This window comes from Pseudomonas sp. X4, from assembly GCF_040784925.1.
Taxonomy (GTDB): domain Bacteria; phylum Pseudomonadota; class Gammaproteobacteria; order Pseudomonadales; family Pseudomonadaceae; genus Aquipseudomonas; species Aquipseudomonas putida_Z.
Window position 1 is genome coordinate 5,325,711 of the sequence record NZ_CP160798.1, and the last position, 228,271, is coordinate 5,553,981.

Sequence of the window (228,271 nt, forward strand, 5' to 3'; positions counted from 1 at the left end):
CCGGCGTCTCGCCGGGCTCTATCTTGCCGCCGGGCAGGGTCCAGGCGGCGTTGGGCTTTCTCACCCACAACCATTTATGGGTTTGTTTGCCATGCCGGCAGATGATGGTGGCGCGATGCTTGACTGGCTTCATTCAGGCTCCTGGGCGAATCCCTCATTCCATGAAGATTCGGCCCCAGGCAGCAATGAACGTTGCGTTTAAAGCGACCAACGGTCAGTAAGGCACCGAGCCGCTCAGCGCCTCGATGGCTTCCACCAGCTCGTCATAGCCCACCGGCTTGCTCAGGTGCCGGTCGAAGCCCGACTGGCGCGACTTGTACTGGTCGGCGCTGGCGCCATAACCGGTCAGGGCGATGGCCGGGGTATGGCGCAGGTGCACGTAGCCACGCAGGGCCTTGATCAACGCATGGCCGTCCATGATCGGCATGCCGATATCGGACAGGATGATGTCGTATTCCTCACCCGCAGCGGCGTCCAGGGCCTCACGTGGCTTGCTGAAGGCATTGACAGTGGCGCTCTCCATTTCCAGCAGCTCCTGCATCACCGCCAGCACCTCTACGGAGTCATCCACCAGCAACACGCGAATTCCGTTCAGGCGGCCTTCGCTCGGCGGCTCCGAGCCCTGCGTATGCTGCTGGAGCTGCGTTTCGCAAAGGGGCAGGGTGACCGTGAAGGTGCAGCCCAGGCCAAGCCCCGCTGATGTGGCGAGGACGGTACCGCCATGGGCCTCGACCAGTTGCCGTACCAGCGACAGGCCGATGCCCAGGCCTTCGCGGCTGTGGCTGGCATGTTGCGGCGCAGCCTGGCTGAACAGGTCGAAGATATGCTCGAGGCTGTCGTGGCTCAGGCCCACGCCATGGTCGATCACCTGCAGGCGGGCATGGTCCTCGTCGTGGCTCAGCACCAGGCGTATGTCATTGCCCGCCGGGCTGAACTTCAGCGCGTTGTTGAGCAGGTTCCAGATGATCTGCTCCAGGCGGGTAACGTCACCCTCGATCATCACCGGCAGGTTGTCGGCGGGCAGCTCCAGGCGAACTGTGCAGGGATGTTGCTCGCTGACTACCACGCCATGGATGCCCTGCAGGACGGCAAGCAGGTCCACAGGCTCGGTCTTGAGTTTGAGTTTGCCGGTGCGAATGCGCGCCACATCCAGCAGGTCGTCGATGATCCGCGCCTGGCTGGTTACCGCATCGCAAATGGTACCGACGGCTTTGCTCGCTGCACTGATATTCCGCAGCGAGGGCAGGCGGCGCAGGATTTCGGCATTGAGCTGGATCAGGTTGAGCGGGTGCTTGAGTTCATGAGACATGACGGCGAAGAATTCGTCCTTCATGTGGCTGGTGCTCTGCGTCTCGGCCAGCTGCTTGCTCAGGCGCTCTTCGCCCAGGCGCACGCGCTCTTCGGCGGCATGGCTGCTGCTGATGTCGATGAAGGTCAGCACCGTGCCGTCGATTTTCTGCTCGCTGGAGCGATAGGGCAGCAGGCGCGCCAGGTACCAGTGATCGCCCTGGCCGCCGATTTCACGCTCGATGATGGCCTCGCCCTGGGCCACGGCGCGGGCATCGTCGGCCAGCGCCGGGTAATCCAGGCGGTGGGTGATGTCGAGCAGGGAACGGCCGGTATCGACCGGCAGCATATTGAACAGGTCGGTGGCCCGCGGGGTGAACCAGCGGATATGCAGGTTGCGGTCGACGAACACCGTGGCGATCTCGGTGCAGGCGATCAGGTTGCTGAGGTAGTCGTTGACCTTGTCGGTTTCCTCGACCTTGTTCTTCAGCTCGTAGTTGACCGTGAGCAGTTCCTCGTTGATCGACTGCAGCTCTTCCTTGCTGGTTTCCAGTTCTTCGCTGGCCGAACGCAACTCCTCGTTGATGGCCTGCATCTCTTCGTTGGAGGCCGTCAGCTCCTCGCTGGAGACCTCTGACTGCTCGATGGTTTCCTGCAGTTGCAGGCGAGTGCGCTGCAGTTCGCGTTCGAGGTTGTGCAGCACCATGCTGTCGGTCTGGCGGATGACGCCGGGTAACGGCAGGGACGGGTCGGGCGCGCGTTCCTCGAATACCACCAGCAGGCAATCGCTGGCGCTGAGGTCGTCCTTGTACGGCTGCACGGTGATCTCCACCTGCAGTTTGCCCATGGTTTCCGCCAGGTCGACAGGGCGCGAGGTCACCGCCTCGGTCCCCTGACGCGCCTGGAACAAGGTGCTGCGCAGGGCCAGGCGCAGGGGCGGCAGCACCAGGTTGAGCAGGCTGCGGCTCGGTTCGCCACCGGCCACTTGCAGGAAACGCCCTACGCCTTCGCTCATGTGCAGGATATTGCCATCGATATCGACGATCAGGCTGGGCGGCATGCGACGCGCCAGGGCGCGGTAGTGCAGGTCGGCGAACGATGGCTTGCGCCCCGGCTTGGCCTTGGCCAGCGCGCCCTGGGGCAGGCTGGCGGCCGAAGTGCCGGGCAGCTGACGGCCGGAACGGCGGCCGGTATTGCTGGCATCGAGTGCGCGGAAAATGCGGTTGCGCTTGTCCACCGGGGCGAACAGTTCACTGGCCATGTCGGCCGACTCGGACGACCCGAGGAACAGGTAGCCACCCGGGCGCAGGGCGAAGTGGAACATCTGCAGGATGTCACGCTGCACCTCACGGTCCAGGTAGATCAGCAGGTTGCGGCAGACAATCAGGTCGATCTGCGAGAACGGTGGGTCCGACAGCAGGTTATGCCGGGCGAACAGCACCTTCTCGCGCACCTCTTTGCGCACCCGGTAATGCTGGTCTTCCTTGAGGAAGAACTGGCGCAGCCGGCTGGGCGGCACGTCGGTAACGATCGCTTCAGGGTAGGAGCCACTGCGGGCGATGCCGATGGCGCGTTCGTCTAGGTCGGTGGCGAACACCTGTACCTTGTGCGAGCGCTGCTCCAGTGCCAGCTGCTCGCAAACCAGCATGGCCAGACTGTACGCCTCTTCGCCGGTGGAGCAGCCGGCCGACCACACGCGTATCTCGTCCGCGCCCTCGGCCGGGTCGCGTTCGCAGGTCAGCTGCGGCAGCACATGGCGCTCCAGGGCTTCGAAGGCTTCGCGGTCGCGGAAGAAATTGGTCACGCCAATCAGCATGTCGGCCAGCAACGCCCGGGATTCCGCGGGGTGCTGTTCCAGGTAATGCAGGTAGGCCGCCAGGTCTGCCTGGCCGGTCACATGCAGGCGGCGCTCGATGCGCCGCAGCACCGTGGCGCGCTTGTAGTGCTGGAAGTCGTGGCCGGTATTGCTGCGCAATTGCAGCAGGATCTCTTCGAGCATCGGCTCGCTGGCCTGGGCATCGCCGGCACGGGTGCCCAAGGCCGGTGGCAGGGTGTCGTCCTCGATTTCCGGGAGCCGGACCTGGCGGGCATTGCGCCATAGCTCCAGCAGCTTCTGCGGCATTTCTGCCGCCGGCAGCACCAGGTCGACCATGCCGGTCTCGATGGCGGCGCGGGGCATGCTGTCGTACTGGGCGTCGTCCGGGTTTTGCGCCAAGGTCACGCCGCCTTGCTCCTTGATCCGTGAAAGGCCCACGGCGCCATCGGCACCGGTACCGGACAACACCACGCAGAAGGCGTGGTCCTTGTGCACGTCAGCCAGGTCACGGAAGAACAGGTCGATGGCCACGTGGTCGCCACGGCGCCGGTTGGCCGGGGTCACGCGCAGGTAGCCATCGTTGGTGGACAGGCGATTGGCCGGTGAAATCACGTAGATGTGGTTGCGCTCGATGGGCACCGGCTCGGTCACCTGGCGCACCGGCATTTGCGTGGTCTCCTGGATGATGCGGTCGGCGACGCTCTGGTGGTCGGGGGACAGGTGCAGGACCACGACGAAGGCCATGCCACAATCGCTGGGCATTTGCCGGAACAGCGTACAGATCGCTTCCAGGCCACCTGCCGATGCACCGATGCCCACCACCGGGAAATCCAGGTGGCTGGGGCTGAGCGCCGGGTTCTGGGGCGAGGCAGGTTGCTTGGGGGACGACTTCATGGACGGAGCCTTGTGCAGACCGGAACGTTCCGCCCGTAGCAGCATCATCGGGCGTGTGTGTGGCGGGATTATAGGCCGTCGCCATGTTGTTGAGACCTCCGCAGGCACAGGAAAGTGCGACCCGCCTGCTTCCGCCACGCAAACCTTTTGCCGACGCATGTTTGGTGCCACTGGTCAGTTGCCGGCAAAACCATTGAGCAGACTGTGTGATCGGCGGCTCGGAACCAAGGCATGGCAAACATCCATGCGACCCATCCATCGCAAGGAGAAACCACATGGCGCAGGATCAAGAGCGAACCAGCCAGCGCGGCGGCACCAAGGAAACCAACCCTGGCAATTTCGCCAATGACCGGGAACGGGCCTCCCGCGCGGGGCACAAAGGCGGGCAGGCTTCTGGCGGCAACTTCGCCAACGACCGCCAACGGGCATCGGAGGCCGGTCGCAAGGGCGGCCAGAACAGCCACGGCGGGGGCCGCCAGCAGTAAGTTGAAGGGTTGCTGGACACCCGGTACCTCAGGTGCCGGGTGGTGGCCAGACCTTGCGTACCGAGGCATCAATAGCCGTTGATACTTCTTGTTCGACAATTTTTTGAATCTTCCGGCCGTGCCCCGATCAATCAGGTGTCATCCATGGAGAAGAGGAGGCCCCTGCGATGCCTAGCCCACAGCTGTACATCATCGATTACCAACTGCATGGCCAGCCGCGCAGTTTCATCATCCGTCTGGAGACGCTGGACAATGCCGAGGCCTGGCATTGGGCAAGTTGCGATGCGGGCATCGGCATCATTCCCAAGTTCGGCCGGGAGAAGATCAGGAAAGTCAGCAGGCCGATGGCCGAGCGCTATGGGATTACCGCGGTGAGCTGGCGGGTATCCGGCGGCAAGCCGAACCAGTCAGCGGCGACAATGTGATTCCCCGACTGCACAATCCGTGCGGGAACAGATGTCCTGCTCAAATTCTAAAAGTTGGCACGATCCTCTGTGGGAGCGGCTTTAGCCGCGAACACCGGCGCAGCCGGTGCCATGCACCGCGTTGGATTCTTCGCGGCTAAAGCCGCTCCCACAGGGTACGAGGATCGCTTGCGAATTCCGTTATCTGTGCGACAGCGCGGCCCAAAGGGCTGGGCAATCTCCCACAGGGGATCGCGCAGACCGTCTGCATGACGGTCATGCACCGGACTCGGGGTCGCTGGCCGGCACGCCCGGGCGGTTTTCTTCGTCATCTGTCACATTGGGGTCGGCATCCGGGTCATCTGCCCGGTCATTGCGCCGGTCCGGCTCGAGCTCTGGCCAGTCATCCTGTGCGCTACCGCCACCCATCGCAGTAAAATCTTTCATCTCGCAACCCTCGCTCTCGATGAAAAAAAGGCCCGCGATCAGGCGGGCCCAATACAGGAGTGAGAGGCGAAGCCATTGACCACCCCTCATTGAATGAGAGCGGTAACAGCCAGGGGAGGTCGGTTGGATATCCACCGCCCCTGACCAACGGCACTGTCAGGGCTGTTTCAGCACCAGGGTGAGAATGTCGTAGCTGGCGACCAGCTCGCCCAGCTGGTTGGTCACCTCCACATCCCACGCCACCACGCCCTGGGGCTGGCCCAGCGGGCTGGTCTTGCCCTGGTCGATCTTGCGCTTGCAGGTCAGGCGCGCCTGGATGGTGTCGCCGATGCCCACCGGGTTGATGAAGCGCAGGGTATCCAGGCCGTAGTTGGCCAGTACCGGGCCTGCACCCGGGGAGACGAACAGCCCGGCCGCTGCCGACAACACGAAATAGCCGTGGGCGATGCGCTTGCCGAACTGCGATTGCTTGGCGGCGATCTCGTCGAAGTGCATGTAGAAATGGTCACCCGACAGGCAGCCGAAGTTGACCAGGTCGGCTTCGGTCACGGTGCGCCGGTGGGTGAGCAGCGACTCGCCGATGCGCAACTGCTCGAAATAACGGCGGAACGGGTGCACTTCGGTTTCGATCACTTCGCCACCGCGCACGTATTCGCCGGTTACCGCCGTGAGCATGCTCGGCGAACCCTGTACAGCGGCACGTTGCAGGTAGTGCTTGACGGCACGCAGGCCACCCAGCTCTTCACCACCACCAGCGCGGCCCGGGCCGCCGTGCTTGAGCTGCGGCAATGGCGAGCCATGGCCGGTGGATTCCTTGGCTGCCTCGCTGTCGAGTACCAGCAGGCGGCCATGCCAGGCGGCGGCCACCGGGATGGCCTTGGCTGCCACGCTGCGGTCGGCGGTGACCAGGGTCGCCACCAGGCTGCCTTTGCCCCGCGCGGCCAGCGCCAGGGCTTCATCGAGGTCGTCATAGGCCATCAGCGTGCTGACCGGGCCGAACGCTTCGATATCGTGGGCACCGCCTTCGGCGTGCGGGTCACGGGCCTGAAGCAGGGTAGGGGCAAAGAACGCACCCTCGGCCACGCCCTCGCCACGCGGCGCAAAGCCATCGCTGGCGCCGAACAGCTGGTCGCAGCTCTGCAGCAGGCTGCGCACCCGCTCGGCCACATCGTGCTGCTGGTCGTGAGAGGCCAGGGCGCCCATGCGCACACCTTCCTGCGACGGGTCACCGACCACCACCTTGGCCAGCCGCTCGCGCAGGCGCGTGGCAACGGCGTCGATGTGCCTGGCCGGTACGATGGCGCGGCGGATGGCGGTGCATTTCTGGCCGGCCTTGGTGGTCATTTCGCGGACCACCTCCTTGATGTACAGATCGAACTCTTCGCTATCCGGGGTCACGTCCGGGCCGAGGATGGCGCAGTTCAGCGAATCGGCTTCGGCGGTGAACGGCACCGAGTTGCGTACCAGGTTCGGTGTGACGCGCAACTTGGCGGCGGTGTCGGCGGAACCGGTGAAGGTCACCACGTCCTGGCCTTGCAGGCGGTCGAGCAGGTCGCCGGTGCTGCCGATCACCAGTTGCAGGCTGCCTTCGGGCAACAAGCCGGATGCATTCATCAGCCGCACCACGGCCTCGGTCAGGTAGCTGGTCGAGGTCGCCGGCTTGACGATGCATGGCATGCCGGCTAGGAAGGTCGGGGCGAACTTCTCCAGCATGCCCCAGATGGGGAAGTTGAAGGCGTTGATGTGCACTGCCACGCCGGCGCGCGGCACAAGGATGTGGCTGCCGGCGAAATGGCCTTGCTTGCCCAGCGGGATGGCCGGGCCTTCGTGCACCAGGTTGCCTGACGGCAGTTCACGGCTGCCGATGCCCGCATAGGAGAACAGCGTGGCGTTGCCGCCTTCGATGTCGATCCAGCTGTCGGCACGGGTGGCGCCGCTGTGGTGGGACAGGGCGTAGAGCTGCTCCTTGCGCTCGGCCAGGTACAGGGCCAGCGCCTTCAGGCGGGCAGCGCGTTGCTGGAAGTCCATCGCCATCAGCGCGGCCAGGCCACGGGCGCGGGCAAAGTCCACGGCTTCGGCGAAATCCGGGCGCTCTTCGTGGCTGTAGGCCAAAACGTGGCCGTCCAGGGCGCTACGCAGGGCCTGGGCGCCGTGCTGGCCAAGCCAGCGGCCGGCGATGAAGCTTTGCAAGGTAGGGGCGGCAGACATGCTGTTCTCCAATGTAGAGGGGGGCGCTGTTACCACAGCGCCACGGTGTAGCCGATGATCAGGCGGTTTTCGTCCACGGCGTTGGTCAGGCCATTGCCGGACCGGAAGGTGACGTTGCGCCAGCGCAGGCTGACGTCCTTGAACGGGCCGCTCTGGATGACATAGGTGATGTCGGTGTCGCGCTCACGCTCACGGCCATTGCTGACGGTGGCGGTTTCGGCGTGGCGGCCATCGGTGTAGCGGGTCATGAAGCTCAGGCCGGGGATACCCATGGCGACGAAGTCGTAGTCGTAGCGCACCTGCCACGAGTCCAGCCCGGCGCGGGTGAAGGTGTTGTAGGTGACCAGGTTGACGGTGAACGGGTCGCCGCCGTTCACGAACGGGAAGGCACTGTCGCCGGACATCTGCTGCCAGGCGGCGGTGAACTTGTGGGCCCGTACGCCGAGGGTGAACATGGCGTTGAAGTTGCGGTTGTCGATGTTGCCGGCACGCTCGGCGCCGTCGTTGCGGCTGTCGAAGTAGCGCAGGTCGGTGCGCAGGCTCAGGCCTTCGTCCAGCGGGCGGGTATCGATCAGGCCGACGAACTGCTGGCGGTAGATGTCCTCGAGCTTGGCGTAGTAGTAGCTGACGCTGGTTTGCGGGGTGATGGCGTAGCTACCGCCGCCGAAGTCCAGGTGGTCGCTGCTGGCGGCGCCGTAGCCGATGTCGTCGCGGCCCGAGGAATCACGCAGGTTGGCCTTGGTCAGGCGGCCGGCGTTGAAGGTCAGGCCGGCCAGGTCCTGGCTGGTGAGCAGGCCGCCCTGGAAGGTGGAAGCCAGCAGGCGAGTGTCGTTGTACACCACCACCGGCAGGATCGGTTGCAAGGTCCCCAGGCGCAGGGTGCTCTTGGCCACCCGCACCTTGCCGGTGAGGCCCAGTTCGCTGTAGTCATCGACCGGTTCATGGCTGTTCGGGCCGAAAGGCAGCAGGCCGGTATTGCGGCGGTCACGGCTGGAGTCGAGCTTGATGCCCAGTTGGCCCATGGCGTCCACACCAAAGCCGACCGGGCCTTCGGTGAAGCCCGACTCAAGCTTGGCGGTAAAGCCCTGGCCCCATTCCTCGGCCTTGGCCTGCGGTGCGTTGCTCTGGCGGAAGTCGCGGTTGAGGTAGTGGTTGCGCAGCTCCAGGCGGGCGTGGCTGTCGCCGATGAAGTCTGCCATCGCCGGCATCGGCAGGGCGAGGGTCGCCAGCCAGGCGGCCGAAATGAAGTGCGTGCGGTTCATTGTTGTTGTTTTACCCGACATGGTTGTTCTTCCCTGAGAGTCAGTGCTTGCTGGCGCCGGCAGCGCCGATTCCGGTCATGGAACGGATGAACTGGGCCAGGTAGCGGCCACGTTCCTGGCTGGCGCGTTCGGAACTGTCAGTCACCGAGAACACCCAGGCGCCGAGGAAGGCCAGGCTCATGGAGAACAGCGCCGGGTTGCTGTAGGGGAACAGCGCCTTTTCGTGATGCAGCACGTTGACCCATACCGCCGGGCCCAGCACCACCAGCAGCACCGCCGAAACCAGGCCGGCCATGCTGCCGCACACCGCGCCGCGGGTGGTCAGGCCTTTCCAGAACATCGAAAGCAGCAGCACCGGGAAGTTGACCGAGGCGGCCACCGCCAGCACCAGGCCGGAGAGGAAGGCGATGTTCTGCGACTCGAACATCAGGCCGAGGATGACCGCCAGCAGGCCGATCAGCAGGGTGGCGATACGCGACACGCGCATTTCCTCCTGCTCGCTGGCCTTGCCCTGGCGCACCACGCAGGCATACAGGTCGTGGGAAACCGCCGATGCACCGGACAGCGCCAGGCCGGCGACCACCGCCAGGATGGTGGCGAAGGCCACGGCGGAGATGAAACCGAGGAACAGGTTGCCACCCACGGCCTGGGCCAGGTGCACGGCGACCATGTTGCCGCCGCCGATGATCGCGCCGGTGGCGTCACGGTAGGACGGCTCGGTGCCGACCATGACGATGGCGCCAAAACCGATGACGATCAGCAGCAGGTAGAAGTAGCCGATGAACCCGGTGGCATAGAACACGCTCTTGCGCGCTTCCTTGGCATCGCTGACGGTGAAGAAGCGCATCAGGATATGCGGCAGGCCGGCGGTACCGAACATCATGCCCAGGCCTAGGGAAATGGCGTCCACCGGGTTGGACAGCAGGCCGCCCGGGGCCATGATCGCCTGGCCCTTGGCATGCACGGCCACGGCGCTGGCAAACATCGCCTCGGTGCTGAAGCCGAAATGCTTGAGCACCATGAAGGCCATGAAGCTGGTGCCCGACAGCAGCATCACTGCCTTGATGATCTGCACCCAGGTGGTGGCGAGCATGCCGCCGAAGGTGACGTAGGCGACCATCAGCACGCCGACCAGCATCACCGCGTACAGGTAGCTGATGCCGAACAGCAGTTCGATCAGCTTGCCGGCACCGACCATCTGCGCCACCAGGTACATCAGCGCCACCACCAGGGTGCCGAAGGCCGAGGTCAGGCGCACCGGGGTTTGCGCCAGGCGGTAGCTGACCACGTCGGCAAAGGTGTACTTGCCCAGGTTGCGCAGGCGTTCGGCGATCAGGAACAGGATGATCGGCCAGCCGGCCAGTACGCCCAGGGCATACAGCAGGCCGTCGTAGCCGTTCATGAACATCATTGCCGAAATGCCCAGGAACGACGCGGCGCTGATCATGTCGCCGGCGATCGCCAGGCCGTTCTGCATGCCGGTCAGGCCCCCGCCGGCGGTGTAGAAATCGCTGGCCGAGCGGGTGCGCATGGCAGCCCAGCGGGTGACCAGCAGGGTGAAGCAGACGAACACCATGAACATCGAGATGGCGGTCCAGTTCATTGTGCGCACTCCTGCTTGACCTTGTCGTTGAGCGGGTCGAGCACGTTGTTGGCGCGGTGCACGTAGATACCGGTCAGGGCGAAGGACAGCAGCACCATCAGCACGCCCACCAGCATGCCGACGGTGGTGACGCCACCACTGAGGGACTGGCCGAGGGTGCTGGGGGAAAACGCCACCAGCAGGACGAAGCCGTAGTAAATCACCAGCATGGCCAGGGTCAGGCTGCCGTTGAGGCGGCGTTTGCGCTGCACCAGGTGCTGGAAGTCGGGGTGGTTGGCGATGCTTTCGATGCGTTCGGGTGTCATGGGTTGCGATCTCTGGGTGTTGTAATTGTTTTGTTGAGGTCACGCGGGTGTTGCGGTGTTGCTGATGGCCTCTTCGCGGGTGAACCCGCTCCCACAGGTAGGGCGCTGCTCTCAAGTCTTGTGCAGTCCCTGTGGGAGCGGGTTCACCCGCGAAGCAGGCAACGCGGTTTCAGAGCTGGTCGAAATCGAGCACCACCTTGTCGCTCACCGGGTAGGTCTGGCACGACAGCACATACCCGGCCGCCACTTCGTAGTCCTCCAGGGCATGGTTGCTGTCCATCTCCACTTCGCCCTCGATTACCCGGCACTTGCAGGTCGAGCACACGCCGGCCTTGCACGAGTACGGCAGTTCGGCGCCGATTGCATTGCCGGCGTCCAGCACGTTCTGGGTGTTGCGTGGCAGGTCGAAGGTGAGGGCGCGGCCGTCGCTGATCACGGTGATGTGGCTGAGCGCCGAGTCCACCTGGCGCGCCGCCTCGCGGGCTTCACGACGGGCTTCGCTGCCGGCTGCGGCGAACAGCTCGAAATGGATGCGTTCCTTGGCCAGGCCATTGGCCCGCAGGCTGTCGCGCACCGTCTCGGTCATCGCCTGCGGGCCGCAGATGAACGCAGCATCCAGGTTGGCAACGTCCATCCAGCGCGAGAACAGCTGGCCGCACTTGTCGGCATCGATGCGGCCGTTGTACAGGTCGACATCCTGCTGCTCGCGGCTGAACACGAAAATCAGGTTCAGGCGGTCGAGGTAACGGTTCTTCAGGTCTTCCAGCTTGTCGCGGAACAGAGCGCCAGAGCTGGAGCGGTTGCCGTACAGCAGGGTGAAGCGGCTGTGTGGCTCGCTGGCCAGGGTAGTGGCGATGATCGACAGGATCGGTGTGATGCCGCTGCCGGCAGCCACGCCCAGGTAGTTGCCCTGGCGGGCCGGTTCCAGTGGCACGAAGAAGCTGCCCGACGGCGGCATCACTTCCAGTTGCTGGCCGGCCTTGAGCACGTCATTGGCAAATGCCGAGAAGCGCCCGCCAGGCACGCGCTTTACCGCCACACGCAGTTCGCCGTCTTGCACGGCACTGCAGATGGAGTAGGAACGGCGGACTTCTTCGTTGTCCAGCTGGGTACGCATGACCAAGTACTGGCCCTGGGTGAAACGGAACTGCGCCTGCAGGTGCTCGGGCACGTCGAAGGCAATCGACACCGCGTCGCGGGTCTCGTTGCGCACTTGCTTGATGGTCAGGCTGTGAAACTGGCTCATGGCGTTCTCCACGGCTCAAATGCATTTGAAATAGTCGAACGGCTCCAGGCACTCGCGGCAGCGGTAAAGCGCCTTGCAAGCCGTGGAACCGAACTGGCTGAGCAATTCGGTATGGGCGCTGCCGCACTGCGGGCAGCACACCTGCGGCGCCTCGCCGAGCAGGCTGCGTTTGCTGGCGCTGCCCTGTGGCGGGGCGATGCCGTAGGCGCGCAGGCGCTCGCGGCCCAGTTCGCTGATCCAGTCGGTGCTCCAGGCCGGGGTCAGCCGGCGCTCCAGAGCCGGGGCGGGGAAACCGGCCTGTTCCAGCGCCTGGCGGATGTCCCCTTCGATCACCTCGGTGGCCGGGCAGCCGGAGTAGGTCGGCGTGACGACCAGGTGCAGGTGCCCGGCGTGCCAGCCGAGGTCGCGCACGATCCCCAGGTCGACCACGCTGACCACGGGCACTTCCGGGTCCATGACCTGGGCCAGTACCGCCCAGGCCCGGGCCAGGTCGTCGCCGCGTGGCGCGCGGGCGCCACGGTCGCCGGCAATCAGCTCACCAGGTTGCATCGGGGTACGCCCTTGGCAGGAACTGCATCTCGGCCAGCAGCAGGCCCAGGTGCTCGGTGTGCAGGCCTTTGCGACCGTCCAGGTAGAAGTGGCTGGCGGCCTTGGGCAGCGGCAGCTCGACCGAAGCGAAGGTCGAGCCAACCTGCTTGAGCCAGGCCGCGCCGACGGCAGCGGGGTCGGCGGCGATACCCACCTGTGCCAGGTGCACTTCATTGTCGCTACCGGCAGCCAGCTCGACGGTGAAGCGCCACAGTGCCGGGATGGCCGCGAGCATGCGTTGGCGGCTTTCTTCGGTGCCACCGCCCAGGCGTTGCACCCACTCGCTGGAGCGGCGCAGGTGGTAGGTGACTTCCTTCAGGGCCTTGGCGGCGATACCGGCGATACGCTCGTCGTTCGAGCCGACCAGGCCCTGAAGCACGGCGAAATGCCAGGCGTCATAGAAGAACTGTTTGGTCATGGTCACGGCGAAATCGCCGTTGGGCTGCTCGACCAGCAACAGGTTGCGATAGGCGCGCTCGTCACGGCGGAAGGCCAGGGCGTCGGCGTCACGGCCATCATCGAGCAGCTCGGCGGCATACTCCAGCCAGTTGCGCGCCTGGCCTACCAGGTCGAGGCCGACGTTCATCAGGGCCAGTTCTTCTTCGATGGCCGGGGCGCGGCCACACCATTCGCAGAGGCGCTGGCCCTGCACCAGGGCACTGTCGCCGAGCAGCAGCAGGTAGGGGACAAGGGTTTCGTTGTGCATGGCCAACCTCACATGTGTCCGACTTCGTCGGGCAGTTCGTAGAAGCTGGCATGGCGGTAGACCTTGTCGTCCGCCGGGGCGAACAGCGGGTCTTTCTCGTCCGGGGAAGAGGCGGTGATCAGTGCCGAGGGCACCACCCACAGGCTCACGCCTTCGCTGCGGCGGGTGTACAGCTCGCGGGCGTTTTCGATGGCCATGGCAGCATCGGCGGCGTGCACGCTGCCGACATGCTTGTGGTTAAGGCCGTGCTTGCTGCGCACGAACACTTCGTAGAGGGTCCAGACAGACATTTTCGATCTCCGCATCAATCGCCACTCAGGCGGCGTTCTTGTTCTGTTGCTTGCGCGCGTAGGCCACGGCGGCCTCGCGTACCCAGGCACCGTCCTCGATGGCCTTGCGCCGGGTGGCGACGCGTTCCTGGTTGCATGGGCCATTGCCCTTGATCACTTCGTAGAACTCGTCCCACTGGATTTCGCCGAAGTCGTAGTGACCGCGCTCGGCATTCCACTTCAGTTCGGGGTCGGGGGCGGTGCAGCCGAGCAATTCGAGCTGCGGCACGGTCTGGTCGATGAAGCGCTGGCGCAGCTCATCGTTGGTCTGGCGCTTGATCTTCCAGGCCATGGACTGGGCGCTGTTGGGGGAGTGCTCGTCGCTGGGGCCGAACATCATCAGTGCCGGCCACCACAGGCGGTCGATCGCGTCCTGGACCATGTCGCGCTGGGCCTGGGTGCCGTGGCGCATCATGGTCAGGAGGATTTCGTAGCCCTGGCGCTGGTGGAAGCTCTCTTCCTTGCAGATGCGGATCATCGCGCGCGAATACGGGCCATAGGAGGTGCGCTGCAGCACCACCTGGTTGACGATGGCGGCGCCATCCACCAGCCAGCCCACTGCGCCCATGTCGGCCCAGCTGAGGGTGGGGTAGTTGAAGATGCTCGAGTACTTGGCCTTGCCACTGTGCAGCTTGGCGATTTCTTCGTCACGGTCGGCGCCCAGGGTTTCCATGGCGCTGTACAGGTACAGGCCGTGGCCGGCTTCGTCCTGGATCTTGGCCATCAGCTGCAGCTTGCGCTTGAGGCTGGGGGCACGGGTGACCCAGTTGCCTTCGGGCAGCATGCCGACGATTTCCGAGTGGGCGTGCTGGGAGATCTGCCGGATCAGGGTCTGGCGATAGGCCTCGGGCATCCAGTTCTTGGCTTCGATCTTGATTTCGGCGTCGATCTTTTCCTGGAAGTTGCGCTCCTCGGGCGACATCTCTTCCAGCGACTTGACGCGCTTGACTCCGGTTTCCACTAGCTGTGCGTACATGTGTTCCGACTCCTGCTAAGGCATGAGTCATTTGTAAGCGATACAAAACATAACGTCAAACAGTTTTATGTGTATCGAATAGATTTGTGTATCACATTGGCGGCCCTTTCGCGGGTAAACCCGCTCCCACAGGTCATGTGCAGCCCCCAGGCATCATGCAATTCCTGTGGGAGCGGGTTTACCCGCGAAGAGGCCAGCCGAAAAAACGCAAAAAAAAGCCCCGGACGATGCCGGGGCCGAAAAGGCAGCCGAATGAATCAGCTGGCCAACCGTTTGTCGAACACATGGCAGGCCTTGCCCTCGGAACGCTTGAGCGTGCCGCAGGGCTGTAGGCGCACCTGGGTGCTGATGCCGATGTAGGTCTTGATCTGCTTGGTCAGCTCCCCGGTCAACAGCTTGCGCTGGCCTTCATCGAGGTGCTGGCACTCCGCACGCAGTTCCACATGCACCTCGACGCTGTCCAGGTTGCCATTGCGATACAGATGAATCTCATAAAGCTCGGAAAGCTGTTTTATTTTTAGCACCTGCTCCTCGATCTGGGTCGGGAACACGTTGACCCCGCGAATGATCAGCATGTCATCGCTGCGGCCGGTGATCTTGCCGATCCGCCGCATCGGCCTGGCGGTACCGGGCAGCAGGCGAGTGAGGTCGCGGGTGCGGTAGCGCACCATGGGCAACGCTTCCTTGCTCAGCGAGGTGAACACCAGTTCGCCCAGTTGGCCGTCCGGTAGCACCGCACCGGTGACCGGGTCGATGATCTCGGGGTAGAAATGGTCCTCCCAGATGGTCGGGCCATCCTTGGTTTCGATGCACTCCATCGCCACCCCAGGCCCCATGATTTCTGAGAGGCCATAAATGTCGAGGGCATCGATGCCCAGCCGTTTCTCGATCGAGCGGCGCAGCTCGTCGGTCCACGGTTCGGCGCCGAATATGCCCAGGCGCAGCTTGAGATCTCGCGGGTCGATGCCCTGGCGCTCGATCTCGTCGGCCAGGTTGAGCATGTAGGAGGGGGTGACCATGATGATGTCGGGCTGGAAGTCGCGAATCAGCTGCACCTGCTTCTCGGTCTGGCCACCGGACATGGGGATCACCGTGCAGCCCAGGCGCTCGGCACCGTAATGCGCGCCAAGCCCGCCGGTGAACAGGCCGTAGCCGTAGGAGACATGCACCTTGTCCCCCTTGCGCCCACCCGCGGCACGGATCGAGCGGGCGACCACATTGGCCCAGGTGTCGATGTCGTTCTGGGTGTAGCCCACCACCGTCGGCTTGCCGGTGGTGCCACTGGAGGCGTGCAGGCGCACCACCTCTTGCTGGGGCACGGCGAACATGCCGTAGGGGTAGTTGTCGCGCAGGTCGTTCTTGCCGGTGAAGGGGAACTTCGCCAGGTCTTCCAGGCACTTGAGGTCGTCGGGGTGGGCGCCGCACTCGGCAAAGCGCTGGCGGTACAGCGGCACGTTGTCGTAGGCGTGCTTCAGGCTCCAGCGCAGGCGCTCCAGCTGGTGCTGGCGCAGGGCGTCGACACTGGCGGTTTCCATCGGGTCCAACAGGGCACGATCGGCATCATGGTACATGTTCATGGCTTCACTCGAATTGTTCTTGTACGCCGCGCGGTACCGGTTGCAGGCCGCGTGGTGAGTGTCATGGAAGCAGCATATACGGCTGCGTTCGGTTCGGTAACAAGCCGATGGTCTGAGCCGCTCAGAGGCGTTCGATGACCATCGCGATGCCTTGGCCAACGCCGATGCACATGGTGCACAGGGCGTAGCGTCCGGCGGTTTCTTCCAGCTCGTGCAACGCGGTGGTGACCAGGCGTGCACCACTCATGCCCAACGGGTGGCCGAGGGCGATGGCACCGCCGTTGCGGTTGACCCGCTCGTCGTCGTCAGCCAGGCCGAGCTCGCGCAGTACCGCAAGGCCCTGGGCGGCAAAGGCCTCGTTGAGCTCGATGACGTCCATGTCGGCCAACGACAACCCGGTAAGCTCCAGCACCTTGCGGGTAGCCGGCACGGGGCCGATGCCCATCAGGCGTGGTTCGACCCCGGCCACCGCCATGCCGACGATTCGGCCGCGAGCCTTCAGGCCATGACGGCGGGCGGCGGTGCTGCTGGCGAGCAGCAGGGCGCAGGCACCATCGTTGACCCCGGAAGCATTGCCAGCGGTGACGCTACCGCCCTCACGGAACGGGGTAGCCAGCCTGGCCAGTTGCTCCAGGGTGGTGTCGCCGCGGGGATGTTCGTCGTGCTCGACCACTTTGGCCGGGCCTTTGCGCTGCGGGATCTCGACCGGCACGATTTCCCGTGCCAGGCGCCCGCGTGCCTGGGCGGCGGCGGCCTTGTGCTGGCTGCGCAGGGCAAAGGCGTCCTGGTCGGCGCGGGAAATACCAAACTGCTGCGCAACGTTCTCGGCCGTTTCCGGCATCGAGTCGGTGCCGAAGGCCGCCTTCATCAGCGGGTTGACGAAACGCCAGCCGATGGTGGTGTCGAACAGTTCGGCCGCGCGGCCGAACGCCTGCTCCGCCTTGCCCATGACGAACGGCGCGCGTGACATCGACTCCACGCCGCCGGCGAGCATCAGCCCGGCTTCGCCGCAGCGCAGGGCGCGGGCCGCATTGCCGATGGCGTCCAGGCCGGAGCCACACAGGCGGTTGATGGTGGTGCCCGGCACTTCGATCGGCAGCCCGGCCAGCAAGCTGGCCATATGCGCGACGTTGCGGTTGTCCTCGCCAGCCTGGTTGGCACAGCCGAGGATGACGTCGTCGATGGCTTTCCAGTCCAGTTCGGGGTGGCGCTGGATCAGGGCCTTGAGCGGGATGGCGGCCAGGTCATCGGCGCGCACGCCGCTCAAGGCGCCGGCATAACGGCCGATGGGGGTGCGCACGGCGTCGATGATCAAGGCATCGGCCAGGGTGTGTTCAGTCATCTTGCGTCTCCTGCGCCAGCACGGTGCCGCGCACTTTGTAGGATTTGCCATGGAACATCGCCACCAGCTCACCGCGCTGGTTCTCGATGCGGACGTGGTACAGCCCGGTGCGGCCCTTGCGGCTGACCTCGCTGGCGCAGGCGGTAAGCACGTCATCGCGCAGCGCCGGGGCCAGGTAGTCGATGCTGCAGCCCAGGGCGACGGTGGCCTGGTCGTGACTGTTGCAGGCGAAAGCAAACGCCGAGTCGGCCAGGGCGAACAGGAAGCCGCCATGGCAGGTGCCATGCCCCTGGATCATGTCGGCGCGTACCGGCATGCGCAGGCATGCCTGGCCCGGGCCGGCTTCCAGCAGGCGGATGCCCAGGCCCTGGGTGGCCTGGTCGCGGGCGTACATGGCCTCGGCACAGGCTTGTGCCAGTTCGACTTCAGTCATTCAGGGTGCCTCCTTTGGCTTCGCAGCGGCGTAACAGCAGGGAAGGGCGGTAGCGGCTCTCGCCGTAGCTGCGCTGCAGGTTGTCGAGCACGCGCAGGGTGTGGGCGATGCCGATGTTCGCGGCCCAGGCCAGCGGGCCGCAGGGGTAGTTGACGCCGGCACGCATGGCCAGGTCGATGTCGGCGGCGCTGCCGACACCTTGCAACACGGCATCGGCGGCCTCGTTGGCGAGCATCGCCACGGTGCGCAGCACCACCAGGCCGGGCAGGTCGGCGACCGCCGTTACCTTCAGGCCGGCACGCCGCAGCAAGGCCACCGCCTGGTCACGAGCGTTGTCGCTGGTGTCGGCCGACCAGCTGATGGCGAGGCGGGTGGCGGTGGTGTAGTCCAGGGCCAGGTCGAGCAGCACCAGATTGCGCAGGCCGTCTTCCCGGGCGCGCTGGCTGGCCAGGCGGCCATCGGACAGCGCCAGGGTGGCATCGCCCACCTGGATCAGGCCGCTGCCGGCGCGCTGGGTCACGGCGACGCCGCTCTGGCGCAGGCGTTCGATCAGCGGCTGCATCACCCCCAGGTCGCCTTCGACGACGCAGGCATCGACGCTGGCGGGGCTGTGCAGTTCGGCTGGCTGCGGGCGTTCGGCGCCTTCGGCATAGCTATAGAAGCCTTGGCCGGTCTTGCGCCCGAGGCGGCCTGCGTCCACCAGTTCTTTTTGCACCAGCGAAGGCTGGAAGCGGAAGTCGCCATAGAACGCATCGAAAACCGAACAGGTGACGGCGTAATTGACGTCGTGGCCGATCAGGTCGGTGAGTTCGAACGCGCCCATGCGGAAACCGCCGGCATCACGCAGCAGCGCATCGAGGCTGGCGCAATCGGCTGCGCCTTCCTGCAGCAGGCGCAGGCTTTCGGCGTAGAACGGCCGCGCCACACGGTTGACGATGAAGCCCGGCGTGGAGCGCGTGTGCACCGGCTGCTTGCCCCAGGCCTGGGCGGTGGCATGAATGCACGCGGCAACGGCCGGGGCGGTGGCCAGGCCCGACACCACTTCCACCAGGGCCATCAGCGGCGCCGGGTTGAAGAAGTGCATGCCAACCACCTGGTGCGGGCGTTGCAGCCCGGCAGCGAGGCTGGTGATGGACAGCGACGAGGTGTTGCTGGCGAGGATGCAGTCGAAGGCGCACAAGGCTTCCAGCTGGCTGAACAGCGCCTGCTTGACCTGCAGGTTCTCGACGATGGCCTCGATCACCAGTCGGGCATCGGCCAGGGCTTCGAGGTCGTCTACCGGGCACAGCCGGGCGCTGATGGCTTCCCGCTCGACAGCCTGCAACTTGCCTTTTTCCACCAGGCGGGCAAGTTGCCGGTCTATGCCGGCCACCGCCTGGGCTGCAGCGCCCGGGCGGTTGTCGTAGAGCTTTACCGGGTGGCCGGCCTGGGCCGCAACCTGGGCGATGCCTGCGCCCATGGCGCCCGCACCGATCACCGCCACCTGGGCATTGCTTGCGAGTGCGCTCATGATCAACGCCCCTTGAATGCCGGCGTGCGCTTGTTCATGAAGGCGCTCACGCCTTCGCGATAGTCCTCGCTGCGCCCGGCCAGGCGCTGCAGGTCGCGCTCCAGCTCCAGCTGTTCATCGAAACCGTTGTCGAAACTGGCGTTCAGGCTGCGCTTGATCAGGGCCAGGCCGTAAGTGGGCTGGGTGGCGAGCTGGCGGGCGAGGGTGAGGGCTTCGTCGCGCAGCGCGGCATCGTCCACCACGCGGTGGATCAGCCCCCATTGCTGGGCCTGTTCGGCGCCCAGGCGCTCGCCCAGCATGGCCAGGGCCTTGGCCCGCGCCATGCCGACCAGGCGCGGCAGCAGCCAGGTGCCGCCGGAATCGGGTACCAGGCCGATCTTGCAGAAGGCCTGGATGAAGCTGGCCGAGCGGGCGGCCAGCACCAGGTCGCAGGCCAGCGGGATGTTGGCACCGGCGCCGGCAGCCACGCCGTTCACCGCGCAGACCACCGGCAGCGGCAGGTCGCGCAGGGTGCGCACCAGCGGGTTGTAGAACTTGTCGATCGATTCGCCCAGGTCCGGCATCTCGGCGCCCGGGGCGACGTTGCGGTCGGACAGGTCCTGGCCGGCGCAGAATCCACGGCCTTCGGCAGTCAGCAACAACACCCGTGCTTCGCTGCTCTGGCGTACTTGCTTGAGCGCCTCGCGCACTTCCAGGTGCATGGCGGTATTGAAGCTGTTCAGCTGCTCGGGGCGATTCAACGAGAGGAGGGCGACGCCGTCCTCGATGGAAAACAGGATGTGCTGGAAAGTCATGACAGACTCGCTCCGTCAGTCGAGGGAAAGATGATCAGCGGCCCTGGAAGCGGGCCTGGCGTTTTTCCTGGAAGGCACGGATGCCTTCGTCGCGGTCGGCGGTGCCGGCCAGCAAGGTGAAGGCATGGCGTTCGAAGCGCAGGCCGCTGGCCAGGTCGGTATCGCCGGCCTTGAGCAGCGCTTCCTTGGCCAGGCGCACCGCCAGTGGGGCCTTGGCGGCGATGCTGCGGGCAATGTGCAGGGCGCGTTCTACGGTGAGTTCCGGCTGGGTGATTTCGCTGACCAGCCCGGCCTGCAAGGCATGACGGGCGGTGATGGCTTCGCCGGTCAGCACCATTTGCATGGCCAGCGGCTTGCCTACTGCCCGCAGCAGGCGCTGGGTACCACCGGCGCCGGGGATGATGCCGAGGTTGATTTCCGGCTGGCCGAAACGGGCGTCGCTGCCGGCGATGACGATGTCGGCACACATCACCAGTTCGCAGCCGCCACCCAGGGCGTAGCCGTTGACGGCGGCGATCAGTGGCTTGGCGAAGGCGGCGATGCTTTGCCAGTGGGCCACCCGCGGGTCGTTGAGGATGCCGACCAGGTCGCGCTCGGCCATCTCGCGGATATCGGCGCCTGCGGCGAATGCCATGCGGCTGCCGGTGAGCACCACCGCGCGGATCTGTTCGTCGTGCCCGGCCGCTTCCAGCGCAGCGGCCAGCTCTGCCAGTAGCTCGGTGCACAGGGCGTTGAGCGCCTCGGGCCGTTGCAGGGTAATGAGCTGGACGCCGTGTTCGGGCGCCTGCACATCGAGATATCGCGGCATGTCGGGTTCCTCTGGCTGCACGCACGGCACATCGTGGGGCCGGCATTTCTTGGAATTGTTTGCAGGGGCGTGATCCGGGGATCACGTCCAGGTGGAACCAGTATATGCATTACGCGATACAATTATGCAACATTCAAAATTGTTTCATGTATCTCTTTGTGCGTGAATGACAACTGCCTCAGCAAAGGGTTTCATGATGTTGAATCGCTTCATCACCTCGCATTCAATGAATAATGCTGAATTTACGCGAGCGCGATGACCCCAGCAAAAGCGATACACGGCCATGCTGATTGACGCACCACAAGATTGTGATACAAGATCAAGGCGCATTTGAAATCATTTCAGGAGCTTTGCCATGCCTTGCTATCGACTGGACGGCCTGACGCCCGTGGTTCATCCGACAGCCTACGTGCACCCCAGCGCCGTGCTGATTGGTGATGTAATCGTCGGCCCTCGTTGCTACGTCGGCCCACTGGCATCACTAAGGGGGGATTTCGGCCGTATCGTGCTGGAGGAGGGTGCCAACCTGCAGGACACCTGCGTGATGCATGGTTTCCCGGGTGGCGATACGGTGGTCGAACGCAACGGGCATGTTGGGCATGGCGCCGTGCTGCACGGCTGTCGCGTTGGCGAAGACGCCTTGATCGGCATGAACGCGGTGGTGATGGATGGTGCCCATGTGGCACCGCGCTGTATCGTCGCGGCCACGGCATTCGTCAAGGCGGGCTTCGAATGTGCGGCACAAAGCCTGGTGATGGGCTCGCCAGCCCAGGTCAAGCGCCCACTGACCGAACAGGAACTGGCCTGGAAGCAACGTGGCACGGCGGAGTACCAGCACTTGGCGCAACGCTGCATGAACAGCATGGTCGAATGCTCGCCACTGACCGAAGTCGAGCCCGAGCGCCCACGCATGGAAGACACCGGCGTCAGGCCCAAAGGCCAGGCATCGGCATGAGCCTGGCAGCGTCACGCAATGGTCAGGCGGCCCGCCGCGCAGGTATAGTCGGTGCTTTAACCGCGCACAGTTCGCCCATGAGCAATCTCGCCCCACTGAACAACCTGATCACCCGCTTCCAGGAACAGACGCCGATCCGCGCCAGTTCCCTGATCATCACTTTGTATGGCGACGCCATCGAGCCCCACGGCGGAACCGTCTGGCTGGGTAGCCTGATCAACCTGCTGGAGCCGATCGGCATCAACGAGCGCCTGATCCGCACATCGATCTTCCGCCTTACCAAGGAAGGCTGGCTCACCGCCGAAAAGGTTGGCCGCCGCAGTTACTACAGCCTGACAGGGACTGGCCGCCGGCGGTTCGAGAAAGCCTTCAAGCGAGTCTACAGCCCCAGCCAACCAGCTTGGGACGGCGCCTGGACGCTGGTGTTGCTCTCGCAACTGGAGGCCGGCAAGCGCAAGGCTTTGCGTGAAGAGTTGGAGTGGCAGGGCTTCGGGGCCATGGCGCCGAACCTGCTGGGCTGCCCACGGGCAGACCGCGCCGACCTGGCCGCCACCTTGCGTGACCTGGAGGCAAGCGACGACAGCATCGTCTTCGAAACCCACACCCAGGAAGTGCTGGCATCCAAGGCCATGCGCGCCCAGGTGCGGGAAAGCTGGCGTATCGACGAACTGGGGCAGCAGTACAGCGAGTTCATCCAGCTGTTCAGGCCGCTATGGCAGGGTTTGAAAGAGCAGCAACAGCTCGATGCGCAGGATTGTTTCCTGGCACGTACGCTGCTGATTCACGAATACCGCCGGCTGCTGCTGCGCGACCCGCAGCTGCCGGACGAGCTGCTGCCTGGGGATTGGGAGGGAAGGGCCGCGCGACAGTTGTGCCGTAACCTCTATCGGCTGGTGTTTGCCAAGGCGGAAGAATGGCTGAATGCAGCGCTGGAGACGGCTGATGGGCCGTTGCCGGATGTGAATGAAGGCTTTTACAGGCGTTTTGGCGGGCTTGTTTGAGGATTGAGTGCAGAGGCGGGTTTTATATAACTACGCTAAATGAGTATTTAGTGTAGTTATACCTTATTTGCATATACAGCATGGCAAATGGGGGTGTATGCCTGGCCCTCAGGTATCGCGCGGTCCTCATGTATCTTTTGTCGCTTGTACTGATCACATCGCTTGCAGGCCAGCACCCACAGGGATGGTTCGTGGCTTGAGGTCTGCGCGAGATGTAAACAACTGTCCTCTCAATCCTGTGGGCCCTTGTAGGAGCGGCCTTGCGTCGCGATGGGCTGCGCAGCAGCCCCCAAGGTTTCAAAGCAGACGCATGAATTGTTGGGGCTGCCTTGCAGCCCATCGCGACACAAGGCCGCTCCTACAATTGACCGCGTTAACCGATCGACCGGGAGTTGGGTTGCCGGTGATGGGAAGCGTGGCAACCTCAATGGCGCTGGCTGACAGGCGCTAGTCGTCAGTGTGGTCATGCATGCGCTGGATTTGTCCTGATAAACAAAGTCGAGGGTGACCGTACCAGGTTTCTTTCAAGAACTCAGGGTACAGGTGCAATTGGCTGGCCTGATGTCCAAGTCGCGGTAGCCAACAGTCCAAAAGGCAAGGCTAACGCATCTGGCGCCAGGTCGGCGCTTGTGATGGTAAGCGGGCGATGGATCAGGACAGATTATCTAGACCAGGGAGCTTTCCCTGGTCCCAAAGTGCCTCACTCGTGGTCCGGTGACCAAATATAGACTAGCGCATAATGAGTATTATGTTAAATGACGTATTTGGAAGTGCTCTTTCATATTGGTGTTCATTTTCACGATCCTGTGAGCTTTCTTCCAAAAACCTGTGTTCCCTTCAGATTCATAGGCCTGCGGTGCACCTCTCTCGTCTAGTCTAGATCCACAGTTCGCAGACCTGTGTTGGCTAAGGAGACGCGTCTTACCGGCTACAATCTCTAGTAACTGCACAATTTTACGATGCTGGTCCCCGCATGCTGTCGCCGTTTGTCCCTTTTCCCATCTTCTGCCCGTACGACCAATGGCGTCCAATTGGGCTCAGTCAATTTCCTGAAAATACCGATGTGACGGCCAAGCTCGAGGATGTGGTGTCATCTAGTCTCCCATTCATCAGCGTCTGGTACTGTCAGCGTTACCTTGCCTGCCTTGCACATAGCTGGAGACCAGAGCAAGCTAATGAGGCGTATTACTTTGATACCATTCACCTTGAGCGCTTGTTGAACTGGTGCTTCTCTCAAGGGCTATCGCTGCTGGATCTGAAGCCCCTCGAGATCGAGCGTTATGTGGCATTTTTTTGCAATCCACCTGCTAGCTGGTGTTTGCCGAGTTCCAGTTTAAGGTTCGTGCCAAATCCACTGCTGAATTACGGAGCTTGGCCAATAAACCAATTACGGAAAGGAATTCTGTGATGGCAAAGCGTTACGAACTCTCGGATGAGGCTTGGACTGTGGTTGCCGATCTCTTCACTGAAACCCATGGTCGGGGGCGGCCCCGCCTGAGTGATCGGCTGATGCTCGATGGCGTGCTCTGGGTGCTCTGCTCGGGTGCTGCGTGGCGAGATATGCCGGAGCGATTTGGCCCGTGGTCAACGGTGTATCAACGGTTCCGGGGCTGGCGAAACCAGGGGACGTTCGATCAGATGCTCAAACGCTTGCACCTGAAATTGAATGAGCAAGGCTTGATCGATTTGCAAATCTGGATGATCGACTCAACTGCTGTACGCGCAACCCGAGCCTCTTCTGGCGCCGGGAAAAAAGGAGGTCTGACGAGCCTGCCGATCACGCTCTAGGCCGCAGTCGCGGCGGCCTGACAACCAAGATCCATCAGCATTCCATCAAGCCAACGAGGTCGTCCGCGCAAGCGCTGCAAATGGCTGCTTGCCGACAAAGGCTACGACGCCGAAGCACTGCGCCGCTACTGCGACCAGTACCGCATGCAACCCGTCATCCCGATGCGCTCAATTAGGCGCAATCCCAAGCCTGGCTTACCCAGACTATTTGATCGGCCCAAATATCGACAGCGCAACATCATCGAGCGCATGTTTGGCTGGCTGAAAGAGAACCGCCGCATCGTGACACGCTTCGACAAGCTCGCGAAAAGCTATGCCGCCATGGTCTCACTGGTTTGTTCCATGCGGTGTTTGCGACTCGCTATCGTCCCAGCTAGATAACCAACCAAATTTATCAGGATAAGTCTCAGTCAGGCTAAAACGATTTAGCCAATTTTGGTAACGTTAATTCTCGCTAGATATGCTGAAACGCATAATGGCTCCGTGATATCGTTCGACGCTCAGAACGACCGTGTGGAGAAAGGAGTCAACGTGAGCGACGAGGAAAAAAGCAAGTATCCGCATAGCGCCATTTCCACGTGGAGCGGATTTGTCTACCAAGGCAAAGTGGCGCTCTATCATTGCCTCAAACTAATTCACGAAGGCGATAGTGGGTTCGAACTACAGCTAGATAGCACAGATGATTTCGCGATTTACAAAGATGGCAAGCTAGTAAGCGCACATCAGGTAAAAGCGAAAATAGGCGATTACCGCAGCAACTATAAAGACGCACTGAAAAAATCTGCCAGCTTGGAGCTAGACAGGGTGGCGGGAACCAAAAGATATTTCCATATATCCCAACCTATAGATGATCATAGCGACCATGTAGATGACAACGGTGAGCGCGTTGCTTTCTACCCATACGGTGCAGTACAACACTGTGAGCTTGATAAGATAGAAGAACTCACCAAGGACATTATCAAGAAGATTTACGCAGGCCAAGGTGTAACATTCGACGATGGCTTGCTAGATGCTAATTATTGTTTGATATCCGATAAAATCAGCTCCCAGGCGCTAGTAATCCACGCAAAAATACAGAACGAAGGTGATACGCAACGTCGAGCGGCTTATGAGCACCGACTCAGCGCCGCAAGCATTCTTTCGGACATCACGGACACAAACCCGTATGAAAGGAAGGACTATTATGCCATTGAACTGAAGGCACGCCTTAATTCTCACTTAGAAGAGAGACTTGCTGAATTCTTGCCGAACATGTCGGACGCTGCCTACCAGAGGGCAAGGCGAATTTATGAGTTAATCCGACTATCAGAGGGCGGTGACTTCAAGATACTCTGCCAATTAATGAAGCCCTCGGAGAAGTTCTCACGCATTCAAGATTCTGACATACGTAACTACTCAGATTTGGTGCATGCAATTGAGGCTGAACCCATATTCAAACGCCTACCACACTATCTGGATCGAGAAAATAAATTTTACGCACCAACTGCGCTCTATCTGCTCGATCCAAAGGACAGAAGATATTGCACATCAGACATTATCTCGCAGATCAAAGACAACGATGACTTAGGAAGGTTGTTATTCGAATTCAACAACCTGATTGCCGCCAAGGCGACCGAAAGCTTCACAGTCGATACCAAGTACACTAACTGCTTTGATGAAACCTCTTCTGCTGACCAAGCTCGTATCGATAGCAATATCACAAAAAGTTTGTGTATCAGCATACTAACCAAGGACGACGCAGAGGCCCGACTTAAATGATTATTGATCTCATCCATCAGGCTCTAGTCGCACACGGCTTTTCCAAGGTGCAAGACAATGATACAACAGGCTTCTACATAAGAGAGCAAGGCACCGCAATTCGATTCGCAGTCTTACACCGACTGGACGAACTGATTAAGCCTAGCGATCTTAATGCCGCGATAAACCAGTCCGCGCCGGATGCATTCACAACGGATCCCACTTTTAGAAAAAACTGCGATTTGATTTGCGTTCATCATCTCGACAAACTGGCCGAATTCAAAAATCACGAAGAGCAAATTTTCGAGATCGAAGAAGACCCTCACTTCTACAAGAAATATGTGCTCTACTACAGCGATACGGAAGTTGAAGCCATCAGAGGACTCGACTTTGAAAAGCTAAACGAACTTATCTCCGACAAATCGCAGTTTAATATTTACAAAAACGAGCCTACAGCTGCCACCAAGTATAGTGCAGCCGCGAAAATTTTTATTAAACTTCCGTTTCTTGGGCTGCAGATCAACAAAGTAGAATTAGTGCCTCTTCGTCGACAAATTGACGAAGCCGTTGCCGAAATCGACCTTGTTAAAACTTACGGAACGGTACAAAAACTGGGCCAAACCAATGTCGAAGAATTAATCAAGGAGCTGATTGACGATGAACTGGCAAATCTCCCAAATTGAGGTTTCGAGCTTTAAGGCTTTCAAACAGATCCACTTGGATTTCAGTGACTCGTCACTCTTGACATTAGATGGCCCGAATGGCTTCGGTAAAACTAGCATTTTTGATGCCATTGAACTTCTCTTGACCGGCGGAATAAAACGGATACGTCAGCTTTTTACCACGCTGATGACAAGCAATAGAACCAACTATGACGACAATCTACTTTGGAATAACAGGTCAGGGAAGAAGGATCTATCAATTAAGATAGAGTTTGTCAATGGGGCGCGCAAGCTCACACTTGCAAGACATACGCGCGCTGCTCAATTTGATGAGAAATCGAACAATCGCGCGGATCAATTCACTCACTTGATGCTTTATGAATTGCCTGAATTCTCTTCAAACGATTACACGCAAGAAAATCTTCGCGACGAAGATCTTATCGAAAATCTCTTCGGGAAAAACTTCAAAGAGAACTTTTCGTACTTAAATTATCTGGAGCAAGGCCAAAACCAACTCCTCCACACGAGAGTAGACAAGCGAAAGGAGGCGTTGAACAACCTTTTTAACATTAGCGACATAAAGGCAGAAACTGACAACTGCAAAGCAATCGCGTTGCGACTAACGAAATTCATAAACGAACCGAAGCGCGCTGCCGACTTAGCAAGGCTAAAAACAGAATCCGAACTTCTTAAAGGAATGATTCAGGCCGACTTGGGCGCGATTGAATATAAAAAAATTTCCACCGCAGAATTGCAGCCAGGCTGGGACAAAGAACTCCCCTTCCCTGCCTACTCTGCAGAGATTCACGCTGAATATATTGACAACATTCAGCGATTGCGGAACCTAGCGCCACTTAAGAGCGCGATACAGGTCAGAGATAAAAACGAATCCATCGAAAATTACATTGAGCTAAATAAAGATTCGATAAAAAGTCTGTCACGTTTTGGCTGCGACCTGGACAAGCTAGATGGCTTAGAACAGGTAAAAAAAGAATTAAACGCACTCGTCAAGCTTGGAGGAATCATCAAACGTGGAGCTACAGTCATCAAACCAGATGAGGCAGCTCTGCTACCTGGATGGGGCCAAGGACGCTTAGACTGGTTCTTAGAGCAAATCGTTACCCGCGACGCCCTGCAGCTAAAGACCAACTCTAATGCCAACGCAGCCAGTGAACTGAATCGCCTAAAAGCAGAACTGATGGCTGAGCACGGCAAGCTGAATGCCAATGATGAACACTGCCCACTATGTGGTGCCGACTGGCAAGCTCATGACATCATGCTGCAAAAGATTGAAGCCAGATCTAAGCAGATCAACGACGAACTGGGTGCTGATGGCCAAAACCTGATAAGTCTTACTGCAATGATGACTACGGAGCTAGCCATCATTGATACTCAGATCCAGGCCCAACAAGCGCAACTGTCTGTGGGATACAACAGCGCCTTACACACTGCCTTGCTGCGCGACAAGGCGAGACTGCCAACAATAACTCAACTTGCCGCCCGGCTTCAGGCTCTAGCTGTACAGATCAACTATTCATTCTCCGAAAACGAGGAAGAGGTAGATACTCGGTCTGATGAGCTGACTGCTTCCATCAGGAAACAGAAAATACCTGAAACAGAGCCTCTTCCGGAAGACTGGAGAAAGGTCATCAAAGCTGCCTTCAAGGAGCTACAAGATTTCTATATTGTCGAACCTCAAGCCTTGAAAGACAAGGCGCTCTTCATCGCGGCTAAAGCTAACGAGGCGCAAAGTACCAGGCTTAAGCAATGCCTTGATGAACTGCTAGTGATTCAACGTGAAAACGAGGCTGCTAAAAACGCTAAAGAAAAGGTTACTAAGCTGAAGGCAACCTTGGAGAGAACGGAGCGAAATTACGCAGAGCAAACCATTGCTGAGATTGAGCTGATATTCCACATTTATAGCGGACGGCTTATCCAAAACTATCAGCGCGGCCTAGGCCTGTTCATCGAAAGCAAGGATGGTAAAGAGCTTAGGTTCTTGACTGCCGAAAAATCTGAACATGATGCAATTTTGTCGATGAGTTCCGGTCAGGTGTCGGCCCTAAGCCTAGGATTCTTCTTATCCCTTAATAAGGTCTATTCTAGCGTACCGCTAATCCTAATTGATGATCCTTCCCAGTCACTCGATGAAGTGAATATTGCATCTCTGACCGACCTGCTGCGCTGTGAGTTTGATAATCGGCAGTTGATCGTCTCCTCACACGAGGATGACATTTCTTCGTATATGCGCTATCGATTTAACAAAGCAGGACTCAGCACCAAATCCCTCAACATGCAACGACTGGCCAAAGAAGCCTCTGTAAGCTGAATTATTGATAGTGGTTTGAGATGGGGGCGCACTGCCTGTGCCCCTCGATCTCTGCCAGAGCAGCTTCAACACGACAGGCTTAGGTTGACATGATATATCGCCTTGCCACCCTTATAACCCTTTCTGGAACACTAACCCCCAACATTGCCAACTCAGAGCTTCGTCTTTCTAAAAAATCATTGCTACAAGTTCCAGCAGCTATTTTAAGCCCGAAAACAAAGCAGCACTCTGACTCAGATCCACCTAAAGCCATTTGACCGCAGGCGTAGCGAAACGCAGCCTCCATCGCCTCGCCATTAACTCTTAGCTGATTAAAGCCCAGCTCTGCGAATAAATTAGGGGCATCCAATTGATGCGCAAATTTAGCGCTCCATACCTGTGCAAAACTTGCCTGAGCGCTTCCCCAACCGAAGTTTCGAACGGTCAGCTTGGCCTGTTGCTTAGACTTCTTCATTAAAGCGCCTAGTTCGCTACCCAAACGGAAAGCTGTCACAGCAGAGTCACTGTCATCATCATTTTCGGCATTAATCAAAGACTCCAAGGGAGTCAACCAAGTCAAAGGATGCCAGGTAGCCAAGAGCGTTGTATCTGGCACCACTGGCTGTAACGAAAAACGATTTAGCTTTCGCCAGTCTCCAATGTAATCTCCAATTCCACCAAACGCGTCAAAACTAAATATATTCGCACCTTCCTTATGCAGCCTTCTTTTTAGATCCTTCCAAAGCCCTTCATACTCAGAAGAGTAACACTGCAAATCCTTTACTAGCTCAAGGTGTAAAAACAGTCGAGTTGCAGTATCATCATACAACTCGGAAGAAGTATTGAACATTGCAAGCTCAAATGCATCGTCTTCACTCTCGAAATCTGGAATCTTCTGTTGACGAATAGAGTTTCGAACAGCGATAGACACATACAGTCTAGTCTGCGATTGATTATGTTTTTCAGCTGGGTGCCACCACACAAGCACAAAGCCAGACATCCGCGTTTTTTCCGCCTCTCTTAAAAGCCCTGAGACAGCATGAACTATTAAGTTGACTACATTGGTGTTAAGCCATGAATCAGGGAGCCAGAATACCTTGGTTTCTACTCGTAGCGCCTCAGGGGGAAAGCTCAATACATCTTCCTCGATAAGCAACTCAGAGCGCACCCAAAGAGTTTGGCAGTCCTCACCGGCGCATTCCTCCCGATATTCCAGCGCAACGCAAGGAACCCCCCAGCCCACCAACTTGGCGAACGCATGCCTTTCAAGTGTAGACCATGACGCAGATATAACTATGAAGAAAACTTGCGCCCCTTTATTTTGACGGGACAATGCCTCTGCATAAGCCAACAACTCCGTAGCGTATTCGCGAGCAGCTTTTTTACTGCGCTTGATTTCAATGACTACAAACGCGCCACTGATTTCATCCTCTAGGATTATATCTGGCCTTAGGATGTCTGAGGACGTGCCAATATTTTCATCCGCACTGTAGAACCTTGGTGCAATAAGACTTTTCAATACACGGCATGCCTCGCGAACAGCTCTTTGGCAATTACTGCTGTCCCTTTCGTCAAAGGAGTGCTCGACGATTCCCTTTATCTTTTTACTTAGCTGGCTTTCGTCATATCTAATGGCGTCGTAAGGGCTACCACTTACAGTAGGGTTTCCTTTCCCGGCCAAGCCTTCGAGCCATCTTTGAATTTCTTTCTCAGGTCTCACTTGAAACTTCACTCCTCCATGTGTTGCCGATTGTACCAACTCGGTAGCCTTTGCTGCGAGATAGGCCCTTGCCTTGAGCGCGTCCCAAGCAAGAGCGCGAAGGCCTTCGGCTAAAGGCGTGAGGGTGAAAGCCCGGTAGTGCCGATTCACCCTGTGGCTCGTCTACGCAACGGATCCCCCATGATACGCACCACTGACCACTTGCTGACAGCCAAGGGCCTCTTCGCCCAGGCCTGCGCATGCGTGTCCGTTGCTAAGAAATCCAAGAAACAGTCGCTCATTTGACCGGGGCGCTGTCCCGTCAGATGAGCTGACGGGACAGATAGCGCTAGATCTCCTCCCCGCTTGATTCCCATCCCCTCCTCTGACGTCGACTAATCAGTCTGTCTGAGGAGTAATGCATGTCTAATTTCCGCGGTATCTGGGTTGCACTGCCCACACCGTTCCGTTCGCGACACGTCGACTTTGACACGCTAGAAGGGTTGGTGAAATCGCTCCTTTCTGGCGGAGTTAGGGGCCTCGTTGTATGCGGCACCACTGGCGAGGCCGCAGCCATGAGTAAGAAGGCGTTCAACGATGGAGATCCGAGATTCTCGGAGTATATGTACGCCATTGAAAACCTGACGTTCATGAATCACCTCGCCCCTGAGATGAGTTGACCCCGAGGGCCTGCCAGAGCTGGCAAGAGACACCGATGCCTTTACTGTCAGGCATCGGTGTCGTCACCTCCAGTGTAAGTGTTCTCAGATCACCTATTGCTAGGTTCCGGGGTAAGCGTCCGGCAACCCGTCTTGCACGACTAAACCGGACGCCACCTATGCGGCAGCAGCTCTGCAATCTCACTCGCCCGCTGCGTTGGCAGACGCGTCAGCACATCTTTGAGATAGGCATACGGGTCATGCCCATTGTTCCGAGCTGACTGGATCAAACTCATGATCGCAGCCGCACGCTTGCCACTTCGCAGTGATCTTGCAAAGAGCCAGTTTTTGCGCCCCAGCGCCCAGGGCCGTATCTGGTTCTCACACCAATTGTTATCAATGGGCACAGCCCCATCATCGATGGTAGCGCGACAGCGCTGCTATGCACTATATCGCGCTGGACGACCATCCAGGCGTGCAGCGCGTCCATTATCGGTACAGCCTTTTCTTGCCGTATTCGGCGGCGTGAGTCCGGCTCCAGATCCTTGATTTCATCCTCGATTTCGTACAACACCTGGATGTAACGCAAGGCCTGCTCAGCCAGCGTGCTCTTGTGAGTTGCATGCAGCTCGAAGAACTTGCGTCGGGCATGGGCCATATAGCCGATTTCAGTCACGCCCAGTTCAAAGCGGGCCTTGTAGCCGCCAAAATCATCGCAGACCAGCTTGCCCTTCCAGTCTTGCAGGAAGTTACGTACATGTTCGCCGGCACGACTTTGGCTGAAGTCGTAAACCACCGCCGAGGTTTCGCAAAACGAGCTGGTGGCTTAAGCCCAAACGTAAGATCGATGGGTTTCTTGGTGCCCGGCATAAGCACCTGTACCGGCGTTTCATCCACATGGACGACCGGCTGCTCAAGCACCACCTCGCGCAGCGCATCGACCAGTGGCTGCAACTGCACACCACAGGCGCCCACCTATTGAGCAAGCGTCGAGCGCGGGATAGCAAGGCCCGCGCGGCCAAACATGGCCTCCTGACGGTACAACGGCAGATGATCGGCAACTTTGCGATCATGACGTGGGCCAGCAAGCCCGCTGTTGGGATGCCTTTGTCGATCATCTGCGCCGGCAGCCGAGCCTGGGTCAGCGTTTCACAATTGTCGCAGACCCACTTGCCACGGATATGGCGCTCGACGGTGAATACGCCCCGTTCATATTTCGTCTATCACGCCCCCACACGCTTCCACGAGCTCGCAAAACCAGGCCGCCATGGTCTCACTGGCTTGAGACATCTCATTTTGTACAGAGCCTAGAACTCCACCTTGCCCCGACCCGCCTTGACAGTGCTGCGCCTGGCTTTCCCTTCGAGGCGACGGGTCTTCGAGCCAAGGGTCGGCTTGGTGGGACGGCGTTTCTTCTCGGTCTTGCCGGCATTGATGATCAACTCGGCAAGACGCGCCAGTGCGTCAGCGCGGTTCTGCTCCTGTGTGCGGTATTGTTGTGCCTTGATGATCAACACGCCGTCGCCGGTGATGCGACTGTCACGCAGCGCCAACAGCCGCTCCTTGTAAAACTCGGGCAGCGACGAAGCGGGAATGTCGAAGCGCAGGTGCACGGCGCTGGACACCTTGTTGACATTCTGCCCGCCTGCGCCTTGCGCGCGGATGTAGGTCAGTTCGATGTCGGCATCTGGCAGATGCACGTTACTAGAGATGGTCAGCATGGCATGGCCCTTGTGATTCCCCTCCATTATCACAGCCTTCGCCGCTCACCCACAGAACAAAATACGGTTAACCTCAACCACACTGATCGAGGCACCCCACTCCGCCATTGTGAATGGCGGCCGCGTTTCGCGGACCGCCACGGGTGGAGTGAACTCAGCGCATCATACCCAACTCGGCATCGTCCATCAGCGCCTTGGCCAACGCGCTCAGGTAATGCGCAGCCCAGATCATCATCGGCTTTTCATCCATCAACCCGACAATCGTCAGTTCCCGCACGTACCCCATCAATTCCGAAGACTGCTCCCGAGCGCTCTTGCAAGGAATGCCGGCTTCGATGCGAAACAACGGATGGGTCTGGTTTTCACCTTGGTAGAACGTGGTCTTGCCTACGGTGGTTTTCTCGTTCGATTCGTCAGTAGTCATGGGTCCATCTCCCTGATCGTCTAGCGCCTGGGCGGACAGCTTCGCGGGTGATCAGCCCAGCCCAGGCAATACCTGGTTTAGGCTCAGTGCAGCGTTCGCGGTTCGTTCGGCAACTGTATCTGGACGTAGTACGTGGCCTGGATGAGGGTGTCTTCGAGGGAGTGGAGGCTTTGGGGTGGATCGGGGACCATCTTCAACATTCCTATATCTCCAAATGGGCTGCACCGATCCCGCTGTCAAACAGGTTGGGTGGCAGCTGTGTGCGGGTTGACAGACCGGCGGACATAGGAAGTTCCGGCGCACGCAAGCGTGCCCCACACGCAGCTGCCATTAACAGCGCTGCAGAACCTACATACCGTTACGGCCTGTCAAAGCCGTGTCACTGATGAGCAGCGACAGGCCCAGACTAGAGCCCTGCCAGGGCACCCGCAACGGAAAATAGGCGGCAACAGTATCTTTGGGAAATGCCCTACAAGAAAGCGAAAAAATCTGATTTTTCGAGGCTAGTTGTAATCAATGAACACCGAACGATTCACCATCACATCAGGCAATAGAACTCCGTAACCTCTGCCACAATCTCTCCCTTCGCATCATAAAGCCTCGCCTCTGGCGTCATGGCCATAGAGCGGGCCTCGAGCACGTAGCGCTGCCCAGCCTTGAAATGCTCGTAGTCGAGGGTCAGGTAGCATTGCCTTACCGTGGTACCTCCCATCAGGCTGATGCCACCGCCACCATTTACCTCGTAGTCGAACCTGACGACCAATTCATGACTGCCGGGGCTGACCTCAAAGAAGCGCCCATCACGCAGGCGTTGTTTATCCAGGCGTTCGGCTAACAGCACACGGTCATTCGGGAATGGTGTCGAGAGATCGACCCATGCCATCTGTGGGTTGGCACTGGGCATCGGCGCCTGGCAACCCGCAAATGCAGCGATCGCGAACAACAGTGTCAACTTGCGCATGGGCAGTTCCCCAAAGGCTCCTGGACTCACTATTCAGGATAACGCCGACAAGTGTCGATGTGCGCATCAAGGGACGACCGAAGCCCCCTCCTTCGCCTTCATGCTGATACTTGGTTCACGCAGCCCCTTCTCGTATGATCGTCGCAATCTGATCTGGAACGGATTTCGTGAAGTCGTTACCTGGAAATGTCCCAATTACCCCGGTTGCCCCCAAGGACGTGAAATGGAACGTGGGCGAGGCTGCCAACCAGCTCTCTTGGGACGACCTGCGGATCATCAAAACGCTCAGTGAGTGTGGCAATCGCGCTGCCACAGCCAAGAAGCTCGGCATCAACGTGTCCACCGTCTCTCGCAGGGTCTCCCAGGTTGAAAAAACACTTGGCGTAGCCTTGTTCGATCACCGCAAATCAGGCTATCTGCTCACCATCGAGGGCGCGGAATTGCGTGCCCTCGCCGAGCGCGTGGAGCTGGACATTGTCAGCGTGACGCGGCGTGTCTCACGTGCCGGCCAGGGGCCACTCGGAAAGCTTCGTATCACCACCAGCGACTCACTGCTGCTTTACTTCCTCACCCCAATCATCGCGGACTTCAAGGCCCTCAATGAAGGCATCACGATCGAGGTGCTGGTGGGCAACGAATCACTGAGCCTTGCGCGAGACGAATCGGATATTGCCGTTCGGGCGACCAGGAAACCCGCCGAAAGCCTGGTGGGCCGCAAACTGGCCACAATCGCCTGGGCTCCCTACGGCAGCAGCAACCACACATCGCCTGCTCCTCTGTTCACTGAAGGCCAGGCATGGGTTTCCTATTCCGCGGCGCTACGCGGGCTCAAGGCAACGAGCTATGTCGAAAACAGGGTCGCTGCCGAGTGCATCTCGTACCGCACCGATTCGGTTGCGGCGGCAAGTGCTGCAATCGCGGCTGGCCTGGGAGTGGGCTTTTTGCCCTGCATGCTGGGTGATATCACGCCTGGGCTTGAACGCGTCGGCCCAGTGGTGCCGGAGCTGCAGGATGAGCTGTGGCTGCTGACGCACCAGGACATCCGCAAATCGTGGCGGGTCAAAGCATTCATGACGTTCTGTGCAGCTGCCGTTGCCAACCAGAAGCCGTTGATCGAGGGCCAACTGGTACTCCCGGTCACGTAGAGCGAAACCGGGAGTGCGGGTCACTCAGCGCGTGAGCCAAGTACCGCTTTGCAGGCGATTTCGATCAGCTGTGGGCGCTGGGCAAGCCTCGAGACGCCGATGATGTTGCTGGCGCATTGAGGCCGCTCCGTGCCGTAGGCGGCCTTGCGCACCTTGCCGACCACGGCAAAGGCCGCGTCCATGTCCAGTACGTAGAGCGTCTCTTCCACGACATCTTCAAGCGTCGCTCCATACAGCGCGAGCAGCTTGGCGATATTGTCGTAGGCGGCGCGCATCTGATCCCCCATCGAAGAGAAATCACAGGGCCTGCCGTCACGATCCAAGGGTGCCGGCGCGACCAGGTTGCCTTCTTCGTCATGATTGAACTGGCCCGATACGTAGATCTCGTCTCCTACCCGCCGTGCCTGCGGATACCCGTAAGAATTCTCCCACGGAACGCCCCAATAGGCGGTTTGTTTGTTGAGTGGTTGTGAAGCTGCCATCGCTTTCTCCTGGCGTAAACCGGATCAGGTAGATCCGCGTTTGCGTGCGAATCCTAGCAGCAGGATGAACAAGCGAATGGCGCATTAATGCGCTCCTGAGAGCGCAAAGGTGCGCCACCGCTTCGCTCTGCGATTCGCTATCTTGTGCTCGGACTCAAGCAACGGGCATCACTGAGGACGTCATCCAGTGCCTCAGCACAGTCTGCAGAAGGCAGGCGCCGTGACTTGTGCGATGACCATCATCCAGCTGACAGGGAACAAGAATGAACAATCCAAAAACTGAAGTACTGACCCCATTCAACAGCCAACTGATCTTCATCGATCAGCAGCCACAGATGGCCTTCGGCGTTCAGAGCATCGACCGCCAGACCCTGAAAAACAACACCGTAGGCCTGGCCAAGGCAGCCAGGATCTTCAATGTGCCCACCACCATCACGACGGTCGAGACTGAAAGCTTCTCTGGGCACACCTACCCCGAGCTGCTCGCCGTGTTCCCCGACGCTCCGCTGCTGGAGCGAACCTCCATGAACTCCTGGGATGACCAGAAGGTGCGTGACGCGCTCAAGAAAAACGGGCGCAACAAGATCATCGTTTCCGGCCTGTGGACGGAGGTGTGCAACACCACCTTCGCGCTGTCGGCGATGAACGATGCCGGCTATGAAATCTACATGGTTGCCGACGCCTCCGGTGGCACCACCAAGGAAGCCCACGACTACGCCATGCAGCGCATGATTCAGGCAGGCGTGATTCCGGTGACCTGGCAACAAGTGCTGCTGGAGTGGCAGCGCGACTGGAAAAACCGCGACACCTACGATGCCGTCATGGAACTGGTGAAAGAACACTCAGGCGCCTACGGCATGGGTGTCGACTACGCCTACACCATGGTGCACAAAGCACCAGAGCGCGTTCAGCACGGCCCAACCCTGGCCCCGGTTGCTGCCGCTGTCTGACCATTGCCAGCCCCTGCATCCAGGGGCTGTTCATTGACCCGCTGATGGGTACGCCGGCTGGCTGAGCCAGGCCATCGAATCGAGCGTTATCGTCTGTAGCCCGCCCGAGGCTGCAGTGGCCTGCTCTGCTCACTCGAAACGTGCGTGCCCACTTCATTGATTAATGGATTTGTATGAACAGCGATCACTGCACTGTGCTGGCGACTGTCGCACTGAAAACGACCGGGCTGCTCAAGCCCTGGCAGGTCACGACTGCCAAGAGGTTGATGCTGGAGAACCTGGACACCGGCATAACTGTTACGGAACTCGCCCAAGCCTGCTCGCTGTCGCGTAGCCATTTCACACGAATGTTCAGGGATACCCTGCATGTGCCCCCGCAGCAGTGGATGCGTGAACAACGGTTGCGCAAAAGCAAGGAACTACTGGGGGGCTCGGGAATGATGCTCGCTGAGATCGCACTGGAGTGCGGTTTCTGCGATCAGTCCCACTTTTGTCGCACATTCGTGAAGGCCGAGGGGATGTCGCCGCAGGCTTGGCAGCGACAGGCGTCCATGCTGGCTGAGCCTTTGCTCAATTAGGGAGCACATTTGTACTCTATCGATGCCGCCCTACCCTCATGGTCAAGGCAGTCGCTACCAAGAGCATCATCCCACTGGCGATGAAGGTCGCCTGGTACCCAACGCCGTCATATAGCACTCCACCTAAGGTCGCACCTACGGTGATCGCCAGTTGTATCACCGCGACCATCAGGCCTCCCCCGGCCTCGGCGTCCTCGGGCAGCATCCTGGCCAGCCAGGTGAACCAGCCCACTGGCGCACAAGTGGCAATCAAGCCCCAGCCACCAAGCAGCACCGCCGTCGGGACGACCCAGGAACCAGTCGAAATCACGGCGAATGCGATGACGGTCATGAGCAGTGGAATACCGGTCAGCACTCTGAACAGATGCCGGCCTACGAGCGAACCTACCATCATCGTTCCCACCAGCCCCGCGACGCCGATGATCAGCAGAAGCAGCGACAACGTGGGCACGTCCACCTGTGTCACGGTTTCCAGGAACGGGCGAAGGTAGGTGAACAGCGTGAACTGCCCCATGAAGAGGAATGCAACTGCAGCCATGCCAAGCGCAACCTTGCTGTCCAGCAGCAAACGCAGGGATGCGGTCGCCGAAGCCGTACCGCGCTCGCCAGGCATCGCCGGCAGCGTGAAGGCCTGCCAGATCAACGCAATTGCGGCCAAAGGTACGACGCAGAAGAAGGCCCCTCTCCAGCCGATCAGGCCGCCCAGGTAACTGCCGACCGGGGCCGCGATCGCCGTAGCCAGCGCAGTACCGCCCTGCATCACGGCAATGGCCTTGGGAACGAGGGCTTCAGGCGCGATACGTATCATCACTGCGGTGGACATCGACCAATATCCACCAATGGCGATCCCAAGCACGGCCCGCCCCAACATCAAGGTCAGGTAGTTCGGGGCAAACGCCACCATTGCACCGGAAACCAGCATTAGCGCCGTGGTGGCCAGCAGGACAGGTTTTCGATCAATACCCTGCGTCAGGGTGGACAGCAACAAACTGGTGACTACGGCGAAGAAACCCGAGATCGAAATGGCTTGGCCGGCCTGGCCTTCGGTAAGCGACAAATCAGTGGCAAGTGGTGTAAGCAGGCTCACCGGCAGAAATTCGGACGCTACCAGGGCAAAGGCGCAGAGTGACATTGCCAGCACGGCGCCCCAGACCTGTCTGCTGGAATGTTGAAGGGGGATCGCTGAGCTGGTCATGGTGGTTCTCGTGCAGCAGGTTATGAAAAACGGGTGCCCTCGCGCTACTCGAGCACTTTGGCAACATTGCCTGCCGCCCATCTTCCTAGCGAAAAACGGTGTATCAGTAGATCAAACGACCAGTTTTCTTGCCTGATTCTCCAGGCCCTGTCGACGGGGCATGGACAGCGGAAGTGACGCGCGAGTAGTGTCTTTCCAAGAGATGACCTGAGGCTTCCTATGTCCGCCACCACACAACCGACCTCACACGCGCACCCGATGGCCACGCTGTGCAAGGTCATCGGCGCCCACGCGCCAACGGCTGGCGATTTCGCGACACGCATCGCAGACCTCAGCGTCTACCGACGCAACGCACCGGCCCCACCGGTCACCTGTATCGTCGAGCCAAGCATCGTGCTGGTCGTGCAGGGCGCCAAGGAAATGGTCATCGGCGGCGACGTGTTCCCTTATGACTCGACCCGGTTCCTGGTCACCTCGCTGAACATCCCCGCCCATTCGGCAGTGACGATGGCCAGCGAAGGCGCACCTTGCCTGGGCCTGGTGTTCAAGCTCGACCTGCGCACACTGGCAGAGTTGATCGCGCAAGACGGCCGCCTGCCGGCGGGCAGCCAGTCTGTTCACACAAGCGCCGGCGTGGGTTTGCTAAGCCCGAAGCTGCTGGAGAGCTTCAGCCGACTGATCGGGCTTTTGGAAGAGCCTGATGCGATACCCGTGCTCTGGCCGCTGATTCAGCGAGAAATCCACTATCGGTTGCTACAGAGCGACCAGGCCCCCCTGCTCCGCTACATCGCCTCGGTCGGCAGCAAGGGGCATCGAATCGCCAAGGCCATCGACTGGCTGAAACTGAACTACGCCGCGCCGTTGCGGGTAGATGAGTTGGCCTCTCGGGTGCAGATGGGGCTGTCAACCTTCCATCAGCACTTCCGCCAGCTCACCGCGATGAGCCCGCTGCAGTATCAGAAATGGTTGAGGTTGAACGAGGCGAAACGGCTGATGCTCAATGAACACCTGGATGCTGCCACGGCAGCCTTCAAGGTCGGCTATGAAAGCCCTTCGCAGTTCAGTCGCGAATATGGGCGGCAATTCGGTACGCCGCCGAAACGCGATATTTCGGAGTTACGTCAAACAGCGCCAGCTCAAAGGGCAGGGTAATCTCCCAAAGAGATCGCACATGCCTTGCATCGAGCTTCTGGCCTGTAGAGGATCCTGTGGGAGCGGCCTTGTGTCGCGATTGGGCTGCGAAGCAGCCCCGCCATTTGTGCACTTGTGCTGAAACCTTGGGGCCGCTTCGCAGCCCAATCGCGACACAAGGCCGCTCCCACAAGAGCCCGCGCAAAGCCACGAGGTTGGAGACACGATCAGGCATCGACAGCCTGCTGCAGCCCTCCTCCCAGCGGCAATTCATACGATTTCTTCACCGTACGCACCACCAACGTCGAGGAATAAGTGCGAATCGGAATATCCCGGTAAGTGTCGAGAAACCGGTAGATATAGTCAGTGTACTCGGTGGCATCGCGAAACTTGGCAACCATCACGAAGTCGAACTCGCCCGTCATCAGGTAGCAGTCCTGAATCTCCGGGTGGCTGGCCAGGATGTGCTGCATCTTGCGGTCAATGTCGTTGCTGTCGCGGTCCAGCTTCACCAGAAAGAAGGCCGTCACCTGAATGCCAAGCTTGCGCTCGTCCAGTATCGCGACCTTGGCCTTGATGATGCCTGCGCTTTCCAGGCGCCTGATACGCCGGTAGCAACTGGTGGAAGACAGCCCGACGCTGTCACTCAGCAACTCCAGATTCTGGCTGCAATCCTTTTGCAGCTTTCCCAGAATCTTCAGATCCATGGCGTCTGTCATTTTTCACGTGTCTTCCTTGAAAAACTGCAATGAATCCGCCGCAAGGACGCGCCAATTTGCACGATTCCCTGCGTGCGAGCTCTTTACCATCAACTGAGCTTAGCAGCCCGCCTGCGGGGCGCATGAGAGGGACCTTATGATCATCGCGAAACCGACATGGACCGCGGACATCCACGGCCTTTTTACCGCTCCCTACTGGATCCCCGCTGCGCAGCGCGCGGCCGTGGCAGCCTCCTGGACCGGGTGCATGAACGCCTATTTCGTCTACCTGGACGACCCGGAGTCGGTCAAAACCTGGTCAGAAACCATCTACCAGCACCTGGCCTCGCGCAACATGCCGCTGACCCTCGACCAGCAACAGTTCTGGCCGATCGATGCCCTGGAAACCTTCAGGTTGTGGGTCAACCAGGGCTGGCGCCTGGACGCCGATTCTCCCTTCGATCTGGCCGAACGCATCCCGCCACCAGACCTGCCCCAATCGGTCAGGCGGGTGAGAAAGGACATCCGCGCCCTGAGCCTTGAGGAACTGAACCTGTACCGCGCCCGCCTGGACGACGTGATGCAGGTGGGCGACCCCGACAGTGGCTCGCCCTGGCAACGTTACGCCTACATCCACACCAACTGGTGCCTGCATTACCAGGAGGCGTTTGCCCTCTGGCACCGGGCCTACCTGTTGTACCTGGAACAACTGATCGACTGCGCCATTCCTTACTGGGACTGGATGGCCGAAGATGCCAGCGTCGACGGCAGCCCACAGGCCGGCCTGCCCCAGGCGTTTCTCGATGAAACCTATGTGCACCCGCACACCGGCGAAACCCGACCCAATCCCCTGCGCTACGCGGCCGCCAAGGACGGTTGTTCCAAGGTGTGCGCCAGCGGCGCGGCCAAGGGGGTGGACTGCCGCTATGTGCAACGCGACCGGTTGTTCTACACCCACGGTGACGACTCGCGCTCGGATCGCGCCCGTTTGTACGGCATGAGCCGGATTTTCCAGCAACAGGTGGTGGATGCCCTGAAGTTCACCACCTTCAGCCAACCACAGGGTGTACCCGGTTATCCATGGGCCAACATCCCGGTGTTCGACCCGCCACAGAAGGACAGCCTGTACCCCAATCGTGCCCTCAACTTCGATGGCCTTTACGAGCAACCCCACGACAACTATCACGGCTGGATCGGGGGCGACATGGCCGACAACGCCTACACCGCCTTCGACCCGGTGTTCTGCTCCTACCACGCCAATATCGACCGCATGCTCGAGGTCTGGATCAGGGCCAACCCCGGGGCGCAATACACCACGCAGTGCCTGCTCCAGCCGTTCGCCGGTCACGATGCCACGCAGCTCACATTCACCAGCGCCGACGCCTGGCGCTACACCACCATCGGCGACATGGCCCAGGACAGCCGGCACATCGGCTACGACTACGGCGTGCCGGTGGCCCCACAGTTCGGCGCGCCCAAGGCGGCCACCGGCGCCTGCTGCAAGCACGGCGCAAAAGCCGGGCCTGCCGCGGGCAACGCCGCAGGGCCCGGGCCGTGGGTGGTGTTCGATCATGTGCGCTGCACCCATGACACCTATCTGATCGATGTCTTTCTCGACCAGCCCGACGCTGCCACGCAGCACGTCAGCGCCGACAACCCCCACTACGTGGGGCGCTTCAGCCGTATCGGCATGGGGCTGGTGGACGACAAGGGCCGGTGCATCACCCACGGCGTGTCCCGCGCACTGAATGCGGCCCGCAACGCCGCTGCGCTGGGCCTTGGCCGCGGCGATGCGGTGCAGTTGTCGCTGGTGGTGACCCACCTCGACAGCGGACGCGTGCTGACGCCTGACGAATACACGACCCTGCCCGGTTTCATCGCCCAACTGGTGTGGGACGACCCGCGCCAGACCCTCGCCGGCCCGCCCCCGGTCGCCGGCTGCTGCTCTGCTTCCACCTCACGCACACCAGGAGAACCGACATGAGCACGCCCTTCAAGCAGTTCACCTCTCCCGCCGGCCAAGCCCCCAAGGACTACAACAAGCTGGGCCTGGAAGACCAGTTGCCGCAGTTTGAAACCGACTGGAACAACAACCTCACCGGCTGGACCGAATCGTCCATCATCGGCAACCCTTGGTCGGGCCTGAACGACGCCCCCCGCTCGGGTTACTACAACCCGCTGGTGGAAGGTTTCGGCGACGTGACCGCCCCGGCGATCACCTGGGCGCCCTTCCCCAACCGGCTCTGGACCTTCTTCTACAACAACGGTGCGGCGGTCATTCCCCAGTTGGGTGGCAAGGCCATGACCCTGGACCAGGTGATGGAGTTGACCGACCACGGCCAGATCACCCTCGACAACACCCTCTACATGCTCTACGACCCCAACAAACAAGGTACCGTGCTGCAACTGCCGGCCAAGCGCTGCCCGAGCATCGACTGGAACGGCAAGTACACGGCGTTCTCGCCTTCCGGCCCACGGGGCTGGCTCGACGAGTACTGCGAGTGGTCGATCGTGCGCGATGCCAACGGCAACATGCGCAAGATCACCTTCACCTGCGAAAACCCCGCGTACTTCCTGACCATGTGGCGTATCGACCCGAACGCAGTACTGGGCCTGTACCGCGACTACATCGACCCGAACGTGCAACTCGAAGACCTGTACCTTCGCTACACCGCCGACGGCCCGACCGGCAAGGCCGGTGACCCGGTCATCGACCCCACCACCGGCAAGCCGGCCTATGACACCGTCAACAAATGGAACGCCGGAACGGCCTGTGTGCCCGGCCAGTTCGGCGGTGCGATGCACCTGACCTCCGGCCCCAATACCCTCAGCGCCGAGGTGTACCTGGCCGCCGCCGCCACCATCCTGCGCCCGGTGAGCAGCAGCCAGAACGCCCAGTCGTTGATCTGCTGCGCGCAGTACGGGCAGAACTATCGCAACTCTGATCCGCACATCGGTTTCATGGCCAATACCACGGCGGTGAACAACCGACTGTCGCTGACCAACCCCATTGGCCTGTACTTGCAACAGCCCACCGACTTCAGCGCCTGGAAGGGCCCGCAAGGCCAGGACGTGAGCCAGTACTGGCGCATCACGCGTGGTACGGCCAAGTCGGCTGCCAACGGTTCCGACCAGATCCTGCAGGCGGTGTTCGAGGTGCCGGAAAGCGCCGGCTTCTCGATCAATGACATCACCATCAACAACCAGAAGGTCAACTATGTGTGGGTCATCGCCCAACAACTGCTGGTCGGCCTGAGCGTCACCGTCAAGCCGCTCAGCACCACGCCTCAAGCGTTCCCATGCGTGCAGGACCGGGTGGCCGGCCTGCAACCCTGGCCAGTGCAGCTGCTGCCGCTGGACCTGTTCTACGGGCAATCCCCAACCGACCTGCCCGCCTGGCTTGCACCGGGCAGCAGCAACCAGTTCGTGCTGGTGGTGCAAGGCGCCGACCCGACTACCACGGCGCAGAATGCCAGGGTGCAATTCTCCAACCCTGGGGTGACGGCGCAGGTCACCCAGTACCTGCCCGACGCGTCGGCCATTCCCGGCCAGACCAACTCGGGCGGCACCCAGGCCTACATTCTGACCATCACGGTCAGCCCCTCCGCAGCACCCGGCCTGGTGACAGTGCGTGCCCTCAACCCGAGTGAAGATGTGAACGTGAGCGCGACAGACCACCCTTGGGAGTCCGGCCTGGCGCTGGTGCCGGGGGCCTGAGTCACGCCAGTCACCCCACTTACGCCCCTCTACCGCCGCACCTTCGGGTGCGGCTTGACAGCTTGCAAGGAGCGCAATGATGTCCAGGTCACGCTTGAGTCTTCTGTCGCTGCTGTGCGGCATTCTGCTGTGCCTGTCGACCCTGCAACCCGCCACGGCGGCCACGCTGTCGGACGCCGATACCTGTGTGCAGCAGCAATTGGTGTTCAACCCGGCCAGCGGGGGATTCCTGCCGGTCAACAACTTCAATGCCACCAGCCAGGCGTTCATGAACTGCTTTGGCTGGCAGCTGTTCATTGCCTTGAACTGGCCGGTGAACCCCGGTTGGCCGGCCACCGCCAGCCTGGCGGGCGAACCCGACATGCAAAGCACGCTGGCGCAGTTCGGGGTCCCCTCCGCACCGGGTCAACCCATGAGCGTGGCCCCGGTATGGGCCAGCTACAAGGACGCCAACGACATCTTCCTGCCCGGCGCACCCACGCCCACCGGCTGGGGCGTGCAAACCCTGGTGCCATCCGGCTGCAGCACCCAGGGTAGCCTCAAGGCACTCAAGGTCGGCGCACGCAAGTTCATGAACGCCACCTCCGAAGGCGCGATCAATGCCTTGCACGGTTTCCACCTGTCGACCGGGACACTTGCGTCCATTCCCGACCCGGTCATGGAGGCGTCCGGCGGCTGGCTGACGGACCAGGCGGGCAAACTGGTGTTTTTCGAACGCAAGGTGGGCAAGGCCGAGTTCGACTACATCGTCGACAAGGGGCTCTACGACGCCGCCAACCAGTTGAAGGTCGCGCAAAACCTCGACGGCCAGACACCGGAGGGCCTGTCGCTGCCCATCGGCGAACCGATGCGCTCACTGCCGACCTCCCCAGTGCCACAGGAGCAACTGGGCGCGATCGAGCTCAAGGCCGCATGGCGGGTGCTGACCGGCAAACCCGAACTGTTCGGGCGCTACCTGACTACCGTCGCCTGGCTCAAACGCCCCGACACGCTGGAGTGTACCCAGGAGGTGGTGGGGCTGGTGGGCCTGCATATCATCAACAAGACCCAGGCTTCGCCCAACTTCATCTGGACCACCTTCGAGCAGGTGGACAACGTGCCCGAACCGGCCCAGGTCCCGCCGCAACAAACCCCGCCGAACGGGTTTGCCTTCAACAACCCTGACTGTGGCAACGGCCCCGAGTGCACACCAAACCAAGCCCGTATCCAGTGCAAGCAAACGCATCCCGACAAGGACTGCACCGATCTCTTCCCACGCGACCAGCCGGTACAGACCACCCGCGAACACCCCGTGCCCGGCGACCTGCAAGCCCTCAACAGCGCGGTACAAGCCAACTTCGCGCAGCACAGCCAAGGCAAGTCGGTGTTCCAGTACTACAAGCTGATCAACGTACTCTGGACCCTCGCCCCCAATCCGCCCAGCCCGGAACCGGGCGCCAACGCGCAAGTGCCGTTGTCGTACGGGCCGTTCATCAGCCAGGGCAATGTGCCGGTGGCCAACACCACCATGGAGACCTACGTGCAGGGTGACGACTGCAACCAGTGCCATCAGTACGCGACGATTGCCGGCAGCCCCTCGTTGGCCTCGGACTTCTCCTTCCTGTTCAACAGTGCCGGCTCCGCCAGCAACAAAAGCCTGATCAAAAGCGTCAAAGCCTTCGAAACCCTCAAGGACCGCCCCTGAACCGCAAAAGGGGCGATCACCGATCGCCCCAACAGGGGTTCGCCTATCGCGCTTTGCCCTTCAAGTAGGTGCCTGGCCTTACACCAAAATTTCGCACCCTTGAAATTAATGCGTTTAGTCAGCTTGCCAAATATTCCTTGCACACCGCGGGAACGGGCTTCGGTCATAACAGTACACACAGACCTTCCTGTGTCTGACCTGAGGTAAGCGATCATGGCAAACAATCAAGACAAGGGTGGCAACCAAGGCAGTGCTGACACCGGCATGGGTAACAACACTGCCGGCACCGGCCAGCAAGGCGGCCAGGGTTCGGGCGGCCGGATGCCCGGCCAACAGCAGCAAGGTGGCAGCCAGTCCGGCCAGAAACCTGAGGACAAGATGAACAAGGACTGGGAACGTTCCCGTGACACAGGGAGCCAAGGCGGCCAACGTACGACCGACAAGCAGAACCAGAACCTGACAGACAAGGACCGCATGGGCGGTCAGCAAAACCAGGCAGATGATCAGCAGTGGGATAAAGATCGCTGATCATCCGCAGCCGGCATCAGGGTGAGTTTTGCCCTGATGCCACCTCCAACGTACGGGAGGTTCCTGATGAACAACTCCAGAGAACGGCATTCGACGGTCATTTGCCTGCAAGCAGGACGCATTCTTTTCGTGCGCAAGCAAAGCGCTGAATGGTCGTTGCCAGGCGGAAAAATAGATCCAGGCGAGCATCATCTGGACGCTGCGCAGCGCGAGCTGATGGAGGAGACTTGCCTACCCTTCAATGGTGCTCGATTCCTCAACCACTACGTGCTCGCAGGCGAGGAACACTATCTCTATCAACTGCCTGTCGAAACTGGCGCAAAGCCTACCGCAAATCACGAGATCGTGGAGTGCCGCTGGTTTACAGCGCCTGAACTTCACGAAGTGCAGGTCAAGCCGTCCAACATCCAGCTGCTTGAACGAGAGCACCTGCTCCCTGTGTAGAGGTACCCGATTATCAGCGAAACGCGGAAAGTGTTCCGGCACCAACCTGGTTTTTCAGGGGGGCGACGCGATTAACCTGTCACCACTGCTCACCTGAAAGGTCACATCCCAATGAAAGCAATCGTCTACGACACCCCCGGCCTCCCGATCCAGGATTCCCGATCGTTGTACGAGCACGAACTGCCCAAGCCCACACCCGGTGCCAGGGACCTGTTGGTGGAAGTCAAAGCCATCGCGGTCAACCCTGTCGACACCAAGGTCAGAGCCAGCCGCAGCGGTGACCACCCTCAAGTGTTGGGATGGGATGCCGTGGGGATCGTTCGCGAAGTCGGCGCCGAGGTGTCGTTGTTCCAGCCTGGCGACGAAGTGTTCTACGCCGGTGCAATCGATCGCCCGGGCAGTTACAGCGAATATCACCTGGTCGACGAGCGAATCGTCGGGCACAAGCCTCGTAGTCTGGACAATGCCAGCGCCGCAGCCTTGCCGCTCACATCCATCACCGCCTGGGAATTGCTGTTCGACCGCCTGGGTGTGGAGGAAAATGGCGGCGCTGGCAAGAGCCTGCTGATCATCGGTGCCGGCGGCGGTGTTGGTTCGATCCTGGTACAGCTTGCACGCAAGCTTACCCAGCTCAAGGTGATCGGTACCGCGTCACGCCCTGAAACCCAGGCCTGGGTCAGCGAACTCGGGGCACATCATGTCATCGACCATTCGGCATCCTTTGCCCTGCAACTGGAACAACTTCAGTTCAACTCGGTGGATTACGTCATCAGCCTGACCCACACCGATGCGTACCTCGCGCAGATCGTCGAAGTGCTGCGCCCACAGGGCAAGCTCGCGCTGATCGATGACCCTCAGCATCTCGATATCGTGCCGTTCAAGCGCAAATCGCTGTCGGTGCACTGGGAGCTCATGTTCACACGCTCGCTGTACCAGACCGAGGACATGATCAAGCAGCACCACCTGCTGGAAAAGGTATCGGCGCTGGTCGACGAGGGGGTCATCAAGACCACCGTTGGCGAGCACTTCGGCAGCATCAGTGCCAGCAACCTCAAACGCGCCCATGCCCTGATCGAAAGCGGCAAGGCAAAAGGCAAGATCGTTCTGGAAGGCTTCTGATCACTCGCCCGGTCAACGCAACGAAGGCGGGGCCATGAGCCCCGTCACCTTATCCATCAGCAGCGATGAGCTGCTCGAAACGCTCCGCCAGAAACGCTCTGAGCACCTGCACAGCAGGTGTGAGCGATGTTCGATGAGCGCACACCAGCTGCAACGGCGCAGGTTGACCGTAATCCCCGGGAAACAACTCGATCAGCCGCCCGGCACGTATGTCCGCCAGCACGTCCAGCCTGGATTTGTAAACGACCCCCAATCCGTCCACACCCCAACGCCGAACGATATCGGCGTCATCGCTCACGCGGTCGCCTGTGACTTGCACGGTCTTGACGCCATCGGGCAAATGGAAGCTCCATCGCTCGTAGGTTTGCTCGCCCATCACATAACGCAGGCAATTATGCCTGCCCAGATCTTCCAAGGCCCCTGGTGCCCCATGTCGTGCCAGGTAATGTGGCGAGGCGCAGACCGTTCTGCGATTTCCAGGGGCAAGCATCAGTGAAACAAGGCTGGAATCTGCCAGCTGCCCATATCGGATACTCGCATCCAGTTGCTGGCCGACAAGGTCGGCCACCTGATCGCTGATCCGCAGTTGCAGCATCACCTTGGGGTGCAATCGCTGGAAATCGTCCAACCAGGGCAGCAGCAGATTCCTGCCAATATCCGAGGGCATGGACAGGCGAAGTGTACCCGCGATCTCATCTCGCCCCTCGGTCAGCGCCACCTCACCGTTGTCCAGTGCCTCCAAGGCCTGACGGGCATGAGGCAGGTATCGCTCGCCATCATCCGAAAGCCGCAAACGCCTCGTGGAACGCACGAACAACCTGGCACCCAGGCAGCTTTCCAGGCGCTGGACTGCGCCGCTGGCCAACGCCGGTGAAATATCCAACAACCTGGCCGCTGCCGAGAAGCTGCCGGCAGAGGCTGTTGTGACGAAGACCTGAAGATCATCAACCCGAACTGTTTTCTTCACTGTGGAAAATTCTTGACCTGGCGCGAGGATCAAAGCGTAGCGGCAATGCTTATACCTGCCCAGCGTTGGCTTGCAGGAATTGCAGCGCGCCAGGTGTATCCCGTCTCCAGGCGAAAAAGCAAAAAAGATTTCAGCGCACCGCTGCGGTCAGAATCGTAGATAGCAGTGGAGATAACACCATGAAATTCGCGCTGTTCTGCCAATGGCTCGCCAAGCACGCTGGTAAACCCAGTACCTTCCTCATCGCCGTGGTGCTCATCACCCTGTGGGCTGCGTCCGGGCCCTGGTTTCACTACAACGACACCTGGCAACTGATCGTCAACACATCGACGACCATCATCACTTTCCTGATGGTCTTTCTGATTCAGAACACCCAGAACCGTGACAACGACATCATCCACGTGAAGCTCGACGAACTGGTCCGCGCTACAAAGTCCGCAGAGCAATCGGTACTAGGTCTCGAATCTCTCGACAACCGAGAGATCCATCAACTTCGCAAGGAGTATCAGGCGATGGGCCGAAACTGCGAAACGGCCCCACAGTCGCCTCGCGAACAGCAGGCAGACGATGCCGCTCGGGACAACCTGCAGCGCTAGAGGTCCACGGGCATTGAGGAGTTCGGTCAACAACGCGTCGATCTTCAAAGCAGAGCCTCCCTGATTCAAGCTGCAAGCGATTGTCCGGCACACAGATAGCCGCCGGCCCTCTGCCGGGGCAGTTGGGCCGACGACGAAGATGCCCAGGATCAGGAATTGAAGCCCAACCCCGAGGAAAGGTCGGAGTCTCCAGGCCTGCGCTCTGCCTGTGTCGACGCTTTACCACCCGCCTGATCGAGCGACTCTTCGACCGACGCCTTCACCTCGCGACCCTTGGCCTTGAGTGTGTCGGTCAAGCGATCGCTGCTGGCGCCCATCAGCTGGTCTTCCTTGCGGGTACTGGGTAGCGCCGCCCCCAATGCCGCACCCAGTGCTATCCCCAAAGCGGCCAATACCAGCGGTTGCTCCTGAAGCAGATGATCGAACTGGCCTTTCAGAGCCGTGGCCTGGTCTGCGGCCTTGTGTGCCGAATGGCGCAGGGTATCCGCAGAAGCCCCCACGGAGTCGCGGGCGCCGCTGCCGAGTTCGCTGGCCCGATCGCGCATGTCATGGGCTTTCATGCGCACCTTCTGGCTGGCGTCGTGCACTGCCTCCCCCGCCTGCGCGAAAGCGCCCTTCACCGTGTCCACCGCGTCGCCGACCTTTTCGCCCAACCCAGGCCCATGGTGCGCAGGCCCGGGGTTGAAGGGGCGGTTCTGGTTCAGGCCCAGCCAGGCCAGGCCCAGTACCGTCAGGGTAGCGGGTACGGGGTTGTTCTTGAGGGTGGTGCCCAGGTTCTGGAAGAACTCGCCGCCATTGCCTTTGGCATAGGCCAGGACTCGGTCGACCATCTGGCCCGGGCTCAGGCGCTGTTCGAGGGCGTCCACCAGATCGCTGATGTGCTCGCGCTTGGCGTTGATTTCCTGCTCGAGCAAGTCAGGGTCCTTGTGCGCTTCATGTTCGAAGGAAGTGGTCATGGCAGTTTCCTCTTCAGCGTGTCCTTGTCCTGCTGCATGGCATGCAAGGTGCGGTCAGGGGCCAGGTGCGTGGGTTCGAACCGTTTCTTGCCCGACTGCAACATGATGAACCCGATCACCAAGGTGACCGCGCCCACGATCAAGGCTGCCAGCCAAGGCTCGACCACCATCGCCAGGGCGTAGACTGCCGCCAGCAACAGGATGACGAAGCCCGCCAGCATCACGATCGCGCCCGCTGCCACCGCAGCCGTGCCGGCCTTCAGGGTGGCGAGGTTCTGCTGCAGCTCTGCCTTGGCCAGCGCCAGCTCTTTGGTGAACAGGTCCGGAACTTCCCGCATCAGCTGGCGCAACAAACCGCCAACACCGACGGCGTCGTCTTCCACCGTGTGCAGGCCTGGGGTGGTATGCAAGGGGTCTTTGTTCATCATTCACCTCCTTTGAGTGGATCGCGCTCGAACGGGCTGCCACTGACCGGCGTGCCTGCACCAGGGCCGACTGGGTCGACGGGGGTGAAAGGTTCACGGGTGGATACGTCGCTACCACGATCAGGCACTGGCTGCGCGGGGCCGGACTGTTGCCAATCAGCGGACGACGCAGGGGTGGTGGACTCATGGCTGGTGCTGGCTCGCATGAAACGCGACACGGCAAACCCGATGGCGACGCTACCGGCCAAAAAGAGCGCCGGGTTGCTCCTGGCCAACTGAGCACCACGCTGCAGCAGGCTTTCGGCACTTTCATGGCGTACCTGCTCGGCAAACTCACCCACGCACTCTGCTGCCTGGTTCAGGTACTGCGACAGCCCGAGACTGTCGTTGCCTTGCAGCGCAGCAGCCGCCGAACGCGCTCCTTCCTCGAGCGAATCAAGCTGATCGGCTGCGTTATCGCGGTAGTGTTCGAACTGCTCGCTGCCTTTGTGCCTGGCCTCGCCAAGCAGCGCACCGGCGTCATCGATCAAGGCATGTTCCTGGGTGCTGCCGGGTGGAGAGGTCGAGCTTTGATTGGTCTTGTCCATCGTTTCGCCCTCGAAGCGGATAGTTGGGTGGATGCCGTCTTTAATGGGGCATTCATTCGAGGGACGCAGGTGAGGCGGCAGGAGTTCAGCGTTTGTGATCTATGACATTTGCTTGGAGGCCCAGAGAAAATGGCGCAATCAAACCTGGTTATTGGTACCGGAGCAAAGGCTTTGAAGGTGGCGGTAATCAGAGTCGACAACGATTGGAGCACCGCGTTGTCTCGGGGGCAGCCGCGCCGCTCAGGCCAGCTGGATGAATACCGCGTAAATACCGAGAATCATCCAGAAGACCAGGAATATCCAAGGTGTACGCAGCGAAAACAACAACGACTTGCGGTGCCCGGCCAGGGAGGTTTCCGCCTCGCTGAACAGTGGCGATTCGTCATATGCCAGACCCATCAGTGGCTCGCTGCGCAGAAGGTGGCTCTGTTTCAATTGCCAGTGCTCGATGATCTTGTAGGCCGCGCGAATGCCCGGCCAGGCATTGAGTGAACTCAACACGCCCAGCAATGCGAGAAACGGCGGAACCACCAGCGTGAACATCTCGCCCCAGCTCTGATTGAGGTTACCCATCGACGATACGAAGGCGATCACCAGAAACGACTGCGCGGCGAGATAGGCGTCTGTGCGGTTGGCGAGGATGCTGGTCTCGTACTGGATTTCACGGCGGTAGAAATCAAGGCGCTCTTTTGGCGAACCGAACATGCGGGCGTTCCGCTCGCTGATCTCGTGTTCAGGGGTGCCTGGAGTGATGATTCGCGGCACGTACTGGCTCCTGAAAGTGAGAATGATGGTGCCTCGAAACTTGAGAAGCGAACCCATGAGTGAAGGCCTGCCTGAAGATTTCAGGCAGGTCCTGGTCACAACAAGCTTCAGGTACCGCCGGTACCGCTATTGGAGAATTTCTTTACATCAATGGTCGGTGCGACGAACTCCGGCCCGTCGCCCGATACCCGCCAGCGCACATTGTTGATGCCGTAGCGCTCAGCCATCGGCCGGCTGACCTTCTTGATCTTGTGCTGGCCGAACCGCGGGATGATACCCACGCCAGCATCGCAACTTGCCCAGTGCCAGGCTTCGGCGTTGTCCATACGCTCGAGCCGGATGATGAAGGTGCGAAATTCCCCATGAAGCTCGTACTCGATCACATACAACTGCTGTCCAGCCATTGCACTCTCCTTCACCAATTCAGACTAATGGAGCGAGCAACGTGTAAAAAGATTCATTAATTTTGACTGGTTGGTCATCGCTCTTTTCCACGGCGGTGCCTCAAGCGTTCAGCCAGACGCTGCAGCGCTTCCAGCCGGTTCGCCACGCAACGCCTCGCCCTCACCCGCGACGCGCCGGGCATACCCCACACCCCACAGCAGCGCCCGCCTCATGGTTTCCCCCGCGCGCTGGTCGTAGATCCGTTCGCACAGCACGGAACCGTCGGTGCGATAGACACCGATGAACAACTGCGTGGCGCCTGTGCGTGACAAGCGTGTCTGCACCTCCAGGCAGGTGCCGGTGCCGAGCGTTTCCTCATGGGTCTGATGGTGCAGGATCGGGTCGCACCACTGTCTGTAGGTTTCACCTCTTCGTTTCATCTGCCAGCCCTCACCTTTTCATGGCTGCTGATAATGCCCCGGCGAAGTGCCTGGCTCATGGTCGTGCTCCAGACGCTGCACCTGCACGTCAGTGAAAGATGACGCTTCGTTGCGGTGCATGCCTTGCAGGTAATCGCGCGCCGCTTCGCGGCTCATGTCCTCCTGGTCGCTGCGCAACTCGCAGGTGCCGGGTTGGTTGTCGAGGATGTAGCTGATCAGGTACAGGTACTTGGCCATCGCTGTAACTCCTGCTGGCTGAGTGAAATCGGGCGACTCAGCTCGATTGATCCTGGCTTGAGTGCAGCCGTTCAGCAGCGACGACGACCGGCTCAGGAACTCAGCGCCAGGCCGTCATCAGGGCGCCACGCGTGCCGTTGACCGGGTCTTGTGCGGGGTCGGGCACGGAAGCGATTCGCGCCAGCGCCTGCTGGTGCGCTGCGCTTTCCGGGCGCTGGATATCGTAGTTTTCCTGCCCCTTGGGATAGGCGCCGACCACCAGAAAATCATCGCTGCTCTCGACGCAGCGATGGCCAGTTCCTGCCGGCAGTACCAGTACGTCGCCGCACTTCACGCTTATTGTCTGCCCCGCTTCGCCGCCCAGCGTCACCCGCGCCCGGCCGCATGCGACGCCCAGAGCCTCATGAGCATTGGGGTGGAAGTGATGGTAATCGAAGATCCCGCCGCGCCACAGCGGCACCCACTGGTGTGCGGTGAACAGCGACTCGAAGGCACTGGCGCAGTCTTGCGACGGGTTGAGTTGCAAGCGGTACAGCAATACCGGGAAACGGCTGTTCGGCGTTGCACCGTCGTCCTTGAAATACAAGGTCTGCACGGTGGCACCCGCAGTGTCTGTCGCATTCATGTCGAGCATCCTGATCCTGTTGTCCGTTCACTTGCGAACCCGATGGCTCATGCAAGGTTCCAGTCGGTAGACCAGTGCGCACACGCTTGAAACCTTCCCGATCCGAGCCAAGTCCAGACCCCTATCGGTCACAGGACGGGAGAAGACAATGACCAGCACGGTAGGCGACTTTCTGGTGGAGCGCTTGTATCAATGGGGGGTGCGGCGCATCTTCGGTTACCCCGGCGACGGCATCAACGGGGTATTCGGGGCGTTGAGCCGGGCCGAGGGCAAGATCCAGTTCATCCAGGCACGCCACGAGGAAATGGCGGCCTTCATGGCCAGCGCCCATGCCAAGTTCACCGGCGAATTGGGCGTGTGCATTGCCACCTCCGGCCCCGGCGCTTCACATCTGCTTACCGGCCTGTATGACGCGCGCATGGATCACCAGCCGGTGCTGGCCATCGTCGGCCAGCAGGCGCGAGCAGCGCTTGGCGGGCATTACCAGCAGGAGCTGGACCTGCTGTCGATGTTCAAGGACGTCGCAGGTGCCTTCGTCCAGCAGGCTTCGACCCCGGAACAGGTGCGCCACTTGCTCGATCGCGCCGTACGTACCGCCGTCGGCGAACGCCGGGTCACCGCCATCATCCTGCCCAACGACCTGCAGGACCTGCCCTACCACGAACCACCGAAAGCCCATGGCACGGTGCATTCCGGCATCGGCTACAGCAGGCCCAGGGTGGTGCCTTTCGAGCAGGACCTGCAACGTGCCGCCGAGGTACTCAACGCTGGGCGAAAAGTGGCGATCCTGGTCGGAGCCGGTGCACTGCAAGCCTCCGAACAGGTGATCGCGGTAGCTGAAACGCTTGGTGCAGGCGCGGCCAAGGCGCTGCTGGGCAAGGCCGTAGTGCCAGACGACCTGCCCTGGGTCACCGGCGCCATCGGGCTGCTAGGTACCGAACCGAGTTATCGGTTGATGAGCGAATGCGACACCTTGCTGATGATCGGTTCCGGCTTCCCCTACGCCGAGTTCCTGCCTGAGGAAGGCCAGGCCCGTGGCGTGCAGATCGATTTGCAGCCAGACATGCTCAGCCTGCGCTACCCCATGGAGGTCAACCTGGTCGGCGACGCCAGCGAAACGCTGCGGGCACTGCTGCCATTGCTCGAACACAAGACCGAGCGCCGTTGGCGCGACCAGGTTGAAGGCTGGCGCGCAGACTGGGACAAGACCCTGCAGAAACGCGCCTTGGTCAAGGCCGACCCGATCAACCCCCAGCGCGTGGTGCACGAACTCTCCCCTCGCCTGCCCGACCACGCCATCGTCACCAGCGACTCCGGGTCCTGCGCCAACTGGTTTGCCCGCGACCTGCAGATACGCCAGGGCATGCAGTGTTCGTTGTCCGGTGGCCTGGCCAGCATGGGTGCGGCGGTACCCTATGCCATCGCCGCCAAGTTCGCCCATCCGCGGCGCAGCGTGGTGGCATTGGTGGGTGACGGGGCGATGCAGATGAACAACCTGGCCGAGCTGATCACCGTCGCCAAGTACTGGCGCCAGTGGGAAAACCCCCAGTGGATCTGCGCGGTGTTCAACAACGAAGACCTCAACCAGGTGACCTGGGAGCAACGGGTAATGGAGGGCGACCCCAAGTTCGAGGCCTCACAGACGATTCCTGATGTGCCCTACCATCTGTTCGCCATCTCCATCGGCTTGCAAGGCATCTATGTGGAACGCGAAGAAGACATTGCCGACGCCTGGGAGCGAGCCCTGGCGGCTGACCGACCGGTGTTGATCGAGTTCAAGACCGATCCGGACGTACCTCCCTTGCCGCCGCACATCAAGCTTGAACAGGCGAAGAAGTTCGCCAGCAGCCTGCTCAAGGGCGACCCGGACCAGGCTGGGGTCATCGTGCAGACGGCCAGGCAAGTTCTCGGTTCGGTATTGCCGGGAAAGAGATGAGATGTGCGCGGCAGCGGGGCCTTACACATCTGCCCGGCGAAACACCAATACCCTTGAAACAGTGGTTTGGCATATGGCATCGCAGGCAGCGACGGCAAAGCGAAACGCGCTGGAACTGGCGCCAGTTTAGCCCTTCCCTACCTGCCTCCAGAAGCCATGCTCACGCTAGCGCTGCTCCCGTACGAACTCGATGAAGGCCCGCAGCGCCGCAGGCACCTGGCGGCGGCTCGGGTAGTACAGATACAGCCCCGGGTAGTAGTGACACCAGTCCCCCAGCACCTGCTGCAGATGGCCACGCTCCAGGTGCTCCTTGGCCATGTCTTCGAACACATAGGCCAGGCCGAGCCCTTGCAAGGCAGGCGCCAGCATCAGGCTGACGTCACCCAATACCAAGGGCCCCTGTACATCGACCTCCAGTTGCACGCCCCCGCGCTCGAATTCCCATCGATAAAGTGCGCCACCAGGGAAGCGGTGCCCGATGCAAGGTAGCTGCTTCAAGTCTTGCGGGTGCTGTGGAACAGGATATCGATCGAAGAACGCGGGCGCCGCTACCACCACCGAACGAAGGTAAGGGCCGATGGGCAGCGAAACCATGTCCGCCTGGAGTCGCTCCCCCAGGCGCACGCCGGCGTCAAAGCCGGTGCCCACCATGTCCACCAGCGCATCGTCACTGACGATTTCCAGGCGTACATCCGGATACGCCAGCAGAAAGCGATTGGCCAGTGGCAGTAGCGCGAGCTCTACTGCGGCACGCCCGGCGGTGATGCGCAGGTTGCCTGACGGTTTGTCGCGGAAGTTGTTGAGGTCCTCCAGCGCGTCGGCGATGTCCCGAAAGGCCGGTTGCAGCCTCTGGTAAAGACGCTCCCCTGCCTCGGTAAGCGCCACACTGCGCGTGGTGCGGTTGAACAGGCGAACATCAAGACGGGTTTCCAGGGCCCGCAGCGCATGGCTGAGGGCCGAGGGCGTAAGGCCCAGCTCGACCGCCGCGCGGCTGAAGTTCAGGTGGCGGGCAATGCACAGGAACACGGACAGGTCGGCGGTGCTGGTTGGCTTCATTGCTGAAAGCTACTCAAAGGCCTATGTAATATTCATGGGATTATCACATCAATCCGCAGATTTTAAAGTTCGCTCAACTCATCGAGAAGGCCCGCATGGTGCAGGGTCGGATACAGGAGGAGTTGACATGCGTACCTGGCTCATTACTGGCGCTTCCCGCGGTTTCGGCACCCTGATCGCCCAACAGGCCCTGGCAGCGGGTGACGCCGTCATCGCAACGGCGCGTAACCCGGAAGACATCGAGGCTCGCCTTGGCCGGCACCCGAACCTGTTGGCCGTGCGCCTGGATGTGACCCGCGAAGAGGACGCCCATGCGGCGGTCGCTGCTGGCATCAAGCATTTCGGGCAAATCGACGTGCTGGTCAACAACGCCGGTTTTGGCGTGCTCGGCGCGGTAGAAGAAACCAGCGCCAGCGAAACCGAACGGCTGTTCGCCACCAACGTTTTCGGGCTGCTCAACGTAACCCGCGCCGTACTGCCCCACATGCGTCGCCAACGCAGTGGCCACGTGATCAACATCTCGTCGCTCGGTGGCTACCAGGCCTACATGGGCTGGGGGGTGTACGGTTCGACCAAGTTTGCGGTCGAAGGCATTAGCGAAGCGATGCACCAGGAGCTGGCCCCCTTGGGGATCAAGGTGACCGTGGTCGAGCCGGGCTTCTTCCGTACCGACTTCCTGGATGACCAATCGCTGGTGAAGACGGCGCTGGAGCTGCCTGACTACGCAGCCACCGTCGGCGTCATGCGCCATTACGCCGAGGCGGCCAACCATGCCCAGCCCGGCAACCCGGCGAAGCTGGCCGAAGCCCTGCTGGCCCTGGCCAATGCGGCGAACCCGCCACTGCGCCTGGCGCTGGGCAGCGACGCCGTCGCGCGCATCGAGGCCAAGAACAGCGCGGTCGAGCAAGAACTGGCCCAGTGGCGGGACCTGTCGCTCTCTACCGACTTTGCCGCGTAGCCGTTACACCGCATGCGCTCCCATAGAACTGCACATAACTCATTGAATTAGCAGGGACCCTGTGGGAGCGGCTTTAGCCGCGAACACCGGCGCAGCCGGTGCCATGCACCGCGTTGGATTTTTCGCGGCTAAAGCCGCTCCCACAGGGTAAGAGGATCGCTTGCGAATTCCGTTATCTGTGCGACAGCGCGGCCCAAAGGGCTGGGCAATCTCCCACAGGACCTGTGTATGCCTTCAGGGCTTACAAACAGCCAACATGCTCGCGGCGTCGCTGCACTCGAACTTGCCGGGTGCTTCGACCGCGATGTGCCTGACCACCAGGTCGTCTACCAACATGGCATAGCGTTGCGAACGCCGGCCCATGCCGCGCGCCGAGAGGTCCTGGATCAGGCCCAGCGCCTCGCTGAACTCTCCATTGCCATCGCCAATCATCCTGACCGCCTCGCCCACCTGCAGGCTCGCGCCCCAGGCATTCATGACGAATGCATCATTGACCGAAACACAGAGAATTTCGGCAACCCCGGTAGCGAACAGATCCTGTGCCGCAGCCACGTAGCCCGGGACATGCCGCTCCGAACAGGTTGGCGTGAAGGCACCAGGCAAGCCGAAGATCACCACTTTTTTCTGCTTGCAGCGCTCGTGCAGGGAAAACGCGTTCGGGCCGATCGCACAACCGCCCTCGCCGTTGCTGTACTGGTAAAGCGTTACGTCGGGCAGTGTATCGCCGGTCTTGATCATCGCTGTCTCCCTGGGGCGGTAAATGGCCAGGCATGATGCAGCATCCACCGGGGTACGTCAGCTACCACCGCGAACAGGCCAGCCCCCAGCCCGATCAACACACTGAAGCACGCCATCGATCTCGGCCACTACCTGCCGCGTTGCATCCTCGATGGCCCCTTCATTACGGCACAGTACCCAGCCGTGTTCCGCTACCGCACGTTCGAACGCCTCGGTACAGGCAACCTGCTCGTCCAGGCTATGGATCACCGTACTACCCAACCCGCGCGTTCGTGCCGCGGCCCTTGCCCATGAAGTATCAGGGGCCGTGACAACGCCGACATGCAAATCGGGCACTTGCACATTTCGCTCGAGGTTCAGGCGCAGGATCTCGTCGAACGCCACGCTGCGGCGAAATGCGGCATCGGACGGGTACCAGCGATCGATCAGGATGATGCTGTCTACTGGCTGCCTCGGCAGCACATGCCGGGAAATCCAGGCACGGCTTTCGGCGAAGCGCTCGCATACCCTCAATTCCAGGTCCCGGGAGGGGTTTCTGACCAGTTGGTTGACGAGGGCCATGGTTTCTCCCCGGTAGGGGTCGCTTTTTTTCTCGCAAAGCCGGATCACTTTCTTGTTGTCAGCCCTCAGGGCCTTGGTAACCGCCTCCAGAAGCGTGGTCTTGCCGGTGCCCTTGGGCCCATCGATGGAAACAAACAGCGGGCGGGTCATTTCTGATTACCAGTCGAATCTGAAAATGCAGCGCAGGCCTGGGTGCCAGCGCGGTCCTTGTGGGAGCGGGCATGCCCGCGAAGCAGGCGACGTGGTGGATGGCACCGGCCAAGCCGGTGTTCGCGGGTAAACCCACACACAGGGTCCCTGCCAAAGCAACAAGTCATGTGCAGCCCCATGAGAGGGGGCATGAAGTTGGCCGGAATCAACCCAGCTGGGCCTGAAGAAACAGCGAAAACAGCTCCGACTGCGATTTGATACCCAGCTTGCTGTACATATGCTTGCGGTGCACTTTCACTGTCTCCACCGAGATTTCAAGCTTGCGCGCGATCTCTTTGCTGGAACACCCGCTAAGCATCAGCCGGCCCACCTCCAGCTCACGCCCGGTCAATGGCGACTCCATCTGCTCGACCCTGTCCTCCATGCGGCTTTGCCAGTGCGGCGCAGGCTTGGTGGCCTCTTCCAGCAACTCCCGCTCAAAGGTCATCCGCTGGCGCATCAGCGCAGTGACCCACGGCCGCAACAGTTCCAGCAGGGTGACCTGTTCGATGCTGAACCGGCGCTTGCTACCCAGCGACAGGCACAGCGTGCGCTGCGCATCCAGCTGCACGTTGTACTGAATTTCATCGGCAACCACGTTAAGCCGGAAATAACGCTGGTAGTAGTCCGTCTGCTCGAAACATTCAGGGGCCACATCCGCCAGGCGCACCAGGCCGGACACCGCAGCCTCTCGGCTGGCCACGTAGAACGGGTCCAGCAGGTACAGGCCGTTCAGATAGTCCTGGAACAACGGGTCAGGGTTGCCGTCTGCACTGGGGCATTCGGCGAACACCTGCGGGCGCCCTGCGGAAAACAGCAGCGCAACCCAGCTGTCGCAGGCAACGTACTCGTTCAGCAACCGCACCAGGGCTGTCCAGAAGTGGTCCTTGTCGAGGGTTTCGATCAATTGGCCTACCGATCGGTGCCAGGCGATGTCGTGCAGCGTAAAATTCATCCTCTACCCCTGTTGGGTTACCACGTGGGCGTAATACCCCCCGCCATGATGACCACCCCATAATCCGGGCTAGCTTACGCTGAGCGAACCTGTACCGGGATCGTTTTTTACACCCCATGCCGCCAGGGCATGGCGGTCGAAGCCGTTAGTCGAGGATTGGAAATGAAGGTAGAGCTTGTCCAACTGGCCGGTCGCGATGGCGATACCGCGTACAACCTGCAGCGCACCATCGAGGCGATCGGCAACTGCGGCGCCGATACCGATCTGCTGGTCTTCCCGGAAACCCAGCTGATGGGCTTCCCAACCGAAGAAAACATCGGCCGCATCGCCGAGCCACTGGATGGCCCGAGCATCACGGCAGTCCAACAGGCCGCACAAGCGCAAAACGTTGCCGTGGTCGTCGGGATGGCCGAAGCCGCAGACGACGGCCGTTTCTACAACACCACCGTGCTGGTCACGCCTGAAGGCGTAGCGCTCACCTACCGCAAGACCCACCTTTGGGCATCGGACTGCGGGGTTTTCACCCCAGGCGACCGTTTTGCGACAGCCCTGTTCAAAGGCATCCGTGTCGGCCTGCTGATCTGCTTTGACATCGAATTCCCTGAAACCGCCCGCGCCCTGGGGCAGCTGGGCGCAGAACTGATCATCGTCACCAACGGCAACATGGACCCGTACGGGCCCACCCACAGAACCGCCATCACCGCACGCGCCATGGAAAACCAGGCCTTCGCGGTCATGGTCAACCGCGTGGGCGACGGTGATGGCGGCCTGGTTTTCGCTGGCGGCAGTGCAGTCGTCGACCCGTACGGCCAGTTGCTGTGCGAAGCCGGCCGTGGCGAGTGCCGCATGACCGTCGAGCTGGCCATGGAGCAACTGCAGCAGTCACGGCGCGACTACACCTACATCGCCCAGCGCCGCATCCAGCTGCCGGGTGAACAGGTCGAGCACGCCAACGGCCTTCGCGAACTGATCATCCCCTCCTGAATATTCCACCCTTCCAGGCTCTCTTACTGGAATGCAAGGCCGCCAGGGACGGCAGCGTGTTCGACTCTGAATAACAATCACAAGCTGGAGCAAGCAGTAATGGCCACACTCAAGCGAACGCTTTCGCTGGGCTCGGTGGTGCTTTTCGGCATCGCCTACATGACCCCCATCATCGTCCTGGGCACATTCGGTATCCTGGCCGAGACCACGGGAGGGAGGGTACCCGCAGCCTACCTCGCTGCCGCCATCGCCATGCTCTTTACCGCCTTGAGCTACGGCCACATGGCGCGCGCCTTTCCAGTCGCCGGGTCCGCCTATACCTACGTGCGCAAATCGATCAGCCCGCAGCTGGGCTTCATCACCGGGTGGGCGGTGTTGCTCGACTACCTGTTCCTGCCCATGGCGATCTGGCTCATTGGCGCGGCCTATCTGCACTCGGCGTTCCCGGGCGTGCCGCAAGCCATTTGGGTGCTGGCATTCATCGGCATCACCACGACGATCAATGTGATCGGCCTGCGGCTGGCCAAGACCGTCAATGGCCTGTTGATGTTCATTCAGTTGCTGGTGCTGGCGGCGTTCGTTGCGCTCGCGGTGCACTATGTCTGGGGCGACCCCACGGTGCCGCTGTGGACACTCGAGCCGTTCTACAAGGAAGGCACCCAGTTGCCGCTGATCATGAGCGGTGCGGCGATTGCCTGCTATTCATTCCTGGGCTTCGACGCGGTCAGCACCCTGACCGAAGAAACCAAGGAACCACGCAAAAACATCCCGAAAGCCATCCTGCTGATCACCCTGATCGGCGGCGGGCTGTTCATCGCCTGCAGCTACTTCGTTCAGCTCGCCCACCCGTCCACCGACTTTGCCAATGCCGACGCGGCGGCTTATGAAATTGCCCAGAACATCGGTGGCGACATCTTCGTCAGCATCTTCCTGCTGGGGCTGATCGTCGGCCAGTTCACTTCGGGCCTGTCGGCGCAAGCCAGCGCCTCCCGCCTGCTGTATGCGATGGGGCGTGACGGTGTGCTGCCCAGATCATTCTTCGGCAAGCTGAGCGAGCGCTTCAGTACGCCGGTGCCCAGCATTATCCTGTGCGGGGTGGTCGCCCTGCTCGCCTTGCGCATGGACGTGACGACCTCTACCTCGTTCATCAACTTCGGTGCCTTTCTCGCCTTCAGCCTGGTCAACCTGGCGGTGATCTTCCACTACTGGGTTGCCATGCAGCAGCGTGGTGCCAACGCGCTGCTGATGTACCTCGCATTCCCCCTGGTGGGCTTTGCCTCCACCTTGTGGCTGATGGCGAGTCTCGATCACCTGGCGATCTACCTGGGGGCAGGCTGGCTCTGCCTCGGCGTGCTCTACCTGACCGTGATTACCCGTGGTTTCAAGCGCAAGCCACCGGAGATGCATTTCGAGGAAGCCTGAACGACCCTCTAGACCACTCGCCTGGCATCCCTGCGCACCGCCTGCGGCGGCACCCCAAACCCGCGGATGAACACCTCGCGCAGGTGCCGGCGGTCTCTGAAGCCGGTCTCCCTGGCCACCACGTCCAGGCTGTGCCGGCTTTGCTCGATCATCAGGCGGGCAGCTTCCAGGCGCAGGTTCTCCACGGCCTTGGCCGGGGACTGCCCGGTTTCGGCAGTGAACACCCGGGTGAACTGCCTGGGGCTCAGGTGCACCACACCGGCCAGCTCTTCGACACTCAGCGGGCGGTTCAGGTGCTGGCGGGCGTATTCCAGGGCGCTCTGGACGCGGTCCGACTTCGGCGCCAGGACAAGCAGTTCGGAATGTTGCGACTGCCCGCCCGAGCGCCGCTGATGCATCACCAACTTGTGCGCCACCGACCTGGCCAGCTCGGCCCCCAGATCCTTCTCCACCATGGCCAGCGCCATGTCCAGCGCTGCGGTCATTCCCGCCGATGTCCAGACCGGCCCATCGATGATGAAGATCCGGTCATCGTCGACCTCGACCTTGGGGTGCAGGGTGCGCAGTGCCTTGGCATAGGCCCAGTGGGTGGTGGCCCGGCGATTGTCCAGCACGCCGGCCTGCGCCAGCACGAAGGTGCCGGTACACAGCCCGGCGGTCCTGCGCGCACTGGCAACAAAGCCTTGCACACACGCCAGCACCTCATCGGCGGGGGGCGTCTCGGGGGTCAGGGTACCGCTGACCATCCAGGTGTCAGCCAGGCCTGGTGCAGCCAACGGCAGGGTTTCGATGGGCATGCCCAGCGATGAGCGGACCATGCCGCCACCTACCGAGAAGTTCTGCACCCGGTAAAACGCCTCCCCGGCGACGAGGTTGGCGACCTCGAACACCGTCTGCGTGGCCAGGCCCATGATTTGAAAACCTTCGGTGATCAGATAGCCGATGCGATGCATGACCGGGCTCCGTCTGGTAGTGTCCTGAAACACTACCATATACGTCATTTGAGCCAGTGAAAATCTACCGCATCATGGCCCCAGTCCCCAACCACTGGAGCTTGAATCATGACTCACTCGCACAAAGGCACCGCCCTCATTACCGGCGCTTCCTCGGGTATCGGCGCGGTATACGCCGAGCGCCTGGCCCGCCTCGGCTATGACCTCGTGCTGGTCGCACGCAACCGCGACCGCCTCAATGCACTGGCCAGCCGCATCAGCCAGGATACCCGGCAAAGTGTCGAAGTCTTCCCGGCAGACCTGGCAAGCCCCGATGAACTCGCCCGGGTCGAGCGCAAGTTGCGTGAAGACGCGAGCATCACCCTGCTGGTGAACAATGCCGGTATCGGCACCCATACCCCCCTGCTGGAAAGCGATGTCGAACGCATGGCCGAGATGATCAGCCTCAACATCACCGCCCTCACCCGCCTTACCTATGCCGTGACGCCAGGCTTCGTTGCCCGCCAGCAAGGTGCAGTGATCAATATCTCGTCGGTCGTCAGCCTGGTCCCGGAGCTGCTCAATGGCGTTTATGGCGCCAGCAAGGCGTACGTCACCGCCTTCACCCAGTCGCTGTACAAGGAACTTTCGCCACACGGCATACAGGTCCAGGCAGTGCTGCCTGGCGCCACGGCCACCGACTTCTGGGCGATTGGCGGCTTGCCGGTGGAGAACCTCGACCCAGGTATCGTGATGTCGGTTGACGACCTGGTCGAAGGCGCCCTGCAGGACTTCGAAAACAAGGTACTGATCTCCATCCCTGCCTTGCATGACCTGCAGCGCTACGAAACCTACGAGAGTAACCGTCAAGCCCTGTTCGGTGAGCTTTCCAGCAACCGGCTGGCACCTCGCTACAGTGCCAGCTGAAACTGATTGCCTGGTCGAAGGCCCGCGCGGGGGTTACCGAGCACGGCGCCCCAGTCGCTGTCCCTGTAGGAGCGGCCTTGTGTCGCGATGGGCTGCATGGCAGCCCCGGCGATTGTTGCGTTGACGCTGAAATCCGGGGGGCCGCTTTGCGGCCCATCGCGACACAAGGCCGCTCCCACAAAGGATCGGCGCCAGCCTTGAGGTGGCGCCGATCCTGTCAGGCCTTACACCGCCAGCGCGCGCTCACGCAGCTCGCTGTTGAGGATGCGGTCGTTCTCGCTGTAATCGACCGGGCAGTCGATCACGTGCACGCCCGGGGTCTTGATGCAGTGCTCGAGCAGCGGCAGCAGGCCTTCGGCGCTTTCCACGCGGTGGCCGTTGGCACCGTAGGCTTCGGCGTACTTGACGAAGTCCGGGTTGCCGTAGTCCAGGCCGAAATCGGTGAAGCCCATGTTGGCCTGCTTCCAGCGAATCATGCCGTAGCCGTCGTCACGCAGGATCACCACGGTGATGTGCATGCCCAGGCGTACTGCAGTTTCCAGCTCCTGGCTGTTCATCATGAAGCCGCCGTCGCCGCAAACCGAAATCACCGGGCGGTCTGGGTGCACCAGGTGCGCGGCCATGGCCGATGGCAGGCCGGCGCCCATGGTCGCCAGGGCGTTGTCCAGCAGTACGGTGTTCGGCTTGTGCGCCTTGTAGTTGCGGGCGAACCAGATCTTGTAGATGCCGTTGTCCAGGGCAACGATGCCTTCGGACGGCAGCACGCGACGGATGTCGGCGACCATGCGCTGCGGGTAGACCGGGAAGCGGTTGTCGTCGGCACCTTCGGCGATCTGCGCTTCGTTGGCTTCACGGATGGCCATCAGGCGGGTGAAGTCCCAGTGCGAAGTGTCGTTCAGGGCTTCGCTGATCTGCCACACGGCGTTGGCGATGTCGCCGATCACTTCCACCTGCGGGAAGTACACGGCATCGACTTCGGCGGAGCGGAAGTTGATGTGGATGACTTCGGTGCCGCCACGGACCATGAAGAACGGTGGCTTCTCGATCACGTCGTGGCCGATGTTGACGATCAGGTCGGCGGCTTCGACGGCGCGGTGCACGAAGTCACCCGACGACAGCGCGGCGTTGCCCAGGAAGCGCGGGTGACGCTCGTCGACCACACCTTTGCCCATCTGGGTGGTGATGAACGGGATGCCGGTCTTGTCGATCAGCTGCTTGAGGACCTTGGCGGTCATCTTGCGGTTGGCGCCGGCGCCGATCACCAGGATCGGGTTGCGGGCGTTCAGCAGCTTTTGCACGGCAGCGTCGATCGCCACGTGCTCGGCCAGCGGACGGCGGTGCAGGCTTGGCGGGATCGGCAGTGCGTCGGTCTGCTCGGCGGCGATGTCTTCCGGCAGCTCCAGGTGCACGGCACCCGGCTTTTCTTCTTCAGCCAGGCGGAAGGCTTCGCGCATGCGCGAAGGGATGTTGTCGGCGGAGGCGAACTGGTGGGTGTACTTGGTGATGGGGTCCATCATGCCGCACACGTCGATGATCTGGAAACGGCCCTGCTTGGACTTCTTGATCGGCTTCTGGCCGGTGATCATCATCATCGGCATGCCGCCCAGGTAGGCGTAGGCGCTGGCGGTGACCAGGTTGGTGGCGCCAGGGCCGAGGGTCGACAGGCTGACGCCGGTCTTGCCAGTCAGGCGACCATAGGTGGCAGCCATGAAACCTGCGGACTGCTCGTGACGGGTAAGTACCAGCTTGATCTTCGACTTGCGCAGGGATTCGAGCAGGTCGAGGTTTTCCTCACCAGGAATGCCGAATACATACTCGACACCTTCGTTTTCCAGGCATTGCACAACGACATCGGCGGCCTTGGCCATTTGGGGTACTACCTCAAAATCTTTGTGGGATTGCAGATTTATTAAGCTGCGTGACTGAGATGTTGCAGGATGTCTCAGTGGCGCGCATCGTAGGCCCTCTGGTTAATAATAATAAATATATTGTTATGATGCTTGGCATCACAGTTTGTTATGAACGGTAAACCCCCTCAATGAACCTAAAGGCATTGCGCTGCTGCGTCGAGATCGTGCGCCAAGGCAGCTTCACCAAAGCCGCGCAGCACCTGCATATTGCCCAGCCGGCACTGAGCATGGCTGTTACCCGCCTGGAAGAAGAACTGGGCGTCACCCTGTTCAACCGCACCACGCGCAAAGTCATCCTGACAGCCGAGGGCGAACGCTTCCTGCCACGTATCGAATCGGCCCTGCGCGAAATGGATGTGGCCCGGCAAGAACTGCGCGACATGGCCGACCTGAAGCGCGGCGAAGTGCGCCTGGGTATCCCGCCGATGTTCGGCCTGCACTATGTGCCCGGCTTGATGAACGCCTTCCGCCAGCTGTACCCGGGCATTGCCATGACCGTGTTCGAAGGCAGTGCCGAGGACATTGGCCATCGCCTGGAACAACGGGAAATCGACCTGGCGCTGCTGGAGTCCAGGCGCGTGCCGCCCGACAAGGAATCGATCCTGCTGGGCAGCGACGAGATGCTGGCGTGCATGCACCCTGACCATCCCTATGCCGGCAAGGCCTTCCTCACGGCCGAGGACCTGCGCAATACCGACATGGTGGTATTCGACCGCACCTTCGTGCAGCGCCACCTGCTGGATGCGTTCTTCGCCGAACATGGCATCACGTACCAGGTAGCGCTGCAGAGCAACTTCGTATCGCTGGTGGTACAGGCCGCGCTGGACAACATGGGCGTGGCGACCCTGCTGCGCTCGGTGCAACAACGCACGCCGGGCATCGTCGGCGTACCGTTCCAGCCAGCGCAGCAGATGAGCTTCCGCTTGTGCTGGCGGTCGGGGGAATACCTGTCGCTGGCCAGCAAGCGCTTCATCGATTTTGCCGCGCAAACCCATTACCTGGAACGTTGATACCAGCCTGTTCCGGCCTCTTCGCGGCTAAAGCCGCTTCCACAGGAGTTGTGCATACCGCAAGCCTGCACTGATCCCTGTGGGAGCGGCTTTAGCCGCGAATACCGGCGCATCCGGTGGCAAACGATTTGACGGGGCCAGGCAGCAAATGTCAGGCAATGCACCCGTCAAATGCCATTACAAACCTGTCAATCGTTGCAATCCGTCAGGTTCTTGCCTGCGCTTCGCCTCCCTACAATGGCCTCACAACAACAAACGAGCCCAGCTCCGTGAGGCACGACCCCATGTACAGAGACCATATCGTCAAACCGCGTGCGACCGACAACCCTGCGTTCATGGCCCTGACCACCGCCGTGATCTTTGCACTCGCCCTTTTCTACGGTGTGGGCGACGGTAGCCTGGCCCGGCTGATGGGCCCGATCGTGCTCGACCTGCAGGCACCGCTAATGCGCAACATCGCCGTGGCCGGCACCTTGGCCGTCACCCTGGTGCTGAATCTGTTCATCCTCGGCCGCTTTGCGCTACGGGCCCAGGTAATCACCGTCTGGTTCGAACTGTTGCTGCTTTTCCTGCTGTTCTTCGACACTTTCGACCTGTCTTACAGTTTCATCGCCAGCAAGGTCGGCTTCATGATCACCCAAGGGGTGTTTACCACCGTCTACGTGTCCACGATCTCGATCGCCATCGCTTTCGTCCTGGCCCTGATGGGTGCGACTGCACGCTTGTCGTCCAACGGCTTCGCCATCGCCATCGCCAGTTTCTATACCTCGTTCTTCCGCGGTGTACCGCTGCTGATCCAGATCTACCTGATCTATCTCGGCATCCCCCAACTCGGCTACGTGGTCGGTGCAGTGCCGGCGGGCATCCTGGCCCTGTCGCTGTGCTATGGCGCCTACATGACGGAAATCTTCCGCGCCGGCATCAGCAGCATCCCGCGCGGGCAGTGGGAAGCCTCGCGAGCAATTGGCCTGACCCCCTTCCAGGCAATGACCCGGGTGATCCTGCCGCAGTCGATGCGACTGATCATCCCGCCCACCGGCAACCAGTTCATTTCCATGCTCAAGGACAGCTCGCTGGTGTCGGTGATCGGCGTGTGGGAGTTGATGTTCCTGGCTCGCACACAGGGCCGCGCAGAGTTCCGCCACCTGGAAATGCTGATTACCGCCGCCGTCCTGTACTGGGTGCTGTCGATCCTGCTCGAAGCCGTGCAGTCGCGCCTGGAAAAACGTTTCGACCGCGCCCACCGCTGATCGAGGAGCATCACGATGAACCAAGTAGTCACCCCAGCTGCCGCCCAGGCCGCCGTATCGATCCGCGGTCTGCAGAAATGGTACGGCGACTTTCATGTACTCAAGGGTATCGACCTGGAAATCGCCAGCGGCGAGATCGTGGTGGTCTGCGGTCCGTCAGGCTCAGGCAAGTCCACACTGATTCGCTGCCTGAACCTGCTGGAGGACTTCCAGAAAGGCCAGGTGCTGATCGCCGGCAACCCGCTTGACCGTGATGCCGCAAGCGTGGCCGCCATTCGTCGCCAGGTCGGCATGGTGTTCCAGCAGTTCAACCTGTTCCCGCACCTGACCGTGCTGGAAAACCTGATGCTCGGTCCGCGCCTGGTCAGCAGGCTCAACGAGGCCCAGGCCCGCGCCCAGGCCCTGGAGTACCTGGAGCGGGTGCGCATCGCCAGCCAAGCCGACAAGTTCCCCGGCCAGCTTTCCGGTGGCCAGCAACAGCGGGTAGCCATTGCCCGCGCGCTGTGCATGAAGCCGCGGATCATGCTGTTCGACGAACCCACTTCGGCACTGGACCCGGAAATGGTCAAGGAAGTGCTCGATGTGATGGGCGAGCTGGCCCAGGATGGCATCACCATGCTCTGTGTCACCCACGAAATGGGCTTCGCCCGCCGGGTCGCCGACCGCATCATCTTCATGGACCAAGGCCAGGTCATCGAGCAGGCCCGGCCCAACGACTTCTTCGACAACCCGCGCCATGCCCGCGCCAGGGAGTTCCTTTCGCAGATTCTCAGCCACTGAGGCCTGTGTCTACCGCTGTGCCAACACCACAACAACAATTGCATACCCGGAGACTTACCGAATGAACCCACTTGCACGCTTGTTTGCCCTCACTGCCGTCGCCGGCAGCCTGGCCCTGATGACCGGCGCCGCCTGGGCGGGCGCCACCCTGGATCGCATCCACCAGAGCAAGGTCATGAAAGTGGCCACAGCCGCCAACTGGCCACCGCAGTCGTTCCTCGGCGAGGACAACACCCTCAAGGGCTTCGACATCGATGTTGCCAACGAAATCGGCAAGCGCATGGGCACCACGGTAGCGTTTGTCACCCCGGAGTACGGCATCATCACTGCCGGGCGCTGGGCGAGCCGCTGGGACCTGTCGGTCGGTTCGATGACGCCTACCACCGAGCGTGGCCGCGTACTCGACTTCCCGGCCATCTACTACTACACCCCCTACATGTTCGCAGTGCACAAGGATGCCGCCGGCGCCAGCGCTGCCGACCTCAATGGCAAGACCATCGGCGTCGAGGCCGGCACTACCTCCGAGGACTACATCAACCGCCGGCTGAAGATCGACGCGGCGGACGTACCTGCATTCAGCTACACCGTGGAGCCTGGTGATGTGCAGACCTACGGCGACAGCATGGGCCCGCTGGATGACCTGCGCATGGGCAACGGCACCCGCCTGGATGCCGCACTGTCGCCGCTGCCGACCATCATGGGCGCGATCAAGGCCGGTTACCCGATTGCCCCGGTGCAGGGCAAGCCCGCCTACTACGAACCGCTGGCCATCGCCACCGACAAGGGCGACGACGCCTTCAATGCCGAACTGGCCAAGGCCGTCGAAAGCATGAAGGCCGACGGTACGCTGAAGCAGCTGTCCGAGAAGTGGTACGGCGCCGACCTCACGCAAGTGCAATAACCCCATCACCCACAGGCCAGCGCCCCTCAGCTGAAGGGCGTGCGGCCCCCGCGTGCCCGTAGAACATGCAACGCTCAGTAAAAGGATGACCCAGCCGATGTCCAGCTACAGCAACAACTACTACACCGGAACCATGCGCCCGGCCTCACAGCGCCCGGCTTTGGCCGGCGAAACCCGGGCCGATGTATGCGTCATCGGCGGCGGCCTGGCGGGCCTGAGCGTAGCCTTGGAACTGCTGTCGCGCGGGCGCTCGGTGGTATTGCTGGAAGCCGCGCGAGTGGCCTGGGGGGCCTCAGGGCGCAATGGCGGCTTCGTGCTGCAGGGCTGGTCCGAAGGGCTGTCGGCCATCGAGCGGCGCTGCGGCAAGCCGACAGCAGCGGCATTGTTCCGGCTGTCACTGGAGGGCGTCGATATCGTCCGCGACACCATCGCCCGCCACCAGCTGCCAGGCTGTGCCGCGACCACCGGCAAACTCAGCGTGGTGCGCTACGACGACGCCGACAACCTGCAGCGCACCCGCGACCGCATGGCCCGTGACTTCGGTTTCGAGATGGAATACCTGGATACCCCGACGCTACGCAGCCGCCTGAACACCGACCGCTACTACCAGGGGCTGCGCGACAGCCATGGTTTTCATTTCCACCCGCTGAACTACTGCCTGGGCCTGGCCGAGCTGGTCGAGCTTGCCGGCGGCTGTGTCCACGAGCAATCGCCCATGCTGCGGGTAGCACGCGTGGCCGGGCGCCACCGCGTAACCACTGCCCACGGCGCGGTCACCTGTGCCGATGTGGTGTACTGCTGCGGCGGTTACGGCGGCGCCGAGTTCGGCCGGCTGCGCCGAGCTTTCCTGCCGATCGCCACCTACGTGGTACTCACCGAACACCTGGGTGAACGCCTGAATGACGTGGTACGTACCACGGATGCCGTCGGCGACAACCGCCGCGCCTCGGATTACTACCGCATCGTCGAAGGTGACCGCCTGCTGTGGGGTGGCCATATCACCACCCGCAATCTGCAGGACGAACAACGCCTCGGGCAGTTGCTGACCCGTGACATCCTCAGCGTTTATCCGCAGTTGCAGGGTTTGAAAATCGCCAAGGCCTGGTCCGGGCTGATGGGCTACGCCCGCCACAAGATGCCGCACATCGGCCCTCTGGGCCCGGGGTTGTGGGCCTGTACTTCATTTGGGGGCCATGGTATGAACACCGCACCCGTGGGCGCCAGGGTAGTCGCCGAGGCGGTGTGCGGCGAAACCGACCGTTATCGCCTGTTCGATGCCTATGGCCTGGAATGGAACGGCGGACCGTTTGGGCCTGCTGCGGCACAAGCGGTGTATGCCGGGCTGAAACTGATGGACCGGTTCCAGGAAGCGCGCTCGCAGTACAACAACTAGAACGACAACCAGGAATCGCCATGGACCCCCTCCCCCCCGGCGCGCTGTTCAAACTTACCGAAAAGGACCGCCAACTGCTGGCGCTGCTGCAGGCCAACGCCCGTGAGCCCACCGCCTCGCTGGCACGCAAGCTGGGTGTGTCGCGCTCGGCGGTGCAGGAGCGCATCAACCGCCTGGAGAATGCCGGCGTGATCACCGGCTACAGCGTGCGCATCGACCAGGACAAACTGCAGCAGGTGATCAACTGCTTCACCATGACCTCCTGCAGCAACAAGAGCTACACCGATGTGATGACCACCTTGCGCAAGATGGAGTCGGTGCAGGCGGTGTACGCGGTATCGGGCGAAATGGATTTCATCATCCACCTGACCACCCATACCTTGGGCGAACTGAATGCCGAACTGACCCGTATAAACATGATCAAGGGTGTGACCCATACGGCGTCGCACATTGTCATGGAGACCAAGTTCAGCAAGAAGCTGACGTTGTAATCCCCCTCCCAGGCTTGTGCAGAGCCTTGTGGGAGCGGGCGTGCCCGCGAACACCGGCGCAGCCGGTGCCATCCTCCGCGCTGGATTCTTCGCGGGCATGCCCGCTCCCACAGGTGCTGTTCATGCCGCAGGTCCAGGAAGCCGGCCAGCTTCCTCGACGTCACCGTCACGGATTGACTATGATCCCGCCTTGAACGTTTCAGCATGTTTCAACAAGGATCCAGATGTCAGTTCAGGAATTACCCCCTCTCCCTAGCAAAACTACCGTCGCGAAGATGGAAGCCGCCATGGCGCTGGGCAGCTTTGCCATTGGCACCGGCGAGTTCGCCATCATGGGCCTGATGCCCGATATCGCCAGCAACCTGCAATTGAGCGAGCCCCAGGTGGGCCATGCCATCAGCGCCTATGCGCTGGGGGTGATGGTCGGCGCCCCGACACTGGCGATCATCGGTGCCCGGCTGTTGCGCAAGCACATGCTGCTGTTGTTGATGGCGCTGTATGCCCTTGGCAACCTGGCTACCGCCTTCGCCCCCTCGTTCGGCGGCCTGGTCGCCTTCCGCTTCATCAGCGGCCTGCCCCATGGCGCCTACTTCGGCATCGCGGCGGTGGTGGCGTCGAGCATGGTGGCCAAGGACCAGCGGGCGGGGGCCGTGGCCCGGGTGATGATGGGCCTGACCCTGGCCATGTTGCTCGGCAACCCGGTTGCCACCTTGCTGGGCCAGTACTTCGGCTGGCGCTCGGCGTTCGTGCTGGTCGGCGCGATCGCCCTGTGCACCATCGCCCTGGTCTGGCGCTTCGTGCCCCAGCGCCACGATGAAGTGCGCAGCGACCCGCGCAAGGAACTGCAAGCCTTCACCCTGCCGCAGGTGTGGATGGCGCTGGGCATCGCCTCGATCGGCTTTGCCGGCATGTTCTGTGTATTCAGCTACCTGGCGCCGACCATGTTGCAGGTGACCCAGGTGTCGCCGCAGTGGATTCCGTTCGGCCTGGCGGCGTTCGGCGTCGGTGGCATTGTCGGCAACATCGCCGGAGGCAAGCTGTTCGACCGCCTGCAGTTCCGCGCCGTCGGGCTGGTGCTGGTGTGGTCGATTGCCGTGCTGCTGTTCTTCAGCTTTGCCGCCCAGGCGCTGTGGAGCCTGCTGCTGGGCATTGGCCTGGTCGGCACCATGATTGCCCTGGCGGCGCCGTTGCAGATCCGCCTGATGGACATTGCCCATGAAGCGCCAAGCCTGGCGGCGGCGTCCAACCATGCGGCTTTCAACCTGGCCAATGCGCTGGGGCCGTGGCTGGGCGGCATGGCGATTACCGCAGGCATGGGCTGGACCAGCACCGGGTACATCGGCGCGGCGACGGCGCTGGTCGGGCTGGGGATCTACCTGGTGGCACGGCGGATGAAGGGCGGGCACTAGGACCGAATGCGGTTCTGTACTTTGGGGCTGCTGCGCAGCCCTATCGCGACACAAGGCCGCTTGTGTCTTGATGGGGGATTAGAATTTGGAGTGAGAGCGGTGAATGGCAAGCTGAATGCCGTAGGTGCCTTGAGCACGTGTGGGAGCAAAAGCTGCCATTCACCGTTCCACTTTGGCGAGAGCCCGAACAGTTGGATGCGGCTCTGATCTCGAATCACAAGCGTGGGCCAAGCCAAAGTCCTCTCACTGTGTTGAGTTTAGGAGGTTTTGGTGATGGCTTCCTTCTTGGGTATCGATGTTTCCAGTCTCTCCCTTGATGCTGCGGTGCGGCCACAGGGCATCAAAATGCATTTAAGCAATGATCCAACAGGGTTTGAGGCGCTACTGGAGAGCCTTCGCAGGCTCAGTATCAAGCGCGTCCTGTTAGAGGCGACGGGTGGTTACGAGCGAGATGTCATGCGTTTTCTACAGGACGCTGGCTACAAGGTCATACGCGTCAATCCCAGGCGAGCCAGGTCATTCGCTGACTCTTTAGGCATCAAGGCCAAGACTGACGCCATCGACGCCGAGGTTCTGGCGCACTATGCCGAAGTCATTCCAGATCAACCCTCTCTGCGAGTCAGCCCCGAACGAGCGCTTCTGCGAGAGTTGCTTCAGCAACGTGATCGGATGGTTCAACAGCGAGATGACGACCTGCGGCGCCTGAAGCAGGTGCAATCGACTGCAGTTGCTAACTACCTGAATGCCAACCTGAAACACTTCAAGGCGCAGATCAAACGGGTTGAGTGTGAGATCGAACAGCAAATCGCGATGCTGAACGACGAACGGGTTGCCCAGCTGATCAAAGTGAAAGGCATTGGGATGGTGACAGCGGGCAAACTAATAGCGCTGCTGCCGGAGCTAGGTCGGGTTGAATCCAGAGAAATTGCCTCCCTGGTTGGGGTGGCGCCCTTCAACCACGACAGCGGGAAATTCATGGGCAAGCGCTCTATCTCTGGCGGGCGATTTGCGGTCAGGCGATCGCTGTACATGGCATGCCTTGTGGCGATGAAATACAACCCAGCACTCAAGGCTCGTTATCAGTCACTGCGGGAGCGCGGAAAACTTCCCAAAGTCGCTATCGTGGCCTGCATGAGAACGTTCATCGTGCGGTTAAACGCCATGCTCAGAACGGGTACATCATGGCTCGATCTAGTGCTACCGCAGCCTGAAAGTACAACGTAAATCCAGAACGCAGCGTGAGCCGCCTGGAAGCGGGCTTGCCCGCGAAGCCAACACCGTGGTGGATGGCACGGGCTTCGCCCGTGTTCGCGGGCAAGCCCGCTCCCACAGGGATCGCGCCAGCTTTTTGAAATTGAGCAAGACAGTTGCTCCCACAGGTTCTGCATTGCCCTCTAGGACGCTGCCATCTTTGTGGGAGCGGCCTTGCGTCGCGAAAGGGCCGCAATGCGGCCCCCGAATCAAACTTCAACGCGCCAGGCTTGCTGGCGGGCCAGTACCGAGCTGGCTGTCTCGCCCAGCAGGTCGGCATATACGCCGGGGGCGGTGGCGCCTTCGGTACTGATGAAGAGGATGCGGGCGTTGCCGTCGATACCCAGGTCGGCAGCTGCGCCAGCATCCGTTACCAGGTGGGCAAGCCCGGCCAGGCCGGCGACGCCGGACTCACCAGCCACCAGCGGAATGTCGCGAGCGCTGCCAGCAGCCAGACGGCGCATGGCGGCGACAGCTTGGCCATCGCTGATGGTCATGAAGTAATCGACGCTCGGCTCCAGGAAGCGCCAGGCCAGCGGCGATGTCTCGCCGCACGCCAGGCCTGCCATTACCGAGTCCACCGAGCCGGTCGCCCTGGCCGGCTTGCCGAGCAAGGCGCTCTGGTACAGGCAGTCCGCCTGCTCCGGTTCGACCATGACCAACAGCGGGCGCTGTGCGCCGTAGTGCTCCCACAGGTAGCTGACGATGCCGGCCGCCAGGCCGCCCACCCCGCCCTGCAGGAACACGTGGGTGAACGGCGGTTTCCCGGCAGTGGCTTCGATGATTTCCGCAGCGATGGTGCCGTAGCCCTGCATCACGTCACGCGGGATCACTTCGTAGCCTTCATAGGAGGTATCGGAAACCACGGTCCAGCCGTTGCTGGTCGCCAGCTCCGCAGCATGCTCGACCGACGCGTCGTAATTACCGGCAATGCGCACGATCTGTGCGCCATAGGCCGCAATCGCCTGTTCGCGCTCGATGCTGACGTTGGCATGCAGCACGATCACGCAGCGGCAGCCGATACTTTGCGCGGCGGCCGCCAGGCCCTTGCCATGGTTGCCATCGGTGGCGCTGACCACGGTGAACTGCGCCAGCAGGTCGGCGTACTGGCCTTCCAGCAAGCCACGCGGGTCGAACTGCTGCGCGGGGAAGGTACGCCGGATCAGCCTGACCAGGGCAATCGGCGCGCCCAGGGCCTTGAAGCTGCCCAGTTCCGAGCGCACCGATTCATCCTTCACCGACACCTGGGCAACACCCAGCTCGGCAGCCAGGTCAGGCAGGGTGTACAGCGGCGTAGCGCCAGCGTTCAAGCGCGCCCAGCGGGCCAGCCACTGGCGGCTTTCTTCAGCCCTGGCAATGCTCATCACCTCTTGCAACGCTTGCGGGTAAGGCCGGCGGCCAGCCTTGGGGTTGGAAACAAACATGCGGTACTCCTTTCTGCAGGCAACAGGAAGCCCATGCCGCTGAAACCAGGCTTCAGCGGGCGAGGCATTACAGTGGGTATCAGGGGTGGGTCAGGCGACGGCTGACCACATCCAGCAGTACCTGGGCGCCCTGGATCAGTTGCTCGTCGTCGGTATGCTCGCGCGGGTTGTGGCTGATGCCGCCCTGGCTGGGCACGAAGATCATCGCGGCGGGGGCAATGCGGGCGATCATTTGCGCGTCGTGGCCAGCACCGGAGGTCATGCGCCGGTGGCTGAAGCCGAAACGCTGGGCCGAGGCTTCTATGGCATCGGCCAGGCCTGCGTCGAAGATCACCGGTTCGAAACGCACCAGGCGCTCGGTGGTAATGGTCACCCCTTCACGCTCGGCGAGCGCCTCCAGGTATTGGCTCAGGCGGTTTTCGGCGTAAGCCAGGCAAGTTTCGTCGGGGTCGCGCAGGTCGACGGTGAAGGTGGCCTTGCGCGGGATGACGTTGATCACGTTCGGCTCGAACTGCATGCAGCCCACCGTGGCCAGGGTCGTGCCGGAATCCACGGCCATGGCGCGCAACTCGGCAACGATGGCACTGGCGACGAAGCCTGCGTCATGACGCAGGTGGGTCGGCGTGGTGCCGGCATGGTTGGCGTGCCCTTTCACCTCTACTTGCTGCCAGGAAATGCCCTGCAGGTTCTCGACCACGCCAATCAGGGTGTCTTCGGCTTCGAGGATCGGCCCCTGCTCGATATGGAGTTCGAGGTATTCATGCGGCACGATGGCGCCAGGCTCCAGCGTGCCGGCATAGCCGATGCGCGCCAGTTCATCGCCAAGCCGCGTACCGTCGGTGCCAAGGGTGTCCAGCGCCTGCTGCAAGGGCAGGCCGCCGGCATATACCAGTGAGCCCATCATGTCGGGCTGGTAGCGCACACCCTCTTCATTGGTGAATGCGCCGACCGTGATCGAACGCTCAGGCAAGCGCCCGGCATCACGGTAGGCCCGAATCACCGCCAACCCGGCCAGCACGCCATAGCAGCCATCCAGGGCCCCGGCGTTGGTGACGGTATCGATGTGCGAACCCATCATCAGTGGGCGTTGCTCACCGCTGTCGGCGGCAGCGCGCAAAGTACCGAAAATGTTGCCGATGCGGTCGACCTGCACATCGAGGTCAAGTTCGCGCATCCAGCCGACCAGCAGGTCGCGCCCGGCCTTTTCGGCATCGCTCAGGGCGATCCGGGTGCGCCCGCCGTGGGTGGCGTCAGCGCCTACCTGGCCGAGTGCACGGATCTGCTGCAGCAGCAAAGCGCCGTTCAGTTGCAGTGGGGTACTCGCATTCATCAACCGTTTCTCCCTGGGTGCAAAGCCTTGGCTCTACACCGCCGTTTTTGTTCATGGGAGAATTCTATTCGCTCACCATGTACGAAAAGCTTGATTTTTGGCCTTCGCACGCACTTTTATTACGCATTCCCGGCGTTTACCGCTGTTTACCTACAGAGGCCCCTTCATGCCCCTCGATCACTTCGACCTGGCCCTGCTCGATGCCGTGCAGCGCGACGCTGGTACTTCACAGCTGGACCTCGGTGCGCAGGTCAACCTGTCCTCGGCAGCGGTCAATCGGCGGTTGAAGAAGCTGGCGGCCGACGGCGTGATCCGTGGCACGGTGGCACAGGTGAACCCGGAGCAGCTTGGGTACACGCTGACGGTGATCACCGAGGTTGAAGTGGAGAACGAGCGGCTGGACCTGCTGGACGAGATGAAACGCACCTTCCTCGCCTGCCCGCAGGTGCAGCAGTGCTACTACGTGGCCGGGGAATGCGATTTCGTGCTGATCATGCTGGTGCGGCACATGGAGCAGTACACCCAGCTGACGCGCGAACTGTTCTTCGAGAACAACAACGTCAAGCGCTTCAAGACGCTGGTGTCGATGAGCAATGTGAAGACGGGCATGTTCGTGCCGACCCTCACGCCTTGAAGCCTTTATTGCGATTGCGATCTCCTGTGGGAGCGGCTTTAGCCGCGAAGAATCCAACGCGGTGCATGGCACCGGCTGCGCCGGTGTTCGCGGCTAAAGCCGCTCCCACAGGGGACCTGCTAATTCAATGAGCAGTTCCATGAGAGCGGCCTTGCTCAGCCAGGGTTTGCCTGCGGCAGCTCGATGCGCACCCGCAACCCGCCACTCGCGGCGGCCAATGCGGTGATGCTGCCGCCGTGCAAGGCAACGGCCCGCTGGGCAATCGCCAGGCCCAGGCCAAAGCCGTCACCGTTACTGTCGGTGCCGCGGTCGAATGGCTCGAAGATGCGCTGCAGGCGCGCCGGCTCGACGCCCGGGCCATGGTCGCTGACGCTGACCTGCAACCATTGCCCGCCCGGCGCCAGCGCGGCCTCGACCAACACCTCGGTACCTGCTGCGGTGTAGCGCACGGCATTACGGATGATGTTCTCGAACGCCCGGTACAGCAGTTCTTCATGCCCATGAGTGATAAACGTGCCCTGGGCCTGCAAGCAAACCTGGCACTGCTTCATGCCGGCCTCGAAGCGGGCGTCTTCGACGATCTGCGCCAGCAGTTCGACCACATCGAGGGTGGCGAAGTCGTCGCCCTGCCGCGACTGGGCGCGAGCAAGGGTCAGCAGTTGCTCGATCAGGTCGTCCATGCGCCGCGACTCGCGCTCCACCCGTTCAAGCATGTCGAGCCGGTCCGGTTGCTGGCGCATCAGGCCGATGGCGGCATGCATGCGGGTCAGAGGCGAGCGCAGTTCGTGGGAAATATCGTGCAGCAGGTTCTGCTGCGCCTGCACCAACGCCTTGAGCTGGCCGGCCATGCGGTCGCAGTCTTCGGCCAGTTCGACGATTTCGTCACGGCGTTTGCCCAGCCTGGGTTTGACCCGCACCTCGAAACGCCCCTGGGCGACCTGGCCCATGGCTTCGCGCAGCCAGGCCAGCGGGCGGGTCAGGTACAGGCTGCACAGGAAGGCGAACAGCGCGCTCATCAGCGTGCCGGTAAACAGCGGGCCCATGCTGCGCGGGCGTGGTGGCTCGCCAATGGTCGTGGCCACCGAAGCGCGCAGCACCAGCGGGCGGCCGTCGCGGTCGCTCAGCGCCTGCTCGAACCGGGCCACTGGCACCGCCCTGCCGGCCAGCAACCGGCCCTGGCTATCGTAAAGGCCCACCTGCACATCCGGCGGCTGCGGCGAGACCTCGAGCAACTGTCGGCCAGCCTGCTCGCCGTAACGTTGCAACAGCTGCAGTTCGGTGGCCAGCAGCGAGCGCAGCGCCGGGGTATCACCACGCAGGTCATTGAGCATGAAGGCGCCCGCGCCCACCAGGAAGGTCAGGGTGTTGGCCAGCCAGAAGGCCAGGAACAGCTTCCAGAACAGGCGCCGGCGCATCATTCGACGATCAGCATGTAGCCCATGCCGCGCACGCTCTGGATCCAGCTGCTGCCATCGGCGCGCGGCCCGAGCTTTTGCCGGATGCTGCTGATGTGCACGTCGATGCGCCGGTCGTAACGGGTCAGCGGCCGGCCCAGGGCATTGAGCGACAGGTCCTGCTTGCTGACCAGCTGGCCGGCCTGGCGGGCCAACGCTTCGAGCAGGCTGAACTCGGAGCCGGTCAGCTCGAGGATGGCAGCGCCCCAGTGCGCCTCGCGTCGGCCAGGCCACATCTTCAGGGCACCGCTGCGCACCTGTTCGGGCACCATGCCTTCGCCCATCAGTTGCGGCTGAACACGGCGCAGGATCGCCCGCAGGCGCGCCACCAGTTCACCGGGGGAGCTGGGCTTGGGCACATAGTCATCGGCACCCAGCTCCAGGCCGGCGATACGGTCGATGTTGTCGCCACGGGCAGTCAGCAACAGCACCGGTACCTGGCTGCGCGCGCGCACACGCCGCAGCACTTCGATGCCCGAAATGCCCGGCAGCATCACGTCCAGCACCACCACCTGATAGTTGCCGGTCAATGCCTGAGCTTCGCCCTCCTCGCCAGTGCCGACGGCGGTGGCCTGGAACCCTTCGCGGGCCAGGTATAAAGAGAGCATTTCGGTGAGTTCGCGGTCGTCGTCGACCAGCAGCACAGGGATCATCAGGGCCAGGAATCGTGATTGCAGGGGTTGCAATGATCGCCCCGGCGGCTGGCACTGTCACCGCCGGCCGGTCGGACTTTACACATCTTTACCCTCGGCTAACCGCGCCGAACACAGCCCGCCCGTATCCTCATCGCCCGCTGCATGCGGGTTGCCCGCGCTTGCTCCCTCCGAACCCGCTTGTCTGGAACCCTCGATGAACTACCCGCGCCTGTTGCTCTCCGTCCTGCTGCTGAACGCCACGTTGGCCCAGGCCTCCCCCTTCAGGATCGCCGACATCCGCGTCAACGGCCTGCAGCGGGTTTCCGCCGGCAGTGTCTTCGGTGCCTTGCCGCTGAACGTCGGCGACCAGGCCGATGACCGCCGACTGGTGGAGTCGACCCGTTCCCTGTTCAAGACCGGCTTCTTCCAGGACATCCAGCTGAACCGCGATGGCAATGTCCTGATCATCAACGTGGTCGAGCGCCCGTCGGTGTCGAGCATCGAGATCGAAGGCAACAAGGCCATCAGCACCGAAGACCTGATGAAGGGCCTGAAGCAATCCGGCCTGGCCGAAGGCGAGATCTTCCAGCGTGCCACCCTCGAAGGTGTGCGTAACGAACTGCAGCGCCAGTACGTGGCCCAGGGCCGCTACTCGGCCGAGGTCGACGCCGAGGTGGTGCCGCAGCCGCGCAACCGCGTGGCGCTGAAGATCAAGATCAACGAAGGCACCGTCGCCGCCATCCAGCACATCAACATCGTTGGCAACAACGTGTTCGACGACGAGACCCTGGCGCAGCTGTTCGAGCTGAAGACCACCAACTGGCTGTCGTTCTTCAAGAACGACGACAAGTACGCCCGCGAAAAGCTCTCCGGTGACCTGGAACGCCTGCGTTCCTACTACCTGGACCGCGGCTACATCAACATGGACATCGCCTCCACCCAGGTGTCCATCACGCCGGACAAGAAACACGTCTACATCACCGTCAACATCAACGAAGGCGAGAAGTACACCGTCCGTGACGTGAAGCTGTCCGGTGACCTGAAAGTGCCGGAAGACCAGGTCAAGTCGCTGCTGCTGGTGCAGCCAGGCCAGGTGTTCTCGCGCAAGGTGATGACCAGCACCTCCGAGCTGATCACCCGCCGCCTGGGTAACGAAGGCTATACCTTCGCCAACGTCAACGGCGTGCCGCAGCCGAACGATGAAGACCACACCGTCGACATCATGTTCGTGGTCGACCCGGGCAAGCGTGCCTACGTCAACCGCATCAACTACCGCGGCAACACCAAGACCGAAGACGAAGTGCTGCGTCGCGAAATGCGCCAGATGGAAGGCGGCTGGGCCTCGACCTACCTGATCGACCAGTCCAAGACCCGTCTGGAGCGTCTGGGCTTCTTCAAGGAAGTGAACGTCGAGACCCCGCCGGTGCCGGGCACCGACGACCAGGTCGACGTCAACTACAGCGTCGAGGAGCAGGCCTCCGGCTCGATCACCGCCAGCGTCGGTTTCGCCCAGAGCGCCGGCCTGATCCTCGGTGGCTCGATCAGCCAGAGCAACTTCCTCGGTACCGGTAACAAGGTGTCGATCGGCCTGACCCGCAGTGAGTACCAGACCAAGTACAACTTCGGCTTCACCGACCCCTACTTCACCGCCGATGGCGTCAGCCTGGGCTACAACCTGTTCTACAACAGCACCGACTACAGCGATTACTACGACGACGGCGTTTCGTATTACGCGATCGACAGCTACGGTGCCGGGGTCAGCTTTGGCTACCCGATCAACGAAACCTCGCGCCTGACCTATGGCCTGACCCTGCAGCACGACAACATCTCGCCCGGCACCTACAGCGCCGACGAGATCTACGACTTCATCGCCCGCGAAGGCAAGAGTTTCAACAACCTCAAGGCCTCGATCGGCTGGTCGGAATCGACCTTGAACAAAGGCGTGCTGGCTACTCGCGGCCACTCGCAGAGCCTGACGCTGATGGCCACCACCCCTGGCAGCGACCTGTCGTTCTACAAGCTGGACTACAGCGGCCAGACCTACCTGCCGCTAACCAGCAACACCTCGCTGCGCCTGCATACCAGCCTGGGCTACGGCAACGGCTATGGCTCCACCGACGGGCTGCCGTTCTATGAAAGCTACACCGCAGGTGGGCTGGGTTCGGTGCGCGGGTTCAAGGACGGCAGCCTCGGCCCGCGCAATACCCCGGCCACCGGCACCTACGCCAGCGCCGGGCAGGCCTATTACTCCGACCGTGACACCGACGTGCTGGGCGGCAACATCCTGATTGCCGGCGGCGCCGAATACATCTTCCCGTTGCCGTTCGTGAAGGACCAGAGCCAGCTGCGCAGCTCGGTGTTCGTCGATGCCGGCAACGTGTACGCCGACACCTGCTACCTGTCGACCACCCAGGGCTGCGGCAGCGTGGACCTGGCACAGGTGGCCGTGTCGCTGGGGGTTGGCGTGACCTGGTACAGCCCAATGGGGCCGTTGAGTTTCAGCCTGGCGGCACCGCTGAAGAAGCCGGATGGGGCAGAAACCCAGATCTTCCAGTTCTCGCTGGGGCAGACCTTCTGATGCCTGATGCCGTAACGCGCTGGCGTTGAGCATTACCCGCTTTTACCCCTGCTTAACCCAAGTTGACAGTGACCTTGCTTAAGCTGGCCAGGACTCGTACCCCGCCCAGCAGGACATGCCCATGCCTCCCTTCACACCATGCTTCCCCACTTCACTGCGCCCCGACGAAGTCCCGGTCGCGCTACTCGACCTGGTCCAGCAGCGCCTGGCCGGGCTGCTCGGCCCGCGCTTCACCGTGGTGCTGGGCGGCAGTGGCAACGGTGCCGGGGTCAGCCACTACCACCTGGCAATCCAGCACAACCAGAGCGGTGTTTCCCTGGAGGACACCGGCGCCGTCGGCACCGGCTTCATCGAGCGCCTGCTGCGCATGGCCACCCAACTCAAGGCCATGCTCGACTCGGCCACGTTCAGCAGCATGGGCAGCGACGACCCGCGCCGCCCACTGGTGTGGATCAGCGAGCTGGCCTGCCCCAAGGAAATGATTACAATGCATGCCCCAACCTGAAATATGTTTTCCCCATGAAATCACTGCTTTACGCCGTATCCTTACTGTTTTCCTTTACCCTGCCCGCCCTTGCCAGCCCACCGGCGACCTTCACCGAAGCCAAGGTGGTGGCCAAGCAGAAGGTGTACATGGACCAGGCCAGCAGTGCCATGGGCGACCTGTACTGCGGTTGCAAATGGGCCTGGGTGGGCAAGTCTGGCGGGCGTATCGATGCCGCCTCTTGCGGCTACCAGACACGCAAGCAGCAGAACCGCGCCGAACGCACCGAATGGGAGCACATCGTGCCGGCCTACACCTTCGGCAACCAGCGCCAGTGCTGGAAGAACGGTGGCCGCGAGCATTGCGTGGATGACGACCCGGTGTTCCGCGCCATGGAGGCCGACCTGTTCAACCTGTACCCGGCAGTGGGCGAGGTCAACGGCGACCGCAGCAATTTCAACTACGGCATGGTTGCTGGCAATGCAGGGCAATACGGGCAGTGCTCCACCAAGGTCGACTTCGTGCAGCGTGCTGCCGAACCGCGTGACGAAGTGAAAGGCCTGGTCGCCCGCACCACCTTCTACATGTACGACCGTTACAAGCTGAGCATGTCGCGCCAACAGCAGCAGTTGCTGATGGCCTGGGACAAACAGCACCCGGTGTCGGCCTGGGAGAAAGAGCGTGACCGGCGCATTGCCGCGATCATGGGCCATGCCAACCCCTTCGTGACCGGGGAACGCAAATGGACCGCCAACTACAAGCCGGTCGGCAGTGGCGTGGTACAAGCGGTGCCGGCGAAGGCTGCCAAGCCAGAGGCCAAGCCGAGCCTGGCCAATGCCGGGTCGGTGGGGGCGGTGCTTGGCAACCGCAACAGCCACGTCTATCACCTTTCCGTCGGCTGCCCGGGCTATACCCAGGTCACCGCGAAGAACCAGGTCACCTTCGCCACAGAGGGTGAGGCGCAGGCAGCGGGTTATCGCAAGGCGGGCAACTGCCGCTGATCACCTTCCTCGGGGCCTGCGCGGCCCCCTTGCAATCGAGCGGGCTGCACGGCAGCCCGCAACAATGACCATCCGTCGCCCAGACGGCACCCCACTCCCCGCCCCCAGCCCAACGAATGACAGATCATCCGCAAAGGAGACGTTCCATGATACGCATTCGCCCACTCTCACTGTGCCTTGCTCTTGCCCTTGCCAGCGTCACTGGCACCAGCTTCGCCGCCACCGACACAGACACCGACAGCCGCCCGCAAACCGACCAGTACGGTGGCAAGACCGCCGGCGAAGACAGCAGCGTCAACAGCCCAGGCAGCAGCAAAGCCAACGACAGCAGCGACACCGGCAGCAACAGCGATGCCGCCGACGGCGCCGCTGGCGGCTCCAACAGCACCGGCGAAGCCACCGGCTCCGGCGCCGGGCACTCGGGTGGCACCGCCGAGGACCAGGACAGCCATTGAGGCCGGCCTGGGCTACACTGCGCCGGAACGCCCTGCCAAGGATTCACCATGAACCTCAAACCCTGGCTGCTCGCCGCCCTGCTGCCGTGCAGCGCCCTGGCCGTCGCTGGTGGCCAGGGCGCGCTGTCGATCAGTTCATCGTCGTTCACCGATGGCGGCGTGATCGCCTTGCAACAGGTTGGCCCGGACCCGGCCTGCGGTGCCGGCGAAGAGCGTACCCCGCAACTGAGCTGGGACAACCTCCCCGCAGGTACCCAGTCGCTGGCCCTGATCATGTTCGACCCGGACGGCGGCAAGGGCATTGGCGTGGTCCACTGGATCGCCTACAACATCGACCCGGCCCAGGATGGGCTGAAGGAAGGCGTCGCCGGGCTGACCGGGCAAGGCGTGACCGTGGGGCGCAACTCGCGGGGCACGCTCAGCTACCGCGGCCCCTGCCCACCCGCCGGCGACAACCCGCACCACTACGCGCTGACGCTGATCGCCACCGACCTGCCATTGGGCACCCTGCCCGAAGGCCTGGACCGCAGCGGCCTGCTGCAACTGCTGCAAGGTCACGCGCTAGGGGCGCAGAGCCTGGTCGGGCGCTATGGCCATTGAACCGTACGGTACAAAAACAATTGATCACCCCCATAGCATTTATCCATTGAATGGCCCGGCCGAACTGAAGTAAGCTCGGGCACATTCACTGGAGAGCAACATGCCGAAACACACCCGCAACCACGCCAATCACACCGGTCGCACCCTGCGCCCTGTGCTGGCCGTTGCCGGCTGCGTGGCACCTGCCAGCTATTACTTTGGGTATTGGTTTAGCCACTAGGCGCCGATACCCACACGGCGCCCACCTTCGAGGGGCCGCCGAACATGAGAATACTCAAACCCCCGGTCGGCTCCCCGACCGGGGGTTTTGCTTTTCAGGCCTTTGAACAACACCGATTCACATTGAGGACAGATTCATGAACTACGCCACTTATTACTACGCAAACACCTACGCCTGGCGATTTAGCCAATCCCGTTCGGGCCAGCCTGCCGCCTCCGTTCGGTCTTCCACAGGTGGCAATGCAGCAGCCAATACGAATTCAACGATCTGTCGAACACCTCGATAGGGCCGACCATGCGGGCCAGAACCCGCCGTCCGCCCAGGGAAAAAACGCCATGCAAGCTTCCAGCCTCGCCCTGACCCAGCCGCAAGCGGCCAACACCACCGTCAGCCAGCGCCTGCCCAGCCCGCACCTGCTCAAACAGCAAATGCCGCTGTCCAGCGAACTTACCCAGCAAGTCCATGCCCACCGCAAGGCCATCCGCGACATACTCGAAGGCCGCGACCAGCGCCTGCTGGTGATCGTTGGCCCGTGCTCGATCCACGACCCGCGCTCGGCCCTGGAATACGCCGACCGCCTGGCCGCCCTCAGCCGCGAAGTCGACGACAAGCTGCTGCTGGTGATGCGCGCCTACGTCGAAAAACCCCGCACCACGGTCGGCTGGAAAGGCCTTGCCTACGACCCGCACCTCGATGGCAGCGACGACATGCACGCCGGCATCGCCCTGTCCCGCGGGCTGATGCTGAACATGATCGAACGCGGCCTGCCGGTTGCCACCGAACTGCTGCAGCCAATGGCCGCCGGCTACTTCGATGACCTTCTGGCCTGGGCCGCGATTGGCGCGCGCACCACCGAGTCGCAGATCCACCGCGAAATGGTCAGTGGCCTGGAGCTGCCGGTCGGCTTCAAGAACGGCACCGACGGCGGCATCGCCATCGCCAGCGACGCCATGCGCAGCGCCGCCCACCCGCACCGCCACTTCGGCATGGATGCGCAGGGCTACCCGGCCATCATCGAGACCTTGGGCAACGCGGACACCCACCTGGTGCTGCGCGGCGGCCACAAGGGCCCGAACTTTGACGCCAACAGCATCGCCATGGCCCGCCAGGCGCTGGCCAAGGCCGGGCTGCAGGCGCGGATCATGGTCGATTGCAGCCATGCCAACAGCGGCAAGGACCCGGCGCGCCAGCCGGCGGTTTTCAACGATGTGCTGGAGCAGCGCCTGGCCGGCGACCGCTCGATCGTCGGCGTGATGATCGAAGGGCACCTGTTCGACGGCTGCCAGGCGCTGGGCAAGGGCGCGCTGAAATACGGCGTGTCGATCACCGACGGTTGCCTGGGCTGGGCCTCGACCGAAACCCTGTTGCGCGAGGCGGCACAAAAACTCTAAGTAGCGGGATGCAAGCCTGGCGAGACATACCCCGGACAAGTGCGCTAGGCTTGCCTTTTTTACCCCAAGGAGCAGTACCCATGGCCCGTGCAACCGCCCGCCACATCCTGGTCAGCAGCGAAGAGAAATGCAACGAACTGAAAGCCCAGATCGAAGCAGGCGCCGACTTCGCTGAAATCGCCAAAGCCAACTCCACCTGCCCGTCCAGCCGCCAGGGCGGTGACCTGGGCTCGTTCGGCCCGGGCCAGATGGTCAAGGAGTTCGACACCGTGGTGTTCAGCGCCCCGGTCAATACCGTGCAAGGCCCGGTGAAGACCCAGTTCGGCTACCACCTGCTGGAAGTGACCAGCCGCCAGGACTAAGTCCTCGCAGCCGATGAAATCCCCTGTGGGAGCGGGCGTGCCCGCGAATAGGCCAGACCAGGCAATCTCATTGTCTGATCTGACGCATTCGCGGGCACGCCCGCTCCCACAAGTACTTTGGGGGCTTGTGTTTGCGTGCATGAGCTTGATGGCCCACGCCGCCTCTACCCACGCCCTCACCGTCTACGGCGAAGCCCCCCGCTACAACGCCAGCTTCCAGCATTTCGACTACGTCAACCCCGACGCCCCCAAAGGCGGCATCCTGCGCCGCTCGGCCATCGAGATCGGCCAGTTCGACCATATCCTGCCGTACATCGACAAAGGCATCGGTGTCAGCGAGGTCGATGGCCTGCTGTACGCGCCACTTGCCGTGCGCTCGTTCGATGAACCCTACACCGTCTACGGCCTGATCGCCCGGCGCATGGAGCGCGGCCCGGAGGATGCCTGGCTGCGGTTCGAGATCGACCCACGCGCCACCTTCGCCGATGGCAAGCCGGTGCGCGCCGAGGACGTACGCTTTACCTTCGAGCTGCTGATGAGCAAGGGCAGCCTCAAGTACCGCACCCAGTTCGCCGATGTTGCCGGCGTCATCGTGGAAAGCCCGCACAGCGTGCGCTTCGACTTCAAGCCCGACCACGGCCGCACCCTGCCGCTGGACCTCGCCAGCCTGCCGGTACTGCCCGAACACGACTGGCAGCAGCGCGATTTCGCCAACGGCGCCGGCTTCGACAAGCCGGTCGGCAGCGGGCCGTACCGTATCGGGCGCATCGACAACGGCCGCAGCATCACCTTCGAGCGCGACGCCAACTGGTGGGCGCGCGATCTGCCGGTCAGCCGTGGCCGCTACAATTTCGACAAGCTGCGCATCGAGTACTTCGGTGATACCGAAGTGGCGCGGCAGGTGCTCAAAGGCGGCGGCTACGACTACAACCGCGAATTCTCCGCCACCGCCTACACCCTGGGCTACAACGGCGCGCAACTGGACGACGGCCGCCTGCAGCGCGCCCACCTGGGCCCGGCCAAACCGCAGGTAGCCCAAGGCTTCGTGTTCAACCTCGACCGGCCGCAGTTCAAGGACCGTCGCGTGCGCCAGGCGCTGGGCATGCTGTGGGACTACGAGTGGAGCAACCGGCAGATGATGCGCAACATGTACATCCGCCAGCAGAGCGTGTTCTCCAATACCCCGCTGGCCGCCCGCCAACTGCCGGATGCCGGCGAGTTGAAACTGCTCGAACCGTTGCGCGGCAAGGTGCCGGACGAAGTCTTCAGCACCGTGTTCACCGCCCCGGTCACCGATGGTTCGGGGATCATCCGCAAGCAGCAGCTGCAGGCACTGGCGCTGCTCGAACAAGCCGGCTGGCGCCCCGAAGGCGACCGCCTGGTGAACAGCCAGGGCACGCCGCTGGCGTTCACCTTCCTCAACGGCCAGGCAGGCATGGAGCGCCTGCTGCTGCCGTGGAAGCGCAACCTGGCCCAGATTGGCGTGACCCTGGACATCCGCAACGTCGATTCGGCCCAGTACGTCAACCGCCTGATGGCGCGTGACTACGACATGATCGTCACCGGCTACCCGGTCACCCTGTCGCCCGGCGCCGAGCTGTACAACTATTTTGGCTCGGCGGCGGCCCACGACCCTGGGTCGAACAACCTGATGGTGCTGCAGGACCCTGCCGTGGACCGCCTGATCGACGGGTTGGTGCGCGCCGACACCCAGGCCGACATGCTGCACCACGCCCATGCCCTGGACCGGGTGCTGCAATGGAACTACTACTGGATCCCCAACTACTACCCACCGGGCAGTTCCACTGCCTGGTGGAACCGCTTCGGCCTGCCCAAGGTCCAGGCTGCCTATGACGAAGGCCTGGACACCTGGTGGGAAGTCAGCCCCACCGCGCTGACCAACGCGCAAATGGCCGAACGCCGGAAATCCTCGCCATGACCACCTACATCCTGCGCCGCCTGTTGCTGATCATCCCGACCCTGCTGGCGATCCTGCTGGTCAACTTTGCCATTGTCCAGGCCGCGCCGGGTGGCCCGGTGGAGCAGGCGGTGGCACGCCTGCAGGGCATCGGCGGCGGCGCTCCCGGTGCCCGGGCCGAGGTGGTGCACGGCGAGTCACGGGCCACCCGTGGCCTGGACCCGAAACTGATCGAGGAGATCAAGCGCCAGTACGGCTTCGACAAGTCCGCCCCTGAGCGCCTGTGGTTGATGCTGGGCCAGTACGCCCGGCTGGACTTCGGCAACAGCTTCTTCCGCGGCGCCAAGGTCACCGACCTGATCCTCGACAAGTTGCCGGTCACCCTGTCGCTGGGCTTCTGGGCCACGCTGATCACCTACCTGGTGTCGATCCCGCTGGGCATCCGCAAGGCAGTGCGCCACGGCAGCCGCTTCGATGCCTGGAGCAGTGCACTGATCGTGGTCGGCTATGCCCTGCCCTCGTTCCTGTTCGCCCTGTTGCTGATCGTGCTGTTCGCCGGCGGCACCTCGCTCAGCTGGTTCCCGGTGCGCGGCCTGGTCTCGGACAACTTCGACGAGCTCAGCCTGCTGGGCAAGATCGCCGACTACTTCTGGCACCTGGTGCTGCCGGTCGGTGCCCTGGTGATCGGCGGCTTCGCCACCCTGACGCTGCTGACCAAAAACGCCTTCCTCGACGAAATTTCCCGGCAGTACGTGGTTACCGCTCGCGCCAAGGGCCTGAGCGAGCGCCGGGTGCTGTATGGCCACGTGCTGCGCAATGCCATGCTGCTGGTGGTGGCCGGGTTGCCGCAGGCGTTGATCACGGTGTTCTTCGCCGGCTCGTTGCTGATCGAGGTGATCTTCTCGCTCGATGGCCTGGGCCGCATGAGTTACGAGGCGGCCGTGGCGCGGGATTACCCGGTGGTGTTCGGCACGCTGTTCATCTTCACCCTGGCGGGCCTGCTGATCCGCCTGATCGGTGACCTGTCGTACACCCTGCTCGACCCGCGTATCGACTTCGACACGAGGGCGCGCTGATGCTTTCACCGATCTCGCGTCGTCGCCTGCAACGCTTTCGCCGCAACCGCCTCGGCTGGGTTTCGCTGTGGCTGTTCGCCGCCCTTCTGCTACTGAGCCTGTGTGCCGAGCTGGTGGCCAACGACAAACCGCTGCTGCTGGGCTACAAGGGCGACCTGTACGTACCGGCGCTAAAGCGCTACACCGAGCAGCAGTTCGGCGGCCAGCTGCCGTTCCAGCCAGACTACCGCAGCGCCTATGTACGCCAGCTGATCGAGCAGCAAGGTGGCTGGATGCTGTTCGCCCCCATCCCGTTCAGCGCCGATACCCCCAACTACGACCTGCAGGTACCCACCCCCAGCCCGCCAAGCGCGAGCAACTGGCTGGGTACCGACGACCAGGGCCGCGATGTGCTGGCCCGGGTGCTGTATGGCACCCGGGTATCCTTGCTGTTCGCCTTCGCCCTGACCGTGGTCAGCGTGCTGATCGGGGTGGCGGCCGGTGCTTTGCAGGGCTACCACGGCGGCTGGGTCGACCTGGTCGGCCAGCGCCTACTGGAGGTGTGGTCGGGGTTGCCGGTGCTGTACCTGCTGATCATCCTCAGCGGGTTCGTCGAGCCGGACTTCTGGTGGCTGCTGGGGATCATGGCGCTGTTCTCCTGGCTGACCCTGGTCGATGTGGTGCGCGCCGAGTTCCTGCGCGGTCGCAACCTGGAGTACGTGAAGGCCGCAAGGGCGCTGGGGTTGCCAGACAGCCAGGTAATGCTGCGGCACATCCTGCCCAATGCCATGAACGCAACGCTGACCTATGTGCCGTTCATGCTGACCGGGGCGATCACCACCCTGACTGCGCTGGATTTTCTTGGTTTCGGCATGCCGGCCGGGAGTGCTTCGCTGGGAGAGCTGGTGACCCAGGGCAAACAGCACCTGGAGGCGCCGTGGCTGGGCTTTACCGCGTTCTTTGCGCTGGCGGTGATCCTGTCGCTGCTGGTGTTTATCGGGGATGCCTTGCGCGAGGCGTTCGACCCCAGGGGATAGGTTTTCAGGTCTGGCCTCTTCGCGGGCTTGCCCGCTCCCACAGGTACCCCACAGTCCTCAGGATTTGTGGTGACCCTGTGGGAGCGGGTTTACCCGCGAAAAGGCCGGCCCTGCTTACACAGTTTTCAGGATTTCTACCCATGCACGACAGCGACAGCCTCAAGGACTACCCCCAGGTACGGCAACTGGCGATCCGCTCGTTGTTCGAGATCATCGAGCAGTCCAGCGAGGGCACGGTAATCGTCGATCGCCAGGCGCGCATCGTCTGGATGAACGAGCGCTACGCCCGGCGCTTTGGCCTGGCCGACGCCGCCAGTGCCATCGGCCAGCCATGCGAGGCGGTGATCCCGGGCAGCCTGATGCGCGAAGTAGTGAGCAATGGCCGGCCAATCCTGCTGGACATGCTCGACACCCCGAACGAGCCGCTGGTGGTAATGCGCCTGCCCATCCACGACGACCAGGGCGCGCTGATCGGCGCCATCGGCTTTGCCCTGTTCGATGAGTTGCGCAGCCTGTCGCCGCTGCTCAAACGCTACTCCAGCATGCAGCAGGAGCTGGCCTCGACCCGCTCGCAATTGCGCGCCCGCCAAGCCAAGTACAGCTTCGCCCAGTTCGTTGGCAGCAGCGCCGCCAGCCTGGAGGCCAAGCGCCGCGCCCGGCGTGGCGCAAGCAGTGATTCGCCGGTGCTGCTGCTGGGCGAAACCGGCACCGGCAAGGAACTGCTGGCCCATGCCATCCATGCGGCGTCGGCGCGGGCGCACAAGGCGTTTGTCAGCATCAACAGTGCGGCGATCCCCGAGACGCTGCTGGAAGCCGAATTCTTCGGCACCGCCCCCGGCGCCTTTACCGGCGCCGATCGCAAGGGCCGCAGCGGCAAGCTGCAACTGGCCGAAGGCGGCACGCTGTTCCTCGACGAGATCGGCGACATGCCGCTGGCCCTGCAGAGCAAGCTGTTGCGGGTGTTGCAGGAGAAGGAGTACGAGCCGGTAGGCTCGAACCAGATGCTGCGCAGTGATGTGCGCATCATTGCCGCCACCTCCATCGACCTGCAGGCCGCCATCGCCCGCGGGGCATTCCGCGCCGACCTGTATTACCGGCTGAATGTGCTGCCGATCGAGGTGCCGCCACTGCGGCTACGGCTGGAGGACCTGCCGGCGCTGTGCGAGGCCATCCTGGGGGAACTGGGCAGCCAGTATGAGCTCGAGGCCGAAGCGCAGCAGCTATTGGCGCGGCATGCTTGGCCGGGGAACATTCGCGAGCTGCGCAATGTGCTGGAGCGGGCCACGCTGCTGGCGGATCAGCCGCGGTTGGGGGTGGCGGATCTGCGGGCGGCATTGGGGCCGTTGAGCCCCGTGGCGGCTGCGCCTGCGCGCCAGACTTACCGTGAGGCGTGTGAAAATTTTGAGCGTGAGCTGATTGTTGGGGCATTGGCCGAGTATGCGGGAAATGTGCCGCAGGCCGCGCAGGCATTGGGGTTGGGGCGGTCGACCTTGTACAAGAAGATGGTAGCGCTGGGTATTTCGTCTCTAACTTGAGACTTATGTTTCTGATTTGAGATCGTTGCGAGGGCTTCGCCCTCGATCGCCGGCAAGCCAGCTCCCACAAGGTATTGCACCGCTTTCAGAACTTTTGGATAACCCTGTGGGAGCTGGCTTGCCGGCGATGGGCTGCAAAGCAGCCCCTACAGTCTCAAAATGTAGACAAGATATTTAGAAAAACGAAATTAATCATTTAAAATCATCAACTTACAGATCTGGCACGATTCCCGCTATCTCCTGCTCACCGATAAAAACAAGACTCACCCAGGAGACCCACCCCGATGACCGTGCTCATCGCCCTTGCCGCTCTGGCCCTGCTGATGCTGGCTGCCTACCGCGGCTACAGCGTAATCCTCTTCGCCCCCATCGCCGCCCTCGGGGCGGTACTGCTCACCGACCCGTCTGCCGTGGCCCCCGCATTCACCGGGGTGTTCATGGAGAAAATGGTCGGCTTCATCAAGCTCTACTTCCCGGTGTTCCTGCTGGGCGCCGTGTTCGGCAAGCTGATCGAGCTGTCCGGCTTCTCGCGCTCGATCGTCGCCGCCGCCATCCGCGTGCTCGGCACCCGCCAGGCGATGCTGGTGATAGTGCTGGTCTGCGCCCTGCTCACCTACGGCGGCGTGTCGCTGTTCGTGGTGGTGTTCGCGGTGTACCCGTTCGCCGCCGAGATGTTCCGCCAGAGCAATATCCCCAAGCGCCTGATCCCGGCAACCATCGCCCTGGGCGCGTTCTCGTTCACCATGGATGCCCTGCCCGGCACCCCGCAGATCCAGAACATCATCCCCAGCACCTTCTTCAACACCACCGCCTGGGCCGCGCCCTGGCTGGGCCTGATCGGCACACTGTTCGTGTTCTGCACCGGCATGGCCTACCTGCAGCGCCAGCGCAACAAGGCCCAGCGCGCCGGTGAAGGCTATGGCAGCGACTTGCGCAACGAACCGGAAACCGCTGCCGACCTGGCGCTGCCCAACCCTTGGCTGGCCCTGTCGCCGCTGCTGCTGGTGGGGGTGATGAACCTGCTGTTCACCCACTGGATCCCGCAGTGGTACGGCCCCAGCCACAGCCTGCAACTGCCCGGCATGAGCGCGCCGGTGCAAAGCGATGTGGCCAAGCTCACGGCCATCTGGGCGGTGCAGGCGGCGTTGCTGGTGGGCATCCTGATGGTGCTGGTGTGTGCCTTCGGCGCCATCCGCACCCGCCTGGCCGAAGGCACCAAAAGCGCCGTGGGCGGCGCCTTGCTGGCGGCCATGAACACCGCCTCGGAATACGGCTTTGGCGCGGTGATCGCCTCGCTGCCGGGCTTCCTGGTATTGGCCGATGCCCTGCGCGGCATCCCCAACCCACTGGTCAACGAAGCCATCACCGTGACCTTGCTGGCCGGCATCACCGGCTCTGCCTCGGGCGGCATGAGCATCGCCCTGGCGGCCATGGGCGACAGCTTCATCGCCGCCGCCAATGCCGCCAACATCCCGCTCGAAGTGCTGCACCGGGTGGCCGCCATGGCCAGCGGTGGCATGGACACCCTGCCGCACAACGGTGCGGTCATCACCCTGCTGGCCGTGACCGGGCTGACCCACCGCGAGGCCTACAAGGACATTTTCGGTATTACCCTGATCAAGACCCTGGCGGTGTTCGTGGTCATTGCCACGTTCTACGCCACCGGCATCGTCTAAGGAGCTTTTGCATGACCCTCAAAGGCAAGACCGCACTGGTCACCGGTTCCACCAGCGGCATCGGCCTGGGCATTGCCCAGGTGCTGGCCCGCGCAGGCGCCAACATCGTGCTCAACGGCTTCGGCGACCCTGCCCCCGCGCTGGCCGAGATCGCCCGGCACGGGGTAAAGGCAGTCCATCACCCGGCCGACCTGTCGGACGTGGCCCAGATCGAAGCGCTGTTCGCCCTGGCCGAGCGCGAGCTCGGCGGCGTCGACATCCTGGTCAACAACGCCGGTATCCAGCACGTGGCGCCGGTGGAGCAGTTCCCGCTGGAAAGCTGGGACAAGATCATCGCCCTCAACCTGTCGGCCGTGTTCCACGGTACGCGCCTGGCCCTGCCCGGCATGCGAGCGCGCAACTGGGGGCGCATCATCAACATCGCCTCGGTGCACGGCCTGGTCGGCTCCACCGGCAAGGCGGCCTATGTGGCGGCCAAGCACGGCGTGGTCGGCCTGACCAAGGTGGTGGGCCTGGAAACCGCCACCAGCAACGTCACCTGCAATGCCATCTGCCCTGGCTGGGTGTTGACCCCGCTGGTGCAGAAGCAGATCGACGATCGTGCTGCCAACGGTGGCGATCCGCTGCAAGCGCAGCACGATCTGCTGGCAGAAAAACAGCCATCGTTGGCCTTCGTCACCCCCGAACACCTGGGTGAGCTGGTACTATTCCTGTGCAGCGAGGCCGGTAGCCAGGTTCGCGGTGCCGCCTGGAACGTCGATGGTGGCTGGTTGGCCCAGTGACGGGCGGCCTGGGCCTGGCGACGGTCTTGCATTCGTTTATCTGCAAGGAGGCCCTATGCGCCCAACCCCGATGACCGCGATCCTGGCCCTGACCCTGGCTGCCGCCGCACCTGCGATGGCAGCCAGCCTGAAGGACGTCGCGCCCTACCTCGAGGCGGAAAAAGGCTTCACCCGGCAGGTCATCCACCTGCCGGCCCAGGCTGATGAGTCGGCCTATCAACTGGAAATCCTCGCCGGCAAGACCCTGAAGGTGGACTGCAATCGCCAGCGCCTGGGCGGCAGCCTGGAGGAACGTACCCTGGAAGGCTGGGGCTACAGCTACTACCGCCTGGACAAGGTCAGCGGCCCGGCCAGCACGCTGATGGCCTGCCCCGATGGCAAGAAGACCGAGGCCTTCGTGCCAGTGGTCGGCGAAGGCTTCATGCTGCGCTACAACAGCAAGCTGCCGGTGGTGGTGTACGTGCCCAAGGACGTCGAAGTGCGCTACCGCGTCTGGACCGCGTCGCAGGACGTGCAAAAGGCTAAAGTAGAGTAAAACGCAAGCCTTTGGCCTTGATGATGCCTTCATCGCCGGCAAGCCGGCTCCCACAGGTTGGTCACTGCACTCAAGACCTGTGAGGTTCCTGTGGGAGCTGGCTTGCCGGCGATGGGGCCCTTGCAGGCAACAGGAGGTTCGGCATGAACAATGTGCTCTGGCGCCCCTCCACGGCGCAGATCGAGGCCAGCCGGATGGATGCCTTCCGCCGCCGGGTCAACCTGCGCTACAACCTGCAACTCGACGACTATCAGGCGCTGCACCGCTGGAGCATCGAGCAGCGCCCTGCCTTCTGGCAAACCCTTGCCGACTATTTCCACGTTCACTGGCATACCCCGCCGAGCCAGGTGCTCAGCGAAGGGCCGCAGATGCCCGATGCCCAGTGGTTCAGCAACGCCACCCTCAACTTCGCCGAACACCTGCTGCGCCGCCGCGACGACCGCCCGGCCCTGGTCGCCGTGCGCGAAGACGGCCAACGCCAGCTGTTCACCCATGCCCAGCTGGCGGCCCAGGTGGCCGGCCTGCAAACAGCCTTCAAGGCCGCCGGCATCGTCCCCGGCGACCGGGTAGCCGCGGTCATGCCCAATACCTGGCAGACACTGGTCGCCATGCTTGCCTGCACCAGCCTCGGTGCGGTGTGGTCCAGCTCCTCGCCCGAGTTCGGCGTACACGGCATCATCGACCGCTTCGGCCAGATCGAGCCCAAGCTGCTGATCGCCTGCGCCGGGTACCAGTACGCCGGCAAGGCCATCGACCAGGTGGACAAGGTCAACCAGGTGTGCGCGCAGCTGCCCGGGCTGCAGCGGCTGATCGTGGTGCCCCATACCCGTAGCGGGACGCGCGCCGACGAATTCCAGGCCGCCAATGTCAGCCTGTGGGACGAGTTCTTTCAGCCCGGCGGCGAGCCCCGCTTCACCCCGCTGCCCTTCGACCACCCGCTGTACATCCTGTATTCCAGCGGCACCACCGGTGTGCCCAAGTGCATCGTCCACCGCGCTGGCGGCGTGTTGTTGCAGCACCTGAAGGAACATGGCCTGCACAACGACCTGAAGGCCGATGACGTACTGTTCTACTACACCACCTGCGGCTGGATGATGTGGAACTGGCTGGCCAGCGGCCTGGCGGTGGGCGCCACGCTGGTGCTGTACGACGGCTCGCCGTTCCATCCCGGCCCCGAGCGGCTGCTGGACTTGATCGACGCCGAGGGCATCCAGGCCTTCGGTACCAGCGCCAAGTACCTGGCGGCACTGGAGCAGGCGGGCCTCGAACCTGCGGCAAGCCACCGCCTGGAACGCTTGCGCCTGCTGCTGTCCACCGGCTCGCCGTTGTCGCCACACAGCTACGACTACGTGTACCGCAAGATCAAGGCCGACCTGTGCCTGGCGTCGATGTCCGGCGGCACTGATATCGTCTCCTGCTTCGTGCTGGGCAACCCGACCCTGCCAGTGCGCCGTGGCGAGATCCAGTGCAAGGGCCTGGGCATGGCGGTGGAAGTGTGGAACGAGCATGGCCAGCCGGTGCAGGGCGAAAAAGGCGAGCTGGTGTGCACGCGCAACTTCCCGTCGATGCCGCTGGGGTTCTGGAAAGATACGGACGGCAGCCGCTATCACGACGCCTACTTCAGCCAGTTCCCGGGGGTGTGGGCCCAGGGCGACTATGCGGAACAGCGTGCTGATGGCGGGCTGGTGATTCATGGCCGCTCCGATGCCGTGCTCAACCCCGGCGGGGTGCGCATTGGCACGGCGGAGATATACCGGCAGGTGGAAAAGGTCGAGCAGGTGCTGGAAAGCGTGGCCATCGGCCAGGACTGGCAAGGCGACGTGCGGGTGGTGCTGTTCGTTCGCCTGCGTGAGGGCCTGCAGCTGGATGAGGCCCTGCGCCAGCACATCCGCCAGGTGATCCGCCAGTACACCACCCCCCGCCATGTACCGGCGGTGATCGCCCAGGTCGATGACATCCCGCGTACCATCAGCGGCAAGCTGGTGGAGTTGGCGATTCGCAATGTGGTGCATGGCTTGCCGGTGAAGAACACCGATGCCCTGGCCAACCCCGAGGCGCTGGAGCAGTTTCGGGATCGCGAGGAGTTGCGCACCCCGTAATGAAGGTATTCACCGTCATTGTGGGAGCGGCCTTGCGTCGCGAAAGGGCTGCAAAGCAGCCCCGGGATTTCAGCAGCGAAGCATAGATTTCTGGGGCCGCTTTGCGGCCCTTTCGCGACGCAAGGCCGCTCCCACAATGGCCTCAACCCGACCCGTTAAGGCATAATGCTCACCTTTTTCGCCCCCGAAGCACAGGTACCCCATGAAAGCCCAAGCCCGCCACATTCTGGTCAAGACCGCTGACGAAGCCGAAAAGCTCAAGCAGCGCATCGCCAATGGCGAGGCTTTCGACGTGCTCGCAAAAAAGTTCTCCACCTGCCCTTCGGGCAAGCGTGGCGGCGACCTGGGTGAAATCCGCCCCGGGCAGATGGTCGGCGCCATCGACCAGGTGATCTTCAAGAAGCCTCTGCGCGTGGTGCACGGGCCGATCAAGAGCAAGTTCGGCTACCACCTGGTGCAGACCTTCTACCGCGACTGAGTGCCGAGTACGCAGTTCTAGCGCCGCGCAGCCAGCAGCCCGAGGCCGGCGCAGCCCAGCAATGAGGCGCTGACCCGGTTGAACAGCCGGCGTGGGCCGGGCTGGCTGAACCAGCGCTGCAGGTACGCCCCCAGGCCGGCGTAGATGGCGATGGCGGCCCATTCCAGCAACAGGAACAACACACCCAGCCAGAGGAACTGCTCGCTCACCGGGGTGGCGCTGCCGACCGAGACGAACTGCGGCAGGAAGGCGGTGAAGATCAGGATTGCCTTTGGGTTGCCAGCGGCCACCCAGAACTCCTGACGTGCCAGGCGCCAGGTGCCGCGTGGGTGATCGCTTGCCATCACCGCCTCGCCCACCGGTGCCCGCCACAGTTGCCAGGCGATATAGAACAGGTACGCCGCCCCCACCACCTTGATGGCCAGGAACAGGTATTCGCTGGTGTGCAGCACCACTGCCAGGCCCATGGCCGCCAGGGCGATCATGCCGCTGAAGGCGACGATACGCCCGCCACCGGCCACGCAGGCCGTACGCAGGCCGTAACGGCTGGCATTGTGCAGCGACAGCAGGTTGTTCGGCCCCGGCGCCATGTTCAGGGCGAAGCAGGCGGGGATGAAAAGCAGCAGGCTTGAGAGGTCCATTATTGTTTTCCTTTGGCAACAGGCGTCTATTTCGGCGGGTAGCGGGCCTTGCGGTCAAGTTACAGCCAGCGGAAAAAACTGTATGGGTGCACGGCGCCTGATAAGCTGCCGCACATACCGAGGACCCTGTGATGCCCCGTTCCCATGCCGCGCTGTGGCGCGACCCGGCCCTGCCGCATGTCGAAAGCCGCCGCGCCTGCCATAGCCGCGCCTGCTACAAGCCCCACAGCCACCCGACGTTTTCCATCGGTGTGGTGGACGCCGGCCACAGTCATTTCACCGGTGCCGGCAACGGCCAGCAACGCCTGACACCCGGCACGCTGGTGCTGGTCCCGGCACGCCGGGTACATGCCTGCAACCCCGAGCCCGGGCAGGCGTGGAGCTATCAGATGCTGCATGTGGATGCCGACTGGCTGGCACAGCTGCACCTGGAGTCAGGTCTGGAGGGTGCCGGGCCCGGCGAGCCGGCACGTATCTGCCAGGTGCCGGAGGTGTATCGGCAGTTCTGCGAACTGAACAGCCTGCTGTTCTCCAACGCCAGCAATGGTGAGAAGGATGCGGCGCTGATTGCCTTTCTGGGTGACCTGGACTTTGCCAGGCACGCGCCGCTGGCACCGGCACCGGCCCTGGGGGCGACCGCGTTGAGTGGGCTGATTGCGCACATCGAAGGCCAGGACCCGGCGCAGTTGAGCCTGGCGGTACTGGCCCGGCAGGCCGGGCTTGGGCGTTACCAGTTGATTCGCGCATTTCGCGCGGCCACCGGGTTTACACCGCATGCCTACCTGCTCAATGCCCGGGTCAACCGTGGGCGGCAATTGTTGGGTGAAGGGCAGGCACTGGCGGAGGCGGCCTATCGGCTCGGGTTTGCCGACCAAAGCCATTTCCAGCGGGTGTTCAAGGCCCATGTGGGGGTGACACCGGGGCAGTATCGGGATTTGCACAGCCTCTGAGACCACGGGGGCGCGGTGCGCCCCTTTCGCGACACAAGGCCGCTCCCACAAGGTGCTGCGTACGCCGTTCAATGTGGGAGCGGCCTTGTGTCGCGAAAGGGCTGCGCAGCAGCCCCGGCAATGGGCCTGCAATATTGTTCAATACGGCATGAGCGCCGAGGGGCAGAGTCAGGCTTTACGCCAGAGCAACCTCACCAATGCAACAGTTCCTGATCATCGCCCTCGCCCACTTCCTCGCCCTGCTCTCTCCCGGCCCGGACTTCTTCCTGGTCGCACGCACCTCGGTCAGCGCCGGCTGGCGCGTCGCGAGCGGCGCCTGCCTGGGTATCGCCCTGGCCAATGGCGTGTTCATCATCATGGCTTTCACCGGCCTGTCGGTACTGCAGGAAGGCAGCCTGCTGTTCACCGCCCTGCAACTGGCCGGCGCCGCCTACCTGCTGTACATCGGCACCCTGTTCCTGCGCCATGCCGGGCAAACCAGCCTGGGCGCAGTCGCTGGCAAGCAGACCGCCCAAGGGTGGTGGCGGGGATTGGGCATGGGGTTCCTGTCCGGCATCCTCAACCCCAAGAATGCGCTGTTCTATGCCAGCCTGGTCAGCATGGTCGCCAGCGCCAGTTTTGCCTGGAAAGCAACCTGTGCCCTGTGGATGTTCAGCATCGTGCTGCTGTGGGACCTGCTGGTTGCCGTGGCCATCGGCAACCCGCTGGTGCTGCGGCGCTTTGCCCGCTGCCTGCCTTGGCTGGAGCGGGCCTCCGGGGTCATGCTGGTGCTATTGGCTGCGGCACTGTTGTTTCACCTGGCCTGGGGCTGACCAGTTGCAGGGTCCGCATGTCCATCAAGGTGAAATGGCCACTGGCCCAACCTCCGGTATCCAGGTGCCAGACATTGCCCAGCAGCTTGGCCTGCAGCACCGGCGTGTGGCCGACCAACAAGGCACGCAGGCCCTGCACGGGCTCGGTATCACCAACCTTCAACCGCCGCCGCGACCATTGGCACACTTCCCGTACTTGCGGGTCGTCCTCCAGTTCCAGCCAGGTCCTCAACACCGTCCAGTCGGCATATGGGCTGTCGGCATGCAGCAGCCCTACCAGGCCCGCTGCACTTTCAACCTCTATCGCGATCGGCAACTGCTCGAAGCGCTCCACGAAACGCAACTGCTCGCCCCGCGGCAGGTCAAGAAACCAGCCCCCCCCGGCGGCGCGATACATGTCCAGATCGAGCCGCCCGCCGCGCACGCGGGTGATTGCCAGGGCCTCGTGATTACCCTGCACGGCATGGAACCAGGGCTGCGCCAGCCATTCCAGCGCCGCCTCGCTGTCCGGGCCACGGTCGACCAGGTCCCCCACGCTGAACAGGCGGTCCACGGCCGGATCGAACCCCACCGCATCCAGGCATTGCTGCAGGCGCTGGAAGTGACCATGGATATCGCCCACCGCCAGGTCACGCCCCCGCAGGTTGGCAATCAGACGCCGAAACCGTGCCATTACAATCTTCCTCTGCTGGTAGCGCCATGCCAGGGGTAAAATGGAGGCACACGCAATCTGCCCCGGAGGTGCATCATGCGTACCGCCCTCGTGTGTGCCGTGCTCATGGCGCTGTCACTGGACAGCATGGCACAAGGTGCCCCGGCCGCGCAGGTCGAGGTACGTTTCGACCATCCGGAAAAATTCCGCGATGCCAGCCTCGACAGCCACGGGTACGAGCGTGGCGCCGACGCCTATGTGATGAAAACCCTGACCCAGTACCTGCAGAAGCTTGGCCAACGCTATCTGCAACCTGGCCAGCAACTGGCCATCGACATTCGCGACATCGACCTGGCCGGGCGTTTCGAGCCCTGGCACAGCCAGGCCTACGATGTACGTTACATGCGCGAAATCACCTGGCCGACCATCGACCTCAGCTACACCCTCAGCCAACCGGGCAAACCCGACCAGCAGGCGCAGGAACGGGTCAGCGACAAGATGTACCTCAGCCGCCCGGGCCGGGTCACGAGCAGCAGCGACCGCCTGTATGCCGAAAAGGCCATGCTCAACGACTGGTTCCGCCAGCGCTTCGCTGTCCACCCGGCATCCTGAAAAACCCTTCACTGGTACAGGCGTTGGTGCCGGTAGTATGCTCGGCCCTTCAACCTGTACCAGGGAAGGGTTTTTCATGAAGTTGTGCGCCGTGCAACTGGCGTCGCTCAAGGGCGATGTGCAAGCCAACCTCGAACGCCACCTGGCCTGCATCGAACAGGCCGCGGCCCTTGGCGCCGAACTGGTGGTATTCCCCGAACTGTCGCTGACCGGTTATGAGCCAACCCTCGCGCGCCAGGCCGCCCTGCCCGTCAGTTCGACGCGGCTGGACCCACTGCAGGCAGCCTGCGACCGGCTTGGTATCACCGTCGCCGCAGGCCTGCCACTGCCGACCCCTGATGGCATTCGTATCGGCATGCCAATCCTCAGCCCCGGTGCACCGCGCCAGGCCTATGCCAAGCGGCGCCTGCATGATGATGAACTGCCCTGGTTCACCCCAGGCGATCAAGCCTTGCTACTGCAGGTAGGCGCGCACCGGGTAGCGCCTGCGATCTGCTACGAATCGATGTTCATGGCGCATGCGGCAGCCGCACGGGAACACGGCGCCGACCTGTACCTGGTCAGCGTGGCGAAAACCGCCAAGGGCATCCGCGAGGGTTACCAGCACTACCCCGAGGTGGCTCGTGAGTTGGGCATGACGGTGTTGCTGGCCAACTGCGTGGGGCCGGCCGATACCTTCATTGGTGCCGGTGGCTCGGCGGCCTGGGACAGCCAGGGGCGCTTGCTGGCCAGCCTGGACGACCACAGCGAAGGGCTGATCGTGCTGGACACCGCCAACGCCAGTGCCATGGCGGTGCCCCTGGCCCCGCACCCGGCATGATCTATCTGTTCCTGGCGTTGCTGAGCTATGCCTGTACCTACTACCTGACGGGTCTGCTGATTCAGGGGCAACTGGCCGATGTGGCCGAGGGTTTGCGCCACCGGCCCGACGCGCCGACACCTGGCGAGTACCTGCGCGCAGTCAAGCCCCATGCGCGCCGGGCCCATCGGCAGTACACCCTGATGGCCGGCACGGCGTTGGCCGTGCTGGTCTGCCTGGTCGCCAGCTGGTTCTGCTGACGCCTTACAGGTCCAGTGCCAGGCTTTGCCGGCCCTCCAGCGCCAGCAGGTACTGCTTGGCCGCCAGGCCACCGGCAAAGCCGGTGAGGCTGCCCGAAGCACCGATCACCCGATGACACGGGGCGATGATCGAGATCGGGTTGCGGCCATTGGCGGCGCCTACCGCGCGCACCGCGCTGGGGTTGCCGATCTGTCGGGCGATGTCGCTGTAGCTGCGGGTTTCACCGAACGGTATCGCCAACAGCGCGGCCCATACCTGACGCTGGAATTCGGTGCCGGTAAAATCCAGCGCCAGTTCGAAGCGCTGGCGTTTGCCGGCGAAGTACTCGCCGAGCTGGCGGGCGGTTTCCAGCAGTACCGGGCACTGGTCATCGCGGTGCAGGGCGCCAAGGCGCACGCGGTTTTCCCGCTCCTCCTCCCAGAGTACGGCTGCCAGGCACTCGCCACGGGCTACCAGGGTCAAGGTGCCGACGGGCGACTGCATGAAGGTGAATGCGCTGGACATAAGCAGGCTCCTGCCAGGTTGCGATCAACCTACTGTACGCATCCACAGCTCTGCCTGCATCCGCTTTCTTGCTCAGGCAATCACGCAACCGGAACATCGGCCTCGGCATATTGCCCGGACCAGAGTGCCATCCACCGCGTCGTCTGCTTCGCGGGTGAACCCGCTCCCACAGGGACCCCATCAGCTGAAGGAATGCGCCATACCTGTGGGAGCGGGCGCGCCCGCGAACACCGGCGCAGCCGGTGCCATCCACCGCGTCGCCTGCTTCGCGGGCATGCCCGCTCCCACAGGGACCTCACCAGCTGAAGGAATGTGCTGTACCTGTAGGAGCGGCCTTGTGTCGCGATGGGCTGCGAAGCAGCCCCAGAATCCTGTGCCTCAATAATAGGTCCGAGGCTGCTCGTCAGCCTTGTTCAATACCGTCCCCACCAGGTTCACCCTGGCCAGGTGATGCAGGCAATCTTCGATTTCCTTCCTGTTGTTCATACCGTTGGCCACCACCAGCAGCACACAGTCGAACTTGGGTATCACGGTGATCGCATCGTCAGAGCTGAGCAACGGCGGCAAATCGAAAATGCAGATGCGCGACTCGTAGCGGTTGCGCAGTTCGCTGATCAGGTTGTTCACTTTGGGCGACGACAGCATTTCGGTAGACAACGGCACCGGTACCCGCGTGGGCAGTACCACGAACCGAGGCAAGGTCGGGTTGACCAGGCAGTCCTGCAGCTCGGCCTTGTCCGTCAGAAACTCGTTCAACGCCTGGTCCATGGGCAGGCCCAGGCTGCTGCCGACCTTGGGCCGACGCAGGTCGAAGTCCACCAGCAACGCAGTCTTGGTGGTGTGGTGGGCGATGCTCATGGCCAGGTTGATCGACAGCACCGTCTTGCCCGCTTCAGGGGTTGGCGAGGTGATGGCCAAGGTTCGCCAGCCATTCTCGTCCATGGTCCTGAGCACTTGCGTGCGCAACAGGTCGATCGGCCCGTTCATGTTTGAGTTCTTGTTGTAGGCGACGATACGGTGACGCTCCAGGTGCTCCGCGCGCAGCGGCACCACCTTGGTGTTCACGTAATCGAACTGGCCAGGCACTTCCGCCAGCGCCGTACCTGGGGCGGGTGACAAGACCTGCGGGGTACCCGGGGTAACCTGGTGAAGATTATTGCCAACAGCCGGCTTGGTCCTGTCCATCACTGCTTTCCTATGCAAACCGAGACATGACTTTGAACAACAGCACATCCAGTGGCATGTAGAACACGTGCACCAGCACCACCATGATAGCCGCCAGCACCAGTGCAGCCAGGATCAGCCAGTTGCGCCAACGCTTGCGCCTGGCCACATCGGCCTTGGTATCGATGTATGGCAGTGCCACCAGCACCCGCCTGCCCAGCAGGTTTTCCAGGGCACCGACGCCGCGAATGCGCTGGTTGAGCATTTCCAGCAGCATCACCAGCGCACCGCCACCTGCCGGTGCCAGCACCAGGCCCAGCGCAGCGATTTTCTTGCGGTTGGGCTTGATCGGTTTCTCGGGCATCAGCGGTGGCTCCAGCAGCACAAAGCGCTCAGCCTTGTTCTCCTGCTCGAGGCTTTCGGTAATCTTCGCGCCCATTTCCTTGGCGCGGATTTCCTCGTACTTCTTGCGCGCGTTGTCGTGGTCACGCATCAAGGTCACCAGGCCACGCTCGACCTGCGGCGCCTCGAGGATCTCGGCCTCGTAGCCTTCCATCTTGCGGGTCAGCTCGCGCTTCTGCTCGGCCAGCGAAGCTATGCGCACCTGTGCCGCGCTCATCTTGGCGCGCACGCGGGCGACATCGAGGCCGACCGTGGAGGCCGCAGCCGTGCGATTGCCACTGGCTTCGAGCGCCTGGATCCTGCGCTTGACCGCCACCACATCGGGGTGGGCTTCCTTGTAGCGGCTCAGCAGCCGGGCATACTCGGCTTTCAGGCTGGGCAGGTCCTGGGGCTGCTCGGCACTGGCCACCCTGGGGCCTTCGCCGGCCTTGGTGGCCAGCCCGGCACTGGCCGCCGACAGTTCCAGCTCAAGGTAACGCAGCTCTTCCTGGGCGGCCTTGTAATCACGGTCGACCTCGCGGAACTCCAGCTCCGAGCGTGACAGCATGTTCATGCGCAGGGTCTGGTGCTCGGGCAGGGCATTGGCGTGGGCCTGCTTGAAATCCGCCAGCTGGTTTTCCAGGCTGGCCAGCTCGGCACCCAGCTTGTTCGCCTCCTGGGTGAGGAACTCGGTGGTTTCGTTGGCCCGCTCGGTACGCTGCTTGAGGTTCTCGTTGAGGAACAGCGTGACCAACTCGTCGGCAACTTCCTTGGCCACCTCCGGCTGCTTGTGCTCGAAGGACACATTGAACGCCACGGTCGCTTCACCGCGCCCGCGTACATAGGTGGTGAGGGTTTCGACCACGATGGCACTGCGCATGTGGTCGATCTTGTCGCTATCGCTGAAGCGCTTGTCGGGGAACAGGTTGTACTTGTCGATGATGCGCAGCAGGTTCTCGCGGGTCATCACCCGCTGGCGAATCACTTCGATGCGTTCATCGGCAAAGCTGGTGTTGTTGGTCGATACCAGCTCGGGGGAAATCTGCTGCGACTCCACCAGGATGGTGCCGGTCGACTGGTAGATCGGCGGCACCATCACTGCGACAGCGACGGTCGCGGCCAGAATGACTACGATGCTCACCCCCAACAACAGGGCCCGGTCCTTGATTATGGCGATGTAATCTCTGAGGGAGAGCTCGTAGTCGGACTTCATGGGGCCACCTGCCTGAAGTTCAGATGTCGGGGTACCTGTACGTCAACGTCAAACCCACGATCGTAGCGTTCGCATCAGCTTCGTGATCCTGCTGCCGATCCTTGTACATCAGCGACAGGCGCAGGTCCCAGTACGGCGAAAACTCGCGGCTGGCCCACACGCTGTAGGTCTGCAGGGTGTTGGGGGTCTGCCCTTTGCTGTCTTGCCAGGCAGCGTCCGCGCCCACCCGGGTCAATTCGCTGACGGCGTAACTCCACACACCGCGCACCTGGTCCAGCTCGGCGAAGCCGCCTTCGGCGCTGGCCACCGTGCTGCGTTCGGCGGTAAAGCTGGCGACGGCGCGCGCACCGGTATACAGCAGCGCTACCCCACCCTCCCCGCGTCGGCCACCTTCGTCACCGGAAACCTCGGTGACACCCACATGCGCATCGGCGCTGAGGCGTTCGGAGAACTGGTACTTGACCCCGACCGCCGGGCTGTAGCTGTTGGACGCCGTCGCCGTCTGGTCCTGCTCGGGCTCGTAGCGCCGGGCGCCAAAGCGGCTGTACAGATCAGCCCGCTCGCTCCAGGCGTAGGTCCAGGTGAACACGTTGCCCAGTTCTTCGTAGCCCGTCAGCGTACTGATGTCATAACGGGCACGGTTGTACGTGGTTTCGTTGCTCAAGGTGCTGCGTTCGGTAACCGCCTGGCTCCAGTTGCCGGCCAGCGTATACAGCTTTTGCGTGCCATCGGTGGTGACCACGCCGGTATCCAGCACCGTTCCCGACAGCGTCGAACTTTCGTTGTAACGCGCCAGCAGGCCAAACCGCCCGCGCTCGGTCTGGCGCTGCCAGCCCAGGCTTACGTCGGGGTCCTCACGGTTGTCGACCACCGCCGTGTCGGACGAGCGCAATACATGCACGCCCAGCCCCAACCTCAGTTCGTCACGGTCGAAGGTACCGATCAGGGTGTAATCCGGCGCGATGATCGTGCGCGTTATACCCTTTTCACCCGACGACAGCAGCAAGGGGTTGCTGTCATGTTCGACGGATGTCGGTACCACCACCGTAGACTGCCAATTTGCTGCCAGGACTGTGTCCGTAAACGGCAACACCAAGATTGCCGTTGCAATGCTAGTTGTTCTGAGAAGAGGCATTAAGTGTTCTTATTAAAGGCAAGATCAAGGAACGACCAGCGTATCGCCAGCCTGCAGTTGGATGTTGGTGGACATATCCCGGCCAGACACCAGGTCTCTATATCGCACGGGCAGAATTTTTTGGGAAGCGCCGGTGCCACGCACTACTTTGATTTCACTTTCATCTGCAAACTTGTCGAGGCCGCCCGACATGCTCAAAGCCTGCAGCACTGCCGTAGGGCCTGCCATTTGTACCGGCCCGGGCTTGATCACTTTGCCTTGTACATAGACCAGGTTGCCGGCGATGCTCTTGACGACAACGCTGACATTCGGGTCGGGGAGAAACTTCTCGAGTTTGGCAGCCACTTGTTTTTCAACGGTCGTCACATCCAGCCCGGCAACATCGATGCGCCCGGCCAGGGGGAACGTGATACTGCCATCGGGAAGTACGGTGGCTTCCTGGCGCAGGCTGTCTTCCTGCCATACCGAAACCATCACCACATCGCCGGGGCTGAGCAGGTAGGTAGCACTGTGCGGGTCGGCCGTACCGGCACCAGACCACACCATCAGCATGCAGAACGCGGCAAACATTGAACGCACCATGAGGGTCCCTCCGGCCGAAAAGGCCCGACAAAGAGCACTGAATGAGAACAACACACCAACTCTCGCTCCGCTTCGCGGCATACACCAACCGCGATGGCCTCGATCTTCCAGAGGCCTTGCCTTGACGCTGTGTGCCTGCAACCGTGGACCTGCACGGGCTACTGGCAATATAGCAACGGCTGGGGAATTGACAAGCCAGGCCCCGGGCCGCTGGTGTCAAGGGTTAAACCCAGGCTGGCGGACTCAGATCTGTTTCCTGTTGGCGACTGCCACAAAGCCAACGACAGCAAATGCAAAGAACCACCCTGCGGTTGAAACAGGGATGATACTGTTCTGATTGATATACATATCCGCCGCACGCGCCGCGCCACTCATCAGCGCCAGCAAAGACATCGATTTGATAATCAGAGCCGTGCGCATACGCCCCTCCTGTAAAGAGGAAAATCAACTATTTGTTGGCGTGGTGTTCGGGAGTTGTTTCACTGTTGAATTGAGCTTATGAACACAATGACATTGCGTCAACGATTCGACACTATAATAAAATTCAATAGGCGCCCAACAGTATCGTCAAAATATCGACGTACAAGTTGAGCAAAGGGCGCTGTCTTGGTGGCGCCAACGTTTCATCGCTGAGAAAGGCAAGGCCGTGGGGCTTTGGCGCCCCAACGTGTTACTCGTCTGCGTGGTGTACCACGACCAGCAACTGCGCCGGCAGCGGCCCCACCGACCTTAGCCGGTGGGGTGTCTGGGCATTGAAATGCAGGGCATCGCCTTGCTCCAGCAGCACCCGCTCGTTCATGAAGTCCACCTCCACCTGGCCGGCGTGGACGAACAGAAATTCTTCGCCCAGGTGTTCCTTGAACGTGGGGTCGCTGAACTCGGTCGGCGGCTGGATCAGGAAAGGCAGCAGGCTGCGCTGCCCGACCTGGCTGGTGAGGGCCGCGTAGCCCGGCCCTGCCCCGTCACCCACCAGGGCCTGGCGCTCGCCATGGCGCACCAGGCTGTAGCGGCTCTGGCCGGCCTGCTCTTCGGCGAACAGTTCTTCGACATTGACATTCAGTGCCCGCGCCAGCTTCAGCGCGGCGGCGATCGAGGGGGTATTCAGGCCACGTTCGACCTTGGACAGGTAGCTCTTGGTCATGCCGGTCTTGTCGGCCAGCAGCTCCAGGGTCATCCCCAGTTTCTTTCGCAGCAGTTTCAATCGGATAGACATGTGACGCGGGTTTCCCAGGCGAAGGCAGCCTGGCCATCATACGTGGACTGCTCAGGAAATGCTGGGGCTGCTGTGCAGCCCATCGCCGGCAAGCCAGGCTCCCACAGGTACTGCGCATGGCTTGGGGCCAATGCAGTCGATGTGGGAGCCTGGCTTGCCAGCGATGGGCCGCGCAGCGGCCCGACTTTACGGCATCACCGGCGGCAGGTACTGCAACGTCGTACCCAATGCCCACAGCAACACCAGCACCAGCGGCACGTGCACCAGCAACTGCACGAACGAGAAGCCGATCAGGTCGCGTGCCTTGAGCCCCAGTACCCCCAGCAGCGGCAGCATGTAGAACGGGTTGATCAGGTTCGGCAAGGCTTCGGCGGCGTTGTAGATCTGCACTGCCCAGCCCAGGTGGTACTGCAGGTCATTGGCCACCAGCATCACGTAAGGTGCCTCGATGATCCACTTGCCACCACCCGATGGGATGAAGAAGCCCAGCACCGCCGAATACACGCCCATCAGCACGGCATAGGTGTCATGCGTGGCGATCTGGGTGAAGAACAGCGAAATGTGGTGGGCCAAAGTCTGCTCGTCGAGGCCCTTCACCTGGGTGAGGATGGCCGCGATCGAGCCATACAGCGGGAACTGGATCAGCACCCCGGTGGTGGTCGGCACCGCGCGCGCCACCGCATCGAGGAAGCTGCGCGGGCGCCAGTGCAGCAAGGCACCGAGCATGATGAACAACAGGTTGTAGGTGTTCAGCCCGGAAATGGCGGTAATCGCCGGCTTGGTGGCGAACTCCTGGTACAACCAGCCGGCAGCCAGGGCCACCAGCAGCAGGATCAGGATGGGGCTGTGTTCCAGCCACTCGCCCGGGCGGGTGCGCTGGGGTGCCGGTGGCGCGGTGAAGCTGGGGTCGACCCCGCAGTCCTGGGCGCTGCGCGCACTGTTCGGGCCCGGGGCCGTGGCGTAGGCGATCACCAGCGAGACCACCACCAACGCCGCCAGCATCACGCCGGACTGCCAGAGGAAGATGGTTTCGGTGAACGGGATCACCCCGGTAATCGACAGGATCGACGGTGGCAGGCTGGCCGGGTTGGCCTGCAGTTGCGCCGCCGACGAAGACAGGCCCAGCGCCCACACGGCACCCAGGCCCAGGTAGGCGGCTGCACCGGCGGCGCGGTAGTCCATCTTCAGTTCGGTGCGCCGGGCCAGGGCGCGCACCAGCAGGCCGCCGAACACCAGCGACAGGCCCCAGTTGAGCAGCGATGCCAGCATCGAGATCAGCGCCACCCAGCACACTGCCGAACGGCCATTGCCGGGGATGCGCGCCAGGCGGTCGATCAGCCGCGCCGCGGGCGGCGAGCTGGCCACCACATAGCCGCCGATGACCACGAAGGCCATCTGCATGGTGAACGGGATCAGGCTCCAGAAGCCATCGCCAAAGGCCTTGGCGGTGTCGGTCGGCTTGGCGCCCATGGCCAGGGCGCCGATGCACACCAGCAGCACCGCCAGGGCGGCAAACACCCAGGAATCGGGGAACCAGCGTTCGGCCCAGTTGGAGCAGCGCAAGGCAAAGCGCGCGGAACGGCTGTCTTGGATTTCAGCGGCCACAGTTCAATTCCTTTTATTGGTTTTATGAGGTAAAGCAGTACTGCCAGACAACGCAAAAACCCTGTGGGAGCGGGCGTGCCCGCGAATGCGTCGGTAAATTCACCGCAGCATTCGCGGGCACGCCCGCTCCCACAGGGTAGGATCACATGATGCGTTAGAAGGTCATTTCCTTCACATCATCCGGCACGATCAGCTTGCCGGCGGTTTTCTCGATGATTTCCTCAACGCTCACCCCGGGCGCGGTCTCGCGCAGGATGAAGGCGCCGTCTTCGATTTCCAGGTAGGCCAGGTCGGTCAGCACCTTGCGGATGCAGCCAGCGCCGGTCAACGGCAGGCTGCACTGCGGCAGCAGCTTGGACTCGCCGTCCTTGGAAGCGTGGGTCATGGTGACGATGATGTTCTCGGCACCGGCCACCAGGTCCATGGCGCCGCCCATGCCCTTCACCAGCTTGCCCGGGATCATCCACGAGGCGATGTTGCCTTGCACATCCACTTCGAAAGCGCCGAGCACAGTCAGGTCGACATGGCCGCCACGGATCATGGCGAACGACTGCGCCGAATCGAAGATCGAGGCACCGCGGCGGGCGGTGACGGTCTGCTTGCCGGCGTTGATCATGTCGGCATCGATGGTGCCTTCGGTGGGGAATTCGCCCATGCCGAGCAGGCCGTTTTCCGATTGCAGCATCACATCCATGTCGGCGGGTACGTAGTTGGCCACCAGGGTCGGAATGCCGATGCCCAGGTTGACGTAGTAGCCGTCCTTCAGTTCACGGGCGACGCGTTGCGCCATCTGTTCGCGGGTCAGTGCCATGGTCAGGATCTCTTTGTTGTTCTGGTGGATGGCGCTCAGGCCTTGACGGTGCGCTTTTCGATACGCTTTTCGAAGGTGCCGACGATGACGCGGTCCACGTAGATGCCCGGGGTGTGGATCTCGCTGGGCAGCAGCACGCCAGGTTCGACGATCTCTTCCACTTCGACCACGGTGATCTTGCCGGCGGTGGCCGCCAGCGGGTTGAAGTTTTGCGCGGTGTTGCGGTACACCACGTTGCCGTAGTGGTCGGCCTTCCAGCCCTTGACGATGGCGAAGTCGCCAGTGATGGATTCTTCGAGGATGTACTTGCGGCCGTTGAACTCGCGCACTTCCTTGCCATCGGCAACCGGGGTGCCGTAGCCGGTGGCCGTGTAGAAGGCCGGGATGCCGGCGCCACCGGCGCGCATTTTCTCGGCGAGGGTGCCTTGCGGGGTCAGCTCCACTTCCAGCTCGCCGCTCAGCAACTGGCGTTCGAACTCGGCGTTCTCGCCCACGTAGGAAGCGACCATCTTGCGGATCTGCCGGTCTTCCAGCAGCACGCCCAGGCCAAAGCCATCGACACCGCAGTTGTTGGAGACCACGGTCAGGCCCTTGACGCCACGGCGCTTGATTTCGCTGATAAGGTTTTCCGGGATGCCGCACAAGCCGAAACCACCAGCCAGTACCGTCATGTTGTCGGTCAGGCCTTCGAGGGCCTGTTCATAGGTTGCAACGCGCTTGTCCAGTCCGGCCATGCTGATCCGCCTTTTGTAGTTGTTGAACCGACGAGGCTGTCGGTGAGCGTGTGGGGACATCTTCACCGCAAGCGACTGATTTGTTAATTTTGTTTTCATCATCGATTGATAACTTTTGCAAAACAACCAAAAGGCCTGTCATGAACGTCAAGCAACTGCGCGCCTTTGTCGCTGTGGCCAAGTACCAGAGCTTCGCCCAGGCCGGTGAACACCTGCATGTCTCGCAACCGGCCCTGAGCCTGACCATCAAGGCCCTGGAAGAAAACCTTGGCGGCGCCCTGCTGAGCCGCACAACACGCAGCGTCAGCCTGACTGCCGAGGGCGAGGTACTGCTGCCACTGGCGCGGCGCCTGCTGGCCGACTGGGACGACACCGAAGAAATGCTGCGCCAGCGTTTCACCCTGCAACTGGGCCGGGTTTCGGTGGCGGCCATGCCGGCCTTTGCCGGCAACCTGCTGCCCTACTCGCTGAAGGTATTTCGCCAGCGATACCCGAAGGTCAACGTCACGGTGCACGATGTGATCAACGAACAGGTGCAGGAACTGGTGCGCCATCGCCGCGTCGAACTGGGCATCGGCTTCGAACCGGACAACATCGATGGCCTGGATTTCCACCCGTTGTACATGGACCGTTTCGTCGCCGTGGTGCCCGCCGATTCGCCCTTGGCGCAGCTGCCCCAGGTCAGCTGGGCACAGTTGCTTGCCGAAGACTTCGTGGCCCTGCAACGCCCTTCGGCGGTGCGCCTGCTGATGGAGCAGAACGTGGCCGCCCAACACGGCAAACTGGCGGTGGCTTTCGAGAGCCACCAGCTGTCGACCATCGGCCGCATGGTTGCCAGTGGCCTGGGGGTCAGTGCCGTGCCGGCGCTGTGCATCAACCAGATGCAGGAGCTTGGCGCCCGCTGCGTCACCCTGGTCGAGCCCACGGTCGAGCGCCGCATCGGCGTGATTGCCCTCAGCGAACACAAGCTTTCCACGGCGGCGCAAGCGCTGCTTGAGGTACTGCTTTCCAATACCCGCATCCCGGAGGTGACATGCGTTACGTGAAACTGGCAGGTTCGAGCGTTCCGGCCATCGGCCAGGGCACCTGGTACATGGGTGAAGATCCGGCCCGCAAGGCGGCCGAGGTGGCGGCCCTGCAACAGGGTATCGAACTTGGCCTGAGCTTGATCGATACCGCCGAGATGTATGCCGAAGGTGGCGCGGAAAACGTGGTTGGCCAGGCCATTGCCGGGCGCCGCGACCAGGTATTCCTGGTCAGCAAGGTGTACCCGCACAATGCCAGCCGGCGCGGTATGGCGGCGGCCTGCGAACGCAGCCTCACGCGCCTGGGCACCGACTGCATCGACCTGTACCTGCTGCACTGGCGTGGCCAGCACCCACTGGAGGAAACCGTCGAGGCCTTCGAGCGCTTGCGCGAGCAAGGCAAGATCAAGCGCTGGGGTGTTTCCAATTTCGACGTCGACGACCTGCGCGAACTGCACAACCCCGATTGCGCCACCAACCAGGTGCTGTACAACCCGGCCCAGCGTGGCATCGAGTTCGACCTGTTGCCGTGGTGCGAAAAGCGCGCGCTGCCGACCATGGCCTACTGCCCGCTGGCCCAGGCCGGGCGCCTGCTGCAGCACCCGGTGCTGGCGGAAATCGCCGAGCGCCATGGTGCCACGGCGGCCCAGGTCAGCCTGGCCTGGGTGACCCGTGATGATGGGGTGATAGCCATCCCCAAGGCCGTGACGCCCGAGCATGTGCGGTTGAATGCGGCTGCGGGTATGCTGACCTTGACCAGCGAAGACCTGCGGGCGATCGACCGGGCGTTCCCGGCACCGACGCGCAAGCAGCGGTTGGCGATGGTGTAGCGACTGTCGCGAAGATAACTGAATTCGCAAGCAATCCTCGCACCCTGTGGGAGCGGCTTTAGCCGCGAAGAATCCAGCGCGGTGCATGGCACCGGCTGCGCCGGTGTTCGCGGCTAAAGCCTCTCCCACAGGGACCGCGCAAAAATCAGGGTTTTGCGTGAGGTGCCGGGGATCAATGGAAATCCCGGCTGCGTACGTCCAGCCCTTGCAACAGCGGGCTCACATCCTCCAGCCGCCGTGCTATCAGGTGGCGCACGCCATTCTCCTGCTCCAGCCGCCCGCTGACCTTGAGCAACTGCGACCCCACCAGCGCCCGCCGCTGCCGTTCGGCAAGCGCCCGCCACACCACCACATTGACCATGCCGTGCTCGTCCTCCAGGGTGACGAAGGTCACGCCACTGGCGGTCTGGGGCCGCTGGCGGCCCACCACCAGCCCGGCCACGGCAATGTTGTCACCATGCCCGACATCTTGCAGCTCGCGCGAACTGCGACAGCCCAGTGCCCGCAGGCGTGAGCGCAACAAGGTCAAGGGATGCGGCCCAAGCGTGGTACCCAGGGCCTGGTAATCGGCCATCAGGTCCTCTGCCACGCTGGGAACGGGCAGTTCGACGGTGCTTTCCGGCAAGGCCTCGATATCGGCGAACAAAGGCAACTGCGGCTGCACCGCCGCCACCTGCCAGCGCGCCTGGTGCCGGTCGCTGGCCAAGGCGCGCAGCGCGCCGGCATCGGCCAGGTGGGCGCGGGCACGCGAATCGAGCCCGGCACGCAGGCACAGGTCTTGGACATCGCGCCATGGCCGCTGCGCCCTCGCCTGCTCCAGGCGCCTGGCATCGGCCTCGGCAAGGCCGCGCACCAGGCGCAAGCCCATGCGAATGGCCAGCACCTCTCCAGGCTCAGGCTCGAGCGTGCAGTCCCAGTCACTGTGGCACACATCCACCGGCCTGACCTCGATACCCTGGCGCCGGGCCTCTTGCAGCAACTGGTCGGGGCTGTAGAAGCCCATGGGCCAGCTGTTGACCAGCGCGCAGGTGAAAATCGCCGGTTCATGGCACTTGAGCCAGCTGCTGGCATAGCACAGCAAGGCAAAGCTGGCCGCGTGCGACTCCGGAAAGCCATAGCTGCCAAAGCCCTTGATCTGCTCGAAGATGCGCTCGGCAAACGCCAAGTCATAACCATTGCGCAACATGCCCTGCACCAGCCGCTCGCGGTGCGGCTCCAGGCCGCCGTGGCGCTTCCAGGCGGCCATGCTGCGGCGCAACTGGTCGGCCTCGCCCGGGGTGTAGTCGGCCGCGACCATCGCCAGTTCCATCACCTGCTCCTGGAACAGCGGCACGCCCAGGGTACGCTCGAACACTTCCTTCAGTTGCGGCGAGGGGTACGTCACCGGCTCCTGCTTCAGCCGCCGGCGCAGATAAGGGTGGACCATGTCGCCCTGGATCGGCCCGGGGCGGACGATGGCCACCTCGATGACCAGGTCGTAGAACTTTTTCGGCCGAAGCCGCGGCAACATGGCCATTTGCGCGCGGGACTCGATCTGGAACACGCCCATGGTCTCGGCACGGCTGATCATCGCGTAGGTGGCCGGGTCTTCGGCGGGGATGGTCGCCAGGGTCAGGTGCCGGCCACGGTGGCGTTGCAGCAGGTCGAAGCAACGGCGCAAGGCGCTGAGCATGCCCAGCGCCAGCACGTCGACCTTGAGCAGGCCGACCATGTCCAGGTCGTCCTTGTCCCACTGGATCACCGTGCGCTCCGGCATCGCGGCATTCTCCACCGGCACCAGCTCGTCCAGGGGTTGCTGCGAGATAACGAAGCCGCCCGGGTGCTGTGACAGGTGCCGAGGGAAGCCGATCAGTTCGCCGGCCAGCACCAGCACCCGGCGCAGCGAAGGGCTGCCCGCCTCGAAGCCGGCCTCGGCCAGGCGCTGGTCGTCGGGTATGCGATCGCTCCAGCGGCCACAGCATTTGGCCAGGGCGTCCACCTGGTCGGCCGGCAGCCCCAGCACCCGCGCCACATCCCGCACCGCACCGGCGGCATGGTAGGTGTTGACCACCGCAGTGAGCGCCGCCCGGTGCCGGCCATAGCGGCGGAACACATACTGGATCACCTCCTCGCGCCGGTCGTGCTCGAAGTCCACGTCGATGTCCGGCGGCTCGTTGCGCTCGCGCGACAGGAAGCGCTCGAACAACAGGTGGTGTTGCATGGGGTCGAGCTCGGTGATGCCCAGCACGAAGCACACCACCGAGTTGGCAGCCGAGCCCCGCCCCTGGCACAGAATGCGCTGGCTGCGGGCGAAGGCGACGATGTCGTGCACAGTCAGGAAGTAGCTTTCGTAGCCCAGCTCCTCGATCAGCGCCAGCTCCTTGGCCAGCACATCCCGCACCTTGCTGCTCGGCCCGTCTGGCCAGCGCGACGGCAAACCCTGCTGGCACAATTCGCGCAACCAGCTCGCCGGGCTATGCCCCTGGGGCACCAGTTCGCGTGGGTACTGGTATTTCAATTCGCTCAGTTCGAACTGGCAGCGCGCCGCGATCGCCAAGGTCTCGGCCAGCAGGTCGGCGGGATAGAGCTCGCCCAGTTGCGCCTGGCTGCGCAGGTGCCGCTCGCCATTGGCAAACAGGAAGCGCCCGGCCTCGGCCACCAGGCAATGCTGGCGAATGGCGGTCATGCAATCTTGCAGGGCGCGACGACCGCGCACGTGCATGTGCACGTCGCCACAGGCCACGGCGCGGATGCCGACCCTGGCCGCCAGGCTACGCAAGCGTTCAAGGCGCAAGGTATCGTCACTGCCGCGGTGCAGGTGCACGGCCAGCCACAGGCGCTCGCCGAACACGCCGTGCAGCCACTGCCCGGGGGTGGCATCGCCGCTGTCATCGGCTACCCACAATGCCAGCAGACCCTGATGGTGCTGCTGCAGGTCATCGCGAAACAGTTGGTACTCGCCCTTCTGCGCCCGCCGCCGGGCCCGGGTGATCAGCGCGCACAGGTTCTGGTAGCCGGCCAGGTCCTGCACCAGCAGCACCAGCCTGGGGCCGTCCTGCAATTGCACTTCACTGCCCACGATCAGCCGCAGCTGGTGTTCCTTGGCCGCCTGCCAGGCACGGACGATACCGGCCAGGGTACATTCGTCGGTGATCGCCAGCGCCTGGTAGCCCTGTTCACGCGCGCGCCGGAACAGCTCGTCGGCGCTCGACGCGCCGCGCTGGAAGCTGAAGTTGGACAGGCAGTGCAGCTCGGCATAACCCGGGGTGTTCATGCGAACCAGCCCTGCAGCCACAACGGGCCGGCCTTGCCCAGGTCGCGGTAGGCCCAGCCGCGCAGGCCGTCGCGGGTTTCGATGCGGTAATAGTCGCGGCGCACATCGCCGCCATCCCACCAGCCCGACTCGATGCGCTCGGCATGGCCTTGCAGGCGATAGCCGCCTTCGTCCAGCGCCATGGGGGCCGACAGCAGCCAGCCAGGGCGGCTGCCAGGAACGACCGGCATGTTGCCCTGGGCACCCTGCTCTACCGCTTGCCAGGCACACTCGGGGCGATGATCGGCTGCCGCGCTCAGGCCCTTGACCGCCTCATCCCCCAAGCGGGCGCGCAGCCGTTCGCGCAATTGTTCCCAAGGTTGCGCCTGTTGCGCACGCGGGTCGAACAATGCCTGGTGTTGCGGCACGAAGGGTGGCAGGTCCTCGGCAACCAGCCGCAGGTTGCGCACCGGTGCGGGAATGCGTAGCGGTTCCAGGCGCCCGCGCGCCAGCTCGAACAACATTGCCGCATCGCGTTCGGCGGCCAGCAGGCCTACCTTCAGCAAGGTATCCGGCCCTTCGGCGTGCTCCAGGTGCAGGCAGAAACGCTGCACGCCACAGTCACGCCCGGCGAGGAACGCGGCAAGGTCGTTGAGCATGCGCCGCAGCGGGAACAGCAGGGCCTGGTGCGATTCGACGTCGAAGTTCAGCTCCAGGCGGGCTTCGAAACGGTCCGGCGGCTGGTAGAAGCCCAGCCCCAGGTTGCGCAGGCCGAGCAACTGGTCAAGGTGCAGCTGCACCTGGGCCGGAAAGCGCCTGGCCAGGCTGTCGCGGGGCAAGGCCAGCACCTGGCTCAACTGGCGCAGGCCCATGCGGGCAAAGGCCTCGGCAGCCTGCGCAGGCAGGCCGATACGCTCGATGGGCATGCCCAGCAGCGCCGCACGGGTGGCATCGGCGTCACTCACGGCCAGGCCATCGTGAGCGTTGGCGAGCATGCGCGCCGCCACCGGGTTGCTGGCCAGGACGATGCGTTGGCGCAAGCCCAGTTCCGCCAGTTCCTGGCGCAGGCGTGCCTCGAACAGCGGCCAGGGGCCGAACAGTTGCAGGCTGGAGCCCACCTCCAGCAACAGCGCCCGTGGGTAGTGCAGGCTGACCTGGGCACTGAAGCGGTAGGCCCAGGCTGCCAGCAACTGCTGCACCTGGTCGATGCGCCTGGGGTCGGCTTCGACGCAGCTGAAGCCATCGGCCAGCGCACGCGCCGCCGTCAGGGTTTGCCCGGCCCGCAGGCCGAGCGCGGCCGCGGCCGGGTTGACCGCCTGCAGCACGCGTCGCTGGGTCGGCCCGCCAAGCAGCACCAGGGGTGTATCAGGGTCGTCACGCTCACGCAGGACCGTGTCCAGCGCCAGCTGCGGAAGCAGGATGCAGGCCCAGAGCATGTTGCATCAGCCCCGCCCCGGGCAGGCGATGGGCAGCGCCGGGGGCATGCCGCCACGGCTTTTCAGCACGCGCCATTGTGCCGGGCGGGTGTCGACGGCAATGCGCAGCGCTGCGGGCGAAGGGTTGTGCGCCGCCTGTTGCGGCCGGCAGGCGAAGGCCAGCGCCTGGCCGGTTTCGGCAGCCACCTGCAAGCGCCGCAGGGCGCGGTCATCGGCACGTTCCGGCCAGCACAGCACCGCCGCGCAACTGCCGGAGCGCAGGCACTGCTCGGCGGCCCACAAGGCATCGGCAGGTGCGGCGTCCACCTGTACCAGCCAGCGCAGGTCTACCCCCGCGGCCTGCCAGGCCGGGGCGTAAGGAATGAATGGCGGTGCCACCAGCACGATTCGGCTGGCTTCAGCGCTCAAGCGGGCCAGGGTTGGCCACAGCAGCTGCAATTCGCCACAGCCGGGGCTGGCCAGCAACAGTTCGCTGAGCGCAGCCGCCGGCCAGCCACCTTCCGGCAGGCATTGATCAAGGGCGGCATGGCCCGTGGGCTGCAGGCCGAGCGGCCGCGCCTGGGCCTGCCGACCGCGCCATACCCGGCGCTGGTCGAGCAACCTGTCGAGGTCGACCACCGCGCCCATCAGTCACGCCTCAGCAAGCCGCAGAACACGCCTTCGATGAAGAACTCCTGTTCAGGCCGCACATCGATAGGCGCATAGGCCGGGTTGCGTGGCAACAGCCGGTAATTGCCACCCTGGCGCTGCAGGCGCTTGATGGTCACCTCGCCGTCCAGGCGGGCGACCACGATCTGGCCATCGCGGGCATCGGCCTGCTGGAGGATGCCGACCAGGTCGCCGTCGAAAATGCCGTCGTCGATCATCGAGTCGCCACGCACCTTCAGCAGGTAGTCGGGGGTACGGCGGAACAGGCTGGGGTCGAGCAGCAACTGCTCGTGAATGTCGAGGTCCGGGCCGATGGGGGCGCCTGCCGCCACCTGGCCCAGCACCGGCACTTCGAGGATTTCCGGGCGGCGCAGCCGTTCGGCCAGGCGTATGCCCCGCGCCTGGTTCGGCGTGACGTCGATGTAGCCGGCCTGGCACAGGGCGGTGATGTGCTTGCGCGCGACACTGCGCGAGGCAAAACCGAAGCGCGTGGCGATATCGGCCAGGCTCGGCGGCTGGCCGTGGTCGGCGATGCGCTCACGGATGAACTCGAAGATGGCGCGGCGTTTTGGGGTAAGATTGTCCATGGAGCACATTTGTACTCTTTTCGGAGCACGCTGAACAGCCCCCTTCGTCGACGGTTTGGCGGCTGCGATCAATTGCGACCGCGAAACTACCGCAATGATGCTGAAGGCTATATGGCTGGTCCGGCAAACCTGACTGCACATGGCGAATTGAATCAGCAGGGACACTGTGGGAGCCGCGCTTGCCGGCGATGGGGTGCGAAGCGGCCCCGGTTACAGATGCCCGCTGTGGGTCGGTAACAGCCAGTCGGAGCAGACCGTTCCGCCCCATCGCTGCGTCGTTACATAGACCAACGACCAAAATGCTGCTCCAGGAACTCAGTCACCAGCGAGGCGATCTGCAACTGGATCGCCCCCCGCGACCGGGCGTTATCGCCGTCCCGGCAAATGACACCATCCCCTGGAGCATCGTCTTCGAGCAACGCCATCGCGCCTGGTTTGCACGTCGACAAGAAGCTGAAATGGCTGGCGTCCTCGATCTCGACATAACGACTCGTCGCCGAGGGCAGACGCTTGGCAAGGTCAGCAGATTCCAGCTGCGCGGGAAGGTCTTCAGAAGGCGCGCCAGCCGCAATCACCAACGTCGGCACTGGCAAAGCCGCAAGGCTTTCATCGGTCAGGCCACGTGACAGGCCAAGATCCAGGGTAACGATGGCGGTGACACGACTGTCGCGCAAATCGCCACCCAGTCGAGCTTTCGATGCCGGGGCGCTGTCGGCATTGATCTGCTTGTAGACGCTGCAACTCGACAGCTGCGGATGGATGGAACAGTCCTGGGCAAAACGCTTGGAATCAAAGCGGGCGCCGGCAATTTCCAGCGCGGTCCAGCCGCCCAGTGAGTGGCCGACCACTGCAACTTGGCCCTTCGCCACCCGCCCGAACTGATCCGCCTGGGCCATGACCGCATCGATGGCCCGCTGCAAGTCAATGGGACGCCGCCACAACTGTGCCGCGGCTTCAGGGTTGCGATCGCGGGTAGTAGTGCCGGGGTGGTTGACCGCCGCCACGATGTAGCCTTGGTGAGCCAGTGCACTGGCCAGCCACGACTGGTTTCCCCAATTGCCGCGAAAGCCGTGGGAAAGCACCACCAATGGATACGTGCCTGCAGCTGGAGGTGCATCGCGCACAGCGAGGTCACCGCTGAAAACCGGGGTATCAGCGATCAACTGTGGTGGCGCAGTGGTCGTACTCGGGTACCAGACGACCAGCTCCAGCGGACGGTCTGTTTGCCTCTCCGATAATGTCGAGGTCTTGAAGCCAATGGGCTTGTAGCCAGCGAATGCAGGTATGTCCAGGCAGATAAAAAGCAACAAGCCGAGCACTGTTTTCATTGTTTTTCTTCCTTGATAGGTCAGCGTCGATCAGATGCAAACCGGTACGCGGGAAACATATCAGCCCTCGCCGCGACCCACACAATCTTTCCGGCGATGCAGCGCTCCAATAGATCAGATAGTGGAAATATATTTTGTGCGCTAAATATTATCGCGCAATATTCAACCCAGGCAGCAAGCAGTCGCTGATCCCACTACCCAAGCTAACGGAGCATGATCATGACCTTCATCAAAGCAATCGCCATCGCCACCCTGACCTTCGGCAGCAGCGTCGGCGCCTTCGCCCAGACCGCCTCCCCGTACCAGTACGGCATGAACCTGGACATCGCCCAAGTGATCGCGGTGGAGGCCTCGGGCCACGCCACCGACCACGCCGACACCGCCACCCTCACCTACCGTGACAGCGACGGCAAGGTGCAGAAGATCAGCTACCTGCGCCCAGCCACCTCCGCCAACCAGAACTGATGACCAAACTTCGAAAGCCGGAGCGTGCCAACGGCCGGTTACTCGGTTGGCTTTCCAGCTTTGGCAGTTGCTGACTCGACGCGCAGGCGCCAACCTCGCGTTCGAGCACAGCTCTGCCAAGGCTGCCGTACTCCAGTACACTCAGGAAGTCGCGAAGTTCACGTGACTCCAAAGGCAAAGAATCTCTCTTCTGGCCCGCCCATGATTTTGGACCTGGATACCCAATGCTGACTGCCCTGCTGTTCGACCTCGACGGAACCCTCACCGACACTGACACCTTGCACCTGCAGGCCTTTCGCCAACTGCTGCGCGAGCATGACGGGCGCGAGCTGAGCCAGGCGCAGTTCGATGCCCAGGTCAGCGGCCGCGCCAACGGCGAGCTGTTCGCCGAGCTGTTTGCCGGTGCCAGTGCCGAGCAGTGCCAGGAGCTGGCCGACCGCAAGGAGGCACTGTTCCGCGACATGTCGCCGGCTCTTGAGCCGATGCCGGGCCTTGTGCGCCTGCTGGAACATGCCCAGGCTCATGACATCGGCATGTGCGTGGTGACCAACGCACCGCGGCTGAACGCCGAGCACATGTTGAACGCCATGGGCTTGGGCCAGCGCTTCGCGCATGTGCTGGTGGCCGAGGAACTGGCACGGCCCAAGCCGGACCCGTTGCCCTACCTGACCGGTTTGCAGCGGCTGGGTGCCGAGGCCGGGCAGGCACTGGCCTTCGAGGATTCGCTGCCGGGGGTGGCGGCTGCGAGTGGCGCGGGGATCTTTACCGTGGGTGTGGCCACTACCCAGACGCCGGAGCGGTTGCTGGCGGCGGGGGCCGGGTTGGTGATCGATGATTTCAACGACCCGGCGTTGTGGGCATTGATCGGATCCATGCAATGAGCATACGGGGCCGCTTCGCGCCCCATCGCCGGCAAGCCAGCTCCCACCTCGACCGCATCGACCTCAAGCCATGCGCTGTCCCTGTGGGAGCTGGCTTGCCGGCGATCAGGCCAGAACAGGCAGCACAAGACAATTGCTCCCTCCTCGATCGCATCGGCCTCAAGCCATGCGCTGTCCCTGTGGGAGCTGGCTTGCCGGCGATCAGGCCAGAACAGGCAGTACAAGACAGTTGCTCCCTCCTCGACCGCATCGACCTCAAGCCATGCGCTATCCCTGTGGGAGCCGGCTTGCCGGCGATCAGGCCAGAACAGGCAGCACAAGACAGTTGCTCCCTCCTCGACCGCATCGACCTCAAGCCATGCGCTGTCCCTGTGGGAGCTGGCTTGCCGGCGATCAGGCCAGAACAGGCAGCACAAGACAGTTACTCCCTCCTCGATCGCATCGGCCTCAAGCCATGCGCTATCCCTGTGGGAGCCGGCTTGCCGGCGATCAGGCCAGAACAGGCAGCACAAGACAGTTGCTCCCTCCTCGACCGCATCGGCCTCAAGCCATGCGCTGTCCCTGTGGGGGCTGGCTTGCCGGCGATCAGGCCAGAACAGGCAGCACAAGACAGTTACTCCCCCCTCGACCGCATCGGCCTCAAGCCATGCGCCATCCCTGTGGGAGCTGGCCTGCCGGCGATCAGGCCAGAACAGGCAGCACAAGACAGTTGCTCCCTCCTCGACCGCATCGGCCTCAAGCCATGCGCTATCCCTGTGGGAGCCGGCTTGCCGGCGATCAGGCCAGAACAGGCAGCACAAGACAGTTACTCCCCCCTCGACCGCATCGGCCTCAAGCCATGCGCCATCCCTGTGGGGGCTGGCTTGCCGGCGATCAGGCCAGAACAGGCAGCACAAGACAGTTACTCCCCCCTCGACCGCATCGGCCTCAAGCCATGCGCCATCCCTGTGGGAGCTGGCTTGCCGGCGATGGGCTGCGAAGCGGCCCCAGGATTTCAAGGCAATATGCATGCCCCTGCCATTGTGCACACCCAGGTCAACCCATGCTGATCGACGAAGAACTGACCCTCAAGAAGCTGGAAACCTTCCTCGCCTTCATGCGCACCGGCAACCTCGGCCGCGCCGCCGTCGAGCTGGCCACCAGCGCCGTCAGCGTGCACCGTGCCATCCACTCGCTGGAAAGCGCACTGCGCTGCCCGCTGTTCAAGCACGAAGGCCGCCAGCTGATCCCGCTGGAAAGCGCCTACGTGCTGGAAAAGAAAGCCCGCCAGCTGATCCAGGACGCCGAGCAGATGGTCCGCCTTACCCGCGAGGCCGCCGGCTTCTACGCCGAGCGCTTCCGCCTGGGCGCGCTCTACTCGCTGACGGTGAAAACCGTGCCCAAGCTGGTCATGGGCCTCAAGCTGCGCCGTAGCGAACTCAACATCGACCTGACCCTGGGCTCCAACGTCGACCTGCTACAGCGCCTGAAGAACCACGAGCTGGAGGCCATCCTCGTGTCGCTCGACGAAAGCGTCAGCGACCCGGCCTGCGAGCAGCTGCCGCTGTTCTCCGACGATATCTTCCTTGCCGTGCCCATCGATTCACCCTTCGCCGAGCAGGCCGAAGTGGACCTGGCCGACCTGGCCAACTCCACCTTCATCACCCTGACCCAGGGCTTTGCCACCCACCGCGATGGCGCCCGGGTGTTCCAGCAGGCCGGCTTCGAACCCAAGGTGGCCATGCAGGTGAACGATATCTTCACCCTGCTGAGCATGGTCAGCTCGGGCGTGGGCTTTGCCCTGCTGCCCGGGCGTATCGCGGCGGTGTACGAAAACCGGGTCAGGTTGATTGCCCTGAAACCGCAATATCGCTTGCAGCAGCATATCGGCGTGGTGTTCCTCAAGGCGCGGGAGCGGGAGCCGAACCTGCTGGCGTTGCTGGCGGAATGCAGGATGTACAGCCTGGAGCGCTGAGGGGCCTCGGAACACAGCCTCTTTTGTTGTTTGCTGCACTGGCCTCTTCGCGGGTGAACCCGCTCCCACAGGTACCGAGCAAGCCTCGGGCAATGCACTTACCCTGTGGGAGCGGGTTTACCCGCGAAGAGGCCGGCACAGGCTGACTCAAACCACCAAGGCCCGCTGCACCTCCCCCACCGTTGTAGCCAGGCTGTTCAGGTGCAGGTTCAACACCCGCTCCACCGGCGCCTGGTCCAGCGGCCAGTGCAAGGCAATGCTCCCGGCCAGGCGCCCTTCGGCATGCACCGGCAGGGCTATCGCGCGGATCAGGAACGGCAAGCGCACCGGGTACTCCCAGTGCCCTTCGGTGCGCTGGCCGAACCCCTTGTTCGCTTCCTCCTCGATGTCGCGCAGCACCGTCTCGTCGCCCACCCGCGCATGGGCCGCCAGGCGCTGCACTTCATCGACCGCCAACTCACCCAGGCACGCCCGCCCCATCGCCGAGTGGAACAGGCTGGCATGATGGCCGACGATCTGGCAGGTGTGCGGGTAGCGTTTGCGCAATACCTGGGGGATGGCGCTTTCCATCACCTCCAGCCGCTCGCCGTCGAAACATGACAGGTCAACCACCAACCCGGTGCGCTCGCTCAACTCCAGCAACATGGGCGCGGCGTGTTCCACCAGGCGCCGCTTGAAACGCAGCTGGCGGTCACCGAACAGGCGTCGCGCGCACAGCCGGTAACGCCGGTCGCTGAGGCCGCGGTAGACCCAGCCTTGCTCCTGCAAGGTGGCGAGCATGCGCGACACCGTGGCCTTGGGCAGCGCCGTCAGGTAATGCAGTTCTTCCAGGCCCAGCGCCTGGTGTTCGCCAAGCAGGTCGACGATGGCCAGCGCCCGCTCCACCGAACGCACGCCGCCACTGTCTGCCGTGATGCCCATGAGTGTGACCTCCCTGTAGCTGGATGGTCAGGATAGCCAGCAAGATCCGCGCCTGCCCAGCTGTTTCATGGCGCTTGCAGGCTCTGGGGTGGGCGCCGCGCAACCCAACGGGTGAGCTGTTCATGGGCATGGGCCAGCTGCAACACCGCATGGTCGGCCTGGGTCGGGCCGATGATCTGCAGGCCCATGGGCAACCCGGCAGCGTTGAAACCGACCGGTACGCTGATGCTCGGCAAACCGGCCAGGGTCGGCCCTATCACCACTTCCATCCAGCGGTGATAGGTGTCCATCGCCCGCCCGCCGACCACCGTTGGCCAAGGTTGCCGTGCATCGAATGGGAACACCTGGGCCGACGGCAACAGCAGGTAATCGTAACGCTCGAACAGCTGGCCCAGCGCGCGGTACCAGTCGCTGCGGGCCACCGAAGCCTGGTACACCACCGCCGCGCTCAGTTGCAGGCCACCCTCCACCTCCCACTGCGCCTCGGGCTTGAGCAGCGTGCGCTTGCCCGGGTCGGCATAGGCGGCAGCGAGGTTGCCGTGCACCAGGAAGTGGCGATGGGTCAGCCAGCACTGCCACAAACGCGCCAGGTCGAACGCCGGCTGGCAGGCCTCGACCCGGCAGCCCAGTTCGGCGAAGTCTGCCAGGGCCGCTTCGCACAGGCTCAGCACCCCGTCATCCATCGCCAGGTAACCGTCGTAGTCGCCCAGCCAGCCAACCCGCACGCCGCGGAAATCGCGCTGCAACCCGGCGGCAAAATCGCGCCGGCCCTCGCCCAGCGACAACGGCGCCCGCGCATCGAAACCCGCCTGGGTCGACAACAGCCGCGCCACATCCACCACGCTGCGGCCCATCGGCCCCTCGGTGGCCAGCTGCTGCACGAACAGTTCCGGCGCCGGCCCGTGGGGTACGCGGCCCTGCGACGGGCGCAGGCCATACACGTTATTGAACGCCGCCGGGTTGCGCAGCGAGCCCATCATGTCGCTGCCGTCGGCGACCGGCAGCAGGCGCATGGCCAGCGCCGCCGCCGCCCCACCGCTGCTGCCCCCGGCCACCTTGCCCGGGTCGTAGGCGTTGGTGGTGGTGCCGAACAGGGTGTTGTAAGTCTGCGAACCAAGGCCGAATTCCGGCACATTGCTCTTGCCCACGATCAGCGCACCACTGGCCCGCACCCGCGCCACACTGATCGCGTCCTGCTCGGGCACCTGCTCGGCGAACAGCGGCGAGCCCAGGGTGGTGCGCAGCCCGGCAGTGGCGGCCAGGTCCTTGATCGCCTGGGGCATGCCATGCATCCAGCCGCGCGAATGGCCACGGCCCAGCTCGCGGTCACGCTCATCGGCCTCGGCCAACAGCGCCTCTGCCGGGCGCAGCGACACCAGCGCATTGACCTGCGGGTTGAAGCGTTCGATATGCGCCAGATAAGCCTGCATCACCTCCCGGCACGACATCTGACGGGCATGGATGGCCCGGGACAATGCCTCGGCATCGAGGGCAACGATGGGGTCGATGGCTAGCGGCATCACGGTTTCACTCCAAGGTTGAAAGCGGCAGGCTTGCCCGCGCGCGGGGCTTCTTTCAGGCAATAGGTGCCCAGCAGTGTCAGCAGGCAGGCGAACAGCACATAGAACGATGGCGCCACCGGGGTACCGAGCACCTTGCTCAGCCAGGTGACGATCAACGGGGCGAAGCCGCCGAACACCATCACCGCCACGTTATAGGCCACCGACACACCGGTAGAACGCACCTCGACCGGGAACTGCTCGGCCAGGGCCGTGGGCGCCGGCCCGAAGAAGCCACCGATGGCGGTGCACAACAGCAGTTGCATCACCAGCAGGCGCTCCAGCGACGGCGCGGCAGCCACCCACACATACAACGGATAGACCATGACGAAGAACGCCAGGGTGAAGGCCATCAGCACCGGGCGCCGCCCCAGCCGGTCAGACAACGCCCCGGACAGCGGGATCACCACGGTCATCAGCCCAACCGCAAGCATCTGCACCAGCAGCACCTGGTCCAGCGGCAGGCCGAGGTTCTTGTGGGCGAAGGTCGGCATGTTCACCAGCACCACGTAGAACGACACCGTCGCGCCACAGGCCAGGCCCATCGATACCAACAGGCTGCGCCGATGCTCACGCAGCACCTGCCACAGGCTGGGCGACTGGCCCTTGGCCTGGCGGCGCGCCTCGATGAATTCCTCGGGCTCTTCCATGTGCTTGCGAATCCACAGCCCCACCGGGCCGATCAGCAGGCCGAGCACGAACGGGATACGCCAGCCCCAGCTGTCCAGCGCCGCTGGCGTGCACAAGTGAGTGACCAGGGCCACCATCGCCGCCCCGGAGAACACCGCCAGGCACTGCCCCACCAGCTGCCACGAGCCATACAGGCCCTTGCGGTGGGCCGGCGCGCTCTCCACCAGGAAAGCCGTGGCGCTGGCGTACTCGCCGCCGGTGGCAAAACCTTGCAGCATGCGCGCCACCACGATCAGCATCGGCGCGGCCATGCCGATGGCCAGGTAGTCGGGGGCGAAGGCGATCATGGCAATGGACACGGTCATCAGCCGGATGATCATCTGCATCGCCGCCTTGCGGCCCTTGCGGTCGGAATACATGCCCAGCAGCACGCCGCCCACCGGGCGCATGAAAAAGCCGACGCCGAAGGTGGCCAGGGCCATCAGCAGCGAGGCGTATTCGTCGTCGGAGGGGAAGAACTGGCGGGCGATGATGCTGGCCAGAAAGCCGTACACGATAAAGTCATACCACTCCAGGGCGTTGCCGATGACGGCGGCGACCACTTGCCGGGTACGCGACACGCCGGTGCTCGAAGTCTGCATAGGAAACACTCCACACAATGATTGGGTGATCGCCCAGGCGCGGTCGCGCCCGGGTTCCAGCGGCAGTCGTCAAAAGGAAAGGTCAGGCGGGCGCGAGCCAGCGCTCTGCCAGCGCGCCCCAGTAGGCGGCGCCGGTCAGCAGGATGTCGTCGTTGAAGTCGTAGGCCGGGTTGTGCACCATCGGCCGCGATACGCCATTGCCGATGAACAGGTAGGCGCCCGGGCAGCGTTGCAGCATCCAGGCGAAGTCTTCGCTGCCCATCAGCTTGCGGGTGTTGCCATCCACTGCTTCGGCACCGAGCAATTCCACCCCCACCTGCCGGGCGAAGGCATTTTCCGCGGCATGGTTGACCAACACCGGGTAGGCCGGGCGGTGTTCGAGGGTGGCGCGGCAGCCAAAGCTCTCGGCCTGGCTGACGATAATGGCCCGCACCCGCTCCAGGGTCTGCGCCCGCACCTCGGCGTTCAGCGCGCGCAGGCTCAGGCGCAGCAGCGCCTGCTGCGGGATCACGTTGGCCGCTTCGCCGGCCTGCAAGGCGCCGACGGTAACCACGGCCGCCTCCTGCGCATCGATATTGCGCGCCACCACGGTTTGCAGGGCCATCACCACACTGGCCGCCGCCACCAGCGGGTCGACGGTCAGGTGGGGCATCGAGCCATGGCCGCCAACCCCGTCGAGGGTCACCGTGAGCAGGTCTTGCGAGGCCATCATCGGCCCTTCGCGGAAGCCCAGGTGCCCGGCCGGCAGCCCGGGCATGTTGTGCATGCCGAACAGTGCATCGCAAGGGAAGCGCTCCAGCAAACCATCGGCCAGCATCGCCTCGGCGCCACCCTGGCCCTCCTCGGCCGGCTGGAAGATCAGCGTCAGCGTCCCGTCGAACTGCCGGGTCGCCGCCAGGTAGCGCGCGGCGCCAAGCAGCATGGTGGTATGCCCGTCATGGCCGCAGGCGTGCATGCAGCCCTGGTGCTGGCTGCTGTACGCGGCGCCGGTAGCCTCGTGGATGGGCAGCGCGTCCATGTCGGCGCGCAGGCCCAGGCGGCGTGGGCTGCTGCCATTGCGCAGTACGCCGACCACGCCGGTCTTGCCGATACCGGTGTGCACTTCATAGCCCCATTCTTCGAGCAGTCGGGCAACCAGCGCCGAAGTGCGGCTTTCTTCGAAGCCCAGTTCCGGGTGAGCGTGGATATCGTGACGGATTGCGTGCAGGTCGCTGGCCACATCGTTCAGCCAGGCCAGGATGTGCTGATGTCGGGACATGTAGAGTCTCCTCGCGCGGGTGGTTTCCCGTTCTTGTTGTTCGCCTTGAGGTCACGACGGGTAAGGCAGGTCGTGCTTGACTGACAGATAAGCGCGAGGAAGCTGGGAGCACAATCGAATCTGGTTTCACACGGTGGAACACAAAGTCGTGCCTTTGCTGTTACCTTGAGCGCACTGTTCAGCCAAAGCCAAGGACTGCGTCATGCCCCCACGCCCCACCACCCCCACCGGTTTCATCCGCGTCCGTGGCGCCCGCGAACACAACCTCAAGAACATCGATGTCGATATCCCCCGTGACGCACTGGTGGTGTTCACCGGTGTGTCCGGCTCGGGCAAGTCCTCGCTGGCCTTCTCCACCCTCTACGCCGAAGCCCAGCGCCGCTACTTCGAATCGGTCGCGCCCTATGCCCGACGCCTGATCGACCAGGTCGGCGTGCCGGACGTCGACGCCATCGAAGGCCTGCCCCCGGCCGTGGCCCTGCAGCAGCAACGCGGCACGCCGAGTGCACGTTCCTCGGTGGGCAGCGTGACCACCCTGTCCAGTTCGATCCGCATGCTCTACTCCCGCGCCGGCCACTACCCGGCCGGCCAGGCGATGCTGTATGCCGAGGATTTCTCGCCCAACTCGCCGCAGGGCGCCTGCCCGGAATGCCATGGCATGGGCCGGGTCTACGAAGTGAACGAAGCGACCATGGTCCCCGACCCGTCGCTGACCATCCGCGAGCGCGCCGTGGCGGCGTGGCCGATGGCCTGGCAGGGGCAGAACCTGCGCGACATCCTGGTGACGCTGGGCTATGACGTCGATACCCCCTGGCGCGACCTGCCACAGGCGCAACGCGACTGGATCCTGTTCACCGAAGAAACACCCACCGCGCCGGTATATGCCGGGCTGACCCCGGCGCAGACCCGCGCCGCCCTCAAACGCAAGCTAGAGCCCAGCTACCAGGGCACGTTCATGGGTGCCCGGCGTTACGTGCTGCACACCTTCATGCACTCGCAAAGCGCGCAGATGCGCAAGCGCGTTGCCCAGTTCATGCGCCCCAGCCCGTGCCCGCTGTGCCAGGGCAAGCGCCTGAAGCGCGAGGCCCTGGGGGTGACCTTCGCCGGCCTGGATATCGCCGAGTTGTCGCACCTGTCGCTGCAGGCGCTGGCCGAGGTGTTCCGCAAGGTGGCGGCAGCAGATTACCTGGCACAACAGCAGGACGACCTGACCCTGGAAAAGCGCCTGGCTGCCCAACGCATCGCCAACGAACTGCTCGAACGCATCGACACCCTGCTCGACCTGGGCCTGGGCTACCTGGCCCTGGAGCGCAGCACCCCGACCCTGTCCTCTGGCGAGCTGCAACGCCTGCGCCTGGCCACCCAGCTGAACTCGCAGTTGTTTGGCGTGATCTACGTGCTCGACGAGCCTTCGGCCGGTTTGCACCCGGCCGACAGCGAAGCCCTGTTCGAGGCGCTGCAGCGCCTGAAGCATGCGGGCAACTCGGTCTATGTGGTGGAACACGACCTGGACACCATGCGCCGCGCCGACTGGCTGGTGGATGTAGGGCCTGCCGCTGGCGAGCATGGCGGCACCATCCTCTACAGCGGGCCGCCCACGGGCCTGGCCCAGGTCGAGCAGTCGAGCACCCGGGCCTACCTGTTCAGTGCACCGGCCCAGACCACGCGCGCACCACGCCAGGCCCACGACTGGCTGAAGCTCGAAGGCATCAGCCGCAACAACCTGAACAACCTCAGTGCGCAATTCCCGCTGGGCTGCTTTACCGCCGTTACCGGTATTTCCGGGTCGGGCAAGTCGAGCCTGGTCAGCCAGGCGCTGCTGGAGCTGGTGGGTGCGCACCTGGGCCATGCCGCCCAACGCAACGAGCCCGAAGAGCAGAGCCTGGAAGATGAACCCGAACAGGCCAGCGGCGGGCATGTGAGCGCGGGCCTTGGCAGCATCAGGCGCCTGGTGCAGGTCGACCAGAAGCCGATCGGCCGTACGCCCCGCTCCAACCTGGCCACCTACACCGGCCTGTTCGACCATGTGCGCAAGCTGTTCGCCGCCACCGAACAGGCCAAGGCAAAAGGCTTCGATGCCGGGCGTTTCTCCTTCAACGTTGCCAAGGGGCGCTGCGAGAACTGCGAGGGCGAAGGCTTCGTCAGCGTCGAGTTGCTGTTCATGCCCAGCGTCTATGCGCCCTGCCCGACCTGCCATGGCGCCCGCTACAACCCGGAAACCCTGGCGGTGAGCTGGCAGGGCATGAACATTGCGCAGGTGCTGCAGCTGACGGTCGACCAGGCCCTGCTGGTGTTCGCCGAACAGCCAGCGGCGCGGCGCTGCCTGCAGGTGCTGCAGGACATCGGCCTGGGCTATCTGCGCCTGGGCCAGCCGGCCACCGAACTGTCCGGCGGCGAGGCGCAGCGCATCAAGCTGGCCACCGAGCTGCAACGCATGGCCCGCGGGGCGACGCTGTATGTACTGGACGAACCCACCAACGGCTTGCACCCGCAGGACATCGACCGGCTGCTGGTGCAGCTCAACCGCCTGGTCGATGGTGGGCACAGCGTGGTGGTGGTCGAGCATGACATGCGAGTGGTGGCGCAGAGCGACTGGGTGATCGACATCGGGCCTGGGGCCGGCGATGCCGGGGGCCAGGTGGTGGTCAGCGGCACGCCACAGGTGGTGGCCGGGTGTGCTGAAAGCCGCACGGCGGAGTTTCTGGCCAAGGCCTTGTAGCGCCTGCACCGGCCTCTTCGCGGGTAAACCCGCTCCCACAGGTACTGCACAGCTTGCAAGATCTGTGGTGAACCTCTGGCTCCCACAGGTACCGCACAGCTTTGCAAGATCTGTGGTGAACCTCTGGCTCCCACAGGTACCGCACAGCTTTGCAAGATCTGTGGTGAACCTCTGGCTCCCACAGGTACCGCACAGCTTTGCAAGATCTGTGGTGAACCTCTGGCTCCCACAGGTACCGCACAGCTTTGCAAGATCTGTGGTGAACCTCTGGCTCCCACAGGTACCGCACAGCTTGCAAGATCTGTGGTGACCCTGTGGGAGCGGGTTTACCCGCGAAGAGGCCGGTGCAGGCTGTAGACTGTTTTTTTGCAACGGCCGCTGAAGTACAGTCTGCCCCATGGATAAATACGCCCCCCGCCAGTGGCTCCCCCACGAAAAACCCAGCCTGCCGGGCTCCCCCTCCACGCCCCTGCACACGCCCGTCAAACGCCTGGCCTACGGCGTGGTCGGGCTGCTGGTGGCGATCACCGGTGGCCTGGGTAACGCGCTAGTCACCGCCAACCTTGTGTTCCTGCAAGGAGCGCTGGGCGCAACCACCGCGGAAATGGCCTGGTTGCCGGCCGCCTACGTGATGACCAACGTGTCCATCAACCTGCTGCTGGTGAAGTTCCGCCAGCAGTTCGGCCTGCGCGCGTTCACCGAGGTGTTCCTGGTGCTCTATGCCCTGGTCACCTTCGCCCACCTGCTGGTCAACGACCTCAACTCGGCCATCGCCGTGCGGGCGGCCCATGGCATGGTCGGTGCCGCGCTCAGCTCGCTGGGGCTGTACTACATGATCCAGGCGTTCCCGGCGCAATGGCGGCTGAAGGCGATGGTGCTTGGCCTGGGCGCCTCGCAACTGGCGTTGCCGCTGGCGCGGATCTTCTCCGAAGACCTGCTACAGATCGCCGAATGGCGCGGCCTGTACCTGTTCGAACTGGGCCTGGCGCTGGCCGCGCTGGGCTGCGTGCTGATGCTCAAGCTGCCCCCCGGTGACCGCTTCAAGACCTTCGAGCCGCTGGACTTTCTCACCTTCTCGCTGATGGCCAGCGGCACCGCCCTGCTGTGCGCCGTGCTGTCACTCGGGCGTATCGACTGGTGGCTGGAGGCGCCCTGGATCGGCATGGCCCTGGCGGCCTCCATCGCGCTGATCTTCAGCGGCCTGGCCATCGAGCACAACCGCCAGAACCCGCTGCTGATGACCCGCTGGCTGGGCAGCGGCGCGATCATTCGCCTGGCCCTGTGCGTGGTGCTGATCCGCATGGTCACCTCGGAGCAGTCCACCGGGGCAGTCGGCTTCCTGCAGGCGCTGAACCTGGGCAGCGAGCAGATGCGCACGTTGTACGCGGTCATGCTGCTGGGCGCGGTGGCCGGCCTGGCCAGCAGTGCCTTCACCATCAACCCCAACCACCTGGTGATCCCGCTGTTCATCTCGCTGCTGGCCATGGCCACCGGCGCCTTCATGGATAGCAGTTCGAGCAACCTCACCCGCCCCGCACAGATGTACCTCAGCCAGTTCCTGCTGGCGTTCGGCAGCACCTTCTTCCTCGGCCCGTCCATGGCCCTTGGCATCAGCCATGTGCGCGCCAACCCGCGCAACCTGGTGAGTTTCTCGGTGCTGTTCGGCATCTGCAACAACCTCGGCGGCCTGATTGGCGCGGCACTGCTGGGCACCTTCCAGACCTGGCGGGAAAAATTCCACTCCAGCCACCTGATGGACCGCCTCAGCTACCTGGAACCCTTGGTCACGGCGCGCGTGCAAAGTGGCGGTGCCGGCTACGGCGGCATCATCGCCGACCCGGCCCTGCGCAGCGAAGCCGGCATGCGCCTGCTGGCCAGTGCCGCCACCCGCGAGGCGAATATCATGGCCTACAACGATGTGTTCGTGCTGATCGGCAGCATCGCTATTCTGACCATGATCTGGATCTGTATCCGTAGCACCTGGCTCTGGCACACCAAACGCCGGGCCATTTCCCCTGACTCCACCCCCGGCGCGCCCACCCGATGACCGACGACACCCGCACCACGACCACCACTGCCATCGCCGAAACCCCGGAAGGCGCCACGCCGCCCAGCGAGCCGACCAGCCCGGTGCGTTCGCGGCGGGTGCGGATCCTGTCGTCGATCAGCTTCGCCTGCGTGGCCCTGGCCGGCATCCTGCTGGTGCTGTATGCCTGGCGCCTGCCGCCATTCAGCAGTGCCATCGAAAGCACCGAGAACGCCCTGGTGCGCGGCCAGGTGACCATCATCGGGCCGCAGCTGAGCGGCTATATCGTCGATGTGCCGGTGCATGACTTCCAGTTCGTCAAAGCCGGCGACCTGCTGGTGCAACTGGACGACCGCATCTACAAGCAACGCCTGGCCCAGGCCATCGCCCAGCTGCAGCAGCAACAGGCGGCCCTGGCCAACAACCTGCAGCAGCGCAACAGCGCCGAAGCCACCATTGCCCAGCGCCAGGCGGCCATCGGCGATGCCGCCGCCCAGGCAACCAAGGCCAGGGCCGACCTCGGCCGCAACCAGGCGCTGGTCAGCGATGGCTCGGTGTCGCGGCGCGACCTGGACCTGGCCAGGGCCAGCGAAGCCGCAGCGGTCGCCAGCCTGGCCCAGGCCAAGGCGGCACTGGAAATCGCCCGCCAGGACCGCGAAACGGTGGTGGTCAACCGGGCCGCGCTGGAGGCCTCGGTGGAAAACGCCAAGGCCGCCGTGGAACTGGCCCGCATCGACCTCGACAATACCCGCGTCACCGCCCCGCGCGACGGCCAGCTGGGGCAGATCGGCACGCGCTTGGGGGCCTATGTCAATTCCGGTGCGCAGTTGATGGCGCTGGTGCCCGACACCCTGTGGGTGATCGCCAACATGAAGGAAACCCAGATGGCCGATGTGCGCATCGGCCAGCCGGTGAGTTTCACCGTGGATGCGCTGAACCACCTGAAGCTGCATGGGCACGTGCAGCAGATATCACCAGCCACCGGCTCGGAGTTCGCCTTGCTGCAGGCGGACAATGCCACCGGCAACTTCGTCAAGATTGCCCAGCGCATACCGGTGCGGATCACCGTGGATGCCGACCAGCCGGAGGCTCGGCGCTTGCGGCCGGGGATGTCGGTGGTGGTCAGTATCGATACTCGCAGCCAGGATTGATGTTGTTACCACTGGCCTCTTCGCGGGTAAACCCGCTCCCACAGGTTCACCACAGGTCTTGAAAACTGTGCAATACCTGTGGGAGCGGGTTTACCCGCGAAGAGGCCAGCGAAGATCATGCAGAGATGCCGTCTTGCCATGATTGCGCCGCTCTAGCCCGTAGGTTCTAATCGCGCACGACCCGTTTGCCTTTGTCACTCAAGGAAGTGTCACCATGTACAGGAAGATCGTGCCGCTGGCGCTGTTGGCAACCCTGGCCGGTTGCTCGAACAGCGAGGACACCAGCGAGGCCAGTTTCCAGAAGGCCGCCCAGGCCTACCTCGATACCCAGTACCCGCACTGCTTCGTCATCAGTTCATTCCCGACCAAGACCCAGGACTTCGACCTCCATGGCACCAACAAGGCGTTGCATGCCCTGGCCCAGGTAGGTGTGGTCAGCGAAAAGGAGATCTCGCGCACCGAGGTGCCCGCCCGCCTGTGGCAAGCGGCACGCACGGACATCTACTACGCCTATGACCTCACCGACGAAGGCCGCAAGTATTACAAGGCCGATAACGGGCTGTGCTTCGGCAAGGCGCAGGTCACCGCCATCGAGCAGTTCAGTGAGCCGAGCGAGGCGACCGGGCAGAAGATGTCGAATGTGACCTATGCCTACAAGATTACCGGGTTACCGGCGTGGGCCGGGGACGACGGGGTCAAGGCCAGCATTGCCGAACTGGGCAAGGCGGTGGCCAGCAATGACACGCCGCTCAAGGAAACCCGGGCGATGGTGCTGACCAGCCAGGGGTGGCGGTTGCAGGAGAAATAGCCGTTTGCCGGGCCGGCCTCTTCGCGGGTAAACCCGCTCCCACAGGTCCATCACAGGCCTTGAGACCTGCGCAGTACCTGTGGGAGCGGGTTTACCCGCGAAAGGGCCGGTACAGACTTACATCCACCAAGCCAGCACCACCGGCAACCAGGCAAACGACAGCACCGTAGAGCACATCACCAGGTTCGCCACCTGCTCCGGTTCGCGGTTGGCGCGCACCGCCATCAGGTAGTTGAACACCGCCACCGGCATCGCCGACTGCACCACCAGCACCGCACGCTCCAGGCTGCCCATGCCCAGCGCCGCACCTACCGCCCAGCCCACGGCAGCCCCCAGGCCAATGCGCAAACCGCCCAGCAGCATGCCGCTGCCCACATGGCGCAGGCGAATGCTGGCCAGCGACACACCCAGTGTCAGCAACATCAGCGGGATGGTCATGCCGCCCAGCAGGTCTGCGGTATTGGCCAGCCAGCGCGGCAACTCGAAATCGAGAAAGATGATCGGCATGGCGCCGGCCAGGCTGATCACGATGGGGTTGCGCAGCAGTGCCTTGAGCGAAGCCGCAGTACCGGAAATGGCCATGCCGAGGGTGAACTGCACGATCGAAAGGGTCAGGAAGAACGCCACGGCCAGGGCCAGGCCGTGTTCGCCAAAGGCGTACAGGCTGATCGGCAGGCCCATGTTGCCGGTGTTGGGGAACATGAACGCCGGCAACAGCACACGCCAGTGCATGCCCGAAGCTCGGCACACCAACAAGCCGGCCAGGGCCATGCCCAGGGTGCACAGCAGGCAGGCCATGGCCATGCTGGTGAAGGCGGTCGGGTCCAGTTCGGTGCGGCTGAGCGTGGACAGTACCAGCGACGGGGTGCCGACGGTCATCACCACCCGGGCGATGAATTCGGTGGGGTAGTCCAGGCCCTTGCGGGCCCAGGCATAGCCGATGCCGGCGACGATGAATACCGGGGCCAGGACTGCGAACAGCGAAGCGAACATGGGGGCCTTCCTTGGGGGTGAGCCCCGCATTATGCCGCAGTCTGCGGGATTGCCGGGGCTGCTTTGCAGCCCAATCGCCGGCAAGCCGGCCCCCATAGGTACTGCACAATGCTTGAGGTCGATGCAGTCGAGGTGGGAGCTGGCTTGCCGGCGATTGGGCCGCAAAGCGGCCCCGGGATGTCCGCCCAAGACGCATTCGTGTCGCCCACAGACTGCGGCGTCTCGTCGCACACCCAAGCCCCTTGGGCAAAACCGCGCAAGCCCGTAGAATCGCGCTTCCTTTTCGCCCGTCGCCTTGAACGGTGGCAACCGGCAGCGTCGCATCCAGCCCAGGCACATCCGTGCAGCCCCTCGGCCCCGTTCGGGTCGAGCCGGTGTGCGCGTCCGAAAAGGCGCTCATTCCGCTCATCCAACTAGAGGTACCTATGTCTCCGCGTTTGCTGGCCATGGCGCTGGCGCCCCTGCTCGGGCTGTTCATCATTGCCCTGGGCAACGGCTTCATGTCTTCCCTTACCACCCTGCGCCTGGGCGCTGCCGGCGAGTCGGCCACCACCATCGGTGTGGTTTCCTCGACCTACTTCATCGGCCTGACCCTGGGTGCCATCTTCAACGACCGGCTGATCCTGCGCATCGGCCATATCCGCGCCTACACCAGCTTCGCCTCGCTGATCGCCGTGACCATCCTGCTGCAAGGCCTGTTCTACGACGTCACCTGGTGGTCGGTGCTGCGCCTGATCAACGGCTGGGCGGCGGTGGGCGTGTTCCTGGTGATCGAAAGCTGGCTGCTGCTGGCCGGTGACGCCAAGATCCGCGGCCGCCTGCTGGCGCTGTACATGATCGCCTTCTACGGCGCCGGGGTCATCGCCCAGGCCGGCCTTGGCGAAATCACCCACATGGGTGACACCGCACCGTTCATGCTGGCCGGCGTGCTCGCCGCCCTGTCGGTACTGCCCATCGTGATCCTGCCGCGGGTGTCGCCGCTGCTGGACCAGGTCGAACCGCTCAAGCCGCGCCAGTTGCTGGGCGTTGCGCCGTCGGGCCTGGTCGGCTGCTTCGGTTCGGGTGTGGCCATTGCCGGCATCTATGCCTTGCTGCCGCTGTACCTGCAGCGCATCGGCCTGGATGTGGGCGAGGTCGGCAACATGATGGCCTGGGTAATTCTTGGTGCCATGCTGCTGCAATACCCGGTCGGACGCTGGTCCGACCGCAAGGACCGCCAGGATGTGCTGATCGCCCTGGCCGCGCTTTGCGTGCTGCTGTCGCTGGTCACGGTGTTCCTGCCGTCGGACTCGATCCTGCTGCCGGCGATGCTGTTCCTGCTGGGTGGTGGCGTGTTCACCCTGTACCCGGTGGCGGTCAGCCATGCGGCCGACCGGGCGCCATCGGATGCACTGGTGCCGATGATCCAGGGCCTGCTGCTGATCAACTCGCTGGGTTCGGCCATGGCGCCGGTGGCGATTTCGCCGATGATGACCGAGTTTGGCGAGGCCGGATTGTTCTGGGCCTTTGCCGTGGTCAACCTGGCCATGGTGTGCTTCTTCATGTGGCGCCGTGGCAAGCGCCCGGCGGCAGAGCACCCGGCCCCGTTCACCGCTTCGACCACCTTCTCGCCGACCGGTGCCGAGTTGCGGGTGACCGAAGACCTGATGCATGCGGCGCAGGAGCACCCGCCGCTGGAGCCGGTGGAGAGTGCTGCGCCAGCGCAGGCGCAGCGTTCAGAATCGCATTGACTCCGGGGGCTGCCCTGCAGCCCTTTCGCGACAAAAGGCCGCTCCCACAGGGACCTCATCAGCTTAAGGAATGCGCCATACCTGTGGGAGCGGGCGCGCCCGCGAACACCGGCGCAGCCGGTGCCATCCACCGCGTCGCCTGCTTCGCGGGCATGCCCGCTCCCACAGGATGCCCACCAGCTGAAGGAATGCGCGGTACCTGTGGGAGCGGGTTTACCCGCGAACACCGGCGTAGCCGGTGCCATCCACCGCGTCGCCTGCTTCGCGGGCATGCCCGCTCCCACAGGGGCCTCACCAGTTGAAGGAATGCGCGGTACCTGTGGGAGCGGGTTTACCCGCGAACACCGGCGCAGCCGGTGCCATCCACCGCATTGCCTGCTTCGCGGGTAAACCCGCTCCCACAGGGACTCCACCAGCCGAAGGAATGTGCCGTACCTGTGGGAGCGGGCGCGCCCGCGAACACCGGCGTAGCCGGTGCCATTCACCGCATTGCCTGCTTCGCGGGTAAACCTGCTCCCACAGGGGCCGCGCAGGTTTGTGGATCTGGCTTTAGCCATTCACCAGGTTGGCCGGGCGCTCACCAGCCAGCGCACTGAGCAGGTTGTCCACCGCACAGCGCGCCATGGCCTGGCGGGTTTCCTCGGTCGCCGAGCCGATATGCGGGGTCGCCACCACGTTGTCCAGCTGCAACAACGGCGACTGCGCCGGCAACGGCTCCTGCACGAACACATCCAGGCCGGCGCCGCGTATGCGCCGAGCACGCAACGCTTCGATCAGCGCCGGCTCATCCACCACGCGCCCGCGGGAAATGTTCACCAGGATTGCCTGTGGCTTCATCAGCGCCAGCTCCCGCGCGCCGATCAGGCCTTCGGTGCTGGCACTCAGCGGCACGGTCAGGCAAACGAAATCCGCCTGCTGCAACAGCTCATCCAGGCTGCATTGACGCGCCGCATGGCGCGCCTCCACCTCAGGCTTGGCACGCTGACTGTGATACAGCACACGCATGCCGAAGCCGGCCGCGGCACGCCGGGCCAGGGCCTCGCCGATGCGGCCCATGCCGACGATGCCCAGCGTCTTGCCGTGCACATCGCTGCCGAAATGCGCCGGGCCGAGGTTGGCCTGCCAGTTCCCGTCTCGCACCCAGTTCGCCAACTCCACAACCCGCCTGGCGGTGGCCAGGATCAAGGCAAAGCCCGTGTCGGCGGTGGTTTCGGTCAGCACGTCGGGGGTGTTGGTCAACATCACGCCACGCCGGCTGAGCTCGGCGATGTCGTAGTTGTCCACGCCGACCGAAACGCTGGACACCACTTCAAGCTGTGGCGCCAGGTCGAGCAGGCTGGCGTCCAGGCGCAGGCTGGCCCCCAGCAGCCCGTGCGCCCCCGGTAAGGCGTCGCGCAGGCGCGCCAGGCCATCGGGCCCGGAGGTGTCCACCCAGGTCACCTCGACGCGCTCTTGCAGACGTGCCATCAAGTCGTCGGACAGGCGTTTGTACAGGACGATTCGCTTCTTCATTGCACAGGTTCCTAATGGTTCATGGCCAGGCGCGAGTTGCCGCGCTTGGCCCGGCCGGATGTCTGGGAAGTATTGAGTGCGGCGGTAAGCGCCACCGCGGCCAGCAGCGCACCGCACATGAACAGGTAGGAGGCACCGGGCCCGCCCGTGACGCCATTGAGGTAACCCACCAGCCACGAGCCACCGAACGAGCCCAGCGCGCCCATGCTGTTGATCAGCGCCATGGCACCGCCCGCAACGTTGGCCGGCAGGATCTCGGGCACGATCGCGAAGAACGGGCCATAGGGTGCGTACATGCAGGCGCCGGCTACCACCAGCAACGCGTACGACAGCCAGAAGTGCTCGCTGCCCAGGGCGTACGAGCCATAGAACGCAACGGCGGCGATCAGCAGTGGTGGCCAGACGAAGCGCTTGCGCTTCTGCAGGCGGTCGGACGCCCACGACACACCGACCATGCCCAGCACCGCCGCCAGGTAAGGTACCGACGACAGCCAGCCGGCCTGCACGATGTCGAGGTTGGCCGCCTGCTTGAGGATCGACGGCAACCACAGCACGAAGCCATACACACCGATGCTCCAGCAGAAGTACTGCAGCGAAAGGATGATCACCTGCGGCGAGCGGAACGCCTCGCGGTAGTTCTTCACCGGCTTGATACCTTGCTGCTCGGCAGCCAGCGCCTGCTCCAGGGCGGCCTTCTCCTGCTCGCTCAGCCAGTTCACCTGGGCCGGGCGGTCATCCACCAGGCGCCACCAGAAGAACGCCCAGATGACCGCGGGCAGGCCTTCGATGATGAACATCCAGCGCCAGTCGTAATGCTTGACCAGGTAGCCCGACACCACCGACATCCACAGGATGGTCACCGGGTTGCCGAGGATCAGGAAGGTATTGGCGCGCGAACGCTCGGCGCGGGTGAACCAGTGGCACAGGTACACCAGCATGGCCGGCATCACCGCCGCCTCCACCACTCCGAGTAGGAAGCGGATGCCGATCAGCATGTAGACGTTGCTGACCACGCCGGTGAGCGTGGCAAGGCCGCCCCAGAGGATCAGGCAGACAAAGATCAGCTTCTTCACACTGCGCTTTTCAGCGTAGATGGCGCCAGGCACCTGGAAGAAGAAGTAACCAAGGAAGAACAGTGCCCCCAGCAGCGAAGACAGTGCGGGGGTGATGTGCAGGTCTTCAGCCATGCCGGAAGCGGCGGCGAACCCGTAGTTGGCGCGGTCCAGGTACGCCAGGCTATAGGTGAAGAACACGATCGGGATGATGTACCACCAGCGGCGAGGTGCCAGGCTTTGGCTTTGCATGGTTCGTTTCTCCTGAGCTTGTTGTTTTTGTTGCAACAGGTGTTTCGGGGTCAAGTGTTCACGCGCTTCTGCGCAGGTCGTGGGCTTGCAGCTCATGGCGCAGCGGCAGCCCTTCCATGTCGCCACGCGATTGCACGGCGCGGCTGCCGCACCAGTTGCCACGCGCCACTGCCTCGGCTACCGGGTGGCCCTCCAGCAGCGCACTGAGCACGCCGACGGCAAAGGCATCGCCGGCGCCAACGGTGTCCACCACATGGCTGACCGGCACTGGCGCAACCTGGCCTTCGCCCTTGGCGCTGCGGAAGTAGGCACCGGCGTCGCCCAGCTTGATCACCACCAGTTCCACCCCTTGGTCGAGGTAGAACGCGGCGATGTCCGCCGGGGTGTGCTGGCCGGTCAGCAAGCGGCCCTCTTCCAGGCCTGGCAGAACCCAGTCGGCCTTGGCCGCCAGGGCATTGACTTCGCGCACCATGCTGCTTTGGTCAGGCCACAGCGAGGGGCGCAGGTTGGGGTCGAACGAGATGCTGCGCCCGGCGGCACGCATGGCATCCATCAACGCATGCGACAGCGCCCGGCAGCCCTCCGACAGCGCCGGCGGGATGCCGGTGGCGTGCAAGTGGCGGGCCTGCAGAGAGCCCGGGCGCAGCAACGCCGGTGACAGCCGGCTGGCCGCCGAGCCACGGCGGAAGTACTCCACCGCCGGGTCGCTGCCGTCATCGCAGCGGGCCTTGAGCTGGAAGCCGGTGGGGTAGCTGGCATCCACCTCGACGCCGGAACAGTCCAGGCCTTCGCGGCGCAGGCTGTCGAGCACGAAACGGCCCAGCGAATCGTCGCCTACCCGGCTCAGCCAGCGGACCTTGAAGCCCAGCCGCGCCAGGCCGATGGCCACGTTGCTGTCGGCGCCGGCGATGCGCTTGCCGAACTGGCCGACACTGGCCAGGTCGCCGGCCTGCTCGGCGACGAACATGGCCATGGTCTCGCCGAAACACAGCACGTCATGCTCATGCATGGCTCAGCTCCTCACTCGATACGCCCTGCCCCAGCGCCGCCAGGTCGCGCACCTGGGCACGGGTCAGCGCCAGCAGATCGTCGCTCACCAACGGGTACTCGACAGCACGCACCACGCCGGGGGTGAACTCGGCCATGAGCTCAGCCCACTCCTGCAGGTCCGCAGTCTCTGGCGGGACGGCTACCAGGCGGCCATCGGCCCGGCGCTGCACGGCCTTGCAGTGCACATAGCGCACCCAGCGGCCAAGCTGGCGTGCGGCGTGCCGGGCAGGCTCGCCCTGCCACTGCCAGTTACCGATATCGAAGGTCATGCCAAGGCTCAGCCCGAGCTCGTCGGCACGCTGGAAAAACTGCTGCATGGGTTCGATTCGTCCACCTTGCGCGGTCTGGTCGTTCTCCACCAGCAGCAACGGCCCGTGCGCCGGCAACAGCGTCGCCAAGGCCGCGACGTCACAGCCCGCATGGTAGTGGCCCAGGGAAACCTTGAGCGCTACCGCGCCAAGGGCTCGGGCGGTTTCCAGCTTTTGCGCCAATTGCGGGTCAAGCTCGCCTTGTGCGGTCCACAGCTCCAGGGGTGTGGAGTACAGGCACTCCAGGCGCAGCGCGGCAATGGCTGCAGCCAGCGCTGCAGTGTCCGGCGCACGAGTGAACAGTTCTTCGCGCAGTTCCACGCGGGTAACGCCAGCGGCAGCCAGCAGGTCAAGGAACTGCTCCTGGCCACGTTGCCGGACAAAGTCGGCACCGTAGCTGGAGAGGCTGATGGAAACGGGGTTCGAGTGCATTGTTGTTGTCCTTATGAAACCGGTTTCATTTTTTGATGACAGCAGGCACGCAGGTGCCTGCCTGTGATTACTGTGGCTGGGTTGAACCTCGGATGATCAGCTCGGCCTTTAAGTCGAGGCGCCGGGCTGCCCCGCTGTCGCCGCGCAGGCGGCCAAGCAGGCTCTCGAATGCTGCCACGCCGATACGCTCGGTGGGCTGGGCCAGTGCAGTGATGCCAGTGCCGACCAAGGGGTACCAGTCGAGGTCGTCGAGAGCGATCAGCCCGACGTCCGCGAACAGGTTGCGCCCTGCCTGGTGCAGGGCCCGAGTCACGGCCAGGGTGGCGACACCGTTGAAGGTGAAGATGGCCTGCGGGCCATGGCCGCTGCCGGCGAGGAACGAAGCCAGCTGGTCATCCAGCCCGGCGCCGATTTCCAGCACTTGCTGGCGCATGCCGGGGCGCCGGCTGATCGATGTGCCGAACGCTTGCACCCGCTCCAGCCGCGAGCTGGTGCCATCGAGGCGTTCGGTTACCGCCAGGATGTCGCGGTAGCCTTGCGCCTGCAGGTGGTCCAGGGCCTGCTCGACCGCGTCGGCATTGTCCAGGCCCACCAGGTCGACATTCAGTTCGGGCAACTGGCGGTCGACCAGCACCATGGGGATGTCGCGCTGCAGGTTGAGCAATTCGCCGGGGTGATGGCCAAGCGTGTTCACGATCAGCCCTTCGACGTTGTAGGACTGCAGGGCCACCAGGTGGTGACGCTCCTGCTCGTCGTCGCGGTTGGTGTTGCACACCACCAGGCTGTAGCCGTGCTGGCGGCAGGCAGTTTCCACGCCATGCATCACGGCCACTGAATAGGGGTTGAGGATATCGGCCACCAGCATGCCGATCAGGCGCGTCTGGCCGCGCTTCAGGCCACGGGCCATCTGGTTGGGGCGGTAACCGAGGCGCTCGATGACCTCTTCCAGGCGCTTGGCGGTGGCTTCGGCGAGCAACTGCCGGTCACCGCCGATGTAACGGGAGACGGTGGCCTTGGAAACGCCAGCGACACGCGCTACTTCGCTGATGGTGACCCGTTCGCGGGCCTGGGCAGGCGCGTCGGTCATGGGCTGTCCTTATGATTGTTGTGATAGCGATGAAACCGGTTTCAATACAGCAAAATCGCACGCGTTCGTCAACATGCCGTTGGTCGGGTGTGCGATATTCATGCGTAGTAAATGCAATAAGAATACGCTTTAACTAACTGATATATATAGATAAATAAACGCAAGACCCTGTGGGAGCGGGTTCACCTGCGAATGCGATGTTGAATGTGCCGACGCATTCGCGGGTAAACCCGCTCCCACAGTGGATTGGGGGTGCAGACAGAGGGATGCGGTTAACGGAGGGCTTTCACGTCACTGGCGGTGACGGCATCCCCTTGGTTACCCCAACTGGTGCGAATGAAGTTCACCACCTCGGCAACCTCCTGGTCACTCAGGCGCCAGCCGAACGCCGGCATGGTGAAGTTCGACGGTGCCGCGTGCGTCGCCGGCACTGTGCCCCCCGCCAAGACCACGTGGATCAGCGATGTGGCATCTGCCGTCTGCACCACCGGGTTGCCGGCCAGGGCCGGGAACACGCGGGTATAGCCCTGACCATCGGTACGGTGGCAGGCCGCGCAGTTGTCGATGTACACCGCAGCCCCGGGCTTGCTGTCGTCGCCCTTCCACAGCGCATCCGCCACCTGTTTGTCGTACACGTGCGGCTGGTCGTCAGGGTTGCTCGGCGGCAACGTCTTCAGGTAGCGGGCGATAGCGGTCAGGTCGGCGTCGCTCATGTGTTGCATGCTGTGCTCGACCACGTCGCTCATGCCACCGAACACGGCGCTGCGGTCGCTACGGCCAGTCTTGAGAAACTGCACCAGCTGCTCTTCGCTCCAGCTACCCAGGCCGTCCTTGTGGTCGCCACGCAGATTCTTGGCAATCCACCCTTCCAGCGGTGCACTGCCAGCCAGGAACTGCTCGCCATCCTGTGGGCTCAGTGCCTTTTCCTGCATGGTCAGCGCCCGCGGCGTATGGCACGCGCCACAGTGCCCCAGGCCCTCGACCAGGTAGGCACCGCGGTTGACCACCGGGTCGGCCGCCGCCGACGCCTGCCAGGGCTTGGCCTCTGGCGCGAACAACCCGCGCCAGACCGCCAGCGGCCAGCGCATGCTCAGCGGCCAGGGGATGTCGGTGGCCTTGTTCGGCTGCTCGACCGGCTCCACGCCCTTCATGAAGTAGGCATACAGCGCCTGCATGTCCTGCTCGCTGACGCGCGCATAGGACGGGTATGGCATGGCCGGATACAGGGTGCTGCCGTCCTTGCCGATGCCCTTGCGCACCGCCTGGTCGAAGTCTTCGAAGCTGTACTGGCCGATACCACTGGCCGCCGGGGTGATGTTGGTGGAGTACACCGTGCCAATCGGTGTCTCCATCGGCAGCCCACCGGCGAACGGCTTGCCGCCCTTGGCGGTATGGCAGGCGACGCAGTCGCCGGCGCGGGCCAGGTACTCGCCCTGGCGCACCTGCGCATCGTCATTCGGCGCAGCCTGTGCAGCCACGCTGGCACCCAGCAGGGTTGCGATCAACATTGTCTTCATGCGCATCGCTCCTCAAGCCTGGACCAGCGGGCCAGGGTTTTTCAGGTACTGCTCGCGGATGGCGCGGGCCGACCAATAGGTCAGCGCAGCCACCAGCCCGGTCGGGTTGTAGCCCAGCCCCTGGGGGAACGCCGAAGCCCCCGGAACGAACACGTTGTGCACGTCCCAGCTTTGCAGGTAGCGGTTCAACGCACTGGTTTTCGGGTCGGTGCCCATGATCGCGCCGCCGTTCAGGTGGGTGGTCTGGTAGCTGGCGGTGTTGAAGTGGTCCTTGACCTTCTTGCCCAGCACGGCAATGGTCTTGGGGTTCATCGCCTGGGCGATCTTGCTCAGCTTGTCGACCATGAACTGGTTCATCCTGATGTCGTTTTCCTGCCAGTCGAAGGTCATGCGCAGCAGCGGCTGGCCGTAGGCGTCGCGGTAGGTCGGGTCGAGGTCCAGGTAATTGCCACGGTAGGACTGGTGGGCGCCGTGGGCGTCCATCGAAACCTGGTGGGTGTAGTAATCGGCGGTGGCCTTCTTCCAGGCGCTGCCCCAGGCCGGTGTGCCAGGCGGGGTGGCGCCGCCGGCAATCGGCCGTGTGCCGGCCTGGTTCACCCACATCGGCGAGCCACCGACGAAACCGTGCGGGCCATGATCGAAGTTGTCGGCGTTGAAGTCATCGATGGCAATGCCGTTGCCACCGGCGCCGATGAAGTTGTTGGTGTAGGTGTCCTTGTCGAAGAACGCCTTGACCGTGCCCATGTTCTGGTAGGCGAAGTTACGCCCGACCACGCCTTCGTTCTTGATGGGGTCGTACGGTTTGCCGATGCCGGACAGCAGCATCAGGCGCACGTTGTTGAACTGGAACGCCGCCAGGATCACCAGGTCCGCCGGTTGCTCCACTTCCCGCCCCTGGGCGTCGATGTAGGTCACCCCGGTGGCCTTGCGCTTGCTGTCGTCCAGGTTCACCCGCAGCACATGGGCGTTGGGCCGCAATTCGAAGTTCGGCACCTGGCGCAGCGCCGGCAGGATGTTCACGTTGGGCGAGGCCTTGGAGTACATGTAGCACACGTAGCCGCTGCAGAAACCGCAGAAGTTGCACGGCCCCATCTGCGCCCCGTACGGGTTGGTGTACGAGCCGGAGGTGTTGGCCGAGGGCAGGTTGTAGGGCTTGTAGCCCAGGCTGGCCGCCGCCTTTTCGAACAGCCTGGCCGACACCACGTTTTTCTGCGAAGGCAGCGGGAACGGGCTGGAACGGTCCGGCGCATAGGGGTTGCCGCCCTTCCCTTCGCCAACGACCTGGCCGTTGACGGTCCAGGCCTGGCCAGAGGTACCGAATACCTTTTCGGCAAAGTCGAAGTGCGGTTCCAGTTCTTCGTAGCTGACCCCGAAGTCCTGGATCGTCATGTCTTCGGGGATGAACTTGCGCCCGTAGCGTTCTTCGTAGTGGCTGCGCATGCGCAGCTCCATCGGGTCTACCCGGAAGTGCACGCCAGACCAGTGCAGGCCTGCGCCACCTACACCTTTGCCCGGCAGGAAGGCACCGAGCTGGCGATTGGGCAGTGCCACGTCGTTCATGCCATGGCGGATGGTGACGGTTTCTTTCGACACATCGACGAACAGCTTCTTGCGCACGCTGTAGGTCAGCTCGTCGATCACCTGCGGGTAGCTGCCTTCCGGGTAGGTGTCCTGCATCGGCCCCCGCTCCAGGGCCACCACCTGCAGCCCGGCCTCGGTCAGTTCCTTGGCCATGATCGCGCCGGCCCAGCCGAAGCCCACGATTACCGCGTCCACTTTCTTCATCACGGTCGCCATGCCTCAGGCCCTCTCGCCACGGATCGAAACAGCCGGGAACGGGTAAGGCTCGTTGCGCTCGACCCAATCCATGAAATCGGCGCGGGCGCCGGGGAAGCCGATCTGGGTCCAGCCGACCATGCCTTTGTTGCCGCCATGGATCGGGTCGCAGAAGAACCCTTCACGGGTGTTCTGCACCAGCAAGCTGAAGAACACCTTGGCCGGCACGGTGTCGAAAACCAGCTCTCCAGCCTCGACCTTGCTGAGAACGTGGTCCCGGGTAGCGCTATCTTGCGCAGCAAAAACTTGCCCGGAATTGGCCTTGCACCAGCCGTCCACGGCGGCGATGCCCAGGCGGTAGATCTGTTGCGGGCTGAGTTGCAGCTGGTAACCCAGTTCGGGCGCGGCGTCGGCCTTGAACGGGCCCTGCATGTACCACTGCGCGCCGGTTGCATAGGGGGTGTTCATCTGCCGGTCGATGAATTCGGCAGCGCCGGCTTCAAGTGCACCAGGGCCAAGCTCGTCGGCCGGGATGATGCGCGAGACGGCCGCCTGCACGAAGGCCCACTCCTCGGCAGTGAAGAACGTCGGCTGGTAGTTGCCCGCTGGCGGCGTGGCCGGCACTTTGGGCTCGTGTTGCGGGGCCGCAAGCAGCTGACTGGCACCCACGCCAAGCCCCGTGCTGGCCACGGTGACCACAGGGATCAAGGTCAAGGTCTTGCGCAGAAAGTCCCTGCGCGGGTTGTCTGGGGCATGGTCAGGCATTGCGAATCCTCATTGGCTGTGTGCGGCCTTGAAAAGCGCCATCTGATTTTCAATATGGGGGGTGGTCTTGATAGGCCATCAAGAAAACAGCCGGATAATCTAGTGTGTTCAGAAATGTTTTGAAACCGGTTTCATGCCGTATTTGCCTGCCATTAAAGGTCCCCATAAGCCTTTGCCTCCAGCCAAGGTATTTTTCACACTCAGCACGCCTTGAGCTGCATCTTCAGATTCTCAAATGCACAAAAGAAGAAAATTCCTACGATCGCATCGGACGTTTCGGGATTCCCGATAGATTGATTCCTGGTTTAGGTTCGGGCTTCAGCCAAATGCCTGCGACTAGCCGCGTGGATACTCCATGCCACTACGCAGCAATAGCGCGCCGACAAACGAGGATTAAGGATGTCCGATGAGCCCGATGCAACTGTGAAAACAGTACACAGGAAGAAAAAGCCGGTCCTGCTGGAGGATATCCAAGGGAACCAGCAACCTCGCTCCAGTACCGGACCTGGGCAAGCCATGGATATTCCTGGCTACCCGGCCGACCCGGACTTCCGGCTACGCGGCGGCTTCGCCAACCTGATGCTCGACGCGGCCAACCCGCTGTTCGGCCTGGTCATACGCCTGCGTACGCTGGATGACCTGCCCAACATCGAACAGGTGCACAAGGCCCTGCAGACCCAGGTCAGCGCCATCCGCGAGGAAATACAGCAGCACGGTTATTCCACCGTGCACCTCGAAGTCTATTCCTATGCCTTGTGCCTTTATCTGGACGAGGCCGTGATGAGCCGCCCCTGGGGGAACAATTCGTGCTGGAGCCACGAACCGCTGCTCAGCATCTTCCATGACGAAACCCAGGGTGGCGAGAAGATCTTCGTGTTGCTGGAGCGGTTGATGCAGTCGCCCAAGGAGTTCCAGGATGTGCTGGAGTTCCTGTACTTCTGCTTTTGCCTGGGCCTGAAGGGCAAGTACGCCCTGGACCCGAAGTGCAATGAAATCATCAACGCCCTGATTTCGCGGATGCACAAGGTCATTCGTGAACTGCGCGGTCCCACGCCGGAATTCGTGGGCGCCCCCTATACCAACGTGGTCCATCGCCCCCACCGCAGGCTGCGCCGGGAATGGCCCTGGTGGAGCCCGTTGGTGATCTCCGCCATCGCCATGGTCTGCGCCTACTGCTACTACAGCTACCGCCTGAGCTTGATCACCGCCGAGGTGCTGGAATCGCTCAACGGCGTTTTGCAGCAGTAGCAGGGGGATCCACATGCCTAGCCAATCCGACTTGCGTTTCACCTTCCAGCCGCTGGCTGGCCAGATTGACTTCGAAGTGGTTTCGTTCGAACTCGACGAAATGATCAGCTCACCGTTCCAGCTGAAACTGGAACTGATCAGTTTTGAAGACGAGGTCGACTTCGGCCAGTTGCTCGACAAACCAGTGCTGTTCACGATCTGGCGCGGTGAGCGCCCCTTGCGCTATGTGCACGGCCTGGTCAGCAGTTTCAGCCAGGGTGAGACGGGGTTCTATCGCACCCGTTACCGCGCATTGGTCGAGCCCGTGCTGGCCCGTGCCGGCTTGCGTTCGAACTGGCGCATCTTCCAGCAGAAGACCGTGCCGCAGATTCTCGAATTGATGCTCAAGCGCCAGGGCATTGCCCGTTTCGAAATCAAGAGCATGGGCGAGCATCAGGTGCGCGAGTTCTGCGTACAGGCCGGTGAAACGGACCTCGACTTCATCGCCCGCCTGGCGGGTGAAGAGGGTTTCGTCTATCGCTTCGAGCACACGCCGAAACACCACCTGTTGGTCATCACCGACCGACTGCTGGCGCTGGGGCAGATCAGCCGAAGCGCGCTCAAGGCTGACGACGAGGATGATGACTTCTTCGACGAAGAAGACATCGGCCCCGACCAGGTGCTGTACCGCGCCAACAGCGGTGGCGACCAGGCCAGGCCTTGCCTGCGCCGCCTGCGTTACAGCGAACAGGTGCGCACCGCCCGCCAGGTGCAGCGGGACTACACCTTCACCAACCCGCAGTACCGGCAGGAACACCGCGCAGGTGACAGTAGCATCACCCATCAGTCCCGGGACTATGAGCGCTTCGACTACCCCGGCCGCTACAAGCGTGATGCGGTCGGAGTGCCCTTCACCTCCACGCGACTCACGGCCCTGCGCCATGACGCCCGTATTGCCGAAGTCGAGGGTGACGATGTACGCCTGCAACCGGGGCTGAGCTTCACCCTCGTCGAGCACCCGCGCAAAGACCTCAACGTCCATTGGCGTGTGATGCGTGTACATCACGAGGGCAGCCAGTTCACCAGCCTGCAAGAAGAAGCTGCCGGGGCCGAACAAGGGACACGCTACTCGCAGGAAGCCGTGCTGGTGCCCGGCCGGATCGAATGGCGTCCGGCGCCACTGCCCAAGCCACGCATCGACGGCCCGCACATGGCCACGGTCGTCGGGCCGCCCGGGGAAGAGATCTACTGCGACGAGTGGGGCCGGGTCAAGGTGAGCTTCCCCTGGGACCGGGAGAGCGAGAACAACGAGTTCAGCTCCTGCTGGGTACGCGTGTCACAAGGTTGGGCAGGCGGCAGCTGGGGCTCGATGGCCATCCCGCGCATCGGCCAGGACGTGATCATCCAGTACGTCAACGCCGACCCCGACCAGCCGATGATCACCGGGCGTACCTATTGCGGCGACCAGTTGCCGCCGTATGACCTGCCCGAACACAAGACCCGCATGACCATCAAGAGCCAGACCCACAAGGGCGATGGCTTCAACGAGCTGCGTTTCGAGGACGAACTGGGACGACAGGAAGTCTTCATCCACGCAGAAAGAGACCAGAACAACATCGTCAAACACGATGAAACCACGCAAGTCGGGAACGACCGCACCGAGCGTGTCGAAAAGGATGAGACCCTTTCGATTGGCCAGGACCGCCGGGAAGAGATTGCCCGGGACGAGTTCGTCAATATCGGCCAGGACCGGGCCCACGAAATCGGCAAAGACGATACCCTGACCATTGGCCGGACCCATACCATTATCACTGGCCAGGACCGCATAGAACAGGTCGGCAACCACCGCCAGGACGTCACCAAAGCCAATCACACGGTAGAAATCGGTGGTCACCTGGAACAGAGCGTGGCCGGTCACAACACCTTGCAGGCCGGGGAAGCCATCCGCCACACAACCAAGATCTATGACATCCAGGTCAGCGAAAGCCTGACTATCAGGAGTCCGGCCGGGTTGCTGCGCATAGATGGTGCCGGTATCACGTTGGACGGACTGGCACTGGCTTTCAAAGGTCCTGTCAGTCAGCAGGCCAACTGCAGCCAGCGTATGACATCGACCTTCGGCGTACCAGAGCCCGGCGAGCCCATTTGCCTGAGCTGCTTGCTGAAAGCGATCGCGGACGGCCACAACATGATTCGCATGGAAGGAACAAGCTGATGCCAAGCCCATTTATCAGAACTATGGTGGAGGTGCTGCGCACCTCCGACCGCTATCGTCTGAGCGCGATCGTGGAAATGGCCAGCCTGTCACCCGGCGTGCAGGAAAAGCTGACCCGGCACTATGAGGACCGCTGCTGGCCACTGCTGCAACAAACCCAGTTCAACAATCTGCGAACAGCAGGCCCTTGGTTATTCGGATCGCGGCCAGGCTCTGATGTGTCGGCCCAGTACGATTTTCAATGGCAACTCGAACAGCTTGCTTCGGGCGCGGTTTGCGGCTGGATCGTCAGCGCGTTACCAACTGCCCAACTTGCCCGGCATCTGAGCCACGCCAACATCGTCACGGGAGCTGACGGCCATTTGTACCTCCTGCGCTTCCACAACGCTGCAGCTTTACGAGTGCTGGATACATATCGTGAGCTGCCAGGGATAAGCGAATGGCTGGCTCCCATCCATCATTGGTGGTCACCTGTAGCGCACCCGAACAAGCGGTTGTGGCTACAAGTATCCGGTGCAGATCAGCCTCCGTCCCTGCGCCTCCCACAAATCACGCTAAACGAAGACTGTTGGGCTGAATTGGCGGGAGACCCGCTGAGCTATCAACTTGCCGAGTTGATCAAGGACGAGCCGTCCTGTGCAGCCTTGGCCACTGCTTGCCACGGAACACGGGTTGGTCTGATCCAGCACTACCTGGATCAGGCGCGCGAGCAAGGCTTGGACCGTGAGGAAGACCTCATCAGCTATGTGCTCATACTGGCTCGCCACGGCGAGCAACTCAGTAGCTCACAAGCCTGGCAGGACGCGATTGTCGCAACGCGCGAACAGCAGACATCCCTGATGGACAACGTGCAGCAACGCCTGCGCGCCAAGAGTTGAGGTACACAGCCATGGACTCGGTCACCGAAACCCTCGAACTGTGCAGACGCATCACCACCGGCTACCGCCCTGCACTGCGCAACAGCCCTGTCGCCGACTGCACCCGCCGTTTCGAACTGCTGCCCCTGCGCTACGCCGCCGTCGGTGGCAACCCGGCACAACGCGCCCGCCTGCCCAAATTGCCGGGCTACCTCAGCCCCTTTCAGGATGTCGGCGAGCTGACCCATTCTGGCTATGCCATCCGCCCTTTGCGCGAGGGCTTTCTCTACCTGCTGATCAAGCGTCACAGCGAACCGGCCTACCAATGGCACAGCCAGTACCGCGTTGCACCCAACGGCTCACTACTGTACATCAGCGCCGACGCACCTTGGGAATCCGCCCCCAACGCCGCCAACCTGGAGGAGATCATTCGCGGCTTTGGCTGGACTATCACTCTTTACGATCTGGATGACATTCAGGAACTGCGCCCTTTGTTCAGCCCTTCCCCACTGACCCCACGCATGCTCGACAACTATCGCCTACTTGAGGACGAGTATCGCAGTAGTCTACCGGCCATCGATATCGCCCGATTCATCCAGCCCTCCGATGCGCCGCCGCAAGCCCATGTACTCAAGCACGATCAACTTGGCTGGGTCGCCGACTTCAAAGCGCAGGAGGATTCGGACCTGAAAGCGCTGCTGGACATGCAGCCGTTCAACAACGATCAGATCGTCTCGCCACACGCGTCACGACAAGCCCTGGCACCGTTGGTTAACCAAACCAGACCCCGCGGCGCCGCAATCGTCATCGAAGACGCCATCGGTATCACCCAGGAGCTCAATGCCTGGCGCAATGCTGCCGTCGACGACGTAAAGACCAAGTGGCTGCGGCGCTCCGTAGAACCAGGCGTGGACAACGAGCGCAGACTGCTGGTCGCGCAATCGTTCCTGGAGATCGAAAAGCTCTACCCGCAGATGATGGCCGACCAGATCGTCAAGCGCGAAGTCATGGCCGAGACGATTCGCAACCAGCCGGCCACGCCGGTGGAGTTCTATGCATTTTCCGATCGGGCCAGGCAACAAGCCGATGCGCATGATGAGAGGATGAGACCACACCTCGAGAAATTCGAGCGCGACGTGCGCGCCAAGGTCCAGGCCCGCCAGGATACCGGTGAATTCAGCAAGAAGTTCGACCAGAAATACGGCCATCTGGTCGACCGTCAGGCGATGCACGATCAGCTGGAAAGTTTCGAGCAGGCCATGCAACAGGCCCAACAGGAGACAGAGGATCGGGCCAAGGATCATGCCCGCTGGTTGATCAGTGAACGCCTGCTACAGGCCTTGGACCGTTACGACAATGCCGACCTGATCAATGGCCTGGCCTTTGCCGAACAGACCGGCCAGTGCGTGATCGGCATGGAGTTCAGTGAATGGGGAACGACTGTGCTGGATCACTGGTGGCGCAGTGATGTGGCTGATCGGAGCAACCTGGCGATGCGCGGTATCACGTACAACCAGGATGACATTCGTGATGCTCTCGCGGAGCTACGGGAAGCGGCCATGGCCAAACCGCCGTCGGAATCATGGTTCGTGCAGCGTGAGTCACTTGTCCGGCAAGCACACATTGCGGCGAATGCATTCGGGCGTGCCAACGCTTTATATGAAGAACTGCAAAACAGAAACAGCCACGCCAGCATCGGTCTATACGCCTGGTACGTGGCGCTGGGCCGACAGGTTCTGCGTACCGGAGCCCCCAACAGTATGGACCGTGCCCTGCACCATGGCCTGCGCCTGACGCTGTTTGCTTCGGTACATGAGACAGCTGTCGACATACGCCTGAGTGAAGCGGCTCGTAGCGGGCAGCCATTGAATCCGCAGCGCAGCGCTGGCCAGGCAGGACGTTACTTGGACCAGGCCTGGGCCGAAGGATTGATGCAAGCCCATAAGAGCGACTTCTACAAAGTACGTGTCTCCGGTCTTGTATGCCTGCTGGAAGGGATGCTGATGGCGTTCAAGGCCCGCGAACTGCCCGACAGTGATGTACGGATTAAGACCGAACTCATTGCGGCCGCCATGACCACGGCTGCGGCGGGTTTCGAGATTGGGGCCAGCTATGTGGAGCAGGTGGTGACGCGTTACGGCGCAAATAGCGTGACCGGTAGAGGTGCAGTTGCGACCTTGGGAAGGTTGAAACTCTGGGGCGCCGGATTAGCGGGGATGGGTGGGTTCGTACTAGCTTGGTGGGACTTCGCCGACGGGGTAAAAAATCACACTCAACATAGTGCCTCAACGAAATCCTGGGCATTGAGTGGGGCCTATTTTACGCGCGCACTGGCTACGCTCGCTTTATCTGTCGGAGAATTGGGAACGGCCATAGGAATAGCTAAACCCCTCTTCGATCGTCTCACGATCAATAACCAGAGCAAACTCATACGTCTTGTAGGGCGATCATTAGGCAGCCTGGCTACCAGACTGGGTACGCAGGCGGCTCGCTTGCTGTTAACCAAATTAATTTTAGGAGCGTTTTGGGTAGGCCTGATCCTCACTGCCATTATTTTCTTGCTTGAGGACGATGCGCTGGAAAAGTGGTGCAAGCGAAGCAGCTATCGTTTGGATAAAAGCTCTAAACCTTACGATGAACTAGAAGAGTTAGCAGCCCTGCACTCAGCTTTCAGCGAGGTCCTTTGATGTATCTTATCGAGCGGGGGCTGTGGGAGATGGCAATTGAGTCAAAAGCGAAGCGCAAGGTATTTGACGCGCAGAGAAGCTTGATTGAAAAGCGCGCTGACAAGGATTTCAATGAAAATGACATGAGCAAACACATACACTTCAACAGTGTCAGCGAAAACCCCAATGCACGCGGCCCGATATTTTCTTTTAACGATACCTATATGGAAATGCGCTGTGGCGGATCAGAGGAAAAACGCGGAATCATCACTATAATGACGCTTGGCAGTTTAGTTCCGATGACTTACGCATGGCTGAATATAACATTGAGCTCCATCTACACCAACATAACTCAACCCGACTTCTTTTCTGTGTTCTCGGTCCTATTCAGCACATACATGCTATCAATAGGCGGAGTCGTTTATTATTTTTATGCCAAATATGGATTTCGTTTTACGCGACTGGAAATGCTTACCAGCCGCCACTTGCTCATTCGCTTCAATCGAAAAACCCAGCAAGTTCACCTCCATAGACCAAGCTGCTGCGGCGGTATAGCAACATTCCCCTGGAGAACTACCGGAAGCACAGGCGTCAACCCCGAAGACGACTCCCTCAGCGCGGGCATGAGGCTGTGCCTAATCTGGCACCCCAACCGCACCGGCCTCCCTCACATGGAAATGGCCCTACTCGGCAAGCAAGGCCAAGGCGGTAGTGAACTTCGGGACGAGTGGGAATTCATTCGCCGCTATATGGAAGATGGCCCACATGCCGTCCCCCGTCCCCGTCTGAGCACCCAACTCCCCTCGCCCGTCCAGGCATTCAGTGCCCAGTTCGAAGGATTGGGTCGTTTCTTCCGGAAAAGCAGCTGGCTGTTCAAAGTCGTCCTGCTCTTGGTCTGTCCCGCCTTCGTCATCATCGGCACCGGCCATTGGCTGAGCCTGCTGTTGTGCTGGCGACCGCGCTGGCCGAAGGTGATCCGCGAAGCTGGCATGCCCGGTAAGCCCGTTCCAGCGGTGACAACGCTGAGCGACTACCCATCTGAGATCCAGGAGCGCCTGCTCGCCAATGCCGATCGCTGGCATCTCAAACCCGGCAAGCGTCCAGAGAAAAAGCCACGCAAATTACGTACTTCGAGATCGAAGGTGCAGCGACCGAGGAGCTGATGCTACGAATGGGTCGGCACGACCTGCCCCACTCCCCAACCTTGGGGGCACGGTACCCAACGACAAACGCCTACCAATACCGTTGAAAATGAATTGGATCCCTTGCCCTGCAAGGGCTACAGCGCATTTTTTCCGGCTTGGCACGCCTATTGCCGATCTCCTGCCAGACGCCCCAAGTCCATGGGCCCGTTTGCAGGAGGAAATGACTCATGCACCGACCGATACCCCACCCGCTGGCAGTGGCGATTTTCGCCGGCATGCTCCAGCTCCCGGCGCAGGCTGCCTTGAACGCTGTCGATCCAGGCGCCTATGTGCCCGCCAACGGCGGCTTCCCCGCCTGGTATCAGGACAGCCACGGTCGTACCCTCGACCTGTGCCTGACCAAGGCAGTCAGCTCGCGGGTGCCTGGCGCGCCCGGCGCACCGTCGTACATGTGCACGCTGCTGCCTACCCCCGGCGTGTTCGACGATACCCAGCCCATCGTCTTCCCCACCAACTTCCCTGACGAGGCGTTCTGGTTCACCGCCGACGCCGCCATCGTTGACGCCACCCGCGGCATCGATCTCAGCTACGGCACCGCGATCGAAGCGGCATTTGCCGCCGAAGAACCGGTCGACGGCGACCAGGTCAGCTTCGCCCGGGTGCGTATCCGGGTCGACGTGCCAACCGCCGGCACCTACGTGGTCACTCACCCCTACGGCGTTGAAGTGTTCGACGTACCTGCGGCCGGGCGCCGGGCGATCAACATGACCCGCGACATCGGCATTGCCGGCGCAGGTGATTTCACCGGTGCCCTGAAAGGCGATGTCGGGCCATTCCTGCGCAGTGTCAACGGCCCCTACACCGAAGGCAGCGAGCGTTTCATCGGCGACCCGAACCTGGAAGAACGGGTGACCGGCAGCCCGTTCAACACCAATTACGTGCGCATCGAAGGCCCCGGCGGCATCGACCTGCGCACCGAGCTGTTCGCGGTTTCGGGCAAGCTTTCCGCAGTGGCCCTGCCAACCCCGCTGATGCCGCAACGCACTACCTACTCGCGGCATACCGAGAACGGCGACCTGCGCGCCCAGCAGGACATCTTCGTGATGGCCCCGCCACCACCGGCCAGCGTCACCCTGACCAGCCAGACCCCCAACCTGAACCTCACCGAGGCCAACGGTACCGGCGCCTGGTACGCCCAGTCGGTGCTCGACCCGGCCGCCGGGACGATCCTGACGCTGACCGCCGACAACAGCGTGGCGATCCCCACCAGCAGCCTGACCACCGCCAACGTGCCGCTGACCGACCTGGTCACCATCACCCAGGCCCAGTACCGCCTGTCCACCGGCGAGCTGACCCTGGTGGCCAGCACCAGCGACGAAACCACGCCGCCAGTGCTCACCGCACATACCGGCAACGGCGCGCTGATCGGCAACCTGAGCGGAACTGGCGCCGTGAAGACGCTGAGCACCAGCCTGTCGCCGATCCCGCCGGCCAAGGTGCAGGTCACCAGTGCCAATGGCGGTAGCGACACCGAAGACGTGGTGCTGGTGCCATGAACAGACAAAGGCTCAGCCTTCAAGGAGGCAGCATGAACACTTGGTCGCGCCGTGCGCTGTTGGCCGCCGGTTTCTCTCTTACCGTTACCAGCGCCGCGTTTGCCGCGCTGTCCGATGTCGACCCGGGGCCCTACACCTTCGCCACCGGTGGCTATCCGATGTGGTACAAGGACAGCCTCGACCAGTCCCTGGAGCTGTGCCAGTCCCGTGCCACCAGTACGCGAGCACCCGGCGCGCCAGGGGCACCCGCCTACATGTGTACCTTGTTGCCCGAGCCCGGCATCTATGACGATGCCCTGCCGTTGGTGTTCCCGGACAACTGGCCGCCAGAGATGTTCTGGTTCCTGGCTGAAACAGCCATTCCGCAGGTCGGCAACAGCGGCTACGAGCTGGAGGTCTATGTAGCCGGGGTGGAGGCAGCCTTCGCCGCTGAAAACCCGGTCGATGGTGACCAGCAAAGCTTCGCCCGCATCCGCATCCGTGCTTCGGTCCCAAGTACCGGTACCTACACCATCACCCACCCTTACGGGGTGGAGACGGTCAACGTCACCACGGCTGGGCGCCGGGCGATCAACATCACCCGGGACATAGGCATTGGTGCTCCTGGCAACTTCCGGGGAGCGCTGGCGGGGGCGATCGGCCCTTGGCTGAAGGGTGTTGGCGGGCCTTACACCGCGGTCAACCCCGATACCGGCGCCATCGAAACCTACATCGGCGACCCCAATATCACCGAAGCGGTGACCGGCAGCCCCTTCAATACCAACTTCGTGCGCATTCAAGGCCCCGCTGGCACCATCCAGACCAACACCTTCACTGTTTCAGGCAAGGTACTGGACCAGCGTGCCCAGACCCCGGTCAGCCTGGAACGCGCCACCTACTCGCGCAATGCCACCGGCACCCGCACGGAAGTGTTCGCCAAGGCGCCCAGCGCAGCCAGCCTGTGCATGCGCAATGGCATCGCCCTGGTCGGCACCCCGCCTTCGCCGTGCCAGTACACCCTCACCGCCGACAACAACGGGCTGTTCTTCCACCAGCAGTTCGGCCAGGAAGCACCGCCTGCAGTGGTGGTGGTCACCGCCAGCAACAGCGCCGGCGGCACTCAGCCGACCGCGCTGTCGAGCAAGCTCACCGACGTGGTCAAGGTCAGCACCGCACGCTACGACTGGGCCAACAAGCGCCTGCTGATCGAGGCCAGTTCCAGTGATGAGGTGGCGATCCCCGACCTGCTCGCCCAGGGCTACGGTCGCCTGTCCAAGGCAGGCACGCTGCAGAGCCTGACCGTCAACGACGTACCGCAGCCGCCGGCCACCATCACGGTCAAGTCGGCACGTGGCGGCAGCGATGTCGAACCGGTGGTCGTGGTCGGCAACGCACCGGTCGAGGCGGCCAACCAGCCACCACTGGCCCAGGCCGATATCGGCAGCACCAGCGTCGGTATCCCGATCACCCTCAACCTGCTGCAGAACGACAGCGACCCGGACGGCAACGTACCGCTGACCATCAGCGACCTGACCCAGCCCGGTACCGGCCTTGGCGGCGTGGTGATGAACGGCACCACCTCGGTCACCTACACCCCGCCAGCCGGGGCCACGCAACCCGTGGTGGCCACCTTCAGCTACCGGGCGGTGGACGCCAAGGGCCTGAAGTCGGAACCGGCTACTGTCACCATCAACGTAGCGCCCAACCGGGCACCAACCGCCAACCCGGAAACCGTCGCCACCCTGGGCGTGCCATTGACCATCAACGTGCTGGCCAACGACACCGATCCGGAAGGCAACGTGCCGCTGACTGTCCCTGCTACCTCCCTCACCCAGCCGGCTACCGGTCGGGGCACCGTCAGCACCGACGGCACCACGGTGACCTACACCCCACCGGCCACGGTGACCACCGCCTTCACCACCACCTTCACCTACCAGGCGCGTGACTCGCTGGGGGCGCTGTCCAACCCCACTACCGTCACCGTCAACGTGTCGCCACGGCCCGCCGCCGAAACCTTCGCGGTCACGGCAGCCACGGTCACGGCACGCTCCAACAACCGTTACAACTGGGACCTCAGCGGTACCTCGTCGGTCACCACCGGCAACACCGTCACCGTGCGGGTTACCACGACTACCGGCGTGCAGACCCTTGGCACCGCCACGGTAGCGCTGACCGGCCGCTGGCGCCTGGCGGTGAGCAATAGCACCACGATCATCCCGACTGCGGCACCGACGGCGACGATCACCACCAGCCAGGGCACCACACGCACCGTCAACGTAACCGTGCAGTAAAGGCCGGAGGTTGCAATGAAACGCCTGTACCCCCTGCTGCTCGGCCTGGCCCTGGTGGGCCAGGCCTGCTGGGCCGACGACCTGCTGGACAATGCCGACCTCGCGCCCGGCAACGACCTCGGCGACCCGGTGATCATCCGCCTGCTGCCGGCCGGCGCCGGCCAGGCTGCAGTGATCGAGCAGCAAGGCGCGGGCAACCGCGCCGCCCTCGACCAGAACGGCCAGGCCCTGCTGGGCCGCATCGTCCAGGCCGGAGGCGCGCAGGAAGCGTACATCTTGCAGGAAGGTAGTGACCTGATGGCCATCATCAGCCAACAGGGAAATGGCAACAGCGCGTCGATCCGCCAAAGCGGCAGCAGCAACAGCGCGGCCATCGAGCAGATCGGCAACGACAACAGCGCCAGCATCGTGCAGTCCGGCACTGGCCTCAACAGCTCCGTGACCCAGGCCGGCAATGGCCAGCACGTTCAGATCACCCAATACCGATAGCCCTGGAGGCACCCCATGTACAAGCTCGCTCCGTTAAGTGCCGCTATAGTCCTGGCCCTTGCAGGTCAGGCCATGGCTGCTGACAGCACCTCGTCCCAGACCCAGGACGGCAAGGAAAACATCGCCGAAGTCAGCCAGTCCCTGGCGCCATTCGCCTCGGCCACCCAGACCCAGACCGGCAAGGGCAACAACCACCTGGCGGTGCAATCCGAGAGCACCAGCGATATCCAGCAGAGCGCCAACGGCCAGTACAACGCCGGCTACGCCGACCAACTGTTCGAGAACGGCAGCCAGGTCACCCAGCACGCCAGCGGCAGCTACAACGATGCCTTCGTCAGCCAGTCGCTGGGCCTGGGCAACCAGTCGCTGCAAACCCAGCAAGGCGCCGAAAACACCTCGACCGTGTGGCAGGACAGCCAGGAAGGCAGCAAGGCCACCACCTGGCAATCCGGCCAGCGCAACGAAGCTTTCATCGAGCAGACCTTTGGTGGCAGCAACAACAGCAGCAGCATCAACCAGACCGGCCAGGACAACTACGCCGCCGCCGAGCACCTGAGCTACGTCGATGGCGATATCCAGGTCTACCAGGATGGCAAAGGCAACTGGGCGTATGGCGACCAGCGCGACGGCACCGGCGGCACCATCGGCATAGGCCAGTACGGTGGCGGCAACTCGGTGGAAGTGTGGCAGGACAACCAGACTGCCAGCCAGGCATCGGTAACCCAGTCCGGCCAGCTGAACGAAGGCTATATCGACCAGAGCTTCGGCATGAACAACAAGGTCAGCCTGTCGCAACAGGGCACGGCCAACGCCAGCTGGTCGGACCAGTTCGAGACCAACAACTCGAACACCACCATCACCCAGACCGGTAGCAACAACCTGCATTTCACCTACCAGAACGGTGAAAACCTCAACCTGACCATCAACACCAAGGGCAATGGCAACAGCGTCACTGCCAGCAACTGGAAAGGCGCCAAGATGGGCGGCCAGTTCGGTACCAACCAGAACGCCACCATCAACCAGAACGGCAATGGCAACGGCGCCAACCTGACCCAGAACGGTGACAACCAGCTGGCCACGCTGACCCAGAAAGGTACCGGCAACCAGATGGAGACCAAGCAGGCCGACATGAACAACGAGCTGTACTTCGAACAGAACGGCACTGACAACATCCTGATCGCCGACCAGCGTGGCACCGAAAACTATGCCTACGGCAACAGCCAGGGCAACGGCAACGTCATCAACCTGGACCAGTCCGGCTACAGCAACCAGAGCTACACCAATCAGCTGTACGGTGGCGGCAACGAAGCCACCATCAAGCAGGTTGACAGTTACAACGTCGCCTACGTGACCCAGGGAGGCCAGGGCAACAAGGCGTACGTCGACCAGAGCGGTGTCACCCAGACCGCGACCATCAGCCAGCTGGGCAGCGCGAACGTGGCCACCGTGACCCAGCAGTAGATCGCTCCCCCCTTGAACCGCGGTGCTCCTCTCCCTGGTGCCGCGGTTCCTTTTTATTCCTGTCAGAACCTCTTTTTCTTGCCGACCTGTTCGCGGGCACGCCCACACACAGGTACTCAACCGCCGTCAAAGCCTGCGCCAACCCTGTGGGAGCGGGCATGCCCGCGAATAGGCCAAGCCTGCCAAGCGCATTACAATGGTCCACACCCCAACCGATGCCTGCCCCATGATCCAGTCCGACCTCGACCTGTTCGGCCCCCAGCCGCAACGCCTGGCCAGCCACACCGTGCTGCTGCCCGGCTTCGCCCTGGCCGAGATCGAGCCTCTGCTCGATGCCCTGCGCCCGGTGCTGCGTGCCGCGCCGTTCCGGCACATGCACACCCCGGGCGGCCTGCGCATGGCGGTAGGGTTGACCAACTGCGGCACGCTGGGTTGGGTCAGTGACGAACACGGCTACCGCTACAGCCCCTGCGACCCGCTCAGCGGCAAACCCTGGCCCGCCCTGCCCCCCGTGTTGCTCGAGCTGGCCAACCGCGCCGCGGCCATGGCCGGGTTCGACGGCTTCGTGCCGGATGCCTGCCTGGTCAACCATTACCTGCCGGGCACCCGCCTGAGCCTGCACCAGGACCGCGACGAGCAGGACTTCGGCCAACCGATCGTGTCGGTGTCGCTGGGCTTGCCGGCGGTGTTCCTGTTCGGTGGCCTGCAGCGCGCCGACAAGACCCAGCGCATCCCACTGAGCCATGGCGATGTGCTGGTCTGGGGTGGCGAGGACCGCTTGCGCTTTCACGGCGTGCTCCCGATCAAGCCCGGCGTGCATCCGCGCCTGGGTGAACGGCGGATAAACCTGACCTTGCGCAAGGCCGGTGGCTGAATCGGACCAACGGCCCGCCACCCGGCGCAAACAGGATGAACGCGCATGAAACACGTTGAACATCTTGGCCAGGCAAGCTTCAAACGATATGCCATGCCCTCTTCAGCCTGGAGCCCGCCATGCCCTGCCAGCCCTGTTCCCCAACCCCTCACAGCGGAGCCGCGCGCCCATGAAAATGCCCTGCCGCGCGCCCAATTCCTCACTGCAACTCGATTACGTACGCGACACCCTGTTCGGCCCGGTGGCACAAAGCGTGGAATGCCAGTGCCAACTCGCCGCCCTCAACCTGCAAGGCCGCCCGGGCCTGCGCCTGCACATCTGCCCGCCGCTGCCCGACAAGGTCGACCGTGCCCACAGCGTGGCCTTCGTCTGGGACGGGCGCAGCTACCACGGTGTGGTCCGCGATCAGGGCAAGTGCGGTGATGGCGGCCTCAACCTGCTGCTGGAACTGCTGTAAGACGATCAACGGCGATCAACCCGGCTGAACCCAGCGGGCGCGTCACGTCTCCATAGCAAAAGGGCCCATGCCTGCCGGAGAACGCGGAGAACGCCAATGAACAGTCCGTTGCTCAAGCTCTTCACTCACCCCGCCGACGCCTGGCTGGATATTCGCCGGGCCGAGGAAGACCACCCGCAGCAGTATCTGCCGCGCCTGCTGGCCCTGGCATTGATCCCCGCGGTGTGCCTGTTCGTCGGCACCACCACCTTCGGCTGGAGCCTGGCGGCCGAGGAGCGGGTGCGCCTGAGCATGGCCAGCGCCGCGCAACTGGCGGGCCTGCTCTATGCCACCACGGTTGTCGGGGTGATGTTGATGGGCACGATGATCCGCTGGATGTCGCGCGGTTTCGATGCGCAGCCCAGCCTCAACCAGTGCATCGGCTTTGCCGCCTACTGCGCCACGCCATGGTTCTTTGCCGGGGTGGTCGGCTTGCTGCCGATCCGCTGGCTCGCCCTGGCGGCGCTGCTGGCTGCCTCGGCCTATGCCAGTGTGTTGCTGTATGGCGGGTTGCAGACCTTCCTGCGCCTGAAGAAGGAACAGGCCATGCTGTTCGCTACCTGCGTGTGGGGCGTGGGGTTGCTGCTGCTGGTGACCATCCTGGTGGCGATGATCCTGTTCTGGTTCAACGGCCTGATGCCGGAATATGTGCGCCCGGCCAGCCTGGGCTGACCGGGGCGCGGCAGGCGCCTCAGGCGATCGCCTTGAGTGGCGCCGGGTGGCTGTCACGCAGCGCGTGCAGCTGCCCCACCAGGTTGACCAGGTCGCGGCAACTGTTGAGGCTATGCAGGGGGACCCCGCTCAGGGTCACGCCCTCGTCGAGACTCTGGCCCTGACCTAGGCGGATGGTCAGGTTGGCGCCGTCCGTGCAGCTGACTTCGCAACGGTCGGGCAGGCAGGCCTGCTCGATCATCTGCCGCATTTCTAGCATCGAAACTCCTATCAACGACATGGTATGACCCTCTCTTTGGGATGGCCTGTTGTGTGAGTACGCCTTTGTCGGGCGAGGCGCCAATTGATATTGCGCATGCCGGAGCAGGCGTCCATGCGCCTGGGCAATGATCATGCGGGGAATCCGCTAGCACCTTAGTGGAAGATTGCCTGCGCAGTTCGAGTGTTCGAACGCGATGGCGGACTTAGCGACGAGCGGTGCCGGCAGGCCCCAGCGATGCCCACAGATGCTGCGCCGCATAGGCTCGCCACGGTCGCCAGGCCAAAGCTCGTTGCGCCAGTTGGGCGTCGTCGCCTTCGAGCAGGCGCAACGCCTTGATCAGCGCCACGTCGCCCAGCGGCAAGGCATCGGCCGCGCCGGCCTGGCGCAACGCCAGGTAGTGCGCGCTCCAGGGGCCGATCCCCTTGAGTTGGCACAGGTTGCGCAGCAGTTCATCCAGCACCTGCCCGCGGCGTAGCAGCCCGGGCTCGGCCAGCAAGGCACTGGCCAGCGTGCCCAGGGTGGCGGCGCGCGCCCGCGGCATGCCCATATCCTCGAACTGCGCAGCCGCCAATACCGGCAGCGCCGGAAACACGTGGCTCAGGCCTGGTGCGGGCCAGCGCAAGGGCACGCCGTGGCGTTGCACCAGGCGGCCGGCCAGGGTCATGGCACCGGCCACACTGACCTGCTGGCCCAGCACAGTGCGCATGGCCTGCTCGCAGGCGTCCCAGCCTTGTGGCACGCGCAGGCCCGGGCGCTCCTGTAGCAGGCGGGCCATCAGCGGATCGCGGGACAGTTCGGCATTGATGCGCGCGGGGTCGGCATCGAGGTCGAAGACCCGCCTCAGCCTGGCGGTCAGGCCGGGTAGCGCGTGGGCCGGGACGCCTTCAAGGCGGACCCGCAGGTACTGGCTGCCCGAAGGTGTGGCGTGCAAGACGGCGTGGCGGCCGGCAATTGCCAGGGTACGGCGGTAGGTGCCGTCGAGGCAGGTCTCGATGCCGGGGATGCAGCGGGCAGCGAGGAAGGCCAGCGTCGAGGGCCAGTGGTAAGGGGCGCGGTAGCGCAGCCACAGGGTGTGGTGGCCGGGGGTGGGCAATGATCGGCGCACGGCGCGCAGGGGGGTGAGCTTGGGCATGGCTGCATCATGCCAGCAAATGTAATACCTGTACCGGCCCTATCGCCGGCAAGCCAGCTCCCACAGGTACAGCGACAATCTCGAGAGCATCGCTGTACCTGTGGGAGCTGGCTTGCCGGCGATAGGGCCGGACAAGCCATTCAATCAACCAGGATCAATGCGCCGCACCGTCCCGTGCATCCTGCATCTGCCCGAACCGCCCGGCATGGAAGTCGTCGAACGACTCGGCAATTTCTGCCTGGCTGTTCATCACGAACGGGCCATAGCCCACGATCGGCTCGTCGATCGGTTCACCGCTCAGCAGCAGCAGGCTGGCACCTTCCAACGCTTCGACGGCAACATCCTCACCGCCGCGGTCAAGCAGCACCAGGCTGGATGGGCCGGCTTCGCGCTCGCCGTTGATCCGCACATTACCGCGCAACACCACCAGCGCCGCATTGCGGCCGGCGGCAACCGGCAGCTGCAAGGTTGCACCGGCATTCAGGCGCATGTCCCAGACATCCATGGCGGTAAAGGTTCGCGCCGGCCCCGAATGCCCACGATATTCACCTGCAATCACCCGCAGGCTGCCGCCCTCGCCGTCCAGCGCCACCACCGGGATGTCCTCGGCCAGCAGCGTCTGGTAGCCAGCCGCTGCGCGCTTGTCCCGTGCCGGCAGGTTGACCCACAGCTGTACCATCTCCAGCGTACCGCCAGTGCGGGCGAAGCCTGGGGAGTGGAACTCTTCATGGATGATGCCGTTGGCAGCAGTCATCCACTGCACGTCACCGGGGCCGATCAAGCCGCCAGCGCCGGTAGAGTCGCGGTGCTCCAGCTCGCCCTGGTAAACGATGGTCACGGTCTCGAAGCCGCGGTGCGGGTGCTGGCCAACGCCGCGCCGCGCACTGGTCGGGGTGAAGTCATGAGGGCCGGCATAGTCCAGCAGCAGGAACGGGCTGATCTTGCTGGCCAGGTTGTCGTAGGTGAACAGGCTGCGCACCGGGAAACCATCACCTACCCAGTGGGCGTGGGGGCTGCGGTGAATACCCAGAATCGTTTTCATGAGAAGGCTCCTCTCTTGGTTGAGATAACCTTACCAGTGATACCAATCAGGCAATAGCTAGCTAAAATGGCATGCATTGTCTCATTTAAAGGACAATCAGAAAAACACGGCGTGAAGTATCGGATGCCCCGTGTACTGCGACCTCAACCAATGCTCCAGCTTCAACGAAAAGGCTTGCCCCCGCACCCTGAGTTCCCGATAGACCGGATCCGCCATTGCCTGGCCCGGGGTCAGTCTGTCCAGATGGCGGCGATTTTCCACCGAGGATATCAACTCGAGAAAGACTGCGTAGTCTTCGAACAGAGCCACGCTATAGGGGTTGGAATGACCGAGCTTTGCCAGGCGTTGCAAAGGGGTGAGGGCCAGCAACTGTTGAAGGCGCAAGACCTTCGACGGCGCAGGGAGGCCGTGGGCCTCGGCAATCGCCACGATGCCGCCTGCAAAAAGCAGTTTTCGCGAAAATTGCAGTTTGATATTGCGTACACCCCACGCCTTGCCTTCGGCCCTCTTTTCCTCGAAGTTCGCCATGAGGGTGCGGTAGTAGCGGATCAGGTCGTTAAGCAGGAACCTGGCAAGCCCGCTTCCATGATCGTCAGGTACATAACGGCACAGCAGGTCATGCTGCCACCAGGCAAAGGCCTCATGCCCGAAGAGGGATCGGCCTTCGAGCAACATCAGCATTCGCCTGGTCAGCGCAGTATTGTCTTCGCACTTCCAGCCGATGTGTTCGCTCAAGTCCGAGTACAGCGCCAACGCCCCACGGCCGAATTTAGCCTCGTCGCTTTCTCCCGGATGGCTGATGGGCCGGACAAGGTCGCTGACCTGGCGCAATATGTCGTCCAGACGACCCGCCGGCAAACTGCTGTCATGCACGATGAAAAAGTCGATGTCCGAAACAGGGGAAACCTCGCATCGACCATAGGAGCCCACGCTGACCACAGCCAGTGGTGACCGCCCCACCAGCGGTGCAAGCGTGCTGTATATGGCCTGCCTGAGTGACTCGATTGTCTTGCAGGAGTAGTTGTAGCGTTCTTGCAGATACGATGGCTGTAGCAAGGTCTTGCTGGTCATGTTCGTACGCTCGGGCAAAGCCCAAGGTTACTCACGCCTTTGCACCCGGTGCTGTCTGGAAAAACTATCCCGCCGGCCCCTGCAGCAGGAACGCCTGCACTTCTTCGGCACACGCCTCAGGATGTTCCTGCATGAAGCAGTGCCCACCTGCAACCTGCCTGGCGGTCACCTGAGGGTTGAGCGCCGCCAGGCGGCTCACCGAATGGGGCACGAAGGGGTAGGTGTGCTCGCCGAACAGCACCCGCGTGGGCGTGCGGATCGCCGTCAGGCTTGCCCACATGCGCTTGGGGAAGGAACTGAAGATTTCCACTTCGCGGCTGGGCCGGCACTTGAGCACTACCGCTTCGCCACACTCGCCGATGGCATGCTCGACGTAGGCCCGCAGCGCCGCATCGGTCCACCCCTTGAAGATACCCCGCCCATGCAGCGACGCCAGGGCTGCCTCGCGGTCGGGCCAGTGGCTGCGACGGCTGGCGGCCTTGCGCGCCAGGGCGTGACGCTGATGCAAGCCGACCAGGGCTGCCACCCCCATCACACCCAGCATGCGCCGGCTGAACAGTACCGGGTCAAGCAGCACGGCACGGGTGAACAGCTGCGGTTCACTGGCCAGGATCAGGCCGGTGAGCACGCCACCGAAGCTGTGCCCGACGGCAAAGCGCGGTACGTCGCCATACTCGCCCCGCCCGGCTGCGAAAGCCTCCACCGCCAGCGCAGCGGTGCGGTTCCAGCCACGAAAAACCCCGCCATGGTCACTGTCACCATGGCCCTGGACATCGCTGAGCCACAGGTCGAAATGTTCGCCCAGGCGCATCAGCAATGGCTGGTAGGCAAGGCAGCAGAAGCCGTTGCCGTGCAGAAAATGCAGCAGCGGCTTGCCACTGGCCGGGGTTCGCCAGCCACGCAGGGTGAAGCCTTCGGCGCATTCGTGGGACCAGGGGATCAACTGCATCGGCTTGCTGTACTCGCGGGGTCAGGAAAACGCCGATTCTACAAACAGCAGCGGGTACAGTGAAATCACCAGCAACAAGGCCATCAGGACATTGAACAGCATCAGCCAGCGCGGGTTCTGCAACAGGTTGCGCAGGGCGCTGCCGAACATCACCCATACCCCCACGCTGGGCAGGTTGACCAGGGCAAACAAGGCGGCAATGACAATGACGTTGGTCACATAGCCTTGCGCCGGCGTGTAGGTGGTGATTGCACCGACTGCCATCACCCAGGCCTTGGGGTTGACCCACTGGAACGCCGCCGCTCCCCAGAAGCCCAGCGGTTTGCGGGCACTGGACGAGGCTGTGCCGACCGGCCCGGAGGTGGCGATCTTCCAGGCGAGGTAAAGCAGGTAGGCGGCGCCGGTGTAACGCAGTACCGTGTACAGCGGCGGCCAGGCCTTGAACACCTCGCCCAGGCCCAGGCCAACGGCCAGCACCATTACCATGAAACCGACGCTGATCCCCATGGCGTGCGGGATGGAGCGGCGCACACCGAAGTTGACGCCCGAGGCCAGCAGCATGGTGTTGTTGGGGCCAGGAGTGATGGAGGACACGAAGGCAAACAGCACGAAGGCGGTGAGCAGGTCGGCAGAGGCAAGCATGGCAGGCATTCCACATTCTTTATGGGTGCTGTCACACTAACGGAGTCGCCCTCCTCTGCGACCGATACAGTTTCACTAAATTGTGTAGATACACATCGCTGTACCGCTACCACCAGACCAAGGAAGCCGTCACCATGAGCCTTACCATTCGCCCTGCCGTTCGCGCCGATGCCGAGCAGATCCTGGCCTTCATCACCGAACTGGCCGAGTACGAACGCGCTCGCCACGAGGTGATCGCGAGCGTTGCCGATATCGAGCACAGCCTTTTTGGCGAGGGCAGCACCGTGCACAGCCTGATTTGCGAGCGCGATGGCCGGGCAATCGGCTTTGCCGTGTATTTCTACAGCTACTCGACCTGGCTCGGGCGCAACGGCATCTACCTGGAAGACCTGTACATAACGCCCGAGCAGCGCGGCGACGGTGCCGGGCGGCAATTGCTGCGGCATATTGCACGCGAAGCGGTGGCGAATGATTGCGGGCGGCTGGAATGGAGCGTGCTGGACTGGAACGAGCCCGCGATCGGCTTCTATCAGAAGCTGGGGGCCGAAGCACAGGATGAGTGGGTGCGCTACCGGCTGGACGGGGAGAAGCTGGCGGCGTTTGCCCGGGGCTGACCGGGAGCGCTTCGCAATCCCTGTGGGAGCGGCCTTGTGTCGCGAAAGGGCTGCAAAGCAGCCCCAGCAATTTCAACTGTCACGCATCAATCCTGGGGCCGCTTTGCGGCCCTTTCGCGACACAAGGCCGCTCCCACAAGTACAGCGACAACCTCGAGAGCAGCGCTGTACCTGTGTAGGCTTTAGCCGCGAACACCGACGCAGCCGGTGCTATGCACAGAGTACCCGCAGCGCCCGCAAACTCGATTCTGGCAATTGACGGCAGCCCCGCCCCATGGTCTCCTTATGCCTCGCGTTCAGGTGCCCCCGATGGGGGTGAAACGGGAAACCGGTGCGTCACAGGCCCTCCAGCAGGGCCGGACAAGGCCGGTGCTGCCCCCGCAACGGTAAGCGAGCGAAGCGTCTGTACCACTGTGCCCGATCACCCGGCATGGGAAGGTGACGCCTTCCAGGAGCCTGGCTCCTCCTCGCAAGCCCGGAGACCGGCCTGGCGTTCATGAACACCCCGCGGTGGGCGGGCGCTGTTGCATTCCCCTGGGCTGCCACGCTCGGGGCTGCCGCGCTTGCCCGTTGCCCACAAAAAGCAGAGGAACGCGTCATGCCCGTCACCAGCGCCAAGCAACACAGCATCACCACCCCCGTCACCCTCAGCCAGCGTGTCGTCATCGCCGTCGGCGCCAGCCTGCTGGGCCTGTGCCTGGTGTACTTCGCCGGCTTCTCGCACATCGAGGCCGTGCACAACGCCGCCCACGACACCCGCCACAGCGCCGCCTTCCCCTGCCACTGAGTACGCCCGATGATCACACGCATTGCCCGTACCGCGGGCTTCAGCGGGTTGCTGGCGGCCTTGCTGCTGACCTTGCTGCAAAGCTTCTGGGTCGCCCCGCTGATTCTCGAGGCAGAAACCTACGAATCCTCGGCCCCGGTCGCCCAGCACGAGCATGCCGGCGAAGTGGCCGCCCATGAACACAGCGCCGAAGCCTGGTCGCCGGAAGATGGCTGGCAGCGGGTGCTGTCCACCACTGGCGGCAACCTGGTGGTCGCGGTCGGCTTCGCCCTGATCCTCACCGCCCTGTACAGCCTGCGCGAACCCAAGCGTGCCGGCACTGGCGCACTGTGGGGCCTGGCGGGCTTCGCCGTGTTCTGCCTGGCCCCGACCCTGGGCCTGCCGCCGGAACTGCCAGGTACTGCAGCCGCCGACCTGGGGCAACGCCAGGCCTGGTGGATCGGCACCGCCAGCGCCACCGCGCTGGGCCTTGCCCTGCTGGTATTCGCCCGCCACTGGTTGCTGAAGGCGCTGGGCGCCGTGCTGCTGGTCATTCCCCATGTGATCGGTGCGCCGCAACCCGAGGTGCACGAGAGCTTGGCCCCCGCCGCACTGGAAACCCAGTTCAAAGTGGCCTCCTGGCTGACCAACGCCGCCTTCTGGCTGGCCCTGGGCCTGCTCAGCGCCTGGCTGTTCCGGCGCTCCAGCCAGGCCTGATGCCTGCCTTTTACGCCGGCTTCGGCTGCCGCCGGGGTTGCCCGGCGGACACGCTGGAAACCTTGCTACGCCAGGCCCTGGCCAACCAGGGCCTGGCGTTGGCCGGCCTGCACGGTATCGCCAGCATCAGCCTGAAGGCCGACGAACCCGGCTTGCAGCAACTGGCCGAACGCCTCGGCGTGCCCTTGGTGTTGTACGATACCGCGCAGTTGCAACCCTACGAACTCCAGCTCAGCCACCGCTCCGCCGCTGCCCATGCCCACTGCGGCTGCTGGGGCGTGGCGGAGAGCGCGGCACTGGCGCTGGCCAGCCAGCGGCTCGGCACGGCCAGGTTGCTGCTGACGCGCCAGGTACTGGGCCCGGCTACCCTCGCCCTGGCCTGTTGAACGTTCCCCCTCTTTCCTGCAAGGACTTTCCATGACGGTCTACTTCATCGGCGCCGGCCCCGGCGACCCGGAACTGATCACAATCAAGGGCCAACGGCTGATCCGCCAGTGCCCGGTGATCATCTATGCCGGTTCGCTGGTGCCGGCCGCCGTGCTCGAGGGCCACCAGGCCGAGACCGTGATCAACAGCGCCGAACTGCACCTGGAACAAATCATCGCCGCCATGCGCAGTGCGCATGAGCAAGGCCTGGATGTGGCCCGGGTACACAGTGGCGACCCCAGCCTGTACGGCGCCATCGGCGAGCAGATCCGCCATCTGCAGGCGCTGGGCATCGATTACCAGATCATCCCCGGGGTCACCGCCACGGCGGCCAGCGCCGCCCTGCTCGGCTGCGAACTGACCCTGCCCCAGGTAGCGCAGACCGTTATCCTTACCCGCTATGGCGACAGTTCGCCGATGCCGCCCGGCGAGCAACTTGGCGACCTGGCGCGCCACGGCAGCACCCTGGCAATTCACCTGGGGGTCAAGCACCTGTCGCGTATCGTCGAAGAACTGCTGCCGCACTACGGCGCGCACTGCCCGGTGGCGGTGGTGCATCGCGCCACCTGGCCGGATCAGGACTGGGTGCGCGGCACCCTCGGCGATATCGTCGAACGCGTCGCGGCCAAGGGCTTCCGGCGCACGGCGCTGATCCTGGTCGGCCATGTGCTGGGCGACACACCGTTTGCCGAATCGGCCTTGTATCGCGCCGGGCATGCCCACCTGTATCGCCCTGCCGACTGAGCATTGCCAGGTTCGCCACGGGCGTAGCAGACTCCGGCTTCCCGCCTGCAAACAGGAGTCATGCCCATGCTGGACCTACGCCCAAACTGCGAGTGCTGCGATACCGACCTGCCGGGTGACAGCCCCGATGCGCTGATCTGCTCCTTCGAATGCACCTTCTGCCGCACCTGCGCCGAAACCCGTTTCCAGGGCCGCTGCCCGAACTGCACCGGCCAGTTGGTGGCACGCCCGACACGGGTCGGCCAGGCGCTGGTCAACAACCCTGCCTCGACCCAGCGCGTGAGCAAAGCACACTCCGCCTGCGCGTAAGCTACTTCAAAACATTCAAAAAACAGACATCGCCGCTTTGTCAGGGTGATGTCTTTCCCACGTTTTGTAGGACTTTTCAACAACTAGCCCGGGGACTTTCAACACTTCTATACTCGGCATTACCAAATTTCGGGAATGGTCGTATCGTGCAGCGCTTCCGATAACCCTACTTGCAGACGTATTCCTGAGTGATCCAGGAAGCGGACCACATCCTGACAGGAGTTTTCTTCATGACTACCGTGCTGATCGTCGACGACCACCCCATAGTGCGACTGTCCTTGAAAATGTTGCTCGAACGCGAGCGCTTCCAGGTCGTCGGCGAAGTCGGCGATGGCAGTGAAGTCACGCAGGAGGTCCGCAGACTGCGCCCGAACGTGGTCATCCTCGATATCGGCCTTCCGGGCCTGGACGGCATGGAAGTCATCAAGCGCCTCCAATGCCTGGAACCGGCCCCCAAGATCATGGTACTGACCGGCCAGGCCACCGATCTGTACGTGCGGCGCTGCCTGGATGCCGGCATTGGAGCCTTCGTCACCAAGGATGAAGACCACGAGGCCCTGCTGTTCGCCCTTAAGGCCCTGGTCAAGGGCTACTCGACCTTCCCGCAGATGTCGGTCAACAGCAACTCGCTGGAGAGCGAGCCCATGCGCCTGGCGAGCCTGTCCAACCGGGAAATGGAAGTGCTCAGGCGCCTGTCACGCGGCGAGAACAACAAGAATATCGGCACCTGCATGAACCTCAGTGCCAAGACCATCAGCACCTACCGGGGCCGCATCATGGAAAAGCTCAAGACCGAATCGCTGGTTGAGATGGTCGACCTGGCCAAGCGCAACAGCGTCTACTGAGCGCTCGGTGGCAATGAAGCGCCTGCTGGCAAGCGCCCTTCTGGTCATCGGCCTGGCCAGTTCCGGCGCGCTGCTGGCCAACAGCGAACCCCGCCAGTTGCTGGCGCGCTCGGTCAGCGCCGCCGCCCCGCTCGCGCTGTCCAGCGAAGAGCGGCAATGGCTCCAGCAACGCCAGCACCTGGTGCTTGGCAGCTCGCGGCCCGACTACCCACCGCTGGAAATCAATGTCAGCCAGCGCGACTATGAAGGCCTCAGCGCCGATTACGCAGGCATCATCGCTGAACAGCTGGGCACCACCATCGAAGTACGACGCTACGACAGCCGCCACGAAGCCATCGCTGCGCTACGCGACGGCCGTATCGACCTGCTGGGCAGCTCCAACGCCTTCGAGGCAGCGGATGCCCAGCTCAGCCTCAGTGCGAGCTACGCCGACGACCTGCCGGTCATCGTCACCCGCGAGGGGCACAGCCTGAAGAACACCCCCGACCTCGCCGGCCTGCGCCTGGCCATGGTCGATCATTACCTGCCGGCCAGCAGCGTCCGTAGCCTGTACCCCAAGGCGCAACTGAGCCTGTATCGCTCTACGCTGGCCGGGCTGGCCGCCGTCGAACTGGGCGAGGCCGACGCCTACCTGGGCGATGCCATCAGTACCGACTTCGCGATTGGCAAGAGTTACCAGGGCACACTGAAGATCGACCACTTCTGCCAGGTTGCCCCCGGGGCGTTTGCCTTTGCCCTGGCCAATGACAACCCGCGCCTGCGCCAGTTGGTCGACAAGGCGCTGGCGCGCATCAGCGAAAGCGAACGCCTGAACATCCTGCGCCGCTGGAGCAGTGGCAACACCAGCCTGCTGCTGCAACGCCACCTCACCGCCCTGACCGCCGAAGAAGACGCCTGGATCGCCGCCAACCCCAGCATCAGCGTGCTGGTCAACACATCGCTGGCGCCGCTGACCTTCAACGACGCCCAGCACCGCCCCAGCGGCATTACCCTCGACCTGCTCAAGCAGATCTCGCTGCGCACGGGGCTGAATTTCAAGCCGGTCGAAAGCCCGTCGGCGCAGGCAATGGTCGAGCGCCTGGCGCGCGGCGATGCGCAGATGATCGGCGCATTGGGCTATAGCGCAGACCGTTCTAAACAACTGCGCTATACCCGCCCCTACCTGGTCAGCCCGCGGGTGCTGGTCACCCGTGGCGACAATGCATTACCGGCGCAGACCATGGCGCTGGATGGCCAGCGCATCGCTCTGGTGCGCGGCTCGCCGCAACGGGCCGTGCTGCAACAACGCTACCCGCAGGCCAGGATGGTCGAAGTGGACAACCCGCTCGGCCTGATGGAAGCCGTGGCCAACGGTGCCGCCGACGTCGCCTTGAGCAGCCATATCAATGCCGCCTACTACATCAGCCATGTGTTCAAGGACCGCCTGCGCATTGCCAGCGTGCTCGACGACGACCCGGCCATCGCCGCCTTCGCCGTGGCCGCCGACCAGCCGCAGTTGCAGGCAATCCTCGACAAGGCGCTGCTGAGCATTCCACCCGAAGAGCTGGAGCAGTTGATCAACCGCTGGCGCACCACCACCCTGGTCAGTGACAGCCCTTGGCGCGACTACCGCACCCTGGCCTTGCAGGTGCTGGTGCTGTCGGCCTTGCTGCTGGCCGGGGTGGTGTTCTGGAACAGCTACCTGCGCAAGCTGATCAACCAGCGCACCGAGGCCCAGCATGCCCTGCAAGCGCAGCTGGCGCTCAGCCGCGGCCTGCTCGAGCAACTGCGCCAGGCCAAGGACGACGCCGAACAGGCCAGCCAGACCAAAAGCACCTTCCTGGCCACCATGAGCCATGAAATCCGTACCCCGATGAATGCCGTGATCGGCCTGCTGGAGCTGGCCCTGGAAGACAGCCGCGGCGGCCGTTGCGACACCCAGACCTTGCAGACCGCCCACGATTCGGCCATCGGCCTGCTTGAGCTGATTGGCGATATTCTCGACATTTCCCGCATCGAATCCGGGCACATCACCCTGCAGCCGGTGCCCACCAACCTGGTCGAACTGGTACGCGCCACCGTGCGGGTGTTCGAAGGCAATGCACGGGCCAAAGGCCTGCACTTGCACAGCGAGCTGCCCGCTGCGCCGGTCTGGGTACTGGCTGATCCGCTACGCCTCAAACAGGTCTTGTCCAACCTGATCAGCAACGCCATCAAGTTCACCGACCGCGGCGAAGTCCAGGCCAGCCTGCTGCTCTCGCCCGCCGACAATGACAGCCTGGCTGTGGAACTGAATGTGCGAGACACCGGTATCGGCATCGGCCCAGCCGACCAGGCCCGGCTGTTCAATGCCTTCGTCCAGGCCGATGGCCCCCGGGCACGCCAGGGTGCTGGCCTGGGGCTGGTCATCAGCCGCACCCTGGCCGAGTTGATGGGCGGCACCTTGAGCCTGCAGAGCGTCGAAGGCGTAGGTACCAAGGTGCAGGTCTGCGTGCGGCTGCCCGCGTGCGCAGCACCGGTACAGGTCGAACAGCACGCCCCGGAGCTGGAAAGCAGCAGCGGCCCGCTGAACATACTGGTGGTCGACGACTACCCCGCCAACCTGCTGCTGCTGGAGCGGCAACTGCATACCCTGGGGCATCGGGTCACGCTGGCAGAGAACGGGGAAATCGCGCTGGCACGCTGGCAGGCAGCGCGCTTCGACCTGGTGATCACCGACTGCAGCATGCCGGTCATGGACGGCCACGAACTGACCGGCCGCATCCGCAGCCTCGAGGGCGAACGCGGCCTGGCGGCATGCCGCATTCTCGGCGTCACCGCCAACGCCCAGGCCGAGGAGCGTGCCCGCTGCCTGGCCAGCGGCATGGACGAATGCCTGTTCAAACCCATTGGCCTGCGTACGCTCAAGGCCCACCTGCCCCACGCTCACCCCCGGCAACAGCCGCCAGCGCGGCGCGCCAGCGGGTTCAACCTTGGCGAACTGCGGCACCTGACCCAGGACGACGAACAACTGACGCGGAATTTGCTGGAACAGCTGGCACAAAGCGTCAGCGAAGACCTGGCCACCTTGCGCGCACTGGCAGCAGATGCCTCCGGCGAGGCTGTGCGCGCCCTGGCTCACCGGATCAAGGGTGGGGCGAAAATGCTCAAGGTACGCACGCTGGTCCACGATTGCGAAGCCATCGAACAGGCCCAAGGCCAAGGCCTGCCGACGACTGACCTGCGCCTGCAATTGCAGGCCAGCCTGGAGACCCTGCTGGACGAGTTGGGCGATGCGCTCAATGCAATTGCAGCGTCGAACTGATCTGGCTGATGGCGTTTACCACGTGCCGTGAACCCTGCTGGATTTCCATGATCACCGTGCCGGCCTCGTTGGCCAGCGCCACGCCATGATCGGTGCGTTTCAGGCTCGACTGCATGCTGGCCACGGCCAACAGCGACAGGTCGTGGTTCTGCCGCACCACGTCGACAATTTCCAGGGTGGCCTTGCTGGTTCGCGCCGCCAGGTTGCGCACCTCGTCGGCCACCACGGCAAAACCGCGCCCGTGCTCGCCGGCGCGGGCCGCCTCGATGGCCGCGTTCAAAGCCAGCAGGTTGGTCTGGTCGGCAATGCCACGGATGGTCAGCACGATCTGCCCGATCACATCCGACTGCTTGCTCACCGCATCGATGCTGCGGGCCGCGTCGTTGAGTTCATGGGAAATCTGCTCGATCACCTGTACCGCCTGCTGTACCACCTCGGTGCCCTTGCGCGCGCAGGCATCGGTCTGCACCGAACTGGCATGGGCAGCATCGGCGGCGCTTTGCTGGGTGCTGATCTGGCGGGTGATGTCGCTGGCGAACTTCACCACCTTGTACAAGCGGCCCTTGCTGTCGAAGATCGGGTTGTAGGACGCCTCCAGGTAGACCGTCCGGCCATGTTTGTCGACGCGTTCAAAACGGTGCGAATGGTATTCGCCGCGGTTGAGCGAAGCCCAGAACTCGCGGTACTCGGCCGATTCGCGCTCATGCGCCAGGCAGAACAGCCCGTGATGGCGGCCGACCACTTCGTCCAGGCGATAGCCCATGGTGTCGAGGAAGTTCTGGTTGGCCTTGATCACCCGGCCTTGCGGGGTGAATTCGATCACCGCCATGGAGCGGCCGATGGCCTTGAGCAGGCTTTCGCTCTCGTGCTCCTCCATCACCCGCTGGCTGATGTCGGATGCCACCTTGATCACGCTGGTGACCTGGCGCTGCTCGTCCAGCACCGGCATGTAGCTGGCTTCCAGCCAGACTTCGCGGCCGGCCTTGTCGATGCGCTCGAAGGTACCGCTGATGGCCTTGCCCTGCCCCAGTTCACGCCACAGTTGCTGGTATTCGGCGCTTTTCGCGTAGCCAGGGTCGCAGAACAGCCGGTGATGCTTGCCGCGCAACTCCTCGGCGCTGTAGCCCATGGCCTGGCAGAAGCGCTCATTGGCATCGAGGATCGTGCCGTCGGGGGTGAACTCGATCATTGCCATGGAGCGGCTGATCGCCGCCAGCTTGGCCTGCAAGCTGGCCAAGGCCTCATGACTGCGCTGGATCTCGACCAGATCGGACTTGCGGTGGAAATCGAACATGACGCCGGGCTCCTGTATGCGCGGTGTCCTGAGCATAGATCGCCGTTAGCGCCATGCAAGCACAGTGCTATCACCTTGTAATTAATGCATTCATAGTACGGAGCGCGCTTCTTGACCAGGATGGGCAAGCGTCCGGGCTCAGGAACTCTCCCGCACCATCAACTCGAAGCCCAGGTCCTGCTGCGCATTCGGCACCCGCTTGCCATCGAGCAACGCCAGCAGCGCCTGCGCAGCACCGCGCCCCACGGCGGCCCGAGGCGTGCGAATCGAGGTCAGCCGCGGCACCATGTGCGCCGAAGCCGGCAGGTCGTTGAAACCGACCATCGCCACCTGCCGCGGCACCTCCACCCCTTGGCGCAATGCCTGCAGCACCGCGCCCTGGGCCAGGTCGTCGTTGCAGAAGAAGATACCGTCGACATCCGGCGCCTGCTGCAGCAACTGGCTGAACAACGCGCTGCCCAGGGCAATGGAAGAAGGCTCCGGCGCCAGCACTTCCAGCTCGGCCGCCTGCAAGCCGGCCTCGGCCAATGCCTGGCGGAACCCTTCGGCACGCTGCATCACCCGCGGGTCGAGCTGCGCGGCAATAAACGCCAGGCGCTTGCGCCCGCGCTCGATCAGGTGGCGGGCCGCGGCGCGCCCGGCCTGCTGCTGCGAGAAGCCGACCGACAACGCCCCGGCCTCGCCATTCAGTTCCATCATGTGCACACAGGGCACGCCACTGGCCGCCAGCATCTGCCGCGATGCCTCGCTGCGCTCGAAACCGGTCAGCAGCATGCCGCAGGGCTGGTAGGCCAGGTAGTTGCGGATCAGGTTCTCTTCTTCGGCAAGATCGTAGTGATAGTTGCCGATCAGCACCTCGAGCCCACGCGGGCGCATGACCTCATGAATGGCTTCCAGCGTATCGATGAACAGCTGGTTGGACAGCGACGGGATCAACACCACCACCGACTGGCTGCGCGCCGATGCCAGGGCACGGGCCGCCGGGTTGGCCACGTAGCCAAGGCTCGCTGCGGCAGCAACGACCTTTTCCACCAGCTCCGGCGCAACCGTGCTGACCCCACGCAGGGCGCGGGAGGCGGTAATCGGGGAAACCCCGGAAAGCCTGGCAACTTCTGCCAGGGTGGGACGACCTGTGGTGCGGGAGCCGGTGCGGGACATGGATGTTGTAATTTTACTACTTGCAAGGAAAGGGAACGGCCACTAAGGTAGCGCTGTCTCAGGACGCAGGCAATGTAATCTTTGGTAGCAGCCACCGCGCGCTCGCCGCCAAGCGTCCATACTGCGTAAGGACAAGATCAATAACACCGGGGACGTGACTGTTCGTCGACGACGAGACAGCGCTATCTCACCCGCAGGAGGTACTGATGAATTCTCCCCTGTCCGCCATCGTGGTGATGGGCGTGGCCGGTTGCGGCAAAAGCTGCATCGGCGCTGCCATCGCCGCCCGAAGCGGCGGCCGCCTGATCGAAGGCGACGCTTTCCACCCTGCCGAAAACATCCGCAAGATGAGCGCTGGCATCCCCCTGGACGACAGCGACCGTGCCGGCTGGCTGGTGCGTCTCGGTCAGGAGCTGCAAGCCACGACCCAGGCCGGGGAACGTCCGATCCTGACCTGTTCGGCCCTCAAGCGCCGCTATCGCGACTCCCTGCGCGATGCCATGCCCGGGCTGGTGTTCGTGTTCCTCGAGCTGTCACCCGCCGAGGCGGAAAAACGCGTGCTGGCCCGCCCAGGGCATTTCATGCCGGCGAGCCTCATCGAAAGCCAGTTCGCTGCCCTCGAGGCGCCACACGGCGAACCCCTGACTATCGCGCTTGACGCCACCCAGCCCATCGAAGCGCTTGCCGAAACGGTGGACAGCTGGCTAAAGGGCCGCGGTGAGCCGGGCCTGGCACAAACCGCCTGACCGTGGCGGCTTTCCCGGCCCACCCAAGACAGCGCTACCCTGCCCCATAAGCGCAAGCAAAGTTACAAAAAAGCTACGCCAAAACAACGATAAGACCGAGGCCTTCAAACCATGTTCGGACTGGCTACTGATACCTTCCTGCTGCTCGACGCGCTGGTTACCATCGTCGGGCTGATCCTGCTGATCACCCACTTCAAAGTCCACCCCTTCGTCGCCCTGACCATCGCGGCCGGCTTCCTTGGCCTGACCTCCGGCATGCCGGTGGCCAAGGTCATGAAATCGTTCCAGGACGGTTTTGGCGGCGTGCTGGGCTTCGTCGGCATCGTGCTTGCCCTGGGCACCATGCTTGGCAAGCTGATGGCCGACTCCGGGGGGGCCGACCAGATCGCGCAAACCCTCATACGTGCCTTCGGCAAGAAGAACGTGCACTGGGCGATGATGTTCGCCGCCTTCCTGGTGGGCATTCCGCTGTTCTTCGAAATCGGCTTCGTGCTGCTGATTCCGCTGGTGTTCATCGTCGCCCGGCGTTCCGGCGTGTCGCTGATCAAGATCGGCATTCCACTGCTGGCCGGCCTGTCGGTGGTGCACGGCCTGGTGCCCCCGCACCCGGGCCCGCTGCTGGCAATCGGCATCTTCCATGCCGACATCGGCAAGACCATCTTCTATGGCCTGATCGTGGCGCTGCCTACCGCCATCATCGCCGGCCCGCTGTTCGGTAACTTCATTTCCCGCTACATCCCGGGCACCCCGTCCCAGGAGCTGATGGACCAGATCGCCAAGGAGTCCGACCAGGGCAACCTGCCAAGCTTCACCATCACCCTGGTCACCGTGCTGCTGCCGGTGGTGCTGATGCTGCTGAAGACCTTCGCCGACGTGGTGCTGCCCGCCGAGCACATCGTGCGTCAGTGGATGGACCTGATCGGCCACCCCATCACCGCCCTGCTCGCTGCCCTGCTGCTGGCCTTCTACACCTTCGGCTCGGCCCGTGGCTTCAACCGCCAGCAGATCATGAAGATGCTCGACCAGAGCCTGGCACCAACCGCGGCGATCGTGCTGATCGTGGGTGCCGGCGGCGGCTTCAAGCAGATGCTGGTAGACACCGGCGTGGGCAACGTGATCGGGCAGATGGCCGTGCAGGCGGAGATTTCGCCGATCATGCTGGCCTGGCTGGTAGCGGCGGTAATCCGCATTGCCACCGGTTCCGCGACGGTCGCCACCATCACCGGCGCGGGCATCGTCGCACCGGTGATCGACCTGGTGCCTGGGGTCAACCGTGAGCTGCTGGTGCTGGCCACCGGCGCCGGCTCGCTGATCCTGTCCCATGTCAACGACGCCGGTTTCTGGCTGGTGAAGCAGTACTTCAACATGACCGTGGCGGAAACCTTCAAGACCTGGAGCATGATGGAGACCATCTTGTCGATCGTCGGCATCATCTTCATCATGTTGCTGTCGCTGGTGGTGTAACCGTTGATCGGGGTAATGGCACCTTGAAGCTTCGGGTAGGGCCGAACGGAAGTATCAGCCCTACCCGAAGCAAAGGAGCCTGCCATGCCCCGCTCAAGCATCCTGCTGATTGCCCTGCTCGCCGCGCCATTGGCCATAGCTGCCGGCACCGGCCCCACCTACCCCGACGACCCGCACAACCCGGCGCCCAAGCCGGGCGCGGACAGCACCCTCAACCCGATCGAAAAGCCCATGCCGCGGGACACCGACCCACGCATAAAAGGCAACGACCCGGACAGCCCGCCCGCTGAACAGAATGACAACCGGGATTTGCCGGGGATGGATGGCAGTGGCTCGGAAGGTACCGGGCGGCAGGGAGCAGCCGATAATCAGCGTTGATCAATGCCCCTGAATGCAACTGTCTTGCTCAAATTCCAAAAGTTGCCGCAATCCCTGTAGGAGCGGCTTTAGCCGCGAAGAATCCAACGCGGTGCATGGCACCGGCTGCGCCGGTGTTCGCGGCTAAAGCCGCTCCCACAGGGGCCCCTGTACGGCCCATTATCCGATGCTCACCACTGGCGCTTGTCCGGCCTGGTCAGCCCCAGTTTCTCGATCCGGTAACGCAGCATGTCCCGCGACAACCCGAGCATGCGCGCCGACTTGGTCACGTTCCAGTCCGTGCGGTCCAGGGTCTTGCACACCAGGTCGCGCTCCATGTCCGGCAGGCTGGTGCCGGGCTCGGGTTCGTGCCGGGGCATTTCGAACACCGCAGGCGCCGCCTGTTGCACCAGCGGCTCGTCGATCAGGGTCATGCACAGGTTGAGCTGATGCGCCTGCACCACCTCGTTCGGTGCCAGCAGCACGGTCTGCTCCAGCATGTTGCGCAGTTCGCGCACATTGCCTGGCCAGCTGTAACCGAGCATCAGGTTTTCCGCCTCGGCGGAAAAACGCAGGTTCGACTTGCCATAACGCCGGCCATGATGGGCCAGGAAATGCCGCGCCAGCAGCAGCACGTCCTGCCCGCGGGCATACAGGCGCGGTACCTTCAGGGCGATGATGCGCAGGCGGAAGAACAGGTCGCGGCGGAACTTGCCCTGCTGCACCATCTGCTCCAGGTTGCAGTTGGTAGCGCTGATCACCCGCAGGTCGACCTTGCGCTCCTTCACCGCGCCGATCCGGCGGATACTGCGGTCTTCCAGCAACTTGAGCAGCTTGGCCTGCAGCACCAGGTCCATCTCGCCAATCTCGTCGAGGAACAAGGTGCCGCCATCGGCAGCCTCCACCAGGCCCACCCGGCGCTCCTTGGCATCGGTAAAGGCGCCCTTCTCGTGGCCGAACAGCTCGGCCTCCAGCAGGTTGGCCGGGATCGAGGCACAGTTGAACTCGATGAACGGCCCCTTGCTGCGCGAACCATCGAAATGCAGGGCGCGGGCCACCAGCTCCTTGCCGGTACCGGTCTCGCCTTCGATCAGCACCGGTGGCAAGTCGTCGCTGGCCATGCGCCGCTCGGCATCCAGCACCTGGCGCAGGGTGTGCTTGAGGGTGAGCATCGTCGGTGATTCGCCGATCAACGCCTGCAACCCGGACTTCTGCGCCTCGCGCTCCTGGTAGAACGACAACGTGCGCTCCATGCGTTCGGCAGCCAGCGCCTTGTCCAGGGTCAGCTTGAGCTCGGCCAGCACCACCGGCTTGGTCAGGTAATGGAAGGCGCCCTCCTTCATTGCCTGCACGGCATCTTCGACATTGCCGTAGCCGGTCATCATGATCACTTTCAGGTCCGGCACCTGCGCCACCAAGGTACGCAGCAGGTCGTGCCCGCTCATGCCCGGCAGCGAGTTGTCGGTCAGCACCGCATCGGGCTGGCCCCGCTTGATCTGCTCCAGCGCCAGTTCCGCGCTGTGGCACACGGTGACCTCGAAGCCCTTGAGGCTGAGGTAGGTGCGAATATTGTCGGCGAGAATTTCATCATCCTCGACTACCAGGATGCTGTGCTCCATGGTCCCCTCCCGCTGCGATATTGAATGTGAGGCTGACGCGGGTTCCTTCCTCTTCGCGGCTGCTCAGGCTGACCGAGCCGCCAAAACGTTCCATGATGCGTTTGACCAGGGCCAGGCCTACGCCGAGGCCGCCCTGCTTGGTCGTGTAGAACGGCTTGAACACCATCCGTTCCTGCTGTTGGCTCATGCCCTTGCCGGTATCGCTGAGGACGAACTCGGCACGCTGCCCATCCTGCACATTGACCTGGGCACGCAGCATGCCGCCTTCGGGCATGGCTTCCAGGGCATTGGAGAACAGGGTGTTGAGAATTTGCGTAAGCTGTAGCGGCTGGCTGGCCACCCATTGTGACCGGGGGCCTTCGTAGCAGAAGTGCACACCGTTGCGTTCGATCTGCTGGGCGAAGGCCAGGTGGGTGTCCTCGATGGCCGTGACCAGGTCCACGGCCTCGGCGTCTTCACTGGTCGGGCGCAGCGACACCAGCAAGTCACGCACCCAGCGCGACATGCGGTCGACCTGGCTGATGATGTCGGTGATGTTCTTCTGCGCCGCGGGGTTGGCGATTTCCTGGGCCAGTTCGGCGCTGGAGCGGATGTTGGCCAGCGGGTTGCGCAAGCTATGCGCCACCGCCGAGGACATCTCGCCCAGGGCCACATAGGTTTCACTGGCCACCAGCCGGTCCTGCTGCAAATGCAATAGCTGCGCCGCGCGGCGCACGATCCAGAACAGGCCGAAGTAGACCAGCGCCCCGCCCACCAGGGTCGAGGCCCAGATCAGCACATAGCCGCGCTGGATGCGCCGGACCAGGTCTTGCGGCTCCTTGTAGATCTCCACCATCGCCAGCACCTGCTCGCCCTGGCTGTCGAACAGCGGGATGTAGTTCTCGATGAACAGGTAACGCGGCTCACGCTGGAACTTCTGCTCTTCGCGGTCATCGTCGGCCTGGTGGTAGCTGGCCGACACCGCCTTGCGCGAGCGGAAGGCGCGGTCGAGGTCGCCATCGGCCTCGATGCGCTTGCCGATCAGCTCCCGGTTGGTCGACCAGACGATGGTACGGTCGCGTGCATAGACATTGGCCAGCAAGGTGTCCGGCAGGTGCTCGACATGGTCGAGGAACTCGACCCGGGTAGATTCAGCCAGGTCCGGGGTGAACTGCAGGTGCTGCTGATCCAGGCGCGGGTCAAGCAACTCGCCCATGGTGGTGCCCGGCGGCAACTGCGAATGGCGCACTTCGGCCTGGGCCATGGCCTGGATGAACTGTGCGGTGAGCATGGCATCGCGCTCGACGCTGTCGCGCACCACGAAACGCGTCGACACATAACCCAGCCCGCCTGCCACCGAGGCGATGATCAGCAGGCTGATGACCGAGAACCAGCGCAGCAGGTTGAATTCGCGCAATGGCACGGCCATACCGCTGGCGGTAGTACTGGCCTTGCCTGGCACTTCATTATCCAGCATCTGCATCGCGTGCTTCCCGCGCAGGGCGTCCGTTCAGAAATGCATCAAGGCGACGAACAGTAGCCAATTGATAGCACTCCACCCGTGCAGCCGCAGCTGCCATTTGTCGTGTGTTGCGCTCCGCCTGTCACGTTGCAAGAACCCAGCCAGCCACCCGGCTGATTTGATTAGTTCTCGATAATCAATAGGTTAATGAATTTTTCTAAATTCTCATGGAGGATAATCCCCCACATTTGGGGATTTTCACCCCAAAAAACACAAGTCCTTTATAAACAACAAGATACAAAGATTTATCAATGTAAATTATGAGGAACTGATCAGCCGGAAACTCAACGAAACCCGGGTGCCATGGCCTTCACTGCTGCTGAGCCGGACGCTGCCACCGAAGCGTTCCATGATGCGTTTCACCAACACCAGGCCCACGCCCAACCCACCCTGCTTGGTGGTGAAGAAAGGCCGGAAGGCCATGCGCTGCTGCTCTTCGTTCATGCCTTTGCCGTTGTCGGACAGGCGCAGGGTCAGGTTACGCCGGTCATGGCGCACCACCTCGACACGCAACCGCCCACCCTGCTCCATCGACTCCAGGGCGTTGGCAATCAGGCTGCTGAAAATCTGCCGCAGTAACACCGGGTGCCCCAGCACCTGCACCGCCGGTAACGGTTGCAGGTCCAGGCTCACGCCGCCACGCGCCAGCAGCACCGCGTAGGTCTGCAGGCTTTCCTGCAATGCCAGCGGCAAATCCACCGCCACTGCCTCATCGTTGAGCGGGCGCAATGACTGCAACATCTGGCGGATCCACTGCGACATGCGGTCGACCTGGCTGATGATGTCGTTGACATTGCGCTGCGCCGGGCCGTCGTCGAACGCCTGGGCCAGCTCGGCACTGGAACGGATGCTGGCCAGCGGGTTGCGCAGGCTGTGGGCTACCGCCGAGGACACCTCACCCAGTGCCACGTAGGTTTCGTTGCTGATCAGCCGTTTCTGCTGCACCGACAGCAGGCGCGCGGCGCGGTGCATGATGCCGTACAGGCCGACGTAGACCAGCCCGGCACCGACGGTGATCGCCAGCCAGATCAGGATCAGGCCATGCTCGATGCGCACGATCAGGTCGTGGGGCTCCTTGTAGATCTCGACCATCGCCGTGACCTGCTCGCCATCGGCATCGAACAGCGGAATGTAGTTCTCGATGAACAACTGCTCGGGTGGGATGACGAACTTCTGCTCGGCGCGGGCCTGTTCGAAGTTGTGGTAGCTGGCCGAGACTCGCATCTTGTATTCGAAGGCCTTCTCCAGATCCTGGTCGCCTTCGATCAGCTTGCCGACCAGCGCCGGGTTGCTGGACCAGATTACCGTACGGTCCGGGGCATAGATGTTGGCCAGCAGCATGTCGGGCAGGTGGGCGATGTGGTCGAGGAACTCGCCACGCGCCCTGCGCCGGGCGTCCGGGTCGACATCGAGCAGGTTGGCGCGGTCGATGCGCGGGTCGAGCAGCTCACCCATGGTGCGCACATTGGGGATCGACACATGGCGCACTTCGGCATCGGCGATGGAGGTAATGAATTGCGCGGTGAGCAAGGCATCGCGCTCGATGCTCTCGTCGATGATGAAACGGCTGGAAATCAACCCCAGCCCGACCGCTACCGAGAGGATGATGGCCAGGCTGACCCAGGCGTACCAGCGCAGCAGGTTGAACGGCTTGCGTGGGGTGGCCAGTTCGTTACCGGCGGGTACTTCAATAGCGTCGGAACGAGGGGCGATGTCCATGGCGGACTCCACAACTGGGCACCTTCAGAAGGTTATAGCCCAGAGTTGGGGAAACCATCGGGTCAGCTTGGTGGCATCCGCCGAAGGGTATTGTTTTGTTTCCCGTACTGAACGCACCTGCCTTGCAAAAATCCAGATGCTCACACGGTCCCTGTGGGAGCGGCTTTAGCCGCGAACACCGGCACAGCCGGTGCCATGCGCCGCGTTGGATTCTTCGCGGCTAAAGCCGCTCCCACAGGGGTCGCGCCAGCTTTGAAAGGGGCCACAGAGGCTAATCACCCGTCAACCCCTGCAACCGGCGGTACTCCCGCAGCACATTCGGTACATAGCGCCGGGTTTCGGCAAACGGCGGTACCGCACCACGGCGCAACACAGCTTCGGGGCCGGCGTTGTAGGCCGCCACGGCCAGGGTGATGTCATTGTCGAACAAGTTGAGCATGCGCTTGAGGTAGCGGGCCCCGCCCTGCACGTTGTCTTCCGGGTCCAGGCGGTTTTCCACGCCCATCTCGCGGGCGGTATCCGGCATCAGTTGCATCAGCCCCACCGCGCCCGCCGGTGAACGGGCCTTGGGGTTGTAGCCGGACTCGGCCTTGATCACCGCATGCAGCAACGCCGGGGGGACGTCGTGGGTGCGCGCCGCGGCGGCGACCAGCTTGGCGTAGGGGCGGCCGGTGATGAACTGCGCGTTGGCCGGGCCGGCCTGGGCCTGCGGCTCGCTGATCACCGTTTCATAGAGGCGCCCGGGTCGATGGACGTTGGTCAGTATGTAGCTGCCTTTGGCGTCGATGGAAATGTACACATCGGCCTGGGCAGCACCTGCCACCAGCCAGATCAAACCGAGAATGAGTCCACGCATGTCGGTCGCCTCTTCGTGGTACCCCCAAATTTGGGGGATATACCCCGGAAAACCCGAGGTCGATGACCACGACGCAAGCACTGTGCCGCTTTGCATACCGCATGGTGCAAGGCGCCAGCGCAGGCGTGCACGGCTGTTGCATGGAGCCTGCAAAAGCTTGTCCCCATGCAGCGGAGGGCTTCACCATGCAGCGCAGAACCAACCCTCAACGTGGCTTCACCCTGCTTGAACTCCTGGTGGTACTGGTGGTGCTCGGCCTGTTGGCCGGTATCGTCGCGCCCAAGTACTTCAGCCAGCTCGGCCGCTCCGAGGCCAAGGTGGCGCGGGCGCAGATAGAGGGGCTGAGCAAGGCCCTGGACCTGTACCGCCTCGAAGTCGGCCACTACCCCAGCAGTGAGCAAGGCCTGCAGGCCCTGGTGATCGCCCCCAGTGGCGAAGCGCGCTGGACCGGCCCGTACCTGCAGAAGGCCGTGCCGCAAGACCCGTGGGGCCGCGCGTACATCTACCGGCAACCCGGCGAGAACGGCGGCGAGTACGACCTGCTGTCGATGGGCAAGGACGGCCAGCCCGGTGGCGACGGGGAAAACGCCGAAATCACCAGTTGGCAGTAGGGAGAACCGCCATGCGCTACAGCCTCAAGGCCCTGGGCAGGCAGGGTGTGGTGCAGTTGCAGATCGACGCCGAGGACGCTGACCAGGCCCGCCGCCAGGCCGAGGACCAGGGCCTGCGCGTGCTCAGCCTGCGTGGCCACGGCAGCGCCTGGCGCGGCATGGCCTGGCGCCGCGAAGCAAGCTTTGACCTGGTGCTGTTCAGCCAGGAACTTTCAACCCTGCTCAACGCCGGCCTGCCGCTGATCGACGCGCTGGAGAGCCTGGCGGAAAAGGCCCCCGCAGCGGCAACGCGCAAAGTGCTAGCCGAACTGGTCCGCCAACTGTACGAAGGCCGCTCGCTGTCCCAGGCCCTGGGCCAGCAGCCACGGGTATTCCCGCCGCTGTACGTGGCGCTGGTGCAATCCAGCGAGCGTACCGGCGCGCTGGGCGACGCCCTCGCCCGCTACATCAGCTACCGCCAGCGCCTGGACCTGGTACGGCAGAAGCTGGTGGGCGCCTCGGTGTACCCGTTGCTGCTATTGCTGGTGGGTGGTGGCGTGGTGCTGTTCCTGCTTGGCTACGTGGTGCCGCGTTTCAGCCAGGTATTCGAGGGCATGGGCACCGAGTTGCCCTGGCTGTCTCGGCTGCTGATGCAGATCGGCCTGTTCCTGCATGCCCAGCAACTGCCACTGGCGTTGGGCATCCTCGGCGTGGTCATGGCGCTGTGGCTGCTGCGCCGCCAGCCACGGGTGCGGCGCTGGGCAACCTGCCAGCTGCGGCGCCTGCCGGCACTGCACCAACGCCTGATGATGTACGAACTGGCGCGCTTCTACCGCTCGTTGGGCATCCTGCTGCAAGGCGGTATCCCCATCCTCACCGCCATGGGCATGGCCCGCGGCCTGCTCGGCAGCGCGGCGGCCCAGGGCCTGGAGCACGCCAGCCAGCGGGTCGGCGAAGGGTTGCCGCTGTCCGACGCGCTGGAGGCCGGGCAACTGGTCACGCCGGTATCGCTGCGCCTGCTACGGGCCGGCGAGCAGTCCGGCAATCTGGGCGAGATGCTGGAGCGCTGCGCCGACTTCCATGACCAGGAAATCGGCCGCTGGGTGGAATGGTTCGTCAAACTGTTCGAACCACTGCTGATGACCTTCATCGGCCTGCTGATCGGCCTGATCGTTATCCTGATGTACATGCCGATCTTCGAACTGGCCTCGAGCATTCACTGAATGGCCAGGCCCAGGCTTTCGCGCAGGGTGGTGCCCTCGTAGGCGGTGCGGTATACCCCGCGTTCCTGCAGCAGCGGCACCACTTGCTCGGTAAAGCGGCGGAACTGCCCGGGGTGGCCGATATAGATGTTGAAGCCATCCAGGGCCCGCGCCTCGAACCACTCGGCCATTCTGGCCGCTACCGTTGCCGGCGAACCGACGAACGCCCCCGGCCGCAACTGGCGGCCGAACTCCACCGCCTGGCGCAAGCTCAAGCCCTGCTCCCGTGCCTGGTCGGCAATGCGCCTGGCGTTGGTGAAGAAGCTGCTGCGCGCATGCTCCAGGCTTTCTTGCGGGAATGGCGCATCGAGGTCGTACTGGCTGAAGTCGTGCCAGCCGAAGTTGCGCCCGAACTCCTTGAGCGCCAGCTCGAAGCTGTGGTCCTGCTGGTGGTAATGGCGCTCGATCTCGCGGGCGTGTTCGTCGGTGTCGCCGACATAGATCTCGGCCCCGGGCAATACCAGCAACTGCTCGGGGTCACGCCCCAGCCGCGCGGCGCGGCCCTTCACATCACGGTAGAACGCCTGGCCCTGCTCGATGCTGGCGGCGTGGGTGAAGATAACATCCGCGGTGGCGGCCCCAAGGTCACGCCCCTGCTGCGAATCGCCGGCCTGGAAGATGACCGGCTGGCCCTGTGGCGAGCGCTGGATGTTCAACGGCCCCACCACCGAGAAGTGCTCGCCCTTGTGGTTCAGGGCATGCATCCGGCTGGGGTCGAGGAACTGCCCGGTGGCCCGGTTGCGCGGGAAGGCGCCGTCTTCATAGGAGCGCCACAGGCCCTGCACCACCGCGACGTGCTCCTGGGCGCGGGCATAGCGGGTGTCGTAGTCGTAGTGCTCGTCACGGCCATAGTTGCCGGCGGTGCCGGCGTCGCCACTGGTGACCACGTTCCAGCCGGCGCGGCCCTTGCTGATCAGGTCCAGCGAGGCAAGGCGGCGGGCGACGTTGAAGGGTTCGTTGTAGGAAGTGGTCAGGGTGCCGACCAGGCCGATGTGGCGTGTGCTTACCGCCAGCGCCGAGAGCAGGGTCAGCGGCTCCAGGCGGTTGAGGTAATGGGACGGCGAGCCGGGGGTGATGTACTGGCTGTCGACGATGAACATCAGGTCGAACAACGCCGCCTCGGCCTGGCGGGCGATGTCGATGTACCAGTCGATATTGACGCTGGCGTCGGCAGGCAGCTCCGGGTCGAGCCACAGGTTGTGCCGGCCAGGGCCGCCGCAGCCCATGGTCAGGGCGCCAAGCTTGATCTTGCGGGTGGTCATGGGTATTCCTCGGAAATGGTGGTGGCTGTGCCGGCCTCTTCGCGGGTAAACCCGCTCCCACAGGAATTGCGCAGTATTCGAGTGCTGCACTGCCCCTGTGGGAGCGGGTTCACCCGCGAAAGGGCCGGTACAGGCGTAATCAGTGCTCGAACGCCGCCGCGAACGAGGTATCGAACAGGCTGGCCGCCGGGTAGGCCTTGATCAGCCCCAGCCCGGCAAAGAAGTCCACGGTCTTCTGCGCCTCCACGATCACCTGCGGGTTCAGTGCCGTCACATCGGTACGCGCCCTGGCAAACCAGGCCCGGGCGATGTCGCGGTCGGCACGGGTGCGCTTGGCCCAGGCATCGGCATACGCCTCGGTGTGGGCGGGGTCGCTCAGGGTCCAGTCACGGGCCTTCTTCAGGCGCTGGAGAAAATCACTGATCTGCGCCCGCTTGGCCTCCACCGCCTTGGCATTGGCCACCACGAAACTCTGGGCCGGGATCAACCCATCGGCCGTGGCCAGCACCCGCGCGCCTTGGCGCTCCTGCTGGGTGACATAGGGTTCCCAGGTGGCGATCACGTCCACCGAACCGCCATCCAGGGCATGCGACGCATCCAGGGCGCTGAGGTAGCGAAGCTCCAGGGCGTCACGCGGCACAGCAGCCTTGTCCAGCGCGCTGAACAGCAGTTGCTGGCTCCAGGAACCCTTCCAGATCGCCGCACGCTTGCCACGCAGGTCTTCGAGGCGGTGAATGTTCGAGTCCTTGCGTGCCAGGATGGCCACGCCCTCCAGGTTCTGCCGGCTGACCGCAATCACCTTGATCGGCGCACCCAGCGCACCGAGGAACAACGGCGGCGCATCGCCCAGCAGGCCGATGTCCAGGCTGCCCACGTTCAGCGCCTCGGCCACCGGCGAGCCGGCGGTGAACTGCTTCCATTCCAGGGTATAGGGCAGGTCGTCGAGCACGCCGGCCGCTTCCATCACGGCGCGGGCATTGAAGCTCTGGTCGCCAACCACCAGGGTTTGCGCGGCGGCCGCCAGGCTGAGGGAGCTGGCCAGCACACCGGCGGCCAATTGCTTGAGGTATCGCACGTTCGTCTCCAGGTACCGTCGAGGTACATAAGGCCGATCCGCGCGTGCGGTCTCGTGGGGTAATCGCGGGGCTTGCTGTTCGTTGCGCCCATTTCAAAACAGATCAGCCAAGCTGTAAATGCATTTTTTGCATATTAGCTTATGAATATTTTTACTTTTAAGAATACTCACCGCATTTGCTAGGGTTTAACCAAACCGTCAGCCGAGCCTGAACCATGAGCCAACCCCTGCGCCTTGAGCGCCTGCGCCACTTCATCGACGCACTTTCGCAACTGCTGGACCTGGAAACCGACGAAGCCACCCTCCTCGACCAGGGCCAGGGCCTGCTGCGCAGCCTGGTCGCCCATGACGACTGGCTGCCCGAGGCGCTGGCGCAGCCGGACCCGGCCCGTTACCAGCAATACCTGCTGCATTGCGATTCGCGCCAGCGCTTTTCCATCGTCAGTTTCGTCTGGGGGCCAGGCCAGCAGACGCCGATCCACGACCACCGGGTGTGGGGACTGATTGGCATGTTGCGTGGCGCCGAATACTCGCAAGGCTTTGTCCGTAGCGAGCACGGTACGTTGCTGCCGGCAGGCGAGCCGGTGCGCATCGACCCCGGCCACGTGGAAGCCGTATCGCCGCGCATCGGTGATATCCACCAGGTCAGCAACGCCTTCGCCGACCAGGTGTCGATCAGCATTCACGTGTATGGCGCCAACATCGGCGCCGTCAGCCGTGCCGTGTACCTGCCCGACGGCAGCGAGAAACCGTTCATTTCCGGCTATTCCAACACCCTTCTGCCCAATATCTGGGACCTGTCCAAAGAGAACCCTGCCCCATGAGTACCGTAGCCACCCGCGCCTTCCACGACATTCGTCGGGCATTGCTGGCCCATGAAGAACTGGCGCTGATCGATGTACGCGAGGAAGACCCGTTCGCCCAGGCACACCCGTTGTTCGCCGCCAACATTCCGTTGTCGAAACTGGAGCTGGAGGTGTTTGCCCGGGTCCCCCGGCGCGACACCGCCATCACCCTGTATGACGACGGCGAAGGCCTGGCGGCCCAGGCCGGCCAGCGTCTGACGGCACTGGGCTACAGCGATGTGGCACTGCTCGAAGGTGGCCTGGCCGGCTGGCGCGCAGCAGGCGGCGAACTGTTCCGCGACGTCAACGTACCAAGCAAGGCCTTTGGCGAACTGGTGGAAAGCGTGCGCCACACCCCATCGCTGGCAGCCGAACAGGTGCAAGCGCTGCTGGATGCCAAGGCCGATGTGGTGGTGCTCGATGCCCGCCGCTTCGACGAATACCAGACCATGAGCATCCCGGGTGGCATCAGCGTCCCGGGTGCCGAACTGGTGCTGCGGGTGGCCGAGCTGGCGCCCGACCCTGCCACCCAGGTGATTGTCAATTGCGCCGGGCGCACCCGCAGCATCATCGGCACCCAGTCGCTGGTCAACGCCGGCATCCCCAACCCGGTGGCCGCCCTGCGCAACGGCACCATTGGCTGGACCCTGGCCGGGCAAACCCTGGCCCACGGCCAGCAACGGCGTTTCGGCGAGGTTACCGACAGCACCCGTGCCGATGCCGCACAGCGCGCGCGCAGCGTGGCCGACCGCGCCGGCGTGGCCCGCCTGGAACCCGAAGGCCTGGCCGCCTGGCAGGCTGATACCAGCCGCACCACCTACCTGTTCGACGTACGCACGCCCGAGGAATACGCCCAGGGCCACCTGCCGGCCAGCCGCAGCGTGCCGGGCGGGCAGCTGGTGCAGGAAACCGACCATGTCGCCAGCGTACGCGGGGCGCGCATCGTGCTGGTGGACGATGACGGCGTGCGGGCCAACATGAGCGCTTCGTGGCTGGCGCAGATGGGCTGGCAGGTGGCAGTGCTGGACGGTTTGTCAGCGGCAGACTTCAGTGCAGCCGGCGAGTGGCAGGCGCCGCAGCCGGCGTTGCCGGCGGTGACCGAAGTCGGTGTCGAGCAACTGGATGACTGGCTGCAAGCGCCAGGCACCGTGCTGCTGGACTTCACCAGCAGTGCCAACTATGTGAAACGGCACATTCCAGGTGCCTGCTGGGCGATCCGCGCGCAGTTGCCACAGGTGCTGGAGCGCTTGCCGGTAGCCGAGCGCTATGTGCTGACCTGCGGCAGCAGCCTGCTGGCGCGCTTTGCGGCGCTGGACTTGCAGGCACTGACGCAAACCCCGGTGTACGTGCTGGACGGTGGCACGGCGCGCTGGATTGCGGCGGGCAAGGCGCTGGAGAGCGGCGAAACGCGCTTGGCCGTGGCGCGTACCGACCGTTATCGCCGGCCTTATGAAGGGACGGACAACCCGCACGAAGCGATGCAGGGGTATCTGGACTGGGAGTTCGGCTTGATTGCCCAGCTGGAGCGCGATGGCACCCATGGGTTCCGCGTATCGAGCTGAGATTGCCGGGGGCGCGTTGCGCCCCTTTCGCGACACAAGGCCGCTCCTACAGGGGAACGCGTAAGCTGTAGGAGCGGCCTTGTGTCGCGATGGGCTGCAACGCAGCCCCAGAAATCCCAACCATGCCGCAAATCGATGAACGACCCACACATATCATTCATCGTGATAATAACCTTCGCCCCGTTCGATTCGTGCATCACGCGCAAGACACTCACACTCCGCCCACTACTAATACATTGGCGGAGTTCTCCATGGAACAATCACTCAAACCCTTGCGCTTCCCCCTCGCTGCCCTGGCAGTGGTGGTGATCAGCGCTTGCGGTCGAACCCCCGACGCCGTGCAGGCTCCCGCCGCGCCGAAGGTCAGTGTGGCCAAGGTGATCGAGCAACCGATCAACGAATGGGACGAGTTCACCGGCCGCCTCGAAGCCCCGGAAACCGTCGAGGTTCGCCCGCGGGTCTCCGGCCAGATCGACCTGGTGGCCTTCACTGAAGGCGCCCAGGTCAAGAAAGGCGACCTGCTGTTCCAGATCGACCCACGCCCGTTCCAGGCAGACGTCCGCCGCCTCGAAGCCCAGCTACAGCAAGCCAAGGCCACCGCCATCCGCAGCGCCAACGAAGCCCGCCGTGGCGAACGCCTGCGTGACAGCAACGCCATTTCCGCAGAACTGGCCGAATCGCGTAGCAGCGCCGCCGCCGAAGCCCGCGCCGGGGTCGACGCGATCCAGGCCCAGCTCGACCTGGCACGCCTGAACCTCAGCTTCACCCGTGTCACCGCGCCCATCAGCGGCCGCGTCAGCCGCGCCCAGTTCACCGCCGGCAACATCGTTACCGCCGATGTCACCCCGCTGACCAGCGTGGTCTCCACCGACAAGGTCTACGCCTACTTCGACGCCGACGAGCGCGTGTACCTCAAGTACACCCAGCTGGCCCGCGAAGGCCAGCGCGGCCAGAGCACCCCGGTGTACCTGGGCCTGACCAACGAAACCGGCAACCCGCACCTGGGCCAGATGAACTTCGTCGACAACCAGGTCAACCCGCGCACCGGCACCATCCGTGGCCGTGCCGTGTTCGACAACAGCGACGGCCAGTTCACCCCAGGCCTGTATGCACGCCTGAAGCTGGTGGGCAGCGCCCAGTACCAGGCCGTGCTGATCAACGACGAAGCCGTGGGCACCGACCTTGGCAAGAAGTTCGTGCTGGTCATGGACAAGGACAACAAGGCCGCCTACCGCGCCGTGGAGCTGGGGCCGAAGCTGGAAGGCCTGCGCATCGTGCGCAGCGGCCTGGGCAAGGACGACCGCATCGTGGTCAAGGGCCTGCAGCGCGTACGCCCTGGCTCACCGGTCACCCCGGAAGAGACACCGATGGCCAGCGAACAGACCCTCGCCGCCCTCGCCCAGCAGCGCCAGGCCCTGGAGGCCAGCAACCCGGCGCCGAAGGTGGCGGGCAACAACGTGAAAGTCGCCAGCGCCCAGGCGCCACGCGGTTAAGGGACCACACCGATGAACTTCTCGAAATTCTTCATTACCCGGCCAATCTTCGCCGCGGTGCTGTCGCTGGTGCTGCTGATCGCGGGTTCGATCTCGCTGTTCCAGCTGCCGATCAGCGAATACCCCGAAGTGGTGCCGCCCACCGTGGTGGTGCGCGCCAACTTCCCCGGCGCCAACCCCAAGGTCATCGGCGAAACCGTCGCCGCGCCACTGGAGCAGGCGATTACCGGCGTGGAGAACATGCTGTACATGTCCTCCCAGTCCACCGCTGACGGCAAGCTGACGCTGACCATCACCTTCGCCCTGGGCACCGACCTGGACAACGCCCAGGTGCAGGTGCAGAACCGCGTCACCCGTACCCAGCCCAAGCTGCCAGAGGAAGTGACCCGCATCGGTATCACCGTCGACAAGGCCTCGCCCGACCTGACCATGGTCGTGCACCTGACCTCGCCGGACAACCGCTACGACATGCTCTACCTGTCCAACTACGCCATCCTCAACATCAAGGACGAGCTGGCGCGCCTGGGCGGCGTGGGCGATGTGCAGCTGTTCGGCATGGGCGACTACTCGCTGCGCGTGTGGCTGGACCCGAACAAGACCGCTTCGCGCAACCTCACCGCCAGTGATGTGGTGGCTGCGATCCGCGAACAGAACCGCCAGGTGGCCGCCGGCCAGCTGGGCGCACCACCCGCCCCGGGTTCGACCAGCTTCCAGCTGTCGATCAACACCCAGGGTCGCCTGGTCAATGAGGAAGAGTTCGAGAACATCATCATCCGCGCCGGTGCCGATGGCGAAATCACCCGCCTGAAGGACATCGCCCGGGTCGAACTCGGCTCCAGCCAGTACGCCCTGCGTTCGCTGCTGAATAACCAGCCGGCGGTGGCCATCCCGATCTTCCAGCGCCCAGGCTCCAACGCCATCGAGATCTCCGACGAAGTGCGGGCGAAGATGGCCGAGCTGAAGAAGGACTTCCCCGAGGGCATGGACTACAGCATCGTCTATGACCCGACCGTGTTCGTCCGTGGTTCCATCGAAGCCGTGGTGCACACCCTGTTCGAAGCGCTGGTGCTGGTGGTACTGGTCGTCATCCTGTTCCTGCAGACCTGGCGTGCCTCGATCATCCCGCTGATGGCCGTGCCGGTATCGCTGATCGGTACCTTCGCCGTGATGCACCTGTTCGGCTTCTCGCTCAACGCGCTGTCATTGTTCGGCCTGGTCCTGGCCATCGGTATCGTGGTGGACGACGCCATCGTCGTGGTGGAAAACGTCGAACGCAACATCGGCCTGGGCCTGAAACCGCTGGAGGCCACGCAAAAGGCCATGGGCGAAGTGACCGGGCCGATCATCGCCACCGCCCTGGTGCTGTGCGCCGTGTTCGTGCCTGCCGCGTTCATTTCCGGCCTGACCGGGCAGTTCTACAAACAGTTCGCCCTGACCATCGCCATTTCCACGGTGATCTCGGCATTCAACTCGCTGACCCTGTCGCCGGCCCTGGCTGCCGTGCTGCTGAAGGACCACCATGCGCCCAAGGACCGTTTCTCGCGGTTCCTGGAAAAACTGCTGGGCAGCTGGCTGTTCGCCCCGTTCAACCGCTTCTTCGACCGCGCTTCCAACCGCTACGTCGGCGGCGTGCGTCGGGTCATCCGCTCCAGCGGCATCGCCCTGTTCGTGTATGCCGGCCTGATGGGCCTGACCTACCTGGGCTTCTCGTCCACCCCGACCGGTTTCGTGCCGGCCCAGGACAAGCAGTACCTGGTGGCGTTCGCCCAGCTGCCTGACGCGGCCAGCCTCGACCGCACCGAAGCGGTGATCAAGCGCATGAGCGAAATCGCCCTGAAGCAGCCTGGCGTGGCCGACTCGGTAGCCTTCCCGGGCCTGTCGATCAACGGTTTCACCAACAGCCCGAACAGCGGCATCGTGTTCACCCCGCTCAAGCCGTTCGACGAGCGCAAGGACCCGAGCCAGTCGGCGGCGGCCATCGCTGCTGCACTGAATGCCCAGTTCGCCGACATCCAGGACGCCTACATCGCGATCTTCCCGCCACCGCCGGTACAAGGCCTGGGCACCATCGGCGGCTTCCGCCTGCAGATCGAAGACCGTGGCAACCTGGGCTACGAGGCGCTGTACAAGGAAACCCAGAACATCATCGCCAAGAGCCACAACGTGCCGGAACTGGCGGGCCTGTTCACCAGCTACCAGGTCAACGTGCCGCAGGTCGATGCCGCCATCGACCGGGAAAAGGCCAAGACCCACGGCGTGGCGATCACCGACATCTTCGACACCCTGCAGGTCTACCTGGGCTCGCTGTACACCAACGACTTCAACCGCTTTGGCCGTACCTACCAGGTCAACGTCCAGGCCGAGCAGCAGTTCCGCCTCGATGCCGAGCAGATCGGCCAGCTGAAGGTGCGCAACAACCTCGGCGAGATGATCCCGCTGGCGACCTTCCTCAAGGTCAGCGACACCTCCGGGCCTGACCGGGTGATGCACTACAACGGTTTCATCACCGCCGAGATCAACGGCGCCGCGGCACCGGGCTACAGCTCCGGCCAAGCCGAAGCTGCAATCGAGAAGCTGCTGAAAGAGGAACTGCCCAACGGCATGACCTTCGAGTGGACCGACCTGACCTACCAGCAGATCCTCTCGGGCAACACTGCGCTGTTCGTGTTCCCGCTGTGCGTACTGCTGGCCTTCCTGGTGCTTGCCGCCCAGTACGAAAGCTGGAGCCTGCCGCTGGCGGTGATCCTGATCGTGCCGATGACCCTGCTGTCGGCCATCACCGGGGTGATCGTGTCGGGTGGTGACAACAACATCTTCACCCAGATCGGCCTGATCGTACTGGTGGGCCTGGCGTGCAAGAACGCGATCCTGATCGTCGAGTTCGCCAAGGACGAACAGGCCAAGGGGCTCGACCCGCTGGCAGCGGTACTGGAAGCCTGCCGCCTGCGCCTGCGGCCGATCCTGATGACCTCGATCGCCTTCATCATGGGTGTGGTTCCACTGGTCTTCAGCTCCGGTGCAGGTTCTGAAATGCGCCATGCCATGGGTGTGGCGGTGTTCTCGGGGATGATCGGCGTGACCGTGTTCGGCTTGTTCCTGACCCCGGTGTTCTTCTTCCTGATTCGCCGTTTCGTCGAGCGTCGCCAGGCCCGCAAGGCCGAACGCGCCCACTCGCTGGAGAGCCATGCATGAACCTGCTCAAACCCTTGACCCCGAGCCTGCTGGCGCTGGCCCTGGCGGCCTGTGCGGTAGGCCCGGACTACCAGGCGCCGGCCACCGAGCCTGCGCAGCTGGCCAGCGATGTACAGGCCAAGGCCTACGACCGTAGCCGTTTCGAGAGCCTGTGGTGGAAGCAGTTCGACGACCCGGTGTTGAACCAGCTGGTGCAGGCTTCGCTGGATGGCAACCGTGACCTGCGCGTGGCCTTCGCCCGCCTGAAGTCGGCCCGTTCGATCCGTGAAGACGCCGAGAACGATCAGTTCCCGGTGGTCACCAGCCGCGCCAGCAGCGACCTCGGCAAGGGCCAGATCCCCGGCCAGACCACGCAACGGGTGAACAGCGAACGCTACGACCTGGGCCTGGACATGGCCTGGGAGCTTGACCTGTTCGGCCGCATCCAGCGCCAGATCGAAGCCAGCGAAGCCCAGGAAGCGGTAGCCGCGGCCGACCTGCAGCAGCTGCAGGTCAGCCTGATCGCCGAGCTGGTCGATGCCTACGGCCAGCTGCGCGGCGCGCAGTTACGCGAGAAGATCGCCCTGGCCAACCTCAAGACCCAGCAGGAATCGCGGGCCATCACCGAAACCCTGCGCGATGCCGGCGTGGGCAACGACCTTGACGTGGTGCGGGCCGACGCACGCCTGGCCGGGGTCGAAGCCACCGTTCCGCAACTGCAGGCGGAACAGGCGCGGGCCCGGCATCGCATCGCCACCCTGCTCGGCCAGCGCCCCGAGGCGCTCAGCGTCGACCTGTCGCCCAAGGCCCTGCCGGCCATCGCCAAGGCGCTACCGGTGGGTGACCCGGGTGAACTGCTGCGCCGCCGCCCGGACATCCGCAGCGCCGAACGCCAGCTGGCGGCTGCCACCGCCAACGTCGGCGTGGCCACGGCCGACCTGTTCCCCCGCGTCAGCCTCAGCGGCTTCCTCGGCTTTACTGCTGCCCGTGGCTCGCAGATCGGCTCCTCGGCAGCCAATGCCTGGGCGCTGGGCCCGAGCATCACCTGGGCCGCCTTCGACCTGGGCAGCGTGCGTGCCCGCCTGCGCGGTGCCAAGGCCGATGCCGAAGGGGCACTGGCCAACTATGAACAGCAGGTGTTGCTGGCCCTGGAAGAATCGGCCAATGCCTTCAGCGACTACGACAAGACCCAGCAGCGGCTGCTGTCGCTGATGCGCCAGAGCGACGCCAGCCGCAAGGCGGCGGAACTGGCCTCGATTCGTTATCGCGAGGGTACGGTGGACTACCTGGTGCTGCTCGATGCCGAGCGTGAGCGGCTGAGCGCTGAAGATGCGCAGGCCCAGGGCGAGGTCGAGCTGTACCGCGGCATCGTCTCCATCTACAAGGCCCTGGGCGGCGGCTGGCAACCGGAGACTGTAGCCAGCGCGCGCTGATACACCCGTTTCAACGACTCCTTTGGTTGGCTCCTCCCCCAACCGTTTGCCCCGCAGGCCTTGGTCTGCGGGGCTTTTTTATGCTGATTGAGGGTGTGTGCAGGGGTGCATGCCTCTGAATCTTCAGCGCCTATGAGATCGAGCGCCGCCCGCGCGGCGCATCGCCGGCAAGCCAGCTCCCACAGGTCCACCGCTTTTGAGACCTGTGGTTCACCTGTGGAAGCTGGCTTGTGCATGCCTTGAAGTTGGTGCGAACCATGTAGGAGCTGGCTTGCTGGCGATCGAGGGCAAAGCCCTCGCCTAGGTTCTAGAGCTGTAAGACATTGCCGAACCAGAAACCAAATGCTTCAGTTCGAACGCCCTGTCGAATTATCCTACAGCACCTGTCGGAAGGTGCTGTCTTGGCTGGGAAGCACACCAGGTTTAATGTCCTCGGCTCGCCTTTTCAGGTGAGTTGCCTCACTTCTGTTGCCCATTCCTTTCTGTTTTAGTCGGTGTCGATAATGGACATTTACAGGCTTGATGTTATATCGGTATCGATATAATTTGTGTGCAGGCTCCTGGAATCTGTGCATTTCCATGTACGCCAGAAAGGTGCAGCGGCATGACCAAACACACGGGTGAGGCATGAGGCGCAAGCGCAGCTGGCGATTGGAGCGATGGCGAAGGGGTATGCGGCATGTGGGACGGTCAGAAGCCTATCGAATGGGTAGGCGGCAGCAAGGATGATGCGCAGGTTTCCACCAGTGGCGAGGCAGCGGGCTGGGTATCAGCTGGACTTGATCCAGTCCGGTGAAGAACCTACCGACTGGAAGTCGATGGAGAATGTGGGGCGGGGTGTGCGGGAGATCCGCATCAAGTGTAAAGACGGTGCTTTTCGCGTGTTCTATGTTGTGAACCGCCCGGAAGCTGTCTATGTCCTGCATGCATTCCGCAAGACAACTGAAAAGACGGATAAGCGCGATATTGATGTGGCGAAAGCCCGTTTCAAGTCGCTGGACTGAGAGGTGATCAACAATGGCGAATGAACGCTCGGCATCTGTATGGGACGCGTTGGCTGATACGCCAGAAGAGGCCGACAACCTTAGGCTGCGCTCGCAGTTGATGCGGATTTTGGTCAAGACGGTGCGTGCCTGGGATCTACCTCAGAAGGATGCGGCGCGTCGGCTACATGTCACTCAACCGCGCTTGAGTGAGCTGTTGAATGGGAAGATTGACAAGTTTTCCCTGGATGCCTTGGTAAATCTGCTGGCCAATGCCGATCTGGAAGTGGATTTCACGGTGAAGGAAAAGCTCGCCTGAATCGGTGGCTGGACCATGAAGGCCAGGCCTTGCCGTTTTCAACCCGCACCGAACTGAGGCGAACGAGGATCGATTCTCTACTAATGCGGAAAATAAATTTCTAAAGACAGTTGCTCCCACATCTGTTTCGGGCCAGTTACTCCTGGCTCCTGCGCACTCGCACCCTGGGTGCATGTCTGGAGAATGCAGAAGAGCAGCAGCGCTACCTTCGATATCGTGTCGTACAAACAAGGGGTCGCGCGCGCCAGGCACAGAAGAGACTGGCCCGAAACAAATGTGGGAGCTGGCTTGCCGGCGATGCGCCGCGCGGGCGGCGCTCGGTCTCACAGGCGCAGAAAATGTCGAGACAGGCACCTGGTTGCATTTACCCCCCAGCTAGCCCAAGCTCTGCCCTTCCCGCCGCCACGGATCGTCCGATGCCCAGACGCAACCGCTACCTGATCGCCCTGCTGTTGTTGATCCTGGTATCGGCCCTGTTCGGCTACCTGTGGCGCGACGCCCCACCAGCCCCGCCAACCCTGCCCGCGCACAGCTACGACAAGGCCCTGCGCCAGGCCCATGAGGGCCAACCCGGCGCTGCACGGGTGCTGTACCAACAATTGCAGCGCACCGACCTACCGCCCATCCGCCGAGCGGCCTTGTATGCCGAACTGCCCAACTACCCTTCGCCCCAGGCATTGAAACTCGCCCGCCAGGACCTGGAACATGCCGACCCGCTGGTGCGCCGTGCAGCCATTGCCGGCATCCGCCGCCTGCTGCCAGCGGCGCAGCGCAGCCTGGTACTCGGCCCGCTACTGGATGACGACGAGCAAAGCGTACGCTTTGCCGCGGTAGATGCCCTGCTCGGCCTTGCCCCGGATGACATCGGCCTGTATTTCGGCCCGCTGCAGGTTGCCCTGGAGCAATACCAGCAGGCCCTGGAGCAACAACCCGAAGACGCAGACGCCCAGGTCCACCTGGCGCGCCTGTACCTGCACGAAAACGACTACACCCTGGCCGCCACAGCCCTGCAACGGGCCCTGACGGTAGCGCCAGGCAACCTCGATGCACTGGCGACCCAGGTACGCCTGCTGGAACGCCAGGGCCATCACGACGCCTCGCGTCAGGTACTGGGCAAAGCCCTGGCGCTGAGCCCCGACTCGGCCTTTCTGCAGTATGAACTGGGGCTCTGGCTGAACCGCCACGAGCAGCGCGAATACGCCTTGCTGGCCTTGTCACGCGCGGTCGAGCTGGACCCGGACAACGCCGACTACCGCTATACACTGGCGGTCACCCTGCATGAACTGGAACAACTCGACGCCGCGCAAAAGCAACTGGAAACCGTGCTCAGCCGCCAGCCGGCCAATCGCCGGGCACGGGTGTTGCTGATCCAGTACTGGAAGGAAACCGGCCAGTTGCAGAACGTGCAGGTACTGCTGGCCGAACTGGAGCGGCAGAACCCGGACGACCCCGTGCTGCAACAGGGTCTGTAGGCAACGTCCGAAAATTTGTTGAACCCTGGGGCTGTGCCCAAGGTCCAGTGGATATCAGACCACCCTGCAGGAGAGTCGTTTTGGCCAGTTCGTTGGCGCTGGACGAACGTGCATTGATCCTGGCGCCCCCGCCAATAGCCGCGGATACCGCTCGCCTGCTCGCTTCTGCGGGCATCGACAGCCTGTGCGCGGTCGACCTGGCCAACCTGCAAGCCTGCCTGGCCGAAGGCGCGGGCCTGGCGATCATTGCCGAGCAAGTGTTCAAACAGGGCCCAAGCGCGTTGCTGCAGGCATTCATCGACCAGCAACCGTGCTGGTCGGACCTGCCCATCGTGCTGCTCGGTCAAGGGAGCCAAGCGGCCAAGGGCTCGACCAACCACCCGGTGGGCAACCTGGTCCTGCTGGTCGCACCGTTCGAAAACGCCCAGCTGCTGCACACGACCCAGTCCGCTCTGCGCAACCGGCGCCGGCAGTACCTGGTGCGCGACCAGCTGCGGGACCTGCAGCAACGCCTTGACGCCCAGGCCGCGCCTCCCGGCGAAGACCAGCAGCGCAGCGAGTTCGCCCGCCACCAGACGCGCAAGATGGAGGCCATCGGCCAACTGGCCGGGGGGGTCGCTCATGACTTCAACAACCTGCTCACCAGCATTGGCGGCAGCTTCGAGCTGATCGACCGGCGCTTGCGCCAGGGCCGCAGCGATGGCCTGGACAACGTGCTGCGCATGGGCCGCGAGGCAGTGTCACGCGCCGCCCGCCTGACCCACCGCCTGCTGGCTTTCTCTTCCCGGCAATCGCCGCACAGCCAGCAGGTCGACCTGCACGACCTACTCCAGGCCAAGCGTTTGAAGGCTTGCCTGAGCCCGGCCGTGCACCTGCACGTGCAAATCGCCAAGGGCCTGTGGTCGGTCGAAGCCGATGACCAGCAGTTGCAGGAAGCCCTCGACAACGTGCTGCTCAATGCCTGCGAAGCCATGCCCAGCGGCGGCCAGCTGCGCATCGAGGCAAGTAACCAGCACATCGGCGCCGGGCAATTCCCCGGCGGTGCCCTGTGCGCCGGCGACTATGTACGCCTGCGAATTGTCGATGACGGCCAGGGCATGGCGCAAAGCACGCTGGAGCATGCTTTCGAGCCGTTCTTCAGCACCAAGGCGATCGGCCAGGGCATCGGCCTGGGCCTGTCGATGGTGTACGGCTTCAGTAAGCAGTCCCACGGCCATGTCACCCTGCACAGCCAGATCGGCCAAGGCACCCGGGTGGACCTGTACCTGCCGCGCCATGTCGACCAGGACCAGGCACCGGTCAAACCCGTGCAGCCCGTGCGAGGCTACCAGGGCCATCACGTGCTGGTGGTCGAGGACGACCCGCATGTACGCCAATTGCTATGCCAGGCCCTGCGCGAGGATGGCTTCGCCTGCCACAGTGCCGCCGACGCCAACGAGGGCCTAAAGGTTCTGCGTTCGACACAACCGGTGGATCTGCTGGTCAGCGATGTCGGCTTGCCCGGCATGAATGGCCGCCAGTTGGCCGAGATTGCACGCAACCTGCGGCCACGCTTGCCAGTACTGTTCATCACCGGCTATGCGGAAACGGCCATGGCCCGCGAGGGTTTCCTGGAGGCGGGCATGCACCTGATCTGCAAGCCCTTCGAGCTGAAGCAGCTGCAGGCCCAGGTGACCCAGATACTGGGCAAGCCCTGAACCGCTTCACTCCTCCAGCATGCGTAGCGCCTCATCCACCAGGTCCGCCAGCGCGAACGGCTTGTTCATCAATGCCGTGCCCGGCTGCTCGAGCAACTGCGCTTCGATCGGCTGACCCGCATAGCCGGTGATGAACAGGATCTTCTGCAACGGCAGCTGCATGCGCATGGCCTTGGCCACCTGGCGGCCACTGAAACCACCCGGCAAGCCGATGTCGGTGATTACCAGGTCGAACGGGCCGTCATGGCGGAAGCGCTCCAGCGCACTATTGGCGTCGCCCACATCAATGACCTCGAAACCACGCTCGGTCAGGTACTCGCGCATCACCGCACGCAAACCGAGCTCGTCATCGACCAGCAACAGGCGCTGCCCCCCGGCCATGCGTTGCGAGCGCTGCACCAGCGCGGGCGCCTCGGGTACCGGGTCATGGCACCTTGGGAAAAGCATGCAGACCTTGGTGCCCTGGTTCGGCTCCGACTCGATCCAGGCGTAGCCCCCCGACTGGCCGACAAACCCATACACCATCGACAAGCCAAGCCCTGAGCCACGCCCGACCGGCTTGGTGGTGAAGAACGGTTCAAAGGCCCTGGCAATGTCCACCGCCGGCATGCCGCGGCCATCATCCTCCACATGCAAGGCCACGTAGTCGCCTGGCGGCAGGCCGCCCTCATCCGGGAAACACGCCGTCAGCCGCTGGTTGACACTGCGCAGCGTGACATTGCCGCGATCCAGGCACGCTTCGCGGGCGTTGGTGCATAGATTGATCAAGGCATTTTCAAGCTGGGAAACATCAAGGTTCACCGCCCACGGCGTGACATCCAGCTGCCAGTGCAAACGCATCTCGGCGCCCAGCGTGCTGCGCAGCAGTGGTTCGCTCAACCGCAATTGCCGGTTGAAATCCAGCGGCCTGGGCGCCAAAGGTTGATGACGGGAAAACGCCAGCAAGCGATGGGTCAGCTCCATGGCACGCTGCACCGAATCACGCGCCACCTCGACATAGGTCTCCACGCGCTCAAGCCGTCCTTCCTGCAGGCGCCGTTGCAGCAACTCCAGGCTGCCGCCGATTCCGGACAACAAGTTGTTCAGTTCATGGCCCATGCCCCCGGCCAACTGGCCAACCACTTCCAGGCGTTCGTTGTTGCGCATCAGGGCTTCGGATTGACGCGCGGCCTCTTCATGCTCCTCGGTGATGTCCCGCCCAACGGCAGTCAGCAGGCTGCCATCGAACCGCGCGCTCCAGCGAAAACAGTGGTAATGGCCATCGCAGTGACGCAGGCGCGTCTCTATCTGCTCGGCATTGCGGTATTGCAGGCACCCGGAAACCGCCACCTCAACCTCGGCGCGATCGGCCGGATGTACCAGGTCCAATACCGGAACACCCTGTACCTGCTCCTCGGCCCAGCCCAGAATGCGGTACCAGGCGGGGTTGGCGGCATGCACCTTCAGCTCGGGTGTAACCGTCATCATCGCATCACGCGACAACTGCCAGAACTGCTCACGCTCCACCAGGTGTCGCTCGACCTGCTGCTCGAAGCCTTGCGCCTGCTCGCGCCAGTGGCTGTGCGCCTCGACGCTGGCCGTGGTCTCGATCACCGCGTGCAGAAAACCTGCCACGTTGCCCAGTTCATCGCGCAACGGTGTGTAGCCGAACGCACACCACAACGGCTCCCCGCCTTCGCCGCAGCCAATACGCAGTGGTGGGTCCTCGACAAAACTCGAGTGCCCTTCGAGCGCCTTGAACACCCACGGCCCCATCGCCGGCCATACATCGCTCCAAAGCGCATCGAAGGCCATGCCCAATGCATCCGGGGCAACCGGCCGCAACGCCCGGTAGCCAGCATTGTGGACAACGTTGAGGTCTGCCCCCCAGACCACGGCACACGGGAACGGTGACAAGTGCATCATGTCGACGGCAATGCGCAACGAGGCCGGCCAGCGCGGCAGCGGCCCGAGCGATGTGCGCCCCCAGTCGAACAGTGCAATCCGTTCGCCCATGGGGTCGATCGGTGCCAGCACAGGCGCCTGCAGAATGACCGGCGACGCAGGCTCGCGCGGCGTACCGTTTTCGACCACTATCGTGACTCCAGCATGGTTCATGAAAAGTACGGGCGCCCCGTGAATGTGGTTCACGGTAGCACAACACACGCCACGCAATATGGCGTACTTGCACCTGGGAGCTATGCTCATTAGGTTTTCCCTCGGGCCAGGGAGCAACGGCCCATTCAGGTTGCCGACGGGAGCGTGGTCATGAGCAAGAAAATGCTGGTGGTGCTGACCAATACAGCCAAGTATCCGACCCTCAAACGGGCGACCGGGTTGTGGCTGGGGGAAGCCGTGCACTTTGTCGAAAAAGTCGAGAAAGCCGGTTATACGGTCGATTATGTCAGCCCGCTGGGCGGCTACGTACCCGTCGACCCGCATAGCCTGCAAATGGCCCCCGACCTGGACTGGCAGTGGTATGACGACAAGCGCTTCATGACCCGCCTGGGCAACACCTTGAGCCCTGGCCAGGTAAAGGCCGAAGAGTACCGCGTCATTTACTACACCGGCGGGCACGGGGTGATGTATGACTTTCCCGACAACCAGCCGCTGCAAGACCTGGCACGCCGGGTCTACGAGAACAAGGGCATAGTCGCAGCGGTCTGCCATGGTGTTGTCGGGCTGCTGAACATCAAGCTCAGCGACAACAGCCTGTTGCTCAAGGACCGTCAGGTAACCGGCTTCTCCAATACCGAGGAGAAACTGGTCGAACTGGACAAGGTGGTCCCCTTCCTGACCGAAAACGAACTGGGCGCCCGAGGCGGTATCTACAGCAAGCATGATGACCCGTGGCAACCGTTCGTGGTGGCCGATGATCGTCTGATCACCGGGCAGAACCCCGCCTCCACGGCACTACTGGCCGAAAAAGTGCTCGCTAAGCTGAAGTAAAGCCGACAACGAGGTTCTGCTTTTCTGTAAAACTGCAACACTTTTGGCCTACAGCCGGGGGCGTCATCAAGCACATAGGATCAGCGCTGACCTGTTCAACCCGAACAGCAAGGTTCAACGGAGCGGCGGTCCTATGGCAGCAATACCGAGTCTCGGCATCAACTGGCGGAAACTACTGCTGATATTGTCCATCGGCGCAATACCGGTGCTATCCGGGTTACTGATGATGGACTATCAGTTGGAAAGAAAACTTGAGGAGAATGCCAAGGTTTCTGTTCAAGAAGCGGTTTTCAGCATCGACCAGGCATTGGGCCGCATGGAAGCCGATCTGGACATGATCCTGCCATTGGCAGGCAAGCCCTGTGACGAAGTGCTCGGTACGCTGGAGCAGAGAGTCGCCAACAGCCCACATCTTCGTTCATTGATACTCACCCGCGACCAACAAGCGTATTGTGCGACGGACATGGACCCGTTGGCATATATCTCGGCTTTTTCCCTGTCCGGACGGCAGACGGAGCTGGCATTCGACGCGCCATCGTCGCCTAACGCGGCGATCATCAAGATCCAGAGACCGCACAGCGACCCCGGGATAATCGCGACAGCATACGGTCGGCAGTTGCGTGACGAACTGCGTGCTTTCCAGGACGGGCTGACATTGCTTCTGGAGTTCAACGACCTGTATATCTGGAGCGAGGGAGACAGCCGCGACGCACGACGCCCCTCCCAGGCCGAATTCACCGAGCGAACGGTGTCCCAGAAATATGGCTACATGGTGATCGGCGGCTACCCAAAAGGGTACGCCGCCCAGGAGTTTCGCCTATCCCTTCACCAGGTGCTGCCCTCGCTGGTACTGGTAGGGGTCGCCAGCATGTTCATCATGTACCTGGGCCTGACCATTTCGGGCAAGAAGAAGGGTTGATACCGCCGCCATCGAATCGTGACGGCGGTACTCTCGGGGATCAGTCGGTGCTCAGCACACCACGGCGTACCTGGTCGCGCTCGATCGATTCGAACAGGGCCTTGAAGTTGCCCTCGCCAAAGCCGTCGTCACCCTTGCGCTGGATGAACTCGAAGAACACCGGGCCGAGCAAGGTCTCGGAGAAGATCTGCAGCAGCAGGCGCTTGTCGTCAGGCTGGGAGGCGCCATCGAGGAGGATGCCGCGTGCTTTCAACTGGTCTACCGGCTCGCCGTGACCTGGCAGGCGCTCTTCGAGCATCTCGTAGTAGGTTTGCGGCGGTGCAGTCATGAAACGCATGCCGAAGCCCTTGAGGGCGTCCCAGGTCTTGAGCAGGTCATCGGTCAGGAAGGCGACGTGCTGGATGCCTTCGCCGTTGAACTGCATCAGGAACTCTTCGATCTGCCCGGAGCCCTTGGACGATTCTTCGTTCAGCGGGATACGGATCATGCCATCCGGTGCGGTCATGGCACGCGAAGTCAGGCCGGTGTACTCACCCTTGATGTCGAAGTAGCGGATTTCGCGGAAGTTGAACAGCTTCTCGTAGAAGCCGGCCCAGTACGACATGCGCCCGCGATAAACGTTGTGGGTGAGGTGGTCGATGATCTTCAGGCCGGCACCCACCGGGTTGCGGTCCACACCCTCGATGAACTTGAAGTCGATATCGTAGATCGAGCTGCCTTCCTCGAAACGGTCGATCAGGTACAGCGGCGCACCGCCGATACCCTTGATCGCCGGCAGGCGCAGCTCCATCGGCCCGGTTTCGATTTCCACCGGCTGGGCGCCCAGTTCCAGGGCGCGGGCATAGGCCTCGTGGGCGTTGCGCACGCGGAACGCCATGCCGCATACCGACGGGCCGTGTTCGGCGGCGAAGTACGAGGCGATGCTCTTGGGTTCGTTGTTCAGGATCAGGTTGATGTCACCCTGGCGATACAGGTGCACATCCTTGGAACGGTGGGTAGCCACCTTGGTGAAGCCCAGCATCTGGAATACTGGCTCGAGTACGCCAGGGGTCGGCGAAGCCAGTTCGATGAATTCGAAGCCCATCAGGCCCATTGGATTGTCGAAGATATCAGCCATGTTCGTGTCCTCATCTGCAGCGAAAAATTATTGATTGCGTGGGATGTGGCACGGAAACGGCGGTGAGCACGGGATACCCCGCACGCTGCGGGCGAGGAAGTCACCTATTATCAGCTTGAACCCATGGTATGTCATATGGACCCATTCTCGGCGGGCTTGATCCTCCGGTATCGAAGGACCTTATTGTTGTATTCGTAAATCGATTCTACATTGCGTAAAATGGTTTGTCGCGCTTTAGTTGCTCACGGTTTCCGACAAGCGGCTATCCTCTCGTAATCCTTCCTACAGATCAGGTCAGCATGCCCCTTACCGTCAAACGCCGCGCCGGCTTCGGCTGGCGCACCCTGTTGCCCTGGGTCGTCGGCGTGCTGCCGGTGGCGTGCGGCCTGGCCGTGATGAACTGGCAGATCGAGCGCGAAATGCAGGCCAGCAGCCAGGCCACCGCCCGCCAGGTGGTGGAACACGTCGAGCGCATTCTCGACAACCTGTCCAGCGCTGCCAATGCCCTGCTGCCACTTGTCGACAGCCCGTGCGACGAGGCCCAGCTCATGCTGCGCGCCCAGGTCACGCGCAAAGCCTTCGTGCGCTCGACCAACCTGTTCCGGCACAACACCCTCTATTGCACGTCGCTGTTCGGCGCATTCGACGAGCCGGTCAACCCCGGTGACTACATCGACGGCAAGCTGTGGCTGATGGACGGCAACTCGGTCACCCCGGGCCACCCGCTGCTGGTGTATCGGGCCAGCGACGGCGATCGCGGCGCGATCAGTACGGTGGATGGCGAACACCTGCTGACGGCGCTGCGCCTGATCGGCCCCGATGAAGAGCTGCAGATCCGCGTGGGCGATGCCTGGCTGGGCAAGGATGGCATCGTGCACAAGGGCGTGCCCCCTGCCGCGGCCAGCGCGAATGTGCAGCTGGGCTCGACCCGTTACCCGTTCAGCGTGCATGGCGGCTACGGCGCCGACAAGCAGGGCCAGCTGTGGCGCAGCCACTACCCCGCCCTGTTCGGCTTGCTGCTGGTACTGGGCGCGGTGGCCGCCCTGGTGTGCCGCTGGCAGGTTCGCCGCGCCACCTCGCCCCGTGCCGAACTGCGCCGGGCCCTGGAGGCCGACGAGTTCCTGCCGTACTTCCAGCCGGTGGTGCGCAAGGGCGACTACCGCTGGGCCGGCGCCGAAGTGCTGATGCGCTGGAACCACCCGCGCGAAGGCCTGGTACGCCCCGACCTGTTCATCCCCTACGCCGAACACAGCGGGCAGATCGTCGCCATGACCCGTGCGCTGATGATGCACACCGCGCAGAACCTGGCACCCTATGCCGGGCTGCTGGAGGACGGTTTCCATATCGGCATCAACATCACTGCCGACCACTGCCGCGACTTCAGCCTGCTGGACGACTGCCGCACCTTCCTCCAGCACTTCCCGCCAGGCCGGGTGGTGCTGACCCTGGAGCTGACCGAGCGCAAGCTGATCGAGGCCACGCCGGTGGCTCTGGAACTGTTCGAAAAGCTCGACGCCATGGGTGTGAAGATTGCCCTGGACGACTTCGGCACCGGCCAGTCAAGCCTCAACTACCTGCGCCAGTTCAAGGTCGACTACCTGAAGATCGACCAGAGCTTCGTCGCCATGATCGGTGCCGACGCGCTGTCGGTACACATCCTCGAGACCATCATCGAGCTGTCGGCCAAGCTGGGCCTGGGCATCGTTGCCGAGGGCGTGGAAACCGAAGCCCAGCGCGACTACCTGGCCCGTCATGAGGTGGACTTCCAGCAGGGCTACCTGTTCGCCAGGCCCATGCCGGCTGCCCAATTCCTCGAGGCGCTGGCGGCACGCCCGGCTGCGTCGCGGTTGCCGCAAGCCGCGCCCCCTGAGATCATGCGCGGCTGATCCACCCGCTCAATTCCCTATTCGAGGCATTCGTGTCAAAAGGCATTCTTTCGTCGGTCATGGCGTCCTGTCTGTTCGCCGTGATGTACTTCTATACCTCTCTGCTCACGCCGCTCGATGGCGAAGAGATCTTTGGCTGGCGCACCCTGTTGACGCTGCCCTGCCTGACCCTGTTCATGCTTGTCTCGAAAGACTGGAAACGGGTGGGTGAACTGCTTGCCCGGGTAAAACGCACGCCGCTGCTGTTGCTGGGCATGGTCGCCACATCGTGGCTGATGGGCGTGCAGCTGTGGCTGTTCCTCTGGGCACCCCTGCACGGGCGCAGCCTGGAAGTGTCGATGGGCTACTTCCTGCTGCCGCTGGCCATGGTCCTGACCGGGCGGCTGGTGTATGGCGAGCGCCTGTCACGCCTGCAGAAGGTGGCCGTGGCCTGCGCCGCGCTGGGCGTGAGCCACGAGCTGTACCAGCATGGCAGTTTCGCCTGGGAAACCCTGGTGGTGACGATCGGCTACCCGATCTACTTCGTGTTGCGCAAGCGCTGCCGCACCGAACACCTGGGCGGCCTGTGGTGCGACATGTGCCTGCTGTTGCCCTGGGCGTTGTACTTCGTGATCCAGGGCCCGCTTTCCCCTGCCGATCTGCAGGCACACCCCGGGCTGTATGCGTTGATCCCGATCCTCGGGGCGATCAGCGCCTCGGCCCTGATCGCCTACGTGCTGGCCAGCCGCCTGCTGCCTTTCAGCCTGTTCGGCCTGCTCAGCTACGTCGAACCGGTGCTGCTGGTGGGTGTGGCGCTGCTGCTGGGCGAAACCATCGGCCCGGATCAGTGGCTGACCTACCTGCCGATCTGGGCCGCGGTGCTGGTGCTGGTGATCGAGGGCTTCAAGCACCTGCTGCGTCAACGTCGCCGCTCGGTGTAAGCCGAACCTGGCGCACCCGCCGCTCCTCGACCGCCTCCACGGTCAGCGTCCAGCCATTCCAGGCCAGGCGGTCACCCACCATGGGCAGGCGGTCGAGCAGGCTCATCACCAGGCCCGCGAGGGTCTGGTAGTCCTCGGTGGCGCGGGCGCTGAAGCCGGTACGCGCCTGCACCTGGGTCAGGTTCAACGCACCGCTGACCACAAAGCCTTCACCTTCCTGGACGATGCCCGGGCCTTCGACCTCGCTGGCATCCGGCAGCTCGCCGGCAATCGACTCGAGGATATCGGTCATGGTCAGCAGGCCGGTGAAGTCACCGAACTCGTTGACGACGAAGGCAATGTGCGTCGACTGGCCTCGCATCTGCTCCAGGGCGTTGAGGATGCTGAAACTTTCCAGCAGGTTCAGCGGTACCCGGGCCATGCCTTCCAGATCGGGCTGGCTGCCCGACAACAGTTCCTTGAGCAGCTCCTTCTTGTGCACGAAGCCCAGCGGCTCGTCCACGCGGCCATCGCGGATCAATGGCAGGCGCGAGTACGGCGAATTGGCCAGGGCCTGGGCAATCGCGTCGGCCGGCTGCGCCAGGTCGATCACATCGACCTCGGCGCGGGCGGTCATCACCGTGCGGATCGGCCGCTCGGCCAGGTTCAGCACGCCACTGATCATCACCCGTTCACGGCGGTCGAACAGCACCTGCTCCTCACCGCCTTCGACCAGGTCGGCGATTTCCTCGCCCACCTCGTCCGCCTCGACACGGCGGCCACCCAGCAGGCGCAGCACGGCATGCGCGGTGCGCTCACGCAGCGGCCGGTGCTGCTGCAGGCTGCGCTTGCGGCGGGCACGGGCCAGCTGGTTGAACAGCTCGATCAGGATCGAGAAGCCGATGGCCGCGTACAAGTAGCCTTTCGGGATATGGAAGCCCAGGCCTTCGGCGGTAAGGCTGAAGCCGATCATCATCAGGAAGCCCAGGCACAGCATGATCACCGTAGGATGGGCGTTGACGAAGCGGGTCAGCGGCTTGCTGGCAACGATCATGATGCCGATCGAGAAGATCACCGCGATCATCATCACCGACAAATGCTCGACCATGCCCACCGCGGTAATCACCGCGTCCAGCGAGAACACCGCATCGAGCACCACGATCTGCGCAACGATCGGCCAGAACGCAGCATGGCGCACCGCGCCACTGGCCTGGGTCACATGGCCTTCCAGGCGTTCGTGCAGTTCCATGGTGGCCTTGAACAGCAGGAACACGCCACCGAACAGCATGATCAGGTCACGGCCGGAGAAGCTCTTGTCGAACACCTCGAACAACGGCGCGGTCAGGGTGACCATCCACGAGATACTCGCCAACAGGCCCAGACGCATGATCAGCGCCAGGCTCAGGCCAATGACCCGCGCGCGGTCGCGCTGATGCGGCGGCAGCTTGTCGGCGAGGATGGCGATGAACACCAGGTTGTCGATACCCAGCACCAGCTCAAGGACGATAAGCGTCAGCAGGCCCAGCCAGGCCGTGGGGTCGGCTAGCCATTCCATTAGCGGGTACTCACGAGGGCAGCGTCACGAGGACGGGAGAAGGAAGGCCTTGAAGGCCGGGGACTGGGGGGCTCCGCGAAGGTGCTCATATGGACCTTGATAGCAAATTGGGAAAACGATCCTACAAGTACAGCAGCTCTCCGTAATAGCGCAAAACTATTACAAAACCTGTAACAACCCCCTCCAGAGCCACTCATTCCCCTGTGGGAGCGGCCTTGCGTCGCGAAAGGGCTGCGCAGCAGCCCCTGGATTGCAGCATCTCTGCGAACATCGCTGGGGCCGCTCTGCGGCCCTTTCGCGACACAAGGCCGCTCCCACAGAAAGGCATAAGCCCAATGTGGGTACTTTTCTTCAATACCGCAGGCTATCGATGCCCGAGCATGGAGGCCATCCTCAACCAAACGGATCCTCCTCATGAGCCTGTCCCTTTCCATGGCTGCTTTCGCACTGGCGGCCTCGATCTCCCCCGGCCCGGTCAACATCGTTGCGCTGGGCAGCGGTGCCCGTCATGGCCTGCGTGCCAGCCTGGCGCATGTGGCTGGCGCCACGCTGGGCTTCTGCCTGTTGCTGGTGCTGGTCGGGCTGGGCCTGCATCAGTTGTTGCTGCGCTGGCCTTTGCTGGGACTGCTGTTGCACTGGGGCGGCGTGGCGTTCCTGCTGTACATGGCATGGAAGCTGGCCAGCGACGATGGGCAGCTGGGCAGTGCCCATCCCGCCCAGGCCCCCTCGGCCTGGCACGGCGCGGCGATGCAGTGGCTCAACCCCAAGGCATGGCTGGCAGCGGTGGCCGGGGTTGGCGCCTACACCGGCGGCGAGCAGCAGATGCTGTGGCTGTTTGCCTGGATCTACGGGCCGATCTGTTTCATTTCGGTGGCCAGCTGGGCGTGGGCCGGGAGCCTGGTTCGCCAGTACCTGGGCAACCCACGGCACATGCGCCTGCTGAATCGGGGCTTGGCGGTGCTGCTAGTGGGCAGCGCGGTTTATCTGGTCATTCAAGGCTAGCTGCACCAGTCCTGTCGCTGCCCTCAAGACCTGCGCAGTACCTGTGGGAGCAACTGTCTTGCTCAAATTCTAAAAGTTGGCGCAATCCCCTGTGGGAGCGGCCTTGTGTCGCGAAAGGGCTGCAAAGCAGCCCCAGCAATTTCAGCTATTGCGCATCAATCCTGGGGCCGCGTTGCGGCCCTTTCGCGACACAAGGCCGCTCCCACAGGTACAGCGACAACCTCCAGAGCAACGCTGCACCTGTGTGGGCTGGCTTGTCGGCGATAGGGCCATCACAGCCAAAATGGCAATTCAGCCGAATGCATTGCGGTAATGCCCCGGCGTCGCCGCCAGGTGCTGCTTGAAGGCCCGCTGCAGGTGCGCCTGGTCGGCAAACCCGGCCTCCTGCGCAACTTCGGCGATTGCCCGGCCCTGGCGCAGTTGCGCCCTGGCCAGCTGCACGCGTTGGTCGAGCAGGTAGCCATGCGGCGTCAGGCCGAAGCGTTGGCGGAACGCGCGAATCAGGTAGGAACGCGACAGGCCGCAGGCCGCGCAGATGTCGTCCAGGCTCAGCGGGTCGCCCCGATGGGCGCGTATGAACGCTGCCGCCGCGTCCAGTCGCGGGTTGCCCTCGTCGTTCACGCTGGCATTACCGCCAAGCATGCCCGGCAGTGCGCCAAACAGTGCCGCCAGGCGGCCTTCGCGGTCCGGCACGCTGGCATCGAACAGGTCGGCAAAGGCCTGCAACAGGCACCGGTACAATACCGGCGAGCTACTCCAGGCCTGGGCCGGCAAGGCAAACCCCAGCGCCTGCAACCAGGGCATGTCGACGAACAACATCAGGTAGGACCATGGCTCCCCGGCGATGGGGTTGCAGGCATGCACCACGCCTGGGTTCATCAATACCGTGGCACCAGCCGCCACCTCGATGCACTGGTCACCGTACAGGTAGGTGCTGCGCCCACCCGTGATCACCCCGATGGAAAAGCTCTCGTGGGAATGCGCGGCGTAGCACACCTGGCGCCCGTCCCCTACCCGCCGGGCTTCGACGAAGGGCAACGCCGGGTCGCGCCAGAACCGTGATACCTCGATCATTCCTCACCCCGCTCGCCGCTGCCATGCGCCTGGATACTACACGCTTGTCACGGAGTCAGCAGGCAACCGCAGGCCATATATCCAACCCGCGTTATCCCATTACCACTTGGCCATCGATAAATACCGTTTGATGCCCCCTCTTTGCATGAAAGGAGCATCGACATGCCAGCCATCAACCCTCATCAACCCTTGCTCGAGGCGCAGCTGCCGCACTGGGCACGCCAGGTAACGCCCAATCAATGGGCCGCGTTGAAGCGAACCCAGATCGCCCCGTGGAGGGCGCAGGACTGGTTCGCCAATGCTGCCCCCGACCTGCGTGACACAGTGCATGCCAGCCAGGCGCGCCTGATGCAGGCGCAAGCAGCCTTGGCCGGCTCGCTCAAAGGCCTGAAACAGATCACTGAATTCGCCGAGCCATTGCTGCAACGGCGTCTTGCCGAACAAGGCTTTCACGCGCCGCTGCGCAATAGCCAACTGCTGCGGGTCGAGCGCAGCTGGCACTGGGCAGCCCTGCGCTATCTTTACCGCCATCGCCGCGACAACCTGCTACAGGCCGCCCTGCAGAACTTCGCCAGCGACGAGGTGTTCATCGCTGAAAGTGCCATTGCCCTGGGTGACAACATTCAGGTCACGCCGATTCTGGTACAAGGCTCCGCCCCCTTCGGCATGCAATCACCCGTCGCGCACTTCCCATTGCAGTCGGAGCACTATCAGGTGGAACGGCTGCCACTTGAGCCGGCCGCTTTCGCCACACAGTGCCGTGACCTGGACCTGGGTGAGGCTTACCAGGCCCACCTGGAACAACACCTTGCCCAGCCCGCTACCCGAGCCTTGGCCATCCAGGTTCAGAAAGACCGCCTGCGCCTGGCGGCCGACCTTGCCTATCTGCGGCACCTGCTTGACGGCAGCACGCGCGATCAGGTCGAACAGCTGTTGCAGGGTGCTGCCGTGAGGTGCTGGCAACTGGCGCTGTTCGGCACGCCCCTGCACGAGGTCATGCTGATCGATGCCGGCAGTGCGGGGCTGGCGCTGTACCTGCCCGCCCATGACCCGGCCCTGCGTCAATGCAGCAACCTGGAAGCGGTACACGACACGCTGGCGACCTTGCTGCTGGAGCCCGATGCCCGCCAGGCCTTCACGGCCTACATCAGGCAGGACCAACGCACGCACTTTCTCGACCTGTTGCAGCAGAACCTCGACGCCACGGGCAACACGGCCTTTGACCGCCCTTGGCAGCGCGCAGTGCAAGCGGACCTGCGCCCCACACGCGTGGCCATCACGGCCGAGCCTTTCGGCCACTACCAGGACCTGCACCTGGCCCGCCTCAAGCACGAAGCCAGCCTGCTGGCGGTCCCGACAGCAATGGCCGATGCCAACGCGCGAACCAGGCGCCTGGAGGAATGGGAAAGCCTTGGCCTGGATGCACTCGGTATTGCCGCGTTCTTCGTTCCGGGTGCAGGCACCCTGATGCTGGCCGTCACTGCCTGCCAACTGCTCGGCGAGGCCTTCGAGGGCTACCAGGCCTGGCATGAAGGCGACCGCCACCTGGCACTGCGCCACCTGGAGGCGGTTGGCCTGAACCTGGCCCTGATCGGAGGGTTCGTGGCAGCGGGCAAGGTCGTGCCCAAGCTGTTCAACAGCCCGTTGATGGAAAGCCTGCAGCAAGTACGCGGCAACGACGGGCGCTACCGGCTCTGGAATGAAGACCTCGCCCCCTACCGCAGTGCCGTGACACTGCCCGAAACCCTGCAGCCCAATGCACTTGGCCAGTACCTGTATCAGGGCCGGTATTTCATCCGCATGGACGGCCAGCTCTTCGAACAACGCTTCGATCACGACCTGCAGCAATGGCGGGTCATTCACCCCGATACGCCCGATGCCTGGCAGCCACCGCTGATGCACAATGCCCAAGGCGCCTGGCGCGGCCAGCATGAACAGCCCGGCCAGTGGCCATTCGCGAAGCTGGCGCGCCGTCTCGGCCCTGCATATGCCGCGTTCACGCCAGAAAAGCTGACGCAGGCCGGCCGCCTCTGCGGCATCGACGCCGCGCAGTTGCGCCGGGTGCACCTGGAAGGCCGAGCAACGCCCCCGCTGTTGCTCGATGCCCTGCAACGCATGGCGGCACAGGCCGAGGTAGAGGCGTTGGCCGACAAGGCCCCGCCGGGTCTGTTCGAGCGCCTCTACAACGGCAGCGCGCCCACCACCCCGTCAACGCAGAAACTGCTCGCTGCCTATCCGCGGCTTTCCCCTGCCCTGGCCACGCGTGTGCTGACACCGCTAGGCGAGGCTGAATCGCTCGCCTGGCAACAGCAGGGTCAGCTACCCATTCAGGTTCGCCAGGCACTGGAACAGGTACACAGCGAGCTGCCCCTGGTACGCGCCCTGGAGGGTGTGCTTCAGCCAGCCCGGGCCAGCAGCGACAGCGAACGCTTGCTGTTCAGCGCCCTGGATGCCATGCCCGACTGGCCCGCGGACCTGCGCCTCGAGCTGCACGGTGCGAGCCCCGAGGGCCCTTTGCTGGAGCATGTCGGCCGCGACCAGGCCAGCACCCTGCGCCGTGTGATCAAAACGGCCGAAGGCTATGAGGTCGACCGGGGCGAGCGCCCTGCGCCTGGGCCGCGTGATCCGGACCTCTGCCGTGCCATTGAGCAGGCACTGCCACGCTCGCATCGCGATACGCTGGGTATCCCGACGGCCGATGGCAGCTCGCTACGCCAGCGCGTACTGGGTTGGGTCGACCTGCACAGGCAGACACTGGCCCAACGCCTCTGGGGTCATCGCGCGCTGCTGCGCAAGCCCATGGGCGGCTTGCGCGGCGGTCGGCCGCTTGACCCCGAACCGCCTCAGCCGCGCCTGGCAGGCTCGCTGGCCGGGGCCTATCGGCGCTTGTTCCCCGACGCCACCGACTGGGAATTCGAAAACTGGCTCGGCAACGACGAGGACAACCCATACGTCGATGACATTCGCTCACCCACACAGCGGCTGCACGACCTGCAGCAGCGTCTGGATACTTTGCGCCGCGACCTGCATGAATGGGCCCGGCCCGATCCGCAGCGCCCGCACCAGCGGCACCTGGCCATCCGCCCCATCCTCAACGCCTGGCGGCGGCTGTCGACCGTAGCGCTTGAAGGGGGTGGCAACCTGCACAGCCTGGACCTGTCCGGCCTGGAGCTGGACAACCAGGACTTGGCCAGCCTGGCCTTGCCAGACGACTTCACCCATGTGCAGCACCTGTCACTCAGCTACAACCGTTCGCTCAGCCAGCTGCCGGCCGAGTTCTACGAGCGCTTCCCCAACCTCAATCGCCTGCTGCTGGCCGACTGCCGGTTCGACACCGTGCCCCGCCTGGGTAACCCTGAGCACCTCGCCTGGCTGGATCTGGAAGGCAACCGCATTACCTGGAGTAGCCAAGCCCAGCAGGCACTGAATCGCTGCTCCGGGCTTGTAGTACTGGACCTTTCGGGCAACCCACTGCTGCAGGCCCCGGACCTGCGCGGGCTGGCCTACCTGAGGACGCTGTTCCTGAACGACTGTGCGCTCAGCGAATTGCCGCAAGGCCTGGACCAGATGATCGAGCCCATCATCGTGGATATTGCCGACAACCAGCTGCTGCGGCTGCCAGACGGTTTCACCGTGCCAAGGCCAGTCGCAGAGGCGCTGCGCCTGGAAAGCGAATGGCTGGGCGCCCCCGTGGTTGCACAGATCGAGGCTTACAACGCTGCGCATCAGGTGGACCTGATGGTATGCGCAAGCGACTATCAGGAATTCTTCGAACAGACCGGCCCGGCAGAACTGGCCCTGTGGCAGCGTTTGCCGCTGCAGTATCGGCGCGATCTCAGGCCCTTGCTTGAGCTTGAACCGTTCCTGTCCCACCCAAGGCAAGCCCGTACAGAGTTCTGGCGGCGTCTGGCCCTGATCGAGGCAAACCCCGCCCTGCGTCAGCAATGGTTGACGCATCCACCGTACGACCTGTTCAACCTCCCGCTTTGACCGCCCCCCGGTGCCTGCCTGCACAACAGGCAGGCATTTGCCGCCATGTTAGGCCAGACTGGTGTTTTTCCGGTGGCCGGTGCATGCTCCTAGCTGAAGCGATTCACCCCGGCTTGAAACCCGCCCAGCAATGTGAGGTGCAGTACCCATGGACCGTCTGCTCGATTCACTCTTCCCCAGCGCCGAGAACATCCCGGAAACCTGGCGCCTGGAAGCCCCCCTGGAACAACGCGACTATCTGGTGAACGGCGAGCTCAGGCGCTGGGACGGCCCCCTGGCCACGGTGCGCAGCCCGGTCTGGCTCAAGGAAGGCAACGATGAGCATCAGGTGGTGCTGGGCAGCGCCCCGCTGCTCGATGCCGATACCGCGCTCACCGCCCTCGATGCCGCCGTCCAGGCCTACGACAAAGGCCGTGGCGCCTGGCCGAACATGCGCGTGGCCGAGCGCATCCAGCACGTCGAGACCTTCCTGGCACGCATGCGTGAACAGCGCCAGGCCGTGGTCAAGCTGCTGATGTGGGAGATCGGCAAGAACCTCAAGGATTCGGAAAAGGAATTCGACCGCACCTGCGACTACATCGTCGACACCATCAACGCCCTCAAGGACCTCGACCGCCGTTCCAGCCGCTTCGAGCTGGAACAGGGCACGCTGGGCCAGATCCGCCGGGCACCACTGGGCGTGGCCCTGTGCATGGGGCCATACAACTACCCGCTGAACGAAACCTTCACCACGCTGATCCCGGCGCTGATCATGGGCAACACCGTGGTGTTCAAGCCCGCCAAGTTCGGCGTGCTGCTGATTCGGCCATTGCTCGAAGCCTTCCGTGACAGCTTCCCGCCGGGGGTGATCAACGTCATCTACGGCCGTGGCCGGGAAACGGTGAGCGCGCTGATGGCCAGCGGCAAGGTTGATGTGTTCGCCTTCATCGGCACGCACAAGGCCGCCAGCGACCTGAAGAAGCTGCACCCGCGCCCACACCGGCTGCGCGCCGCGCTTGGGCTGGATGCCAAGAACCCGGGCATCGTGCTGCCCCAGGTGGACCTCGACAACGCCGTCGAAGAGGCAGTCACCGGTGCGCTGTCGTTCAATGGCCAACGCTGCACGGCGCTGAAGATCCTGTTCGTCCACGAGGACGTGGTCGATGCCTTCCTCGACAAGTTCCAGCGCAAGCTGGCCGCGCTCAAGCCCGGCATGCCTTGGGAGCCAGGCGTTGCCCTGACGCCGCTGCCCGAGCCCGGCAAGGTCGACTACCTCGACGGCCTGGTCGCCGATGCCACCGCCAAGGGCGCACGCGTGCTCAACGAAGGTGGTGGGCACAGCCGTGGCTCGTTCTTCTACCCGGCCGTGCTGTACCCGGTGAAGAGCGACATGCGCGTGTACCACGAGGAGCAGTTCGGCCCGCTGGTGCCGGTAGTGCCCTACCGCGACCTGCAGACGGTTATCGACTATGTACTGGACTCCGACTACGGCCAGCAACTGAGCCTGTTCGGCAATGACCCGGCGACCATCGGCAGCCTGGTTGACATCTTCGCCAACCAGGTCGGGCGCATCAACATCAACGCGCAATGCCAGCGCGGCCCCGACACCTACCCCTTCAACGGCCGCAAGAACAGCGCCGAAGGCACCCTGTCGGTACATGACGCCCTGCGTGTGTTCTCGATCCGCACCTTGGTCGCAACGCGCTTCCAGGAGGCCAACAAGGAACTGATCAGCGAGATCATTCGCAACCGGCAGTCGAGCTTCCTGACCACCGACTACATCTTCTGACCGCCGCGTTTATAGAGAATCGGTCTATCGCCCCTGTCGATTTTCCATCCACGCAAACGACTCTAAGCAACAGGGCGCCAACCGGCGCCCGCTTCCAAGGAGAGTCGAACATGGCAGCCAAACCCATCCCCGAAGGCCAGCACAGCATCACGCCCTACCTGGCCATCAACGACGCCGCCAAGGCCATCGAGTTCTACAAGAAGGCCTTTGGCGCAGTGGAAATGTTCCGCCTCGATGCCCCTGGCGGCCGCGTTGGCCATGCCGAGCTGAAAATCGGTGATTCGTCGCTGATGCTGGGCGACCCCTGCGACATGGAAGGCGGCCTCACCGCCAGCCAGAAGCTCAGCGGCACAGGCGTGGGCCTGCACCTGTATGTCGAAGACTGCGACAAGGTCTACGCCCAGGCCCTGGCCGCCGGCGGCACCCAATTGCATCCCTTGACCGACCAGTTCTACGGTGACCGCAGCGGCACCCTGAAAGACCCGTTCGGCAACATCTGGTTCGTTTCCACCCACAAGGAGGACCTGACCCCCGACGAAATTCGCGCCCGCGCGGCGAAGATGTTCGGTGGCAACTGAGCGTTAAGTTGAAAGCGGCGCGACTTTGCTTGAAGCTTGGGGCTCGTAGCTGGGAGCTGCTTCATGCGAATCATCGACAAAACCGCCGCACAGGTCCGTAGCCTGACCCCTGCAGAAGAGGAGCTGCTGGTCGGCTTTGCCACCGGCAGCCTCGCCGGCCCGCGCCTGCTGCAGGCCAACCAGTTGCTGATGAAGGTGCGCAACGCCAACCAGTGGCTGGCCTGCGACTGCCGCAACGATGCCTTGCCGGTACTCAATGTCACCCTCAACGGCAGCACCGGTACGCTGTTTCTCAAGAACAACCCGGGTACCGCCGAACACGCGCCCGGCTGCCCGTTCACCAAGGACGAGCGGGAAGCGGCCGAGCGCGAGAACGACCCCGCGCCACCCGCTGCCTGGCTGCCGCCCGACACACCGTTGCGCCTGATCGGCGATTTTCGCAGCGGCACCGCCGGTGCCGGCGGCGATGGCAGCGAGCGGCGCGACCAACAGCGCCTGCTGTCACTGCTGCTGACCTGGATCGAGACCAGCGGCTTGAACCTGTATGCCACGCACCTGAAAAAGGACCTGACCGGGCAGTTTGCCGAGTTGCGCAGCGTTGCCAGCCGCTATCCGCTGCTGGAACGGGTGCCCGCCAGCAACTACCTGGAAACCCGCCTGGACATGAAGCACATGATGATGCTCAAGTCCCGCCTGCGCGAAGCCACGGTGTTCGGCAACCACCGCCGCCACGGCCTGCTGCTGGACTGCGTGGACCAGATCAAAGGGCGCAAGCTGTTCAACAACCGCAGTGAAGACGGCTTCGACTTCCAGGGCCACCACCTGTATTGGGGCGGCAACCGCACCGCCGGGCCGTTGCTGGCCTTGGCGCTGTACTCGCCGACCAGTGCCGGCAGCCATTTCTACGAGCTGATCCATGTCGCCAGCTTACCGGTGCTGTCCCGCGCCCACCTGTTCCCGGTGTATCGCGACGAAGAGCGCGAGCCGCTCAAGGCCCTGGTATCGCTGGTCGACTGGATGGCCGGCAAAGGTGTGAAAGTACAGATGCGCCGCCCGGTGATCGGCGGCCAGGTGATGGATGAACTGGTAATGACTTCGGACCAGGACCGGGTGTTGTCGGTATCGTTGCTGGAGCAGCCAATCGGCCCCGAACCGGATACCGAGAACTTCAAGCGCTACGCCGACTTCAAGAGCCTGGAAACCTTCCGCAAATTCGTTGCCGGTTTCTTCATGCGTGAGCGCTGAGCCCATCTACCGGCACACACAAAACCTTGTAGGAGCGGCCTTGTGTCGCGATGGGGCGCGCAGCGGCCCCCAGGATCTTCGCTGCGGTGCGGATATCGCTGGGGCCGCGTTGCGGCCCGATCGCGACACAAGGCCGCTCCTGCAAGGGGTCTGCGCAGTCCAGCAGATTGTTGTCAACCGACCAGGGCGCGTACGCAGAAGTACAGAATCGACGGGCCCATCAGGCAGCCCAACCCGGTATGGAAGGTGGCTGTCAGTGCCCCGTACGGCACCAGGCGCCGGTCGGTCGCCGCCAGCCCGGCCGTCACCCCCGACACCGTCCCCGCCAACCCGCCGAACACCATCGCCGAACGTGGGTTGTCCAGCGCCAGCAGGCGCGCCGATACCGGGGTGAACACCATCACCAGGATCGCCTTGATCAGCCCGGTGGCAATCGACAGCGCCATCACGTCCGAACTGGCCCCCAGCGCCGCTCCGGTCACCGGCCCGACGATATAGGTCACCGCACCTGCACCGATGGTGGTCATGCTCACCGCATCACGGTAACCGAAGGCGTAGGCCACCGCAGCGCCGACAATGAACGGCAGCACCGTGCCGAGCAGCAGCGCCACCGCGCCAATCATTCCGGCCCTGCGCGCCTCGGTGGCCTGCACCTCGAAGGCCGTGGCGACAATGGCGAAGTCGCGCAGCATGGCCCCGCCCATCAGGCCGATGCCGGAGAACAGCGCCATGTCGGCCAGGCCTTTCTGGCCACCGGTTATGGTGCCACCGACCCAGGCCAGCACCAGGCCGATGACGATGGCGATGGCCGAGCCGTGCACGCGGCCGAAGGTCAGGTACTTCGACAGCACCACCGACAACCACATGATCGCGCCCACCACCGCGAAGGCAGTGATCAAACCGTTATGTTCCAGGGCATTGTCAATGATCGGCCACATGATCAACGCCCTCCTGCAGGGGTAGCCTGCACATTGCTTTCGGGGCCGGCCTCCACTGCCGGCAGGGGTTCGCCGCGGTGGCTGCGGCTGATCAGGGCAATGGTCGCACCGCACACCAGTACCGCACCCACCGCCGCCAGCAACGCCACCGGCCCGCCGTGCAGGGCGGTGACCACGTTCTGCTGGGCAGCCATGGCCACCACCACCGGGATGTACATGGCGCCCCAGAAGCCCACGCCGAACTCGCATTCCTTGCTCATGCCGCCGTTGCGGTGCATGTACAGGCGTGCGCAGATCAGCAGGATCATGGCGATGCCGACCCCGCCCACATTGGATTTGACGCCCAGCAGCACGCCCAGGAAGTCGCCGACGATGACGCCGGCAAGCGTGCAGACCGCCAGCAGTGCCACACCATAGATGATCATTGTTGTTGTCCTCAGGTAGTGTCGAAGTTGCTTGTTGTTGTTCTTCGTAAACACACTTTTGTGCGGCTTTCGCCCCCATGGAACTGAACACTGTGGGAGCGGCTTTAGCCGCGAACACCGGCGCAGCCGGTGCCATGCACCGCGCTGGATTCTTCGCGGCTAAAGCCGCTCCCACAGGGGTCACCATCCGCCGCGGTGTTGCCATCATCGATCGTTGGCCACCTCCTGTCGTAGCAGCGCATCCAGGGTGTCCCAGCGGGTGCCTTCAACAGCAACCACCCTGCCCTGTTCGAACACCGGCCGGGCCAGCCCGCCGAGCACGTTGCCGGGCGGCAGTGCCAGGTGCAGGCGCACGCCACGCTCATAGGCGTTGCGCAACGTAGCACGCCAGTCGACCACCCGCGCCATGTTGCCGGCCAGGTCGTCGCGCAGACGCTGTGGGTCGAATATCGGCCGTGCACTGCTGCCGCTGAGGTAGGTGATACGCGGTCGCTGCAGCTCGACCGTGGCGAAGGCACTGGCCAGTTCGGCCGCCGGGCCATCCAGCAACGGGCAATGCGACGGCACGCTGACCGCCAGGCGCCGGGCCACGCCCTGGCCCAGCCGGCGTGCCTTGGCGGCAACCGCAGCCATCGCGCCATCGCTGCCGGCGATGACGATCTGGTTGTCGCTGTTGAGGTTGGCGACATACACCTCGCCGCCCGCATCGCTCAGCAAGCGTTCGACACAGGCCAGGTCCAGGCCGCTGAGTGCGGTCATGCCGTAGCCTTGCGGATAGGCGCGCTGCATCAGTTCGCCACGCAGGGCAACCAGGCGCACGGCATCGGCAAAGCCCAGGGCGCCCGCCGTGACCGCCGCCGGATAGGCGCCAATCGACAAGCCCGCCACGTAATCCGGCGCGGGGCTGCGCTGCATCAGCCAGCGCGCCCAGGCCACGCCAGCCAGCAGCAGGCACAGCTGCACGGCACGGGTCGTCTGCAGGGCCTGCTGGCTGTCCAGCGCCAGGGCCTGCTGGCCGAGGGTGTCACTGGCCTCTTCCAGCAATTGCCCAGCACCCTCAGGCAGGCGCTGCAGCATGCCCACCTGCTGGGCGCCCTGGCCGGGGAAGGCGAACAAGCTGCTCATGCTGCACGCTCCATCGCTGCCCATGGGTCGCTGACCAGGCGTGGGCCATGGGCCGACTTGAGCAGCACGCGGCGGGCGAAGCCGGCCCACTCACGCAGGGCGACAGCACCCGCCGGGGTTTCCAGCTGCAGGTCGATACGACAAGGCGCGCAATCGAGGATATCCAGCAGCTCACGCGCCTGCGCCCGGGCCAGCGGTTGTGGCGTGCGCAGCAGCAAGTCCAGGTCGCTGTCGGCGTGTATTACCTC

At 63.2% G+C, this 228,271-nt stretch carries 202 protein-coding genes, 3 pseudogenes and 1 riboswitch (2 of these 206 only partly in view); of the genes and pseudogenes, 108 read left to right on the forward strand and 97 right to left on the reverse strand.

The genetic code is table 11. From position 1 onward, the window contains the following. Both ABX298_RS23655 and ABX298_RS23660 read right to left on the reverse strand, forming a co-directional pair. A protein-coding gene (locus tag ABX298_RS23655) for an NUDIX hydrolase (RefSeq protein WP_075045227.1) crosses the window boundary here: on the reverse strand, window positions 1-133 show its start. It extends 266 nt beyond the left edge of the window; only the first 133 of its 399 coding nucleotides appear in the window; its start codon is at window positions 131-133; its stop codon lies off the left edge, out of view. Window positions 134-214: 81 nt separating this feature from the next. Next, a complete protein-coding gene (locus ABX298_RS23660; RefSeq protein WP_367393728.1) occupies window positions 215-3,997 on the reverse strand; it encodes a CheR family methyltransferase in 3,783 nt (1,260 codons plus the stop codon). A gap of 275 nt (window positions 3,998-4,272) precedes the next feature. Between ABX298_RS23660 and ABX298_RS23665 the strand changes: the two genes are divergently transcribed. Next, window positions 4,273-4,482 carry a general stress protein gene (locus tag ABX298_RS23665; protein WP_003259459.1) on the forward strand — a complete coding sequence of 70 codons (210 nt, stop codon included), beginning with the start codon at window positions 4,273-4,275 and terminating at the stop codon, window positions 4,480-4,482. 167 nt (window positions 4,483-4,649) lie between these two features. Beyond that, window positions 4,650-4,907 (forward strand): DUF6555 family protein, encoded by a 258-nt coding sequence (locus tag ABX298_RS23670; RefSeq protein ID WP_025339101.1) that lies wholly within the window; start codon window positions 4,650-4,652, stop codon window positions 4,905-4,907. 255 nt (window positions 4,908-5,162) lie between these two features. Here the strand turns inward: ABX298_RS23670 and ABX298_RS23675 are convergent, their stop codons facing one another. From ABX298_RS23675 to paaF, 16 genes are all read right to left on the reverse strand, one after another. Next, window positions 5,163-5,333 (reverse strand): hypothetical protein, encoded by a 171-nt coding sequence (locus ABX298_RS23675; RefSeq protein WP_158090796.1) that lies wholly within the window; start codon window positions 5,331-5,333, stop codon window positions 5,163-5,165. A 156-nt stretch (window positions 5,334-5,489) separates the two neighbouring features. After that, window positions 5,490-7,541 (reverse strand): phenylacetic acid degradation bifunctional protein PaaZ, encoded by a 2,052-nt coding sequence (gene paaZ / locus ABX298_RS23680; RefSeq protein ID WP_367393729.1) that lies wholly within the window; start codon window positions 7,539-7,541, stop codon window positions 5,490-5,492. 29 nt (window positions 7,542-7,570) lie between these two features. Further along, entirely contained in the window at window positions 7,571-8,803 is a 1,233-nt protein-coding gene (locus ABX298_RS23685) for an OprD family porin (RefSeq protein WP_367393730.1), read from the reverse strand. Window positions 8,804-8,843: 40 nt separating this feature from the next. Beyond that, a complete protein-coding gene (locus tag ABX298_RS23690; RefSeq protein ID WP_054573565.1) occupies window positions 8,844-10,406 on the reverse strand; it encodes a cation acetate symporter in 1,563 nt (520 codons plus the stop codon). Further along, on the reverse strand, window positions 10,403-10,711 hold the full coding sequence (locus tag ABX298_RS23695; RefSeq protein WP_004376242.1) for a DUF485 domain-containing protein: 309 nt from the start codon (window positions 10,709-10,711) through the stop codon (window positions 10,403-10,405). The genes ABX298_RS23690 and ABX298_RS23695 overlap by 4 nt, the downstream gene beginning before the upstream one ends. A 169-nt stretch (window positions 10,712-10,880) precedes the next feature. Next, a complete protein-coding gene (gene paaE, locus ABX298_RS23700) occupies window positions 10,881-11,957 on the reverse strand; it encodes a 1,2-phenylacetyl-CoA epoxidase subunit PaaE (protein ID WP_025339106.1) in 1,077 nt (358 codons plus the stop codon). 15 nt (window positions 11,958-11,972) lie between these two features. After that, a complete protein-coding gene (paaD, locus tag ABX298_RS23705; RefSeq protein ID WP_085664847.1) occupies window positions 11,973-12,506 on the reverse strand; it encodes a 1,2-phenylacetyl-CoA epoxidase subunit PaaD in 534 nt (177 codons plus the stop codon). Beyond that, the gene (gene paaC, locus ABX298_RS23710) at window positions 12,493-13,251 is read right to left on the reverse strand and encodes a 1,2-phenylacetyl-CoA epoxidase subunit PaaC (protein ID WP_286099845.1); all 759 of its coding nucleotides are present in this window, start codon (window positions 13,249-13,251) and stop codon (window positions 12,493-12,495) included. The genes paaD and paaC overlap by 14 nt, the downstream gene beginning before the upstream one ends. Before the next feature lie 8 nt (window positions 13,252-13,259). Next, on the reverse strand, window positions 13,260-13,541 hold the full coding sequence (paaB, locus tag ABX298_RS23715; RefSeq protein WP_013972614.1) for a 1,2-phenylacetyl-CoA epoxidase subunit PaaB: 282 nt from the start codon (window positions 13,539-13,541) through the stop codon (window positions 13,260-13,262). Between the two features lie 25 nt (window positions 13,542-13,566). Next, a complete protein-coding gene (paaA, locus tag ABX298_RS23720; RefSeq protein WP_025339109.1) occupies window positions 13,567-14,556 on the reverse strand; it encodes a 1,2-phenylacetyl-CoA epoxidase subunit PaaA in 990 nt (329 codons plus the stop codon). A gap of 257 nt (window positions 14,557-14,813) precedes the next feature. Then, window positions 14,814-16,133: a phenylacetate--CoA ligase PaaK gene (gene paaK / locus ABX298_RS23725; protein ID WP_367393731.1), complete on the reverse strand. Its 1,320-nt coding sequence runs from the start codon at window positions 16,131-16,133 to the stop codon at window positions 14,814-14,816. A 121-nt stretch (window positions 16,134-16,254) separates the two neighbouring features. Continuing rightward, entirely contained in the window at window positions 16,255-17,475 is a 1,221-nt protein-coding gene (gene pcaF / locus ABX298_RS23730; protein ID WP_286099847.1) for a 3-oxoadipyl-CoA thiolase, read from the reverse strand. After that, window positions 17,468-17,908 (reverse strand): hydroxyphenylacetyl-CoA thioesterase PaaI, encoded by a 441-nt coding sequence (gene paaI / locus ABX298_RS23735; protein WP_023663508.1) that lies wholly within the window; start codon window positions 17,906-17,908, stop codon window positions 17,468-17,470. The genes pcaF and paaI overlap by 8 nt, the downstream gene beginning before the upstream one ends. Further along, window positions 17,901-19,418, reverse strand: coding sequence for a 3-hydroxyacyl-CoA dehydrogenase PaaH (paaH, locus tag ABX298_RS23740; RefSeq protein WP_317409678.1), 1,518 nt, complete (start codon window positions 19,416-19,418; stop codon window positions 17,901-17,903). Before paaH ends, paaI begins: the two co-directional genes overlap by 8 nt. A gap of 2 nt (window positions 19,419-19,420) precedes the next feature. Beyond that, the gene (gene paaG / locus ABX298_RS23745; RefSeq protein ID WP_013972608.1) at window positions 19,421-20,212 is read right to left on the reverse strand and encodes a 2-(1,2-epoxy-1,2-dihydrophenyl)acetyl-CoA isomerase PaaG; all 792 of its coding nucleotides are present in this window, start codon (window positions 20,210-20,212) and stop codon (window positions 19,421-19,423) included. Window positions 20,213-20,246: 34 nt separating this feature from the next. Beyond that, window positions 20,247-21,020 carry a 2,3-dehydroadipyl-CoA hydratase PaaF gene (paaF, locus tag ABX298_RS23750; RefSeq protein WP_075045236.1) on the reverse strand — a complete coding sequence of 258 codons (774 nt, stop codon included), beginning with the start codon at window positions 21,018-21,020 and terminating at the stop codon, window positions 20,247-20,249. A gap of 355 nt (window positions 21,021-21,375) precedes the next feature. On the opposite strand from paaF, the gene paaY reads away from it, so the two are divergent. The 6 genes and pseudogenes from paaY to ABX298_RS23780 all read left to right on the forward strand — a co-directional run bounded on the left by paaY (window position 21,376) and on the right by ABX298_RS23780 (window position 29,492). Continuing rightward, entirely contained in the window at window positions 21,376-21,975 is a 600-nt protein-coding gene (gene paaY, locus ABX298_RS23755) for a phenylacetic acid degradation protein PaaY (protein ID WP_015270319.1), read from the forward strand. A 77-nt stretch (window positions 21,976-22,052) separates the two neighbouring features. After that, complete coding sequence (gene paaX, locus ABX298_RS23760) at window positions 22,053-22,976, forward strand: phenylacetic acid degradation operon negative regulatory protein PaaX (protein ID WP_075045237.1); 924 nt, start codon at window positions 22,053-22,055, stop codon at window positions 22,974-22,976. Window positions 22,977-24,383: 1,407 nt separating this feature from the next. Further along, a pseudogene (locus ABX298_RS23765) lies at window positions 24,384-25,145 on the forward strand (IS5 family transposase). A 150-nt stretch (window positions 25,146-25,295) separates the two neighbouring features. Then, window positions 25,296-26,522 (forward strand): ABC-three component system protein, encoded by a 1,227-nt coding sequence (locus tag ABX298_RS23770; protein WP_367393732.1) that lies wholly within the window; start codon window positions 25,296-25,298, stop codon window positions 26,520-26,522. Then, window positions 26,519-27,184: an ABC-three component system middle component 1 gene (locus ABX298_RS23775; protein WP_367393733.1), complete on the forward strand. Its 666-nt coding sequence runs from the start codon at window positions 26,519-26,521 to the stop codon at window positions 27,182-27,184. Before ABX298_RS23770 ends, ABX298_RS23775 begins: the two co-directional genes overlap by 4 nt. Then, window positions 27,159-29,492 (forward strand): AAA family ATPase, encoded by a 2,334-nt coding sequence (locus ABX298_RS23780; protein WP_367393734.1) that lies wholly within the window; start codon window positions 27,159-27,161, stop codon window positions 29,490-29,492. Before ABX298_RS23775 ends, ABX298_RS23780 begins: the two co-directional genes overlap by 26 nt. Window positions 29,493-29,571: 79 nt before the next feature. Here the strand turns inward: ABX298_RS23780 and ABX298_RS23785 are convergent, their stop codons facing one another. After that, window positions 29,572-31,341: a hypothetical protein gene (locus tag ABX298_RS23785; protein ID WP_367393735.1), complete on the reverse strand. Its 1,770-nt coding sequence runs from the start codon at window positions 31,339-31,341 to the stop codon at window positions 29,572-29,574. 251 nt (window positions 31,342-31,592) lie between these two features. On the opposite strand from ABX298_RS23785, the pseudogene ABX298_RS23790 reads away from it, so the two are divergent. Next, a pseudogene (locus tag ABX298_RS23790) lies at window positions 31,593-31,754 on the forward strand (dihydrodipicolinate synthase family protein); the annotation flags it as partial. Between the two features lie 236 nt (window positions 31,755-31,990). On the opposite strand, the pseudogene ABX298_RS23795 reads toward ABX298_RS23790, so the two are convergent. The 4 genes and pseudogenes from ABX298_RS23795 to ABX298_RS23810 all read right to left on the reverse strand — a co-directional run. Beyond that, window positions 31,991-33,034 (reverse strand): annotated as a pseudogene (locus ABX298_RS23795) (IS66 family transposase); the annotation flags it as partial. A 102-nt stretch (window positions 33,035-33,136) separates the two neighbouring features. Then, a complete protein-coding gene (gene arfB / locus ABX298_RS23800; RefSeq protein WP_286099910.1) occupies window positions 33,137-33,550 on the reverse strand; it encodes an alternative ribosome rescue aminoacyl-tRNA hydrolase ArfB in 414 nt (137 codons plus the stop codon). Window positions 33,551-33,704: 154 nt separating this feature from the next. Further along, the gene (locus ABX298_RS23805; protein WP_025339172.1) at window positions 33,705-33,974 is read right to left on the reverse strand and encodes a DUF3077 domain-containing protein; all 270 of its coding nucleotides are present in this window, start codon (window positions 33,972-33,974) and stop codon (window positions 33,705-33,707) included. A 538-nt stretch (window positions 33,975-34,512) separates the two neighbouring features. Then, window positions 34,513-34,935 (reverse strand): hypothetical protein, encoded by a 423-nt coding sequence (locus ABX298_RS23810; RefSeq protein WP_264209975.1) that lies wholly within the window; start codon window positions 34,933-34,935, stop codon window positions 34,513-34,515. Window positions 34,936-35,153: 218 nt separating this feature from the next. Here ABX298_RS23810 and ABX298_RS23815 point away from each other — a divergent pair, with 218 nt between their 5' ends. Next, entirely contained in the window at window positions 35,154-36,080 is a 927-nt protein-coding gene (locus ABX298_RS23815) for a LysR family transcriptional regulator (protein WP_084785332.1), read from the forward strand. A gap of 20 nt (window positions 36,081-36,100) precedes the next feature. Here the strand turns inward: ABX298_RS23815 and ABX298_RS23820 are convergent, their stop codons facing one another. Further along, the gene (locus ABX298_RS23820) at window positions 36,101-36,562 is read right to left on the reverse strand and encodes a Rid family hydrolase (protein ID WP_023663225.1); all 462 of its coding nucleotides are present in this window, start codon (window positions 36,560-36,562) and stop codon (window positions 36,101-36,103) included. Window positions 36,563-36,825: 263 nt separating this feature from the next. On the opposite strand from ABX298_RS23820, the gene ABX298_RS23825 reads away from it, so the two are divergent. Both ABX298_RS23825 and ABX298_RS23830 read left to right on the forward strand, forming a co-directional pair. Next, window positions 36,826-37,512, forward strand: coding sequence for a hydrolase (locus tag ABX298_RS23825; protein WP_003258732.1), 687 nt, complete (start codon window positions 36,826-36,828; stop codon window positions 37,510-37,512). A 173-nt stretch (window positions 37,513-37,685) separates the two neighbouring features. Further along, window positions 37,686-38,090, forward strand: coding sequence for a helix-turn-helix domain-containing protein (locus tag ABX298_RS23830; protein ID WP_085589795.1), 405 nt, complete (start codon window positions 37,686-37,688; stop codon window positions 38,088-38,090). A 16-nt stretch (window positions 38,091-38,106) separates the two neighbouring features. Here ABX298_RS23830 and ABX298_RS23835 read toward each other — a convergent pair whose 3' ends face one another. Then, complete coding sequence (locus ABX298_RS23835; protein ID WP_367393736.1) at window positions 38,107-39,285, reverse strand: MFS transporter; 1,179 nt, start codon at window positions 39,283-39,285, stop codon at window positions 38,107-38,109. A 219-nt stretch (window positions 39,286-39,504) separates the two neighbouring features. Between ABX298_RS23835 and ABX298_RS23840 the strand changes: the two genes are divergently transcribed. Further along, entirely contained in the window at window positions 39,505-40,437 is a 933-nt protein-coding gene (locus tag ABX298_RS23840) for an AraC family transcriptional regulator (protein ID WP_317409672.1), read from the forward strand. Window positions 40,438-40,643: 206 nt separating this feature from the next. On the opposite strand, the gene ABX298_RS23845 is transcribed toward ABX298_RS23840, so the two are convergent. Next, window positions 40,644-41,123 carry an Lrp/AsnC family transcriptional regulator gene (locus tag ABX298_RS23845; protein ID WP_003258733.1) on the reverse strand — a complete coding sequence of 160 codons (480 nt, stop codon included), beginning with the start codon at window positions 41,121-41,123 and terminating at the stop codon, window positions 40,644-40,646. A gap of 148 nt (window positions 41,124-41,271) precedes the next feature. Between ABX298_RS23845 and ABX298_RS23850 the strand changes: the two genes are divergently transcribed. From ABX298_RS23850 to ABX298_RS23875, 6 genes are all read left to right on the forward strand, one after another. Next, window positions 41,272-43,098: a tyrosinase family protein gene (locus ABX298_RS23850; RefSeq protein WP_367393737.1), complete on the forward strand. Its 1,827-nt coding sequence runs from the start codon at window positions 41,272-41,274 to the stop codon at window positions 43,096-43,098. Further along, window positions 43,095-44,831 carry a hypothetical protein gene (locus ABX298_RS23855; RefSeq protein ID WP_367393738.1) on the forward strand — a complete coding sequence of 579 codons (1,737 nt, stop codon included), beginning with the start codon at window positions 43,095-43,097 and terminating at the stop codon, window positions 44,829-44,831. Before ABX298_RS23850 ends, ABX298_RS23855 begins: the two co-directional genes overlap by 4 nt. A gap of 79 nt (window positions 44,832-44,910) precedes the next feature. Continuing rightward, window positions 44,911-46,515 carry a hypothetical protein gene (locus tag ABX298_RS23860; protein ID WP_286099914.1) on the forward strand — a complete coding sequence of 535 codons (1,605 nt, stop codon included), beginning with the start codon at window positions 44,911-44,913 and terminating at the stop codon, window positions 46,513-46,515. 213 nt (window positions 46,516-46,728) lie between these two features. Beyond that, on the forward strand, window positions 46,729-47,043 hold the full coding sequence (locus ABX298_RS23865) for a hypothetical protein (RefSeq protein WP_367393739.1): 315 nt from the start codon (window positions 46,729-46,731) through the stop codon (window positions 47,041-47,043). A 66-nt stretch (window positions 47,044-47,109) separates the two neighbouring features. Continuing rightward, window positions 47,110-47,487 (forward strand): NUDIX domain-containing protein, encoded by a 378-nt coding sequence (locus ABX298_RS23870; protein WP_084785185.1) that lies wholly within the window; start codon window positions 47,110-47,112, stop codon window positions 47,485-47,487. Window positions 47,488-47,598: 111 nt separating this feature from the next. Further along, window positions 47,599-48,606 carry a zinc-binding alcohol dehydrogenase family protein gene (locus ABX298_RS23875; RefSeq protein ID WP_367393740.1) on the forward strand — a complete coding sequence of 336 codons (1,008 nt, stop codon included), beginning with the start codon at window positions 47,599-47,601 and terminating at the stop codon, window positions 48,604-48,606. A 49-nt stretch (window positions 48,607-48,655) separates the two neighbouring features. On the opposite strand, the gene ABX298_RS23880 is transcribed toward ABX298_RS23875, so the two are convergent. Beyond that, complete coding sequence (locus ABX298_RS23880; protein WP_038408135.1) at window positions 48,656-49,573, reverse strand: LysR family transcriptional regulator; 918 nt, start codon at window positions 49,571-49,573, stop codon at window positions 48,656-48,658. Window positions 49,574-49,752: 179 nt separating this feature from the next. Between ABX298_RS23880 and ABX298_RS23885 the strand changes: the two genes are divergently transcribed. Then, the gene (locus tag ABX298_RS23885) at window positions 49,753-50,169 is read left to right on the forward strand and encodes a low affinity iron permease family protein (protein WP_367393741.1); all 417 of its coding nucleotides are present in this window, start codon (window positions 49,753-49,755) and stop codon (window positions 50,167-50,169) included. 149 nt (window positions 50,170-50,318) lie between these two features. Here ABX298_RS23885 and ABX298_RS23890 read toward each other — a convergent pair whose 3' ends face one another. From ABX298_RS23890 to ABX298_RS23925, 8 genes are all read right to left on the reverse strand, one after another. Beyond that, window positions 50,319-51,125 carry a DUF3618 domain-containing protein gene (locus ABX298_RS23890; protein ID WP_286099918.1) on the reverse strand — a complete coding sequence of 269 codons (807 nt, stop codon included), beginning with the start codon at window positions 51,123-51,125 and terminating at the stop codon, window positions 50,319-50,321. Next, window positions 51,122-51,550 carry a phage holin family protein gene (locus ABX298_RS23895; protein WP_085615792.1) on the reverse strand — a complete coding sequence of 143 codons (429 nt, stop codon included), beginning with the start codon at window positions 51,548-51,550 and terminating at the stop codon, window positions 51,122-51,124. Before ABX298_RS23895 ends, ABX298_RS23890 begins: the two co-directional genes overlap by 4 nt. Continuing rightward, complete coding sequence (locus ABX298_RS23900; protein ID WP_085615794.1) at window positions 51,550-52,137, reverse strand: hypothetical protein; 588 nt, start codon at window positions 52,135-52,137, stop codon at window positions 51,550-51,552. Before ABX298_RS23900 ends, ABX298_RS23895 begins: the two co-directional genes overlap by 1 nt. A gap of 240 nt (window positions 52,138-52,377) precedes the next feature. Continuing rightward, window positions 52,378-52,902 carry a hypothetical protein gene (locus tag ABX298_RS23905; RefSeq protein WP_025339189.1) on the reverse strand — a complete coding sequence of 175 codons (525 nt, stop codon included), beginning with the start codon at window positions 52,900-52,902 and terminating at the stop codon, window positions 52,378-52,380. A gap of 107 nt (window positions 52,903-53,009) precedes the next feature. Next, on the reverse strand, window positions 53,010-53,306 hold the full coding sequence (locus ABX298_RS23910; RefSeq protein ID WP_025339190.1) for a DUF6555 family protein: 297 nt from the start codon (window positions 53,304-53,306) through the stop codon (window positions 53,010-53,012). Window positions 53,307-53,414: 108 nt separating this feature from the next. Then, window positions 53,415-53,726 carry a hypothetical protein gene (locus tag ABX298_RS23915; RefSeq protein WP_274079888.1) on the reverse strand — a complete coding sequence of 104 codons (312 nt, stop codon included), beginning with the start codon at window positions 53,724-53,726 and terminating at the stop codon, window positions 53,415-53,417. A gap of 18 nt (window positions 53,727-53,744) precedes the next feature. Continuing rightward, complete coding sequence (locus tag ABX298_RS23920; protein ID WP_367393742.1) at window positions 53,745-53,963, reverse strand: hypothetical protein; 219 nt, start codon at window positions 53,961-53,963, stop codon at window positions 53,745-53,747. A gap of 100 nt (window positions 53,964-54,063) precedes the next feature. Then, window positions 54,064-54,597, reverse strand: coding sequence for a cupin domain-containing protein (locus ABX298_RS23925; RefSeq protein WP_367393743.1), 534 nt, complete (start codon window positions 54,595-54,597; stop codon window positions 54,064-54,066). Window positions 54,598-54,736: 139 nt separating this feature from the next. Between ABX298_RS23925 and ABX298_RS23930 the strand changes: the two genes are divergently transcribed. Then, window positions 54,737-56,524, forward strand: coding sequence for a thiamine pyrophosphate-requiring protein (locus ABX298_RS23930; protein WP_367393744.1), 1,788 nt, complete (start codon window positions 54,737-54,739; stop codon window positions 56,522-56,524). Between the two features lie 165 nt (window positions 56,525-56,689). Here ABX298_RS23930 and ABX298_RS23935 read toward each other — a convergent pair whose 3' ends face one another. Next, window positions 56,690-57,580, reverse strand: a complete 891-nt coding sequence (locus ABX298_RS23935) for a LysR family transcriptional regulator (RefSeq protein WP_286099920.1) — start codon at window positions 57,578-57,580, stop codon at window positions 56,690-56,692. A gap of 127 nt (window positions 57,581-57,707) precedes the next feature. Between ABX298_RS23935 and ABX298_RS23940 the strand changes: the two genes are divergently transcribed. Next, window positions 57,708-58,538, forward strand: coding sequence for an oxidoreductase (locus ABX298_RS23940; protein WP_085704760.1), 831 nt, complete (start codon window positions 57,708-57,710; stop codon window positions 58,536-58,538). Between the two features lie 234 nt (window positions 58,539-58,772). Here the strand turns inward: ABX298_RS23940 and ABX298_RS23945 are convergent, their stop codons facing one another. The 3 genes from ABX298_RS23945 to ABX298_RS23955 form a co-directional block, all read right to left on the reverse strand. Next, on the reverse strand, window positions 58,773-59,276 hold the full coding sequence (locus tag ABX298_RS23945; protein ID WP_286099921.1) for a peroxiredoxin: 504 nt from the start codon (window positions 59,274-59,276) through the stop codon (window positions 58,773-58,775). Window positions 59,277-59,333: 57 nt separating this feature from the next. Further along, a complete protein-coding gene (locus ABX298_RS23950; RefSeq protein ID WP_075045268.1) occupies window positions 59,334-59,987 on the reverse strand; it encodes a dTMP kinase in 654 nt (217 codons plus the stop codon). A gap of 205 nt (window positions 59,988-60,192) precedes the next feature. Beyond that, window positions 60,193-60,981 (reverse strand): LuxR C-terminal-related transcriptional regulator, encoded by a 789-nt coding sequence (locus ABX298_RS23955; protein WP_085664872.1) that lies wholly within the window; start codon window positions 60,979-60,981, stop codon window positions 60,193-60,195. Window positions 60,982-61,143: 162 nt separating this feature from the next. Here ABX298_RS23955 and ABX298_RS23960 point away from each other — a divergent pair, with 162 nt between their 5' ends. After that, the gene (locus ABX298_RS23960; protein WP_137164018.1) at window positions 61,144-61,965 is read left to right on the forward strand and encodes a carbon-nitrogen hydrolase family protein; all 822 of its coding nucleotides are present in this window, start codon (window positions 61,144-61,146) and stop codon (window positions 61,963-61,965) included. A 99-nt stretch (window positions 61,966-62,064) separates the two neighbouring features. Then, complete coding sequence (locus ABX298_RS23965) at window positions 62,065-63,387, forward strand: APC family permease (protein ID WP_085589854.1); 1,323 nt, start codon at window positions 62,065-62,067, stop codon at window positions 63,385-63,387. Window positions 63,388-63,395: 8 nt separating this feature from the next. Here the strand turns inward: ABX298_RS23965 and ABX298_RS23970 are convergent, their stop codons facing one another. After that, window positions 63,396-64,340 (reverse strand): GlxA family transcriptional regulator, encoded by a 945-nt coding sequence (locus ABX298_RS23970; RefSeq protein WP_075045272.1) that lies wholly within the window; start codon window positions 64,338-64,340, stop codon window positions 63,396-63,398. Window positions 64,341-64,448: 108 nt separating this feature from the next. On the opposite strand from ABX298_RS23970, the gene ABX298_RS23975 reads away from it, so the two are divergent. Continuing rightward, the gene (locus ABX298_RS23975; RefSeq protein ID WP_075045273.1) at window positions 64,449-65,246 is read left to right on the forward strand and encodes an SDR family oxidoreductase; all 798 of its coding nucleotides are present in this window, start codon (window positions 64,449-64,451) and stop codon (window positions 65,244-65,246) included. A gap of 224 nt (window positions 65,247-65,470) precedes the next feature. On the opposite strand, the gene ABX298_RS23980 is transcribed toward ABX298_RS23975, so the two are convergent. Further along, window positions 65,471-67,114 (reverse strand): acetolactate synthase large subunit, encoded by a 1,644-nt coding sequence (locus ABX298_RS23980; RefSeq protein WP_013972567.1) that lies wholly within the window; start codon window positions 67,112-67,114, stop codon window positions 65,471-65,473. Between the two features lie 170 nt (window positions 67,115-67,284). On the opposite strand from ABX298_RS23980, the gene ABX298_RS23985 reads away from it, so the two are divergent. The 8 genes from ABX298_RS23985 (at window position 67,285) to ABX298_RS24020 (ending at window position 75,614) form a co-directional block, all read left to right on the forward strand. Beyond that, complete coding sequence (locus ABX298_RS23985) at window positions 67,285-68,166, forward strand: LysR family transcriptional regulator (protein WP_025339213.1); 882 nt, start codon at window positions 67,285-67,287, stop codon at window positions 68,164-68,166. A 284-nt stretch (window positions 68,167-68,450) separates the two neighbouring features. Beyond that, the gene (locus ABX298_RS23990) at window positions 68,451-69,416 is read left to right on the forward strand and encodes an amino acid ABC transporter permease (protein ID WP_084785188.1); all 966 of its coding nucleotides are present in this window, start codon (window positions 68,451-68,453) and stop codon (window positions 69,414-69,416) included. Between the two features lie 15 nt (window positions 69,417-69,431). After that, a complete protein-coding gene (locus ABX298_RS23995; protein ID WP_367393745.1) occupies window positions 69,432-70,196 on the forward strand; it encodes an amino acid ABC transporter ATP-binding protein in 765 nt (254 codons plus the stop codon). A 61-nt stretch (window positions 70,197-70,257) separates the two neighbouring features. Beyond that, on the forward strand, window positions 70,258-71,097 hold the full coding sequence (locus ABX298_RS24000) for an ABC transporter substrate-binding protein (RefSeq protein ID WP_075045275.1): 840 nt from the start codon (window positions 70,258-70,260) through the stop codon (window positions 71,095-71,097). Between the two features lie 97 nt (window positions 71,098-71,194). Continuing rightward, window positions 71,195-72,490, forward strand: coding sequence for an FAD-binding oxidoreductase (locus tag ABX298_RS24005; protein WP_075045276.1), 1,296 nt, complete (start codon window positions 71,195-71,197; stop codon window positions 72,488-72,490). 20 nt (window positions 72,491-72,510) lie between these two features. Continuing rightward, window positions 72,511-72,981: an Lrp/AsnC family transcriptional regulator gene (locus ABX298_RS24010; RefSeq protein ID WP_075045277.1), complete on the forward strand. Its 471-nt coding sequence runs from the start codon at window positions 72,511-72,513 to the stop codon at window positions 72,979-72,981. A 224-nt stretch (window positions 72,982-73,205) separates the two neighbouring features. After that, window positions 73,206-74,390, forward strand: coding sequence for an MFS transporter (locus tag ABX298_RS24015; protein WP_025339214.1), 1,185 nt, complete (start codon window positions 73,206-73,208; stop codon window positions 74,388-74,390). Between the two features lie 273 nt (window positions 74,391-74,663). Continuing rightward, window positions 74,664-75,614, forward strand: coding sequence for a transposase (locus ABX298_RS24020; protein WP_075043887.1), 951 nt, complete (start codon window positions 74,664-74,666; stop codon window positions 75,612-75,614). A 236-nt stretch (window positions 75,615-75,850) separates the two neighbouring features. Here ABX298_RS24020 and ABX298_RS24025 read toward each other — a convergent pair whose 3' ends face one another. Further along, on the reverse strand, window positions 75,851-77,065 hold the full coding sequence (locus ABX298_RS24025) for a diaminopropionate ammonia-lyase (protein ID WP_075045279.1): 1,215 nt from the start codon (window positions 77,063-77,065) through the stop codon (window positions 75,851-75,853). A gap of 79 nt (window positions 77,066-77,144) precedes the next feature. Further along, window positions 77,145-78,395: a Zn-dependent hydrolase gene (locus ABX298_RS24030; RefSeq protein ID WP_075045280.1), complete on the reverse strand. Its 1,251-nt coding sequence runs from the start codon at window positions 78,393-78,395 to the stop codon at window positions 77,145-77,147. Between the two features lie 166 nt (window positions 78,396-78,561). Here ABX298_RS24030 and ABX298_RS24035 point away from each other — a divergent pair, with 166 nt between their 5' ends. Beyond that, complete coding sequence (locus ABX298_RS24035) at window positions 78,562-79,029, forward strand: Lrp/AsnC family transcriptional regulator (RefSeq protein ID WP_025339219.1); 468 nt, start codon at window positions 78,562-78,564, stop codon at window positions 79,027-79,029. A 155-nt stretch (window positions 79,030-79,184) separates the two neighbouring features. Here the strand turns inward: ABX298_RS24035 and ABX298_RS24040 are convergent, their stop codons facing one another. Together ABX298_RS24040 and ABX298_RS24045 are read right to left on the reverse strand one after the other, a co-directional pair. Beyond that, on the reverse strand, window positions 79,185-80,447 hold the full coding sequence (locus ABX298_RS24040) for an ATP-binding protein (RefSeq protein WP_084785189.1): 1,263 nt from the start codon (window positions 80,445-80,447) through the stop codon (window positions 79,185-79,187). Further along, complete coding sequence (locus tag ABX298_RS24045; protein ID WP_075045281.1) at window positions 80,444-81,136, reverse strand: response regulator transcription factor; 693 nt, start codon at window positions 81,134-81,136, stop codon at window positions 80,444-80,446. The genes ABX298_RS24040 and ABX298_RS24045 overlap by 4 nt, the downstream gene beginning before the upstream one ends. A 196-nt stretch (window positions 81,137-81,332) precedes the next feature. On the opposite strand from ABX298_RS24045, the gene bamA reads away from it, so the two are divergent. The 16 genes from bamA to ABX298_RS24125 all read left to right on the forward strand — a co-directional run bounded on the left by bamA (window position 81,333) and on the right by ABX298_RS24125 (window position 99,324). Beyond that, window positions 81,333-83,696 carry an outer membrane protein assembly factor BamA gene (bamA, locus tag ABX298_RS24050; protein ID WP_075045282.1) on the forward strand — a complete coding sequence of 788 codons (2,364 nt, stop codon included), beginning with the start codon at window positions 81,333-81,335 and terminating at the stop codon, window positions 83,694-83,696. 121 nt (window positions 83,697-83,817) lie between these two features. Continuing rightward, window positions 83,818-84,201, forward strand: a complete 384-nt coding sequence (locus ABX298_RS24055) for a hypothetical protein (RefSeq protein WP_075045283.1) — start codon at window positions 83,818-83,820, stop codon at window positions 84,199-84,201. Between the two features lie 14 nt (window positions 84,202-84,215). Beyond that, window positions 84,216-85,181 (forward strand): endonuclease, encoded by a 966-nt coding sequence (locus ABX298_RS24060; RefSeq protein ID WP_075045284.1) that lies wholly within the window; start codon window positions 84,216-84,218, stop codon window positions 85,179-85,181. A gap of 146 nt (window positions 85,182-85,327) precedes the next feature. Further along, window positions 85,328-85,636, forward strand: a complete 309-nt coding sequence (locus ABX298_RS24065; protein WP_075045285.1) for a hypothetical protein — start codon at window positions 85,328-85,330, stop codon at window positions 85,634-85,636. Between the two features lie 48 nt (window positions 85,637-85,684). Then, entirely contained in the window at window positions 85,685-86,236 is a 552-nt protein-coding gene (locus ABX298_RS24070) for a YbhB/YbcL family Raf kinase inhibitor-like protein (protein ID WP_025339230.1), read from the forward strand. 555 nt (window positions 86,237-86,791) lie between these two features. Beyond that, window positions 86,792-87,847: a 3-deoxy-7-phosphoheptulonate synthase gene (locus ABX298_RS24075; RefSeq protein ID WP_367393746.1), complete on the forward strand. Its 1,056-nt coding sequence runs from the start codon at window positions 86,792-86,794 to the stop codon at window positions 87,845-87,847. A gap of 80 nt (window positions 87,848-87,927) precedes the next feature. Next, a complete protein-coding gene (locus tag ABX298_RS24080) occupies window positions 87,928-88,209 on the forward strand; it encodes a peptidylprolyl isomerase (protein WP_003258780.1) in 282 nt (93 codons plus the stop codon). A 13-nt stretch (window positions 88,210-88,222) separates the two neighbouring features. Beyond that, window positions 88,223-90,148, forward strand: coding sequence for an extracellular solute-binding protein (locus ABX298_RS24085; RefSeq protein ID WP_367393747.1), 1,926 nt, complete (start codon window positions 88,223-88,225; stop codon window positions 90,146-90,148). Next, window positions 90,145-91,203 carry a microcin C ABC transporter permease YejB gene (locus tag ABX298_RS24090; RefSeq protein ID WP_367393748.1) on the forward strand — a complete coding sequence of 353 codons (1,059 nt, stop codon included), beginning with the start codon at window positions 90,145-90,147 and terminating at the stop codon, window positions 91,201-91,203. Before ABX298_RS24085 ends, ABX298_RS24090 begins: the two co-directional genes overlap by 4 nt. Then, entirely contained in the window at window positions 91,203-92,219 is a 1,017-nt protein-coding gene (locus ABX298_RS24095; protein ID WP_025339234.1) for an ABC transporter permease, read from the forward strand. The genes ABX298_RS24090 and ABX298_RS24095 overlap by 1 nt, the downstream gene beginning before the upstream one ends. A 140-nt stretch (window positions 92,220-92,359) precedes the next feature. Further along, window positions 92,360-93,754: a sigma-54 interaction domain-containing protein gene (locus tag ABX298_RS24100; RefSeq protein WP_367393749.1), complete on the forward strand. Its 1,395-nt coding sequence runs from the start codon at window positions 92,360-92,362 to the stop codon at window positions 93,752-93,754. Between the two features lie 284 nt (window positions 93,755-94,038). Next, entirely contained in the window at window positions 94,039-95,430 is a 1,392-nt protein-coding gene (locus ABX298_RS24105; RefSeq protein ID WP_075045288.1) for a GntP family permease, read from the forward strand. Between the two features lie 11 nt (window positions 95,431-95,441). Then, the gene (gene hbdH / locus ABX298_RS24110) at window positions 95,442-96,212 is read left to right on the forward strand and encodes a 3-hydroxybutyrate dehydrogenase (RefSeq protein WP_075045289.1); all 771 of its coding nucleotides are present in this window, start codon (window positions 95,442-95,444) and stop codon (window positions 96,210-96,212) included. A 55-nt stretch (window positions 96,213-96,267) separates the two neighbouring features. Next, window positions 96,268-96,747, forward strand: a complete 480-nt coding sequence (gene eco, locus ABX298_RS24115; protein WP_075045290.1) for a serine protease inhibitor ecotin — start codon at window positions 96,268-96,270, stop codon at window positions 96,745-96,747. A 143-nt stretch (window positions 96,748-96,890) separates the two neighbouring features. Continuing rightward, window positions 96,891-98,846 (forward strand): acetoacetate--CoA ligase, encoded by a 1,956-nt coding sequence (locus ABX298_RS24120; protein ID WP_075045291.1) that lies wholly within the window; start codon window positions 96,891-96,893, stop codon window positions 98,844-98,846. A gap of 202 nt (window positions 98,847-99,048) precedes the next feature. Further along, the gene (locus ABX298_RS24125) at window positions 99,049-99,324 is read left to right on the forward strand and encodes a peptidylprolyl isomerase (protein WP_013972552.1); all 276 of its coding nucleotides are present in this window, start codon (window positions 99,049-99,051) and stop codon (window positions 99,322-99,324) included. A 17-nt stretch (window positions 99,325-99,341) separates the two neighbouring features. Here ABX298_RS24125 and ABX298_RS24130 read toward each other — a convergent pair whose 3' ends face one another. Further along, window positions 99,342-99,965 carry a LysE family translocator gene (locus ABX298_RS24130; RefSeq protein WP_075045292.1) on the reverse strand — a complete coding sequence of 208 codons (624 nt, stop codon included), beginning with the start codon at window positions 99,963-99,965 and terminating at the stop codon, window positions 99,342-99,344. Window positions 99,966-100,096: 131 nt separating this feature from the next. Between ABX298_RS24130 and ABX298_RS24135 the strand changes: the two genes are divergently transcribed. Both ABX298_RS24135 and ABX298_RS24140 read left to right on the forward strand, forming a co-directional pair. Beyond that, on the forward strand, window positions 100,097-100,915 hold the full coding sequence (locus tag ABX298_RS24135) for a helix-turn-helix domain-containing protein (RefSeq protein WP_367393750.1): 819 nt from the start codon (window positions 100,097-100,099) through the stop codon (window positions 100,913-100,915). Between the two features lie 197 nt (window positions 100,916-101,112). Next, entirely contained in the window at window positions 101,113-101,727 is a 615-nt protein-coding gene (locus ABX298_RS24140; RefSeq protein WP_075045294.1) for a LysE family translocator, read from the forward strand. On the opposite strand, the gene ABX298_RS24145 is transcribed toward ABX298_RS24140, so the two are convergent. Continuing rightward, a complete protein-coding gene (locus ABX298_RS24145; protein ID WP_367393751.1) occupies window positions 101,675-102,400 on the reverse strand; it encodes a metallophosphoesterase in 726 nt (241 codons plus the stop codon). The genes ABX298_RS24140 and ABX298_RS24145 overlap by 53 nt on opposite strands. A gap of 75 nt (window positions 102,401-102,475) precedes the next feature. On the opposite strand from ABX298_RS24145, the gene ABX298_RS24150 reads away from it, so the two are divergent. From ABX298_RS24150 to ABX298_RS24160, 3 genes are all read left to right on the forward strand, one after another. Continuing rightward, a complete protein-coding gene (locus ABX298_RS24150; protein WP_075045296.1) occupies window positions 102,476-102,991 on the forward strand; it encodes a DUF3016 domain-containing protein in 516 nt (171 codons plus the stop codon). A 76-nt stretch (window positions 102,992-103,067) separates the two neighbouring features. After that, complete coding sequence (locus tag ABX298_RS24155) at window positions 103,068-103,811, forward strand: carbon-nitrogen hydrolase family protein (protein WP_367393752.1); 744 nt, start codon at window positions 103,068-103,070, stop codon at window positions 103,809-103,811. Beyond that, the gene (locus ABX298_RS24160) at window positions 103,808-104,050 is read left to right on the forward strand and encodes a hypothetical protein (protein WP_075045298.1); all 243 of its coding nucleotides are present in this window, start codon (window positions 103,808-103,810) and stop codon (window positions 104,048-104,050) included. The genes ABX298_RS24155 and ABX298_RS24160 overlap by 4 nt, the downstream gene beginning before the upstream one ends. A gap of 4 nt (window positions 104,051-104,054) precedes the next feature. Here ABX298_RS24160 and ABX298_RS24165 read toward each other — a convergent pair whose 3' ends face one another. From ABX298_RS24165 to ABX298_RS24210, 10 genes are all read right to left on the reverse strand, one after another. Then, window positions 104,055-104,555, reverse strand: coding sequence for a methylated-DNA--[protein]-cysteine S-methyltransferase (locus ABX298_RS24165; protein WP_075045299.1), 501 nt, complete (start codon window positions 104,553-104,555; stop codon window positions 104,055-104,057). Window positions 104,556-104,933: 378 nt separating this feature from the next. Further along, window positions 104,934-105,740, reverse strand: coding sequence for a CpsD/CapB family tyrosine-protein kinase (locus ABX298_RS24170; RefSeq protein ID WP_137164055.1), 807 nt, complete (start codon window positions 105,738-105,740; stop codon window positions 104,934-104,936). Window positions 105,741-105,750: 10 nt separating this feature from the next. Beyond that, a complete protein-coding gene (locus ABX298_RS24175) occupies window positions 105,751-107,313 on the reverse strand; it encodes a GumC family protein (protein ID WP_367393753.1) in 1,563 nt (520 codons plus the stop codon). A gap of 19 nt (window positions 107,314-107,332) precedes the next feature. Further along, the gene (locus tag ABX298_RS24180) at window positions 107,333-108,448 is read right to left on the reverse strand and encodes a hypothetical protein (protein ID WP_025339250.1); all 1,116 of its coding nucleotides are present in this window, start codon (window positions 108,446-108,448) and stop codon (window positions 107,333-107,335) included. Window positions 108,449-108,472: 24 nt separating this feature from the next. Beyond that, a complete protein-coding gene (locus ABX298_RS24185) occupies window positions 108,473-109,030 on the reverse strand; it encodes a polysaccharide biosynthesis/export family protein (protein WP_286099940.1) in 558 nt (185 codons plus the stop codon). A gap of 243 nt (window positions 109,031-109,273) precedes the next feature. Further along, window positions 109,274-109,450: an EPS-associated small membrane protein EppA gene (gene eppA / locus ABX298_RS24190; protein WP_075045301.1), complete on the reverse strand. Its 177-nt coding sequence runs from the start codon at window positions 109,448-109,450 to the stop codon at window positions 109,274-109,276. A gap of 250 nt (window positions 109,451-109,700) precedes the next feature. After that, the gene (locus ABX298_RS24195) at window positions 109,701-110,243 is read right to left on the reverse strand and encodes a helix-turn-helix domain-containing protein (RefSeq protein ID WP_075045302.1); all 543 of its coding nucleotides are present in this window, start codon (window positions 110,241-110,243) and stop codon (window positions 109,701-109,703) included. A 186-nt stretch (window positions 110,244-110,429) separates the two neighbouring features. Continuing rightward, entirely contained in the window at window positions 110,430-111,848 is a 1,419-nt protein-coding gene (locus ABX298_RS24200; RefSeq protein ID WP_075045303.1) for a short-chain fatty acid transporter, read from the reverse strand. A gap of 154 nt (window positions 111,849-112,002) precedes the next feature. Then, window positions 112,003-112,659, reverse strand: coding sequence for a CoA transferase subunit B (locus ABX298_RS24205; protein ID WP_025339254.1), 657 nt, complete (start codon window positions 112,657-112,659; stop codon window positions 112,003-112,005). A 35-nt stretch (window positions 112,660-112,694) separates the two neighbouring features. Beyond that, the gene (locus tag ABX298_RS24210) at window positions 112,695-113,393 is read right to left on the reverse strand and encodes a CoA transferase subunit A (RefSeq protein ID WP_015270421.1); all 699 of its coding nucleotides are present in this window, start codon (window positions 113,391-113,393) and stop codon (window positions 112,695-112,697) included. Window positions 113,394-113,533: 140 nt separating this feature from the next. Here ABX298_RS24210 and ABX298_RS24215 point away from each other — a divergent pair, with 140 nt between their 5' ends. Both ABX298_RS24215 and ABX298_RS24220 read left to right on the forward strand, forming a co-directional pair. Continuing rightward, the gene (locus tag ABX298_RS24215) at window positions 113,534-114,439 is read left to right on the forward strand and encodes a LysR family transcriptional regulator (RefSeq protein ID WP_025339255.1); all 906 of its coding nucleotides are present in this window, start codon (window positions 113,534-113,536) and stop codon (window positions 114,437-114,439) included. Beyond that, window positions 114,427-115,248 carry an aldo/keto reductase gene (locus ABX298_RS24220; RefSeq protein WP_075045304.1) on the forward strand — a complete coding sequence of 274 codons (822 nt, stop codon included), beginning with the start codon at window positions 114,427-114,429 and terminating at the stop codon, window positions 115,246-115,248. The genes ABX298_RS24215 and ABX298_RS24220 overlap by 13 nt, the downstream gene beginning before the upstream one ends. A gap of 172 nt (window positions 115,249-115,420) precedes the next feature. Here ABX298_RS24220 and ABX298_RS24225 read toward each other — a convergent pair whose 3' ends face one another. The 5 genes from ABX298_RS24225 to ABX298_RS24245 form a co-directional block, all read right to left on the reverse strand. Next, window positions 115,421-118,501: an error-prone DNA polymerase gene (locus ABX298_RS24225; protein WP_367393754.1), complete on the reverse strand. Its 3,081-nt coding sequence runs from the start codon at window positions 118,499-118,501 to the stop codon at window positions 115,421-115,423. Continuing rightward, window positions 118,498-119,916, reverse strand: a complete 1,419-nt coding sequence (locus ABX298_RS24230; protein ID WP_085704427.1) for a DNA polymerase Y family protein — start codon at window positions 119,914-119,916, stop codon at window positions 118,498-118,500. The genes ABX298_RS24225 and ABX298_RS24230 overlap by 4 nt, the downstream gene beginning before the upstream one ends. A 6-nt stretch (window positions 119,917-119,922) precedes the next feature. Further along, window positions 119,923-120,543 carry a translesion DNA synthesis-associated protein ImuA gene (gene imuA, locus ABX298_RS24235; RefSeq protein ID WP_025339259.1) on the reverse strand — a complete coding sequence of 207 codons (621 nt, stop codon included), beginning with the start codon at window positions 120,541-120,543 and terminating at the stop codon, window positions 119,923-119,925. After that, on the reverse strand, window positions 120,543-121,160 hold the full coding sequence (gene lexA, locus ABX298_RS24240; RefSeq protein WP_025339260.1) for a transcriptional repressor LexA: 618 nt from the start codon (window positions 121,158-121,160) through the stop codon (window positions 120,543-120,545). Before lexA ends, imuA begins: the two co-directional genes overlap by 1 nt. A 269-nt stretch (window positions 121,161-121,429) precedes the next feature. Further along, entirely contained in the window at window positions 121,430-122,479 is a 1,050-nt protein-coding gene (locus ABX298_RS24245) for an alpha/beta fold hydrolase (RefSeq protein ID WP_317410385.1), read from the reverse strand. Between the two features lie 219 nt (window positions 122,480-122,698). On the opposite strand from ABX298_RS24245, the gene ABX298_RS24250 reads away from it, so the two are divergent. From ABX298_RS24250 to ABX298_RS24260, 3 genes are all read left to right on the forward strand, one after another. Continuing rightward, window positions 122,699-122,944, forward strand: coding sequence for a DUF2790 domain-containing protein (locus ABX298_RS24250; RefSeq protein WP_084785190.1), 246 nt, complete (start codon window positions 122,699-122,701; stop codon window positions 122,942-122,944). Window positions 122,945-123,168: 224 nt separating this feature from the next. Continuing rightward, window positions 123,169-123,825 carry an HAD family hydrolase gene (locus ABX298_RS24255; protein ID WP_367393755.1) on the forward strand — a complete coding sequence of 219 codons (657 nt, stop codon included), beginning with the start codon at window positions 123,169-123,171 and terminating at the stop codon, window positions 123,823-123,825. A gap of 1,042 nt (window positions 123,826-124,867) precedes the next feature. Continuing rightward, complete coding sequence (locus ABX298_RS24260) at window positions 124,868-125,779, forward strand: LysR substrate-binding domain-containing protein (protein ID WP_367393756.1); 912 nt, start codon at window positions 124,868-124,870, stop codon at window positions 125,777-125,779. Between the two features lie 147 nt (window positions 125,780-125,926). Here ABX298_RS24260 and ABX298_RS24265 read toward each other — a convergent pair whose 3' ends face one another. The 4 genes from ABX298_RS24265 to ABX298_RS24280 all read right to left on the reverse strand — a co-directional run bounded on the left by ABX298_RS24265 (window position 125,927) and on the right by ABX298_RS24280 (window position 130,788). Beyond that, window positions 125,927-126,700 carry an IclR family transcriptional regulator gene (locus tag ABX298_RS24265; protein ID WP_025339264.1) on the reverse strand — a complete coding sequence of 258 codons (774 nt, stop codon included), beginning with the start codon at window positions 126,698-126,700 and terminating at the stop codon, window positions 125,927-125,929. Between the two features lie 65 nt (window positions 126,701-126,765). After that, window positions 126,766-128,220, reverse strand: coding sequence for an amidase (locus ABX298_RS24270; RefSeq protein WP_367394488.1), 1,455 nt, complete (start codon window positions 128,218-128,220; stop codon window positions 126,766-126,768). Next, on the reverse strand, window positions 128,220-129,530 hold the full coding sequence (locus ABX298_RS24275) for a citrate-proton symporter (RefSeq protein WP_015270478.1): 1,311 nt from the start codon (window positions 129,528-129,530) through the stop codon (window positions 128,220-128,222). The genes ABX298_RS24270 and ABX298_RS24275 overlap by 1 nt, the downstream gene beginning before the upstream one ends. 82 nt (window positions 129,531-129,612) lie before the next feature. After that, window positions 129,613-130,788: a M20 aminoacylase family protein gene (locus ABX298_RS24280; protein ID WP_025339266.1), complete on the reverse strand. Its 1,176-nt coding sequence runs from the start codon at window positions 130,786-130,788 to the stop codon at window positions 129,613-129,615. A 202-nt stretch (window positions 130,789-130,990) separates the two neighbouring features. On the opposite strand from ABX298_RS24280, the gene ABX298_RS24285 reads away from it, so the two are divergent. The 4 genes from ABX298_RS24285 to ABX298_RS24300 all read left to right on the forward strand — a co-directional run bounded on the left by ABX298_RS24285 (window position 130,991) and on the right by ABX298_RS24300 (window position 137,492). Further along, a complete protein-coding gene (locus ABX298_RS24285) occupies window positions 130,991-133,507 on the forward strand; it encodes an excinuclease ABC subunit UvrA (RefSeq protein ID WP_286099948.1) in 2,517 nt (838 codons plus the stop codon). Window positions 133,508-133,904: 397 nt separating this feature from the next. Further along, entirely contained in the window at window positions 133,905-135,554 is a 1,650-nt protein-coding gene (locus ABX298_RS24290) for an MFS transporter (RefSeq protein ID WP_075045314.1), read from the forward strand. Continuing rightward, window positions 135,551-136,684 carry an HlyD family secretion protein gene (locus tag ABX298_RS24295; RefSeq protein ID WP_084785191.1) on the forward strand — a complete coding sequence of 378 codons (1,134 nt, stop codon included), beginning with the start codon at window positions 135,551-135,553 and terminating at the stop codon, window positions 136,682-136,684. Before ABX298_RS24290 ends, ABX298_RS24295 begins: the two co-directional genes overlap by 4 nt. Before the next feature lie 214 nt (window positions 136,685-136,898). After that, window positions 136,899-137,492 carry a hypothetical protein gene (locus tag ABX298_RS24300; protein WP_025339271.1) on the forward strand — a complete coding sequence of 198 codons (594 nt, stop codon included), beginning with the start codon at window positions 136,899-136,901 and terminating at the stop codon, window positions 137,490-137,492. A gap of 117 nt (window positions 137,493-137,609) precedes the next feature. On the opposite strand, the gene ABX298_RS24305 is transcribed toward ABX298_RS24300, so the two are convergent. Continuing rightward, window positions 137,610-138,485 carry an AEC family transporter gene (locus ABX298_RS24305; RefSeq protein ID WP_025339272.1) on the reverse strand — a complete coding sequence of 292 codons (876 nt, stop codon included), beginning with the start codon at window positions 138,483-138,485 and terminating at the stop codon, window positions 137,610-137,612. A gap of 425 nt (window positions 138,486-138,910) precedes the next feature. Between ABX298_RS24305 and ABX298_RS24310 the strand changes: the two genes are divergently transcribed. Further along, window positions 138,911-140,215 (forward strand): MFS transporter, encoded by a 1,305-nt coding sequence (locus tag ABX298_RS24310; protein WP_063914168.1) that lies wholly within the window; start codon window positions 138,911-138,913, stop codon window positions 140,213-140,215. Window positions 140,216-140,764: 549 nt separating this feature from the next. Here the strand turns inward: ABX298_RS24310 and ABX298_RS24315 are convergent. From ABX298_RS24315 to ABX298_RS24350, 8 genes are all read right to left on the reverse strand, one after another. Then, on the reverse strand, window positions 140,765-141,727 hold the full coding sequence (locus ABX298_RS24315) for a D-glycerate dehydrogenase (protein ID WP_085664766.1): 963 nt from the start codon (window positions 141,725-141,727) through the stop codon (window positions 140,765-140,767). 11 nt (window positions 141,728-141,738) lie between these two features. Then, window positions 141,739-143,031: an MFS transporter gene (locus tag ABX298_RS24320; protein WP_054571847.1), complete on the reverse strand. Its 1,293-nt coding sequence runs from the start codon at window positions 143,029-143,031 to the stop codon at window positions 141,739-141,741. Between the two features lie 58 nt (window positions 143,032-143,089). Beyond that, window positions 143,090-144,040: a sugar kinase gene (locus ABX298_RS24325; RefSeq protein WP_075045318.1), complete on the reverse strand. Its 951-nt coding sequence runs from the start codon at window positions 144,038-144,040 to the stop codon at window positions 143,090-143,092. After that, entirely contained in the window at window positions 144,033-144,821 is a 789-nt protein-coding gene (locus ABX298_RS24330) for a TIM barrel protein (protein WP_075045319.1), read from the reverse strand. Before ABX298_RS24330 ends, ABX298_RS24325 begins: the two co-directional genes overlap by 8 nt. A 67-nt stretch (window positions 144,822-144,888) precedes the next feature. Continuing rightward, a complete protein-coding gene (gene ptxS / locus ABX298_RS24335) occupies window positions 144,889-145,908 on the reverse strand; it encodes a transcriptional regulator PtxS (RefSeq protein ID WP_367393757.1) in 1,020 nt (339 codons plus the stop codon). A 272-nt stretch (window positions 145,909-146,180) separates the two neighbouring features. Further along, a complete protein-coding gene (locus ABX298_RS24340) occupies window positions 146,181-147,425 on the reverse strand; it encodes a cytochrome c (RefSeq protein WP_085588584.1) in 1,245 nt (414 codons plus the stop codon). 12 nt (window positions 147,426-147,437) lie between these two features. Beyond that, window positions 147,438-149,222, reverse strand: coding sequence for a GMC family oxidoreductase (locus tag ABX298_RS24345; RefSeq protein WP_025339280.1), 1,785 nt, complete (start codon window positions 149,220-149,222; stop codon window positions 147,438-147,440). A gap of 3 nt (window positions 149,223-149,225) precedes the next feature. Next, window positions 149,226-149,966 carry a gluconate 2-dehydrogenase subunit 3 family protein gene (locus ABX298_RS24350; RefSeq protein ID WP_085664763.1) on the reverse strand — a complete coding sequence of 247 codons (741 nt, stop codon included), beginning with the start codon at window positions 149,964-149,966 and terminating at the stop codon, window positions 149,226-149,228. 399 nt (window positions 149,967-150,365) lie between these two features. Between ABX298_RS24350 and icmH the strand changes: the two genes are divergently transcribed. From icmH to ABX298_RS24410, 12 genes are all read left to right on the forward strand, one after another. Further along, a complete protein-coding gene (icmH, locus tag ABX298_RS24355) occupies window positions 150,366-151,214 on the forward strand; it encodes a type IVB secretion system protein IcmH/DotU (RefSeq protein WP_367393758.1) in 849 nt (282 codons plus the stop codon). A 13-nt stretch (window positions 151,215-151,227) separates the two neighbouring features. Further along, window positions 151,228-153,408: a type VI secretion system Vgr family protein gene (locus ABX298_RS24360; RefSeq protein WP_075045324.1), complete on the forward strand. Its 2,181-nt coding sequence runs from the start codon at window positions 151,228-151,230 to the stop codon at window positions 153,406-153,408. After that, window positions 153,408-154,286: a DUF4123 domain-containing protein gene (locus tag ABX298_RS24365; RefSeq protein ID WP_286099953.1), complete on the forward strand. Its 879-nt coding sequence runs from the start codon at window positions 153,408-153,410 to the stop codon at window positions 154,284-154,286. The genes ABX298_RS24360 and ABX298_RS24365 overlap by 1 nt, the downstream gene beginning before the upstream one ends. An 11-nt stretch (window positions 154,287-154,297) precedes the next feature. After that, window positions 154,298-156,952: a T6SS effector BTH_I2691 family protein gene (locus ABX298_RS24370; protein WP_075045326.1), complete on the forward strand. Its 2,655-nt coding sequence runs from the start codon at window positions 154,298-154,300 to the stop codon at window positions 156,950-156,952. Beyond that, window positions 156,952-158,094 (forward strand): hypothetical protein, encoded by a 1,143-nt coding sequence (locus tag ABX298_RS24375; protein ID WP_367393759.1) that lies wholly within the window; start codon window positions 156,952-156,954, stop codon window positions 158,092-158,094. The genes ABX298_RS24370 and ABX298_RS24375 overlap by 1 nt, the downstream gene beginning before the upstream one ends. Before the next feature lie 209 nt (window positions 158,095-158,303). Next, complete coding sequence (locus ABX298_RS24380; protein WP_075045328.1) at window positions 158,304-159,632, forward strand: hypothetical protein; 1,329 nt, start codon at window positions 158,304-158,306, stop codon at window positions 159,630-159,632. Window positions 159,633-159,664: 32 nt separating this feature from the next. Next, window positions 159,665-161,902, forward strand: coding sequence for an Ig-like domain-containing protein (locus tag ABX298_RS24385; protein ID WP_084785193.1), 2,238 nt, complete (start codon window positions 159,665-159,667; stop codon window positions 161,900-161,902). 15 nt (window positions 161,903-161,917) lie between these two features. Beyond that, window positions 161,918-162,391 (forward strand): curlin, encoded by a 474-nt coding sequence (locus ABX298_RS24390; protein ID WP_025339292.1) that lies wholly within the window; start codon window positions 161,918-161,920, stop codon window positions 162,389-162,391. A gap of 15 nt (window positions 162,392-162,406) precedes the next feature. Next, window positions 162,407-163,852: a curlin gene (locus ABX298_RS24395; protein WP_286099955.1), complete on the forward strand. Its 1,446-nt coding sequence runs from the start codon at window positions 162,407-162,409 to the stop codon at window positions 163,850-163,852. A 226-nt stretch (window positions 163,853-164,078) separates the two neighbouring features. Then, window positions 164,079-164,726 (forward strand): DNA oxidative demethylase AlkB, encoded by a 648-nt coding sequence (gene alkB / locus ABX298_RS24400; RefSeq protein ID WP_075046985.1) that lies wholly within the window; start codon window positions 164,079-164,081, stop codon window positions 164,724-164,726. A gap of 169 nt (window positions 164,727-164,895) precedes the next feature. Next, on the forward strand, window positions 164,896-165,183 hold the full coding sequence (locus ABX298_RS24405; protein ID WP_075045331.1) for a hypothetical protein: 288 nt from the start codon (window positions 164,896-164,898) through the stop codon (window positions 165,181-165,183). Window positions 165,184-165,279: 96 nt separating this feature from the next. Next, the gene (locus ABX298_RS24410; protein ID WP_075045332.1) at window positions 165,280-165,894 is read left to right on the forward strand and encodes a Yip1 family protein; all 615 of its coding nucleotides are present in this window, start codon (window positions 165,280-165,282) and stop codon (window positions 165,892-165,894) included. Between the two features lie 19 nt (window positions 165,895-165,913). Here the strand turns inward: ABX298_RS24410 and ABX298_RS24415 are convergent, their stop codons facing one another. The 6 genes from ABX298_RS24415 to ABX298_RS24440 all read right to left on the reverse strand — a co-directional run bounded on the left by ABX298_RS24415 (window position 165,914) and on the right by ABX298_RS24440 (window position 171,001). Then, on the reverse strand, window positions 165,914-166,174 hold the full coding sequence (locus tag ABX298_RS24415) for a DUF1652 domain-containing protein (protein WP_025339297.1): 261 nt from the start codon (window positions 166,172-166,174) through the stop codon (window positions 165,914-165,916). Window positions 166,175-166,358: 184 nt separating this feature from the next. Then, entirely contained in the window at window positions 166,359-167,288 is a 930-nt protein-coding gene (locus tag ABX298_RS24420; RefSeq protein ID WP_367393760.1) for a DNA-3-methyladenine glycosylase, read from the reverse strand. Window positions 167,289-167,442: 154 nt separating this feature from the next. Then, window positions 167,443-168,330: a pirin family protein gene (locus tag ABX298_RS24425; RefSeq protein ID WP_025339299.1), complete on the reverse strand. Its 888-nt coding sequence runs from the start codon at window positions 168,328-168,330 to the stop codon at window positions 167,443-167,445. A 96-nt stretch (window positions 168,331-168,426) separates the two neighbouring features. Further along, window positions 168,427-169,401 carry a hypothetical protein gene (locus ABX298_RS24430; protein ID WP_286099959.1) on the reverse strand — a complete coding sequence of 325 codons (975 nt, stop codon included), beginning with the start codon at window positions 169,399-169,401 and terminating at the stop codon, window positions 168,427-168,429. Window positions 169,402-169,465: 64 nt separating this feature from the next. Beyond that, window positions 169,466-170,350, reverse strand: a complete 885-nt coding sequence (locus ABX298_RS24435; RefSeq protein WP_075045335.1) for an alpha/beta fold hydrolase — start codon at window positions 170,348-170,350, stop codon at window positions 169,466-169,468. 21 nt (window positions 170,351-170,371) lie between these two features. Further along, on the reverse strand, window positions 170,372-171,001 hold the full coding sequence (locus ABX298_RS24440) for a LysE family translocator (protein WP_025339302.1): 630 nt from the start codon (window positions 170,999-171,001) through the stop codon (window positions 170,372-170,374). A 125-nt stretch (window positions 171,002-171,126) separates the two neighbouring features. Between ABX298_RS24440 and ABX298_RS24445 the strand changes: the two genes are divergently transcribed. From ABX298_RS24445 to ABX298_RS24480, 8 genes are all read left to right on the forward strand, one after another. After that, window positions 171,127-171,606: an N-acetyltransferase family protein gene (locus ABX298_RS24445; protein WP_367393761.1), complete on the forward strand. Its 480-nt coding sequence runs from the start codon at window positions 171,127-171,129 to the stop codon at window positions 171,604-171,606. Window positions 171,607-171,887: 281 nt separating this feature from the next. Further along, window positions 171,888-172,112, forward strand: a riboswitch (cobalamin riboswitch). A 92-nt stretch (window positions 172,113-172,204) separates the two neighbouring features. Beyond that, the gene (locus ABX298_RS24450; RefSeq protein ID WP_025339304.1) at window positions 172,205-172,393 is read left to right on the forward strand and encodes a CbtB domain-containing protein; all 189 of its coding nucleotides are present in this window, start codon (window positions 172,205-172,207) and stop codon (window positions 172,391-172,393) included. Between the two features lie 9 nt (window positions 172,394-172,402). Continuing rightward, entirely contained in the window at window positions 172,403-173,089 is a 687-nt protein-coding gene (locus ABX298_RS24455) for a CbtA family protein (protein WP_075045338.1), read from the forward strand. After that, a complete protein-coding gene (locus tag ABX298_RS24460; RefSeq protein ID WP_085692502.1) occupies window positions 173,089-173,475 on the forward strand; it encodes a cobalamin biosynthesis protein in 387 nt (128 codons plus the stop codon). Before ABX298_RS24455 ends, ABX298_RS24460 begins: the two co-directional genes overlap by 1 nt. 31 nt (window positions 173,476-173,506) lie before the next feature. Continuing rightward, window positions 173,507-174,259, forward strand: coding sequence for a precorrin-4 C(11)-methyltransferase (gene cobM, locus ABX298_RS24465; protein ID WP_075045339.1), 753 nt, complete (start codon window positions 173,507-173,509; stop codon window positions 174,257-174,259). A gap of 66 nt (window positions 174,260-174,325) precedes the next feature. Further along, window positions 174,326-174,568, forward strand: coding sequence for a DUF1272 domain-containing protein (locus tag ABX298_RS24470; RefSeq protein WP_075045340.1), 243 nt, complete (start codon window positions 174,326-174,328; stop codon window positions 174,566-174,568). A gap of 230 nt (window positions 174,569-174,798) precedes the next feature. Further along, on the forward strand, window positions 174,799-175,413 hold the full coding sequence (locus ABX298_RS24475; protein ID WP_075045341.1) for a response regulator transcription factor: 615 nt from the start codon (window positions 174,799-174,801) through the stop codon (window positions 175,411-175,413). 13 nt (window positions 175,414-175,426) lie between these two features. Then, window positions 175,427-178,696: a transporter substrate-binding domain-containing protein gene (locus ABX298_RS24480; protein WP_367393762.1), complete on the forward strand. Its 3,270-nt coding sequence runs from the start codon at window positions 175,427-175,429 to the stop codon at window positions 178,694-178,696. On the opposite strand, the gene ABX298_RS24485 is transcribed toward ABX298_RS24480, so the two are convergent. After that, window positions 178,671-179,990: a PAS domain-containing methyl-accepting chemotaxis protein gene (locus tag ABX298_RS24485; protein WP_075045343.1), complete on the reverse strand. Its 1,320-nt coding sequence runs from the start codon at window positions 179,988-179,990 to the stop codon at window positions 178,671-178,673. The genes ABX298_RS24480 and ABX298_RS24485 overlap by 26 nt on opposite strands. Window positions 179,991-180,128: 138 nt before the next feature. After that, complete coding sequence (locus ABX298_RS24490) at window positions 180,129-181,148, reverse strand: LacI family DNA-binding transcriptional regulator (RefSeq protein WP_025339312.1); 1,020 nt, start codon at window positions 181,146-181,148, stop codon at window positions 180,129-180,131. A gap of 206 nt (window positions 181,149-181,354) precedes the next feature. Between ABX298_RS24490 and ABX298_RS24495 the strand changes: the two genes are divergently transcribed. The 3 genes from ABX298_RS24495 to ABX298_RS24505 all read left to right on the forward strand — a co-directional run bounded on the left by ABX298_RS24495 (window position 181,355) and on the right by ABX298_RS24505 (window position 183,736). Next, entirely contained in the window at window positions 181,355-181,894 is a 540-nt protein-coding gene (locus ABX298_RS24495) for a gluconokinase (RefSeq protein ID WP_367393763.1), read from the forward strand. A gap of 111 nt (window positions 181,895-182,005) precedes the next feature. After that, window positions 182,006-183,358, forward strand: coding sequence for a GntP family permease (locus tag ABX298_RS24500; protein ID WP_015270532.1), 1,353 nt, complete (start codon window positions 182,006-182,008; stop codon window positions 183,356-183,358). An 84-nt stretch (window positions 183,359-183,442) separates the two neighbouring features. Beyond that, window positions 183,443-183,736, forward strand: a complete 294-nt coding sequence (locus ABX298_RS24505; RefSeq protein WP_013972806.1) for a hypothetical protein — start codon at window positions 183,443-183,445, stop codon at window positions 183,734-183,736. Window positions 183,737-183,906: 170 nt separating this feature from the next. Here the strand turns inward: ABX298_RS24505 and ABX298_RS24510 are convergent, their stop codons facing one another. The 4 genes from ABX298_RS24510 to ABX298_RS24525 form a co-directional block, all read right to left on the reverse strand. Next, window positions 183,907-185,334: a sigma-54 dependent transcriptional regulator gene (locus tag ABX298_RS24510; protein ID WP_317410186.1), complete on the reverse strand. Its 1,428-nt coding sequence runs from the start codon at window positions 185,332-185,334 to the stop codon at window positions 183,907-183,909. Continuing rightward, on the reverse strand, window positions 185,303-186,796 hold the full coding sequence (locus ABX298_RS24515) for a sensor histidine kinase (protein WP_367393764.1): 1,494 nt from the start codon (window positions 186,794-186,796) through the stop codon (window positions 185,303-185,305). The genes ABX298_RS24510 and ABX298_RS24515 overlap by 32 nt, the downstream gene beginning before the upstream one ends. 297 nt (window positions 186,797-187,093) lie before the next feature. Next, window positions 187,094-188,554: a HAMP domain-containing sensor histidine kinase gene (locus ABX298_RS24520; RefSeq protein ID WP_075045348.1), complete on the reverse strand. Its 1,461-nt coding sequence runs from the start codon at window positions 188,552-188,554 to the stop codon at window positions 187,094-187,096. Between the two features lie 271 nt (window positions 188,555-188,825). Continuing rightward, entirely contained in the window at window positions 188,826-189,410 is a 585-nt protein-coding gene (locus ABX298_RS24525) for a lytic transglycosylase domain-containing protein (RefSeq protein WP_367393765.1), read from the reverse strand. Window positions 189,411-189,595: 185 nt separating this feature from the next. On the opposite strand from ABX298_RS24525, the gene gspG reads away from it, so the two are divergent. Both gspG and ABX298_RS24535 read left to right on the forward strand, forming a co-directional pair. Further along, window positions 189,596-190,021, forward strand: coding sequence for a type II secretion system major pseudopilin GspG (gspG, locus tag ABX298_RS24530; protein WP_025339317.1), 426 nt, complete (start codon window positions 189,596-189,598; stop codon window positions 190,019-190,021). A gap of 11 nt (window positions 190,022-190,032) precedes the next feature. Further along, entirely contained in the window at window positions 190,033-191,223 is a 1,191-nt protein-coding gene (locus tag ABX298_RS24535) for a type II secretion system F family protein (protein WP_367393766.1), read from the forward strand. On the opposite strand, the gene ABX298_RS24540 is transcribed toward ABX298_RS24535, so the two are convergent. Together ABX298_RS24540 and ABX298_RS24545 are read right to left on the reverse strand one after the other, a co-directional pair. Further along, window positions 191,217-192,524: an LLM class flavin-dependent oxidoreductase gene (locus ABX298_RS24540; protein ID WP_025339319.1), complete on the reverse strand. Its 1,308-nt coding sequence runs from the start codon at window positions 192,522-192,524 to the stop codon at window positions 191,217-191,219. The two genes, ABX298_RS24535 and ABX298_RS24540, sit on opposite strands and share 7 nt — an antisense overlap. Before the next feature lie 139 nt (window positions 192,525-192,663). After that, window positions 192,664-193,599, reverse strand: coding sequence for an ABC transporter substrate-binding protein (locus ABX298_RS24545; RefSeq protein ID WP_367393767.1), 936 nt, complete (start codon window positions 193,597-193,599; stop codon window positions 192,664-192,666). A 215-nt stretch (window positions 193,600-193,814) separates the two neighbouring features. Here ABX298_RS24545 and ABX298_RS24550 point away from each other — a divergent pair, with 215 nt between their 5' ends. The 9 genes from ABX298_RS24550 (at window position 193,815) to ABX298_RS24590 (ending at window position 206,574) form a co-directional block, all read left to right on the forward strand. Beyond that, window positions 193,815-194,423, forward strand: a complete 609-nt coding sequence (locus tag ABX298_RS24550; protein WP_367393768.1) for a cysteine dioxygenase — start codon at window positions 193,815-193,817, stop codon at window positions 194,421-194,423. Continuing rightward, entirely contained in the window at window positions 194,420-196,006 is a 1,587-nt protein-coding gene (locus tag ABX298_RS24555; protein ID WP_367393769.1) for a rhodanese-related sulfurtransferase, read from the forward strand. The genes ABX298_RS24550 and ABX298_RS24555 overlap by 4 nt, the downstream gene beginning before the upstream one ends. 251 nt (window positions 196,007-196,257) lie before the next feature. Further along, a complete protein-coding gene (gene mexE, locus ABX298_RS24560; protein WP_025339323.1) occupies window positions 196,258-197,499 on the forward strand; it encodes a multidrug efflux RND transporter periplasmic adaptor subunit MexE in 1,242 nt (413 codons plus the stop codon). A gap of 12 nt (window positions 197,500-197,511) precedes the next feature. Then, window positions 197,512-200,691 carry an efflux RND transporter permease subunit gene (locus tag ABX298_RS24565; protein ID WP_025339324.1) on the forward strand — a complete coding sequence of 1,060 codons (3,180 nt, stop codon included), beginning with the start codon at window positions 197,512-197,514 and terminating at the stop codon, window positions 200,689-200,691. Next, window positions 200,688-202,103, forward strand: a complete 1,416-nt coding sequence (locus tag ABX298_RS24570) for an efflux transporter outer membrane subunit (RefSeq protein ID WP_025339325.1) — start codon at window positions 200,688-200,690, stop codon at window positions 202,101-202,103. The genes ABX298_RS24565 and ABX298_RS24570 overlap by 4 nt, the downstream gene beginning before the upstream one ends. Before the next feature lie 779 nt (window positions 202,104-202,882). Next, window positions 202,883-203,107 (forward strand): type II toxin-antitoxin system RelE/ParE family toxin, encoded by a 225-nt coding sequence (locus ABX298_RS24575; RefSeq protein ID WP_367393770.1) that lies wholly within the window; start codon window positions 202,883-202,885, stop codon window positions 203,105-203,107. A gap of 13 nt (window positions 203,108-203,120) precedes the next feature. Next, window positions 203,121-203,405, forward strand: a complete 285-nt coding sequence (locus ABX298_RS24580; protein ID WP_003260206.1) for a helix-turn-helix domain-containing protein — start codon at window positions 203,121-203,123, stop codon at window positions 203,403-203,405. A gap of 416 nt (window positions 203,406-203,821) precedes the next feature. Next, on the forward strand, window positions 203,822-204,877 hold the full coding sequence (locus ABX298_RS24585; RefSeq protein ID WP_367393771.1) for a tetratricopeptide repeat protein: 1,056 nt from the start codon (window positions 203,822-203,824) through the stop codon (window positions 204,875-204,877). Between the two features lie 80 nt (window positions 204,878-204,957). Continuing rightward, on the forward strand, window positions 204,958-206,574 hold the full coding sequence (locus ABX298_RS24590; protein WP_367393772.1) for a response regulator: 1,617 nt from the start codon (window positions 204,958-204,960) through the stop codon (window positions 206,572-206,574). Window positions 206,575-206,580: 6 nt separating this feature from the next. Here ABX298_RS24590 and ABX298_RS24595 read toward each other — a convergent pair whose 3' ends face one another. After that, window positions 206,581-208,671: an ATP-binding protein gene (locus tag ABX298_RS24595; protein ID WP_367393773.1), complete on the reverse strand. Its 2,091-nt coding sequence runs from the start codon at window positions 208,669-208,671 to the stop codon at window positions 206,581-206,583. 150 nt (window positions 208,672-208,821) lie between these two features. Here ABX298_RS24595 and ABX298_RS24600 point away from each other — a divergent pair, with 150 nt between their 5' ends. Together ABX298_RS24600 and ABX298_RS24605 are read left to right on the forward strand one after the other, a co-directional pair. Continuing rightward, a complete protein-coding gene (locus ABX298_RS24600; RefSeq protein ID WP_075045358.1) occupies window positions 208,822-209,502 on the forward strand; it encodes a type 1 glutamine amidotransferase domain-containing protein in 681 nt (226 codons plus the stop codon). A gap of 133 nt (window positions 209,503-209,635) precedes the next feature. Continuing rightward, window positions 209,636-210,421 (forward strand): CSS-motif domain-containing protein, encoded by a 786-nt coding sequence (locus ABX298_RS24605; protein WP_075045359.1) that lies wholly within the window; start codon window positions 209,636-209,638, stop codon window positions 210,419-210,421. 40 nt (window positions 210,422-210,461) lie between these two features. Here ABX298_RS24605 and hppD read toward each other — a convergent pair whose 3' ends face one another. Next, the gene (gene hppD / locus ABX298_RS24610; RefSeq protein ID WP_025339331.1) at window positions 210,462-211,538 is read right to left on the reverse strand and encodes a 4-hydroxyphenylpyruvate dioxygenase; all 1,077 of its coding nucleotides are present in this window, start codon (window positions 211,536-211,538) and stop codon (window positions 210,462-210,464) included. 299 nt (window positions 211,539-211,837) lie between these two features. On the opposite strand from hppD, the gene ABX298_RS24615 reads away from it, so the two are divergent. Both ABX298_RS24615 and rarD read left to right on the forward strand, forming a co-directional pair. Beyond that, the gene (locus ABX298_RS24615; protein ID WP_085615482.1) at window positions 211,838-213,424 is read left to right on the forward strand and encodes an EAL domain-containing protein; all 1,587 of its coding nucleotides are present in this window, start codon (window positions 211,838-211,840) and stop codon (window positions 213,422-213,424) included. Between the two features lie 32 nt (window positions 213,425-213,456). Beyond that, complete coding sequence (rarD, locus tag ABX298_RS24620; RefSeq protein ID WP_367393774.1) at window positions 213,457-214,344, forward strand: EamA family transporter RarD; 888 nt, start codon at window positions 213,457-213,459, stop codon at window positions 214,342-214,344. Here the strand turns inward: rarD and ABX298_RS24625 are convergent. Next, on the reverse strand, window positions 214,307-215,878 hold the full coding sequence (locus ABX298_RS24625; protein WP_075045362.1) for a TerC family protein: 1,572 nt from the start codon (window positions 215,876-215,878) through the stop codon (window positions 214,307-214,309). The genes rarD and ABX298_RS24625 overlap by 38 nt on opposite strands. Before the next feature lie 414 nt (window positions 215,879-216,292). Here ABX298_RS24625 and ABX298_RS24630 point away from each other — a divergent pair, with 414 nt between their 5' ends. Next, window positions 216,293-216,880 carry a LysE family translocator gene (locus ABX298_RS24630; protein WP_367393775.1) on the forward strand — a complete coding sequence of 196 codons (588 nt, stop codon included), beginning with the start codon at window positions 216,293-216,295 and terminating at the stop codon, window positions 216,878-216,880. Window positions 216,881-217,171: 291 nt separating this feature from the next. Here ABX298_RS24630 and ABX298_RS24635 read toward each other — a convergent pair whose 3' ends face one another. Next, entirely contained in the window at window positions 217,172-217,954 is a 783-nt protein-coding gene (locus ABX298_RS24635; RefSeq protein ID WP_075045363.1) for an AraC family transcriptional regulator, read from the reverse strand. A gap of 162 nt (window positions 217,955-218,116) precedes the next feature. Between ABX298_RS24635 and ABX298_RS24640 the strand changes: the two genes are divergently transcribed. The 4 genes from ABX298_RS24640 to ABX298_RS24655 all read left to right on the forward strand — a co-directional run bounded on the left by ABX298_RS24640 (window position 218,117) and on the right by ABX298_RS24655 (window position 225,535). Further along, window positions 218,117-221,944, forward strand: a complete 3,828-nt coding sequence (locus ABX298_RS24640) for a DUF6543 domain-containing protein (RefSeq protein WP_367393776.1) — start codon at window positions 218,117-218,119, stop codon at window positions 221,942-221,944. 148 nt (window positions 221,945-222,092) lie between these two features. Beyond that, entirely contained in the window at window positions 222,093-223,712 is a 1,620-nt protein-coding gene (locus ABX298_RS24645; RefSeq protein ID WP_025339338.1) for an NADP-dependent glyceraldehyde-3-phosphate dehydrogenase, read from the forward strand. A 110-nt stretch (window positions 223,713-223,822) separates the two neighbouring features. After that, on the forward strand, window positions 223,823-224,290 hold the full coding sequence (locus ABX298_RS24650) for a VOC family protein (RefSeq protein WP_025339339.1): 468 nt from the start codon (window positions 223,823-223,825) through the stop codon (window positions 224,288-224,290). A 63-nt stretch (window positions 224,291-224,353) separates the two neighbouring features. Further along, entirely contained in the window at window positions 224,354-225,535 is a 1,182-nt protein-coding gene (locus ABX298_RS24655; RefSeq protein ID WP_286099973.1) for a hypothetical protein, read from the forward strand. A gap of 173 nt (window positions 225,536-225,708) precedes the next feature. On the opposite strand, the gene madM is transcribed toward ABX298_RS24655, so the two are convergent. From madM to ABX298_RS24675, 4 genes are all read right to left on the reverse strand, one after another. Continuing rightward, window positions 225,709-226,473, reverse strand: a complete 765-nt coding sequence (madM, locus tag ABX298_RS24660; protein WP_024087229.1) for a malonate transporter subunit MadM — start codon at window positions 226,471-226,473, stop codon at window positions 225,709-225,711. Between the two features lie 2 nt (window positions 226,474-226,475). Beyond that, complete coding sequence (madL, locus tag ABX298_RS24665; protein WP_286099974.1) at window positions 226,476-226,898, reverse strand: malonate transporter subunit MadL; 423 nt, start codon at window positions 226,896-226,898, stop codon at window positions 226,476-226,478. 204 nt (window positions 226,899-227,102) lie between these two features. Then, window positions 227,103-228,023, reverse strand: coding sequence for a malonate decarboxylase subunit epsilon (gene mdcH, locus ABX298_RS24670; RefSeq protein WP_367393777.1), 921 nt, complete (start codon window positions 228,021-228,023; stop codon window positions 227,103-227,105). Next, a protein-coding gene (locus tag ABX298_RS24675; protein WP_075045369.1) for a malonate decarboxylase holo-ACP synthase crosses the window boundary here: on the reverse strand, window positions 228,020-228,271 show its final stretch. The gene runs 363 nt beyond the window's last position; the window shows 252 of its 615 coding nt (coding positions 364-615); its start codon lies beyond the right edge, outside the window; its stop codon occupies window positions 228,020-228,022. Before ABX298_RS24675 ends, mdcH begins: the two co-directional genes overlap by 4 nt.

What these genes read in the sequence shown, in the direction of transcription:
- ABX298_RS24470 (WP_075045340.1), top strand. Translation starts at nt 174,326, where the DNA reads ATGCTGGACCTACGCCCAAACTGCGAGTGCTGCGATACCGACCTGCCG.
- imuA (WP_025339259.1), bottom strand. Translation starts at nt 120,543, where the DNA reads ATGGGCGCGGTGGTCGACCTCGACAGGTTGCTCGACCAGCGCCGGGTA.
- ABX298_RS24650 (WP_025339339.1), top strand. Translation starts at nt 223,823, where the DNA reads ATGGCAGCCAAACCCATCCCCGAAGGCCAGCACAGCATCACGCCCTAC.
- ABX298_RS24405 (WP_075045331.1), top strand. Translation starts at nt 164,896, where the DNA reads ATGAAAATGCCCTGCCGCGCGCCCAATTCCTCACTGCAACTCGATTAC.
- ABX298_RS23810 (WP_264209975.1), bottom strand. Translation starts at nt 34,935, where the DNA reads ATGCGCAAGTTGACACTGTTGTTCGCGATCGCTGCATTTGCGGGTTGC.
- ABX298_RS24420 (WP_367393760.1), bottom strand. Translation starts at nt 167,288, where the DNA reads ATGCCCAAGCTCACCCCCCTGCGCGCCGTGCGCCGATCATTGCCCACC.
- ABX298_RS24180 (WP_025339250.1), bottom strand. Translation starts at nt 108,448, where the DNA reads ATGCCTCTTCTCAGAACAACTAGCATTGCAACGGCAATCTTGGTGTTG.
- ABX298_RS24640 (WP_367393776.1), top strand. Translation starts at nt 218,117, where the DNA reads ATGCCAGCCATCAACCCTCATCAACCCTTGCTCGAGGCGCAGCTGCCG.
- ABX298_RS24170 (WP_137164055.1), bottom strand. Translation starts at nt 105,740, where the DNA reads ATGGACAGGACCAAGCCGGCTGTTGGCAATAATCTTCACCAGGTTACC.
- ABX298_RS24090 (WP_367393748.1), top strand. Translation starts at nt 90,145, where the DNA reads ATGACCACCTACATCCTGCGCCGCCTGTTGCTGATCATCCCGACCCTG.
- gspG (WP_025339317.1), top strand. Translation starts at nt 189,596, where the DNA reads ATGCAGCGCAGAACCAACCCTCAACGTGGCTTCACCCTGCTTGAACTC.
- paaE (WP_025339106.1), bottom strand. Translation starts at nt 11,957, where the DNA reads ATGAGCCAGTTTCACAGCCTGACCATCAAGCAAGTGCGCAACGAGACC.
- ABX298_RS24480 (WP_367393762.1), top strand. Translation starts at nt 175,427, where the DNA reads ATGAAGCGCCTGCTGGCAAGCGCCCTTCTGGTCATCGGCCTGGCCAGT.
- ABX298_RS24445 (WP_367393761.1), top strand. Translation starts at nt 171,127, where the DNA reads ATGAGCCTTACCATTCGCCCTGCCGTTCGCGCCGATGCCGAGCAGATC.
- ABX298_RS24300 (WP_025339271.1), top strand. Translation starts at nt 136,899, where the DNA reads ATGTACAGGAAGATCGTGCCGCTGGCGCTGTTGGCAACCCTGGCCGGT.
- ABX298_RS24130 (WP_075045292.1), bottom strand. Translation starts at nt 99,965, where the DNA reads ATGGACCTCTCAAGCCTGCTGCTTTTCATCCCCGCCTGCTTCGCCCTG.
- ABX298_RS24390 (WP_025339292.1), top strand. Translation starts at nt 161,918, where the DNA reads ATGAAACGCCTGTACCCCCTGCTGCTCGGCCTGGCCCTGGTGGGCCAG.
- eppA (WP_075045301.1), bottom strand. Translation starts at nt 109,450, where the DNA reads ATGCGCACGGCTCTGATTATCAAATCGATGTCTTTGCTGGCGCTGATG.
- ABX298_RS24520 (WP_075045348.1), bottom strand. Translation starts at nt 188,554, where the DNA reads ATGGACATCGCCCCTCGTTCCGACGCTATTGAAGTACCCGCCGGTAAC.
- icmH (WP_367393758.1), top strand. Translation starts at nt 150,366, where the DNA reads ATGTCCGATGAGCCCGATGCAACTGTGAAAACAGTACACAGGAAGAAA.
- ABX298_RS24615 (WP_085615482.1), top strand. Translation starts at nt 211,838, where the DNA reads ATGCCCCTTACCGTCAAACGCCGCGCCGGCTTCGGCTGGCGCACCCTG.
- ABX298_RS24150 (WP_075045296.1), top strand. Translation starts at nt 102,476, where the DNA reads ATGCGTACCGCCCTCGTGTGTGCCGTGCTCATGGCGCTGTCACTGGAC.
- ABX298_RS24380 (WP_075045328.1), top strand. Translation starts at nt 158,304, where the DNA reads ATGCACCGACCGATACCCCACCCGCTGGCAGTGGCGATTTTCGCCGGC.
- paaG (WP_013972608.1), bottom strand. Translation starts at nt 20,212, where the DNA reads ATGACTTTCCAGCACATCCTGTTTTCCATCGAGGACGGCGTCGCCCTC.
- ABX298_RS24595 (WP_367393773.1), bottom strand. Translation starts at nt 208,671, where the DNA reads ATGAACCATGCTGGAGTCACGATAGTGGTCGAAAACGGTACGCCGCGC.
- paaA (WP_025339109.1), bottom strand. Translation starts at nt 14,556, where the DNA reads ATGTACGCACAGCTAGTGGAAACCGGAGTCAAGCGCGTCAAGTCGCTG.
- mexE (WP_025339323.1), top strand. Translation starts at nt 196,258, where the DNA reads ATGGAACAATCACTCAAACCCTTGCGCTTCCCCCTCGCTGCCCTGGCA.
- ABX298_RS23855 (WP_367393738.1), top strand. Translation starts at nt 43,095, where the DNA reads ATGAGCACGCCCTTCAAGCAGTTCACCTCTCCCGCCGGCCAAGCCCCC.
- ABX298_RS23965 (WP_085589854.1), top strand. Translation starts at nt 62,065, where the DNA reads ATGGCCACACTCAAGCGAACGCTTTCGCTGGGCTCGGTGGTGCTTTTC.
- alkB (WP_075046985.1), top strand. Translation starts at nt 164,079, where the DNA reads ATGATCCAGTCCGACCTCGACCTGTTCGGCCCCCAGCCGCAACGCCTG.
- ABX298_RS24630 (WP_367393775.1), top strand. Translation starts at nt 216,293, where the DNA reads ATGAGCCTGTCCCTTTCCATGGCTGCTTTCGCACTGGCGGCCTCGATC.
- ABX298_RS24535 (WP_367393766.1), top strand. Translation starts at nt 190,033, where the DNA reads ATGCGCTACAGCCTCAAGGCCCTGGGCAGGCAGGGTGTGGTGCAGTTG.
- ABX298_RS24080 (WP_003258780.1), top strand. Translation starts at nt 87,928, where the DNA reads ATGGCCCGTGCAACCGCCCGCCACATCCTGGTCAGCAGCGAAGAGAAA.
- ABX298_RS24395 (WP_286099955.1), top strand. Translation starts at nt 162,407, where the DNA reads ATGTACAAGCTCGCTCCGTTAAGTGCCGCTATAGTCCTGGCCCTTGCA.
- eco (WP_075045290.1), top strand. Translation starts at nt 96,268, where the DNA reads ATGCGCCCAACCCCGATGACCGCGATCCTGGCCCTGACCCTGGCTGCC.
- madL (WP_286099974.1), bottom strand. Translation starts at nt 226,898, where the DNA reads ATGATCATCTATGGTGTGGCACTGCTGGCGGTCTGCACGCTTGCCGGC.
- ABX298_RS23670 (WP_025339101.1), top strand. Translation starts at nt 4,650, where the DNA reads ATGCCTAGCCCACAGCTGTACATCATCGATTACCAACTGCATGGCCAG.
- ABX298_RS24250 (WP_084785190.1), top strand. Translation starts at nt 122,699, where the DNA reads ATGACCTTCATCAAAGCAATCGCCATCGCCACCCTGACCTTCGGCAGC.
- paaZ (WP_367393729.1), bottom strand. Translation starts at nt 7,541, where the DNA reads ATGTCTGCCGCCCCTACCTTGCAAAGCTTCATCGCCGGCCGCTGGCTT.
- ABX298_RS24015 (WP_025339214.1), top strand. Translation starts at nt 73,206, where the DNA reads ATGTCAGTTCAGGAATTACCCCCTCTCCCTAGCAAAACTACCGTCGCG.
- ABX298_RS24215 (WP_025339255.1), top strand. Translation starts at nt 113,534, where the DNA reads ATGAACGTCAAGCAACTGCGCGCCTTTGTCGCTGTGGCCAAGTACCAG.
- ABX298_RS24505 (WP_013972806.1), top strand. Translation starts at nt 183,443, where the DNA reads ATGCCCCGCTCAAGCATCCTGCTGATTGCCCTGCTCGCCGCGCCATTG.
- ABX298_RS23865 (WP_367393739.1), top strand. Translation starts at nt 46,729, where the DNA reads ATGGCAAACAATCAAGACAAGGGTGGCAACCAAGGCAGTGCTGACACC.
- ABX298_RS24155 (WP_367393752.1), top strand. Translation starts at nt 103,068, where the DNA reads ATGAAGTTGTGCGCCGTGCAACTGGCGTCGCTCAAGGGCGATGTGCAA.
- ABX298_RS24010 (WP_075045277.1), top strand. Translation starts at nt 72,511, where the DNA reads ATGGACCCCCTCCCCCCCGGCGCGCTGTTCAAACTTACCGAAAAGGAC.
- ABX298_RS23685 (WP_367393730.1), bottom strand. Translation starts at nt 8,803, where the DNA reads ATGAACCGCACGCACTTCATTTCGGCCGCCTGGCTGGCGACCCTCGCC.
- ABX298_RS24160 (WP_075045298.1), top strand. Translation starts at nt 103,808, where the DNA reads ATGATCTATCTGTTCCTGGCGTTGCTGAGCTATGCCTGTACCTACTAC.
- ABX298_RS24325 (WP_075045318.1), bottom strand. Translation starts at nt 144,040, where the DNA reads ATGCATGAGCATGACGTGCTGTGTTTCGGCGAGACCATGGCCATGTTC.
- ABX298_RS24030 (WP_075045280.1), bottom strand. Translation starts at nt 78,395, where the DNA reads ATGAATGCGAGTACCCCACTGCAACTGAACGGCGCTTTGCTGCTGCAG.
- ABX298_RS24275 (WP_015270478.1), bottom strand. Translation starts at nt 129,530, where the DNA reads ATGCAGACTTCGAGCACCGGCGTGTCGCGTACCCGGCAAGTGGTCGCC.
- ABX298_RS23910 (WP_025339190.1), bottom strand. Translation starts at nt 53,306, where the DNA reads ATGGCTGGACAGCAGTTGTATGTGATCGAGTACGAGCTTCATGGGGAA.
- ABX298_RS24270 (WP_367394488.1), bottom strand. Translation starts at nt 128,220, where the DNA reads ATGCCGCTAGCCATCGACCCCATCGTTGCCCTCGATGCCGAGGCATTG.
- ABX298_RS24135 (WP_367393750.1), top strand. Translation starts at nt 100,097, where the DNA reads ATGCCCCGTTCCCATGCCGCGCTGTGGCGCGACCCGGCCCTGCCGCAT.
- ABX298_RS24075 (WP_367393746.1), top strand. Translation starts at nt 86,792, where the DNA reads ATGCAAGCTTCCAGCCTCGCCCTGACCCAGCCGCAAGCGGCCAACACC.
- ABX298_RS24220 (WP_075045304.1), top strand. Translation starts at nt 114,427, where the DNA reads ATGCGTTACGTGAAACTGGCAGGTTCGAGCGTTCCGGCCATCGGCCAG.
- ABX298_RS23945 (WP_286099921.1), bottom strand. Translation starts at nt 59,276, where the DNA reads ATGATCAAGACCGGCGATACACTGCCCGACGTAACGCTTTACCAGTAC.
- ABX298_RS24055 (WP_075045283.1), top strand. Translation starts at nt 83,818, where the DNA reads ATGCCTCCCTTCACACCATGCTTCCCCACTTCACTGCGCCCCGACGAA.
- ABX298_RS24085 (WP_367393747.1), top strand. Translation starts at nt 88,223, where the DNA reads ATGAAATCCCCTGTGGGAGCGGGCGTGCCCGCGAATAGGCCAGACCAG.
- ABX298_RS24125 (WP_013972552.1), top strand. Translation starts at nt 99,049, where the DNA reads ATGAAAGCCCAAGCCCGCCACATTCTGGTCAAGACCGCTGACGAAGCC.
- ABX298_RS23935 (WP_286099920.1), bottom strand. Translation starts at nt 57,580, where the DNA reads ATGAAGCCAACCAGCACCGCCGACCTGTCCGTGTTCCTGTGCATTGCC.
- ABX298_RS24485 (WP_075045343.1), bottom strand. Translation starts at nt 179,990, where the DNA reads ATGTTCGATTTCCACCGCAAGTCCGATCTGGTCGAGATCCAGCGCAGT.
- ABX298_RS24020 (WP_075043887.1), top strand. Translation starts at nt 74,664, where the DNA reads ATGGCTTCCTTCTTGGGTATCGATGTTTCCAGTCTCTCCCTTGATGCT.
- ABX298_RS24140 (WP_075045294.1), top strand. Translation starts at nt 101,113, where the DNA reads ATGCAACAGTTCCTGATCATCGCCCTCGCCCACTTCCTCGCCCTGCTC.
- ABX298_RS24435 (WP_075045335.1), bottom strand. Translation starts at nt 170,350, where the DNA reads ATGCAGTTGATCCCCTGGTCCCACGAATGCGCCGAAGGCTTCACCCTG.
- ABX298_RS24385 (WP_084785193.1), top strand. Translation starts at nt 159,665, where the DNA reads ATGAACACTTGGTCGCGCCGTGCGCTGTTGGCCGCCGGTTTCTCTCTT.
- ABX298_RS24340 (WP_085588584.1), bottom strand. Translation starts at nt 147,425, where the DNA reads ATGAAGACAATGTTGATCGCAACCCTGCTGGGTGCCAGCGTGGCTGCA.
- ABX298_RS23825 (WP_003258732.1), top strand. Translation starts at nt 36,826, where the DNA reads ATGAACAATCCAAAAACTGAAGTACTGACCCCATTCAACAGCCAACTG.
- ABX298_RS24365 (WP_286099953.1), top strand. Translation starts at nt 153,408, where the DNA reads ATGCCAAGCCCATTTATCAGAACTATGGTGGAGGTGCTGCGCACCTCC.
- ABX298_RS23660 (WP_367393728.1), bottom strand. Translation starts at nt 3,997, where the DNA reads ATGAAGTCGTCCCCCAAGCAACCTGCCTCGCCCCAGAACCCGGCGCTC.
- ABX298_RS24460 (WP_085692502.1), top strand. Translation starts at nt 173,089, where the DNA reads ATGCCTGCCTTTTACGCCGGCTTCGGCTGCCGCCGGGGTTGCCCGGCG.
- ABX298_RS24415 (WP_025339297.1), bottom strand. Translation starts at nt 166,174, where the DNA reads ATGTCGTTGATAGGAGTTTCGATGCTAGAAATGCGGCAGATGATCGAG.
- ABX298_RS24315 (WP_085664766.1), bottom strand. Translation starts at nt 141,727, where the DNA reads ATGAAGAAGCGAATCGTCCTGTACAAACGCCTGTCCGACGACTTGATG.
- ABX298_RS23845 (WP_003258733.1), bottom strand. Translation starts at nt 41,123, where the DNA reads ATGGATCTGAAGATTCTGGGAAAGCTGCAAAAGGATTGCAGCCAGAAT.
- ABX298_RS24555 (WP_367393769.1), top strand. Translation starts at nt 194,420, where the DNA reads ATGAGTACCGTAGCCACCCGCGCCTTCCACGACATTCGTCGGGCATTG.
- ABX298_RS23840 (WP_317409672.1), top strand. Translation starts at nt 39,505, where the DNA reads ATGTCCGCCACCACACAACCGACCTCACACGCGCACCCGATGGCCACG.
- ABX298_RS24185 (WP_286099940.1), bottom strand. Translation starts at nt 109,030, where the DNA reads ATGGTGCGTTCAATGTTTGCCGCGTTCTGCATGCTGATGGTGTGGTCT.
- ABX298_RS24230 (WP_085704427.1), bottom strand. Translation starts at nt 119,916, where the DNA reads ATGCTCTGGGCCTGCATCCTGCTTCCGCAGCTGGCGCTGGACACGGTC.
- ABX298_RS24605 (WP_075045359.1), top strand. Translation starts at nt 209,636, where the DNA reads ATGGCAGCAATACCGAGTCTCGGCATCAACTGGCGGAAACTACTGCTG.
- ABX298_RS24450 (WP_025339304.1), top strand. Translation starts at nt 172,205, where the DNA reads ATGCCCGTCACCAGCGCCAAGCAACACAGCATCACCACCCCCGTCACC.
- ABX298_RS23775 (WP_367393733.1), top strand. Translation starts at nt 26,519, where the DNA reads ATGATTATTGATCTCATCCATCAGGCTCTAGTCGCACACGGCTTTTCC.
- ABX298_RS24245 (WP_317410385.1), bottom strand. Translation starts at nt 122,479, where the DNA reads ATGAAAACAGTGCTCGGCTTGTTGCTTTTTATCTGCCTGGACATACCT.
- ABX298_RS24265 (WP_025339264.1), bottom strand. Translation starts at nt 126,700, where the DNA reads ATGGGCATCACGGCAGACAGTGGCGGCGTGCGTTCGGTGGAGCGGGCG.
- ABX298_RS23665 (WP_003259459.1), top strand. Translation starts at nt 4,273, where the DNA reads ATGGCGCAGGATCAAGAGCGAACCAGCCAGCGCGGCGGCACCAAGGAA.
- ABX298_RS24495 (WP_367393763.1), top strand. Translation starts at nt 181,355, where the DNA reads ATGAATTCTCCCCTGTCCGCCATCGTGGTGATGGGCGTGGCCGGTTGC.
- paaH (WP_317409678.1), bottom strand. Translation starts at nt 19,418, where the DNA reads ATGAGCGCACTCGCAAGCAATGCCCAGGTGGCGGTGATCGGTGCGGGC.
- ABX298_RS24095 (WP_025339234.1), top strand. Translation starts at nt 91,203, where the DNA reads ATGCTTTCACCGATCTCGCGTCGTCGCCTGCAACGCTTTCGCCGCAAC.
- ABX298_RS23875 (WP_367393740.1), top strand. Translation starts at nt 47,599, where the DNA reads ATGAAAGCAATCGTCTACGACACCCCCGGCCTCCCGATCCAGGATTCC.
- ABX298_RS23960 (WP_137164018.1), top strand. Translation starts at nt 61,144, where the DNA reads ATGAAGGTAGAGCTTGTCCAACTGGCCGGTCGCGATGGCGATACCGCG.
- ABX298_RS23990 (WP_084785188.1), top strand. Translation starts at nt 68,451, where the DNA reads ATGTACAGAGACCATATCGTCAAACCGCGTGCGACCGACAACCCTGCG.
- paaY (WP_015270319.1), top strand. Translation starts at nt 21,376, where the DNA reads ATGCCTTGCTATCGACTGGACGGCCTGACGCCCGTGGTTCATCCGACA.
- ABX298_RS24330 (WP_075045319.1), bottom strand. Translation starts at nt 144,821, where the DNA reads ATGCACTCGAACCCCGTTTCCATCAGCCTCTCCAGCTACGGTGCCGAC.
- ABX298_RS24035 (WP_025339219.1), top strand. Translation starts at nt 78,562, where the DNA reads ATGCCCCTCGATCACTTCGACCTGGCCCTGCTCGATGCCGTGCAGCGC.
- ABX298_RS24570 (WP_025339325.1), top strand. Translation starts at nt 200,688, where the DNA reads ATGAACCTGCTCAAACCCTTGACCCCGAGCCTGCTGGCGCTGGCCCTG.
- ABX298_RS24025 (WP_075045279.1), bottom strand. Translation starts at nt 77,065, where the DNA reads ATGTTTGTTTCCAACCCCAAGGCTGGCCGCCGGCCTTACCCGCAAGCG.
- ABX298_RS24370 (WP_075045326.1), top strand. Translation starts at nt 154,298, where the DNA reads ATGGACTCGGTCACCGAAACCCTCGAACTGTGCAGACGCATCACCACC.
- mdcH (WP_367393777.1), bottom strand. Translation starts at nt 228,023, where the DNA reads ATGAGCAGCTTGTTCGCCTTCCCCGGCCAGGGCGCCCAGCAGGTGGGC.
- ABX298_RS24540 (WP_025339319.1), bottom strand. Translation starts at nt 192,524, where the DNA reads ATGACCACCCGCAAGATCAAGCTTGGCGCCCTGACCATGGGCTGCGGC.
- ABX298_RS24005 (WP_075045276.1), top strand. Translation starts at nt 71,195, where the DNA reads ATGTCCAGCTACAGCAACAACTACTACACCGGAACCATGCGCCCGGCC.
- ABX298_RS24225 (WP_367393754.1), bottom strand. Translation starts at nt 118,501, where the DNA reads ATGAACACCCCGGGTTATGCCGAGCTGCACTGCCTGTCCAACTTCAGC.
- ABX298_RS24430 (WP_286099959.1), bottom strand. Translation starts at nt 169,401, where the DNA reads ATGACCAGCAAGACCTTGCTACAGCCATCGTATCTGCAAGAACGCTAC.
- bamA (WP_075045282.1), top strand. Translation starts at nt 81,333, where the DNA reads ATGAACTACCCGCGCCTGTTGCTCTCCGTCCTGCTGCTGAACGCCACG.
- ABX298_RS24060 (WP_075045284.1), top strand. Translation starts at nt 84,216, where the DNA reads ATGAAATCACTGCTTTACGCCGTATCCTTACTGTTTTCCTTTACCCTG.
- ABX298_RS23885 (WP_367393741.1), top strand. Translation starts at nt 49,753, where the DNA reads ATGAAATTCGCGCTGTTCTGCCAATGGCTCGCCAAGCACGCTGGTAAA.
- ABX298_RS24565 (WP_025339324.1), top strand. Translation starts at nt 197,512, where the DNA reads ATGAACTTCTCGAAATTCTTCATTACCCGGCCAATCTTCGCCGCGGTG.
- paaF (WP_075045236.1), bottom strand. Translation starts at nt 21,020, where the DNA reads ATGCCGCGATATCTCGATGTGCAGGCGCCCGAACACGGCGTCCAGCTC.
- ABX298_RS24065 (WP_075045285.1), top strand. Translation starts at nt 85,328, where the DNA reads ATGATACGCATTCGCCCACTCTCACTGTGCCTTGCTCTTGCCCTTGCC.
- ABX298_RS24045 (WP_075045281.1), bottom strand. Translation starts at nt 81,136, where the DNA reads ATGATCCCTGTGCTGCTGGTCGACGACGACCGCGAACTCACCGAAATG.
- pcaF (WP_286099847.1), bottom strand. Translation starts at nt 17,475, where the DNA reads ATGACTGAACACACCCTGGCCGATGCCTTGATCATCGACGCCGTGCGC.
- arfB (WP_286099910.1), bottom strand. Translation starts at nt 33,550, where the DNA reads ATGCTGACCATCTCTAGTAACGTGCATCTGCCAGATGCCGACATCGAA.
- ABX298_RS23915 (WP_274079888.1), bottom strand. Translation starts at nt 53,726, where the DNA reads ATGAAACGAAGAGGTGAAACCTACAGACAGTGGTGCGACCCGATCCTG.
- ABX298_RS24345 (WP_025339280.1), bottom strand. Translation starts at nt 149,222, where the DNA reads ATGGCGACCGTGATGAAGAAAGTGGACGCGGTAATCGTGGGCTTCGGC.
- ABX298_RS23950 (WP_075045268.1), bottom strand. Translation starts at nt 59,987, where the DNA reads ATGACCCGCCCGCTGTTTGTTTCCATCGATGGGCCCAAGGGCACCGGC.
- ABX298_RS24655 (WP_286099973.1), top strand. Translation starts at nt 224,354, where the DNA reads ATGCGAATCATCGACAAAACCGCCGCACAGGTCCGTAGCCTGACCCCT.
- ABX298_RS24205 (WP_025339254.1), bottom strand. Translation starts at nt 112,659, where the DNA reads ATGGCACTGACCCGCGAACAGATGGCGCAACGCGTCGCCCGTGAACTG.
- ABX298_RS24625 (WP_075045362.1), bottom strand. Translation starts at nt 215,878, where the DNA reads ATGGAATGGCTAGCCGACCCCACGGCCTGGCTGGGCCTGCTGACGCTT.
- ABX298_RS24040 (WP_084785189.1), bottom strand. Translation starts at nt 80,447, where the DNA reads ATGATGCGCCGGCGCCTGTTCTGGAAGCTGTTCCTGGCCTTCTGGCTG.
- ABX298_RS24490 (WP_025339312.1), bottom strand. Translation starts at nt 181,148, where the DNA reads ATGTCCCGCACCGGCTCCCGCACCACAGGTCGTCCCACCCTGGCAGAA.
- ABX298_RS23830 (WP_085589795.1), top strand. Translation starts at nt 37,686, where the DNA reads ATGAACAGCGATCACTGCACTGTGCTGGCGACTGTCGCACTGAAAACG.
- ABX298_RS24305 (WP_025339272.1), bottom strand. Translation starts at nt 138,485, where the DNA reads ATGTTCGCTTCGCTGTTCGCAGTCCTGGCCCCGGTATTCATCGTCGCC.
- ABX298_RS24645 (WP_025339338.1), top strand. Translation starts at nt 222,093, where the DNA reads ATGGACCGTCTGCTCGATTCACTCTTCCCCAGCGCCGAGAACATCCCG.
- ABX298_RS23860 (WP_286099914.1), top strand. Translation starts at nt 44,911, where the DNA reads ATGTCCAGGTCACGCTTGAGTCTTCTGTCGCTGCTGTGCGGCATTCTG.
- ABX298_RS24145 (WP_367393751.1), bottom strand. Translation starts at nt 102,400, where the DNA reads ATGGCACGGTTTCGGCGTCTGATTGCCAACCTGCGGGGGCGTGACCTG.
- ABX298_RS23805 (WP_025339172.1), bottom strand. Translation starts at nt 33,974, where the DNA reads ATGACTACTGACGAATCGAACGAGAAAACCACCGTAGGCAAGACCACG.
- ABX298_RS23675 (WP_158090796.1), bottom strand. Translation starts at nt 5,333, where the DNA reads ATGAAAGATTTTACTGCGATGGGTGGCGGTAGCGCACAGGATGACTGG.
- ABX298_RS23820 (WP_023663225.1), bottom strand. Translation starts at nt 36,562, where the DNA reads ATGGCAGCTTCACAACCACTCAACAAACAAACCGCCTATTGGGGCGTT.
- ABX298_RS24290 (WP_075045314.1), top strand. Translation starts at nt 133,905, where the DNA reads ATGGATAAATACGCCCCCCGCCAGTGGCTCCCCCACGAAAAACCCAGC.
- paaX (WP_075045237.1), top strand. Translation starts at nt 22,053, where the DNA reads ATGAGCAATCTCGCCCCACTGAACAACCTGATCACCCGCTTCCAGGAA.
- cobM (WP_075045339.1), top strand. Translation starts at nt 173,507, where the DNA reads ATGACGGTCTACTTCATCGGCGCCGGCCCCGGCGACCCGGAACTGATC.
- ABX298_RS24120 (WP_075045291.1), top strand. Translation starts at nt 96,891, where the DNA reads ATGAACAATGTGCTCTGGCGCCCCTCCACGGCGCAGATCGAGGCCAGC.
- paaB (WP_013972614.1), bottom strand. Translation starts at nt 13,541, where the DNA reads ATGTCTGTCTGGACCCTCTACGAAGTGTTCGTGCGCAGCAAGCACGGC.
- hbdH (WP_075045289.1), top strand. Translation starts at nt 95,442, where the DNA reads ATGACCCTCAAAGGCAAGACCGCACTGGTCACCGGTTCCACCAGCGGC.
- ABX298_RS24635 (WP_075045363.1), bottom strand. Translation starts at nt 217,954, where the DNA reads ATGATCGAGGTATCACGGTTCTGGCGCGACCCGGCGTTGCCCTTCGTC.
- ABX298_RS24475 (WP_075045341.1), top strand. Translation starts at nt 174,799, where the DNA reads ATGACTACCGTGCTGATCGTCGACGACCACCCCATAGTGCGACTGTCC.
- ABX298_RS24210 (WP_015270421.1), bottom strand. Translation starts at nt 113,393, where the DNA reads ATGGCCGGACTGGACAAGCGCGTTGCAACCTATGAACAGGCCCTCGAA.
- ABX298_RS23970 (WP_075045272.1), bottom strand. Translation starts at nt 64,340, where the DNA reads ATGCATCGCATCGGCTATCTGATCACCGAAGGTTTTCAAATCATGGGC.
- hppD (WP_025339331.1), bottom strand. Translation starts at nt 211,538, where the DNA reads ATGGCTGATATCTTCGACAATCCAATGGGCCTGATGGGCTTCGAATTC.
- ABX298_RS24255 (WP_367393755.1), top strand. Translation starts at nt 123,169, where the DNA reads ATGCTGACTGCCCTGCTGTTCGACCTCGACGGAACCCTCACCGACACT.
- paaC (WP_286099845.1), bottom strand. Translation starts at nt 13,251, where the DNA reads ATGCACAACGAAACCCTTGTCCCCTACCTGCTGCTGCTCGGCGACAGT.
- ABX298_RS24600 (WP_075045358.1), top strand. Translation starts at nt 208,822, where the DNA reads ATGAGCAAGAAAATGCTGGTGGTGCTGACCAATACAGCCAAGTATCCG.
- ABX298_RS24585 (WP_367393771.1), top strand. Translation starts at nt 203,822, where the DNA reads ATGCCCAGACGCAACCGCTACCTGATCGCCCTGCTGTTGTTGATCCTG.
- ABX298_RS23870 (WP_084785185.1), top strand. Translation starts at nt 47,110, where the DNA reads ATGAACAACTCCAGAGAACGGCATTCGACGGTCATTTGCCTGCAAGCA.
- ABX298_RS24295 (WP_084785191.1), top strand. Translation starts at nt 135,551, where the DNA reads ATGACCGACGACACCCGCACCACGACCACCACTGCCATCGCCGAAACC.
- ABX298_RS24100 (WP_367393749.1), top strand. Translation starts at nt 92,360, where the DNA reads ATGCACGACAGCGACAGCCTCAAGGACTACCCCCAGGTACGGCAACTG.
- ABX298_RS23980 (WP_013972567.1), bottom strand. Translation starts at nt 67,114, where the DNA reads ATGGCCAAGGCCGCCGATGTCGTTGTGCAATGCCTGGAAAACGAAGGT.
- ABX298_RS24105 (WP_075045288.1), top strand. Translation starts at nt 94,039, where the DNA reads ATGACCGTGCTCATCGCCCTTGCCGCTCTGGCCCTGCTGATGCTGGCT.
- ABX298_RS24260 (WP_367393756.1), top strand. Translation starts at nt 124,868, where the DNA reads ATGCTGATCGACGAAGAACTGACCCTCAAGAAGCTGGAAACCTTCCTC.
- ABX298_RS24510 (WP_317410186.1), bottom strand. Translation starts at nt 185,334, where the DNA reads ATGGAGCACAGCATCCTGGTAGTCGAGGATGATGAAATTCTCGCCGAC.
- ABX298_RS24515 (WP_367393764.1), bottom strand. Translation starts at nt 186,796, where the DNA reads ATGCAGATGCTGGATAATGAAGTGCCAGGCAAGGCCAGTACTACCGCC.
- paaD (WP_085664847.1), bottom strand. Translation starts at nt 12,506, where the DNA reads ATGCAACCTGGTGAGCTGATTGCCGGCGACCGTGGCGCCCGCGCGCCA.
- ABX298_RS24175 (WP_367393753.1), bottom strand. Translation starts at nt 107,313, where the DNA reads ATGAAGTCCGACTACGAGCTCTCCCTCAGAGATTACATCGCCATAATC.
- lexA (WP_025339260.1), bottom strand. Translation starts at nt 121,160, where the DNA reads ATGTGCTCCATGGACAATCTTACCCCAAAACGCCGCGCCATCTTCGAG.
- ABX298_RS24375 (WP_367393759.1), top strand. Translation starts at nt 156,952, where the DNA reads ATGTATCTTATCGAGCGGGGGCTGTGGGAGATGGCAATTGAGTCAAAA.
- ABX298_RS24070 (WP_025339230.1), top strand. Translation starts at nt 85,685, where the DNA reads ATGAACCTCAAACCCTGGCTGCTCGCCGCCCTGCTGCCGTGCAGCGCC.
- ABX298_RS23975 (WP_075045273.1), top strand. Translation starts at nt 64,449, where the DNA reads ATGACTCACTCGCACAAAGGCACCGCCCTCATTACCGGCGCTTCCTCG.
- ABX298_RS23925 (WP_367393743.1), bottom strand. Translation starts at nt 54,597, where the DNA reads ATGCTCGACATGAATGCGACAGACACTGCGGGTGCCACCGTGCAGACC.
- ABX298_RS24285 (WP_286099948.1), top strand. Translation starts at nt 130,991, where the DNA reads ATGCCCCCACGCCCCACCACCCCCACCGGTTTCATCCGCGTCCGTGGC.
- ABX298_RS23895 (WP_085615792.1), bottom strand. Translation starts at nt 51,550, where the DNA reads ATGAACAAAGACCCCTTGCATACCACCCCAGGCCTGCACACGGTGGAA.
- ABX298_RS24360 (WP_075045324.1), top strand. Translation starts at nt 151,228, where the DNA reads ATGCCTAGCCAATCCGACTTGCGTTTCACCTTCCAGCCGCTGGCTGGC.
- ABX298_RS23890 (WP_286099918.1), bottom strand. Translation starts at nt 51,125, where the DNA reads ATGACCACTTCCTTCGAACATGAAGCGCACAAGGACCCTGACTTGCTC.
- madM (WP_024087229.1), bottom strand. Translation starts at nt 226,473, where the DNA reads ATGTGGCCGATCATTGACAATGCCCTGGAACATAACGGTTTGATCACT.
- paaK (WP_367393731.1), bottom strand. Translation starts at nt 16,133, where the DNA reads ATGAACATGTACCATGATGCCGATCGTGCCCTGTTGGACCCGATGGAA.
- ABX298_RS24525 (WP_367393765.1), bottom strand. Translation starts at nt 189,410, where the DNA reads ATGCGTGGACTCATTCTCGGTTTGATCTGGCTGGTGGCAGGTGCTGCC.
- ABX298_RS23695 (WP_004376242.1), bottom strand. Translation starts at nt 10,711, where the DNA reads ATGACACCCGAACGCATCGAAAGCATCGCCAACCACCCCGACTTCCAG.
- ABX298_RS24440 (WP_025339302.1), bottom strand. Translation starts at nt 171,001, where the DNA reads ATGCCTGCCATGCTTGCCTCTGCCGACCTGCTCACCGCCTTCGTGCTG.
- ABX298_RS24320 (WP_054571847.1), bottom strand. Translation starts at nt 143,031, where the DNA reads ATGCAAAGCCAAAGCCTGGCACCTCGCCGCTGGTGGTACATCATCCCG.
- ABX298_RS23850 (WP_367393737.1), top strand. Translation starts at nt 41,272, where the DNA reads ATGATCATCGCGAAACCGACATGGACCGCGGACATCCACGGCCTTTTT.
- ABX298_RS24410 (WP_075045332.1), top strand. Translation starts at nt 165,280, where the DNA reads ATGAACAGTCCGTTGCTCAAGCTCTTCACTCACCCCGCCGACGCCTGG.
- ABX298_RS24580 (WP_003260206.1), top strand. Translation starts at nt 203,121, where the DNA reads ATGGCGAATGAACGCTCGGCATCTGTATGGGACGCGTTGGCTGATACG.
- ABX298_RS23835 (WP_367393736.1), bottom strand. Translation starts at nt 39,285, where the DNA reads ATGACCAGCTCAGCGATCCCCCTTCAACATTCCAGCAGACAGGTCTGG.
- ABX298_RS24500 (WP_015270532.1), top strand. Translation starts at nt 182,006, where the DNA reads ATGTTCGGACTGGCTACTGATACCTTCCTGCTGCTCGACGCGCTGGTT.
- ABX298_RS24000 (WP_075045275.1), top strand. Translation starts at nt 70,258, where the DNA reads ATGAACCCACTTGCACGCTTGTTTGCCCTCACTGCCGTCGCCGGCAGC.
- ABX298_RS24280 (WP_025339266.1), bottom strand. Translation starts at nt 130,788, where the DNA reads ATGTCCCGACATCAGCACATCCTGGCCTGGCTGAACGATGTGGCCAGC.
- ABX298_RS23780 (WP_367393734.1), top strand. Translation starts at nt 27,159, where the DNA reads ATGAACTGGCAAATCTCCCAAATTGAGGTTTCGAGCTTTAAGGCTTTC.
- paaI (WP_023663508.1), bottom strand. Translation starts at nt 17,908, where the DNA reads ATGACTGAAGTCGAACTGGCACAAGCCTGTGCCGAGGCCATGTACGCC.
- ABX298_RS24425 (WP_025339299.1), bottom strand. Translation starts at nt 168,330, where the DNA reads ATGAAAACGATTCTGGGTATTCACCGCAGCCCCCACGCCCACTGGGTA.
- ABX298_RS23900 (WP_085615794.1), bottom strand. Translation starts at nt 52,137, where the DNA reads ATGGACAAGACCAATCAAAGCTCGACCTCTCCACCCGGCAGCACCCAG.
- ABX298_RS23940 (WP_085704760.1), top strand. Translation starts at nt 57,708, where the DNA reads ATGCGTACCTGGCTCATTACTGGCGCTTCCCGCGGTTTCGGCACCCTG.
- ABX298_RS23930 (WP_367393744.1), top strand. Translation starts at nt 54,737, where the DNA reads ATGACCAGCACGGTAGGCGACTTTCTGGTGGAGCGCTTGTATCAATGG.
- ABX298_RS23920 (WP_367393742.1), bottom strand. Translation starts at nt 53,963, where the DNA reads ATGGCCAAGTACCTGTACCTGATCAGCTACATCCTCGACAACCAACCC.
- ABX298_RS24195 (WP_075045302.1), bottom strand. Translation starts at nt 110,243, where the DNA reads ATGTCTATCCGATTGAAACTGCTGCGAAAGAAACTGGGGATGACCCTG.
- ptxS (WP_367393757.1), bottom strand. Translation starts at nt 145,908, where the DNA reads ATGACCGACGCGCCTGCCCAGGCCCGCGAACGGGTCACCATCAGCGAA.
- ABX298_RS24350 (WP_085664763.1), bottom strand. Translation starts at nt 149,966, where the DNA reads ATGCCTGACCATGCCCCAGACAACCCGCGCAGGGACTTTCTGCGCAAG.
- ABX298_RS23985 (WP_025339213.1), top strand. Translation starts at nt 67,285, where the DNA reads ATGAACCTAAAGGCATTGCGCTGCTGCGTCGAGATCGTGCGCCAAGGC.
- ABX298_RS24455 (WP_075045338.1), top strand. Translation starts at nt 172,403, where the DNA reads ATGATCACACGCATTGCCCGTACCGCGGGCTTCAGCGGGTTGCTGGCG.
- ABX298_RS23955 (WP_085664872.1), bottom strand. Translation starts at nt 60,981, where the DNA reads ATGAATTTTACGCTGCACGACATCGCCTGGCACCGATCGGTAGGCCAA.
- ABX298_RS24550 (WP_367393768.1), top strand. Translation starts at nt 193,815, where the DNA reads ATGAGCCAACCCCTGCGCCTTGAGCGCCTGCGCCACTTCATCGACGCA.
- ABX298_RS23690 (WP_054573565.1), bottom strand. Translation starts at nt 10,406, where the DNA reads ATGAACTGGACCGCCATCTCGATGTTCATGGTGTTCGTCTGCTTCACC.
- ABX298_RS23995 (WP_367393745.1), top strand. Translation starts at nt 69,432, where the DNA reads ATGAACCAAGTAGTCACCCCAGCTGCCGCCCAGGCCGCCGTATCGATC.
- ABX298_RS24165 (WP_075045299.1), bottom strand. Translation starts at nt 104,555, where the DNA reads ATGTCCAGCGCATTCACCTTCATGCAGTCGCCCGTCGGCACCTTGACC.
- ABX298_RS24310 (WP_063914168.1), top strand. Translation starts at nt 138,911, where the DNA reads ATGTCTCCGCGTTTGCTGGCCATGGCGCTGGCGCCCCTGCTCGGGCTG.